This window comes from Methylobacterium sp. D48H (genome assembly GCF_053345715.1).
In genome coordinates this window covers 272,739-495,996 of record NZ_JBKFAP010000001.1, presented here as the reverse complement: position 1 = coordinate 495,996, position 223,258 = coordinate 272,739, and the positions used below count along the sequence as shown (strand labels likewise).

The following is a 223,258-nucleotide window of genomic DNA, read 5'->3' as shown; positions in this document are numbered from 1 at the left end:
CACTCATGAGCGTCGGTGCGGCTGAGGCGAAGGGCTGTATCAAGGGCGCGATCATCGGCGGTCTGGCGGGCCATTACCTCGCCGAGCGCGGCGTCGTCGGCGCCGTCGCAGGCTGCCTGGGCGGCCGCTACCTCGCCAACCGGCAGGCGCGGCGCAAGGAGATCGAGTACGGGTCGCGGGTCCAGCCGCGCGACACCGGCTACGGCGCGCCCCAGGCCTACCCGCGCCGGTCCTACAGCTACTGAACACCGGCGGGGGCGGCTCGGGCCGCCCCCGCGTCTACGGTCTTCGATCCGATGTATTGCCTGTGCGGTCAGACCCGCGCGGGACCGATGGCGAGGCTGATCGCGTCCGATCTCGGGAGACGACAGCCGGGTTGGATCAGCCCTTCTTGCCCTGCTTGTAGCTCTGGATGGCGCCCTGGCAGCCCGGCGACAGCTTGGCCATATTCTTCTCGAAACAGGCTTGAGTCTCGGGCCCATCGTCGGGCGGCATGCCACCGCAGAAGGTCGTGAAATCGCCCATGCATTGCTGCTGGAGCGCCGCCTTGTCGTCGGCCGACATGGGCGCGGCGAGCGCGGCCGTGGCCCCCGCGGACAGAAGCAGAGCAGTCGTGATCAGACGTACCGGCATAGCGATGCTGTTCCTCGTGTCGATGAACCGCTCAGAAAGCCGGACGGGCGCCAAACCGTTGCATGCGGTGCGCCGATGATCGGAAATAAAAAAAGAGGCGCCCGGCCGGGCACCTCTCTGCTCCGTATGATTCCAGGTCGGTTCAATCGTCCCAATCGTCGTCAAGGTAACGATGACCGTATCCGCGACGCTCGATCACGCGAACATCCGGACGATCCCAGTCACGGTGGCCGAAGCGAACGCCGCGATAGCCGTCGCCGTAGCCTTCGCGCACGATCACGCGAGAATGGCCGTGACCCGGACCGTAGCCGTAGCCATAGCCCCCACCCCACTCATGGGCCTGAGCGGCAGAGGCTGCACCCAGTAGCGCGGTGCCGGCGACCAGGGTCGTGATAAGCTTCTTCATACTCCAACCTCGTTCATCGAACTGAAACGAGAAATGCAGTCGCCGATCATCGCGTTCCACGGCTCGCGAAATTAATCAATTCTGCCGTTCATCAACAATTCATCTTCGGCGATCCGCGCCTCACGAGCCGGAACCGAGCCCGGATCCTTATTGATCAGCATTACGCAACTTGCAGTTCGTTCGTCCCGTCGGGCAAAATAGCCGGACGGGGCGACGGTCGTGTCAGCGACGGGTGCCGGTCGAGCTGGTGCCGGTGGTGCCCGTCGTGCTTCCGCCGCTTCGCGACGTCGAACCGGTCGAGTCCGTCCCGCCGGACTTCATCTCGTGGCCCGGCGCGTAACCGGACGCGCCCGGGCTCCCGGCCTGGCTCCCGCGATCCTGCATCTCGTGGCCTGGAGTCTTGGACGAGGCCCCCTGCTCGGCGGCGACGGCGCTGCCCCCGAGTGCGAGGGTGGCGAGGACGATAATCGGCAAGCGTGTCATGGAGCGTCTCCTGTTTTGGAGCCCCTAAACGGCAGGATCTCCGGGACCGTTCCGACAATTCGTGCCGCTATCGACGTCGTGACGGCGCACGATCACGCTGTGAACGCCTGTTCCACCGGAACCTGTGCCGTTCCATCGCCACCAGTGCTTATTCTCGGACCAGCGCGATCCTGAAGACCGCGCGGTTATTCGGAGAGGCTCCGAACTGACCAACCTCGTGCCTTCGCGACGGCGGGGAACGGTTTGCCGCGGAGCACCGTAACTGGGGCGACGCGGGACGCCCCCGCAGTGAGGAAGGCATCCATGATCCGCACGCCAACGCTGATCCTGCTCGGCACACTGACACTGGCCGGAGGCATCCTCGGATCGACCTCGGCCGCCTTCGCCGATCCGCCCTGGGCCCGCGGAGAGCGGGGCTTCCGTCACGGCGGCCCGCCACCCTGGGCGCCCGCGCACGGCTATCGCCGCCACCGTGAGTTCGGTGGCTACGGACGCAGGGACGCGCGCTTCTACGAAGGGCGACGTTACGGTGGCTATCGCTACGATCGCTACTGACGGTCGCGATATCGCTCCGAACTCGCGCGGTCGACGGCTACCGCCGCGCGAGACGACGCGCCCGCGATTCTCGCAGGCATATGCGCCGATTGGATATGCGCCGATTGATGGCCCGGCGACGCGCTCACGCCCCTCCGACCGGCGCCCGCGCCGGCAAGCGGGTGGCCAGAACCTTGTCGATGCGACGGCCGTCCATGTCGACCACCTCGAGACGCCACCCCTCCGCCACGAACGCGTCCCCCGCCGCCGGAATGCGGCCGAGCTGGAAGATCACGTAGCCGGCCAAAGTCGTGTAGTCGTCCGTGCCCGGCGGATCGTTGAAGGCGAGACGCTCGAACGCGTCCTCAGCCGGCATCATGCCGTCGATGAGCAACGAGCCGTCCTCGCGCTCGACGACCGCCGGGTCCTCACCGACCTCGGGTATGTCGCCCGCAATGGCCTCGAGAAGATCCGTCTGCGTGACGATGCCTTCCAGGCTGCCGTACTCGTCGACGATCACCGCCAGCTGCACGGGGTTGCGCTGGAAGCTCTCCAGCGCCGTGAGAACCGTCATGCCCTCGTGGACGACGTTCGGCGGCCGCATGGCGGTGGCGATATCGAGGGCTCGCCCGTCGAGGATCTGATCGAGCAGGTCCTGCTTGCGCAGCACGCCGACGACCTCGTCGATGCCGCCGCGGCTCACGACGACATGGGCGTGGCTGCAGGCGCGGACCGCCCGCGTGATCTCCTCGGGCGATCCGTCGAGGTCGACCCACTCGACCTCGTGGCGCGGCGTCATGATCTCGCGGACCCGGCGGTCTCCCAGCCGGAAGATGCGCTCGACCGCTTCCTGCTGGGCCTCGCGGATGAGGCCTGCCTCGCGGCTCGCCTCGACCAGGAGGTTGAGCTCGGACGTCGAGTGGTGGCCGCCCTCGCCGTGGCCGGGCTGCAATCCGCACAGGCGCAGGACGCCGTTGCCGAGCCCGTTGAGAAACAGGATGGCCGGGCGGAACACGAACAGGAACACGCTGAGCGGACGGATCACCGCCAGGGCCGTGCGCTCGCTGCGCTGGAGCGCGAGGCTCTTCGGCGCCAACTCGCCCAGCACGATGTGCAGCGCCGTCATGATGACGAACGAGATCACCACGGCGACCGTGTGGGCGGCCGCCGTCGAGAGCATGTCCGGCAGCCACGTCAGTGTGGGCAAGATCAGGTGGGCCAGCGCCGGCTCGCCGACCCAGCCGAGCGCCAGGGACGAGATGGTGATGCCGAGCTGCGTCGCCGCGAGGTGGGCGTCGAGGTGGTCCGTGGCCCAGAGCAGCGCCTTCGCGTTCACGCGCCGCTCGGCGACGAGTTCGGCGACGCGACTCCTGCGCACCGCGACCAGGGCGAACTCCGCTGCGACGAAGAAGCCGTTCGCCAGAACCAGGGCGAGGACGGCAAACAACCCTAAGGCAGTCGCCCAACCGTCGTCCAAAATCGACACCTCCCGTGTGGCCGTCGCGCCGGCCGCGTCCCGACGGTCTCTACAGGAGAGCGGCGGCGCGGCCTACGGGCATCAGTGCCCGACCGGCCTCAGCGTTGTCCCCGGCGAACCTCAGCAAACACCGGGCCGCCCGCGCCCGGCGTCGGACAATCCTGTAGGGCGTTCGCGAGCGCGGGCGCTTGTCCGCGAGGGTGATGCGCCGACCGTCAGGCATTCGCGAGCCGCGCCGACGACGGTGCCCCGGGCGTGATCCGCCGGCCCCTGCGGGACAGGGTCATGCCGGGCGCCGGGACTGGGGGACATCCCAGGCCACGCGCGGCACCGATCCGCGGTCGGATGTCAGTGGCTGCCGCCGAGATACGCCGCCCGCACGGCCGGATCGTTGCGCATCTGCTGCGCCGGGCCCTGGAAGCGGATCCGGCCGTTCTCCAGCACGTAGGCGTGGTCGGCGACGCCGAGCGCCGCCATGGCGAACTGCTCGACGAGCAGCATCGTCACCTGCTCGGCCTTGAGCAGCCGGATGATCCGGAAGACCTCCTCCACCAGCTTGGGAGCGAGGCCCATCGAGGGCTCGTCGAGCAGGAGAATCTCGGGCCGCAGCATCAGCGCCCGGCCCATGGCGAGCATCTGCTGCTCGCCGCCCGAGAGCGTGCCGGCGAGCTGGGCGCGCCGCTCCTTGAGCCGCGGGAACATCTCGAAGGCCCGCTCGCGGTCGGCCGCGACGTCGCCCTTCGGGCGCGAGCCGGTCAGCCGCGGGAAGGCGCCGAGGGTCAGGTTATCCTCGACCGAGAGCGTCGGGAAGACGCGCCGGCCCTCCGGCGAGTGCGCGAGGCCGAACCGGGCGACGTCGTGGCTGTCGAGGCCGCCGATCTCCTGTCCGTTGAGGCGGATCGAGCCGGCCCGCGGCCGGATCATGCCCGACAGGGCGCGCATCGTGGTGGTCTTGCCGGCCCCGTTGGAGCCGATCAGCGCCACGACCTGGCCCTTCGGAACCTGGAAATCGAGGCCGTGCAGAACCTCCACCTGGCCGTAGCCGGCCGACAGACCCGTGACCTCAAGCATGGGTCATCTCCTCGTCAGCGACGGGGCTGCCGAGATAGGCCTCGACCACCTTCGGGTCGGCCTGGACCTCGCGGGCGCTGCCCTCGGCGATCTTGTGGCCGAAATCGAGGACGCTGACGCGGTCGCACAGGCCCATGACCACGTCCATGTGGTGCTCGATCAGGATCACCGTGATGCCGGCGTCGCGGATCTTGCGGATGATCGCCGTCAGCTCGGCAATGTCGGGGGCAGTGAGGCCCGCGGCCGGCTCGTCGAGGAGCAGCAGGACCGGGTCGAGGGCGAGCGCGCGACCGATCTCGAGGAGCCGCTGCTTGCCGTAGGGCAGGTTGCGGGCCTCCACCTGCGCCAGGGCGCCGAGGCCCACGAAGTCGAGGATCGCCATGGCGCGGGCGCGCTGCTCGCGCTCCTCCCGGCGCCGGCGCGGCGTGCCGAGGATCGCGTCGAACAGGGTGCCGCGGAAGCTGTGGTGCAGGCCGACCAGCACGTTCTCGAGCGCGGTCATCTCGCGGAAGAGCTGCACGTTCTGGAAGGTGCGGGCCACGCCGGCAGCGGCGATCTCCGACGGGGTGCGCCCGTCGAGGCGCTTCTTCCCCTGGCCGCGCGCGAGGGTCACGCTGCCGCCGGTCGGTTTGTAGATGCCGGTGAGCACGTTCATCATCGTGCTCTTGCCGGATCCGTTGGGACCGATCAGCCCGTGGATCGTGCCTGGCCGCACCGTGAGATCGACGCCGGCCAGCGCCTTGAGGCCGCCGAACTGCATCAGCGCCTGATCGACGGAGAGGAGCGGGTCGGCGCCCCGGTCGCCGCTCTGCACGCTGAGGGCCGCGCCCTCGGCGTGGAGGCTCTTGCCCTCGGCCGTGTGGGCCGGGCGCAGGGCGGGGATCTTCTCGCGGAGGAAGCCCACGATCCCGTCCGGCAGGTAATACACCACGAACAGGATCATCAGGCCGAACACGGTCAGCCGGAAGTCGGTGACCGATTCGAGCGCGAGCGTGGCCGGGAAGAAGGCGAGGCAGAGCGCGACCGGCACCAGCAGGGCGAACCGGTTCTCCCGGCGGCGCAGGAAGGCGAGAGCGCCCACGACCAGTGCCGCGGCGGCGATGATCCCCGCCATGATCCGCACCAGGCCGATATCGGCGAGCACGTTCGGCATCATCACGATGATCGCCGAGCCGATGATCGGCCCCGCCCGCGACTTGCGGCCGCCCATCGTGACGGCGAGGAGGAACAGCACGGTGAGCTCGAACCCGTAGGAGTTCGGCGCCACGTAGCGCTCCGACCAGGCGAACAGCGCGCCGGCGAGGCCGGCCAACGCCGCTGAGATCACGAAGGCGTAGACCTTGTAGCGGTAGACGCTGACGCCCATGCAATCGCAGGCGATCGGCGAGTCGCGCAGCGCCTCGAAGGCGCGGCCGTAGGGCGAGCGCACCACCCGGTTGACGACCAGGATCGTGGCCAGGAGCGCCAGACAGACCAGGTAGTAGAACTCGAGTTTGCGGCCGGCCGCGCCCCAGGGGGCCTGGAGGCCCAGCAGCGAGAAGTCGAGGACCCGGGCCGGCGGCAGGGTGATGCCGAGGGGACCGTTGGTCAGCGGCGTCAGCTCGTTGATGAAGATCTGGACGATGGTGCCGAAGGCCAGCGTCACCATGGCGAGGTAGGGGCCGGTCACCCGCAGGGCCGGCACCGCGAGCAGCACGCCGAAGGCGGAGGTCACCCCGATCCCGGCCAGGATGCCCCACCAGATCCCGAGCTTGAAGTGCAGGAACAGCACCGCCGCCGAGTAGGCGCCGACGCCGAACAGGCCGGCATGGCCGAGGCTCACCTGCCCAGTATAGCCGACCACGATGTCGAGCCCGAGGATCAGGATCGCGTAGATCGCGATCACGATCATCAGGTGGATGTAGTACGAGCTCGTGACCACGTGCGGGAAGACCGCGAGGCCGACGACCAGCAGCACGGCGCCGAGGATGCCGACGTGGCGCGACAGGCTGGGGGCGGCCGCCGGGGCGGGCGCTTCGGTGGGGGCGAGGGTCTGCGCCATGGCTCAGGCTGCCGTGAGAATTGCGCGGGAGGTCACGCTCAGACCTTCTTGATGACGGCCTTGCCGAACAGGCCGACCGGGCGGATGGAGAGGACGACGAGGAGCAGGATCAGGCCCGGCACGTCCTTGTAGCCGGTCGAGATGTAGAAGCCGGTCAGCGTCTCCGCGACGCCGAGGATCAGGCCGCCGACGATGACGCCGAGGCCGGATTCGAGGCCGCCGATGATCGCCACCGCGAAGGCCTTGAGCGCCAGCACGGAGCCCATCGTCGCACCGGTCAGGGTGACGGGCGCCACCAGCACGCCCGCGAAGGCCGCCGTCATGGCGCTGATCGAGTAGGAGAGGGTGATGACCTTCTGGGTGTTGATGCCCATCAGCCCGGCGGCGTCGATGTCGTTGGAGGTGGCGACGACCGCCTTCCCCCAGATCGACTTGCGATTGAAGATCTCCACCGCCAGCATCATCAGCAGCGCGCCCGCGACGATCAGCAGTTCCATCGGCAGGACGCGCACGCCCCCGACCTGGAGCGCCGTCTCGGGCAGCGGGGAGGGGAATTTGAGGTCGTCACGTCCCCAGACGTTCTCGGCGACGTTCTTGAAGATGATGCCGAGCGCGATGGTGGCCATGATCCACCCGTACTCGGACTTGATCTTCACGGCCGGGCGCACGCCGAGGCGCTCGACCACGGCTCCGAGGGCGAAGCCGAAGACCAGGACCAGCGGGATCATCAGCCAGTAGCCGACGAACGGCACCAGGGTCAGGCCGAACAGGGCCCCGAGGGCCAGCGCCTCGCCCTGGCCGAAATTGAGGGTCTTCGAGGTCGCGAAGGTCAGCTGATAGCCGAACGCGATGGCGGCGTAGATCATGCCGACCGCGACGCCGGACGCGATGAGCTGGAGCAGGATTTCCATGGGATCGCTGTCGCCGGAGTGACGTCCGGTCGCGCGGCGGGCGCCGCGGGACCGCTGTGCTGAGCGCCGGCGGGCTGTGACGCCGCCGGCCCTTAGGGAGACGCCGCGCCCGTCGCGGGCGCAGCGTCCGGATCCTCAGTTCGAGGACTTCTCCTTCAGGCGAACCACGCCGGCGTTCTTGGCGTCCTCGTCCTTGGCGTAGACGATCTTGCCGTCCTGCACCTTCCCGAACACCACCATGTTGCGCGAGATGGCGTTGTGGTCCTTCGCCGTGAAGGGCTTGTCGTAGGTCGTGACTACGCCCTCGACCTTCTCGTTCAGGTTCTCCAGGGCGGCGCGGATCTTCGCGCCGTCGGTGCCGCCGGCCTGCTTGATCGCCGCGGCGAGGAGGTAGATCGAGTCGTAGCCCTGGGCGCCGGCCACGGGGGTCGGGATCTTCGTGACGCCGTAGGTCTTGTAGTAGTTCTCAAGGAACGCCTTGCGCTTCGGCAGGGTCTGATCCTCGATGAAGGTCTGGGGCATGATCACGCCGTTGCCGTTCGTGCCGGCGATGTCGATGAAGCTCTGCATCGAGGACGGCCAGCTCGTGATCATCGGAACTTTCCAGCCGAGCTTGGCCATGCCGTTGGCGATCTGGGCCAGTTCCGGCCCGATGCCGTAGGCCAGGATCACCTCGGCGCCGGCCTGCTGCGCCTTCAGCAGCTGGGCCGTCATATCGACGTCCTTGATGTTGAACTTCTCGACCGCGACGGGCTTCACGTTCTTCGTCGCGAGATACTTCTCGATGTCCTCGCGCCCGAGCTGCCCGTAATTGGTCGAGTCCGCCAGGACCGCGATCTTCTTGTGACCCTGGGCGAGGGCCTCGTCGACCATCAGGCCGGCCTGAAGCACGTCGTAGGCGGAGTTCCGGAAGACATAGTTGGCGTCGTAGTCCGGCTCCTTGAACTGGTTGGTGATGATCGTCCCGGTCGCGACGTTGTTGAAGACCGGGATCTCGGCCTCCTGGTAGAAGCGCTGGGCGGCCAGAGCCACGCCGGTATTGATGAAGCCGACGCTCGCGACGACTTTCTCCTTGTTGATCAGTTCCTGCGCGACCTGCGCGCCGACCTCGTTCTTGGCCTCGTCGTCGCGCTCGATCAGCTGGATCGGCCGGCCGAGAACGCCGCCGGCCTTGTTGATCTCGGCGGCGGCGAGCTTGGCGCCGTCCCGCATCGAGACACCCATCGAAGACGAGCCGCCCGTATAGGGCCCGCTCAGCCCGATCTTGATCGGGCCCGCGGCCCGCGCCGGGGCCGACACCATCGTCAATAACAGCACCGCGGCTGCAGCGCGACCTGCGAAGACCATCGTTTCCTCTCCAAGATTCCGCGTGCGCGGTGTGCCATTCACCGTGGCACTCTGGAAGGGAGATCTCCCGAGACGGGTCGAGCCGTCAAGCTGAGATTTTGGGCGATCCCAGACGATTAATACAGATTGTCCGTTCCACATGTCGTAAAAGCTGCAGGCACCACAATTTCACGTCGTTGGTGCCGGCAGTCGGATTAAGCGCCGGGCGCGTTCGTGCCAGGCCAGCCGCGCCGGTCGGCCGACACATGATCCGGCGCGCCCATTTGCGGAACGCTGAGAGCTATGCGCGGCGGCGCCCGCGCTCCGCCTGGGTCAGGCCGTCGTAACCCCAGCTGTCCTTCGGCACCTCGTGGATGACGATGTAGGACACCTCCACCAGTCCGGCCCCGAGGACGGTCTTCAGGAGCTGGTTTACTTCAGCGATGAAGCGCGATTTCTCATCGGGCGTGTTCGTGTCCGCGCTGATGATGGCATCCACGTGCGCGGCGCGGGCGATCGGCTCGGCACCGACGCTCCATCCCGCGGCAGGCACCGCCTCGACCAGTACGCCGACCTGAGGCGCGACCTTGTGCAGGACGGTGGCCATCAGCCGGGTGATGCCCGCCTGGATCGCCGTGATCTGCTCGGGTGCGAGGGGCGTGCCCGCGACTTTGACATTGATGAAGGGCATGGTCGTCGGTCCGTGGCTTCGCGACCGCCGCAGCGGCCAACGGACGAAGGGTTACGTGACCTTGAGAGTTCGGATAATTTGAAAGTTCGCTACTCTATGTTCGACAAAAACGAATGATGCGGCCTCATCTCCGCTGGCGCGAGCCACGTCACCCTCGGCTCCGCCGCCCCGTGATCGAGCCTCGCGACGCGGACAGGGCAAGGTCCGAACAGCGGTCGGGTGCCTCTCGCGGTCTCTCCTCGAGAAGTCCTGGCCAGGGCGATCGGTCACCGTTCGCGCGCGGGCAGAGACCGAGAGGACTGATGTTCGATGGCCGGGGTGTCTGCGGCGCGCCGAGAGCCCGTCACTGGCCATCGCGCCCTTACGCGACGTGCTCCCTTATGGTCTCGAGAAGAATATCGGTGAGCCGCGCGACGGCCGGCGCCAATTCGGCTTCGGCCTGGTGGAGTGTCAGTGACGCGCTCGGAAGAGGCGGCAGGCCGGTCGCGGCCGGATCGAGAACGCTCAGCGTTTTCGGCAGGCCGACGGCGGTGCGCGCGGTGACACCCAGGCCACCTTCGGCGGCGGCCCAGAGTCCCGAGAGGCTGGGGCTGGTGAAGACGAGCCGCCAGGGCAAGCCGCGACCGTCCAAGGCAGACACGGCCGCGGACCGGAACGTGCACGGCGGCGTGAAGGCCGCGAACGGGACGGGTTCCCGGACCGGGTCCGCGAGACCCGGCCAGTTCGGGGGTCCGATCCAGTGGATCGGCACTTCGGCGACCCGGTGCGCGTGAGGGGCACCGCTGCCGTCCCCCCAGACCAGCGCGACGTCGAGCTCGCCCTTCAGGGTCTTCTCGACGAGCTGCGCGCCGAGCCCGACCTGAACCTCGATACGCACACGCGGATAGGCCCGCGAGAACCGCTTGAGCACCGCCGGCAGCCAGCCCTCGGCGAAATCCTGCGCGAGGCCCAGCCGCGCCCAGCCCTCGAGCTCGGGTCCGCGCAGCCGGTCGACCGCCTCGTCGTTGAGTTCCAAGAGCCGCTTCGCGTAGCCGAGCATGCTCTCACCGGCGGCGGTCAGCGCGAGACCGCGTCCCGCCTTCTGCACGAGCGGCTGACCAACCTGTTCCTCCAGCTTCCGGAGCTGCGTGCTGACAGCCGATTGCGACCGCCCCAGTCGCTCGGCCGCGCGGGCGAAACTGCCGAGCTCGAACCCGGTCACGAAGGTGCGGAGCACGTCCATGTCGAGGTTGGTGCGGGTCGCCATGGTTCGATTTCTGGAAAGTCTTTATTCAGGTGTTTCAAATTTTCCGGACGATCCTGGGGGCGTAAACGGGGAGCGTCAAGGCGGCCAGCCGCTCGACGTCTCAGGAGACTGCAAGCCATGCCCCTCGTTCGCATCTCGCTCCTCAAGGGCAAGTCACCGGCCCATATCAGAGCCATCTCGGACGGCATTCATCGCGGCCTGCGCGACGCCTACGGCGTGCCCGCAGACGACCGCTTTCACCTGATCCATCAGCACGCGCCGGACGAGCTGATCTACGATTCCGACTATCTCGGGCTTCACCGCACCGACGACCTGGTGATCATCAACATCGTCGCGGGCAATTGGCGGGACACGGCGAAGAAGAAGGCTCTCTACAGAGCGATCACCGACAACCTCGTCGCCGATCCCGGTCTTCGTCCGGAAGACGTGCTCATCGTCCTGTCGCCGAACGCGCGCGACGAGTGGTCCTTCGGCAACGGCCTGGCGTCCTACGTCCAGGACGACGCGGATTGATCCGTCCGGGGCAACGCGATCTGCCTGGCGGGACCGCCGCCTCGCGCTGACCGGTTCCGAGCCCTAGGCCGGGACGCGCGCGCCGTCCCAGGCGAAGACGCTTCCGGTGTCCGCCACGTCGAGCTCGCCGAGCACGCGCAGAAGATGAGCGGCGCTCTCGTCGGGTCGAAAGACGCCGGGGGCAGCCGGATCTGGGCGGAAGGGCCGCGACAGGTTGGAAGCGACCGTGCCCGGATGGAGGCCGACGACGATCGCGTCCGGGCGGCTGCGGGCCACCTCGATCGATAGGGTCCGCAGGATCTGGTTCAGAGCCGCCTTCGAGGCACGGTAGGCGTACCATCCGCCCGAGCGATTATCCTCGATCGATCCGACCCGTGCCGACAACGCTGCGAACACGCAACGTCCCTCTCGTGCCAGCAGCGGGACGAAATGCTTGGCGACGAGGGCGGGGCCGATCGCGTTGATGGAGAACACGGCGGCCATCGCGCCGGGATCGAGCGCCTTCAGCGCCTTCTCGGGCGCGACGCCGTCCTGATGGAGGATGCCGGTCGCGACGATGACCAGACCGACCGGTCCGGCCTCCGCGACCGCGACCGCGGCCGCAGCGATCGACGCCTCGTCGGCGAGGTCGATCGCGTGGCTGCGGATGCCGTGCGGGAACGATGGCTGCGAGCGCGAGAGGGCGAAGATCGAAGCATAGGCTCCGCTCGCGGCCAGTCCGGAGACAAGGGCTCGGCCGATGCCGCCGGAGGCGCCGATCACGACCGCGCTGGTCGAAGTCGATGAGGTCATGGCGACGTCGTCTCGGCGGGCGCGCGGATCGGCTAACTTCAGTGGAGACCAGCCCGGTTCGATGGCTGGCGTTGCCTCGCCCGATACATAGGCGCCCTCTGGCCGCTTGGCAGCCGCGATAACGGGTCGCCGCGCGCGCCCTTCCAACCTCCGGTCAGGGCAAAGGCCTGATCCATGCCAACGCAGGCGCTACAGGCTCATCGCGAACAGGTCTCGATCTCGTCGCACGCGCAGCGCAGAGACCATTGGTCCGTCTAAGCACAGCTTCCCCCGAACATGCTCGACATGTTCGGGGGATCGCCGACCGGTACAGCGAGCGTGGATATCGTCCGCTGATCGGCGCCCCTCTCGGACGCACCCGGTCGAATGCCACTCTGAGATATATCTCGCTGAAATCTCAGCCAGTTTAACTCAGAGCGGCAAGCCACTTAGGCCTTCTTTATCGTACGAGCCGTCGGCGTATCAGGAGCACCCTGTCGTCGAACCGCAGGTATCGCACTTCAGGCAGGTGCCGTTGCGGACCAGCGTGAAGTTCGCGCATTCCGGGCAGGCCTCGCCGACGTAGCCCTTCATCTTCGCCTCGGCCCGCCGGTCGGCGACGCTCCTCTCCGCCTTGGCGAAGGGGAGGGTGTCGGCGATCGTCTCGGCCTGACCGGCCACCGCAGGCTCCGCCTTCAGCGCCGTGCTGCCGCGGAGCGCGTGGACCGTGCCGCCGGCCGGGGCCGACTGGCCGGCGCTCGCCGCACCGACCCCGAGGCTGGCACCGGCCGGGCCACCCTGGATCAGGGTGAGCCGGTCGGCCGAGCCGCGCAGCAGGCCGCGGGACACGACCGAGGAAGCCGGCGCGGGCTTCGGGCCCTCGCGGGTCGTGTCGCCGCTCTCGCCGCCGCCGATCACCGTGCCGCCGATCTCGGCGGGGCTGACATGGGCGAGGTCGGCGCGGCCGAGATACGAGACCGCCAGCTCGCGGAACACGTAGTCGAGGAGCGAGGTCGCGTTCTTGATCGCGTCGTTACCCTGGACGAAGCCCGCCGGCTCGAACCGCGTGAAGGTGAAGGCCTCCACGTATTCCTCGAGCGGCACGCCGTACTGGAGGCCCAGCGAGATCGCGATGGCGAAGTTGTTCATCAGGCTCCGGAAGGTCGCGCCTTCCTTGTGCATGTCGATGAAGATCTCGCCGAGGCGGCCGTCGTCGTACTCGCCGGTGCGCAGGTAGACCTTGTGGCCGCCCACCACCGCCTTCTGGGTGTAGCCCTTCCGACGGGCCGGCAGCTTCTCGCGGGAGCGGATCCGCTCGACGCGCTCGATCACGCGCTCGACGATCTTCTCCGCGGCGGCGGCGGCCTTGGCGGCGGCCGGCGCCTGGATCAGGGCGTCGATCCCCTCATCGGCCTCGTCGTCGTCATCCGAGATGAGCGCCGAGTTGAGCGGCTGCGACAGCTTCGAGCCGTCGCGATAGAGAGCGTTCGCCTTGAGGGCGAGGCGCCAGGACAGCAGGTAGGCCGCCTTGCAATCCTCGACCGTGGCGTCGTTCGGCATGTTGATGGTCTTGGAGATCGCCCCCGAGATGAAGGGCTGCGCCGCCGCCATCATGCGGATGTGGCTCTCGACCGAGAGGTAGCGCTTGCCGATCCGGCCGCACGGGTTGGCGCAGTCGAAGACCGGGTAATGCTCGAGCTTCAGGCCCGGCGCGCCCTCCAGGGTCATCGCCCCGCAGATGTGGGTGTTGGCGGCCTCGATCTCCTTCTTGGTGAAGCCGAGGAACGGCAGCAGCTCGAAGGTCGGGTCCGACAGCTTCTCCGCGGGCACCTTCAGGGCCTGGGTGAGGAAGTCGTCGCCGAGCGTCCAGCGGTTGAACACGAACTTTATGTCGAAGGCCGACTTCAGGCCTTTCTCCACCGCCGCGATCTTCTCGTCGGTGAAGCCCTTGGCGCGGAGCGTCGTCGGGTTGATGCCCGGCGCCTGGCCCATCGAGCCGTGGCCGACCGCGTAGGCCTCGATCTCGGCGATCTCGGATTCGCGGTAGCCCAGAGCCCGCAGGGCGTCCGGAGCGGCCTGGTTGATGATCTTGAAGTAGCCGCCGCCGGCGAGCTTCTTGAACTTCACCAGGGCGAAGTCGGGCTCGATGCCGGTCGTGTCGCAATCCATCACGAGGCCGATCGTGCCGGTTGGCGCGATCACGGTGGCCTGGGCGTTGCGGTAGCCGTGCTCCTCGCCGAGCTTCAGCGCCCGGTCCCAGGCGGCGCGGGCATGGTCGCCCAGATCCGCCTGCGGGATGTTTGCGTGGTCGAGGGCGACCGGCGCGACGTTCAGGAACTCGTAGCCACCGGCCTCGCCGTGGGCGGCCCGGCGATGGTTGCGGATGACCCGCAGCATCGCGTCGGCATTCTCGTCGTAGGCCGGGAAGGTGCCGAGTTCCGCGGCCATCTCGGCCGAGGTGGCGTAGGCGACGCCGGTCATGATGGCGGTGAGGGCACCGGCGAGCGCCCGGCCCGCGTCGGAATCGTAAGGAAGGCCCATGGTCATCAGCAGGCCGCCGATATTGGCGTAGCCGAGACCCAGCGTCCGGTAGCGGTAGGAGAGTTCCGCGATCTCCTTGGACGGGAACTGCGCCATCATCACCGAGATCTCGAGCACCACCGTCCAGAGGCGGTTGAGGTGCTCGAAGGCCTCCACGTCGAAGCGCTTGGTATCCCGGTCATACATCGTCAGCAGGTTCGCCGAGGCGAGATTGCAGGCGGTGTCGTCGAGGAACATGTACTCGGAGCACGGGTTCGAGGCCCGGATCCGCCCGCCCGCCGGGCAGGTGTGCCAGTCGTTCATCGTGGTGTTGAAGTGCAGGCCCGGGTCCGCGGAGGCCCAGGCGGCCTCGCCGATCCGCTCCCACAGGTCGCGGGCCTTCAGGGTCTTGGTGACCTTGCCGGTGGTGCGGGCGGTCAGCTGCCAGTCGGCATCCGCCTCGACGGCGCGCAGGAAGTCGTCGGTCAGCGAGACCGAGTTGTTGGAGTTCTGGCCGGCGACCGTGAGGTAGGCCTCCGAATCCCAGTCGGTGTCGTAGACGGGGAACTCGATCTTGGTGAAGCCCTGGCGGGCGAACTGCACGACGCGCTTGATGTAGGAATCCGGCACGGAAGCGCGGCGGGCGGCCTTGATCTCGCGCTTGAGCGCCGGGTTGCGCTCCGGATCGAAGCAGGCATCGCCCTCGGCCTCGCACTGCGTGCAGGCCTTCATCACCAGGGTCAGGTGCTTGGAGACGACCTTCGAGCCCGTCACCAGGGCGGCGACCTTCTGCTCCTCCTTCACCTTCCAGTCGATGAAGGCCTCGATATCCGGGTGGTCGATGTCGACGATCACCATCTTGGCGGCGCGCCGCGTGGTGCCGCCCGACTTGATCGCGCCGGCCGCGCGGTCGCCGATCTTCAGGAAGCTCATCAGGCCCGAGGACTTGCCGCCGCCGCCGAGCTTCTCGTTCTCCGAGCGCAGCATCGAGAAGTTCGAGCCGGTGCCGGAGCCGTACTTGAACAGGCGCGCCTCACGCACCCACAGGTCCATGATGCCGCCGTCGTTGACGAGGTCGTCCTGGACCGACTGGATGAAGCAGGCGTGCGGCTGCGGGTGCTCGTAGGCCGAGGCCGACTTGGTCAGCACGCCGGTCTGCGGGTCGCAATAGTAGTGGCCCTGGCTCGGGCCATCGATGCCATAGGCCCAGTGCAGGCCGGTGTTGAACCATTGCGGCGAGTTCGGCGCCACCATCTGGCGGGCCAGCATGAAGCGCAGCTCGTCCATGAAGGCCGAGGCGTCCTCCTCCGACGAGAAGTAGCCGCCCTTCCAGCCCCAGTAGGTCCAGCAGCCGGCGAGCCGGTCGAAGACCTGCGTGGCGGAGGCTTCGGAGACGAAGCGCTCGTCCTCGGGGATCTCGGCCAGGGCCGCGTCGTCCGGCACCGAGCGCCAGAGGAACGAGGGGACCGCGTTTTCCTCGACCTTGCGCAGCCGCGCCGGAACGCCCGCCTTGCGGAAGTATTTCTGCGCGAGAACGTCGCTCGCGACCTGGCTCCAGCTCTCCGGCACGTCGATGCCGTCGAGGCGGAACACGACCGAGCCGTCCGGGTTGCGGATCTCGCTCAAGGCCTTGCGGAAGGGGATCCCGGCGTAGGGCGATTGTCCGGCCGTGGTGTAGCGACGCTCGAACCGCATGAAACACACCTCTCCCGTCGGGACACGACGGTCCCGGCCCCGCGCGACGCGGGGTCTAGCCCGATAGTGGGATTCGCGGCCGACCAAGCCCGGCTGAGAGACGTGCCTCGGTCCCGCGAACGAAAATTAGGAACGGCCGCCCCTGCCCAACGCACCACTTCCGCGGGGCGCGACCGATGCAGGGAGATTACCGCCGCCTTCACTCTCACGTCAACAAGTGGTGTTCGACGGCCTTGTTCCCCGCTAGATGTTGTGCCGGCTCCCAAAAGCCTGTGGATATCGTCCCGGGCCGGGATAAGTGTCCTTCCGGCTTTCGGGAATCGGATCGGGAAAATTTTAGATTCACAACCCTAGGGAGCGGAACCAGCGGATGGCCGGAACCGGAGGCCGAAAGCGCGGGCCGAGCGTTGCCCCGGGGCGACACTTCCGTCATGCGGCTGGACTCAAACGCGCGCGGTCACCATAACGGCGCCCACGAGCGCCCTCGCGGCGCGCCACGATTCCGGGACCGGCGATGGCGCTGAAGGACACTTTGCTGCGCATCTTCACGTGGTGGAACGGCCAGACCGTCTCCGTCGCGCTCCAGACCGCGCGCACCGGCATCTTCGTCGGCGAGGACGAGTTCGGGAACAAGTACTACAAGGCGGAGGGCGCGCTGATCGACCGCTCGGTGGGCTCGGAGCGCCGCTGGGTCGTCTACAACGGCTATGCCGACGCCTCGAAGGTGCCCCCCGGCTGGCGCGGCTGGCTCTGCCACAACGTCGACGTCGCGCCGAGCGAGGAGACCTATCAGCCGAAGGCGTGGCAGAAGCCCCATATCGAGAACCAGACCGGCACCGCGAACGCGTACCGGCCGGCGGGCTCGCAGCTCTCCTGGGGCCAGCGGCCGGCCGCGACGGGCGACTACGTGTCCTGGACGCCGGGCGAGTAGAGCCGCGACGCTTCGCGGAGCCGGCGCCCTTTTGCCGCCACCGTTCCGGTGTTCATGACGGGTCAATCCCGATCGCCCGCCGCGCACCCGTTGGCGCGGCCGGTCACCCTCGTCCAGGGGTCCGAGTCTTGAGCCGCATCACCGCCCTCGCACGCCGCGCGCTCGCCCCCGGCCTCGCGCTCCTCGTCTGCGCCGGCCCCGCCGCCGCCGACAAGATCAAGAACCCGACCGCGGTGTTCTCCGGCCTCGACAAGATCACCGGCCGGATCGTCAATTTCGAGGTTGCGGTCGACGAGACCGTGCAGTTCGGCGCCCTGCAACTCACCCCGCGGGTCTGCTACACGCGCCCGCCAACCGAGAGCGCCAAGACCACGGCGTTCCTCGAGGTCGACGAGGTCACCCTCGACAACAAGTACCGCCGGATCTTCACCGGGTGGATGTTCGCGTCGAGCCCCGGCCTGCACGCGATCGAGCACCCGATCTACGACGTGTGGCTGGTCGACTGTAAGGGCGGCAGCGACGTGATCGCCGAGGCCAAGGAGCAGGAGGACGTCCCGGCCGTGGCGGCCAAGCCCGAGAAGGCGAAGCGCCCCGGCAAGGATGCGACCAAGACCGCCCAGCAGCTCAATGCCAACGGGCAGGTGGACGTGGAGGCGCCGCGCGGCGTGCCGGTGCAGCCCCGCCAGAAGCCCTCGCGGAAGTTCTTCCCGTCGAACGAGGGGCCGGCGCCGGCCCCGCCGCCGCAGCAGCAGCCGCAGAACCTGTTCGACGCGCTGTTCCGCTGACGCCGCTCGCGGGCGCGTCGTCGCCTCAGGCGACGTTGAGCCGTCGCCCGCGATTCCACGCCAGGAACGGGACGCCGGAGAGCAGACCGGCGAGCGCCGCGCGCGTCTGGTGGCAACCGTTCACCGACACCCGGGGCAGGGCCTGGAGGTGCGCGGCGTGCTCGGCGAAGAGGTGGCCGGGCCGCGTGGTCACGGCCGTCGCGAAGCCCATCTCCCGCGCCAGGGCGAATTCCCGCGGGCCGGCGGAGGTCGGATCCCCGACCGGGTAGGAGAGGTGCCGCACCGGCCGCCCGAGTTCCGTCTCGATCCGCGCGCGCCCCTCGGCGATCTCGCGCGCCGCGATCGCGGGAGCGTGCTTGGCGAGCATCGGATGGCTGACCGTGTGGGCGCCGACGGTGACGGCCGGGTCGGCGGCGAGGGCGCGCAGCTCAGCCCAGGACAGGCACAGGTCGGCGGCGAGGCGCCCGGGCGGGAAGCCGGCCTGCCGGCAGAGGGCCGCGATCCGGTCGAGGAGGTCCGCCTCGTCCCCGCGCCGCAGGTCGCGGTACAGGGCTTCGAAGGCCAGCGCCTTCTCCTGCGGGCTGCGCGCCGGAAGGTCGAGACTCCGCGCACCGACGTCGATGCGCACCCGGTCCAGGCGCGCGATCGCCTGCTCCAGCTCGATCCACCAGAGCCGCCCGGCCTGGTCGGCGAAGCCGCTGGTGACGAACAGGGTCCACGGCGCGCCGTGGCGGGCCAGCACGGGACGGGCGTGCTCGACGTTGTCGCGGTAGCCGTCGTCGAAGGTCAGGACCGCGAAGGGCGGCCCGTAATCCGGTTCGGCCAGCCGCTCCGGCACCGAATCGAGACCGATGATCTCGAAGCCGCGGGCATCGAGCTCGCGCAGGGTGAGATCAAGGAACTCGGGGGTGATGCCGAGCAGGCGGTTCGGCGCGAAGGCCGGGACCGGGTCGGGGCTGACGTGATGGAAAGTGAGGATCACGCCGAGGCCGCGCGCCGCGGGGCTGAGCCAGCGGTCCGCCCCGAGCGCCTGGATCGCGCGGAACCCGGACGCGAAGACCCGATGCTTGGCACGCGACGACAGCATGGCCCTGAACCGTTCGGGCCCGCGGCCCAGCTCGGCACAGCCTTGGCTCGCCCGGGTAAACAAAGCCGAAAGCATGCGCGGCCGCGGCGAAAGCAAGCTATCATTAGCCACGACTGTTCTTTGACGGACCGTCCGGCGCCGGTATCGCGCCATCATCGATCGGAGTGACGGGCTGTTCAGCCGCTTGCCGTCAGGGTGCGCGCGGCACGGGATCGCGCGCGGTCCCCGGGAGATCGGGTCATGGCGGTCGGTGTCCACGTAGCGGGAACGGACATGGTCGATTCGCGCAGCGCCGGGGGGCTCGTCGCGGAGATCATCCCCGATCTGGCCGCCGCGGAGGCGCTGTGGCGGCGCCTGGATGCCGATCCGGCGAGCCTCGGCACGCCCTACCAGCGGTTCGACTGGATCAGCGCCTATCTGCGGGCGACGGGACAGGCCGAGCGCGCGCGCGTCGCGGTCCTGCGGGATGCCGACGGACGGCCGCGCATCCTCGTCCCGTTCACCCTGAGCCGGGAGCACGGGCTGCGCCTCGCGCGCACGGTCGGCGGCACGCACGCCAACTATCACATGCCGCTCTTCGCCACCCGCGACGCGGCGGCCGTCGGGCCCGGCAGCATCGTCGCGGCGCTGATCCGCGCCGGCCGCGCTGAGGGTATCGACGCCTTCGCGCTCAAGCACCAGCCCCGGATGTGGGACGGGGCGGCGAACCCGCTCGCCGCGCCCGGCGAGGCGGAGGCCAGCGACGGCTACGGCCTCATGCTCGGGCCGGATCCGGAGGCGACCGTGCGCCGGGTTTTCAGCGCGGACGCCCGCAAGAAGCTGCGCTCCAAGGAGAAGCGCCTCGTGGAGGCGCACGGCGCGATCGTCTACCGCCGCGCCGAGACCGCCGACGAGGCGGCGTGCCTGCTGGCGGCGTTCTTCGCGCAGAAATCGGCCCGCTTCGCCGGCATGGGCGTGGCCGACCCTTACGCCGATCCCGCGATCCGGTCCTTCCTGACGGCCGCGTCGACCGGCGCAGAGCCCGCCGTGGAGCTGTACGCCCTGTGTCTCGCCGAGAGCGGCCGCGTTCTCGCCACCTTCGGCGGTGCCGTCAGCGACCGACGCTTCAGCGGCATGATGACGGCGTTCGACGGCGACCCCGAGATCGCCCGTTACAGTCCCGGCGACCTTCTCCTGCAGCATCTCGTGCGCGACCAGACCGCCCGCGGCCGGCAGGGCTTCGATCTCGGCGTCGGCGAGGCGCGCTACAAGGCCAGCATCTGCGACGAGACGATCAGCCTCGTCGAGACGATCATCCCGGTCACCCTGCGGGGCCGGGCCTACGGCGCCCTGCGCCGGGGCCTGACGCGGACGAAACGGCGGATCAAGCGCGACCCGCGCCTCTACGCCGCCCTCAAGCGGCTCCGCACCTTGCGCCGGTCCTGATCGGCGCGCGGCCTAGGCGGCGTTGAGGCGCAGCTCCGCCCGCGCCTCCTCGACATCGGACGCGGCCGGGCGATCCTGCGCGACCAGGATCTGCCCCGCGCCGGCCTCCTCGGCGAGGGCGTAGAGGTCGGCCAGCGCCGGATCCTCGGCATCGGCGTTCGACGCGATGACGACGCTGTCCATGAAGCCGGCCACGAGCTCGAGGAGGTCGACGGCTCCCGGCGCGGCGTGGAGCCGGAAGACCACCCAGTCGTAGGCCTCGGCCATGGCCTCGAAGGTAAGAGCCAGGGCATCGGGCTCGTCGAACAGGACGGTCGACTCCAGCAGCCCCGCCTCGATCCGATGCTGGCCGCCGTCCCGGCGTGCCTGGATCACGTCGAGGAACGCGGCCTCGCCGGCGATGAGGTCGGCGAAGCCGAGCCGCGCCGTGCCGTCGTTCGGCAGGTTCAGGTCGACGGCGACGAGGCTCCCCTCGCGACCGAGGGCGCGGGTCAGGGCCTCGGGCAGCGTCGGGACGCCGCGACGGGCTTCGGTCTCGACGATCAGGACGCGGCGACCCGCCTGCGCCTCCGGTGCGCGGGGCGCCGCCGCGATGCGCGCGACGAGCGGCGCGAGATCGAACGTGTCGGGGGAGCGGATCGCCGTGGCCGCGGCGGGCGCCGCCGACGCGGCGGCAGCCGCGCCCGACGCCTCGGACCAGCGGGAGGCCGGCGTCGCCTCCGGGAAGGTGAAGGACGGCCGATCCAGCACCGGCTCGCGGCGCCGCCGATCGTCTGCCGGATCGCCGTCGCGGTCGCCGGCGGCGCGGCCGGACTCGGCGAGCAGCGCGCTGGCGATGACCCCGCCGACCGAGAGCATCAGCGTCAGCAGCGTCGCGAAGGCGACGATCGGCAGCTTCTTCGGGAAGGACGGAACCTCGGGCGTCACCGCGCGGGACACGATGCGGGCGTCGGCGGGGGTCGCGGCCTCGCCGTCGCGCGCCGCCGCCTCGCGGTAGCGGCCGAGATAGGATTCGAGCTGCTCGCGCTGCGCCTTGGCCTCGCGCTCCAGCGCGCGGAGCTGGATCTCGCTGGCGTTGCCGCGGACGACGACGTCCTGCTGGCCGTCGACGGCGGCCTGAAGGCTCTCGACCCGGGCGCCGGCGATCTTGGCGTCGTTCTCCATCGTGCGCACGACGCGCTCGGCCGAGGCCTTGATCTGGGCGTCGAGGTCCTCGAGCTGGGCGTGCAGCTCCTTGATCCGCGGGTGAGCCGGCAGGAGGGTCCGCGACTCGAGGGCGAGCTGGGCGCGCACGGAGATCCGGTTCTCGACGATCCGGCGGATGACCTCGTTGTTCGCGACGTCGGGAATCTCGAAGGCGCGCCCGTCCTTGATCAGGTCCTTGATGGCCTTCACCTTGCCGTCGAGGTCGGCCTTCAGGCTCCGCGCCGCGGAGAGTTGGCTCGACAGCTCGCCGAGCTGCTGGGCGTTGAGCGGCCGCCCGGCCAGGCCGGTGCTGCCTACGAGGCCGTTCTTGGCGCGGAACGCCTCGACCTTGGCCTCCGCCTCGGCGACGCGCTTGCGCAGCCCGTCGATGTTGCCGCCGAGCCAGGTGGAGGCGTAGCGGGCGGTGTCGACCTTATCGGCCTCCAGCGAGCCGATGTAGAGCTTGGCGATGGTGTTGGCGGCCTCGGCCGCGAGCTTCGGGTCCTTCGCGCGGAACTCGATCGTCAGGATGCGCGACTTGCCGGCAGGGAAGACCAGGAGGTGGTCGAAGTAGGCGTCGAGGACCCGGTCCTCGGCGGGGCGGTCCAGGGGATTGGGACCGATGCCGAGCATCATCAGCACGCGCTGCACGGCGCCGATGCTGCCCGCGCCGGGATCGAACTCGGCGTTGCCGACGAGCTTGAGCCGGCGGATCGCCTCGCGGGCGAGATCGCGGGACATCACGACCTGCACCTGGCTCGCCACCGCCTGCTCGTCGATCGGCGCGAGCTGGTCGCCGCGCTCCTGCGCGGTGCGGGCGAAGGCCGGGTCGCGGCTCTCGAGCAGCACCTTCGCCTCGCCGGTGTAGCGGGGGCTGACCACGTTGACGAAGACGCTCGCGCCCAGGGCGACCACCAGGGTCGGCCCGACGATCCAGCCGATCGAGCGCCGCAGGATCCGCGGCAGCTGCGCGAGGCCGAGGCCTTCCTCGGCGCGCGGCTGGGATCCGGGCACGGCGTAGGTCGAGCGTTGACGGATCGTGGACATGCGGACGCTCTGAACGCGGAGACAGGCCGGGCAGGCATTACTGCCGTCCCGCGGCCATTAGTGGATGTTAAGGTTGCTCAAGAGTTAAGGGCCGCGCGGGCCGGTGACGGCGCCGCCTCCGGCCGGCGGTGATCAAGTTTCATTAACCTTAACGGCCTACATCACCCCGCAACTGCATCCATGACGGCGATGGTGATGAACCGGCGCGCTCTGCTCCTCGCACTCGGCTCGACTCTGGCGCTCGGCGGCTGCCTGCGGCCGAGCTTCCGCACCGACCAGCTCGATGCCACCGGCACCGGCTCGATCGCCGCGCGGTACACGCTGGCGGCGGGCGACAAGCTGCGGGTGATCGTGTTCGGCCAGGACAACCTGTCCAACATATACGCGGTTGACGGCGCGGGGCGCATCGCCATGCCGCTGATCGGGACCGTGCAGGTGGGCGGCCAGACGACCGCGCAGGCGGCGAAGGCGATCGAGGCCAAGCTGGCCTCCGGATACGTGCGCGAGCCGCACGTCACCGTGGAAGTGGACGCCTACCGACCGTTCTACATCCTCGGCGAAGTCACCACCTCCGGTCAGTACCCGTTCGTCAACGGCATGACCGTGGAGACGGCGGTGGCGATCGCGGCCGGTTTCGGCCCGAGGGCAGCGCGCGATTACGCCGTCCTGACCCGCGACGCCGGCGGCTCGCTGATCTCCGGGATCGTGCCGATGACCTACGCGGTCCGGCCGGGCGACACGATCGTCATCAAGGAACGCTTCTTCTGAGCGGCGCCGCGCCGGTCACTGCCCGCCCTGCCACGGGTTGATCACCCGCATGGCGGTCTTCTGCGCGGGGATCGGCGTCGCCGCCTCGGGCATCGGCTGCCGGGCGCGGGCCATCATCCGCCGCGCCTCCTGCGCGGGCACGGCGCCGACCGGCGTGAACAGCCCGGCCAGGACCTTCCGCGTGCCCCGGCTCACGAAGCGCGAGTTCTGAACCGGCTCGAAATCCCGGATCGCGTGGCGCTTGTCGGGATTCCCGGTGAACACCCGGGCGCCGGAATTCAGCACCACGATGTCGCCCGGCCGCAGCGTCTCGTCCTTGAGCAGTGCCGCCGTCGCGCCGCCCTTCATGTCGATGGGGGTCTGGCGCTCGCTGATCTCCCGCTCCTTGACGCGGATCTTGAGCGGGAGCGCCGCGTAGCGGGTCTGGAAGCGGCGGCGCGCCGCCCCGAGCCGCGGGGTCGCGTGGCGGCCGAAGGCGCGTCCGTCGAAGGCGGGGGCCGGGGCAGGGGCCGGCTGGGCCTGCTGCGGGGCCGGCCGGGCGCCGAACAGCATCTCGAGGAAACCGACCTCGGCGGCCTGGGCGCGCAGCGCCGACCCGGCGAGGAGACCGCCGGCCGCCATGACGGCCAGCAAGCTGCTCGTGCGAAGCCTCATAGCACCCTCCGGAAGCGACGCCCGACACGAGCATCCGACCCTCAACCGCAAGGCGTACTGGAGGGTTCCGGATGATTAAGAGTCTGCTTAGGAACGCCCCGCGGCGACCCACCGGCGCGGGATTCGACGTCCCCGCGGTCAGGAGCCCGGCGCGCCCGAGCGCGCAGGGACGCGGTCTAGCCCGGCGCCGACTGCTCGCCCTCGCCGATGCAGTCGAGGGCGCGCTCCACGGCGCTCACGGCATCCAGGAGATGCTGGACGGTGCGCTCGACCTCGATCGCCGGACGCCCCATCGCGGCGGCGCGGGCGCTCACATCCTCGAGCTGCTCCAGCAGGGCGAGGAGATCACCGGCCACGGTCACAACTTCGCAGCGAGCGAGGCGGGTGACGGTCGGGCGCGGACGGAAGGGCAAGACGTTGCTCATCGCGGAGGGTTGTCGCCCGAAACGACCGGGATTCGCCAGGGGGAGGGGGCCGAACTCAACACGATTGGCCGGCCCTATCCGCCGCAATCCCGGTCTGTGGTGGATTTTCCGTGGCCGGCGCGCATCGGAGGCGGCAGAACGGATTTACATCTTGCGCGCGACCTTGACGGAGGCGCCTCCGCGCTGACCATGCCGCGAGACGTCCCGTGAGGGCCGCTCCGGCCGTGGCCGGTCGCGGGCCGGCCACGGCCCGCTTTCAGGATACGCGATGCGCTTGACCCTTCTCGCCCTCTCCGCGCTGACGCTCGGCGGCCTCTGCGCCTGCAGCACCAGCGACGGCCCGGATTCCCGCAGCGGCCTCGCCGAGACCTTCAACCTCGACAACTACCGGGCCTCGGGTAACACCAACGGCACCCAGACCCGCCGCGACGTGAACCGCGCCTACACCCAGCCGACGCTGCCGACGATCGGCAACCGCGGGATGTGAGGCGCGCGCGGCGCGTCACCGCTTGGTGAGCGCGTCCGCGAAGGTGGCAATCCGGTTGCGGGCGTAGACCGGCAGGCCGGCGCTGATCGAGTTGCCGGTGTTGAAGCTGGAATTACCCATCAGCACCTGCGCGGGCAGCAGATTCTTGAGTACCGGCACGCGGGCGTACTCGGCCTTGCGGTCGAGGACATCGCCCTTGATCGCCAGCGCCATGTAGGTCGTGACCACCGTCTTGGTCGGGTCGTTCGGCATCGGCTGGAACACGGCCAGGAACTTGCCGAAGCGCAGGATCTGGTTGACCCAGAAGATCGTCTGCTCCAGGCCGCCGGTCACCGCGGTGTCGATCTTGGTCAGCGCCTTGAGCCGGTCGCCCTGGTCCGGCCCGAGCACCCGCAACTCGCTCTGGAACGAGACGAACTCGGCGATCTTCTTGGTCGAGCCTTCCTCGAGCTTGTTGGCGAGCTTCACGCCGAGTGGCAGCTTGCCCTCGAGGTCGTAGCGCGACTCGATGCAGGCGCCGGCGCCCTCGCACCACGGACGATCGGGACGCTTGGCGAAGGCGGCGGCCGGGTCCTTGTTGGGCGTCACGTCGGCGACCGCCAGGGTGCGGTGCTTGATCGCCGGGTCCATCTTCTGGACGAAGGCGAGGTTGGCGAAGGCCTGGAGGTCGATCGCCTCGGGCGGCCGCGGGACGACGAAGCGCCCCTCGGCGACGTAGACCTTCAGGGTCTCGTGCCGCGGCTTGGTCACGCCGTTCACCGTGACCGTGTAGTCCGGCTCCTTGTAGCCCGGATACGGGGCGAGCGCCGCCGCCTCGGCCGGCCGCGCCTTCAGCCAGTCGAGATACGGGATCAGGCCGTTCTCCGGCGCCGACGGGTTGTCGCGATGGTCGGTGAACAGGATCTGGCCGGGCTTGATCGCGGCCGGATCGACGGCCGTGACCGAGGGCACCTCCTTGATCCGCTCGGGCCCCGGCGCCGGGGCGGTGTTGGCGGCGGGCGTCTGGGCGCGCGCCGGGAGGGCCGGGAGCGCGGCCGTGAGGGCGGCCGCCAGGGCCGCGGGAAGCTGCTGGCGCAACGGGATTCTCGTCTGTCGGGGAGGGCTGTCAGTAACCGGGGTCTTCGCCGAACAGGTAGTCGGGATCGCGGCGGCGCGGGCGGCGCGCGTCGTCATCCCCGCCGAAGGGCGAGCGATTCGTCTGGCCCGGCCAGGGCTTGTAGGGATCCTGACCGTAGAGATCCACGTCGCCCTGCGCGCGGCGGCTGCGCGGCGCGGGACGCTCGCCGAACGGGTCGAGGAAATCGGATCGCGGCCGCTCGCCGGTCATGTTGCCGTAGTAGTCGCCCGCGACGCTCGCGCCGTCGTCGCCGGCAAGGTCGCCGTCCTGCGCGTCCGGCCGCATGGCGTAGAGCGTCTCGCGGGGCACGAGGCGGTACTGGGTGTCCGCCATGCGCCCGTCGCCGCTGGTGCGGAAATGCTCGAGGAAACCGCCGCCCGCGACCCGTACGCCGCTGCGCGGGTCGATCGGCAGGTCGGCGATGAACGGGCGCGCCTCGGGGGAGGGGCCCCGAAGCGGCGTCTTGGCAACGCCATTCGCCCAGGCCGCCTGCAAGATCGCCGAGGCGATCGGCACCGAGACGTGGCCGCCGGTCTGGCCACGGCCGAGCGTCTTGCGGGTGCCGTCGGCGTTGTCGTAGCCGACCCAGACAACCACGCTGATCTCGTTGGTCAGTCCGGCGAACCACGCGTCGTTCTCGTTCTCCGAGGTGCCGGTCTTGCCCGCGACGTAGGCCGAGACCTTCGCGAGCGCCGCGGCCGTGCCGTGCTGCGTCACGCCCTGCAGCATGGTCTTCAGCTGGTAGAAGGCCACGCGGTCCGCCGAGGCGATCCGCATCGGCTCCTTGGCGGCGTGCGCGTAGAGCGGTTTGCCGTCCCGCTCGACCGATTCGAGCGCGTAGGGCGCCGGGCGGGCCCCCTCGTTGGCCACCGCCGCGTAGAAGCCCGCGAGGTCGAGCATCCGCACCGGCTGCGCGCCGAGGACGAAGGGGTAGTAGGGCTCGCACTCGGCGTAGATCTGCGCCTCGAGGGCGATGTCGCAGACCCGCTTCAGGCTCGCCGGCGCCTTCGGGGCGATCCCGCCCTGGAGGAGCCGGGCGGTGACGAGGTTCTTGGAGAATTCCAGGCCGCGCCGCAGGGTCGTCGGTCCCGAGCCGCCGCCCTCGTAGTTCTTCGGCGACCAGGAATCGCCGGCCCCGCCGATGGGCGGCAGGGTCACGGCGGAATCCATCACCAGGGTGTTCGGCTGCAGGCCGGCGTTGAGCGCGGCGAGGTAAGTCAACGGCTTCAGCGTCGAGCCGGGCTGGCGCACCGTCTGGGTGACCCGGTTGAGCTGGCTCAGCGGGTAGGAGAAGCCGCCGGCCATCGCGAGGATCCGGCCGGTCTGGTTCTCCAATACCAGGGCCGCGCCCTGGACGGTCGGCCGGACGCGGAGCTGCGCGCGCGGGCCGCCCTTGCCGGCGCTGACCTTCACGCGGATCACGTCGTAGAGCTGCAGCTTGCCGCGGGCGATGCCGGGGTCGAGGGAGGCGGTGCGGCCGTCGGCGAGGCCCACCTTCACGCCGCCGCGGCCGGTCTCCAGCACCACCGCCATCGGCCAGTGAACGTCGTAGAGGACCGGGCGGGCGCTCTCGAGCGCCAGCAGCCACGCCGGCTTCTTCTGCGGCACGGCCGCGACCCTCTCGCCGCGGCGCGGTTTCGCGGCCGGCCCGGCCTCCGGTCTGGCGTCGGATTTCGCGGCCTCCGGCCGCGCGCCGGTGACGGCGGGCGCGGCCGAGGCGGAGCCCTCCGGTGCCGGCGTCGCCGCCTGGATACGCCGGACGCTGTCGGCGAGGTTGAGTTCCGGCCCCGTGAAGGCCTGACGGCCGGTGGCGCGCTCGTAATTGGCGAGGCCGTCCTGAAGGGCGTCCTCGACGGCGCGCTGCAGCCCCGCGTTGATCGTCGAACGGACGGTCAGCGAGCCGGAGGTCAACGAATCCACGCCCGCGAAGGTGCGGGCCTCGCGATTGAGGAAATCCACGACGTAGAAGCCGGAATCGCGGCGCGCGGTCTCGATCGGCTTCAGACCGAGATCGGACTTGATCGCCGCGCTCATCTCGGCCTCGGTGATCGTGCCCTCTTCCTTGAGGCGGGCGAGCACGTAGGCGCGCCGCTCCCGCGCGCGGTCGGGGTACTTGTCCGGGCTGTAGAAGTTCGGCCCCTTGGGCATGCCGGCGAGGAGCGCCGCTTCCGGCAGGGTCAGCTGCCCCACCGGCTTCCCGAAATAGCTCTGCGCGGCCATCTCGATGCCGTAGGCGCCGCGGCCGAGATAGATGCCGTTGAGGTAGAGCCCCAGGATCTGCGGCTTCGTCAGGATGCGCTCCAGCCGCGACGCGACGATCATCTCGCGGATCTTGCGCTCGTAGGTGACGTCGTCGCCGACCGAGAGGTTCTTGACCACCTGCTGGGTGATGGTCGAGCCGCCCGCCGGCCGCCCCGGCGAGGCGAGGTTGGCGATGAAGGCGCGGATCACCCCGCGCTCGTCGATCCCGTGATGGGTCTCGAAGCGCTTGTCCTCGGCGGCGATGAACGCCTTCTGGACGAGGTTCGGGACCGCCGTGATCGGCACCACGATGCGGCGGCCGTTCGGCTCCGACGCCTCGGCGAAGGGCTTGCCGGCGCCGTCGAGGATCCGGGTCATCCCCGGCAGGGCCTTGTCGCGCAGGGCCTCGGCGCTGGGCAGATCCTTGGTGGCGTTGTCGTAGAACTCGATCACCGCCTTCGCGTCGAAGGGCGAGTTCGCCGGGTTCTCGCCCTTGCAGAACTGCTTGTAGCTCGTGTTCAGCTCGGTCAGGTCGAGACCGTGCAGGATCTTCGGCGCGGCCGGACCGGCGACCGTGGACGGATCCTCCATCGCGGTGGTGATCAACTCGTCGAGATTGATGTCCTCGATGTCGAAGGCCTTGCGCATGTGGGCGCAGCCGTCGCGCAGAAGGCGCACCACCTCCGGGCCGTCGGTCGCGGGATCGAACTGCGTCCGGACCGCGTCCGGCCGTGTCGTGACCTGGCTGAGCGTCAGGGCGGTCGCGAACAGCTTGATCAGGATGGCGTTCATACGGGCCGGGTTCGGGGGACGCGACGGGGCGAGCGCGGACCTTTCGGGAGCGCGCCTGAACAGGGCGTGCACAACGCGGCTGATTTAAGGAGACGCCGCACGGCAACGCTTTGGCCGACTCCCACGTTCGTGAGGCGCGACGACGCCGGGGGGCCCATGATCAACGACCTGTGGTACAAGAACGCGATCATCTACTGCCTGTCCGTCGGCACGTTCATGGACGCCAACGGCGACGGCATCGGCGACTTCGCCGGCCTTGAACGCCGGCTGGACTACATCCAGGGCCTGGGCGCCACCGCGGTCTGGCTGATGCCGTTCCAGCCCTCGCCCAAGAAGGACGGCGGCTACGACATCGCCGACTATTACGGCGTCGATCCGGATTACGGCTCGCTCGGGGACTTCGTCGCCTTCACGCACGCCGCAAAGCAGCGGGGCCTGCGCGTCCTCATCGACCTCGTCGTCAACCACACCTCGGACCAGCACCCGTGGTTCCAGTCGGCCCGGTCCGACCCCAGATCGCCCTACCGCGACTGGTACGTCTGGTCGAAGGAGCGCCCCGCAACCGCCGACGAGGGCATGGTCTTCCCGGGCGTTCAGGAGACCACCTGGACCTACGACACCAAGGCCAAGGCCTGGTACTTCCACCGCTTCTTCAACTTCCAGCCGGATCTCAACACCGCCAATCCGGAGGTGCTGGCCGAGATCCTGAAGATCATGGGCTTCTGGATCCAGCTCGGCGTCTCCGGCTTCCGCATGGACGCGGTGCCGTTCGTCATCGCCGAGAAGGGCGCCGATGTCGGCGGCAAGCCCCGCGAGCAGTTCGAGATGCTGCGCGACCTGCGCGAGTTCCTGCAGTGGCGCCAGGGCGACGCGATCATCCTGGCCGAGGCCAACATCCTGCCGAAGCAGGACCTCGACTATTTCGGCGACGATGCCGACCGCATGCACATGATGTTCAACTTCCAGGTCAATCAGGCGACCTTCTACGCCCTGGCGGCCCACGATGCGCGGCCCCTCGTCAAGGCGATCGAGCGGACGAAGCCGCGCCCGCTCTCCTGCCAGTGGGGCATCTTCCTGCGGAACCACGACGAGCTCGATCTGGGACGCCTCACCGACAAGCAGCGCCAGAGCGTGTTCGACGCCTTCGGACCCGAGAAGGGGATGCAGCTCTACGACCGCGGCATCCGCCGCCGCTTCGCGCCGATGCTGGCGGGCGATCCCCGCCGGATCCGCCTCGCCTACTCGCTGATGTTCACCCTCCCGGGAACGCCGGTGCTGCGCTACGGCGACGAGATCGGCATGGGCGACGAGCTGGCTCTGCCGGAGCGCGACTGCGCCCGCACGCCGATGCAGTGGACGAGCGAGCACCAGGGCGGGTTCTCGACGGCCGAGCGCACCGTCCTGCCGCTGATCGACCACGGCCCCTACGGCTACGCGCACGTGAACGTCGCCGACCAGCGCCACGAGGAGGGCTCGCTGCTCAACTGGATGCAGAGCATGATCCGGCAGCGCAAGGAGGCGCCGGAGATCGGCTGGGGCGACGTCGTCGCGATGGAGACCGGGCGCCCGTCGGTCCTGGCGCTGCGCTACGCGTGGCGCGGCAATGCCATCCTGTGCGTCCACAACCTGGCGCCGGAGCCCGTGGAGGTCGCGATGGCGTCGGGATCCGAGGATCGCGAGCACGACATCCTCGTCGACCTGCTCACCGGCGCCCGCAGCGAAGTGAAGGACGACGGGCGCCACTGCCTGTTCCTGGAGGGATACGGCTACCACTGGTTCCGCGTCGGCGGGCTCGACGCGCTGCTGAAGCGGCGGCCGACGTGAGGAATACCGGGGCCCGGCTCGCCCTCGGCCGGCCGACACGGTAGGACAGGCCGGAGCGAGGTGGGACATGGCCCGGACGAAGCATCATCCCCCGGACGCGACGATCGCCGACGTCCTGCCGGATCTCGCCGACGGCGAGGCCTACCTGCGCCAGGTCCTGAGCACCATGCGGATGTGCCAGAAGCATCACGGCGACGCCTGGGTGCGGATCGGCGTGACCGGCCGTTCCCCGACGCCGTCCTACCGGATCGACCGGCCGGACGTGACGGCGCCCGGCGACGGTGCCGTCGAGGCGGGCAGAGCCGTGTTCGGCGCCTATGGCGGGCGGTCCCACGACCGGTTCACGCAGGTCAACGCCGCGGAGACCCGCTGGAGCTCGCGGGCGCTCGGCATGGCCGAGATGCTGGCGCTTCACGACAACCTGCGCCGCCCCAGGGGCGACGCGGCCTGAGCGGGCCGCGCAGGGTGCCGCCCACCGGCGTTCTACGCTAAACTGGGGCGGAGGGCGTCCGGAGCGGCGCCAGCAACACACGGGACGACATGCCAGGTACGCCACGCGCCGGGATCATCCCGGTCACGCCCTTCCAGCAGAATTGCACCCTGATCTGGGATGACGCCACCAAGGTCGGCGCCGTCGTCGATCCCGGCGGCGACCTCGACCGGATCGAGGCGGCGATCCGCGAGCAGGGCGTCACCGTCGAGAAGATCCTGCTGACCCACGGGCACGTCGACCACGCCGCCGGCGCCGACGAGCTGCGCGAGCGCCTCGGCGTGCCGATCGAGGGCCCGCATCAGGCCGACAAGTTCCTGCTCGATTCCCTGCCCGAGACGGCGGCCAATTACGGCCTCGGCGCCGCCCGGCCGGTCACGCCCGACCGGTGGCTCGACGAGGGCGACGCCGTGACGGTCGGCGGGCTCGGCTTCGACATCCTCCACTGCCCCGGCCACTCGCCCGGCAGCGTCGTGTTCGTGAGCCGGGACGCGCGCTTCGCCCTCGTCGGCGACGTGGTGTTCAAGGGCTCGGTCGGCCGCACCGACCTGCCCGGCGGCAACCACGAGCAGCTCATCCGCGCCATCAAGGACAAGGTCCTGCCGCTGGGCGACGACGTCGCCTTCATCCCCGGCCACGGACCGACCAGCACCCTCGGTGCGGAGCGCGTGTCCAACCCCTTCCTGCAGGATTGACGCGCATGGACAGGCGCCGCATCGGCCGCTCCAACCTGACGGTCGCGCCGTTCTGCCTCGGCGGCAACGTCTTCGGCTGGACGGCCGACGAGGCCGCGTCCTTCGCGATCCTCGACCGGTTCGTGGAGAGCGGCTTCGACTTCATCGACACCGCCGACGTCTACTCGCGCTGGGCTCCCGGCCATGTCGGCGGGGAATCCGAGACGGTGATCGGCAAGTGGCTCGCGGCCCGTCCGGGCGCGCGCGACCGGATCGTCCTGGCGACCAAGGTCGGCATGGACCTCGGCGAGGCCGGCCAGGGCCTCTCGGCGGCCCATATCGAGCGGGCCTGCGAGGCCTCGCTGCGGCGCCTCGGGGTCGACCGGATCGACCTGTACCAGTCGCATCTCGACGACGCGGCGGTGCCCCTCGAAGAGACCCTGAGGGCGCACGAGCGCCTGATCGCGGCCGGCAAGGTCCGGGCGATCGGCGCCTCGAACTACACCGCGGCCCGGCTCGCGGAGGCGCTGGCGGTCTCGGCCTCCGCGGGCCTGCCGCGCTACGAGTGCTTGCAGCCCGATTACAGCCTCGCCCAGCGCGGCTACGAGGCCGAGCTTGAGCCGCTCTGCCGGGCCGAGCAGATCGGCGTGATCGGCTACTTCTCCCTGGCGGCCGGCTTCCTGACCGGCAAGTACCGCAGTGCCGACGACGCGGCGGGACGCCCGCGGGAGAACCGGGTCGCCAAGTACCTGAACCCCCGCGGCCTCGCGCTGCTCGACGTCCTCGATTCGGTCGCGCAGGCCCACGGCGCGAGTCCGGCCCAGGTCGCGCTCGCCTGGATCATCGCCCGCCCCGGCATCACCGCGCCCATCGCGAGCGCGACCTCCGTGGCGCAGCTCGACGAGCTGCTCGGCGCCGTCCGGCTGACCCTCGCACCCGGGGTGATCGACCGCCTGGATGCGGCGAGCGCGGGCGGCATCGAGGGCTAACGCAGCGTTAAGCGACGGGCGTCACAAAAGCGACGGGACGGGCCCGCCGCGGACCCGTAAAATCGTGCAATCTCAACGCGGAACCCCTATATCAGGCGGACCAAGCGAGAGTTCAGGCGCGGGCGCCCGAGGGCGCATCTGCCACCGACGCGATCAGGCCCGCCTGCCGAGGAAGTTCATGGCCGACACCCCCCAGACCGAGCCCGCCGATTACGGCGCGGAGTCCATCCGCGTGCTGAAGGGCCTCGACGCCGTCCGCAAGCGGCCCGGCATGTATATCGGCGACACCGACGACGGCTCCGGCCTCCACCACATGGTGTACGAGGTCGTGGACAACGCCATCGACGAGGCCCTGGCCGGCCACGCCGACCTCGTCACCGTGACGCTCAACGCCGACGGTTCCTGCACGGTCTCCGACAACGGGCGCGGCATCCCGGTGGACATCCACAAGGAGGAGGGCGTCTCGGCGGCCGAGGTCATCATGACCCAGCTGCATGCCGGCGGTAAGTTCGACCAGAATTCGTACAAGGTCTCCGGCGGCCTGCACGGCGTGGGCGTCTCGGTGGTGAACGCCCTGTCGTCCTGGCTGCGCCTGCGCATCTGGCGCAACGACAACGAGCACGCGATGGAGTTCCGCCACGGCGACGCCGTGGCGCCCCTGGAGATCATCGGGCCCGGAAACGGAAGGCGCGGCACGGAAGTCACCTTCCTACCGTCGACCGACACCTTCACGATGATCGAGTTCGACTACGGGACGCTGGAGAAGCGCCTGCGCGAGCTCGCCTTCCTCAATTCCGGCGTCCGCATCGTCCTGACCGATGCCCGCCACGCCGAGAAGAAGCGCGAGGAGCTGTACTACGAGGGCGGCATCGAGGCCTTCGTCCGGTACCTCGACCGCTCCCGCAAGCCGATCGACGGGATGACGAGCCCCGTCGTCGTCAGCTCCGAGCGCGATGGAATTCGCGTCGAGGTCGCGTTCTGGTGGAACGACTCGTTCAACGAGACGGTCCTGCCCTTCACCAACAACATCCCGCAGCGCGACGGCGGCACCCACATGGCCGGCTTCCGGGCGGCCCTGACCCGGCAGGTCACCGGCTACGCCGAATCGTCGGGCATCGCCAAGAAGGAGAAGGTCTCGCTCACCGGCGAGGATTGCCGCGAGGGTCTCACCGCGGTCATCTCGGTGCAGGTGCCGGACCCCAAATTCTCGTCGCAGACCAAGGACAAGCTCGTCTCGTCCGAGGTGCGCCCGGCGGTGGAGAACGTCCTCAACGAGGGCCTGTCCACGTGGCTCGAGGAGAATCCGAGCCAGGCCCGATCGGTGATGGGCAAGGTGGTGCTGGCGGCCTCAGCCCGCGAGGCCGCCCGCAAGGCGCGCGAGACCGTGACCCGCAAGGGTGCGCTCGACATTGCCTCGCTGCCCGGCAAGCTCGCCGACTGCCAGGAGCGCGACCCGACCAAGTGCGAGATCCTGCTGGTGGAGGGCGATTCCGCCGGCGGCTCGGCCAAGCAGGGCCGCGACCGGACCTTCCAGGCCGTGTTGCCCCTGCGCGGCAAGATCCTCAACGTCGAGCGCGTGCGCGCGGACCGGATGCTGTCCTCCGCGGAGATCGGCACCCTGATCACGGCGCTGGGCGCCGGGATCGGGCGCTCCTCCACGGACCGGGAGGGCTTCAACCCGGAGAAGCTGCGCTACCACCGCATCATCATCATGACCGACGCGGACGTGGACGGCTCGCACATCCGCACGCTCCTGCTCACCTTCTTCTTCCGGCAGATGCCGGAGCTGATCGAGCGCGGCCACCTCTTCATCGCGCAGCCGCCGCTCTACAAAGCCGAGCGCGGCCGCCGGGCGATCTACCTGAAGGACGAGCGCGCCCTCGAGGATTACCTGATCGACCAGGGCACCGACGGCGCGATCCTGCGGCTCTCCACCGGCGCGGAATTCGCCGGGGCGCAGCTCAAGAGCCTCGTCGAGGAGGCCCGGACCTTCCGGAGCATCCTGCAGGGCCTGCACACGCGCTACGACCGCTCCGTGGTCGAGCAGGCGGTGCTGGCCGGCGCCTTCGATGCCGAGGCGGCGTCGCGGGCGGGTGAGGCCGAGGTCCTGGCCGACATGACCGCCCGCCGGCTCGACGCGATCGCCGACGAGATCGAGCGGGGCTGGCAGGGCGAGTCGTTCGAGGACGGCTATCGCCTCAGCCGGACGCTCCGGGGCGTTCGCCAAGTCTCGACCCTCGACGCCGGGCTGATCACCTCGCAGGAGGCCCGGCGCCTCTCCGAGCGGGCCGACGCCTTCCGGGAGATCTACGGCGAGCCGGCCACGCTGATGCGGAAGTCCGACGAGACGGTGCTCCACGGGCCCGTGGCGCTCTTCGAGGCGGTGATGGCCTTCGGCCGCAAGGGCCTTCAGCTCCAGCGGTACAAGGGCCTCGGCGAGATGACCGCCCAGCAGCTCTGGGAGACCACGCTCGACCGCGACGTGCGCTCGCTGCTGCAGGTCAAGGTCAAGGACGTCACCGATGCCGACGACCTGTTCGTGAAGCTGATGGGCGACGTGGTCGAGCCGCGGCGCGAGTTCATCCAGGAGAACGCGCTGAGCGTCGCGAACCTGGACGTGTGACGCGCACCGCTGCGGGCCGCGCGCCCGCGCGTTCTAGTCCGCTCCGACGACCGCGAAGGGATCGATCAGCCCGCACCGGATGCAGCAGTAGACGAGTTCCACGTCCGAGCTGACGCCGAGCTTCGATTTGATGGCGTAGTGATAGTTCGCGACGGTCTTGGGCGAGAGGCTGAGATCGGCCGCGATCGCGTCCGTGTGCCGTGCGTCGAGGATCATCCGCAGGATCTCGAATTCCCGAGGCGACAGCTGGTCGATCGGGGACGTCTCCTCCGCCAGCCGGCTCGCGGCCAGCAGGTGCGAGATCTCCGCGCACAGGGTCAGCTTGTTGTTGAAAACGCTTCGCACCGCTTCGATGAGGAGATCCGAAGCGCTGCTCTTGGTGATGTAGCCGCGGGCGCCGGCGCGTATGGCCTGGAGCGCGTAGCTCACCGCGGCATGAACGCTGAAGACGAGGATGCGGGCGCTCGGATCCACCTGCCGGATCTGACGGATGGCGTCGATCCCACCGCGGCCGGGCATGCTGATGTCCATGATGACGACGTCCGGCTCCACCATGCGGTAGGCGCGATAGGCCTCCGCGCCGTCCCCGGCCTCGGCGGCGACCTCCATGTCGGGCTGCCGCTCCAGGAGCCGCCGATAGCCCTCCCGCACGACGGCGTGATCGTCGACGAGCATCACGCGTATGCGCCGTTTGGTCATGACACCTCATCGGCCGCGAGCGCGGCGTGAAAGCGGACCCGCAGGCGGAACCCGCCGCCCGGGGACGTTTCCGTCACGATCTGCCCGCCGAGCGCGTGGACGCGATCGCGCATGCCGAGCAGGCCGAGACCGGAATGCGGGCGCTCCAGCGCCTCCACGGGGGCGCCGCTCCCGTCGTCCGTGAGGATCAGCTGGACCTCGGCGCCGCCGTCGGTCTCCGCGACGTTCAGCGCGATCGCGACGGTGCGCGCGGCCGCGTGGCGGACGGCGTTGGTGAGGCCTTCCTGGACGATCCGGTAGATATGGGCCGCCGCGTTGCAGGGCAGGCGATCGGCCTGCGCGTCGGCCGCGAGCGTGACGTGGATCCGGCCCCCGGCGCGCTGCGCCTGGGCGGCGATCAGACTCCGGAGCGCGACCCGCAGCCCGAGATCGTCGATCTCGGGCGGCCTGAGTGCGGCGAGGGTGCTCCGGAGCGCGCGCACGGCGTCCGACGCCATGGTGGCGAGTTCGGCACTCTCGGCCACGACCGAAGGCGACGAGGAGCGCGCGCCCTCCTGGATCGACCGGGCGAGAAGGCTCAACGCCGTCAGACGCTGCGCGACGTCGTCGTGCAGTTCGAGCGACAGCCACCGCCGCTCCTGCTCCTGGGCATCGATCAGCCGGCGCGCGAGCTCGGCACGTTCCCGCGTGGCGACTTGGAGGTGGCTGGCAAGCTGATTGAAGACCGTCGCGATGCGGCGGAGCTCGCGCAGGCGGAGGCTCGGCAGACGCCACGCGAGGTCGCCCTTCGCGACGCGATCGATACCGACCAGGATCTCGTTGGCGGGACGCAGCGCGTGTGCCACCGCGCCGTAGACCAGCACGCACAGGACGACGGTCATGGCCGCGAGTGCGCCGGACACCTGTCTCAGCACGATCCACGCTGACCCGACGACCGCGTCGGGATCGATGTCCGCTTCGACGATCCCGATCCGCGATCCCTGATGCTCGAGGGGCAGGCTGACGGTGGATCCGGCGAAGAAGAGGAACCGGTAGAGCGTCGCGAACCAGTCGGGTGCGGCGCGCGCGTGCGCCTCGACGCCCAAGCAGCTCGACCGTGTCGGACCGGCCTCCGCCGGGATCAGCTGCACGCACTGGCCCGGTTGCAGAGCGTACCGGGTGATGATCTCCCAATCCGGGAAGCGTTGGGGAATGTCGGCCGCCCGCTCGATTCGCAGGAGCTGGAGGCGGAGCTGCTTGTGCACCTCATCGGCCGTTTCGGCGTTCCGCTGTCGGGTCTTCGCCGCGACGTCGTGCATCGCGTAGGCGGCCGCTCCGGCAGCGCAGAGGATCGCGATCAGCGCGATGCGTCCGACGAGGGCCCATTTGAGATCCAGCTCGCGCGCGTCCCAGACGGCCAGGACCTGCTTGAGCCTGATGGGCGTCACCCGTGTTCTCCCGAAAGGCCGAGAGTACGCGAGCCCGCGACCGTCTTGGAAGGGTCCCCGGCAAGGTCGTGCGATTTGCCCGGGTCGGTACGGGCGTTCTGCCGTAGCGGGTCCGAAGGCGCGCGGTCTAACAGGACGGACCCTGTCGCGAGCGCCGCCGACAGTAGAGTGGGCTCGGCGTCAGCGGACAGGTTCGATCCGGGCTCGCCCCAGTGCCGATCTGGAGATTGTCGATGCGTTTGCGCCAGAGCTGCTGTCTCGTTCTCTTCCTCGCATGCCTCGCGCCGGACGCGCGCGCGGGCGAGATGGTCATGGTCACCGGTGACGACGCCGTCCAGTGGCGCGCTGCGCCGCCCTCCCTCCCGAAGGGCAGCGAGATCAGCATCATCGCCGGCGATCCGGACAAGCCCGGACCGTTCACGCTCAGGCTCCGGTTCCCGCCGAACTACGTCATCGCTCCGCACACGCACGCGACCGACGAGAGCGTGACCTTGCTGTCCGGCACACTCGTCCACGACATGGGTAAGACGATCGACGCGAGCCGGGGTCAGTCTCTCCGGCCGGGTGCCTTCCTGTATCTGCCGGCCAAGATGCCCCACGCGCTCTGGACGACGCGCGACCCGGCCGTGATCCAGGTCTCGGGAACAGGGCCCTTCGGGCTCGACTACATCAATCCCTCCGACGATCCGAGGAAGACGCGCTCGGACAAGTGATCGTTCACGGGGGTACGATCCGCGCGCGACAGTCGCTCCGACCCGCCGCAGACGCTCTCGAGAGGCCTGATCGCGCGCGGCGCGCCGACATGGCGACGCCGCCGTTCATCGAGGCGAGCGACCTGTCCCACCCGGCCGACGTGACGGCGACCGCGGCCCGCGCCGACCTCTGCCGCGCCCGCGGCAGCGCGCGGGGGTTCCGCCCGTCCGGCGCGGCGAGGGCGGACTGAATCCGCGCTGCCGCGGTCACCGACCGGTTCCTGGGCTGCACCGCCCGAGCGGACCGCGACGTTCGGACGGTCTTGGACGCCTCGGTCCTGCCCCGCGCGGCCGCCGGCGACAGCCAGGCGCCGTGCGCGGTGATCGGCGAATGGGCCACCGGGAAGCTGGAGCGGGCCCGCGGCCTGTAACAATCGTCGCCGCCGTGAGCACGCCCGCGGGCGGAGCCCATGATCATCCTCCGCTCTCGCAGTGTAAGCCTTGCTAATCGGCCCTCGACACGCGCATAAGCCCCAGCTCGACGGCCGGAGAGATGCAGTCGTGAGCACGCCGCACACGCTCGTTCGGTTTCTGAAGGCCAACGCGTTCTTCGCTGAGCTTGGTCCGGAGGCGATCGAGACCATTGCCGGGCTCTGCACGACGCGCAGCCTCGCGCGACACGAGATCCTCTTCCAGAAGGGCGATCCGGGCGATGCCCTCTACGCCGTGCGGCGCGGGCAGATCCGGATCGGGGCCGGCTCCGACGACGGGCGCGCGGTCACCCTCAACCTGCTCGGCCCGGGCGACGTCTTCGGCGAGATCGCCTTCCTCGACGGCCATCCACGGACCGCCGAGGCCGTGGCGCTCGAGCCAGCCGACCTGTTCGTCGTCGAGGGGCGGGCCTTCCTCAAGCTCCTCCACGGCGATCCCGCCCTGGCGGTCCGGATCATCGGCCTGCTGTGCCAGCGCCTGCGCTGGATGAGCGCGCGCATGGAAGAGGCGACGCTGCTGCCGCTCGACATGCGCCTCGCCCGGCGCCTGATCATGCTGTCGGAGGATTACGGCGCCGAGATCCAGGTGACGCAGCAGGAACTCGCGGCCTTCGTCGGCGCGGCGCGGGAGAGCGTGAACCGCGTCCTGCAGGACTGGCAGAGATCGGGCCTCATCGATCTCGGCCGCGCGCGCGTGACCGTGCGGGTCTCACACCGGCTCGTCGCGCTGGGCGCGCGGGCGCAGACATGATCGAGGCGACAGGGCTTCACCGCATGAGAACGACAGCGCGCCTGGCAGCCACGGCCGCCCTCACCCTCGCGGCGTCGAGCGCCGCAGCGCAGACGCGATGTACGGAGACGACGCGCTTCGATCCGCCCTTGCGGATCCTGCACTGCGCCGACGGCCTGACGCTCGAAACCGAGCGCGCGGGCAGCCTGCGCCCCGTGGGACCCGACGGTGACGGACATCTTAAGGGCGCCGAGATCGGCGGCAACGCGGTCTTCGTCACCATCCCGGCGAGCCGCCGCGTCCGCCGAGACGGCTTCCAGATCCTCACCCCCCACGCGGTGGCCTCGGTGCGGGGCACGGTCTACGCCGTCGACGTGACGCGGGCGCGCACCTCCGTCTTCGTGGCGCAGGGACGGGTCGACGTCGCCCGGCGCACCGACCCACAGGTCGCCGTCACGCTCGGGCCGGGCGAGGGGGTCGACGTCGATGACGGCCGCGACCCTCTGGAGGTCCGGCGCTGGCCCCAGGAGCGCGTCAGGAGCCTGCTCGAGCGGTTCGGGCGTTGAGCGAGGCCGGTCGGCCGGCGGCTCCGACGCCCGACCGGACCTTCCGGCTGGCGCGGCGCGTCTTCCTGCTCGCCGCGTCGCTCGGCGCACTCGCCTGGGGCGCCTGGCTCGGCCATCTCCATATCGCCGGGCGCGCGACGCCCCTCGATCGCCTGGAATCCGCCCTCACGGACCTGCGCCTGCGGCTCGCCGGGCCGCGCACGCCGCCCGCCAACCTCACCGTAGTGGCGATCGACGACGCGACGGTGCGGCGCGAAGGCGGCTTCCCGGTCTCGCGGACCACGATGGCGCGGATCGTCGAGCGGGTGGCGGAGGCCCGCCCGCGCGTGATCGCCGTCGATGTGCTCTTCCTCGAGGCGGGGCGGCAGCCGGAGGCGGACAGCGCGCTCGCCGTCGCCCTCGGGAAGACCACAGCGATCCTGGCTTCAGCTGCGGTCTTCGACGGGAGCGCCAGCGAGGACGGCATCCCGTTCGCCACTGCGCTCCACCGGCCGTCGCCGAAGCTCGGCGAAGACGTCGCGTCCGGCGTCGTCAACGTCGCCGAGGACGCGTCCGGCGTACCCCGCCATCTCCCCCTGGTCGTGCGCACGGCCGACGGCGTCGCCGCGTCCTTCGTGCTGCGCGCGGCCGCCCTGGCGGCGCGCAACGACCCCGTGCTCAGCAAGGGGCGCGTGCAGATCGGCGACCGCGCCCTGTCGCTGGACCTTGGCTACCACCTCCCGCTGCGCCCCTACGGTCCGCGACGCACGATCGCGACGGTGAGCGCGGCCGCCCTCCTCGACGGGACGGCGCCGGCCGCGGCGCTCTCGGACGGCATCGTCGTGATCGGCGTTACCGCGCTCGGCGGCGGCGACACCTTCGCCACCGCGTTCGATCCCGTCTTGCCCGGCGTCGAGCTCCTCGCCACCGGCATCGCCCACCTCACCACGGGGGACGCCCTCGTCCGGGACGCCGGCGTGCGGCAGCGAGACGCCGCGGCCTCGGTCCTCCTGGCGGTCGGGTCCGCGCTCGCCATCGCGCTGCTGCCGCCGGGCCCGGGCCTGATCCTGGTCCTGCTCGCGACGGCAGGCTGGCTCGCCGCGGGCGCCGTCGCGTTCGCCCACGGCATCTGGCTGAGCGCCGCCCTGCCGCTCGCGGCCGTGGGACTGCCGGCGCTGGTCTGCGCGGTCGGCCGCCAGACACTCGAGCGACGCCAGAGCGCGCGCGTGGCGCGGTCCGAGCAGGTGCTGCGGCGGATGCAGCCTGCCGCCCTGGCCGAGCGGCTCGCGCGCGATCCGGGTTATCTCGCCGAGCCGGTCGCGCGCGACATCCCCGTGCTGTTCGTCGACCTCACCGGCTTCACGCGCCGGAGCGAGCAGCTCGGCCCGGCGCGGACGCGGGCGATGCTCAAGACGTTCCACGATCTCGTGGACGAAGCGGTGACCCTGCGCGGGGGCGTCGTGGTGAACTTCATGGGCGACGGCGCCATGATCCTGTTCGGCGCCCTCGATCCGGACCCGGACCAGGCGGCGCACGCCGTCCAGGCCGCGGAGGAACTCATCGTCCGCACGCGCGCCTGGATCGCGGACAGCCCGGTCCTGCACGGGGCCGGGCCGGCCCTCGATCTGCGCATCGGCGCACATTACGGGCCGGTGATCCTCTCGCGCCTCGGCAGCGACACCAACCAGCACATCACCGCGACGGGCGACACGGTCAACGTGGCGAGCCGCCTGCTGACGGTCGCGGCGGACGCCCACGCTCGCCTGGCACTCAGCGCCGAGCTGGCGCAGGCGGCCGGGCTCGAGCGGTCGGAGGGCGCTTTCGAGAGCCGGACCGCGGCGATCCGCGGCCGCAGCCAGCCCCTCGAGGTCTGGCTGCGCCATCCGCGCGCGACGACGTCCTAGCCGCTCCCCCGAGCGCGTCGCTGACCGACCGGAGGATCACACTGAAACTGTGACCCGGGTCACAGTCCCCCCGGGCTCTCCGGTGCATCGTCCCCGTATCGCAACGGGAGACATCTCATGACGATCACCTCGACGAAGACCGCGATCCTGTCCTGTCTCGCCCTCGCCGCCCTGGCGACCGTGCCCGGACGAGCCGAAGCGCGCGGGTTCGGGCACGGAAGCTTCGGGCACCATGGCGGCTTCCATCACGGCTTCCACCACGGGGGGTTCCATCACGGCTTCCATCACCGCTTCGGCGGCCATGGCTGGTGGAGCCCGGCGGGCGGATACGCCGCGGGCGGCTTTTTCGGCGACTGTCGCCTGTTCTTCAGCCCGGTGTGGGGCCGCTACGAGCGGGTCTGCCGCTGAACCGTCACGCCGTGGAAGCAGCGGCCAGGCCGATCGGCAGGCGACGGGATGACGACGCGCATCCGGCCGCCCCGGGACGGCCGGACACCCTCGGACCGCTGCTCCGATGATCGCGCCAGTCGGGACTCCGGAGGAGCATCGCTCATGCATCATCACGGCCTGCGCATTCTGCTCGTCGACGATGACGCGGAGGTTCAGCGTGTCGTCTCCGGATACCTCGACGGGCACGGGGTCGACGTCGTCCCGGCGTCGACGCGGGCCGAGGCGCGCGGAGAGCTCGCGGATCCGTCGCAGTTCAACCTCGTGGTGCTCAATCTTCGCCCGGGCGCGGAGAACGGCCTCGACCTGCTGCGGGACCTGCGCGCGGTGAGCGATGTTCCCATCATCCTGACGACGGCCCATCGCTGCGAGGAGTTCGACCGCGTGCTCGGCCTCGAACTCGGCGCCGACGACTACATCGTCAAACCCTACGGCCTGCGCGAATTCCTGGCGCGCGTGCGCGTCGTCCTCCGCCGCGTCGCGGCGCAGGCCTCGTCCCGACCGGCGGAGGCGCCGTGCCGGCGCTTCGACGGCTGGGTCCTGAACCGTCGACGCCGGCGTCTGATCAATCCCGACGGGGAAGAGGTCGTCCTGGGCAAGCGCGACTACGCGCTCCTGGCGGCGTTCCTCGACGCACCTCAGCGTCCGCTCAGCCGCGAGTACCTGCTCCAGGTCACCCGCGTCCAGGACGACGTCTTCGATCGCTGCATCGACGTGCAGATCCTGCGGCTGCGCCGGAAGATCGAGCGCAGGCCCAGCGACCCGAAGCTGATCGTGACCGAGCGCGGGGTCGGCTACGTCTTCGCCGCCGCGGTCGAGAGCACGTCCCACTAGGGCCGTCGCGAGCGGCGACCCCGGTGGAGACAGGGGTGCACGGCCCGCGCCCCCCTGTGAGCGACGAGCCGCGAGGGCGCGCGTCAGCCCTTCACCAGCTTGCACGTGCTCTCGGAGAGCGGCTGGAACGCCTGGTCCCCCGGGATCGTCTTCAGGATCTTGTAGAAGTCCCAGGGCCCCGTCGATTCCGCCGGGGATTTCACCTGGGCGAGGTACATGTCGTGGACCATGCGGCCGTCCGGGCGCAGCGTGGCGTTGCGGGCGAAGAAATCCTGGATCGGCAGCTCGCGCATCTTGGCCATCACCTTAAGGCCGTCATCCGTGCCGGCGGCTTCGGCCGCCTTCAGGAAGTGGAGCACCGCCGAGTAGTCGCCGGCCTGGACCATGGTCGGCATCCGCCCGCCCATCCGCTCGCCGAAGCGCCGCGCGAAGGCGCGCGTCTGGTCGTCCATGTCCCAGTAGAAGCCCGTCGTCAGGATCATGCCCTGCGCCGCCGGCAATCCGACAGAGTAGATGTCGGTCAGGAAGATGTTGAGCCCGCCCAGCCTCTGGCCGCCCTGCAGGATGCCGAACTCGCTCGCCTGCTTGATGGTGTTGATCGTGTCGGCGCCGGCGTTGGCCATGCCGATGATCTTCGCGCCCGACGCCTGTGCCTGCAGCAGGTAGGATGAGAAATCGGGATTGGGGAACGGGTGCTTGACCGACCCGAGCACCGTGCCGCCCTTGGCCTTCACGACCCGGGTGACCTGCGCCTCAAGATCGTGCCCGAAGGTGTAGTCGGCCGTGATGAAGAACCACGTGTTCTTCGGATCGTCCGCCAGCGCCGCGGCGGTGCCGGCCGCGAGCGAGTGGGTATCCCACGACCAGTGGGCACCGGTCGGCGAACACGCGGCGTTGGTCAGCGCCATGGAGCCGGCGCCGGAGTTGATGTCGATCTTGCCCTTGCTGCGCGCGACCTCGCGCACCGCCAGCCCGGCGACCGAGGAATTGGTGTCGAAGATGGCGTCGACGCCCTCGGTATCGAACCACCGGCGCGCGATCGACGAGGCGATGTCCGCCTTGTTCTGGTGATCGGCGAAGACGAGCTCGACCTTCCGACCGTTGATCGGGCGCCCGAAATCCTCGACCGCGAGCTGCGCGGCCGTCACCGAGCCGCGGCCGGCCAGATCCGAGTATCCGCCGGACATGTCGGTCAGGATGCCGATCTTGATGCCGCCATCCGCGTACTGCGCGGAGGCGGGCAGGGCGGTGAGGGCAGCGGCGCCGAACGCGGCGGCCGCCACCCAAGGACGACGGATCATTGTTTCCTCCCCAATCTCTTGTTCTTCAGCGGCTGCCCCGTACCGGAAGGCCGCCTGTCCTTCGAAACCGCGTTTCCTCGGTTTCAGAGATAGCTGCGGCCGTCCAGGTAGGCCTTGCGCCAGCGCCGGATCTCGACGCGCTCGAAGAGCCCGACCTTGTAGAACGGGTCCGCGTGGATGAGCGCCTCGGCCTCCGCGCGGGTCTCGACGTCGACGACGTAGAGGCCGCCGCCGGCGTCGCTCCCGTCGTCGTTCAGCTTCGCGCCGCAGGCCAGGAGCCGGTCCTTGATCCGGTCGAGGTAGACGAGATGCTCCGCGCGGTTCGCCCTGCGGACGTCCAGGCTCCCGGCCTTGTCGAAGGTCTCGATCATGTAAGGCATGGCGGTGGTCCCGTCAGTTGGCCGCGATCGCGGAGGGATGCTGCGCCAGCGGCGTCACGCTGATCGCCATATACGGGTAGAGCGGCAGCGAACTCAGGACTTCGTGAAGTTCATCGTTTCCAGCCACGTCGAAGACACTGTAATTGGCGTACTGCCCGGCGATGCGCCAGAGATGCCGCCATCGGCCATCTTGCTGGAGCTTCTGGGCGTAGGCCTTCTCCTCGGCCTTCAGGCGAGCCGCCTCCTCCTTCGGGAGGGACGCCGGAATGTTGACCTGCATGTGGACCATGTAGAGCATGACGTCGAACCTCTGCCGCCGGTCGTTCCGGGGCGTTTGACCTGCGGTCTGCTGCGTCGCGAAGCGCCGGACGACGCCGACACGACGCCGACACGACGCCGACACGACGCCGACACGACGCCGACACGACGCCGACACGACGCCGAGACGCGGCCGAGACCGGCGCGGGGCTGCCGTACGCGCCGCGGCGCCCGATGGCCAGACCGGATCAGGCATCGGCCCGGATCAGGTCGGCGGCCTTCTCGGCGATCATGAACACCGCGGCCTGCGTGTTGCCGGAGACGATGCGCGGCATGATCGAGGCGTCGGCCACCCGAAGGCCGGCCACGCCGCGCACGCGCAGGCTGGGATCCGTCACCGAATCCGGATCGTCGCCCATGCGGCACGTGCCGCAGATGTGGTAGATCGTCTGGCCGTCGCGGCGCGCGAAATCGAGCCAGTCCGCGTCGGTCCGGCAGTCCGGACCGGGGTTGAGCTCGGCCCCGCGGAAGCGCTCCATCGGCGCCTGCGCGACGATGGCGCGGGCGATCTTCATGCCCTCGACCATCGCCCGGCGATCCTCCGCGGTGGCGAGGAAGTTCGGGCGGATGGCGGGCGGCGCGAGCGGGTCGGGCGAAGCGGCGTGGATCGTCCCGCGCGATTCCGGTCGCAACTGCGTGACGCCGATCGTCATGCCCGGCAGGCGGTCGAGCTTGCGCTCGGCGGCGTTGGCGTAGCTCGCGTGCATGAAGAAGTACTGCACGTCGGGCCCGTCGAGCCCCGGCCGGGTGCGCACGAAGCCGTGGGCGAGACCGGTCCCCAGCGCCAGGATGCCCTGCCGCGTCGCGAGGTAGCGCGCCGCCGCGAGGCCGAGGCGCAGGCCGCGGGTCTGCTCGTTCAGCGTCACCGGCAGGCGCACGCGCCAGTTCATGCGCGTGCAGTAATGGTCCATGTAGTTGGCGCCGACGCCGGGGAGGGCGCGCCGCACGGCGACGCCGAGCCCTCCGAGGATCGCCGGATCGCCGAGGCCGGACAGTTCCAGGATCTGCGGGGTCTGGGCCGCCCCCGCGGCGAGGATCACTTCCCCGCGGCAGCGGAAGAGCCGCTCGCGGCCGCCGACCAGAGCGGCGACGCCGCTCGCCCGACCCGCGTCGAAGGTCAGCCGCAGGACGTGCGCGTCGGTCACGACGGCGAGGTTCGGGCGGGCCAGGGCCGGCCGCAGATAGGCATCGGCGGCGCTGACCCGCCGGCCGCGCCGCTGGTTCACCTGGTAGTAGCCGAAGCCGTCCTGGCTCTCCGCGTTGTAGTCGGGATTGCGCGGGTAGCCTGCCGCCTGCGCGGCGGCGATGAAGGCCTCCGCGATCGCAGGACGCTCGGCCACTTCCGTCAGCGGCAGCGGACCGCCGCGGGCGCGCAACGGTTCGCGGCCGCCCTCGTAATCCTCGAGCCTGCGGAAATAGGGGAGCACGTCCGAGAATCCCCAGCCGCGGCACCCGGCCTGCGCCCAGGCATCGTAATCCTGCGGCTGTCCGCGCACGTAGATCATGCCGTTGATCAGCGTCGACCCGCCGAGGCCCTTGCCCCGCGGGACCGCGATCACCCGGCCGCCGGTCGCCGCCTCGGGCTCGGTCCGGAACCGCCAGTTGTAGGATGGGTGCTGGAGCAGGCGGCTGAAGCCCGCCGGGATCGCGACCCAGGGGCTGCGCGCCCGTCCCCCCGCCTCGAGGAGCAGGACCCGGTGCGTCCCGGACTCGGTCAGGCGGCTGGCCAGGACGCAGCCCGCGGTGCCGCCGCCCACGATCACGTAGTCGAACGCGCCGGCCGCGACGGCGTCGATGTCGGTCGGTCCCACGGTGCGCCCCAAGCTCAGTCCCCAGTTCCCGCCTCAGAGGGCGCCCATGTGGCGGGCCATCAGGGCGATCTGACACTCCAGCATCGGCAGGCCCTTCTGGACGCGGCAGCCCGCCCTCAGCGCGGCGGCGAGCAGCGGCGTAATCTCCGGATCCATGATCGCCTCGGCGACGAACTGGCCGGCGTGGAGGGCGCCCAGGTCGAAGGGGGCGGCGTCCTGCGGGCGCATCCCGAGCGACGTGCCGTTGACGAGGAGATCGTGCTCCGCCTGGACGCCTTCGGCCGCGACCGCCAGCCCGGGATACGCGGCGCGCAGGCGCTGCGCCAGCGCTTGGGCGCGGTCCGCGGTGCGGTTCAGGATCGTCAGGCGGGCGACACCGGCCCCGGCGAGCGCGAAGGCGATGGCGCTCGCCGCGCCGCCGGCCCCCGCCAGCGCCGCGCTCCGGCCGCGCGGCTCCAGGCCCGAGGCGCGCAGCGCCTCGACGAAGCCGATCCCGTCGAGCATCGTGCCGACCATGCGCCCGTCCGCCTCCCGCCGGACGCAGTTGACCGCTCCGATCTGCTCGGCCTCCCGGGTGAGCGCGTCGCACAGGCCGGTCATCGCGGTCTTGTGCGGGACCGTGGCGATGAAGCCGCCGAAATTGCGCAGGTGCCGCAGCCCGTCCATCACGGCGGCGAGGCCGTCCGCCGTCACGTGCAGCGGGACGAGGACGCCGTCCACGCCGTGGCGGGCGAAGAGCGCCCCCATCACCTCGGGCGCCTTCACGTGGTAGATCGGGTCCGCCAGGATCCCGTAGACCCGGGTCCGCCCGGTGATCCCGGTCGCGGTGACCGCACTGCTCATGGCCGTCCTCCCGTCCATCGCCTGTCCGACCGGTCCCGGCTCACGTCATGTAGAGGCCGCCGGCGACGTCGACGGTCTGGCCGGTGACGAAGCTGGCCTCGGCGGAGGTCAGGTAGAGGGCGAGATCCGCGACCTCCTCGGGGGCGCCGAGCCGGCCCATCGGGGTCAGGCGCACCTGCTCGTCGTTGACGGCGCGGCCCACCGCCCGGACCATCGGGGTCTCGATCCGACCCGGCGCGATCGCGTTGACGCGGATGCCGAACGGGCCGAGCTCGGCCGCGAGGTGCTTGGTGAGCCCGATCAGCCCGGCCTTCGAGGCCGCGTAGTGGCAGGCGACGATCGGCGAGTGGGTCTTGCCGGCCACCGACGACATGTTGACGATCCAGCCCCGCCCGGCCGCGCACATCGCGGGCGCCAGCGCGCGGACGGTGTTGAACGCCCCTGTCAGGTTGACCGCGACGACGCGGCTCCACTCCGCCGGATCCATCTCCCAGACCCGGTGGGCCGCCCCGTCGTGCTTGGGCGAGATGCCGGCGTTGTTGACCACCGTGTCGAACGCGCCGCCCATCGCGGCGGCGGCCTCCGACAGGGCCGCCTCGACGGCCGCGTAGTCGGCGACGTCGAGGCGCAGCGGCAGGGCTCGACCGCCTCCGCCCTCGATCGCCGCGACGGTCGCCGCGACGTCGTCCGGGTTCACGTCGGCCACGCCCACCAGGGCGCCCCGCGCGCCGAACCCTTCCGCGATCGCCCGGCCGATCCCGCGGCCGGCCCCGGTGACGACGACGCGCCGTCCGGCGTGGCTCGGGCGCCGCGCGATCGCCTCGGCGTTCGTCTGCCGCTCGGTCATCTTAGATCCCCAGATAGGCGCGTCGGACGTGGTCGTTGTCGAGCAGGGCCGCGGACGCGTCGGCGAGGACGATCTCGCCGTTCTCCAGAACGTAGCCCCGGTCGGCCACCTGCAGCGTGTGGAACACGTTCTGCTCGACGATCAGGACGGTGGCGCCGGTCTTCACGATCCGGTCGACCACCGCGAAGACCTGCGCCACCACGATCGGCGCGAGGCCCAGCGAGGGCTCGTCGAACATCAGGAGCTTGGGACGGGCCATCATCCCGCGGGCGATGGCCACCATCTGCTGCTCGCCGCCCGAGAGGGAGCCGGCATTCTGGTCGAGGCGCTCGCGCACCCGCGGGAACAGGTCGAGCACGTCCGCGAGCGTCTCCGACTGGCGCTCGCGCGCCGCGCGGCGGTAGGCGCCCATCAGCAGGTTCTCCCGCACCGTCATCTCGGGGAAGAGCTGGCGCCCCTCCGGGATCAGGGTGACGCCGCGCGCCACCATCTCGTGGCCCGAGAGCCGGGTGACGTCCTCGTCCTCGAACAGGATCCGGCCGCGGGTGGGCTTCACCAGGCCCGCGATGGTCCGCAGCGTCGTCGTCTTGCCGGCCCCGTTGGCGCCGACGATCGTCACCACCTCGCCGGCGCGCACCTCGAGCGAGACGGCGTGCAGGATGCTGGTCGCGCCGTAACCAGCATCCACGCGCTCAAGCGTGAGCATGGGCGAACTCCTTGCCGAGATACGCCTCGATCACGGCGGGGTCGCGCACCACGTCCTGCGGGCTGCCCTGGGCGATGATCTGCCCGGAACTCAGGACGATCACCCGGTCGGAGAGCGCCATCACCGCCTGCATGACATGCTCGATCGCGATGATGCTGACGCCGGTGTCGCGGATCGACAGCATCAGGTCGATGGCGCGGCGCACGTCGGTCTGGTTGATGCCGGCCATGACCTCGTCGAGCAGCAGCACGCGCGGGCGCATCGCCATCACGCGGGCGACCTCGAGCCGCTTGAGGCCCCCGATGGTGAGGCCGCGCGCCTCGCTCCCGAGCCAGGGCGCGAGCCCCATCCGCTCGGCGGTCTCGCGCGCGACCGCCCGGGCCTCGCGGACGTCGCCGTGGCGGTGGAACGCGCCGACCATGATGTTCTCCTCGACCGTCATGGCCGCGAAGGGCTGCACGATCTGGAAGGTGCGGCCGACGCCGAGCGTCGCGAAATCCGACGGCCGGCCCGGCCGGTGCCACGTCCCGTCCGGCGCGCGGACGCTCACCGTGCCGGCATCGGGCTTGAGGAAGCCCGAGATCATGTTGAAGACGGTGGTCTTGCCGGCCCCGTTGGGGCCGATCAGGCCGAGGATCTCGCCCTCCCGGAGCGTGAAGCCGACATCGTTGGTGACGTGCAGGCCGCCGAAGCGCTTCTGCAGGCCCTCGACCCGGATCAGGTCCGCGCCGACCGGCGGCCGCTCCGGGACCCGCGGAACGGCCGGAACCGACGCCGCCTGCGCGCCGCGGCCGCCCGCGCGGGCCCGCGCGAAGCGGGACACGAGGCCCATCAGCCCGTTGGGCAGGAACAGGACGACGAGGACCAGAACGAGGCCGTAGACCAGGCCGTGGAGCCCCAGGGCCTTGGCGCCGAGCCAGCCGCGGGCCAGCTCGGTGATCGGCACGAGGAGCAGCGCGCCGAGGAGCGGCCCGAACACCGTGCCGAGTCCGCCGATCAGCGCGAACATCGCGATCTGGATCGACAGGGTCAGCGAGAACATCGCCGCCGGCTCGATGAAGGTCAGGTACATGGCGTGGAAGGTGCCGACCATCGCGGTGAGCGCCCCCGACACCGCCACGGCGACGAGCCGCACCCGCACCGTGCGCACGCCCGCGGCGCGCGCGGCCGATTCCCGCTCGCGGGTGGCGACGAGGTAGAAGCCGATCCGGTGGCTGCGCATCCACCACGCGACCGCCAGGGTCAGCAGGAGGAGCCCGAAGGCGATGGCCAGCGGCGGCCAGCGGTCCCGGAACACCATCCACGTCCAGCCGAACTTCAGCGGGATCATCAGACCGGTGGCGCCGCCGGTCAGGTCCCGGAAATGCAGCGCCAGGACGCGGAAGACTTCGAGGAAGGCGATGGTCGCCAGCGAGAAGAACGGCCCGTGCAGCCGGAAGCACGGGTAGCTGATCGCCAGCGCCACCAGCACGGCGAGGGCGGCGCCGGCCACTATGCCGATCCACGGGCTGATCCCGGCGCCGACGAGCAGCATCCCGCAATAGGCGCCGAGACCGTAGAAGATGCCGTGGCCGAGGGAGAGCTGGCCGGCGTAGCCGCCGACGATGTTCCAGGCGGTCGAGAGCGCGGCGAAGACGCAGATCGTGATGAAGACGTGGTAGATGAACGGGTTGCCGACCGCGACCGGCACCGCCACCAGGGCCGCGAGGACGAGCGCCAGCGCTGCCGCGCCCCGGCGCGGGAAGGCGGACGATGCGGCGGACGGTGCGGCTGTCGGGGCCGCGGACGGTGCTGCGGCGAGCGGGATATCGGTCATCGCGGGCTCCCTCACGGCGAGACGTGGGACAGCCGCAGCTGCCGCCCGAAGAGGCCCGAGGGCTTCAGGATCAGGATCGCCAGGAACACGCCGAAGACCGCGACCTCGCGCATGTCGGCCCCGACGTAGAAGCCCGTGACGCTGTCGATCAGGCCGATCAGGATCGCCCCGACGAAGGCGCCGCGGATGGAGCCGAGGCCGCCGAGCACGACGACCACGAAGGCGATCAGCACGAAATAGGTGCCGCTGTTGGGCGAGGTCGGGTAGAGCGGCGCGATCAGCACCGCCGCCACCCCGACGCAGGCCGCGCCGATGCCGAAGGTCAGGGCGTAGATCCGGTCGACGTCGATGCCCATCAGCTCGGCCGCCGCGCGGTTCTGAGCGACCGCGCGGATCGCCCGGCCCGTGCGGGTGCGCGCCAGGAACATCTGGAGCCCCGCCACCAGCACGATCGCGGACCCGAGGATCACCACCTGCCCGAGCAGCACCCGGACCGGGCCGATCTCCAGCGGCTGGCGCAGGCCCGACGGCGGCGTGTTGGCGATGTCGGCCCCGAAGACGAGGAGGGCGAGGTTGATCAGCACCGTCGACAGGCCCACCGTGGCGAAGATCTGGATGTGATGGTCGCCCGCGGCGAGCAGGGGCTGGATCAGGAACCGCTGGGTGAGGGCGCCCAGCAGGAACAGGACCGGCACGACGAGGATCACCGCCGCGAAGGGGTGCAGCCCGAGCCCGGTCACCGCGAGATAGGTCAGGTACATCCCGACCATCAGGAACTCGCCGTGGGCGAAGTTCACGACCTTCACGATGCCGAAGATCAGGGTCAGCCCGACGCTGACGATCGCGAACAGGCCGCCGAGCATCACCCCGTTGGCGAGCACTTGGAGGAAGACGTCCATCCCCGATCTCCGTGGACCTGCGTGACGGCGGCGCTGTTACCTTCGGAGACCTGCGGTTACTTGCGCATCTCCATGGGCGCGACGGCGGCGCTGTCGGGATAGACCGTGACGAGCTTGCCGCCCTGCCACTGCATGCCCATCATCGCGGCGCGCTCGTTCTGGTTGTTCTTGCCGAACTTGAACCCGTAGCCGACCGCTGTGACGCCGTCCTTCACGTCGATGGCCTGGACGGCCTTGACGATGGTTTCGGGCTCGAAGCCCTTCGCCTTGCCGATGGCCTCGAGGATGAGCTTGGCGCCGACGTAGTTGTTCAGGGAGTGCCCGGAGCGCGGGGCGCTCCCGTACTTCTTCTGATAGGCCGCGACGAAGTTCTCGATACCGGGCGTGTACTTCGTGTTGACGAGGTACTGTGTGAAATCCGTGTCGAGCACGCCCTCGATGACCTTGTGGCCGACCGCGTCGGCGGTGGGCTGCATCGAGTAGCCGCCGCCGCCGCCGATGATGGCGCCCGGCTTGAAGCCCGCCTCGTTGGCCTGCTGCAGGAACAGCACGGAATCGTTCTGGTAGGACGTCTGGAGCAGGACGTCGATGCCGCGCCCCTTCAGGTCGAGGACGAGGGAGGACATGTCGACCGTCGAGGCGGGGTAGCCCTGCGCGGTCACGACGTTGAGCTTGGCCTGGGCGGCGAACTTCTTCTGGAAGCCCGCCACCGAGGTGCCGTAGCTCGAATCCTCGTAGATGATGCCGATCTTCAGGTCCTCGGGCTTCTTGCCGAGCCCGGCGGCGGCCTTGTTGACGATCATCTCCACCGCCAGCTTGGCCATGTCCTCGGCCGTCGGGTTGGTGCGGTAGAGGTACTGGAGCCCGCGCCCGGTGACCTCCTCGGCCACCGCGCCGAGCTCGAAATACGGGATGCCGGACAGCTCGGCCACCTGGCTCGCGGCGATGGAGCGGGCGGACGAGTAGGAGCCGAAGATCGCCGCCACCTTCTCCAGGGAGATGAGGCGGCGTGCCTCGCCGATCGCCTGGTTGTTGTCGACGGCGTCGCCGCGGGCGAGCACCACCTTCTGCCCCTGGACGCCGCCGGCGGCGTTGATCTCGTCGACGGCGATCTCGACGCCGCGGGCGCTCTCCTCGCCGAGCAGGGCGAGCTGCCCGCTGAACGGGAAGAGCGCGCCGAACTTCACGTCGGCGGCTCGGGCCGTCGTCGGTCCCGCCGCCTGGGCCGCGGCGCCCAGCACGAGGGCGGCGGCGAGTGCACGCGCCAGAACTCTCATCGTTTCCTCCCGTGTCAGTCGCCGACCCGGCGCTTCGCGCGCCTTTCGGTCGGGTCAATCGTCGGCGTCAGTAGACGAGGGCGTCCTTGCCCTCGAAACTGGTGATCGGCGGGTAGGCGCGCTGGTCGGTGATCACGTCGATCACCGTCACGGCGCCGCCCGCGAGCGCGTCGCGCAGCGCCGGTGCGAGATCCTCGGGGCGCTCGACCCGCGTCCCGGCACAGCCGCAGGCCCGCGCGATGGCGGCGTGGTCGACCGCCTCGAAGTCGCAGACGTCGGTGAAGTCGCCGAACAGGCTCAGCTCCGCGTGCTTCTGGTAACCGAGGATCTGGTTGTTCAGGACGACGACGATGACCGGCAGCCGCATCCGCCGCGCCGTCTCCAGCTCCGACCAGACGTGGCCGAAGCCGCCGTCGCCGGTCACGCAGATCACGGGCGCGTCCGGGCGGGCGGCCTTGGCGCCGAGGGCGAAGGGCAGGCCCCAGCCGAGGCCCGCGATGCCGCGCGGCGTCAGGAAGCGCTGGCCGGCCTCCCGCGCCGTCAGGAAATTGGCGATCCAGATCGAGGCGTAGCTCGCATCGGCGACGACGACGGTCTCGGCGGTCGTCACCGCGTCGATCTCCGCCATGATCCGCTCCGGCCGGATCGGCGCGGCCTCCATGTCGACGAGGCGGGCCATGTCGCCGGCGTGGGCCTCGCGGGCGCGGGCGATCGTGTCGGCGAGCGTCGCGCGGCGGCCCTCCAATCCCGCGAGGTCGCGCTGCCGGAGCGCCTCGGCGAGGGCGGCGAGGGTCAGCTTGGCGTCGCCGACGAGGCGCAGGGCCTCGTAGTTGCGGCCGACCTCGCCCCCGTCGACGTCGAGATGGATGAAGCGGGCGTCCGCCGGGTAGAGCGACCAGCTGTCGGTGCCGTTCTGGTTGGTGCGGTTTCCGACGAGGAGGACGACGTCGGCCTCCGTGACGAGGCTGCGCAGGTGGGACGAGCGCGCCCGCGGCGCCATGAAGTACCCGACGACGCCGACGGAGAGCGGGTCGGTCTCGGCGACGGCCCCCTTGCCCATCACCGTGGTGGCGACCGGCAGTCCGAGACCCTGCAGGGCGGCGAGTTCCGGGTAGGCCCCGGAGGAATGGACGCCGCCGCCCGCGATCACGAGGGGACGCCGCGCGCCGGCGATCAGGTCCGCGGCCTCGGCGATCCGGGCCGGGTCGGCGACCGTGCGGTCGAGGGGGTAGGTGCCCAGGCTCGCCGACCGGCGCGGCGCGGCGGCCTCGAAGTCCGGCCGCTCGTCGAGGAGGTCCAGGGGCACCAGCAGCACCGCCGGCCCGGGCCGCCCGGAGGCCGCGGCCGCGAAGGCCATGTCGACGTAGTCGTCGATGCGCTCGGCGACCGCGACCCGGCGGACCCACTTGGCGACGCCCGCGAACAGGGCGAGGTGGTCCAGTTCCTGGAAGGCGTTCCGGTCGGTGAAGCGGCGGTGGACGTCCTGGACGATCGCCACGACCGGAATCGAGGCCTTCAGGGCTTCCGCGAGGCCCGGCACCAGCAGGGTCGCGGCGGGCCCGTTCTGGGCCGCGACCACCGCGACCCGGCCGGAAATCCGCGCGTAGGCGTCGGCCATGGCGGCGCCCGCGTTCTCGGTGCGGTAGCCGATCTGGCGGATGCCGTGATGCGGCGCGGCCAGGAACAGTGCCGAGGGGATGCTCTGGCCGAACACGTCGCGGACGCCGTGCCGGTGGAGCGCGGCCGCGAGGGCGTGGGCACCGGTCATGTTGGCGCGCTCGGACATCTCGGACATCAGCGGCTCCCCTGCGCGGCGTCGCCCATCGACAGGACGATCTTCCCGATATGCTGGCCCGCATCCATGCGGGCATGGGCCTCCGCGACCCGCTCGAACGGGAACACGGAATCGATCGGCGGCCGCGCGCGGCCCGCCGCGAGCAGCGGCAGGACATGCTCGGCGAGGGCTTCGGCGAGGCGCGCCTTCAGGGCCACCGGCCGGGCGCGCAGCGTCGAGCCCGTGAGCGTCACCCGCTTCATCAGCAGCGGCTGGAAGTCGATCTCCGCCACCCGCGAGCCCTGCTGGAACGCGATCTGCGCGATGCGCCCGTCGACCGCCACGGCGTCGAGGTTGCGGGCGATGTAGGGGCCGCCGACCATGTCGAGGATCACGTCGGGCCCGCTCCCGCCGGTGGCGGCCCTGGCCGCGGCGACGAAATCCTCCCGCCGATAATCGATGGCCGCGTCCGCGCCGAGCGTCAGGCAGGCCGCGCATTTCTCGGGCGAGCCCGCGGTGACGATCACCCGGGCGCCCCGGGCCTTCGCCAGCAGGATCGCCGTGGTGCCGATACCCGAGGAGCCGCCGTGGATCAGGAGGCTCTCGCCCGCCTGCAGCCGGGCGCGCTCGAACACGTTGCTCCAGACGGTGAAGTAGGTCTCGGGGATCGCCCCCGCCTCGACCGCCGGGAGGCCCTCCGGCACGGGCAGAGCGACCGCCTCGTCGACGACGGCCCACTCGGCGTAGGCGCCGCTATGGACCAGCGCCATCACTCGGTCCCCGGTCCGGAAGCGGCCCGCGCCGGGCCCGAGCGCCTCGACGATCCCGGCGAGTTCGAGGCCGAGCACGTCCGAGGCGCCGGGGGGCGGCGGGTAGCGGCCCTCGCGCTGCATCACGTCCGGACGGTTGATGCCCGCGGCCTCGACGCGCACGAGCACTTGGCCCTGGCCCGGCTCCGGGCGCGGACGCTCGACGATCCGGAGGACCTCGGGACCGCCCTGTCCGTCGGCGATCACGGCTCGCATGCCCATGCTCATCGCTCCGTTTCCCGGCTCGCCGCCGCTTCCGGGAGAAGCAGCACCTTCATGGCCTGCCGGCTGCGCGCCAGCTCGAACGCCGCCCCGGCTTCCGCGAGGGGGCGGCGGTGGGTGATCAGCGCCGCCAGCGTCCCGGCATGCGCCGCGAGGAGCGCGAGCGCGGCGTCGAAGGCGCGCGCCGTCGTGTCGTGGGCCGCGCGCAGCTGCTTCTTGCTGCGCACGAAACCCGTCAGGTCGAGGTCGAGGGAGCCGGAATGGATGCCGGCCACCACCATCACGCCGCCCGAGCGCAGGACGGCCAACCCGTCACTGACCGACCGGGCGGAACCGGTCGCCTCGACCACCCGGTCGACCTCCCCGTCGAAGGCGCGCCGGACGGCGTCGTCCAGGCCGATGCCGGCGAGATCGACCGTGCGGCGGATGCCGATCCGCCGGGCGAGGTCGAGGCGCGCGGCGTCGTCGAGCCCGGCGAGCAGCACGTCCGCGCCCCGCTGCTGTGCCACGAAGGCGATGCAGAGGCCGATCGGGCCCGGCCCGAGCACCGCCACGCGGTCGCCGGGACCGACCTCCGCGACGTCCACCGCGTTGACCGCGACCGCCAGCGGCTCGGCCAGGGCCGCGACGGTCAGCGGCAACCCGACCGGCAGGCGGCGGCAATTGTCGGCCGGGACGACGACCTGATCGGCGAAGGCCCCGTCGGCGTGCAGGCCGACGATGCGGCGGCCCTGGCAATCCTGCGGCCGCGCGGCGGCGCAGGCCGCGCAGGCGCCGCACGGCACCGTCGGCCAGCAGGTGACCCGGTCGCCGACCGCGAGCGCGGTCACGCCGTCCCCCACCGCCCGGACCGTGCCGGAGAACTCGTGACCGAGAGTGACCGGCATGAACGCGGTCATGAACCCGTAGCCCGGGGTCCACTCGAAGGCGTGGATGTCGCTGCCGCAGATGCCGGCCGCGGCGACCGCGACGGTGACGCGTCCCGTGCCCGGGGCAGCGGGCGCATCGACGTGGACGAGGTCCGCCCCGAAGGCGGCGGTCGCCTTGCGCAACGCAAGCATTTCCGTCCCCTGTCTCCCGCCGAGCCCGCCGGCCCGGCGGCCTGCCTCGCGGCACGTGCCGTCGACGCTAGGCGTAATTTGTTATAACAAACATCGGACGAAGGGGAGCAATATGTCAAGCGCTTCGGCGTCCGAACCGGAAACAGGCGATATCGTGCCGGACTGGGTCCGCCCGATCGTCAAGGAGAGCCTGAGCGAGCGGGCCTACCGCGAGCTGCGCGTCGCGCTGATGCGCGGGCAGTTGCGACCCGACACGCGCCTGAGGCTCCGGCCGATGTCGGCCCGGTTCGGCATCAGCGCGACCCCTATGCGCGAGGCCCTTCTCAGGCTCGTCGCCGAGAAGGCCCTCGCCCTCGACGCGCGCGGCAGCGTCGTCGTGCCCCGCCTGACCTTGGATCAGCTCCTGGAGATCCGGGCGATCCGCACGGATCTCGAGGGGCGTGCCGCCGCCGCTGGGGCAGCTAGCCGCGCGGCCGAGGTCGACGACCTCGAGGCGATCCACGCGCAGATCTCGCACTGTCACGCGAGCCGCGACTTCGCGCGGGCAGTGAACCTCAACACCGAGTTTCACCTGACGCTGTGCAGGCTCGGACAGATGCCGATCCTGTACGAGATCGTGGAGTTGCTGTGGGTGCGCTGCGGCCCGATCCTGTCGCACCTCTACGATGACGGCGTCCCCGACTGGGAGCCGCACCCCCATCGCCGCATCATCGACGCCCTGCGCCGCGGTGACCCGGAGGCGGCCCGGGATGCCGTGCGCGAGGACATCGAGCGCGGCGGGAGCGGCCTGTTCGCGCATGTCCGCGCGGCCGCCACAGGGTGATGACCGGCTCGCGGAGAGTCTACGAGCGATCGATCGATGGCCGAAGCAACGAGCCGACCTCGGCGGCCACGGCCCCGAAGGCGCCGGCGTCGATTGGCCCGCGGTTGCGGAACGCCGGAGCTCGATTATCGTGCACCCATGCGCGCCGATCTCGCCGTCCTCGCTCTGGTCTTCGCCGCCACGGGCGCGCGCGCCCAGCAGCAGCTTCCGACCGTTCCGGAATTGCTGACGGCCGAGGCGAACGCCGCACGCGCCTGCGAGAGCACCGGCGATCCCGCTATCACGCGGGAGCAGTGTCGGTTGCGCGATCGGCTGAGCGGACGCCTGGCGCAGGCGGGCTATTGCTGGGGCCGCAAGGGGCAGGCGGACGAGAAGAAGGAATGGCACGCCTGCCAGCCGGACTCGATCTACGAGGATGACATCGAGGCCGTGCAGCGCTGAGCGGCAGGCTTCGTCGTCGAACGCGGCCCCGCCACCCGAAGGTCTGTACGCCGGGCTACAGCAGGACACCGTTCCGCAGAACCGACGGCGCTGCGCGCGAGTCGTAGCTGTGGTGCTGCGCGGCGTTCACGGAGCCGCCGGCATCGAACTGGACGCATTACCTGAGCGCCCGGGCTTCAACGTCCATCCGAGGAACAGAATTAGCATTGCTCGCACGATCGGAACAATGAACAAGTCATTATCTCAATAAAACTGTCGTTTTCCTCAAAAAACCAGATCCAACGGCGTGAAATCTCCACGGTATCGCCGTCTTGAAGTACACGAAAATTCTTGAAACGCTCATCCGGAATGTTAGACCGCCATCGTCGCTCGACACTCCGACTACGATACGGTCGCCATCGATGATTCACACGATCAAAGGTAGGCTTTTCGCGCTTCTCGGGGTGCTGGGTACACTCCTCGTAGGATCAGCAGCGCTCAGCAATTACGCGCTCTACAAAGATTTCCGGGGCCTCGAATCGATCTACGCCGACAGGGTCATGCCGCTCAGCCAGTTCGGCGCGATGCGCGATGCCTTCGATGCCATGCTGACCGCGACGCGGGATTTCGAGTTCCACGCGATTCAGGCGTCCGAAGCCGTGACGATCCTCGATCGCCAGCTGGCACGGGCGAAGGAAGCCTGGTCCGCCTACCTGACCACGTACCTCACGCCCGAGGAGGCACAGCTCGTCGCGAGCCTGACGACGCGATTCGATCGGGACGTGGCGATCGTCACCGACCTCGTCCGCGCCTTGACGAAGGGGGACCTCAACGCTGTGACCGCGACCCGGATCGATCTGCTCCGCGCGATGGGTCCGACGACGGCGGCCATCGGCGAGTTGTCCGACCTGCAGGTCCGCGAGGCCCGCGCCGAGTTCGAACGCGCGGACGCGATGGCGCGGCGCCTGCGAATCCTGCTCTTCGCGACACTCGCCGGGGCCGCGCTCGCGGTCGGGTACGGCATCCGCGTGATCCTCGTCCAAGTCACCCGCCCGATCGCGCGGACCACGGCGACGATGACCCGTCTCGCCGCGGGCGACCTCGACGTGCGGATCGACGGTGCGGACCGCGGCGACGAGATCGGCGCGATGCTCAAGGCTGTCCAGGTCTTCAAGGACGCGCTCGTCGCGAAGCGCGCGACGGATGCCGCCGCCGCCAACGAGGCGGCCGCGAAGGCGCGCCGCGCCGAGACGTTGGACAGCGCCACCGCGGCGTTCCGTGCCCGGATGGATCGCCTGACCGAGGCGCTGTCCGCCAGCGCCTCGTCCATGGAAGCCGCCGCCGCGACGATGAACCGGAGCGCCGGCGAGACCGCGACGCAGCTGCTCCAGGTGTCCTCGGCGGCCGAGCAGACAGCGATCAACGTTCAGACCGTCGCGGCGGCCGGCGAGGAACTGGCTACGTCGATCGGGTCCATCAACGGCCAGATCACGCGCTCCTCGGACATGGCCCGGCGCGCGGCCACTGAGGCGTCGGAGACGAACACCCTCGTGATGAGCCTCGCCGACGGCGCCGAGCGGATCGGGACCGTGGTCAGCCTGATCGCCGGGATCGCCGCGCAGACGAACCTGCTCGCGCTGAATGCCACCATCGAGGCGGCCCGCGCCGGGGAGGCGGGACGCGGCTTCGCCGTCGTCGCCACAGAGGTCAAGGCGCTGGCGGCGCAGACCGTCCGGGCGACCGAGACGATCTCCGAGCAGGTCGCGACCATTCAGAAGGAGACCCACCGCGCGGTCGACGTCATCCAGGCGATCACCGCCGCTGTCCTGGACCTTCGGACCATCGCCACGGGCGTCGCGGCCGCGATGGAGGAGCAGGAGGCGGTGACGCAGGAGATCGTGCGGAACGTCAGCCAGGCCGCCGACGGCACCCATGCGGTCACGGTCACGATCGGGCGCATCACGCAGGCCGCGGGCGAGACCGGCCGGACCGCGGCCGCGGCCCTGGACGCGGCCACCACCCTGTCGCGACAGTCGGAGACCCTGAACGCGGCGGTCGCGGAGTACCTGGCGGCGGTGCGGGCCGCCTGAGGCGACACGCTCAGCGGCCGGACGATCCAGGGAGCGGTGGCAGCCGCATCAGGGGCTCGCCGACCCGCAGGATCGATTCGACGGAGAGCCCGGGGCAGAGCGTGAAGCCTGGAGGCGTCAGCACCACGATGGTGGAGCCGTGCTCGAACCAGCCCATCTCGGCGCCCTTCGCGAGGCGCGCCGCGGTGGCCAGGGTCCGTCCGCCCGTCTCGCGCAGGGCGAGACCCTCGGGCAGGAAGCCGAGCCGCAGCCCGGCAACGAGGATGGCCGCCACCGGCACCAGCGTCACCGCGTGGCCGCCTTCCGCGAGGCGCAGGCGCAGGACGGCGCGCTCGTTCCGGCAGAACAGCGCCTCGACGCGTTTCAGGGCGATCGGGTTCACGTTCCAGGTGTCGCCCCAGATATGGCGCACCGACTCGACCCGCAGGTCGTGCGGCGCGTGGAAGCGATGGTACATCCCGGCCGTCAGGCGCAGGGTGGCGTAGCTGCCGCCCTCGTGGGCGCGCGCCAGCGCGACGTCCCCGCCGAGCAGGTCGGCGAGCGGGTAGGACAGGCCCTTGATCTGGAACAGGCGTCCGGCCTCGATGCGCCCATGGGCCCCGAGGATCGCGTCGCTGGGGCTCGTGAGCACGGCCGGATCGGCCGCGATCGGCCGGGCACCGGGACGCAGGGCGCGCACGAAGGCGGCGTGGAGGCTGGGGAAGCGTGTCTCCCGCGCGTCGCGGAGGTCGACGTCGCAGAACAGCCGCCAGGTCGATATCGAGAGGTCGCGGATCAGCGGCTGCTCGATCCGGCTGAACCAGCCCATGAAGCGGGTGGCGAGACGGCGCGGCAGCCGGTTCGTCAGCAGGAAGTTGAGATCCTCCTGCGCGCCGACACGCGCCAGGACAGTCCGCAGCCGGGATCCGGAAACCGTCATCATGCCGTGAACCGCCTCCGGTAGGGCGCGGGGCGATGTCCGCGCTCCTCGTCACCCTGTCCGCCACCACCGTCGCCGCGGTGCTCGCCCTGCCACGGGCGGCCGAGCGCCTGCAGCTCTCCCGGGCGAAGCATCGCTCGCTCACCGGCCACGCCCGCATGGCCCGGCGCGTCGCCGGGCTGATCCCGAACTACGCCTACTCGGAGCGCGCCTTCTTCCGGTCGGACGATCCGGACGAGGCGGTGGCGCGCCGGCGCGAGGCCGGCTTCGCGCGGCTCTCCGACCTGTTCCGGGCGCGCTTCGCCCGGACACGCGCCGAGACCGAGGCGGTCCGCGACGGGCTCTCGGATCTCCAGTTCACCGGGCTCTACCGGGTGCCGTTCCAGTACGCCCGGCACGTGCGCGCCCATCTTGGCACCGGCGCCTTCGCGGCCGCCGCCGCCGGCGTCACCGTCACGGACCTCGACGGCAACGTCTTCTACGACCTCGCCGGCTCCTACGGCGTGAACCTGTTCGGCGTCGATTTCTATCGGGCCTGCCTGGAGGAGGGCGCGGCGCGGGTCTCGGCCCTCGGTCCCGTGCTCGGGCCGCTCCACCCGGTCGTCACCGGCAACGTCGCGCGGCTGAAGGCGATCTCGGGCCTCGACGAGGTCTCGTTCCACATGTCCGGGACCGAGGCGGTGATGCAGGCCGTGCGGCTCGCCCGCTACCACACCGGCCGCCGCCGGATCGTCCGCCTGTGCGGCGCCTATCACGGCTGGTGGGGCGAGGTGCAGCCGGGCATCGGCAACCCGGTCCCGACCCGCGACACGCTCACCCTGGCCGACATGTCCGAACGGACGCTGCGGGTGCTCGCCGGCCGCCGCGACGTCGCCTGCGTCCTGGTCAACCCGCTCCAGGCGATGCACCCGAATGCCGGCGCGCCGGCCGATTCCGCGTTGGTCGACAGCGGCCGCAGGGCGTCCTTCGACCGCGCCGCCTACACCAAATGGCTCCACGACCTCCGGGCGGTGTGCAGTGCCCGCGGCATCGTGCTGATCCTCGACGAGGTCTTCCTCGGCTTCCGGCTCGCCCGCGGCGGCGCGCAGGCGTATTTCGGCGTGCGCGCCGACCTGGTCACCTACGGCAAGACCCTGGGGGGTGGCCTGCCGGTCGGCGTCCTCTGCGGGCGCGCCGACCTGATGCGCCGGTACAGGGAGGACCGGCCCGTCGACATCTGCTTCGCGCGGGGCACCTTCAACGCCCATCCCTACGTGATGGGCGCGATGGGCGCGTTCCTCGACCGGCTGGACAGCCCGGCGGTGACCGCACTCTACGCCGACCTCGACGCGACCTGGGACGCGCGCGCGCGTCACCTGAATGCCCGGCTGGCGGAGGCCGGCCTGCCGGTGCGGGTCGCCAACATGTCGACGGTGTGGACGGTCCTGTACACCGAGCCGTCGCGCTACAACTGGATGCTGCAATTCTACCTGCGCGCCGAGGGGCTGGCCCTGTCGTGGGTCGGGACCGGCCGGATGATCTTCAGCCTCGCGTACGACGACGCGGCCTTCGAGGCCGTGGCGACGCGCTTCGAGGCGGCGGCGCGGGCCATGCGGGCGGACGGCTGGTGGGACGGCGGCGCGCCGAGCGACAGGGCGATCCGCCGGTCGATCCTGCGGGAGGTCGCGGCCATCCGCCTGGGTGGCCTCGGGGCCCGCCTGGGCCTGCGGGCCCCGGATCAGGGCTGATCCGGCGCGCCGGGCGACGGGCCCGGCGCGCGACCTATGCTCAGGCGCCGCGCTCGTGCGGCTCCCGCTCCTCGACCAGCTCGCCGTGCAGCAGGGCCAGCGGCGCCTTGTGGTAGAGCTTGATGTCGTGGAACGGGTCGGTGAGGATCTTGGTCACCCAGACGAGGCCGGTCTGGACGTCGCGCTGGACGAAGAGCTGCACCATCCGGAACAGCAGGCCGGCGAGCGCCAGCCACAGCCAGATCCAGCCGACGTTGCGGATCAGGTCCGCGGTGCTCTGGTGCGGCGCGATCAGGCCGAACAGGCTCGGGTCGAAGTAGAGCGGCAGGGGCGACAGGGCCCAGATCGCCAGGAGCACGACCTTCCGCTGCAGGTTGTAGCCGACCTTGATCTCCTCCTTGTGCTCGTGGGTCGCGTCGTTGACGTGGTCGTAGCCCTTCGGCTCGAAGAACAGGTGGCCGGCCTGCCGCGAGGTCATCGCCACCAGCCAGCCGATCAGGGCCGCCGTGGCCGGATCCCTGAACGCCAGGGCGTAGGCGACCAGGAAGCTGATCGCGCTCACCACGTGCAAGCTCTGATTGACGCGGTTGTGGTGATAGTAGCGGTGGTCGTCCCAGCGCTGAACGCGCAGTGCCTCCCGAAAACTCGCCATGATGTGGGTCCCCGATCGCTTGTGGTGGGTTGGTCGAAGCTGATGCGCGTTCAGGCGGCGCGCTTGCGCAGGCGCAGCAGGGAGAAGTGGCCGAGCGGCGGGAGCGCCCGGCGCTCGACGATCTCCACCGGCGCGCCGGCGGCCCAGGCCGCGTAGCGCTCCCAGGCGAACTCGGTCCGCCATCCGAGGCGGCTCGTCACCGGAGCGAGGGCGCGCTCCACCGCGCGCCGCAGGCCGGCCTCGGCGCCGATCCGCGTGGTGATCACGATCTCGCCGCCGGGGCGCAGCACCCGGGCGAACTCGTCCAGCGCCGCCTCGGGATTGGGGACAGCCGTGACGACGTACTGCGCCACCACCACGTCGAAAGCGGCGTCCGGGAAGTCGAGCTGCTCGGCGTCCATGACGGCGAGGCGCTCCACGTTGCGCAGACGCAGCCGCGCCACGCGCTGACGCGCCTTCTCGAGCATGGGGGCCGAAATATCGATGCCGACGATGCTGCGGGCGCGCCTGTAGGCCGGCAGCGACAGGCCGGTGCCGACGCCGACTTCCAGGATGCGGCCGCCGATCCGTTCGGCGGCGGCCGCCGCCAGGGTACGGCCCTGCGCGAAGACGGGCCCGAAGACCAGATCGTAGACCGGGGCCCAGCGGCCGTAGGCCTTGGCGACGCCGTCGCGGTCGAGATCGGGCCCGAGCGTGCCCGCGCGCGAGGAACCGGTGTCGTGCATTCCGAGGGCCATGGGTGTCCTGTCTCGTTGTCGGCAAGGTCGGCCCGACGGCTCACCTCGACCGTCGGCTGCAGGTCTGAGGCAGGCGTTCACCAGCTCAGCTCGCGTCACCGCGCGTCCGTTGGTCAGACCAAGATCCGGCCAAGGGCTCGCGCTTGTCCGCCCCGAGAGCGCCGAGCGTCGTCGCGACAAGGCAGGGAGCGGTCACAATGGGCGAGGGAGGCGGGATCTCGATCATGCCACGCCGCCCGGATCATCAACGACCCCACGCCGCCTCTCCGCAGAAGTCTTTCCGCCGGCAAAGCTATGTCGTTCGTTTGACAAGCTTGTGACACATCCGTCAAACACGCCAACGGCCATTCCATTTGCTGGCAAAATACTGATGTGATACGCGTCACATCTATGCACGAGTGGTGATATGCGACCCTTCGAGCCACCTGATCTTGCCCGGCGCGGAAGGCCTCGACCGCGCGTCGGCCGTGCTTCGGCTTCTCGCACACGCGGTGTTCACGATGCTCCGAACACCCTGCCGTTGCGGCCTCGTCGCAGATCCCGAGATGCGCGATGATTTGAGGGCGGGAAGCCTGCAGGTCGCGCCTTCGACATCTTCTCGCCCTGATATCGACGAGATGTGACCCGGTATCCCCAGCAGGACAGGGCGCGACGACGCGCCGAAGGAGTGTTTCGCGTGATCGAGAATTTGCGGCGTCAGACCATCGCGGTCGCGGCCTTCGCCGGGATCGCTCTCAGCGCCGGGCAGGCGCAGGCCGCGCAGTGCGGCAACACCGCGGCCGGCTTCGAGGCGTGGAAGCGGCAATTCGCCGAGGAGGCGCGCGGCCGGGCCAGCGCGGCCAGCCTCGCGGCGCTGCAGAACACCACCTACTCGACCGCCACCATCTCGGCGGACCGGGGGCAGCACAGCTTCAAGCTGTCGCTGGAGCAGTTCCTCGCCAAGCGCGGCGGCCCGACCATCGTCAAGCGGGGCCGCGCCCTTAAGCAGCAGAACGCGGCCCTCTTCGACTCGATCGAGCAGCGCTACGGCGTGCCGCCGGGCCCGCTCCTGGCGATCTGGGGCATGGAGACCGGCTTCGGCGCGGTGCGCGGCAACGTCAACACGCTCTCCGCGGTGGCGACGCTCGCCTACGATTGCCGCCGTTCCGAATACTTCACGGACCAGCTCTACGCCGCGCTGACCCTGGTCGATCGCGGGCTCCTGACGCCGAATACCCGCGGCGCGGCGCACGGCGAGGTCGGCCACACCCAGTTCCTGCCGAAGAACGTGCTGGCCTACGGCACCGGCGACCTCAACAACGTCGGCGCCGCCCTGTCGTCCACGGCCAATTTCCTCAAGGCGCACGGCTGGCGGGCCGGCGCCGGCTACCAGCCCGGCGAGCCGAACTTCGCGGCGATCCAGGGCTGGAACGCGGCGCCGGTCTACGAGAAGGCGATCGCCATTCTCGGGCGCCAGATCGACAACAATTAGTAGTATCTCGGCCTCGAATAGACCGAGACGTACTGCGAGGACTGCGGCGGCGCGCCCGAAAATGGTCCCGATCGAGCCAAGATCGACCATCGCATCGCCCCAGAAAAGCCGGCCCGACCCCGCTGTCTCACGCTGAGCGGGGCCGGTCCGCCCGCCGCGGATCCGCAGCCTGTGCGGAGGGCGGCAGCCGGCAAGCCCCGCCTCGCGACGAGGAGCATGGGCAACCGCGATGGCTGTCGAATCCGTGCCGCTGGACGGCCTCAAGACCCGGAACGCGCGCAGCACGTGGCTCGCGCCCCTGACGGTGCTCACCGGCGCGGTGACGCTCGCCGCCCTCGGGGGCAGCTTCCTGAATCGCGCCCCGGTCCCGGTAACCGGCATCGAGAACGCCCGGACGGAAGCGCCGGTGCCCGTACCGTCCGCGGAGGACAGGGCCGAGACCGCCGCCGCCGAGCCGGAGGCCGCCGAATCGCCCGAGCCCGGTCGCGACGCCCTCGGCAACTCGCAGTCACGATGGGCCTGGAATCAGATCGCCCCACCCTCGCTGACGCCCGAACCCGTCCCCGAAGGCGCCGATGCCGGCGCCGACGCGCAGCCCGAAACGCAGGTCGCCGAGACACCGCTCAGCGCGATGGTGGTCCCGCTGCCGATCCCCCGTCCGCCCGAGTTCCGCGGGCCCGCGGGCACCGCACTCGCCCGGCGGTCCGACCGGCGCATGGCGCGCCGCGAGTCGCCGCCGGCGGCTCAGCCCATCCCCCAACCCGAAGAGCGCTCGTTCATCGAGAAGCTGTTCGGCATCGAGCGCGGACCGGCGCTGGCCTACACGGCGCTCGAGAGCAAGCCGGCCGACGTCGCGCCGCCGCAGCAGCGCGTCTCGCCGCCGCTGGCCCCGGCCCGGGATCCGGGCCCCTCGGCCGGCATCGCGGTCTACAACATCGCAGCCCGGACCGTGACCCTTCCGAACGGCGAGCGCCTGGAGGCGCATTCCGGCCTGGGCGAGGGGCTGGACGAGCCGCGCTTCGTCAACGTCCGGATGCGCGGCCCGACTCCGCCCGGCACCTACGATCTCACCGAGCGCGAACGGCCTTTCCACGGCGTGCGGGCGATCCGCCTCACGCCGGTCGGCGGCAACGAGGCGGTCTACGGCCGTGTCGGCCTGCTGGCACACACCTATATGCTGGGCCCGCGCGGCGACTCGAACGGCTGCGTGTCGTTCCGCGACTACGACCGGTTCCTCCAGGCCTTCCTGCGCGGCGAGGTTCAGCGGCTGGTGGTCGTCAGCGGCACGCAGGACCCGCTGCCGAGCCTCGCCGCCGGCACGGTCACGACCCGCATGGCCCGCAACGGCGGCTGACGACGGCTCGCCCGCGGCAACGGCCGCAAGCGCGCAGACGGTCTACCAGCACTGCTCGCGCGGCGCTTGGAACGCGCCGTGCCGGCCCGCAGAACGGGGTGGCGGCGCGTTCCGGCGCCGCGACACGCGAGTCCCCGGTCCAGACCATGCCTGCACAACGATCGGCCGCCGCGGCCGTCCGTACCCTCCTGGCGCTCTCCGGTGTCCTGGCGGCCGACTTGGCCTGGAGCGCCTCCGCGACGGACCGCGTCGGCGCGGCGGTGGTCGGGGCGCGCTTGGCGGACCGGATCGTCGGCACCTGGGAACTCGTCTCCTACAAGGTCGAGGACAAGGAGACCGGCACGCTCGTCGACGCCATGGGCGGCACGCCGCGCGGTCGCGTCATCTTCACCAAGGACGGCTGGGTCGCCTTCAACCTCGAGGGCAGCGCCCGCACGCCGGCGACCACCGACGCCGAGCGGGCCGCGCTGATGAAGACCCTCGTCGCCTATATCGGCCGCTACCGGATCGAGGGTGACCAGTGGGTCACCAGCGTGCAGACCGCGTGGGCGCCCGAATGGGTCGGCACCGAGCAGCGCCGCACCATCCATATCGAGGGCGACTACGCCGACGTCACGACCCCCTGGCGCGTGATGCCCAACTGGGATGACGGCAGCCTGTCGCGCAGCATCATCCGGTTCAAGCACATCCCGTAGCGGCGCGCCTTCGCCACGCCGTCGCGTCGAGCGCCGGATCGGGCGACCGATCGCGGCCAGTCTATCGGCGGGTCGCCGCCATGCGCGCCGGTCGTCGCGACGGACTGACAGGATGGCGGCGATTGCAACCCTGGCAGTAATTGTCCTTTCAGGCCCCGTCCTCTATGAGGCCACCATCAATCTGCTGAGCCAAGCCAGCCAGCATCTTCCCGCCCACCCGGCAATCGCGCCACCGCGCGAGCGAGGTCTTGAACCGGTGATCCGTTCTCCGGCGAGATCGCGCGCCTAGGCGGAGGGAAGGCCTCTGCGTCGCGCGAGCGCGCCCCGTCGTCCCACGATCCGTGCGGCTCGGGGACGACGGACGCGATGCGGGCCAGGGCAGGACCGTCGTGCCGGGTCGAGCGAGACCGCGAGCGTGCCGCGACGGGAACGGGGAAACGATCCGGAAGGCCGGACGGGCGGGATTCGCGCCCGTCGCATCGAGTGTCTTCCGTACGCGCGGCGGCCGATCGGGCCGTGCGGTACGCAAAAGCGGGATCTGCCCATGCGTGGCGACGACGAGACCCAACACCGGCGCGACCGCCGGGCCGCGGACGTGCTGCCCCTGAGCCGGCGGCGGCTCCTCGGCACGGCCGCCACCGGCCTGGCGCTGGCGGCCCTGCCGGGCGCGCTGGCCCTGGCCGACGGCGCGGACAGCAAGGTCGACGTGCTGCTGATCGGCGGCGGGATCATGAGCGCGACGCTGGGCGTCTGGCTGAACGCGCTGGAGCCGAACTGGTCGATCTTGATGGTCGAACGGCTGGATCAGGTCGCCCTCGAGAGCTCGAACGGCTGGAACAACGCCGGCACCGGACACTCGGCCCTGGCGGAGCTGAACTACACGCCCGAGAAGAAGAACGGGCAGATCGAGATCGCCAAGGCGGTGGAGATCAACGAGGCGTTCCAGGTGACCCGGCAGTTCCTGGCCCATCAGGTCAAGACCGGCGTGATGACGGACCCGCGCGCCTTCATCAACTACACGCCCCACATGAGCTTCGTCTGGGGCGACGACAACATCGCCTACCTGAAGAAGCGCTGGGAGGCCCTGAAGGCGAGCCCGCTCTTCGCCGGCATGGAGTACTCGGAGGATCCCGAGCAGCTCCGCAAGTGGGTGCCCCTGATGATGGAGGGCCGCGATCCGAAGCAGAAGGTCGCCGCGACCTGGTCGCCGCTCGGGACCGACTGCGAGTGGGGCGAGGTGACCCGCCAGTACGTCGCTCACCTGCAGAAGCAGCCGAGCTTCAACCTCCGGCTCTCGACCGAGGTCGAGAGCATCACCAAGAACGGCGACGGCTCGTGGCGGGTGACCGCCAAGAACCTGAAGGACGGGACGCGCCGGACGACCGACGCCAAGTTCGTGTTCATCGGCGCGGGCGGCGGTGCCCTGCACCTCCTGCAGAAATCCGGCATCCCCGAGGGCGACGAGTATGCCGGTTTCCCGGTGGGCGGCTCGTTCCTGATCAACGACAATCCCGACGTCGCCACGCTCCATCTCGCCAAGGCGTACGGCAAGGCGTCCGTGGGCTCCCCGCCGATGTCGGTGCCGCATCTCGACACCCGCGTGATCAACGGCAAGCGCGTGATCCTGTTCGGGCCGTTCGCGACCTTCTCGACCAAGTTCCTGAAGGAGGGCTCGTACTTCGACCTCCTCAGCTCCACCACCACCAGCAACATCTGGCCGATGATGAAGGTCGGCGTCGACGAGTTCCCGCTGGTCGAGTACCTGGCGGGGCAGCTGATGCTGTCGGACGACGACCGGATCGCGGCGCTGCGCGAGTACTTCCCGAAGGCCAGGAAGGAGGAGTGGCGCCTCTGGCAGGCGGGGCAGCGTGTGCAGATCATCAAGCGCGACCCGAACAAGGGCGGCGTGCTGAAGCTCGGCACCGAGATCGTCAACGCCAGGGACGGCAGCATCGCGGCGCTCCTCGGCGCCTCGCCCGGCGCCTCCACGGCGGCGCCGATCATGCTGCAGGTGCTGGAGAAGGTCTTCGCCCAGAAGGTCGCCACGCCGGAATGGCAGGCGAAGATCCGGGAGATCGTGCCGAGCTACGGCACGAAGCTCAACGACGATCCCGACCGCGTCGCGCGCGAATGGACCGACACGAGCGCGCAGCTCCAGCTCCCGACCCCGCCGCAGATCGACCGGGCCGTGCTGAAGCCGGTCTCGACCGGCAGCACCGTGCTGAACAGCAGCGCCACGCCGGTGAAGCAGCCGGTCCACGACCTCGCGCCGTGAGCGGCGCGTCCCGGGGCGCCGACGGCCGCGCGCCCCGGGAGCGCGTCGGCGCTCAGAGCCCGACCCGACCCAGGGCCGGCAGCTTGAGACCGGGCCGGCGCAGGTCGATCCCGGCGACGCCGCCGAGCAGGTTCAGCTCCAGGCCCTCGACCCAGCCGAGGGTTACCCCGGCATAGCCGCCGAGGTTGATGCGGATCCCGGTCCGCGACGGCGTCAGGCCGATCCAGCGCCCGTCATAGGGGAAATCCTTGCCGATCGCGGTGGTGGGAAGGCTCTCGCGGATCTCCGGCACCGCCGCCATGACGGCGGCCACGAAGGTGTTCGAGTTCGGGCCGGGCCAAACGACGTAGTCGCCGGGCCGGCTGAACCGGTACTCGGCCACGGCCTGCCGGATCCGCGGCAGCATCGCCTCCGCCTCGGCGCCGTCGGCCGCGAACACCACCGTCGGCGGGTTCCCGAACCAGCGTCCGTCCGGCACGAACCGGTCGATCCAGATCGGCTGGCCCCAGGCCGTGTAGTCGAAGCGGCTGTAGGCGCGGGCGCCGCGCTCCTTGACGACGATCCAGCTGTGCGTGGCCACGATGCCGCGCCAGCTCACGGTCCGCGCCGAGAAGATGCGCAGCACGGCGCCGGGATGCGCGTCCGCGCGCGGCAGCAGGCCGGCGCTGGACCGATCCGCCAGACGCCAGTCGCCGCTCGCCCGCGTCGCGTAGAGCAGGGCGGAGATCGCCACCGGCACGAGGAAGAGCGCGGCGAGCGCGAGGAGGGCGATCCTGAACAGGGTCACGGGCGGTCCGGGGGGGAGGGCGGGATAGAATCCGCATGTAGGTAGCGCCCGCATCCGCGAAACTGCGACCGACGCGCCCCGGGGCTGCGCGCGCGTCAGGGTGGGGAGGCGAGGGCGTCCAGCAGCAGCGTCGCGGCGAGGAGATCGGCGCAGCCGCCGGGGCTCAGGCGCGCGGCCACGAAGGCGCGGTGGATCGCCGCCGCGCGCGCCCGCCAGTCGGGGGCCGCGATGCCTCCGGCGTCGAGAAAGGTCGCTGCGGCCGCGCGCGCGCCGACGAGGCCGTCGGCACCGCCGCGGTGCAGGAGGTTCGTGTCGTCGACGACCGCCAGGAGGGCGAAGAAGCAGTGCACGCGGGCCGCCTCGGCATCGTGGGGGGCGCACGATCGACCGAAGCGGAGCGCGGGCAGGGCGACGGCGCGGATGGTCGGAAAGCCCGCCGCGGCCTCGGCGCTGGCGCCACCGACGCCGAAGCGCCGCGCCGCGCGGCCGCCGTGGCTGACGGCCGAGACCGGCGCCCGGGTGATCGCAGTCCCCCAGAGATGGCCGACCGCCTCCGCCAGCCCTTCGGCGCTCGCGCGCTCTGCACCGGGCCCCACGCCCTGCGCTCCCGCGGCGGCACAGATCAGCCCCAGCGAGAAGATGGCGCCCCGATGCGCGTTGACGCCGCCGGTCGCCCGCATCATCGCGGTCTCGGCGGCCAGACCGATTGCCCGGAGTTCCGCCATTACGGCATCGCGGGCGCCCGCCGCGACCAGTTCCGCGAAGAACGGCCGGAGCGCCGCCGCGCTGCGGCGGAGCGTCTCCGCATCCATGTCGTCGTGGCTGCCGGAATCGACCGGGCTCACGAGGCCGGGCTTGGGCCAGGTCTCCAGTTCGCCGATGAGCGCCGCGTGCGCGAGATCCGCGACGCGTTCGGCCCAGGGCGCGGCGGCGTTGCTCCGGTCCGCGCCCGGCGCGATGAGGCTCTGATCGTCGCGCAGGGTCGAAGCTCCCCAAGGGTTCGCCGGCGTCGCCGAAGCGGCGTCGGGCGGCCCGGGATATACCGGATGGCCGTGCCGGCACAGACGCGGCGTTCTCCGAGCCGGTTCGACTGTCCTGCCCTAGAAGGATCCGACGAAGCGCTCGGGCAGCGTCCAGAGGTCGGGCGCCTGGATCGCGCTCTTGCGCTCGATCGCGTCGGCGAACAGCCGCTTCGTGGTCTCGAAATGGGCCTCACCCGGACGCATCTGAACGGGGCGGCGCGGGACGCGACCGATATCGGCCTTCACGAAGGCCAGGAACTCCGTCGGGTCGATGGCGTGGTGGGAGTTCGGGATGCCGATCGGCGCGGCCGCATTCCGCTTCTGCTGACGCCTGAAGAGGATGTCGTGGTCCAGATACGCCAGGTGGAACAGGAACAGGTCGCGGAAATCGGGGCGGTGATCCTGGATCAGGCAGTGGAAGCCGACGTGCCAGTCGACCCGCTCCGACACGATGGTCGCCTTGCACAGGGTCGATATCGGCCGGATGTATCTCCGCTGGCCGGAGATCGGCGCCGCGACGTCGATGGGGGTCTCGTCCCCGACGTGCATGACGTCGGCCCCGAACAGATCGAGGATGGGGGGCAGCGGCCGCGCGGCGATGTAATCGGAGAGAGTTGGCGATACGTCCGGATCGGGGAGGATCAGCTCGTCGCTATCCGCATAGAGAACATATTTGAAGCCGATGAACAGCGATGCGCAGAAATCCCTGACCGTGTGGGCGCGCTCCCACTCGTTCAGGGGCAACCGCGGCAACCGGACGACGTTCGCGCGCAGTCCGGTCGTCGAGCCGTCGTCGGAACCGTGGTCAAGGATATAACAGTTTTCAGCCCCGACTTGTCGCTCGTAGTGCTTCAGCCAGAGCGGAAGCATGGTCTTTTCGTTGTAGGCCATCGTGACGGCGGCGAGCGGCCTCTTGTGCAACGGTGTTCCTTCCCGCCAACGCGGCCTTCACCGCGCTTCTACAGCGCATTCGCGAAGCGTTTGATCGGAGCTTAGTGGCAATGGATCGTGCGCAGCAACTCCTGAGGTCGCTGACCAAGGACGCCCGCATCGTGGAGATTGGCCCGAGCTTCAGCCCGCTCGCGCCGAAGCGCGACGGCTGGAACACGTTCGTCATCGATCACGCGCCGCGCGCGGAGCTCATCGAGAAGTATCACGACCAGACGGTCGACCGCATCGAGGAGGTCGATTTCGTCTGGACAGGCGGCTCGATCGCGGACGCGGTCCCGGTCGACCAGCACGGCACCTTCGACGCGTTCATCGCCAGCCACGTCATCGAGCACACGACCGACATCGTGACCTTCCTGCGCGCCGCCGAGACGCTGCTTCGGCCGGACGGCGTGGTGATCCTGGCCGTGCCCGACAAGCGCAAATGCTTCGATTTCTACCGTTCCCTCACCGGGACGGCGGACGCGGTCGCGGCGTTCCTGGAGAAGCGGAACCGGCACACCGTCCGGACCCACATCGACTACGCCCTGAACATGGCGCTGAAGGACAACGGCACGGTCGGCGCCTGGTCGGGCCAGGACACGCGGCCGGCCATTCCCGCGAATCCGCTCACCGACGAGCCGCAGTGGCTCGGCGCCGCGCAACTGCCCTACTACGCCGACGCCCATGCCTGGGTGTTCGTGCCGGCGAGCTTCAATCTGATGATCCTGGAGCTGGCGCAGCTCGGCTACATCGATCTGCGCGTCGAGGATTTCCTCGACCGGGACGCGACGGAATTCTTCGTGTGGCTCCGCAAGGGACGCCAGCGGCTGGCGCCGGACGAGATCCGGGAGCAGCGCACCGCGCTGATGCAGCGCGCCATCGTCGAGCTGGCGGAACAGGTGCAGCAACTGCCCGAGACGTCCTTCGTCGAGATGGCCTCGGCGGGGGCGCTGCGGGATCAGCTCCTCAAGGCGACCTACCGGACCGAGGCGCTCCGCACCGTGCTGGCAGCGCTGCGGGCCAGCATCGGCCGTTTCGGGCTGGATCGGGCCAAGTTCAAGCGCCTGATCGCCGCGGCGAGCCAGAAGGTTCCGGGGAACCTCTCGGCGGCGGTCCAGCACAAGATCCTGCTGACCGAGGCGACCAAGATCCTCGACGGCAGCACGGATTCTGCGGTCGAGACCGACGACCGGGATCCCGCCGTCATCGACGGCGCCGTCTTGGTGGCGCCGCTCGGCGCGGCCCAGTTCGGGGATCCGCTGCTCGCCGCCGAACTGGAGCGCGAGCGCCAGCGCGCCCGGGCCGTCCGCATGGTGCTGGACGCCGTGCTCGGAAGCCTGCGCGGCCGCGCCCTCGACAAGAAGCGGTTCCGGGACCTCGTCACGCAGGCGGCCGCGCGGACGCCGAATGACGGTCCCGAATCGGCGCGCCACGCGGTGCTGTCCGAGGAATCGCGGCGGGTCCTCGGCCTGCCGGTCGCCTGAGGCAGGCCGCGGCACCGACCGCGCCGTAGCGCGAGCGGGGCCCGGCGCGCCCGGAGCGGGCCCGGCCAGCCGTCACGCCGCCGACGCCACCGCCGGGGAGATGCGCTTGCGGGCCTTCTTGTCCTCGGTGCTGCTGACGAAGGCCTGCGCCTCCTCCTTGCGCTCGAAGACGTGCGGCGCGACCCCGCGCTTGTTCAGGGCCTCCTCCATCTTGAGGCGCAGGAAGGCGCTGGTCGCGTAGCGGGTCGTGGTCGCGTAGTAGTTCGCCTGCAGGTACTGGACCATGCCGGCGTAGTCGTCGACCAAGTTCTCGTTGAGCCGGAAGCCGTCGTGATTGATCACGGCGTTGACCCGCTGGCCCGCCTTCCGGCAGGCCTCGACGATGGTCATGCGCAGCTCGTCCATGTCGCCCTTCACTCGGCAGTACCAGCCTTCCAGGTTGACGAAGAGGATGTTGCGCTCGCCGTCGTAGCTGACGCGGGACTTCAGATCGAGGTTGAGCAGATCCGAGATCAGCTCCATCGGCTCCTCGCGGAAGATGCGCGGATCCATCGGCACCGGATTGCGCACGACGGGGGCGAAATCCATGTGGGCGAGGATGTCGCGCTCGATGTCGATCCCCGGCGCGACCTCGATCAGCTCCAAGCCCTCCGGAGTCAGCTGGAAGACGCAGCGCTCGGTCACGTAGAGGACCGGCTGCGACCGCTCGACCGCGTAGGGGCCCGAGAAGGTGTTCTGCTGGACCTGGGTGACGAACTTGCGGGCCCTGCCCTCGTTCACGATGCGCACCTGACCGTCGGACACCGCGATCTCGAGACCGCCGGCCGTGAAGGTCCCGGCGAACACGACGGTGCGGGCGTTCTGCGAGATGTTGATGAAGCCGCCGCAGCCGTTCAGCTTGCCGCCGAACCGCGAGGTGTTGACGTTGCCGGCCGCGTCGCACTCGGCCATGCCCAGGCAGGTCATGTCGAGGCCGCCGCCGTCGTAGAAGTCGAACATCTGGTTCTGGTCGATGATGCAGTCGGCGTTCGTGGCCGCGCCGAAGCTCGAACCGGACGCCAGCACCCCGCCGACCGCGCCCGCCTCGGTGGTGAGGGTGATGTAGGGGGTGATCTTCTCCTCGTTCGCGACCGACGAGATGCCCTCGGGCGCGCCGACGCCGAGATTGACCACGCCGTTCGGCGGCAGCTCGAAGGCGGCGCGGCGCGCGATGATCTTGCGCTCGTTGAGCGCCATCCGCTTGATGCCGGTGACCGGGACCCGGATCTCGCCGGCGAGCGCCGCGTCGTGCATCACGCCGTAGTTCATCCGGTGCATCTCGGGCTCGGCGACCACCACGCAGTCGACGAGGATGCCGGGCACGCGCACGTCCTTCGGCAGGAGGTAGCCGTCGTCGACGATGCGCTCGACCTGGGCGATGACGATGCCGCCGTTGTTGCGGGCCGCCATGGCCTGGGCGAGGCAGTCCAGGGTCAGCGCCTCCTTCTCGTAGGAGAGGTTGCCCGACGGATCGGCCGAGGTGGCCCGGATGAAGGCCACGTCGATCTTGGTCGCCGTGTAGAACAGCCACTCCTCGCCATCGACCTCGACGAGCTTGACGATGTCCTCGGTGGTCAGTTCGTTGACCTTGGCGCCGCCGTGGCGCGGGTCGACGTAGGTCTTCAGGCCGACTTTCGAGAACAGGCCCGGCTGACCCGCCGCGCAGGCCCGGTAGAGCTGGGAGATCACGCCCTGGGGCAGGTTGTAGCCGCGGATCAGGTTGTCCTGCGCGGCCTTGGCGACCTTGGGCATGCGGCCGAAATTGGCCGCGATGACCCGCGTGAGGAGGCCGTCATGGTGCAGGCGGCCGGTGCCGAGCCCTTTGCTGTCGCCGGCGCCGGCCGTCATGATCAGGGTGAGGCCGCGGGGTGATCCGGTCTCGACGAACCGCTTCTCGAGGGCGGCGTGCAGGGCCTCCGGGATGCAGCTCTGGACGAACCCCGTGGTGGTCACGACGTCGTTCTCGCGGATCAGCGCGATCGCCTCCTCCGCCGAGATGACCTTGTTCTTCCTCATGGAGCCCGTGATCCTCCCCGGCACGTGGAGGAGCGGCCGGCCGTGATGCCCGTCGCCTCCGACTGTGCCATGCGCCGCCCCCGTGGTGCCGGGACGTCTCGGCCCCGGAGATCGGCTGAGTTTTGAATACGATCGTTATTGCACCGCATCAATATTTGCGGCATCGCACGAGGGCACATGCCGGCGCCGTGACAGTACTCCGAAAATGAGTGTCGGCGCTCCTGAAAAACTCTTCGGTCCACGATCAGAAAAATTGCGCGCGTCGCGGGGCCGTCGGCCGCCTGTGCTCCGCCGCACGCGATTTCCATGGTCCGCGTGCGCCGCCTCACCGCGGCGTCCCGGGATCCGGTGTCTCTCGGTCTGGACACGACAGGAGGCGATCATGAACCGAGATCCGAGAGCCCGGAGCAGGCAGGCCGACGGCAAGGCCCGGACGGCGGAGTCCGACCGCGAGACCGATGCCCGCGCACGCGCGGCGGTGGTGGATGCCTGGCGCCGGGCACTGCTCCGGATGCGCGAGCGGCGCGCGACCGAGGACCGCACCGATCCGGGCCATTGAGGCCCGGGGAGAGTCGAGCGGACCGGTCCGGCGCCCGGCGGCGACGCGGGGCCGGCGGTCCGGATCGGGCCCCGACGTCGCCCGAATGGGGACGGGGACCGACCCTTTTTCTCTACTTGGCGCGACGCGGCGGGAGCGGCACAGCGTGAGCAACGAACGGGGAGTATGTGAGCCGATGGACGACGACGTCGCAGACGGCATGGACGGCGGCGACGCGAGCTCCGCGGCGGCTCAGGAGGCGAACGGGATCGCCTTCCTGCTGGCGAGCGCCGCCTACCTGACGCTCGCAGACGCGCATCTGCGGCGGGAAGGTCCGGAGGGGCTCGCCCTGATGGACGAGATCGAGGACCGGATCACGGAGGCCCTGCGGAGCTTCGTCGAGGAGACGTCCTACGAGGATGCGCGGCCGGACATCCTCCAGCACGCGACCCGCAAGGTCCGCGCCCTCCTCGAAGCGGGACGCTCGCTGGCGCCGGAGATGCGGCGCTTCCAGTGAGCTTCGGCCCGGGCCGGACCGCGTGGCGGCGCGCTCGGGCCGGCGGGGCTCAGACGCCCGGCGGTGAGGGCTTCGCGAAGTCGATATCGGCCGCGACACCGGCGAGCCGGTCGGGATCGCGCTCCTTGCGCTCGCTGTAGCGGTCCACGAGGTAATCGGCGCATCCGCGGGTCAGCAGCGTGAACTTCATGAGTTCCTCGCACACGTCGACGACCCGGTCGTAGAGCGGCCCGGGCCTCATACGGCCCGCCTCGTCGAACTCGCGGTAGGCCATCGGCACCGAGGACTGGTTGGGGATCGTGATCATCCGCATCCAGCGGCCGAGGACGCGCAGGGCGTTCACGGCGTTGAAGCTCTGGGACCCGCCCGAGACCTGCATCACCGCGAGGGTCCGGCCCTGCGTCGGGCGCAGACTCCCCTCGGACAGGGGCAGCCAGTCGATCTGGCTCTTCATCACGCCGGTGAGCGCGCCGTGCCGCTCGGGCGAGACCCAGACCTGCCCCTCGGACCAGGCCGAGAGGGCGCGGATCTCCCGCACCTTCGGATGGTCGGCGGTCGCGTCGTCGGGCAGCGGCAGGCCGTCGGCGTGGTAGATGCGGACCTCGCCGCCCATCGCCTCCAGGAGCCGCGCGGCCTCGTAGGCCAGGAACCGGCTGAAGGAGCGTTCGCGGAGCGACCCGTACAGGATCAGGAAGCGCGGCGCGTGCACGAGCGGGATCCCCCGACCGGCCCCGTCGGTCGGCGTTGCGAAATGCGCCGCGCTGAGATTCGGCAGGCCGTCACGGACCGAAGGGGCAGGGGCCGGGCTCTTGCTCACCGGGACGCTTTCTCATACGTTCAAACAACCGTTTGAAGATTGTCGGGAAAATGGACGACGCGCAAGCCCTGGCGGCCTTCGCGGCCCTGGCGCAGGAGCACAGGCTGCGGCTGGTGCGGGCGCTGGTGAGAGCCGGTCCGGAGGGCCTCGCCTCCGGCACGCTGGCCGAGGCGGTCGGCGTGTCGGCCGCCACGGTTTCGCATCACCTGAAGGAATTGAGCCGCGCCGGGCTGGTCAGCTCGCGGCGCGACGGTCGCTCCATCCTCTACAGTGCCGCCTACCCGGTGCTGGCCGATCTGATCGCGTTCCTGATGCGCGATTGCTGCCAGGGCCGCGCGGAGATCTGCACGCCGGCGGCGGAGACCCTGGCCGCCTGCCTCAGCCCCTCGGGAGACGCAGCACATGTCTGAGCCGTTCGACGTCGTGATCTACCACAATCCGGCCTGCGGCACGTCGCGCAACACCCTCGCGATGATCCGTAACGCCGGGATCGAGCCCCACGTGATCGAGTATCTGAAGACGCCGCCGACACGCGCGCTGCTGCTGCAGCTCCTCGACCGCGCCGGGCTGTCGGTGCGCGACGTGCTCCGGGAGAAGGGCACGCCCTACGCCGAGCTCGACCTCGGCAACCCGGACCTGACCGACGGGCAGTTGCTCGACGCCGTCGCGGCGCATCCGATCCTGCTCAACCGGCCGCTCGTGGTCACGCCGAAGGGCGTACGCCTGTGCCGTCCCTCGGAGGCGGTGCTGGATCTCCTGCCGCCGCAGCGGGGCGGCTTCGTGAAGGAGGACGGCGAGCCGGTGGTCGACGAGCAGGGCCGCCGTGTCGCCACGGCCTGAGCGCCCGCGGGCCGTCGTGGCGGCGGTCCAGACATGAGCGAAGCCAGCCGCTGGCCGGTGATCGCCGCACTCGGCGTCGTGGAGATCCTCGCCTGGGGCTCGTCGTTCTACCTGCCGGCGGTGATGGCGGCCCCCATCGCCGAGAGCACCGGCTGGCCCCTCGCCTGGGTGGTCGGCGGACTGGCCTTCGGCCTCCTCGTCGCGGCCCTCGCCTCGCCGCATGTCGGGGCGGCGATCCACCGGCACGGCGGGCGGCCGGTCCTCGCCCTCGCGGCGCTGCTCCTCGCCGCCGGGCTGACCGTCGTGGCCGTGGTGCCGAGCCTGCCGATCTATCTCGCCGGCTGGCTGATCCTCGGCGCCGGCATGGGCTGCGGCCTGTACGACCCCGCCTTCGCGACCCTCGGGCGGCTCTACGGCGCGGCCGCGCGGCCGGCCATCACCACGCTGACCCTCTGGGGCGGGTTCGCCAGCACCGTGTGCTGGCCGCTCTCGGCCTTCCTGGTGGCCCATATCGGCTGGCGGGGCGCCTGTCTCACCTATGCCGGCCTGCACCTCGCGGTGACGCTGCCGCTCATCCTCGCGATGATCCCGCACGCGCCGGCACTCCCGGTCTCCGACGGGCCACAGGAGGCGGGGTCCGCGCCGCTATCGACTCGGGAGCGCCGCGCGTTCCTGCTGTTCGCGGGGGTGCTGGTCCTCGGCGGCGCGATCATGTCCCAGGTCTCGGTGCACCTGCTCACCCTGCTGCAGGCGCGCGGCGTGTCGCTCGCCGCCGCCGTCTCGTACGGGGCGCTGATCGGGCCCGCGCAGGTGAGCGCCCGCGTCGCCGAGATCTCCCTCAAGGGCCGGCACCACCCGCTCTGGACACTGACGGCCGCCTTCGGCCTGATCGCCCTCGGGCTGTGGCTCCTCGCGGCCGGGCTGCCGGGCGTGGCGCTCTGGCTGGTGCTCTACGCGGGCGGCAACGGGATCTACTCGATCGCCCGCGGCACGGTCCCGCTCGCCCTGTTCGGCCCCGTGCGCTACCCGCTGGTGGTCGGCCGCCTCGCCCGGCCGGCCCTGGCCGCCCAGGCCCTGGCGCCGCCGGCGGGGGCCGTCGTGCTCACCCATGTCGGGCCGGGCGCCCTGTGGTGGATGCTCCTCGCGCTGGCGCTCGCCGCCCTGGGCCTGATCGGGGCGCTGTGGCGCGCGCGGTGACGGCGGGCCGGCAGGATCAGCGGATGCCGCCGTCGAGCAGGCGGTACCACGCGATGATCGCCGAGACGTACAGCCGGTTCAGCCCGTGGAGCGGCAGCGGCTCGATCGGCGTCAGCGGCAGGGGCAGGTTGCCGGCATCTCCGGTCGCGATGTAGGCGGCCATCGCCCGGCCCATCGCCGACTGGAGGCCCACGCCCCGGCCCTGGCAGCCGATATCGATGAGGAGCCCGGGCGCCGGCTCGTGGAGATGGGGCAGGTAGTCCCGGGTGATCGCGACGCGGCCGCACCAGCGATGGTCGAAGGCGATCCCGTCGAGCTGGGGGAAGAGCTTGCCGACGATCCGCTCGAGATGGGCCCAGTCGGCGGGGTCGCGCGGCTCCCGGAACGGTCCGCGGCCGCCCATCAGCAGGCGCCCGGTATGGTCGAGGCGGAAGTAGAGCAGGAGCTTGCGCGTGTCCGAGGAGACGTGGCCTTCGGGCAGGATCGAGCGCCGCAGGTTGTCGGTTAGCGGCACCGTGGCGACCTGGAACGAGTTCGCCGCGATCACCGTCCGCGCGAGGTTCGGCCACAGGCCGCCCGTATAGCCGTTGGTGCACAGCACGACCCGGCCGGTCGTCACCCGCTCGCCCTGGGCCGTGGTGACGGTCCAGCCCGATCCGGTCCGTTCGAGGCCGGTGACCGGCGATCCGCCGTGGATCGTGGCGCCGGCCTTCTGGGCGGCCCGGGCGAGGCCGCGGGCGTAGCTCAGGGGCTGGATCGCCCCGCCGCGGCCGTCGAGCCAGCCGCCGAGATAGCGGTCGGTCCCCAGCAGCTGCTCGGTCTCGGCCCTGTCGAGGACGCGGGTGGGCGCACCGAGATCCGCCCACTGGGCCGCCCGCTTGGCGACCTCGGCGAGCCCGGCCTCGGTGTGGGCGCCCTGGATCCAGCCGGCGCGGGAATGCGGCACGTCCATCCCGTGCCGGGCGATGAGGTCGAACACGACGTCGGCGGTCCCGCCGGCGAAGCGCGCGAGTCGCTCGCCGCGCTCCCGACCGAACCGCGTCACGAGGTCGGCGGGATCGTATTTCAGGCCCGGGATGACCTGGCCGCCGTTGCGGCCGGACCCGCCGTAGCCGACCTCCTGCGCCTCGAGCACGACGGGTCGGATGCCGCGCTCGGCGAGATGCAGGGCGGTGGACAGGCCGCAGAACCCGCCGCCGACGATCACCACCTCGGCCAGGCCGGATCGGGCCAGCGGCGGCGTGTCCGGCGCGGGCGCCGCCGTCGTGGCCCAGAGCGAGGGTGCGAGCGGGAACGGTTCGGCCACGGCGTGTCCTAGAGCGGGTGCAGCACGCGCTGCAGGAAGTCCCGGGTACGCGGATTCTGCGGCCGGTTGAGGACCTCGGCGGCCGGCCCCTGCTCGACGAGACGGCCGCCGTCGAGGAAGAGGACCCGGTCGGCGACCTCGCGGGCGAAGCCGATCTCGTGGGTGACCACGAGCATCGTCATACCCTCGTCGGCGAGGGCGCGCATGACCTTCAGCACGTCGCCGACGAGCTCGGGATCGAGGGCCGAGGTCGGCTCGTCGAACAGGATCGCCTCAGGCCGCATCGCGAGCGCCCGGGCGATCGCGACGCGCTGCTGCTGCCCGCCGGAGAGCTCGTTCGGCCGGGCGTGCTCCTTGCCCGAGAGCCCGACCCGGGCAAGCAGGGCGCACGCCCGCTCCTCGGCCTCGCCCCGGGGCTCACCCTTCACGTGGATCGGCCCCTCGACGACGTTCTCGAGCGCCGTGCGGTTGGCGAACAGGTTGAAGCGCTGGAAGACCATGGAGACCCGCGTGCGGATCGCCTTGATGCCGCGCTTGTCCCGGTCAACCCGCTGCCCGTCGACGCGGATCTCGCCGCCGTCGTAGGCCTCGAGCCCGTTGATGCAGCGCAGGAGGGTCGACTTGCCGGATCCCGAGGGCCCGATGATGCAGACGACCTCGCCCTTGGTGACCTCGGCCGAGACGCCCTTGATCACCTCCAGCGCGCCGTAATGCTTGCGGACGTCCTCCAGCACGATCATCGATGCCGTCCCTTCGCCTCGAAGTGGCGGACCAGCAGGATCAGCGGCAGGCTCAGCGCGAGGTACATCAGCGCCACCAGCGTGTAGACGCTGGTGTTCTTGAAGGTCGACGAGGCGATCAGCTTTCCCTGGAGCGCCAGCTCGGCGACCGTGATGGTCGAGGCCTGCGACGAGTCCTTGAGCATCATGATCATGATATTGCCGTAGGGCGGCAGCGCGATCCGGATCGCCTGCGGCAGGATCACCCGCCGCATGGTCATGCCCCAGCCCATGCCGATCGAAAGCGCCGCCTCGACCTGGCCGCGATCCACCGCCTCGATGCCGGCGCGGAAGTTCTCGGCCTGATAGGCCGAGTAGGCGATGCCGAGCCCGATGATCGCCGCCTGGACGGCGGTGAGCGACAGGCCGAAATCGGGCATCACGAAGTAGATGTAGAACAGCTGCACGATGATCGGGATGCCGCGCAGGATGTTGATCATCACCGCGCTGAAGCCCGACAGGATCGCGATGCCGGAGACCCGCATCACCGCCCAGACCAGCCCGAGCAGCGTCGAGACCACCAGGGACGCGATCGTGATCAGGATCGTGAGCTGCACGCCCTGCAGCAGGATCGGCAGGTAGTCCTGGGCGTCGGCGAGGAACTCGCGCATGAAGGTCAGGACCGGTCGGCCGACGGCGGCAGACCCCACTTGGTCAGGATCGCCTGGAGCGTCCCCTCGGCCTTCAGCTTGGCGAGCGCCTTGTCGATCCTGGCGAGGAGCTCGGTGTCGGTCTTGCGGACGCTGAGGCCGACCGAGGCGACGACTGTCGGCTTGAAGGTCTCGACGAGGCGGACGCCGGGAAACAGGCCCTGCTTGACGTAGTAGGCGAGGATCGGCGCGTCGGCGAAGCCGGCCTTCAGCCGCCCGGAATTGACGTCCCGGATGATGTCGGGGATCGCGTCGTAGATCTTCACCTCGTTGAAGAGGCCCGACTTCTTCAGCGGCTCGACGAAGGCGGTGCCGACCTGGGCGCCCACTGTCTCGCCCTTCAGGTCGGCGAAGGACGTGTAGTCCTTCGTGTCGGTCTTCGGGACGATCAGCCCCTCGCCGTAGCTGTAGACGGGCGCCGAGAACGACACGACCTCCTTGCGCTGCGGCGTGATGAACATCGCCGCCGCGATGATATCGATCTTCGAGGCGGTGAGCGCCGGGATCAGCGTCGAGAATTGCAGCGGCTCGACCGCGACCGTGAAACCCGCCTCCTTGCTGACCGCGTTGACGAGGTCGACCATCACGCCTTGAATGCTGTTCGTCTTGGTATCGAGGAAGGTGAAGGGCAGGCCGGTGGGCGTCGATCCCACCTTCAGGGCCTGCGCGCCGACGGGGGCGCCGAGGACGCCGAGGAGCAGCGCTGACGACAGACACAGCTTGGCCAACCGTCTTCCCATGGTGCCGCTCCCGTGCAGTGCCCGGGTCACGCGGCGGAAGCCGGGCCCGATTTCATTCTCGTGAAGAATACCGCACGTTTTCGGTATCGACGCAAGCGACTTTCACGTGCATGAAGAAGCACACGAGAGGCAGGCTGGCGTGACGGTGAGCATCCCCCGAGGCGAGGCAACGGGTCCGGAACCGGTCGACCGGGCTGTGGGTCAGCGCCTGCGCGGCCTGCGTCGCGCGCGCGGGCTCTCGCTGGAGGCGGTGGCGTCAAGCACGGGCCTGTCGATCGGCTTCATCAGCCAGGTCGAGCGGGGCCTGTCGTCGCCGTCCCTGCGGGTTCTGGCGCTGCTCGCCGACACGCTGCAGATCGGGATCGGCGGCCTGTTCGAAGCGGGGCCGGACGCGCCCGACCCGGATCCCATCGTCGTGTTCCGGAAGGACCGGCCGGAACTTCAGCTCTGGCGGGCCGGCATCACCAAGCAGCTCCTGACCCCGCCAGGGGGCACGCAGGGGATGAGCCTGTTCCACGTGGTGCTGAAGCCCGGCGCGAGCACCGGCGACGAGCCCTTCAGCCACGACGGCGAGGAAGCCGGCCTCGTCCTCGCGGGGCGCCTCACCCTGATCGTCGAGGCGCGGACGCTCCAGCTCGCGGAGGGCGACAGCTTCCGCTTCGAGAGCCGGCGGCCGCACCGCTTCAGCAATCCCGACCCGCGCAGCCAGACCATCGTCCTGTGGGTCAACGTCCTCGGATCACCCGCGACGACGTGAGCGGGGCGCGGCGCGTCAGTTGCTCAGGCGCACGCTCGCGAGCGTGGTGCTGAAAAGCTTCAGCATGGCGGCGGTGATGTCGCCGTTCGTGGTCACCGGAAAATACATGCCGTCGGACGCGCAGGCCTGCAGGGCCGGCCCGATCTTCGATTCGTACGGCCTGACGTAGCTGTTGTAGAAATCGTTATCGTAGATCGGCAGGTACTGCGTGTAGATGATCCCGATCTTGACGTTCTTGTTCTTGAGATTCGTGCAGGTCGAGGGACTCAGCGGCCCGATGAAGCGGTTGCTCTGGATCTGGAAACCCGCGCTCTGGTTGGTGACGCTGCCGCCGGTGTCCTCGACGCCGTCGGTGACCATGAACAGGAACCGGATCGGCTTGTCCGGCGTCAGCCCGTCGCCGCTGGCCGGGATCGTCGCGTTCATCTTCGCGATGGCCCGCTCGAAATCGGTCTGATTGTCGGACTGATTATAGTAGGCGTAGGCGATATCGATATTCGGGGTCGCGGTCTTGATATTGTTCAAGGTCGGCGTCATCGCCTGCAGCCGCGTCTGCGTCACCGAATCGTTGAAGGTCCACATCTCCATCTGGAACTGTTGCGGCAGCAACATGCTGACATTCGCCTGATCGACGAGCGCCGAGACCGCGTCCCTCAGAACCTGGATGCGGAGCTTGATGTTGTTCCGCAACGCCACATGGTAGAAGTCGTTCTGATCGTCGCCGGTGATGTTGCCCTTGTTGTCGAAGGTGTGCTGGTGGCAGGCGAACGCGCACCCGTTGGTCGCGCGCTTCATGTTGCTCACGTCGGCATCGGTCGCCGCGAGCCCCATCGACGGCGAGTTGTCGAGCAGCAGGTAGTAGTTGATGTACTGCGAGGTGTTGCGGGTCGCCGAGGACGTGCCGCTGATGGGCATGGCCGGGATCTGCATCATCGATGCCAGGCTGGTCTTGACCGTCGCCGTGTAGGTGGCGGTGAGGCTCAGCGTCTTCGCGCTGTTCACCGGCGCGCCGGGGGCGAACGAGGTCACCGTGACGCCCGGAACCTTGGCGGCCTCGGCGCGGAACTGCGTCTCCATGTTCTGCAAGGTCGTCGTCGGGATCGTGTTGGTCTTCTGCGACATCACCGCGAGCACGGCGCCGTCGAGGGCGGTGTCGAGCTGGGTCTTCGCGGCGTTGCGGCGCCCGTAATCGATCGCCGCCGCCGTGGCGAACATGACCGGCAGCGTGACCAGCGCGAACGTCAGCGCGACCTGACCGGAGCGCGCCCGCGGAAACGCCGCGACGGCCAGCCTGAGAGCGCGGTTCAACCGGATGCGGAACACCGACACGGGCCTTCCCTCGACCATTAGTTGTAGACCGGGCAGGCGGTGCCGCCCGGCATGACGATCTCGCTGGGGGTGCGCTCGGACCACGGGATCTGCCGCGTGAAGGTCAATCCGCGGCCGCCGAAGATCCAGCGGTACAGGGCACTCCCGATGATCGGGGTGTAGGGCATCGTGACTTCCGCCAGGATGTAGCGGGCCCCGTCGAACTGATAGGCGGCCGGCGTGGCGGGGAGTCCGTTGCTCCCGTTGGCCTGGTTGGCCGGGCGCTTCGTGGCGTTCTGCGGCCAGCTGGAGCAGACGAAGCCCTTGAGCGACCCATTGACCGTTTCCACGCCCATCGCGTTGACCACGATCTGCAGGCCGGACGCGTCCAGCGGGCGCAGGATCGCGGTCGCCGCGCTGGTGATCTTCGTCATCCCGTCCTGCGTCGCCAGAGCCATCCCGTTCTGGGTCGCCAGAGCGTTGTCCACCCGTCCGGACAGATCGCCCAGCGTGCGCGCGAACAGGGTCAGTTTCCGGGTCGCGTCGACGACGCGCGTCAGCTCGGCGGTCCCGAAATACAGGACGATCAGCAGGGGCAGGACGAGCGCGAACTCGACGGCGGCGATCCCGCGCTCATCGCGGCGGAAGCGGCTCAGGCCGATCGGCAGGCCACCCATCACGAGCACCCCGACGGTGCGGTGTAGGGTTCCACCTTGAACACCGTCGCGGCCTGCAGCACCCGCCGCCTGTTCGGCAGGTTGGGCACGGCAACACCGAGCAGCGGGAAGAAGACCGGGATGTCGACCGCGGCCTGCACGATCACGATGGCCGAGTTCCCGGCGCAGGCGTAGCTGGCGAAGTTCGGGTTCCAGTCGCTCGCACCGCTGGCGTTGGTCGCGACCGGCGAGACCGGGTTGGCGGACCCGTAATCGGCCACCTTCATCACGCTGACCCGGACGTTGGCGCAGGTGAAGATCGTGACCCGGGGCGTGCCGTTCGGCTGCGTGCAGATCGCCGTCCGGAAGCGACTCATCAGCGTCGCGGGGTCGGTTGTGCCGGCGTTCGTCGTCTGGAACGTGCCCGTGTAGATCTGCCGGCTGGCGTCGGACACCGCCTGCTGGAGGATCTCCTGCTCCCAGAACACGATCCCGTTCTCGAGGCAGGCCCCGACCAGCGCGAAGAACGGCAGGGCCACCAGGGCGAACTCCACGGCCGTCGCGCCCCCGCGTGCCCGCGCGAAGCGCGCGGCCCGTTCCCGGAGGTCGAGCAAGCGCGACGCCGCTCGGATAGCCCTGCTCACATCCCAACTCGAAATCGGAACCACCGAGCTCGAGAGAGCATCAAAAGCTTACTTTTCTCCGCGCATCACTGCTCAAAGTCGAGCCGTTCACGCACATGTGCTACCGAGCGGGCGCCGGAATAGTTCGTTAGCATCAACCAACAGTTGAGAGCGCCGCTGTTCCAGCCCTCATCGGTAACGCAGCGAGATCGCACTCTTCGGCCAGGCGGAGATCGTCGCGTCGACGTCGCGCGAAGCGGTCGACAAGACGAGGCGCGGGTTCGGCGCACGTTCGGCGTGCTTTGACGTGTGGATGACGTGGAAATAGGACATTGCACAGTCACGATCGGCCGGAGCGGCACAGACTCGCGTCGAGATAAGTGCCATTAAGCGCGGCTTAAGAGGTCGCCGATAGTTTCACCGGCCAATATAAACCGCATGGCGATCCCCGATCATGGCCCGCGCTCTGCCGGACGTTGCCTCCATCGAAGAGGGTGTTGGGCTCCTCCGGACCCAGCTCCTGTCGATCTCCGACGCGATCGCGCGCACGCGCCAGGAGATCGCCGACCTCCGGCAGGAACAGGAGACGAGCCGCGCGCGGGACGAGCTCCTCGCCGTGGTGCAGGGTACCGAGGACGCCACCAACGCGATCCTGACGGCTTCGGAGAAGGTGGATACGCTCGCGCGCGGCATCGTCAGACGGTCGGGCGAGGACGCCAACCGGGCCGACGCCCAGGCCATCCAGATCGAGATGCAGACGATCTTCGAATCCTGCAATTTCCAGGACCTCACCGGCCAGCGGATCTCGAAGGTCGTGCGCACGATCGTCCTCGTCGAGGAGCGGATCGGCGAGATGCTGCGCGTCTGGTCCGGGCCCGGCGACGCGCCGTCGCGGCCGAATCCGACGACCGACACGCGCAGCGAGGAGGCGGCCCTGCTCAACGGCCCCGTCCTGCCCGGCGACGCCTCGGTATCGCAGGACACGGTCGACGCGATGTTCCCGTAAGGCGCGGTCCGGAAGGCGTGCCGATGGGCCGGATACTCCTCATCACGGACGATCCCGCACGCAGCCAGGGCCTGGCCCAGGACCTGTCCGATGGCCTGTCCTGTGAGCTCCACGATCTGCGCGCCGCGGAATTGCCCCTCGGCGGCGCGACCGCGATCGTCACCGACGTGCTCGATCTGGGCGCGAGCTCCGTCGAGCGTCTCCGCCGCCGTCTCGCGGAGGTCCGGCACGGCGCTCCGCTGACCGTCCTGCTCCACACCGACAGCCCGCGAACCCGGCTGCTCGGCGTCGCCCTCGGCGCGACCCACACGCTGTGCGCGCCGTTCGACACGGATCGCCTGCGGGAGACGCTGGGGGCGCCGCGCGCGGCTGCGCGCCTCGCGACCTTCGCGGACGAGCCCCTGCCGGCCTGCGCCGTGCGGACGGCCGCGGCGGTGCGCGGATTCTATGCCTCGGTGTTCGTGCCCGACCAGCCGATTACGCCCGGCGTCATCGACAACGGAACCCAGGCCATCGACCTCGCGATCCGGGACACCGGGATCCGCGACTGGGTCCGGGCGGTCCGCCAGTTCGACGACGCCACGCACCAGCACTGCCTGCTGGTCGCCGGTCTGGCGGCGGCCTTCGCGGCGAGCCTCGGCCTCGGCGAGCAGGAGCGCCACCGCCTGACCAAGGCGGCCCTGCTGCACGACGTCGGCAAGATCCACATCCCGGCCGCCATCCTCAACAAGCCGGGCCGGCTCGACGACGCCGAGCTGGCCGTCATGCGGCTGCATCCGGAGAAGGGCTACAGCATGCTCGTCGATCAGGGCTTCGAGCAGCAGATGCTGCAGGTCGTCCGGTCGCACCACGAGATGCTCGACGGGTCGGGCTATCCGGACCGGCTCAAGGGGGAGGAGATCCCCGACCTCGTCCGCCTCGTCACCGTCTGCGACATCCACGCGGCCCTGATCGAGCAGCGGCCCTACAAGCAGCCCATGGCGAGCGAGGCGGCTTACGCGATCCTGGAGGGCATGGTGGGGCGGCTCGACCCGGCGATCGTCGGCGCGTTCCGGCCGGTCGTCGCCGCCTTCGCGCCCCACACCCTCGACGCGGCCTGACAGCGTTCGGCGGCGTCGGGCCGCGGCCTCGTCGCGTTCCTTCGGCCGCGTTCCGTCGGCCGCGTTCCTTCGGCATGCGAGAGCCGCGCCGCGGAGGGATCCGCGGCGCGGCGTGCGTTTTCCACCGTCACGGCGTCGCGCGCTGCGCCGTGCGCGGCCCGCGACGCCGCGGGCTCACTCGGCCGGCTGGAGAGCCGGCGCGGGCGGAAGCGGCGCCATGGTCTGGCCGGACAGGGCCGCGGCGAGCTTGGCCTCGTCGACCTCGTTCTCCCAGCGCGCCACCACGATGCAGGCCACCGCGTTGCCGATGAAGTTGGTCAGCGCGCGGCACTCCGACATGAAGCGGTCGACGCCGAGGATCAGCGCCATGCCGACCACCGGCACGGAGGGCACCACGGCGAGCGTCGCCGCCAGGGTGATGAAGCCCGAGCCGGTGACGCCGGCGGCACCCTTGGACGACAGCATGGCGACGAGCAGCAGCAGCGCCTGCTCACCGTAGCTCAGCGGCGTGTCGGTCGCCTGCGCGATGAACAGCGCCGCCATGGTCATGTAGATGTTGGTGCCGTCGAGGTTGAACGAGTAGCCCGTGGGCACCACGAGGCCGACGACCGGCTTCGAGCAGCCGGCCCGCTCCATCTTCTCCAGCAGCGAGGGCAGTGCCGACTCGGAGGACGACGTGCCGAGCACGAGGAGCAGCTCTTCCTTGATGTAACGGATGAGCTTGATGATCGAGAAGCCGTTGTAGCGGGCGACCGCCCCGAGCACGACCAGCACGAAGATCGCCGACGTCAGGTAGAAGGCGCCGACGAGGTAGGCGAGGTTGGCCAGCGAGCTGATCCCGTACTTGCCGATCGTGAACGCCATCGCGCCGAAGGCGCCGATCGGGGCGACCTTCATGATGATGTTGACGACGCCGAAGATCGCCTCGGACAGGACCTTGATGATGTCGAGCACCGGCTTGCCGCGGTCGCCCAGGAAGGCGAGGCCGAAGCCGAACAGCACCGAGAAGAACAGCACCTGCAGGATCTCACCGCCCGCGAAGGCGCCGACCGCCGTCGTGGGAATGATGTTCATCAGGAAGTCGACGATGCTCTGCTCCTTCGCCTTGCCGGCGTAGGTGGCGACCGCCTTCGGATCGAGCGACTTCGGATCGATGTGCAGGCCGTTGCCCGGCTGGAGCACGTTGGCGACGACGAGGCCGACGATCAGCGCCAGCGTCGAGAACGTCAGGAAGTAGATCAGCGCCTTGCCGCCGACCCGACCGACCTTCTCGAGGTTGGTCATCCCGGCGATGCCGGAGACGACGGTCAGGAAGATCACCGGCGCGATGATCATCTTGACGAGCTTGATGAAGGCGTCGCCCAGCGGCTTCAACTCGGCGCCGAGCTGCGGGTAGAAATGGCCGAGCAGGATGCCGATCGCGACGGCGACCAGGACCTGGAAGTACAGAGTCCGGTACAGCGGCTTCGATTTGGCGGGCGGATGCGGGGCGGTGAGTGGTGACGGTACGGCAGCCATCGGGCGTTCTCCCTGTCTCGGGTTTCGGGCGGGGCGGCTCGCGTCGGGGTGTCCCGGCGGTGTCCGCGCTTGCTGTTGGCCTTCCGGCGCGCAGCCGTTCTCTGACGACATGGCTGCGTTTCGTGACGAGAATGGCAACCGGCATGCCAATTGACCGAAGGCCGCTACATTTCTTTAACCATTTGCCGGAGATAGCTTTTTTCAAGCAGGCTCGCGGCAGGGCCGCGGGTGGTCTTGCGGATTCCCGCACGCCGCCGGTCGGAACGGTCCGGATCTCCGCACTGGCCCGCCGTCGGTGAGCGGGCACCCGCCCTCCGGTCACCGCCCGCCTTCGCGCCGGGGTGTCGCCGTCGTGGTCGGGCTCTGCGCGATCCTCGTGACGGCGTGGCTCGCCGGGCGCGCCGCGGAGCGCTGGGCCCTCTCGGACCTGCGGCGCGGCGCCCGTTCGGCGATCGGCCTTCAGGTCGGCGTCCTGCTCGCGGAGATGCAGAAGCAGGCGTCCCTGCCGCTGGCGCTCGCGGCCGACCCCGAGGTCGCCGCCGCGGTCGGTCCCGATCCCGGGCGCGACCTCCTCGACCGTGTCGACCGGCGGCTCGCCCAGGTCGCCGCCGCCACGGGTTCGGCGGTCATCTACATCATCCGCGCCGACGGACTCACGGTCGCGGCGAGCAACGCGGGCGAGGATCGCAGCTTCGTCGGCCGGGACTACGGGTTCCGCCCGTATTTCAAGCAGGCCCTGGCCGGCGGGGCCGGCTCCCAGTTCGCCCTCGGCACGGTCAGCGGACGGCCGGGCCTGTACCTCGCGCGCCGGATCGGGGCCGGGAGCGGGGTCGTCGTGGTGAAGGTCGAGTTCGACGCCGTCGAGTCGGCGTGGCGGGCCGCCCGCGAGGTCACCTTCGTCACCGACGCCCGTGGCATCGTCCTCGTCACCAGCGAGCCGGGCTGGCGCTTCGACACGCTCAGCGCCGTCGACGCGGCCGAACGCGCCCGGATCGAGGCGGGACAGGAATTCGGCAACGCCCGCCTGGAGCGCCTGCCGCTCCATCCGGTCGCGGGCGAGCCGGACGTGGTGCGGGTCGGGCGCGGGTCGCTGCCGGCCTGGAGCGCGATCCTGTCGCAGGCGCCCGTACCGGGCACGGACTGGCAGCTGCGGACGCTGACGCCGCTCGGCACCGCAGTCGAGCGGGAACGCCTGCAGGCCTGGATCATCGCGGCCCTCGTCACGGCATTCGCTGGCTACGGGATCTTCGCGCTCACCGATCGCGGCCGCCGGACCCGGGCGCGGCTCGCCGAGGCCGCTGCGCGCCGGGCGGAGCTGGAATCGAGCGTCGAGGCGCGGACGCGGGCGCTGCGGGAGACCAATGCCCAGCTGCGCGCCGAGATCGCGGAGCGGCAGCGCGCCGAGGCCGAACGCGAGCGCCTCGGCCGCGAACTGGCGCAGGCCGGCCGGCTCGCGGCGCTGGGCCAGTTCGCGGCCAGCATGGCCCACGAGATCAACCAGCCGCTGGCGGCGATCCGCTCCTACGCGGACAATGCCGCGATCCTGATCCGCCGCGGCCGGGGCGAGGACGCGGCCGAGAATGCCGCCGCCATCGGGCGGCTCACCGACCGCATCGCCGGACTCACCCGGCAACTCAAGGGCTTCGCCCGCCGCGCCTCGCCGCGGCGGGAACCGGTTTCCCTGCGTGAGGTGGTGGCGAACGCGCTGGAGCTCGTGGCGGCGCGCGCCGCCGCGCTGCACGTCCCGCTGGAGGCGGACCGGCCCGCCCCGGATCTGCGCGTCCTCGGGGACGGCCCGCGGCTGGAGCAGGTCCTGGTCAACCTGCTGCAGAACGCCGTCGACGCCGTGGCGGGTCGCGAAGAGGCCCGCGTCAGCCTGCACCTCGTCGAGGGGGACGAGCGCGTCGCGATCGAGGTGGCCGATACCGGGCCCGGGATCCCCGCGGAGGTGCGCGGCCAGATCTTCGACGCCTTCTTCACGACCAAGGCGGACGGCCTCGGCCTGGGCCTCGCCATATCCCGCGGGATCGTGGAGGATTGCGGCGGGAACCTGATCCTGGCCGGCGGCGACGGCGCCGGGACGGTCTTCCGGATGGAGATGATCCGGGCGGCGGACGCGGTCCCGAACGTGGGCAAGCCCGTGGGAGCGACACCGTGAGCGGACCGGCGGACGCGCAGGCGGGGACCGAGCGCGTGGTCTTCATCGACGACGAGGCCGACGTGCGCCGGGCCAACGGCCAGAGCCTGGAGCTCGAGGGTTTCGCCGTCGAGGCCTTCGCGGCCGCCGAGCCGGCGCTCGCGGCGATCCTGGCCGCGCCGCCCGGCGTGGTGGTCACCGACGTGCGGCTGCCGGGGCTCGACGGCGTCGCCCTCCTGACGCGGCTGCGCCGGGTCGACCCCGACCTGCCGGTCATCCTGATCACCGGCCACGGGGACATCCGCATGGCGGTGGCCGCCATGCAGGACGGGGCCTACGACTTCCTGGCCAAGCCCTATCCCGCCGAGGCGCTCGTCGTGTCCGTGCGCCGGGCGCTGGAGCGGCGGCGGCTCGTGATCGAGAACCGGGCGCTGCGGGCCCGGCTCGACGCGGCGATCGAGGAGGATCCGGCTTTCCTCGGGACCTCCCCGGAGATCGTGGGCCTGCGCGCCCTGGTGCGCGAGGTGGCGCAGGCCGACGTCGACGTGCTGGTTTTCGGCGAGACCGGGTCCGGCAAGGAGGTCGTGGCCGGCGCCCTGCACCGGTGGAGCCGCCGCGCGGAGCGAAACCTCGTGGCCATGAATTGCGGGGCGCTGCCCGACAGCGTGGTCGAGAGCGAGCTGTTCGGGCACGAGGCCGGCGCCTTCACCGGGGCCCTCAAGCGCCGGGTCGGCCGCATCGAGCACGCGCAGGGCGGCACGCTCTTCCTCGACGAGATCGAGAGCATGCCGCTGCCGCTGCAGGTCAAGCTCCTCCGCGTGCTCCAGGAGCGCACCGTGGAACCGCTCGGCACCAACGAGGTGCGCCCGGTCGACATGCGCGTGGTCGCCGCCACGAAGGTCGATCTCGGGCAGGCGGCCGCGCAGGGCACCTTCCGCGACGACCTCTATCACCGGCTCAACGTCATCACGATCGCGATCCCGCCCCTGCGCGACCGCGGGGAGGACGTGCTGCTGCTGTTCCAGCACTTCCTGCGCCGGGCCGCGGAGAAGTTCGGGCGCCCGGTGCCGCCCGTCACGCCTGCGATCCGCGAGCACCTGCGCCGCCACGCCTGGCCCGGCAACGTCCGCGAGCTCGGCCATTTCGCCGAGCGCTGCGCGCTGGGCCTCGCGGCGGCGGCGCAGCCCGCGGCCGAGAGGGCCGCCGCCAGCCTCACCGATCAGGTCGATCGCTTCGAGCGGCAGCTGATCCGCGACGAGCTGATCATGGCCGGCGGCGATGTCCGCGCCGCCGCGGAAGCCCTCGGCCTGCCGCGCAAGACCCTCTACGACAAGATGGCCCGGCACGGTCTGACCCCGGGCGACTACCGCTAGGGCCGTCGCCCGGCCCGTCCCGAGCCACCGACGGTCCCGGCGCGATCACGGGAGCGCCGCGACGGCGACCTGCCGAAAAGGGGTACGCGGGCCGGTGCGGAAACTGCTTAGCGTAGCGGACGGATCCCCCCCGCCGAGCCGCCCATGCCCCGCTTCTTCATCGACCTGCACGACGGAACCGAGCTCGTCCGCGACAAGGACGGCTACGACCTGCCCGGTCTCGAAGCCGCCCGGTCGCAGGCCGTGAAGATCATGACGCGGATCGCGCAGGGGCTCTCCGACCGGCCCGGGCGCCAGGATTACATCGCGGCGGTCCGCGACGACACGGGCGTGGTGCGGATGCGCTTCCGCGTGTCGCTCGATGCCGGCCCCGTCGGCTGACGTGCCGAGACGCCGAGCGGCCCCGGCGCGCGCGCGGCCGGGCCAAGTCCACCTGGCGTTCGCGTCGATTTGGCGTAGGCTGGCGTCCCCTAGCCGAGGAGGGACGACATGGGTCTGATCGCCTTCATCCTGATTGGTGGCCCCTGGGTGGCGGCAACTGCGTGGCTCTGGCACCAAGCCGGCGGCGCGGAGGCATGGCGCAACGCCGTCCACGGCACCGTGCCTGGCAGGCAGTGACGCGGCCCGCGCCCACCGTACGCCTCCGACGCTCCTGACGGGCGCGGCTCTCCGGATCCGGTCCGCGGTATCACCGCCGGCAAAGCCGGGGGCGGCCACGCTGTCGATTGCGCTGCGAGCCGGGGCGAGATCGCGTCCCGCGCTGCGCGGCGGCTCAGAACCGGCTCGGCGCTCGGACGCCCGCGCTCGACACCCCGCTCACGCCCGCGCTGCTCGAACGGGCCGCCGTGCCACCGTCCAGCCCCCGGACGAGCAAGCTCAGCGCCAGGAGGGCGAGGAGAAGGCCCGCGGCCTTGTTCATCCGATTCAGGATCTGGCTGGTCACGCAGCGCCGGAACAGGGACACCGCGGTGTTGAGCACCACCCACCAGCCGAACGAGCCGACGAAGACACCGGCCGCCAGGACCGGGAACGGCGCGGTCCCGCGCTCGAGGAAGGCCGGCATCGCGGCCAGGAACAGCACCGGGGTGACCGGATTCGTCAGGGCCAGCACGACCGCGCTGCCGTAGCTCACCGCCAGCGTGTCGCGGCACGCGCGGCCCTCCTGCAACACCGAGACGCTGCGAAGCACCCGGACCGCGAGGGCGAGCAGCACCGCCCCCGAGATCAGGGAGAGAACGGCGCCGTTCGACCTTACCGCGGCGAGCTCCGCGCCCCAGCGCATGACGAGACCCCCGTATGTCAGGTGCACGGTGGCGACACCGAGCCCGGTGGCGAGGCCGGTCGACAGGCCGCCTGACAGCGTTCGCTGAACGCACAGCAAGCTCGTCGGCCCGATCGGCGCGGCGATGGACAGACCGAGACTCGCGCCGGTGAGCAGTGCCGTGGCGACGACGCTCATGGCACCGGGAGTCCGGTCAGTCGTCTTCCGCGCGGTCGAGGGGCGAGGCGGCCGCCCGGGACCCCGCGGCCGCCTTGTCGGTGCCCGGACACCCGATGTGGTCGCGCTCCACGGCGGACGACGCTTGGGCACACGCGATGTCCGGCATGTCGTTCAGTTCGTCGGCCCGGGCGCCGGCGCAGAACATGACGACCACGGCGGTGGCGACGACTGTTTTCATGGCTGTTCCTCCCTCGCGTCGACACACTAGGGAGGGCCGGAACCCTGGCATCCTCTGTTCGGCGGATGGCACCGCCAGCGCCGCGCAGCGCTCGCCGCCAGCGTCCCGGTCGAGCGACAAAGCATCGTGGCGCCAGGCACTTACACCGCCGCACCGGCGGTCCTGGCGGCCGTGTCGACGCCGCGTGTCCGGGGCCGGGGGGCGGCAAGTCCGTCGAAACGGCCCTCGGCGCACCGTCCCTGCCGGACGGCATCCTCTATTTGAAGGATGCAAATGTCGGTTTTGGACTGATATTGGTATTATCGCGGTCAGAAGAATCGTCGCGGGACGTGCCAATGCGGGAAGCGCTTATCGACCGGATCTACGAGGCTGCGGGCACACCGGAACTCTGGCCCGACGTCCTCCAGTCCATCGGCGATATGGCGAACTCGGACGGCGCTGTGCTCGCGGTGCTCCCGCCCGTCGGGACCTCCCGCTGGATCGCCTCACCGGCCCTGGAGCAGCGACTCGGTCACCAGACCGGCGCGGGGCGCAGCAGCGGTCGGATGGCGCCGTGGCGCACCGACGCCCAGGCGGGCTTCACGCGCGACGTCGACCTCGTGCCGGCCTCCTACGAAGGCTGGCTCCGCGAAGGCGACAGGTCGTTCTGGCAGGTGGGCACAACGATTCCCCTTTCGACGGGCGACATCGCGATCGTGACCGCCGAACGGCGGGCTCAAACCGGCCCCCATGAGGCCTCCGTCCTGCCCGGACTGGACGCCTTGCGACCACACCTCGTGCGCGCCTGCGAGCTCAGCGCGCAGTTCAGCTGCGAGCGCGGCCGCGTCACGACGGCGACGCTCAGCCAGATCGGACTCCCCGCCGCCGTTCTGTCGGCCTCGGGTCGGGTGCTGACCATGAATGCCCGGCTGCAGGAGCGGGAGGAGGTCCTGCCCCCCGGCCAGCACGGCGGCCAGCTCTTCAAGAGCCTGATCAACAGCAAGCTGCTGCAGGACGCGATCGGCAACGTCGTTGGCGGCCGGCGCGCGGCGCAGACGATGCCGGTGCGCAGCTACTCTGATCACCGTCCTCAGATCGCTCATGTCATGCGCCTGAAGCAGCGCCCCGGCGACGTCTTCGGTACCTCGGCGGTGCTCCTCGTTCTCGTGCACGTCGGCGCGCGGGCGGTTCCGGACCACGGCCTGCTGAACATGCTGTTCGACCTGACCCCGGCGGAGGCGCGGTTGCTCCAGGCGCTCGCCGGAGGCTTGCGTCTGCAGAGCTACGCCGAGAGCGTCGGCGTCCAGACAAGCACCGTCCGCACCCAGCTCAACTCGATCTTCAACAAGACCGGAACGAAGCGGCAGGCCGATTTGCTGAGCATCGTCACGTCGCTCGCGCTCTTCAGCGGGCAGACGACGAAGCGCCTGGGCGCGGCGTGAGTCACAGATCGGCGTCGCGGAGGAAGGCGGCCAGCACCTGCGCGGTCGGAAAGGCCTCGAAAGCCCCGAACTGGCAGGTCGTGAGCGCACCGCAGGCCGCGGCCTGCCGCAGGGTCGTGTCGAGGGGCTCTCCCGCGAGAAGGCCCGCGATCAGCCCGGCCGTGAACCCGTCCCCCGCGCCGACCGTATCGACCGCCGCGACCGCGAAGGCCGGCTGGCGGAGGGGGGGCCAATCGGGGCGGAACGCCACCGCGCCGCGCTCTCCCAGGGTCACGATCAGCAGTCCGAGGCCTCCGGAGAGCAGGGCGGCGATCCCCGGCGTCGCTTCCGTGGCGTCCGCGATGGCGTCGGGAGTCCCGAGGCCGAGGTCGGCGGCCTCGACCGCGTTGACGACGAGGATCGCGGTATCGGCCAGGATCGCCGGATCGATGGGGCGCATCGGGGAGGGATTCAGCAGCGTGGGGATGCCCGCCTGCCGAGCGAGCGCGAACGCCGCTCGGATCGAGGCGTCCGGCGATTCGAACGTCGCCGCCACGAGGTCCGCTCGCTCGAGTCGGGCGGCGACGGCTCTGACGTCCTCCGCACCGAGGGCGAGGTTGGCCCCGAGGCAGACCGCGAGGCAGTTCTCGCCGGCCGCGTCGACGAACGCGACGCCGGCGCCCGTCGAGCCGGCATGCGGCACCAGCATGTCCTCGGCGAATCCGACCCGCGCGAAGGTGGCGCGGACCATAGGGGAGAACACGTCCGTGCCGACGGCGAAGAGTCCGTCCACCCCGACGCCGAGCTGGTGCGCGGCGAGCGCGAGGTTGAAGCCCTTGCCGCCAGGCTCGGCGAGGAAGGCCAAGCCATCGAGGGACTCGCCCGCCTGCGGCAGCCGCGCGACCTTGACCGAGCAGGCGATCACGAAGCTTCCGACGACGAACAGGCGCATGGAGCGCTCCGAACCTGTACACTGCGAATAGCTGTACCGGAGGCCGATCGGACGTGCGCCCCAAAAATCGGACGATCAAGGGTGATGTCGAGGCGGACCTCGCGGAGGGCGAGCGTCCCTCGGTGCTCTCTCTCCTCCGCCTGCGCGCCGACACGGCGATGCCGCTGTACCGGCAGATCGAGGGTCAGCTTCGCGAACTGATCCTGTCGGGCTCGCTGCCGCCGGGCGTCACCTTGCCGGCCGAGCGCCAGCTCGCCGACAGCCTCGGGGTCAGCCGCGTGACGGTCCAACGCGCCTATGCCGAACTCAGCGACAACGAGCTGCTCGTCCCGCGCGGGCGCTGCGGCTTCCTCGTGCGCCGTCCCCCCGAGCCCGTGCGCCCGGGTATGGACCGGCTCAAGGGCTTCACGGAGGAGATGCGGGAGCTGGGGAAGATCCCATCCTCGCGCATCCTCGATCGGGCGGTCACCGAGGACCGCTCGATCGCATCGATCTTCGGCCTGCCCTCGACGGCCCCGTTCCTGCGTCTGACGCGCGTTCGCTCCGGCGACGGCGTGCCGATGTCGCGCGAGGTCGCCTGGTACAACATCCGCGCCGTGCCCGCCCTCGAGACCGGCGACCTCTCCGGTTCCGTCTACGCCTTCCTGAGCGCGCACCCGGGCGGCCGCCTCGTGCGCTGCGAGCAGACGGTGGAGGCGACCATGCCGACGGCTGACGAGTGCGAGATCTTCGCCTTCGAACAGCCCCTCCCGTGCCTGCTGATCAAGCGCCACAGCTACAATCAGGACTCGGTGATGATCGAGTACGTGGAAGGCCTGTTCCGAGGCGATGCCTATCGCTATCGGCTGAATCTGCGCGCGTAGTAGGCCCGGCTGACCGAACCGGACTCGCTTCCGTACGGTGCGCGCGACGGGCTGGGCGATGCCCCGCTCGAACCGCTTTCGGCCCGCGCCGAGGACCCGCCTCCTTCAAGAAAGGCGATTATACCGTTCGCACATACGCGCACGACAGGCTTCGCAGCCTGAGAAGGATGTAGCCCCCCGGGTTGCGCTGCTGGTAGATGCGCCTATCCTGCGTCGACCGCTGGCAACGACCCCGGGCGCTAGCGGCAGAGAGACCATCGTGCTCCCGCCTAATCGGCTATGGAGCGTGGCTCATGACCCAGAACCAATCCTCTCAGTACGTCATCACCGCCAAGGCTCAGCAGGGCTTCGTGCAGCAAACACGCGTGAGAGCGGCAAGCGCCATCGTTCTCGCAAAGGCTTGGATAGAAGCTGGGCACGATGATGTGCGTGTTGTGGATCCCAACGGGGAAACGATCCGTCCCAAAGGATATCGCCGCGCAATCATGGGGGGCATAAAACTCTACCACTAGAGCGATTTAGCCCGGCTTCTTCGGCTTCGTGATCCGCTTCAACGCCGCATCGAAGTCGGCTTCGTCCTCGCTGGCCCCAGCCTCGCGCGCGGCTTCGATGAACCGGCGGCGCTGTTCCTCGGGCGTCAGCTTCTCGGCGCCGAGCTTGGACGGCTTCTTGGGCGGGTGCGCTTCTTCGGTCCCCGCAACGACGGTCTCGAAGCGTTCGATCTGTTCGGCCGGCGTCGGCGGCTTGGTGGGTGTGTCTGTCGGCATCGGTGCGGCCCTCGGATCAACCGCAATGTAGGCGCCAGTCACGCGGACAGCAAAAAGCCGCCGGAGATCACCCCGACGGCCAAAGCCTACCTAGAGACCGATTGCGTCACCCGCCGACCGCATCACGCCAGCCTTCGGGCAGCCTCCGCCCCGGCGCTACGCCGGCAAGCTGCGGAAGTGGCCGCAGACGTGTTCGAGCTGGCCGAACCGCCGGCGGACGTAGGCATTCACCCACACCACGGCCGTAACCCTTTCTGCTGAAAAAGCTTGCAGGGAGGGCGGCCGACGTGCGACTCTAGGAACTGTGAGAGCACCTAGGAGTCGGGCCGACCGCCCGGTTGCTAGTCCTCTAGAAGGCCGGTTTCCCGTTGGCGCGGGGCCGGCCTTCGTCGTTTCAGCCCCATCGCGTCGAGGACTATCTCGCTAGGAGCCACGTGTATGTCGGCATCGCCGCCTCCGCCCCTACGCCGGGGCGCTCTCTGTATCGCTCGCCGAGAGATGCCGGTCAAGACACCGAAGTAACGATTTGTCGAGACAAGCGAGAAATGATAGGGGTCAGTCACGAACTGAGGACCGCACCTATGACCGCCGCCGCGAGTAAGCCTGTTAGAAGCCCGTCTTATCCGAGCATGCCGCTCCGCGATGCCGTGATCGCTGTCCGAAAGATCGAGGGCCCATACCGCTCGGCGCCAGTAGACAGGCTGGAAGCATCGAAGCTCGTTGGTTACTCGTCAATGAGTGGGCCAGCCAATCAGGCGCTCTCTTCGTTGGCGGCATACGGACTCATCGATCGAGCCGGCAAGGGCATGATCCGTGTCACGCCGAGGGCGAAGGCGATCCTTCATCCTAACAACGACGATGAGTTCAAACGGAACCTGCGAGCGGCAGGTTCAGAGCCACAGCTATTCCAGCAAATCTTGGAGCACTTTTCTGGCGTGCAAGTGCCGCCGGAGAGCGGCGTTGTGTCCTACTTAAACCGCCAAGGTTTCAATCAGAGCGCTATCAGGCCCGCTGTCAAAGCGTTTCTTCAGACGATGTACTATCTGGAGGAAGCGGGAGTAAGCGAAAGTCATGGACCTGCCGCCGCCCCGGAGCCAACTTCTGGCCCATCGAACGGGGATGACCGGCCCCAGTTCGGGGGGGCGAAGGTCGGCGACCTCGTGCAATGGGAGTCGAACGGCGCCCTTCGCCTCGCAAAGCCGGAGAGGGTTCGCTGGATTTCCGACGACGGGAACTGGCTGGCCCTCGCCCACGAGGATTACAAGGCAGCGATCGCCATGGCCGAGGTCATTGTACAGGAACGCGCATCTACTCCGTTGCCGCCGCCAACGCCGCCGGCCTTTGTAGGAGTAGCACCGCCCGCGGTAGATGAAGGCAACGAGAGCGGAGGCACGGACTTCCGCTTCAAAGTCGGCAAAGGCATCGTCGTAAAGGTATCGTCACCCGATGAACTGGGCGCTGACGAAATCAATAAACTCGTCGCCCTGCTGCAGGCACAAGCTATTGCTCTGAGCTGAGCGAAAAGGTGGCTATTCTTAGCTGCGCTTCCTACGCACCAACTATTCGATACGTGAGGCGCTTGCCGGCGATACCGGCGAGCGCCTTTTCCGTGCGCATCGTATCCTTCACGCCAAGCTTCACCCGGTTGTTGTAGCGGAAGTCGAACTCCGCGAGGTAGCGATGTAAGTGTTGCTTGCCGCAGTGCTGGTACACGCCCTTCATGCCGCGCTTGAACACGGAGAAGTAGCCCTCGACGGTGTTCGTGTGGACGATGCCGCGAACGTACTCGTCCCGGCCGTGCTGAGTGAACTGGTAATCCGCGAACGACGCGCCGAGCTTCACGTAGTGGCCCGCTTCGTCGGTGAACAGGCTGGCTTCCCTGGCGATGTTGGCGGCCAGGATCGGCTTCACGGTCGCCGGCCTAAGATCGTCCACCACGACGGAGCGCACCTGAGCGGTGGAGCGATCCACGAGGCTCAGCACCTTCATCTTGTGGTGATAGGCGCGCTTGATCGGCTTGCCTGGCTCGCGGCCGATGAACGTCTCGTCAGCCTCAACGATGCCAGCGCCGCCCATCGGGCCGTCGAGGCCGCCATCCACCGCCCACCGCCGCCACGACACGGGAGCATGGCCGAGCTTCGCCCTTTTAACGGACGAGGACGCCCCGATGCCTCGCGTGGAACAGCGAGAAGCGCCGTGGTACACCTGATGTCTCGCGAGCGATCAGCCGGCGCAGCCAGCCATCCCGCTTCGGTCCGGAGCACACGATGAGCGAGTCCTCGACGGCGCCGACCCTGGCGACCCTGGCGACAGCCCGGGCCGGCCGGACGCAGCGTCGGCTCGCGGTCGCCGTCAGCCTCCTGTTCGGGGCCGTCACCCTCGCGCTGCTGCCGTTCGCCAACCGCCCGATGCCGCCGATGCCGGGCTTCGTGCCCGTCTACCAATCGGCGCTGATGGTGGTCTACGGCCTGACCACGTACCTGTTCCTCACGCAGTACCGCCGCATCGGCTCGGCGCCGCTGCTCGTGCTCGGGGCCGGTAGCCTCTACGTGACGCTCGTCGTCTTCCTGCAGATGCTGTCGTTCCCGAACGTCCTCGCGCAGGGTCGGCTCCTCGGCGACGGGCCGGACACCACGACGTGGCTCTGGACCTTCTGGCATCTCGGGCCGCCGCTCTTCGCGCTGCCCTACGCGCTCCTGGAGGGCGACGAGCGTCCGCCGCAGGCCCCGCGCGGAAAGGCCGGACGGATCGGCTGGGCCACCGTCGCCGGGACCGTCGCGGCCGCCGCGCTCACCGGCGTGGTGGCCGTCCGCTACGTCCACCTCCTGCCGAAATGCGTCGAGGGCGACGATTACTGGCTGCTCACCACCTCGGGCATCGGGCCGGGCGTGGTCGCCCTGACCGTCATCGCGCTGGCCGTGCTGTGGTTAAAGACCCGCCTGCGGACCGTGCTCCAGCTCTGGCTGGCCGTGTCGCTTCTGCTGCTCGTCTTCGACAACATGGTCACGCTTCCGGGCGCCGCCCGCGGCACGGTCGGCTGGTTCGCGGGCCGGATGGAAGCCCTGGTGGCCGGCTTCATCCTGCTCGGCGTCTACCTGCGCGAGGTCGACTTCCTGTACGCGCAGGCCGCGGCCGCCGCCGAGGACCGGGAGGCCCGGCGGGCGGAGCTGCAGCGTGCCCGCGACAACCTCGCCCTGGCGCTGGAAGCGGCCGAGATGGGCGACTGGGAGCTCGACCTCCGTGGCAACACGGCGCGCCGGTCGCCGAGGCACGACGCGATCTTCGGCCACAGCGCTCCGGTCGCGGCATGGGACGTCGGGACCTTCGTCGAGCACGTCGTCCCCGAGGACCGAGACGCCGTGCGGGCGGCGTTCGATGCCGCCATCGGGACGGGCCGCCTCGACATCGACTGCCACATCCGGCGGGCCGAGGACGGGGCCGCCCGCTCGGTCACGATGCGGGGCAAGGTCTACCGCGACGGGAGCGGCCAGCCCCGGTCCATGGCGGGCGTCGTGATGGACACGACGCGCCAGCGCGAGGCCGAGGAACGCCTGAACCAGGCTCAGAAGATGGAGGCCATCGGCCAGTTGACCGGGGGCGTGGCGCACGACTTCAACAACCTGCTGACCATCATCGTCGGCAACCTCGACATGATCGTGCGCAAGCCCGACAACCCGCAGCGCGTCGAGAGGCTGGCCACGTCGGCGATGACGGCGGCGCGGCGCGGGGCCGAGGTCACCGAGAAGCTGCTGTCGTTCTCCCGGCGCCAGGTGCTCCGGCCCGAGACCGTCAACCCCAACCGGCTGCTCAAGGACTTCCAGGCCCTGCTGAAGCGGGCCGTCGGCGAGACCGTCGAGATCCGCTTCGACCTCGACGCGGTCCTCGATCCGGTCCGGCTCGATCCGGGACAGTTCGAGAGTGCGGTGCTGAACCTCGCGGTCAACGCCCGGGACGCGATGCCGGACGGCGGCGTCCTGACGGTCAAGACCTGCAACGGGCACCTCGATGCCGCGGAGATCCCCGACCGGCCCGACCTGCGGCCGGGCGCCTACGTGCTCGTCTCGGTCACCGACACGGGCCAGGGCATGGACGCCGCCACGCGCAGCCGCGCCTTCGAGCCTTTCTTCACGACCAAGGATGTCGGCAAGGGAACGGGCCTCGGCCTCAGCCAAGTCTACGGGTTCGTGCGGCAGGCCGGAGGGCACGCGCAGATCAAGAGCGAGCCCGGCGCCGGCACCTCCATCGAGCTCTACCTGCCGCGCTCGGCCGAGAGGGCCGTCGAGGCCCGGCCGGACAACACCCTCCCGCTGCGGCGGGCGGCCTCCGGCGAGGTGGTGCTGGTGGTCGAGGACGAGCCGGCGGTGCTGGAGATGGCGGTCGGGAGCCTGGGCGAGCTCGGTTACCGGACCCTGACCGCGACCCGGGCGTCGGAGGCCCTGGAGCGGCTGGGCGGCCCCGAGCGCATCGATATCCTGTTCTCGGACGTCGTCATGCCCGGTGGCATGAACGGCGTGCAGCTCTCGGTCGAGGCCCGGCGCCTGCGTCCCGGCCTGCGGGTGCTCCTGACGTCCGGTTACACGGGCACGGCGCTCGACGAGCACGCGGTGCCGGCCGACCTGCCTCTCCTGAGCAAGCCCTATCAACGGGACGAGCTCGCCAACAAGCTCAGAATCGTCCTGGGCTGAACCCCCGGACCCACGGCATGCCGCCCCGCGGTCGCGCGGCGTCGCGGACGGGTTGTCCGTCAACAGGCCTGAAGGCTTAACCCGGCCTTAACCGACCGGTTCAGCCCGCAGCAGCGGCATGTCGGCATGCTCCGTCCGTCCTCAACGGCGCCGGTACGCGCAAGGAGCTGTCCCATGCCCATCATGCCCTGGATCCACGATACCCTCTATGTCGGCAGCTTCGCCGCCCTCGTCCTCGTCGCGCGGCAGGCGCTCGTGCGGCGCGATCTCGGGCTGTCCGGCCTGCCGGGCCTCGAACGCCTGCGCCGGTCGCTCGGGCCCGGCACCGGATTCCGTGAGCGGCGCCGGTTCACGTCGCCCCGGACCAGCGGCAACACCGCCTTCGACGCCTGGCGCGACGGCGAGATCGGCCGCATCGAGGGGGAGCGCCGCGCGCTCGAAACGCGTCTCCGGGACTTCGAGGGTTTCGTCGACGCGCTGAAGCGCGCGAAGGATCGCGCGACCTTCGAGCGCTTCGTGGCGGAACATCCCGCGGGATCGGGGGCAGCGGTCGACATCGCCGGCACCGCCGATCAGGCCGAACATCGAAAAGGCTAGGTCGCCTCAGGGTTGCACCGGAGCGTCGGGGCCACGCCGTAGAGGGTCAGAATCCTCGTCTCCTCTACGCCGCCCCGCGCGACGCTTCGAAGACCGCGGCGAAACCTCCGAAGATCATCCGCGCCCCGTCGAACGGCATCGTCAGATCGCGGAAGCGCGGATCGGTCCGCATCGCGGCCTCGCACCGGTCTGCCGTCTCCCGGTCGGGCCAGAGGATCCACCCGAGGACGACGCTCTCGCCGTCGCGAAGGGCGACGGACCGCCGGAAATCGGTCCGCTCGCCCTCCGGAACGTTGTCGCCCCAGGCCTCCATCTGGTGGAGCGCGCCGTACTCCCGGAACAGCGCCCAGGCCGCCCTGGCCGACGCGACATAGGCCTCCCGGTTCGCGTCGGGAACCGGCGTGACGAACCCGCTCACGTAAGTCATGGGTTGCCTCCTCGAGTCGGGGTGCGCGCGGAAAGGCTTCAGGCCGGAGCCTGCCCTCGCGTCATGGCCTCGGGGTCCATCCACATCAGCTCGACGACGTGGCCATCCGGATCCTCGATGTTCCGGCCGTACATGAACGTGCCCATCTCCTGCGGCGGCCGCAGGTCGGCGCGACCGCCGGCGGCGACGGCGCGCTCCACGCTCGCATCGACCGCGGCCCGGCTCTCCTCCGACAGGCAGACCAGCACCTCGTTGGCGGCGCGGGCATCGGCGATGGGGCGCGGCGCGAAGTTCGCGAACTGGGCGTGGCTGAGGAGCATGACCACGATGGCGTCCGAGAAGCCCATCGCGGCGACCGTCCCGGCCTGCGAGAAGCGCGGGTCGCGCTGGGCGCCCAGGGCGACATAGAAGCCAGCCGCGAACTCCACGTCGGCGACGGGCAGGTTCACGAAGATCATCTTGGGCATGGCGACCTCCTCAACGGCTTGCCGAGCTTGACTGTATCAGTTACCTAAGTCAACCATGAAGTTACAAAAAGATACCAAAATTGCGGCTGCGAGACCGCGCTGGTACGACGACGCCTGCGGCGCCGCCCACGGCCTGGAGCTTCTCGGCGAGCGCTGGGCGCTCCTGATCGTCCGCGAGTTGATGTTCGGACCGCGCCGGTTCGGGGCGATCCGAGGGGCGCTCAGCGGCATCAGCGCGAAGGTGCTGACCGAGCGGCTGCAGGGTCTGAAGCAGGCGGGCATCGTCGCACAGCGGACTCTGCCGCCGCCGGCCTCGACGCCGGTCTACGAGCTGACCCCATGGGGCTACGAGGCCGAGCCGATCTTCTCGGTGCTCGGGCGCTGGGCGGCCCGTTCGCCCTCCCACGACCCCGCTCTGCCGCTCTCGGCGGCCTCGCTCATGCTGTCGTTTCGCACGATGTTCGACCCCGCACAGGCCTCCGGCTTCGAGGCGACGATCGGCTTCCGGTTCGACGAGGACGCCTTCCGCGTCACGGTGAGCGAGGGCGAACTTCACGCCGCCCGCGCCGACCCGGTCGAAGCGGACGCCGTCGTCGGCGCCGCACCGCCGGTCGTTGCGGCCATCGTCTACGGCGGCCTGCCGCTCGCCGACGCGGAGGCGTCGGGGCAGGTGTCGCTGGAGGGGGACCGGGACGTCGTGCAGCGGTTCGCCGGACTGTTTCCCCTGCCGGGGAAGGCGTTCTGATCGCTTTGGAGGGTGCAGACCGGATCACGACCGACCGTCACTTGACCAAGCCGAACTCGCTCTCGAAGCCGAGTCTTCCCCTCTCGGTCACGCGGATGGCGCGCCCGTCGCGCTGACGCTCGATCCACCCGAGATCCTCGCAGCGGCGGCACAGGGCGGCTCCGAGACGGCCGGCGAGGTGCGGTCTCCGCTCGCTCCAGTCTAAGCAGGGACGGCAGAGCAGGCGGCGGGTTCGTCCGGCCGGTTCGACTTCGACACCGAACGCGGCCAGCCACGCACTGCCGGATGCGGTCACTTCACCCGCCTCCTCGCCCAGGACGATCACTCCTCGTGAGACCAGCGCATCGGCGATCCCGACGCCGAGCCGTCCGGCGAGGTGATCGTAGCAGGTGCGGGCCTCGCGCAAGGCTGGATCGATCCGCGGCGTCGCTCGGCGCGACGCTTCCTCCGGCTCGCCCCGGTTCGCGATCACCATCATGGCCTCGAGCATGCGGGCGACCTCGACGGAGGCGAGGCGGAAATATCGGTGCCGACCTTGGCGCGACACCGTGAGCAGGCCGCCGGCCACGAGCTTCGTCAGGTGCTCGCTCGCGGTGGCTGGAGCGACGCCGGCCGTCCAGGCCAGTTCGGTCGCGGTCAGCGCTCGCCCGTCGATCAAGGTCGACAGGATATTGGCGCGGCTGGGATCTCCGACGAGCGCGCCGATCTCGGAGAGTGCAGGACCCTGCGTCATGAGCTGAACCTACACGCGCTCGACACTTGCCGCATCCGACGACGCTTCGGTTTGGACCGAAGCGTTTACGGCTGACTCGGCCGGGATCCCTGGATCAGAGTGGGAGCGTGAAGCTGGAGAACCGCGCCACGTCTGTGCCCAGGGTTCGCCAGCCACGGCAGGAGGTAACGACCATGACGCCCGATAAGGTGGACGACAGGGAGGAGCATCATCGGATCGAAGATCCACGATCCGGGCCCACACTGTTCCTTCGCCGGCTGTCTCCGCAGTTCCGGGGTGAGCGGGACGGTCTGACGACCGACGCCGACGCCGCGTGGATGCTCGATGCCTTCTCCGGCTCCCCGGACCGGCGTGACATCAAGCTCGGGCACGGCACGCATCTGATGCATCTCGTGGCCGGGCGTAGGGCCCTCTGGCGAGCCCCCGCCGCATGACTGACTGAGCCGGTCCCGGCTTGAACCGCATCGACACCCAGGGAGGAACCCATGTTCTCCGTCATCTTCGAAGTCCGACCCGGCGACGGTCGCAAGGACGCCTATCTGGAACACGCGCGCGTGCTGAAGCCTGAGCTCGAGGGCATCGACGGCTTCATCGACAACGAGCGCTTCACGAGCCGGACGCGGCCGGGCTGGGTCCTTTCGCACTCGACGTGGCGGGACGAGAAGTCGGTGATCCGCTGGCGCACCCATGCCGGTCATCACCTGATCCAGGGGAAAGGCCGGTCCGAGGTGTTCGCGGACTACCATCTCCGCGTCGGCGAGGTGACGGCTGACACCCACCCGCCGGCGGGACATCGGGTCCGCGAGCAACGCCTCGATGAGACGGAAGTCGGCCAAGCCAAGGCCTGTACACTGTCGGAGGCGATGTCGGCGGACCGGCCCACGCCCTCCGATGTCGACCCCATGGCCATGCTCGGTCTCGACCAGCGGACCGAGGGGCTGGTGAGTTGGGACGCGTTCGATTCCTTCACCAATCCGGGAAAGGTGCTGGTGCTGCTGTCGTGGAGAGATGCCGGCGCGGCGAACGCCGTCTCATCGGTCGCGGGCACTCGCCTCCGAGCTGTTCGGATCATTCGCGACTATGGGATGTTCGACAGGCGTGAGAGCCCGCAATATCACCCGGCCGTGCAAGCCCTGGGATAGGGCCCGACGACGAGAACCGGGCATCAACACCTTCGGCGTCGCTCCGTCATCGGACTCGCGAATGCGGACCCGGTGGCACGACGCGGTCGTCCCGCGGCCTGCCCTGCGATCATGTGCGCGACCGGCCCGGGGAACCGGATCACGGACGAAGCGACCGATCCACGAGGCGGTCACCTCGCTGGCGGCACCCCAGGGCTCGCCCGCTCCCGTTGCACGAGCAGTCGGCTGCCCTCTGGGGGCGCGGCCCTTTCGAACGAGGGGGTTCAAGTCTCGGCGATGAGGTCCTTGATGCGGGAGGCGAGGGTCTCCAGCACGAACGGCTTGGTCAAGACCTGCATCCCGGGCCGAAGGTAGCCGTTCCCCAGCACGGCGTTCTCCGCGTACCCGGTGATGAACAGTACCTTCAGGTCCGGTCGCCGATCGCGGCCGGCGTCCGCCATCTGTCGCCCGTTCATGCCCCCCGGCAGGCCGACATCCGTCACCAGCAGATCGATGCGCACGTCCGACTGCAGCACCTTCAGGCCGGCGACGCTGTCGGCGGCCTCGATGGCGGTGTAGCCCAGGTCCTCCAGCACCTCGGTGACCAGCATGCGCACCGAGGGCTCGTCGTCGACGATCAGCACCGTCTCGCCCTGGCCCGCTTGCTCGACCTCGGAAAGCCTGCGCGCGACCGCGTCCTCGTCGGCCTCGCCGTAGTGCCGCGGCAGGTAGAGGCAGACCGTCGTCCCCGCGCCGACCTCGGAGTAGATCCGCACCTGCCCGCCGGACTGCTTGGCGAAGCCGTAGACCATGGACAGCCCGAGGCCCGTGCCCTCGCCGGTGGGTTTGGTGGTGAAGAACGGCTCGAACACCTTTCCGATCAGGTCCGGCGCCATGCCGGTGCCGGTGTCGGTCACGCAGACGCCGAGGTACTGGCCGGGCGCGAGGTCGTGCTGGCGGCCGCCGACCTCGTCGATCCACCTGTTGGCGGTCTCGATGGTGATGCGACCACCGTCCGGCATCGCGTCGCGGGCGTTGATGCACAGGTTGAGCAGCGCGTTCTCCAGCTGGCCCGGGTCGATCAGCGCCGGCCACAGCCCCGCGAGACCGACGACCTCCAAGTGGACGGCCGGACCGACGGTGCGCCGGACCAACTCCTCCATGTCGTGGACGAGGCGGTTCACGTTGGTGGGCTTGGGGTCGAGGGTCTGGCGGCGGGAGAAGGCCAGCAGGCGATGCGTCAGGGCGGCGGCCCGCTTGGCCGCGCCCTGGGCGACGCTCATGTAGCGGTCGAGGTCGCCCATCCGTCCCTGGCTCATCCGCGTCTGCATCAGTTCTAGGGAGCCGGAGATGCCCGCGAGCAGGTTGTTGAAATCGTGCGCGAGGCCGCCGGTCAGTTGGCCGACCGCCTCCATCTTCTGCGACTGCCGCAGAGCCTCTTCCGTCTTGGCCAGCGCCTCGGCCTGCTGCTTGATCTCGGTCACGTCGCGCACGGACGAGTAGATCAGCCCGTCGCGGGGCACCGCGTTCCAGGACAGCCAGACATAGCTGCCGTCCTTGCGGCGGTAGCGGTTCTCGAACGTGAGCTGGGCCTCCCCGCGCGACAGTCCCCCCGCCGCCGCCACGGTCGACGCGACGTCGTCGGGGTGGACGAAATCGAGGAACGGCCGCTCCTTCATGTCGGCGTCGGTCCACCCGAGGGTTCGCGACCAGGCCGGGTTGAGGCCGACGAAGTAGCCGTCGAGGTTGGCCACGCAGAGCAGGTCGGACGAGGCCTGCCAGATCTGGTCGCGCTCGGCGGTCCGGGCAGCGACCTGGCGGGCGAGGTCGGCCTCCGTCTGCACCCGGACGGTCACGTCCTGCACGAAGACGTGGAAACCGTCGACGCGGCCGCCGGAGGTCCGTCTCGGCAGGTAGCGGATCTCGGCGACGCGGTGGCGCCCGTCGCGGTGCGGCCAGTCCGTCTCGAAGGTGACGGGCTCACCCCCGAGCGCCCGATCGATGAAGGGTCGCCGCACGGCGTAGGCGGCCGGGCCGAGCAGCGCGCGGACATCGCGTCCGACGACCTCGCCGGGCGGGGCGGAGAACCAGTCCTTGTAGGCCTCGTTGGCGAAGCGGTAGACGTGGCCGGCGTCGATGAACGCGATCAGCACCGGCAGCGCGTCGGTGATGAGCCGGAGCTCGCGCGCGCTGGCCTCCGCCAGCAACTCGGCGTTCCTGCGCGCGGTGATGTCGCTGAAGAAGACCGCGACGCGGTGGTCGCGCGGGTCCCCGACCCGGTGCGCACGCACGTCGAACCAGCGCCCGAACACGGCGGCGTAGTTCTCGAAATGGGCGGGTTCCCCGGTCAGGGCGACGCGGCCGTAGCTGTCGAACCAGTGCCGTTCGAGGTCGGGCGCGAACGTGCTGACCCAGCGGCCGGCGACGTCGGCGCCCGTCTGCCGGGCGAAGGCCGGATTGGCCTCCTCGATCAGGTAATCGACCGCCCGTCCGTCCGCGTCGAACCGCATCATGAGGATGCAGAACCCGACCTCGACCGTCTCGAACAGCGTCCGGTAACGGGCCTCGCTCTCCTGCAGCGCCGCCTCGGCCAGGCGGCGGTCGTGGATGTCCTCGACCACCCCGTACCAGGCCACGATGGCGCCGGCTCCGTCGCGGCGGGGACGCGCGCGCGCCCGCATCCAGCGGTACGTGCCGGTAGCCGCGATGTTGATGCGATAGTCCACGTCGACCGGCTCGCCCGAGGCGAGACAGGCCGAGAACACCGCGACCGTGTGGGGGACGTCCTCCGGATGCAGGGCCTCCATCCAGCCCGCGCCGTCGGGTTCGCCGGGTGCCTGGCCCGTCAGTTCCAGCCAGCGGTTCGAGTATGAGGTGATGTTGCCCGCCGGGTCGCAGGTCCACGGCACCTGAGGATTCAGTTCGACGGTATGCCGGAGGTGGGCCTCGCGCTCCCTCAGCGCCCTTGCGGCCTCGTGCTCGGCCGTGCGGTCGCGGACAATCATGGTGAACCCGCGATGCGCACCGGCCTCGTCGAGCAGCGGCATCATCTCGCCCGACGTCCAGACGCGACTGCCGTCCTTGCGGAGGTGCCAGCGCTCGACGGAGGCGCGCGCCTCGCTCGTCGCGAGCCGCATCTCGGCCTCAGGGCGCCCCTCCGCACGGTCCTCGGGCGTGAAGATCCGGTCGGCGGGCTGCCCGCGCATCTCCTCCGCCGTCCAACCGAAGATCCGCTCGGCGCCGGGGTTCCAGGCGATGACCGAGCCGTCGCGGTCGGTGACGACGATGGCGAAGTCCCTGACGTTGTCGAAGACGACCCGGTGGCGCCAGTCGCTCGCTGGCGCGTCCTGCCCGGCGGTCCGATGCACCGGGCGCACCTCCCGGCCGACGGTCTCGCCCCCTGCCACCGGCAGCCTCGAGCGCAGGCGCAGCACCTCCGCCTCAAGTTGCGCGCGCGACATCGCGCCGACGTCCGGGCCGATCGATTTCACCGTCTCCCGAATGGCCGGCGTCTCTTCGAAGTCGTGCATCAGGAGGCCAAGCCATCCAGTCCCGGCCGGTTCCGTTTGGAGAGATCACGGTCGCCCGCCGGTCCGGACCGGCAGCCGCGGTCCGCCCGGCAATCGTGGCCGCCGCGTCATGCGATGGACGGACACCGTCCTGAACTTTCAAGACGGGACGGTGTTCGCCGGCATCAACCTTCGCCTGCCTTAAAGGGTCGCGACCCGATCAGCTGTCGGGCCGGCCGAGATCGAAAGGTCGGTAGCGCTCGACGCGCCGATCTCCGTCTTGACGGCAAGCCGTACAAAACCCTGAAGCAAGTCCAGACGTCCATTGCTTCGCGGCAAGCGAGACGGGATTGAAAAGTGAGTGGCTTCGCGTGCGACCGAAGCGCTCGAGCGAAGAACTGATTGTGCTGGAGACCGGCCGCTCGCGGAAGGATTTGCGATCCTCAGGATCAGCGTTCCGGCTGCGGCCCAGATCCGACACAGAGGCCGGCACGCTCAGAGGAGACTTGAATTTATAGACGAAGATTACTGAAACTGTTGGTAGCGAGGGAGGGATTTGAACCCCCGACACAAGGATTATGATTCCTCTGCTCTAACCAGCTGAGCTACCCCGCCACGAGCCGCGACCGTCCATCGAGACGATGCGTGCAGTGGCGGCGGTATAGGAAGAGCGGGCGCTCCGTGTCAACGTCTTCCCGTGAGCAAATCGCGCCTCCGGAGGTCGGGCAGTCCGCGTGCCGTCGCGCGCGGGAGGGAAACCCTTGGCTGTCACCGAGAATCGCTCGGCGACAGCCCGTCCGCCATGTCCGACCTGTCCCGGCCCGCTAGGTTTGGCACGGGCCGCTCGACGGCCCGTCAGATCGCGGAGCGTTCGATGACAGCGCGCAAGAGCCATCGCTGGACCACCAGCCTCGCCGCCCTTCTCGTCCTCGGGGTGCCGCTCGCCACGGGTCCGGCAGTCGCGGCGGGCAAGGACGTCACCTACCGCGCGGCGCTCACCGGCGGCAGCGAGGTCCCGGCAACCGCGTCCTCCGGCAAGGGCGAGATCACCGCGACCTTCGATCCGGCCACCAAGCGCCTGAGCTGGTCGGGCCAGTACAGCGGCCTCACCGGGCCGGTCACGGCCGCCCATTTCCACGGGCCGGCCAAGGCGGGCGAGAATGCCGGCGTGCTCGTGCCGGTGACGGCGGCGAGCAGCCCCTTCACCGGCGAGGCGACCCTCGACGATGCCAAGGCCGCCGATCTCGAGGCGGGGAAGGTCTACTTCAACCTCCACACCGCCGCGAACCCGAAGGGCGAGATCCGCGGCCAGATGGAGCGCGCACCCTGATCCGGAACGCCGGGAGCCTCGACGTTCCCGGCCGCGCCCGGTAGGCGGATCCCCGTCCACCTGCCGGAGCCTTCGATGAAGCACACCGACGCCATCATCGCCTGGACGCCCGTCCGCTGGGCGGAACTGAAGCCGGAAACCGCCGGTCAGGTCGTCGTCCTGCCCGCGCCAGACGCGGCCGGAGAGGCCAAGCGCTACATGATGCGCGCCGGCGCGAGCTCGTCCGCCCTGGCCACCCTGTCGGAGGAGGCCCGCGTCGCGCGCCTGTTCATCGACTTCCAGACCCTGGTCGTCCGCGACGGGATCGACCCGCAGGTCGCCCATCGGGCGTTCCTGGCGATCGACGAGTACCGGTTCCGGATCGCCCCCGATACCGACGGCGCGGAATTCGAGGACCCGCCCGAGGAAGATTAGCCCAAGCCTCGACGGAGCAGCGCGCATCCCTCGCGGAAGCGTGAGAATTAAGAATACACAGAGCGCGGACGCGCCCTATCTCCCGGCGGGTCCTGAATCCGTCGGAGGCCGGCCATGCCCGTATCCCGTCGCGCCGTCATCGCCGCAGCCGCTATCGCCCCGCTCGCCAGCCGCCTCGTCGCGGCGGCCGAGCCGCTGATCCGCCGCCCGATACCTTCCACCGGCGAGACGCTCCCGGCCATCGGGATCGGCACGTCCCGGCGCTACGAGGTCGAGCCGACGCCCGAGGCGGTGGCGCCCCTGAAGGAGGCGGTGAAGACCTTCGTCGCACTCGGCGGATCGGTGATCGACACGGCCCCGAGCTACGGCACCGCCGAGGACGTCCTCGGCCTGATCCTGGCGGAGCCCGGCCTGCGCCAGAAGATCTTCCTCGCCAGCAAGGTCGACACGACCGGCCGCGACGCGACGCTCGCGGAGTTCGACCGATCGCTGAAGCGCATGAAGGTCGACACCCTCGACCTGGTAGCGGTCCACAACCTGATCGACGTGATCGGGAATCTGGCGGTCCTGCGCGATCTGAAGGCGCAGAAGCGCGTCCGGTACGTCGGCGTCACGGTCTGGCGCGACAACCAGCTCGACGCCCTGGAGGCCGTCATGAGGCGCGAGAGCCTCGACTTCATCCAGGTGAACTACGCCATCGACAACCGTGCCGCCGCGGAGCGCGTGCTCCCGCTGGCTGCGGATCGCGGCGTGGCGGTGATGACCAACGTGCCGTTCGGCCGCGATCGCCTGTTCAAGGCGGTCCAGGGCAAGGAGTTGCCGGCGGTCGCCAAGGATCTCGGCTGCGCGAGCTGGCCGCAGTTCTTCCTGAAATACGTGCTTGGCAACCCGGCCGTGACCTGCCCGATCCCCGGCATGGCGAAGGCCGCCTATGTCGAGGACAACCTCGGGGCCGCGCGGGGCAAGCTGCCCGACGCGGCGCAGCGCAAGCAGATGGAGACGTTCATCGATGCGGTTTGATCTCATCTCGCGCCGCGCGGCGCTCGCCCTCGCGGCCGGCCTCGCCGTGGCCGCCGCTCTTCCCGCGGCCGTGCCCGCCGCAGCCCAGGACGGCGCGAAGAAGATCCGGATCGGCGTGATCGGCGCCGGGAACATCGGCGGCACGATCGGGTCGCTCTGGGTCAAGGACGGCCACGAGGTCATGTTCGCCTCCCGCCACCCGGAGCAGCTCGCCGCGATGGTCTCGGAGCTCGGGCCCAAGGCCAGGGCCGGCACGCCCGAGGAGGCGATCAAGTTCGGCGACGCCGTGTTCATCGCCGTCCCCTATAAGGCCTATCCGGACCTCGCGAAGGAGATCGGCCCGTCCCTCAAGGGGAAGGTCGTCCTCGATGCCGGCAACGCCACGCAGAAGCGCGACGGCGCGCTCTACGACGAGGTCCAGGCCAGCGGGATCGGCGCGACCTCGGCCAAGTACTTCCCCGGCGCCAAGATCGTGCGCGCCTTCAACGCGGCCAACTACAAGATCTTCGCCAAGGAGGGCGCGGACGGCGGCAAGGGTCGTGCGGGCGGGCGGATGGCGATCCCGATCGCCGGGGACGACCCGGAGGCGCTGAAGGTCGCCGAGGGCCTCGTCCGCGATGCCGGGTTCGACCCGGTGGTGGTCGGCCCGCTCAAGGATGCCGACAAGTTCGCCATGGGCAGCCCGGGCTTCGGTCACGACGTCACCGCGCCGGAGATGCGCGAGAAACTCGGACTGGCGAAGTAGGCGCGTCGCCCGGCCCCTTGCCGGGCCCCGCAACGGCGAGGGGTCCGACCGAGCCTTCCCCGAGGGAGGCCCGTCCGGGGAAGAAGCCCATTCCGGTGAGATCGGCCCATGCCTGAACCCGCCCGCGGCACGCTCGCGCGCCTGATCGACGTTCAGCCCGGCGAGGGCCGGGCGCTGGTCTGGTCGTGGGCCTACATCTTCTCGATCTTGGCCGCCTACTACGTCCTGCGCCCGATCCGGGACCAGATGGGCGTCGCCGGCGGCATCGAGAACCTGCCCTGGCTGTTCACCGCCACCCTCGTGGGGATGCTCGCGCTCAACCTGCCCTTCGCCTACCTGGTGAAACGGATGCCGCGGGCGCGGTTCGTGCCGATCACCTATCGGTTCTTCGCGGCCAACATCCTGGCGTTCGCGCTGACGCTCTACCTCGCGCCCGCCGAGTGGGGCGTGTGGATCGGCCGGGTGTTCTTCGTCTGGCTGTCGATCTTCAACCTGTTCGTGGTCTCGATCTTCTGGGCGACGATCGTCGACGTGTTCTCGAACGCCCAGGGCAAGCGATTGTTCGGCTTCATCGCGGCCGGCGCGACGCTCGGCGCCATCGCGGGCTCGGCGACCACGGCGATCCTGGCCAAGAACGTCCCGACCTGGGGCCTGATGCTGTGCGCGGTGGCGCTCCTCGAGGTCGCGGTGTTCTGCATGCGCGGGCTCGCCGCGCTGTCGACGCAGCTGCACGAGGTGCCGGGCCGCGACGGGGGCGCCGAGGACGGGCAGGACCGGACGATCGGCGGAAGCGTGCTCGCCGGCGTCACCCGGGCCCTCGCATCGCCCTACCTGCTCAACATCTCGCTGTTCCTGCTGCTGTTCTCGGTGACCTCGACGTTCCTGTACTTCGAGCAGGCGGGCATCGCGAAGCGGAGCTTCCCGGACCGCGGCGCGCAGACGGCGTTCTTCGCCAGCGTCGACCTCGCGGTGAACGTCCTCACGCTGGGCATCCAGCTGTTCCTCACGGGCCGGATCGTGAACCGAATCGGCGTCGCCCTGACGCTGGCGATCCTCCCGGCCTTCAGCATCCTCGGCTTCGCGGCGCTCGCGCTCTGGCCGACGATCGGCGTCATCGTGGCGTTCCAGGTGCTCCGCCGGGCCGGGAACTTCGCGATCGCCCGGCCGGTGCGCGAGGTGCTGTTCACCGTCGTCCCCCGGGAGGACCGCTACAAGGCGAAGAGCTTCATCGACACGGTGGTCTACCGGTTGGGCGATCAGGTCGGCGCGTGGTCGTTCACCGGCATCCAGGGCATGGGGCTCGGCAGCGCCAGCGTGGCCGGCGCCGCGATCCCGCTGTCGATGGCGTGGCTCGTGAACAGCGTCTGGCTCGGGCGCGCGCAGGAGCGGCGGCGGGCCGAGCAGGCGGCGGAGCCGGGCATCGAGCCCGAACGGACCGCGCCGGTCGGCCGCGCGGCCGCTGCGCCCGGCGGGTGAGTGCCGTTTCGCCCCGCCTATCGATGCCGCATGAAGTCCCAGACCAGATAGGCCGGGAACGGCAGCATGATCGCGAAGAAGATCCAGTCGAACATCTGAGGCATCAAGCCGTCTCCCGCTCGGTCCCCCCTGGTTCTACCGGCTTCCCGAGGTGAAGTTCCGCGCGGCCGCGGCGGCCGTTAAGAGGCGGTTTACCCTGACGGGTGAGGTATCGCGCTCGATCCGGGCGGGAGAGTGACATGGCGGGACCTGCATGGTCGGCGCCGCGGCGCCGGTGGCGTGCCGCCGATCCCGCGATGGCGCTGCTCGGGCTCCTCGCCCTGACACCGGCACCCGTCGCCGCGCAGGAGCCGCTCTTCGTCCGCATCCGCCCGCTGCCGGACGCCGAGGCGGCGCGCCTCGCCCGGGAGATGCTCTGGGCCCGCCGGCAGGCTCATGCCCGCGCGGTGATCGAATCGGTCTGCACCGGCTGCCTGGGCGCCTGGAAGCCCGAACCGGTCCCGCCACCGACGCCTGCGCCCGCGCAGGACAGGATTGCGAACCTCACCGTTCCGATAGGGGTTGAACTCGACCCCGGCTCCGGGGCATCCGAGCCCGGTCCCGATCCATCGACCTCCGAGAGGCATCCATGACGCAAGCGCATCCGACCAGCGGCGCCGAGCCCGAAGTCGATTGCCCGGTGACCCTCGAGGTTCTGGGCTCTGTGTACCGGGCCGACGATTTCGACCTGCCGCTGATCCTGGAGCAGATCCCGCCGCTGAAGCGCGCGCAGCTCGCCGCCTACCTCTACGGCAAGAGCCACATGCACAAGCTCGGGCTGAAGGTCGCCCGTTCCTGCGAGCGCGAGGACCTGATCCGCGTGGCGGGAGAGATCGGCTCGGTGATCCACGGCCAGGCGCATTTGAAGCCGTCGCGACCGACTCCCGAGCCCGCCCCGCAGCTGCGCGCCAAGACCCCGCCCGGCCAGAAGAAGGTGAGCCTCGCCGGCGCCGCCGCGAAACCCGCGATCAGCCTCGGTGGCTCGGCCAAGGTCCGCAACTTCGACTGAGAGCTGGCGCGCGTCGGGCCAGCCGAGACCGCCGCGCGCGGCTGGCCGCGCCGGCACCGACGGGGCGACGGCGACGCGCGGGACCTGACGGTCGGGTCCGGCATTCCGTCGGTGACGGCACGTCGGAAGGCCGGACAATCCGGACTTGTGCGTTGCACGCGCCGCGGGCTTCGGATAATCGCCCGCGATGAACACCGACCACGACAAGATCCTGATCGTCGATTTCGGCTCTCAGGTGACGCAGCTCATCGCACGCCGGGTGCGCGAGGAGGGCGTCTACTGCGAGATCGTGCCCTTCACGAAGGCCGAGGCCGCGTTCCGCGAGCAGAAGCCCAAGGGCGTGATCCTCTCCGGCGGCCCCGAATCGGTGACCGTCGAGGCCTCGCCCCGCGCGCCCCAGCTGGTGTTCGATTCGGGCGTCCCGGTCTTCGGCATCTGCTACGGCCAGCAGACCATGGCGGCCCAGCTCGGCGGCGCCGTCGAGGGCGGCCACCACGCGGAGTTCGGCCGCGCCGAGGTCGAGATCCTGGCCGACTGCCCGCTGTTCAAGGGCGTCTGGCACAAGGGCGAGAAGTACCCGGTCTGGATGAGCCACGGTGATCGCGTCACCAAGCTGCCGGACGGCTTCACCACCGTGGCGATCTCCAGGAACGCGCCCTTCGCGGCGGTGGCCGACGAGGCGCGCAACTACTACGCGGTCCAGTTCCACCCGGAGGTGGCGCACACGCCCCACGGCGCCCTGCTGATCCGCAACTTTGTGCGCGATGTCGCGGGCTGCTCGGGCGACTGGACCATGGGCGCCTACCGCGAGGAGGCCATCGCCAAGATCCGCGAGCAGGTCGGCTCCGAGAAGGTGATCTGCGGCCTGTCGGGCGGCGTCGATTCGGCGGTGGCGGCGGTGCTCATCCACGAGGCGATCGGCGACCAGCTGACCTGCGTGTTCGTCGATCACGGGCTCCTGCGCCTCGGCGAGGCCGAGCAGGTCGTGGCGCTGTTCCGCGACCACTACAACATCCCGCTGGTCCACGTGGAGGCGTCGGGGATGTTCCTCGCGGCTCTGGAGGGCGTCAGCGACCCGGAAATCAAGCGCAAGACGATCGGCCGCCTGTTCATCGACGTGTTCGAGGCCGAATCGAAGAAGATCGGCGGGGCGAAGTTCCTCGCGCAGGGCACGCTCTACCCCGACGTGATCGAGAGCGTGTCGTTCACCGGCGGCCCGTCCGTGACCATCAAGAGCCACCACAATGTCGGCGGCCTGCCCGAGCGCATGAACATGAAGCTCGTGGAGCCGCTGCGCGAGCTTTTCAAGGACGAGGTCCGGGTGCTCGGCAAGGAGCTCGGCCTGCCCGAGGGCTTCGTCGGCCGCCACCCGTTCCCGGGCCCGGGCCTGGCGATCCGCTGCCCCGGCACGATCACCGGCGAGAAGCTGGAGGCCCTGCGCAAGGCCGACGCGATCTACCTCGACGAGATCCGGCAGGCCGGCCTCTACGACACGATCTGGCAGGCCTTCGCGGTGATCCTGCCGGTGAAGACCGTCGGCGTGATGGGCGACGGGCGCACCTACGACCACGTCTGCGCGCTGCGCGCCGTCACCTCGGTCGACGGCATGACCGCCGACTTCTACCCGTTCGACATGGCCTTCCTGGGCCGGGTCGCGACCCGGATCATCAACGAGGTGAAGGGCATCAACCGGGTGACCTACGACATCACCTCGAAGCCGCCCGGCACGATCGAGTGGGAGTGAGCCGGCGTCCGGCCCGATCCCGCGCCGTCATCGCGAGCGGAGCGAAGCGACTCAGGGCAGCGTGACGCTTCGATCCGTGGCGCGCTCCTGGATCGGTTCGCTCGCAGGGACGCGGCGCCCGCCCTCACGGGGTGCAGAGCGCCGGCTCGACCGCCTTCAGCGCCGGCCGGAACGCCGCGAGGTGCAGCCCGTCGCGCAGGGCGCCGGGCTTGGCGTAGCCCGTATCGCCGTCGCGCAGGGCGGCGAACGGATCCGTGAAGACGCAGCCGAGCCGCCCGCAGAGATTTTGCAACCGGCGCGAGTAATCCGCGACCGCGCCGGCATCGACCAGCTTGCCGATCTCGCGACCGACCGGGGGGAGGGCGGTCACCACGACGCGCGGGCTGAGGGTCTGCAGCCGCTTGACGATCGTCTCGGCGGCGGCCTCGAACTGCTCCGTCGGCTTGTGCAGCTGCGGGTTGTTCTTCACCAGGATGTCGTTGGTCCCGATGGTCAGGATCGCGAGCCGCGGCTGCACCTTGAAGGTCAGGCGCGCGAGATAGTCCGCGTAGCTGCCCGCGGTCGCGCCGCTGATCCCGCCGTTGAGGAAATCGAGCCCGCAGGGGCGCTGGCTACCGGGCTGCAGTTCCACCTGGGAATCGCCGGCCCAGAACACGTAGTCCGGCGGCGCCTCGTCGAGGCTGACCTGCACGGCGATCAGGCGCATCTCGGCGTAGGCCCGCGCGTCGGCCCCCGGCCGGTGCAGGCGCCACCCGGCGAAGCCGCCGATCGCCAGGAGGGCGAGCCCGCCGAGAACGAGGGAAACGACGCGCTTCACGGCTCGGCCCCGGCCCGGTCGACGCGGGCGTCGGGCCGCGCGTCCGTCGAGGCGTAGTAGGGCTTGATGTCGAGGAGCGGCGTGCCGTCGAGGCAGTCGAGCCCGCGCACGCGGAGCGTGTCGCCGACGCGGTCGAGCAGTTCCACGACCGACAGGGCGATCGGGTTGGGACGGGCGGGCGAGCGCAGGGAGAACGTGCCCCTGGGGCCGTCGGCGTGGCGCGGCCGCTGGATCACGAGGCCGCGGGTCGCCCGGTCCATCCAGTAGAGGAGGATCAGGTGCGTGCACCCCGTGACGTTGCGCAGGCCGGGGGCGTAGGCCGGGTCGACCTCGACGGTGCAGATTGCGTCGGTCTGCAGGCCGTTCTTCGGACAGTCGGACCGCGCCTGCCAGGGCGTGCGCAGCCGGCCGATGAAGTGGAGGCCCGCGTCGAAGGTCGCGGGCAGGGCGGCCCTCTCTTCACCGGGACGGGTCCCGAACTCATCCGCGTCCAGCCCCGTGTCCATGCCCGCGTCCTCGCCGCCGCGCTCCGCGCCGGCCGGCTTGTCGGCCATGTGTCCGCGGCTCGCAACCCCGCATCTCGCCCCCGGATGGCGCGGGGTGTAGATCCGGCAGCAGGAACGGAGGCGACATGATCGAGCGGGAATTGCGGCCGATGCAGGCGGTGGCGGATGCCGCGACCGCCATCGACCGGCTGGTCGAGCTCTACGACGACGCGGCCGGCGCCCTGCGGACCGCGCTGGAGCGCTACCTCGCCGGCGGGCCGCCGCCGGACGCCACGGAGCGTCTCGCCTTCCGCTACCCGGAGCTGCGGATCAGCTACCGCCCGGACGGGCCGCTGCCCCGGGTCCGGCGCGCCACCGCCAAGCTCCAGGCCGCCGGCACCTACGCCACCACAATCACGCATCCGGGATTCTTCCGGACGTACCTGACCCGCCAGCTGGAGCCGCTGATCGCCGACTACGGCATCGCCCTCGAGGTCGGTCTCAGCGCGCAGGAGATTCCCTATCCCTACGTGCTGGAGGCCGGGCTGGACGCGCGCGGGCGGACCGTCGACGGCGCTGACCTCGCCACCTACTTCCCGGTGCCGCTCCTGTCGCTCGTGGGCGACGAGATCGCGGACGGACTGTTCGACCAGATCCCTGGCGAGCCGCTGCCCCTGGCGCTGTTCGACGCGGTTCGGGTCGATTACTCGCTCCGGCGCCTCGTCCATTACACCGGCTGCGACTGGCGCGACGTCCAGCCCTGGATCCTGCTCACCAACTATCACCGCTACGTCGACCAGTTCGTCCGCCACGGCTTGGAGCGGCTCGCCTCGGGCGCGGAGGGGTTCGAGCGGCTGGTCCTGCCGGGTGGCGTGTCCGTGACCCGTGCCGAGGCGGCCGATGCAGACCCGGCCGCTGTGATCGCCGCCTCGCCCTGGCATCGCCATCAGATGCCGGCCTACCACTTGGTGGCGCGCGATTCCGACGGGACCCAGCAGGGCACGACGCTGGTCAATATCGGCGTCGGCCCCTCGAACGCGAAGACGATCACCGACCACCTCGCGGTGCTGCGCCCGGATTGCTGGCTGATGGTCGGCCATTGCGGCGGCCTGCGGCAGTCGCAGACCATCGGCGACTACGTGCTGGCGCACGCCTACCTCCGCCGCGACCGTATCCTCGACGAGCTCGTGCCGCCGGACGTGCCGGTGCCGGCCCTCGCCGAGGTGCAGGTCGCCCTTCAGGACGCCGCCGCCGCGGTAACGGGCGAGCAGGCTGACGCGCTCAAGCGGCGCCTGCGCACCGGCACGGTGGTGACCTACGACGATCGCAACTGGGAACTGCGCTTCAGCCAGGAGCGGCGTCGGATCAACCAGTCCCGCGCCGTGGCGGTGGACATGGAGAGTGGCACGGTCGCCGCCCAGGGCTTCCGCCTGCGCGTTCCCTACGGCGCGCTGCTCTGCGTCTCAGACAAGCCGCTCCACGGCGAGATCAAGCTCCCGGGTGCCGCCAACGCCTTCTACGACCGGGCCGTCTCGGAGCACCTCCGGGTCGGGCTGGCGGCCCTCGACGTTCTTCGGGCCGATCGGCAAGGTCTCCACTCGCGCAAGCTGCGCAGTTTCGATGAACCGCCCTTCCGGTGAGACTTCGTGGAGTCCAGGGTGACGTTCGAGCCCGACGTACATATCGCCAACTCAGCGACCGACTGCCACGCCATCGGTCATACTCAAGCTTGGATACAGCCGCCTTAGAGCCGGGTTGAGTGGTTAAAGCACCACACATCAGGCTGAGCTTTCCCATGACTCGTATCGCACTCGTCTCCACCGCCCTCCTGACGGCCGTCGCGTTCGCGCCGACCGTCGCCGATGCCCGCGGCTTCGGCGGCGGTGGCTTCCACGGCGGCGGATTCGGCGGGGGCGGTTTCCACGGTGGCGGTTTCGGCGGCGGCTTCCGCGGCGGCAGTGTCGGCGGCGGGGCGTTCCGGAACGGCGGCTTCGGCGGCGGCGCCTTCCAGAACGGCGTCGGCGGGGCGCGGGTCGGCGGACTGGGCGGCGGCTTCCGCGGGGCCGGGCTCGGCGCGGCCGGCGTCGGCGGCGTCCGGACCGGCGGCCTGCGGGCCGGCGGATATAACCAGGCCGGCCGGTTCGGCGGGGTCGGGAACCGCGGGATCGCCGGTCGCGGCTTCGTCAACCGCGGCTATTACGGCCACCGCTACGGACGCGGCGTCAGCTACGGACTCGCCGGCCTCGGGCTCGGCCTCGGCGTCGGTTACGGCCTGGGCGGTCTCGACTACGGCTACGACAATTGCGCCTACACTTACGGCTACGGCGCCTACGACCCGGCTGCCTGCAACGACTACTACGGCTACGGCTACTGAGTCAGGCGGCGCGGGTCTCGTCCCCGCGGCGCATCCTCGAAACCGCGCGACGCCCGGCCGGCCTTCGGTCGGGCAATGTCGTGAGGACCCCTGGGCCAGATCGGCCCACCGGATCCACAGCCTTCGCCGCAGGCGAAGGCTCGCTCAACAAGTCCCGAATTGCGAACCGTTCCAATCCGATGAGGATGCCGCTTCCGGCGTAGCGTGGTGCGGGGACGATCGCGGTGAGCGGCGAGGGACTGGTTGCGGCGACGGCGGGGCTGCTCGTGCTGTGCATGGGCCTGTGGGCGACCGCGCTGCTGCCCGAGATCGTCACGGCACTCGCCTTCTTCGGACTGGCGATGCTGCTGCGTCTCGGCTCGGCCGCGACGGTGTTCTCGGGCTTCTCATCCTCCGCGTTCTGGCTGGTCCTGTCCGGCATGGTAGTGGGGCAGGGCATGACCCGGACCGGCCTGGGCGCCCGGATGGCGCGCACCCTCGCCCTGCGGCTCTCCGGCTCCTACGGCCGCTTCATCGCTGGGCTGGTGACGCTGAGCTTCCTCATCGCCTTCGTCATGCCGTCGAATCTGGGCCGCATTGCCCTGATGATCCCCGTCACCCTCGCACTCTGCGACGCCTTCGGCCTCGCGGCCGGGCGCCCGGGGCGGACGGGTGCGGTCCTGGCCGTCGGCCTCGCCACCCCGATCCTCTCTGCGGCGATCCTGCCCGCCAACGTCCCGAACCTCGTGATGGCCGGCTCGGCCGAGCACCTGCTCGGCCTACACCTGTCGTACCTCTCTTACTTCCTTCTGCATGCCCCGGTCCTGGCGCTGGTGAAGGGCGTGCTGCTCGTCGGCCTCATCGTCCGGCTGTTCCCGGACAACCTCGGCTCCGCCGCTCCGGCCCTGCCGGATCTGCCCCCGCTGTCCGCGCCCGAGCGGCGCCTCGCGGTAATCCTCGCCTGCACGCTGATCCTCTGGATGACCGACAGCCTCCACGGCCTTGCCCCTGCCTGGGTCGGCCTCGCCGCCGCGGTCGTCTGCCTGCTGCCGCGGATCGGGGTCCTGCCGCCGGAGGCATTCCAACAGGTGAACCTGCGGACTTGCTTCTACATCGCGGCGCTGCTCGGCCTCGTCGCCCTCGTCAACGAGACCGGGCTCGGCGAGCGCCTCGGCCATCTGCTGCTGACCGTCGCCCCCCTGGCGCGCGACGCGCCGACGCAGAACTTCGCGGTGCTCACCGGCATCGCCACGGTGCTGACCCTCCTCGTCACCGCCAACGGCGCCCCGGCCCTGTACACGGCGCTCGCGGGCGAGATGTCGGAGGCGAGCGGCCTGTCACCCTTCGCGGTCGTCTCGCTGCAGGTGATCGGCTACTCGACACTGTTCTTCCCCTATCAGGCGCCCCCGATCGTGTTCGCCAGCGAGCTCGGGCGGGTCCGTCTCCGGGACGCGACCCGGCTCACCCTGAGCTTCGGTTTCCTGTCGCTCCTCGTGGCGGCGCCGCTCGACTACGCGTGGTGGCGCCTCCTGGGACAGCTGAAGTGACAGAATCGGCAAAGTGTCGCCCCAGAGGGCACATTGCGCCGCACCATGACGGATTGCGGGTTGCCCGCTCAGGCTCTAGCGCTACCAGATTAGAGACGGTCCAGTTCGCAGCTGCGAGGCTTCAACACGATGGCACCCACCGCCCGCCCGACAGTGGCTCAGCCCATGTCGCCGCATCTCCAGATCTATCGCTGGACCTGGACGATGGCGATGTCGGTGTTCCACCGCATCACCGGCACCGCGCTCTACGGCGGGACTGCTCTCGTCGCGATCTGGCTCGTGGCTCTGGCCTCGGGACCGGCCGGCTACTCTTACGTGGCCGGGTTCTTCGGCTCGATCTTCGGGCGCCTGATCCTGTTCGTCTACACGTGGATCCTGATGCACCACATGCTCGGCGGCATCCGGCACCTGATCTGGGACACCGGCGTCGGCTTCGACCGGGAGAAGCGCCTCTCGATGGCCCGGCTGACGCTGATCGGCTCGGTGGCCCTCACCCTCGTCATCTGGGCGGTCGCCCTTCTGGTCCGCTGAGGAGGACGACATGGCTAAGGAAGAGGTCCGGCAGGACACGCGCGTCTCGATCCGCACGCCGCGCGCCCGCGTGCGCGGCCTCGGCGTCTCCCATCACGGCGCCGGGCACTGGTGGCTGCAGCGGCTGACCGCCGTCGCCAACGTCGTGCTGATGCTGAGCTTCGTGGTGATCATCGCCAAGATGGCGGGCCGCGGCTACCCGGAGGCGCGGCTCCTCGTCGCGACCCCTCTGGTGTCGATCCTCCTGATCCTGGCGCTACTGTCGGTCACGGTCCACATGCGCCTCGGTATGCAGGTGATCATCGAGGACTACGTGCACGCGCCGGCGACGAAGATCGCGGCGGTGTTCGCCAACAACGCCTACGCGGTCGTCGTGGCCGTCGCCTGCCTCTACGCGGTCCTGCGCATCGGCTTCGGACAGCCGGCCTGACCCCGCCAACATCGATCTCGAGGAGCCGAACATGGCCGCCAACGGCACAAACGGCAGCGGGCCTGCCTACACCATCCACGATCACGCCTTCGACGTCGTGATCGTCGGCGCGGGCGGCGCGGGACTGCGCGCCACGGTGGGCTGCTCGGAAGCGGGCCTGCGCACCGCCTGCATCACCAAGGTGTTCCCGACGCGCTCGCACACGGTGGCGGCGCAGGGCGGCATCTCGGCCTCGCTGGGCAACATGGGCCCGGACGACTGGCGCTGGCACATGTACGACACCGTGAAGGGATCGGACTGGCTCGGCGACCAGGACGCCATCGAGTACCTCGTGCGCAACGCGCCCGCCGCCGTCTACGAGCTGGAGCACTGGGGCGTACCGTTTTCCCGCACGGAGGAGGGCAAGATCTACCAGCGCCCGTTCGGCGGCATGACGACCGATTACGGCAAGGGCACCGCCCAGCGCACCTGCGCGGCGGCCGACCGGACCGGCCACGCGATGCTACACACCCTCTACGGGCAGGCGGTGAAGAACCAGACCGATTTCTTCATCGAGTACTTCGCCCTCGATCTGATCATGGACGACGAGGGCCGCTGCCGCGGCGTCATCGCCCTCGATCAGGCCACCGGCGAGATCCACCGCTTCCGCGCTCAGATGACCATCCTGGCGACCGGCGGCTACGGCCGCGCCTATTTCTCGGCGACCTCCGCCCATACCTGCACGGGCGACGGCAACGCCATGGTGCTGCGCGCCGGCCTGCCGCTGCAGGACATGGAGTTCGTGCAGTTTCACCCGACCGGCATCTACGGCGCGGGCTGCCTGATCACCGAAGGCTCCCGCGGCGAGGGCGGCTACCTCACCAATTCCGAGGGCGAGCGCTTCATGGAGCGCTACGCGCCGTCTGCAAAGGACCTCGCCTCGCGCGACGTCGTCTCGCGCTCCATGACCATGGAGATCCGCGACGGCCGCGGCGTCGGCAAGAACAAGGACCACATCTACCTGCACCTCGACCACTTGGACCCGAAGATCCTGCACGAGCGCCTGCCGGGCATCTCGGAATCCGCGCGGATCTTCGCGGGCGTCGACGTGACCAAGGAGCCGATCCCAGTCATCCCGACCGTCCACTACAACATGGGCGGTATCCCCACGAACTATCACGGCGAGGTGCTGACGCTGCGCGACGGCAACCCCGACACGGTGGTCCCGGGGCTGATGGCGATCGGCGAGGCGGCCTGCGTCTCCGTCCACGGCGCCAATCGCCTCGGCTCGAACTCGCTGATCGACCTCGTCGTCTTCGGCCGCGCCGCCGGCAAGCGCTGCGCCGAGATCGTCGAGCCGAACGGCCGGGCCATGGAGTTGCCGAAGGGCGCGACCGACAAGGCGCTCGAGCGCCTCGACCGCTTCCGCTACGCCAACGGCTCAACGCCGACCGCCGAACTCCGTGCCGAGATGCAGAAGACGATGCAGAACAACTGCGCCGTGTTCCGCACCGGCGAGGTGCTGGAGGAGGGCAAGGGCCTGATCCACAAGGTCTGGAACGCCGCCGCCGACGTGAAGATCACCGACCGGTCGCTGGTCTGGAACACCGACCTCCTGGAGACCCTGGAGTTCGACAACCTGATCGGCCAGGCGGTGGTGACGATGGAATCGGCCGCCAACCGCACGGAATCCCGCGGCGCCCACGCGCGCGAGGACTTCCCGGACCGCGACGACAAGGACTGGATGAAGCACACGCTGTCCTGGCTCGACGAGGGCCAGCACCAAGTGGTCATCGATTACCGCCCGGTCCACACCTACACGATGTCCAACGAGATCCAGTACATCGAGCCCAAGGCGCGCGTGTACTGATCTGCAACTCTGCACAACGACTGCGGCGGCGGGGCCTCCCCCCTCCGGCCGCCGCGTCCTGCTCCAGCGGAAGCCGTCGAGAACCATGGCTCAGTTCAACCTTCCGAAGAATTCCCAGATCACCCAGGGCAAGTCCTGGCCGGCCCCGCCCGGCGCCAGGAACCTGCAGACCTTCAAGATCTACCGCTGGAACCCGGATGACGGGGCCAACCCGCGGATCGACACCTATCAGGTCGACCGCGAGGATTGCGGCCCGATGGTCCTCGACGCGCTGCTGTGGATCAAGAACAAGGTCGACTCGACGCTGGTCTTCCGCCGCTCCTGCCGCGAGGGCATCTGCGGCTCCTGCGCGATGAACATCGAGGGGCAGAACGCGCTCGCCTGCACGATGGGCATCGACGAGTGCAAGAGCCCCGACAACGCCCTGCCGGTGATGACCCGCAAGGACAAGGACGGTGCGATCCGGATCTACCCGCTGCCGCACATGCCGGTCCTCAAGGATCTCGTGCCGGACCTGACGAACTTTTACGCCCAGCACGCCGCCATCGAGCCCTGGCTCCAGACCGAGACGCCCGCGCCCGAGAAGGAGTGGCGCCAGACGCCGGAGGACCGCTCCCGCCTCGACGGCCTCTACGAGTGCATCCTGTGCGCGTGCTGCACCACGTCGTGCCCGAGCTACTGGTGGAACGGCGACAAGTTCCTCGGCCCGGCGGCCCTGCTGCAGGCCTATCGCTGGCTGATCGACTCGCGCGACGAGAACACGGGCCACCGCCTCGACGGCCTGCACGACCCGTTCCGCCTGTATCGCTGCCACACGATCATGAACTGCGCCAACACGTGCCCGAAGAGCCTGAACCCGGCGAAGGCCATCGCCGAGATCAAGAAGATGATGGTCGAGCGCACGCTCTGATCGCGCAGTCGAGTCGGGTGTTGAGGCCTGAGGGCCACACCCGGCCGAAAAGGCCGGCTCTCCGCAGCAGAGTTGGCCTGGGCTGAGAGGGCTGCCTTGCGGACAGCGCAATTGCCACGGAGTCAGGATCGAAGCGCCTCCGCGCCGTGAATCCTGACCCGAAGTGGACCGATGCTGCGCCCGAGCCTGTCGACGTTCGCCGTTCTCTGTCTGGCCGCCAGCCTCGGCGCCTGCGCCTCTAGCCGCCTCGACGGGCCGCGCACCCGGGGGCCGTCGCCCCAGGCGTCCCTGGACACGGTGCCGGCCATGCCGTCGGGCACGGTGACGGCGGCCCCGCTGGCGCCGCCGCCCGGCGTCGCGGCGAGCCCCGACGCGCCGCCCCCGCCCGGTGCCCAGGCGGCCGCGCCGCTTGCCGGCGGCCCCACTGTGATCGCCGAGCCGGTCGCCCCGCCGGCGCCGCCGCCGCCGGTCGCCACGGGCGGCCGCTCATCGGTGGTCGGAAGCTGGGATGCGCGGGACGCGACCGGTGCGAACTGCAAGGTCACGCTGTCGAGCACCCCGGCCCTCGACCTCTACCGGGCGACGGCCTCGGGCTGCGCCAACAAGGATCTCGCGCGGGTCTCGGCCTGGGACTTCCGCGACGGCGAGGTCTACCTCTACCAGCCGGGCGGCTCGGTGGCGGCGCGGCTGCGCCAGGGCGGCGGCGGCCTGGAAGGCGCCCTCACCAAGTCCGGCGCGGCCCTCGCCCTGAACCGCTGAGGCCGGGCGGCGCGACCACGCCGCGCGGTTGGCGCGCGGCGGGAGGCGCTTACATGAGGGGCTCCCGCCGCGTCACGCCCCCGTCAACATGTTCCTCGATTGGCTTGAACGCCGCGTCGACCCCTTCGCGCCCTTCGACGAGGCGCGGATGCCGCCGCGGTCGGTGCTCGGCTTCGCCTGGTTCTACCTGCGCCCGATCCGCGCCGCCCTGGCGGCGCTGTTCGTCATCGCGGTGATCGCCGGCACGGTCGAGGCCTCCCTCTACCTCGTGATGCGCTGGTTCATCGACCTGCTCGGCTCGGCCGACCGGGCGACGGTGCTGTCAGACCACGCGGTCGAGCTCGGGCTGGTGGTCCTGCTGATCGCCGTGGTGCGACCGCTGTCGATCTGGGCCCACGAGGTGCTGTCCAACCAGCTCGTCGTGCCGCAATCGACCAGCCAGATCCGCTGGCGGGCGCATCTCTACACCCTCGGGCACGCGCTCTCGTATTTCCAGGGCGACTTCTCGGGACGGCTCGCCAACCGCGTCGTCCAGGTGGGCCCGGCCGTGCGGGAACTCGCCGTCGTCTTCATCGACACCCTCCTGTATGTGGCGATCTACGCGATCACCGCGGTCGGGCTGTTCAGCGCGATCTCGCCGTGGCTCGCCGTCCCGGTGCTGCTCTGGATCGCCGCCTACGCGGCCCTGACCGCGTGGTTCGTGCCCCGGGCCCGCGCGCGCTCGCACAAGACCGCCGACACCCGCTCGACGCTGATCGGCCGCATCGTCGACAGCTACACCAACATTCTGACGGTGAAGCTCTTCGCCCGCGACCGCGAGGAGCGGGCCGCGGTGCAGGACGCCGTGGAAGTCCACACCGCCGCCTATCTCCACCAGTTCCGGCTGGTCACCCTGACGACGAGCCTCCTCGGCCTGCTCAACAGCGGGCTCCTGATCGCCACCGGCGCGGCCTGCCTCGTGCTGTGGCGCGACGGCGGCATGACGACCGGCGAGGCGTCGGCGGGGCTCGCCCTGGTCCTCAGGCTCATCGCCATGTCGGGCTGGGTCATGCAGACCGTGCGCGGCGTCTTCGAGAATGTCGGCGTGGTCCAGGAGAGCATGCAGACGATGGCCCGGCCGCACGCCCTCGTCGACGCGCCGGACGCGCGGACGCTCGCCGTCACCGGCGGCGAGATCCGGTTCGAGGAGGTCGGCTTCCACTACGGGCGCGGCGACGCCACCGTCATCGAGGATTTCTCCCTGACGATCCGTCCGGGCGAGAAGGTCGGACTGGTCGGCGTCAGCGGCGCCGGCAAGTCGACCCTGGCGGGCCTGCTCCTGCGGCTCTACGACGTGGAGAGCGGGCGGATCCTGGTGGACGGCCAGGACATCGCGACGGTAACCCAGCAATCCCTGCGCGAGGCCATCGCGATGGTCAGCCAGGACACCTCCCTGCTGCACCGCTCCATCCGCGACAACATCGCCTACGGCCGCCCCGGCGCCACCCAAGTGGAGATCGAGCGGGCCGCGCGGCTCGCCCACGCGGACACGTTCATCGCCGATCTCGTCGACCACAAGGGCCGGCGCGGCTACGATGCCCAGGTCGGCGAGCGCGGCGTCAAGCTGTCCGGCGGCCAGCGCCAGCGCATCGCCATCGCCCGCGTCATGTTGAAGGACGCGCCGATCCTGATTCTCGACGAGGCGACCTCGGCGCTCGACAGCCAGGTCGAGGCGGCGATCCAGGAATCGCTCGACACGCTGATGGCCGGCAAGACCGTGCTGGCCATCGCGCACCGCCTGTCGACGATCGCGGCCCTCGACCGGCTGGTCGTGATCGACCGCGGTCGGATCATCGAGGAGGGGACTCACGCCGAACTGGTCGCCGCCGGCGGCGTCTATGCCGGGCTGTGGTCGCGGCAGTCGGGCGGTTTTCTCGACGACGGGACGGCCCGGTACGACAGCGCCGTCGCCTGAGCGTCGGAGGAGCGAGATTGCCGGCAACATACCGCTACGATCGAGGGGCGACCTTATCGCCGCGCCGCACACTGCGGCTTGACTCGGGGGCGGCAGACGGTCTCATTGCTCAGATTAGAACCATAATGCTTTGTTCCCGGGACGAGCCGGGACGAGGGCACCTGCGGCCCTGACGCCGACGCATGGAGTTCCGAACCTTGGCGAACACATCAGCCGCCGCTGCCGCGGTCTCTGGTCATGAGGGCAGCCGCCGTGACTTTCTGTTCCTGGCGACGGGCGCCGGGTTGGCGGTCGGGGCGGGAGCCGTCGTCTGGCCGCTGATCTCCTCCATGGCGCCCGACGCCGACACGATCGCCGCCGGCGCGCCGATCGAGGTCGACCTGACACCGATCCAGGACGGCCAGATCATCAACGTCTTCTGGCGCGGCAAGCTGATCTTCGTGCGCAAGCTGACCGCGAAGGAAGTGACCGACATGAAGGCGGTCCCGCTCTCGGCGATGATCGATCCGGCGGCCTTCACGACCCGCGTCAAGAACGGCCACGATCAGTGGCTCGTGGTCTACGGCAACTGCACCCATCTCGGCTGCGTGCCGATCGGCCACCAGGGCAATTTCGAGGGCTGGGCCTGCCCGTGCCACGGCTCGCAATTCGACGCGGTGGGTCGCGTGCGCCATGGACCGGCGCCCATCAACCTGCCGATCCCGCCCTACGCCTTCCAGACGGATGCCAAGATCCGGATCGGCGAAGGCGGCAAGGAAGCGGCCTGAGGAGGACGGAAGCATGAGCGGAACGGCCAGCACCTACGTCCCCAAGAGCCGCGTTGCGAAGTGGTTCGAGGCGCGCCTGCCCATCGCCGGGCTGGTACACTCGTCCTTCATCGCCTACCCGGTTCCGCGGAACCTCAACTACTTCTGGACCTTCGGGGCGATCCTCGCCGCCTTCCTGGGAATCCAGATCGTCACCGGCATCTGGCTGGCGATGCACTACGAGCCCTCGGCGACAGGTGCCTTCACCTCCGTCGAGAAGATCATGCGCGACGTGAACTACGGCTGGCTGCTGCGCTACGCGCACGCCAATGGTGCCTCGATGTTCTTCGTGGCCGTCTACGTGCACATGTTCCGCGCCCTCTATTACGGGTCGTACAAGGCGCCGCGCGAGGTGCTCTACATCCTCGGCGTCGTCATCTACCTCCTGATGATGGCGACCGCCTTCCTCGGCTACACGCTGCCGTGGGGCCAGATGAGCTTCTGGGGCGCGACCGTCATCACCAACATCCTGGCGGCGATCCCGGTGGTCGGCGACACGATCCAGACCCTGCTGTGGGGCGGCTACTCGGTGGGCAACCCAACCGTGAACCGCTTCTTCTCGCTGCACTACCTGCTGCCGTGGATGATCGCCGGCGTGGTCGTGCTGCACGTCTGGGCCCTGCACGTCACCGGGCAGAACAACCCGGCCGGCATCCCGATCAAGTCGGGCAAGGACGCGGTGCCGTTCACGCCCTACGCGACGGTCAAGGACGTGTTCGCGACCTGCGTGTTCATGATCCTGTTCGCGTGGTTCCTGTTCTACCAGCCGAACTATCTCGGCCACGCCGACAACTACATCCAGGCCAACCCGGCGGTGACGCCCGCACACATCGTGCCGGAATGGTACTTCCTGCCGTTCTACGCGATCCTGCGCGCGGTCCCGAGCAAGCTCGGCGGCGTCATCCTGATGTTCTCGGCGGTGATCATCCTGGCGTTCGCGCCGTGGCTCGACACGTCGCGGATCCGGTCGTGCAACTACCGGCCGATCTACCGCCAGTTCTTCTGGGTGTTCATCGGCGCGACCCTCCTCCTCGGCTGGCTCGGCTCGCAGCCCCCGGAGGGCGGCTACGTGCTCGCCGCCCAGGTCTGCACCGCCTACTACTTCGCGCACTTCCTGATCGTCATGCCGCTCTGCGGCCTGTTCGAGACGCCGAAGAAGTTGCCGGGCTCGATCCTCGAGAGCGTGACCGGACCGGGCAAGCAGGTGACCGGATCCGGCATGCCGGCGGGCGCCGCCGCTGCTCCGACCACCAAAGGCTGACGGGCTGACGACAGGACCATGATGATGACCCGCGTCCTCTCGACGACCGCCGCGGCCGCCCTGGCGGCCCTGCTGATCGGCGCCGTGCCGGTCTCCGCCCAGGAAGGGCATGGCGGGCCGATCCCGGCCCGCGTGAACTGGAGCTTCGCCGGCGTGTTCGGCCGCTTCGACACCGCGCAGCTGCAACGCGGATTCCAGGTCTACAAGGAGGTCTGCTCCGCCTGCCACTCGATGAAGCTGGTCTCATTCCGCAACCTCGCGCAGGAGGGCGGGCCGCACTTCTCGGCCGGGCAGGTCAAGGCGCTGGCCGCGACCTATCAGGTGAAGGACGGGCCGAACGACGCCGGCGACATGTTCGAGCGGCCGGGCCGCCCGGCCGACACCTTCCCGCCGCCCTTCCCGAACGATCAGGCTGCGGCCGCGGCCAACGGCGGCAAGGCCCCGCCGGACTTCTCGGTCATCGCCAAGGCGCGGACCTTCTCCCGCGGCTCGCTCTACTTCCTGACCGACTGGCTGCCGCTCGTCGGCTACTCGGAGCAGGGGCCGGACTACATCCACGCCCTGATCAACGGCTACCAGGATCCGCCGAAGGACTTCGCGCTGCCGGAGGGCGGCCACTACAACAAGTACTATCCGGGCCACATCATCGCGATGCCGCCGCCGATCACCGACGGGCAGGTCTCCTACCCGAAGAACGATCAGGGCCAGCCGGTCGTGCCCGAGACGCTGGACCAGTACGGCAAGGACGTCTCGGCCTTCCTGATGTGGGCGGCCGAGCCGCACATGATGGACCGCAAGGCCCTGGGCTTCCGGGTGATCCTGTTCCTGATCGTGCTGTCGGGTCTGCTCTACTACGTGAAGAAGAAGATCTGGGCGGATGTCGGTGGCGAGGTGCACGGCCTCCAGCCGGAGCTGCACAAGACCTACTGAGGCGGGCCGGATCGGTTCGCAGTTCGGATGGGCCTCCCTCGCGGAGGCCCATCTTTTTTTCGGCCGGCGCTCCATGCTACCGCTCGCCCGCCGCGACGGTCCGCCTCCCGAGACTGCCCGCCCCCTGCACCACCTCAACCTGAGGTGACCGCGTCAGCGGGCCTCGCAGGAGGGCTTCAGGGATCAGAGCGGCGTCCGGAGGTCTCCGTCGAGGCCTGCGCATGGCTCCGGCACCCGAGGACGAGGTGCCGGGTGGGATAGGCCGCGCTGCCGAGGCGTTGCGCGTTGAGGGAGTCCGGCATGAGCACAGCGGTACTGGGTGTCATGGGTGGGTCCGGCGTCTACGACCTGCCGGGTCTCGAGGACGTCCGCGAGGAGCGCGTGGCGTCGCCCTGGGGCGAGCCCTCGGACGCCCTGCGGATCGGGCGCATCGGCGACACCAAGGTCGTGTTCCTGGCGCGCCACGGGCGGGGGCACCGGCTCTCGCCGTCGGGCATCAACTACCGCGCCAATATCGACGCCCTGAAACGGGCCGGGGTCACCGACCTCGTCGCCCTCTCGGCCTGCGGCTCCTTCCGCGAGGACCTGCCCCCGGGCCTCTTCGTGCTCGTCGACCAGTTCGTCGACCGCACCCACGGCCGCGCCTCGTCGTTCTTCGGCGACGGCTGCGTCGCCCACGTCTCCCTCGCGCACCCGGTGGGCCCCGGCCTGCAGGCGCGCATCGCCCAGGCCGCGAAGGCCGAGCACATCGCAGTCCATCGCGGCGGCACGTACGTGTGCATGGAGGGGCCGCAATTCTCGTCGCTGGCCGAATCCCGCGCCTACAAGGCCCAGGGCTTCGACGTGATCGGCATGACCAACATGCCCGAGGCCAAGCTCGCCCGCGAGGCGGAGATCACCTACGCGACCATCGCGATGGTGACCGACTACGATTGCTGGCACCCGGGCCACGACGCCGTCGACGTCGCCGCGGTGATCGCCGTCGCCCGGGCCAACGCCGACAAGGCGGCGCGGCTCGTCGCCCGTCTCGCCCGCGAATTCCCGGGCGAGCGGGAGCCGTGCCCGGCGGGTTCGCACCGGGCGCTCGACGGCGCGATCATGACGGCGCCCGCCGTCCGGGATCCGGCGCTCCTCGCCAAGCTCGACGCCGTGGCGGGGCGGGTTCTCAACGGCTAGCCGGCCGGCCTTTCCATTCGGCGACGAGTCCCTCTAGAAGGCGCGGGCGGCCCAGGCCGCCCCCGACGCGAAGTCCAGACCGAAATGCGCAGCGCCTCCATCAGCCGGAAGACCGCGGAGACCGATATCGCGGTCACCGTCAATCTCGACGGGACCGGGCGGTCGAAGATCGCCACCGGCATCGGCTTCCTCGACCACATGCTGGATCTGCTGGCGCGGCACGCCCTGTTCGACCTGGACGTGAAGGTCGACGGCGACCTGCACATCGACCAGCACCACTCGGCCGAGGATTGCGGCATCGCCCTGGGGCAGGCCTTCGCCAAGGCGCTCGGCGACAAGCGCGGGGTCACGCGCTACGCCGACATCCACCTGCCGATGGACGAGGCGCTGACCCGGGTCTGCGTCGACATCTCCGGCCGGCCCTTCCTGGTGTTCCGCACGACGTTCCGCGTGGAGAAGATCGGACAGTTCGACACCGAGCTGGTGCGCGAGTGGTTCCAGGCCTTCGCGATGAATGCCGGCCTGACGCTCCACGTGGAGACCCTCTACGGCGACAACGCCCACCACATCGCGGAGAGCTGCTACAAGGGGCTGGCCCGCGCCTTGCGGAAGGCCGTGGCGATCGATCCGCGGGAGGAGGGGCGCGTTCCCTCAACCAAGGGCTCTCTGTAGACCCGTTGTCGTCGGGCGCCCGGATCGGCCACACGGCCGTCGCGGCGCGCGCTGTCGGAGTTTCGCGATGCGGATGCGCAGCTACACGCTCCACCTGCCGGCCGATGCGCGGCCCGGCGAGACGGTCGGGCTCGACCGGGCTCTCCTGGTACGCGACGGCTTCTCCTGGCCGGCCTTCGCCTTCACGGTGCTGTGGTTCCTGTTCCACCGCCTCTGGCTCGCCGCCCTGCTCGTCCTCGTCGGCCTCGTGGCGCTGGCCGCTGCCGGCATCGCCCTCGGGCTCCCGGCCGGTGCCGGCCTGATCGTCACCCTGCTGGCCGCCTGGCTGATCGGCCTCGAGGCCTCCAGCCTGCGCCGCTGGACCCTGGCGCGGCGCGGCTGGCCGGCGCGCGACGCGGTGGTCGCCGCGACGCCCGAGGAGGCCGAGGCCCGGGCGCTGAACCGCTGGATCGAGGCGATCCCGAGCGCCCCCCGGGCCCCGTTCCCGAGCGGCCCCAGCCGGCGGGCCGAGCCGGTGATCGGGCTGTTCCCTGCCCAGGAAGGCGCCCGGTGAGTTCCCGGGCGAGACGCGCATGACCACCGAGACCGTCGCGATCATCGATTACGGGTCGGGCAACCTCCACTCCGCCGCCAAGGCCTTCGAGCGCGCCGCCCGCGAGAGCGGGCGCGACGCGCGGATCTGCCTGACCTCGGACCCGGAGGTGGTGGCCGCGGCCGACCGCGTCGTGCTGCCCGGCGTCGGCGCCTTCGCGGATTGCCGCCGCGGGCTCGATGCCGTTCCCGGCATGGTCGAGGCGATGACGCGGGTCGCCCACGGGGCGGGCCGCCCGTTCCTCGGCATCTGCGTGGGGATGCAGCTCCTGGCGAGCCGCGGGCTCGAGTACACGACCACGCCGGGGCTCGGCTGGATCCCCGGCGACGTCGGTCCGATCCGGCCGTCGGATCCGGCCCTCAAGGTTCCCCACATGGGCTGGAACACCCTGCGGACCGAGCGCGACCACCCGCTGCTCGCCGGCATTCCCACCGGCGAGGACGGGCTACACGCCTACTTCGTGCACAGCTACGCGCTGCAGGCGGAGCGTCCGGACGACGTCGTCGCGCGCGCCGAGTACGGCGGCCCGGTCACCGCCCTCGTCGCCCGCGGCAACGTCGCCGGCACGCAGTTCCACCCCGAGAAGAGCCAGCGGCTGGGCCTCGCGCTCATCGCCAACTTCCTGAACTGGCGCCCGTGAGCGCCGTTCGGCCCAGGCAAGAAGGACGGAAGCGCCCGTGATCCTGTACCCGGCGATCGACCTGAAAGAGGGGCGTTGCGTTCGCCTCATCCAGGGGGACATGGCGCAGGCCAAGGTCTTCGGCGACGATCCGGCCGCGCAGGCCGCGATCTTCGAGGCGCAGGGCTTCTCCTGGCTCCACGTCGTCGATCTCGACGGCGCCTTCGCGGGCGCCCCGCGGAACGCCGAGGCCGTCGACGCGATCCTCGCGCGGGTCACGATCCCGGTCCAGCTCGGCGGCGGGATCCGCGAGATGAAGACGCTGGAGGGATGGCTGAGCAAGGGCGTTGCCCGCGCGATCATCGGCACCGCGGCGGTGCGCGATCCCGGCTTCGTCCGGGAGGCGGCCCGCAAGTATCCCGGGAAGATCGCGGTCGGGATCGACGCCAAGGACGGCCGCGTCGCCGTCGAGGGCTGGGCCCAGACCTCCAGCATGACCGCGGAGGAGCTGGGGCGCCGATTCGAGGACGCGGGCGTCGCGGCGATCATCTACACCGACATCGCTCGCGACGGGATCCTGAAGGGCCTCAACGTCGAGATGACCCTGGCGCTCGCCCAGGCCGTCCGCATCCCGGTGATCGCCTCGGGCGGCCTCGCGTCGATCGACGACGTCCACCGGCTGCTGCAGCCCGACTGCGCCCTGATCGCGGGCGCGATCACCGGCCGGGCGCTCTACGACGGCCGCATCGATCCGGAGGCGGCCCTGGCAGCGATCGCTGCGGCGCGCGGCCCGGCGGCGTGATATCCAGAGGCTCGCGACATGAGACGCCGCCCGTGCTGAAGACCCGCATCATTCCCTGCCTCGACGTGAAGGACGGGCGCGTCGTGAAGGGCGTGCGCTTCGAGGGCCTGCGCGACGCCGGCGACCCCGTCGAGGCCGCCAAGGTCTACGACGCGGCCGGCGCAGACGAGCTGTGCTTCCTCGACATCACCGCGAGCCGCGAGGCCCGCGGCACCCTGCTCGACATCGTCAGCCGGACCGCCGAGGCCTGCTTCATGCCGCTGACCGTCGGCGGCGGCGTGCGCACCGTCGAGGACGTGCGCGCGCTGCTGCTCGCCGGCGCCGACAAGGTCGCGATCAACACCGCCGCGGTGAAGGATCCCGACCTCGTGGCCCGGGCCGCCGAGAAGTTCGGCGCGCAGTGCATCGTGGTGGCGATCGACGCCAAGCGCGTCTCGCCCCCCGGCACGCCGGCCGCCTGGGAGATCTTCACCCACGGCGGCCGCGACCCGACCGGGATCGACGCCGTGGCCTTCGCGCGGCTGGTGGCCGAGAAGGGCGCCGGCGAGGTGCTCGTCACATCCATGGACAAGGACGGGACGCGCTCCGGCTACGATCTCGCCCTGACGCGGGCGATCAGCGATGCCGTAACCGTGCCGGTGATCGCCTCGGGCGGCGTCGGCGGCCTCGACGACCTCGTGGCCGGCGTGGCCGAGGGCGGCGCCAGCGCCGTCCTGGCGGCCTCCATCTTTCATTTCGGTCAGGCGAGCGTCGCCGAGGCGAAGGCGCACATGGCGGCGGCCGGCCTCGCCATGCGCCTCGACGTCCCGGCCTCTTCCTCGAGGGCGCCCCAGTGAGCAGCTACCTTCTGGCGAACGCCGACCTCCTCGATCCCGTGACCGGTCGCCAGACCGCCGGCGCGGTGCTGGTGAGGGACGGCCGCATCGCCGATATCGCCGCCGGCGCGGCGCCGGGCGCACCAACCGACGCGAAGCGCGTCGACTGCGCCGGCCGCGTGCTGACCCCCGGGCTGATCGACATGCGCGCCTTCGTGGGCGAGCCGGGGGCCGAGCACCGCGAGACCCTGGCCTCGGCGAGTGCCGCGGCGGCCGCGGGCGGCGTTACGACGCTCGTCTGCATGCCCGACACCAATCCGGTGATCGACGAGCCGGCCATCGTCGACTTCGTGCTCCGCCGCGCCCGCGACACGGCGAGCGTCAACGTCCTGCCGGCGGCCGCCATCACCAAGGGCCTGGCCGGCCGGGAGATGACCGAGTTCGGCCTGCTCAAGGAGGCCGGCGCGGTCGCGTTCACCGACGGGCTCAGGGCCGTGGCGAATGCCCAGGTTCTGCGCCGCGCCCTGACCTACGCCCGGGATTTCGACGCACTGATCGTGCAGCACGTGGAGGAATCCGCTCTCGTCGCCGAGGGCGTCATGAACGAGGGCGAGCTCGCCTCGCGCCTCGGGCTCATGGGCATCCCCCGCGAGGCCGAGACCGTGATGCTGGAGCGCGACATCCGCCTCGTGCGGCTGACCGGCGCCCGCTACCACGCGGCCATGATCTCCTGCGCCGATTCGGTGGAGATCGTCCGCCGCGCCAAGCAGGACGGCCTGCCGGTGACCTGCGGCGTCTCGGTGAACAACCTCGTCCTCAACGAGAACGACATCGGCCATTACCGCACCTTCTGCCGGCTCTCGCCGCCCCTGCGCCACGAGACCGACCGTCAGGCAGTGGTGCGCGCCCTCCACGAGGGCGTGATCGACGTCGTCGTGTCCGACCACAACCCGCAGGACGTGGAGACCAAGCGCCTGCCCTTCGCCGAGGCGGCGGACGGGGCGCTGGGCATCGAGACGCTGCTCGGCGCCGCCATGCGCCTCGTCCACACCGGCGACCTCGCACTGCCCAAGCTCGTCGCCGCGCTCACCGTGAATCCGGCGCGCATCCTCGGCCGCGAGGCCGGCCGGCTGGCGGTCGGCGCCCCCGCCGACCTCGTGCTGATCGATCCCGATCTCCCCTACGTCCTCGACAAGCGCCGGCTGAAGTCGCGCTCCAAGAACTCCCCCTTCGACGAGGCGCGCCTCCAGGGCGCGGCGGTGCTGACGCTGGTCGGTGGCCGGATCGTCCACGCGGTCGACGATCTCGCGGCCGCCGCATGATGCCCCCCGATCTCGCGACCCCGGCCGCCCTCGGCGGCCTCGCCCTCGGCTACGCCCTGGGCTCGATCCCGTTCGGGCTGATCCTCACGAAGTTCGCCGGCCTCGGCGACGTGCGGGCGATCGGCTCCGGCAATATCGGCGCCACCAACGTGCTCCGCACCGGCCGCAAGGGCCTCGCCGCGGCGACGCTCCTGGGCGACGCCCTCAAGGGCACGGCGGCCGTCCTCATCGCCCGGCAGCTGGGCGAGGGCCCGGCGCTCGCGGCCGGGCTCGGCGCCTTCCTCGGCCACCTCTTCCCGGTCTGGCTGGGCTTCAAGGGCGGCAAGGGCGTCGCGACCTTCATCGGGGTGCTCCTCGCCTTCAGCCCGCCCGCCCTCGCGGCGTTCGCGGCGATCTGGCTCGGTCTCGCCTTCGCGCTCAAGTACTCGTCGCTGGCGGCGCTCGCCGCCTCGGCGGCCACACCCCTCGTCCTCTGGGCGCTGGGCGCCCCGACGCAGGCGTTGCTGTTCCTGCTCCTCGGCCTGCTGCTATGGTGGAAGCACGCGCCAAACATCCGCCGACTCGCGTCCGGCACCGAGGGGCGCATCGGCCAGAAGGGCTGAGTGCCGGCGCGCCGCGCCGACCTTCGGGCAGGTGTGGGGGTGGTGGATGCAGCTCACCGAGGCCCAGCGGCTCGACTGGCTGCGGCTGATCCGGACCGAGGGCGTCGGCCCCCGCACCTTCCGGAGGCTCGTGAACCGTTTCGGCGGCGCGGCCGCCGCCCTCGACGCCCTGCCGGAGCTCACCGGCCGCCAGGGACGGCGGATCGTGCCACCCACCCGCGCTGAGGCCGAGGCCGAGCTGGCGGCCCTGACCCGCCTCGGCGGCCGGCTGATCGCCGCCGGCGAGGCGGAATACCCGCGGCTCCTGACGCAGGTCGACGCGGCGCCTCCGCTTCTGGCCCTGCGCGGCGCACCGATCCTCAATCGGCCCGCCGCCGCCCTCGTCGGCTCGCGGAACGCATCGTCGGCGGGGCTCGCCTTCACGGAGCGGCTCGCCAGCGGGCTCGGCGAGGCAGGCCTCACGGTGGTCTCGGGCCTCGCCCGCGGGATCGACGCGCGCGCCCACAGGGCGGGCCTCCGGACCGGCACGATCGCCGTCATGGCCGGCGGCCAGGACCGGATCTACCCGGCGAGCCACGCGACCCTGGTCGAGGCCATCCTGGCGGAGGGCGGCGCGGTCCTCGCGGAGATGCCGATGGGCTGGGAGCCCCGGGGGCGGGACTTCCCGAGGCGCAACCGGATCATCTCCGGGCTGTCCTACGGGACGGTGGTGGTGGAGGCCGCCCGCCGCTCCGGCTCGCTGATCACGGCGCGCTACGCCCTGGAGCAGAATCGGGAGGTCTTCGCGGTTCCCGGCTCGCCGCTCGACCCGCGCGCCGAGGGCACCAACGACCTGATCCGCCAGGGCGCCACCCTGGTCTCCGAGGTGGACCACGTGCTGGAGGTGCTGGGACCGATCATCGAGCGCGGCCCGGACGCCGAGGCGGCCCCGGCGCGCGGGCGGCCGGACCTGGCCGAGCAGCCGGATTTCTGGGACGAGATCGCGCTCGACGCGGCTCTCGACCCCGGACCGGAGCGAGCCGACGGCGCGTCCGCCGACAATCCCGCGCGCGACGAGCCGCCCGAGGCCGAGGATGACCGGGCGCGGATCGTGGCCCTGCTCGGCCCGAGCCCGGTCGGCACCGATGAGCTGGCGCGGAGCGCCGGGGTCGGTGCCCGGACCGTGCAGAGCGTGCTGCTGGAACTGGAGCTCGACGGACGGATCGAGCGCCACGGCAGCGGCACCGTCTCGCTGGTCAGCCGCTGAGGGAGTCCTCTTCGGGATCGTCGTCCGCATCGGCGTCCGCGAGGTTGCGCATGACGTCGAGACAGCCCTGGAGGATGTAGGCGGCGGCGAGCTTGTCCACGAGTTCGCCGCGCCGCGCCCGCGAGGCGTCGGCCTCGATCAGCGCGCGGGTGACCACGGCGGTCGAGAGGCGTTCGTCGAAGAAGACGTGGGGCAGGGGGAGGATCGGCGCGAGGTTACGCATGAAGGCGCGGGTCGACTGCACCCGCGGCCCTTCGCTCCCGTCCATGTTGAGCGGCAGCCCGACGACGAGTCCGCCGACCGCGTGCTGCCGGCACAGGGCGGCGAGCCGCTGCGCGTCGGGGGTGAACTTCACCCGGCGGATCGTCTCCAGCGGCGTCGCGATCTGGCGGCCGAGATCCGACAGGGCGAGGCCGATCGTCTTGGTGCCGAGATCGATGCCGATCAGGCGGGCGCCGCCGCGAGACTCGGCCGCGAAGGCGCGGATCGCGTCGAAATTCATGGTTCCGCCCGCGCGGCGCGCGCCAGAATGGCCTCGGTGACGCCCTCGAACCGGGCGGGGAGGGGCTCCGAGCCCGGTCCCAGGACCAGGGCCGCGGACGGCGCCGTGACCCGGGTGAAGAAGTCGTCGAGGCTATCGCCGCCGAACCGCACCGTCTCCAGGTCAGGCGCCAGCAGCCAGACGTCGTACTCGCCGTCGGTCCCGGTGACGTCCCAGAACAGGAAGCTGCCGTCCTCGCCCGCGCCGAAGAAGCAGGCGCGCTCGACGACGCCGGCGTCGCCGCCCTCGACGTCGAAGCGGTGCGGCTCCGCCCCGTCCTCCAGCATGGCGACCGCGGCGCCGACGCTGTGGGCGATGAGGGCCGCTTGGCTCACCAGATCGCAGGCCTCGAACGGTGCCGGCACGGCGACGCGGAACTGCCCGCCCGCGAGGCCGACGCCGCAGGTCCGGCAAAAGTCGCGGTAGGAGGCCGGAAGGGCGAAGCCCAGCGCCTCTGCTGCACGGTCGAGGGCCGCCTCGTCCGGCACGAAGCCCGGCGCGAGCTCCTCGAAGACCGTCTTCCACATCGCTCCCGCTCCACCGTCCACAGACTTCGGTTCCTCCGCAGATCGCCCCCGGTGCGCGCGGAGCCGTTCGCGTCTAGGTAGGTTAATGTTCCGTTAAACCACGCTGTAGGGGTCCGCCTTGTCGACGAACGGCCAGCTCTCCTCTTCCGCTCCGTCCGGCCGCCGGCGGGCGATGCCGCGCAAGCACCGCTGGATGCTGCTCCTCGCCTTTGAGGTGCTGGTCGCGGGCTTCACCCAAGCCATGATCCAGCCGGTCCGGCAACCGGGAATCACGATCGAGATGTCGGTGACGCCCCACCACGTCGTGACCTGATCCGCCCGTCGCCCGCCCGCGCCGAGCGCGCGGTCAGCCGGGTCCAGCGCGGCCGGCCGCCCTACGGGCGGCGCGGCATAGCCCACCCGCGTTGCGGTGCGTCGAGCGCCGATGCTATAGCGCGACCGACTTCGGGAGAGCGCTCCCGGGCAGGGACGAACGAGACGGCATGTCGGTCGACGAGAAGACGGTTCGGCGCATCGCGCATCTGGCGCGGATCGCGGTCACCGACGACGAAGTCGGGCCCCTGCAGGGCGAGCTGAACGCCATCCTGTCCTTCGTCGAGCAGCTCGGCACGGTCGACGTCGCGGGCGTCGAGCCGATGACCTCGGTGACGCCGATGGCGATGAAGAAGCGCGAGGACGTCGTCACGGAGGGCGGCCGCGCCGCCGACGTCGTCGCCAACGCACCCGAGACCGAGGACAATTACTTCCTGGTCCCGAAGGTGGTCGAGTAGGCCGAGGACGGCCCGGACCTTGCGGACCGGATTTCTGGCGGGCAGGCGCGCGGCGGCGCGCGCGGGGACGTGAACAGCGTGGATCCGAACGAACTTACCCTGGCCGAAGCGCGCGACGCCCTGAAGGCGAAGCGGATCTCGGCCCGCGAGCTGACCCAGGCCCATCTGGACGCCATGGCCAAGGCCCGCGTCCTGAACGCGTATATCCGGGAGACCCCGGACCGCGCCCTGGCGATGGCCGAGGCCTCGGACCAGAAGATCGCGTCCGGCGAGGCGCGGCCGCTCGAGGGCATCCCCCTCGGCATCAAGGACCTGTTCTGCACGCACGGCGTGACGACCACGGCGGGCTCCAAGATCCTCGAGACCTTCGAGCCGCACTACGAATCGGCCGTGTCGGCCAATCTGTGGCGCGACGGCGCCGTGATGCTCGGCAAGCTGAACCTCGACGAGTTCGCCATGGGCTCGTCGAACGAGACCAGCGCCTACGGCAACGTGGTCTCGCCCTGGCGGCGCGCCGGATCAGACGCGCCGATCGTGCCCGGCGGCTCGTCGGGCGGCTCCGCCGCGGCGGTCGCCGCGCGCCTCTGCCTCGGCGCCACCGCGACCGATACCGGCGGCTCCATCCGGCAGCCCGCCGCCTTCACCGGCACGGTGGGGATCAAGCCGACCTACGGGCGCTGCTCGCGCTGGGGCACGGTGGCCTTCGCCTCCTCCCTCGATCAGGCCGGCCCGATCGCCCGGACGGTGCGCGATTGCGCCATCCTGCTCGGCTCCATGGCGGGCGCCGACGCCCGGGACACGACCTGCGCCGACCTCGCGGTGCCCGATTTCGAGGCCGCCGTGTCGCGCGGCGTGAAGGGCCTGACCATCGGCATCCCGAAGGAGTACCGGGTCGACGGGATGCCCGCGGAGATCCAGAAGCTCTGGGACGAGGGCGCGGCGTGGCTCAAGGCCGCCGGCGCGACGATCCGGGAGATCTCGCTGCCGCACACCGCCTACGCGCTGCCGGCCTACTACATCGTGGCCCCGGCCGAGGCCTCCTCGAACCTCGCCCGCTACGACGGCGTCCGCTACGGCCTGCGCGTGCCCGGCAAGGACATCGCCGGGATGTACGAGAACACCCGCGCCGCCGGCTTCGGCCGCGAGGTGAAGCGCCGGATCATGATCGGCACCTACGTGCTCTCGGCCGGATACTACGATGCCTACTACGTCCGCGCGCAGAAGATCCGCACGCTGATCAAGCGCGACTTCGAGGCCGCCTACGCGGCCGGGGTCGACGCGATCCTGACGCCGGCGACGCCGTCGGCCGCCTTCGGCATCGGCGAGAAGGCCTCGGCCGACCCGGTGGAGATGTACCTCAACGACGTGTTCACCGTGACGGTGAACATGGCCGGGCTGCCGGGCATCGCGGTGCCGGCGGGTCTCGACGGGCAGGGCCTCCCGCTTGGCCTCCAGCTCATCGGCCGGCCCTTCGACGAGGAGACGCTGTTCGCGGTCGCCCAGGTGATCGAGGACGCGGCCGGTCGCACCGTCCTGCCCGAGCCGTGGTGGTCATGACCGTCCCGTACTATCCCTGGACGGTCTGGATCTGGGCCGCTTTCGATCCGGCGCTGATCGTGGTGGCGGTCTATCTCGGCTGGACCGCCAGCCAGTTCGGCAAGGTCTTCATCGCGGCGATCGCGGCGCTCGGCTTCTCGGTGCTGTTCTCCTACGCGGTCAGCGCGGCCGGCATCCCGTGGCCGGCGCCGATCACCCGCGACGGCCCGACCTTCTTCCCGGTCCGCGCCGTCGCGGCCCTGCTCTGGGCCGTCGTGGGCTACGGCGCCCGGCAGGCGGTCGGACGCCGCGCTTGACCCTGCGGGCAGGGGCCTCCTAGAAAATCTCTCGCTCGACGCATGCGGCGCCTCCGCCGTCTCTGCGAGCGCAGCGAAGCGATCCGGCGGTGCAACGCCCGGAAGCCTCGCGCTTCCCTGGATCGCTTCGCTGCGCTCGCGAAGACGGCGACGCCTCGAACGCCAGCCGCCTTTCGGACCGACCATGAACGCACCCGTCGACCCCAAGAAGCTGATCAAGGGCGGCCTCCACGACTGGGAGGTGATCGTCGGCATGGAGATCCACGCCCAGGTGTCCAGCCGGGCGAAGCTGTTCTCCGGCGCCTCGACGGAGTTCGGGGCCGAGCCGAACGACCACGTCTCGCTGGTCGACGCCGCGATGCCCGGGATGCTGCCGGTGATCAACGCCGAGTGCGTCGCCCAGGCGGTGCGCACCGGCCTCGGCCTGAAGGCCAAGATCAACCTGCGCTCCGTGTTTGACCGGAAGAACTACTTCTACCCGGACCTGCCGCAGGGCTACCAGATCTCGCAGTACAAGGACCCGATCGTCGGCGAGGGCGAGGTCCTGGTGGACCTTGCCGACGGCGCGTCCATCACCGTGGGCATCGAGCGCCTGCACCTCGAGCAGGATGCCGGCAAGTCGCTGCACGACCAGGATCCGACCCGGAGCTTCGTCGACCTCAACCGGTCGGGCGTGGCGCTGATGGAGATCGTCTCCCGGCCCGACCTGCGCTCCTCCGAGGAGGCGAAGGCCTACGTGACCAAGCTGCGCACGATCCTGCGCTACCTCGGCACCTGCGACGGCGACATGGAGAAGGGCTCGCTCCGCGCCGACGTGAACGTCTCGGTGCGTCGCCCCGGCGAGCCGCTGGGCACCCGCTGCGAGATCAAGAACGTCAACTCGATCCGCTTCATCGGGCAGGCGATCGAGACGGAGGCGCGGCGCCAGATCGCCATCCTCGAGGACGGCGGCAAGATCGACCAAGAGACGCGCCTGTTCGACCCGACCAAGGGCGAGACGCGCTCGATGCGCTCGAAGGAAGAGGCGCACGACTACCGCTACTTCCCCGATCCGGACCTGCTGCCGCTGGAATTCGACCAGGCCTACGTCGACGCCCTGGCCGAGGGGCTGCCCGAGCTGCCGGACGCCAAGAAGGCGCGGTTCGTCTCGGCGTTCGGCCTCTCGCCCTACGATGCCGGCGTGCTGGTCGCCGAGCGCGCCTCCGCGGACTATTACGAGGCGGTGGCGAAGGGCCGGGACGGCAAGGCCGCGGCCAACTGGGTGATCAACGAGCTGTTCGGGCGCCTCAACAAGGAGGGGCTGTCCATCGACGCGACCCCGGTCTCGGCGGACCAGCTCGGGGCGATCATCGACCTGATCGGCGAGGGCATCATCTCCGGCAAGATCGCCAAGGACCTGTTCGAGATCGTCTGGACCGAGGGCGGCGACCCGCGCGCCGTCGTCGAGAGCCGCGGCATGAAGCAGGTGACCGACACGGGCGCCATCGAGGCGGCGGTGGACCAGATCATCGCGGCGAATCCCGACAAGGTCGCCCAGGCCAAAGAGAAGCCGACCCTGCTCGGCTGGTTCGTCGGCCAGACCATGAAGGCCACCGGCGGCAAGGCGAACCCCGCGGCGGTGAACGCGCTGCTCAAGGCGAAGCTCGGGATCGAGTGAGCCTTCCGCGGCGAGCGGCCAGTCCGCGCCCGGCCTCAGGATGAGTGCCGGGATCGGATGGCCGTCGCTTCGACGTCGCCGGCCAGTCCCATGCTCGCCAAAGCCACGACGAGATCCCGCCGCGGCGATGCCGGGCAGGTGGGCCACGAACAGATCCTCGAAGAGAAACCGCGGCGGAACGGCTCGAAGTGGGGCCTTTCGCGCATTCGAAGGCGTGCCATGCGTGGCCGCTTCTGCGCCCCTGGAGCCGCGTCCGTCCGGCTGTTCGTGTTGTGCCGCTAAGTCTCGGGCCGAACCTGTCCCTGAACCGTCTAGGCGGCATTCCGCTGCGGTGGAGTCATCCCTGTCTCCTCCAGCTTCCGACGACCGACACCGCTGCGAAACCTGATCGCGTCAAGATTTCGTGCCGATCCGTGCCCGCTCTCGCTAAGCACAGACGGAGACTGCGCCCGTCCTCCAAGTCGGTCAATAGCTATTTTCTCGGCAAAAGGCTTTTTCGATCCACTTGCCCCCGCCGCCGCACCGCAGCGCGTGCGAGCCCAATCACTTGGATCGATCCCGCGGCGCTGCGAAATATTGATTGGCCCGCAAGCTACTTGCCGGCGCCCATATTGTTCTCGACCAGAAAGCGGATGCCGCGGTCGAAGGACTCATCCGTGTCGCCGCGCAGGTCCACGCTGTAGGCCTTCTCGGGCGCGTCGCCGGTGAGGGACTTCACGTAGACATTGAGGTTGAGGATCAGGTTCGAGACCTTCTGCACCTCGCCGGTGATCGCGACATCCGCGCCGAGCTTGCGGGCGAAGTCATCCGCGCAGCCATTGCAGCGGCGCAGGTCGGTACTTCTGGCCACCTCGTCCCGCACCGGCTCGGTCGAGACCACGACGTACAGGCCCTTCTTCTGGAGGAGGTCGCGCAGTTCGGCGCTGACCCGCTTCAGCCGCGCGGTGTCGGCGGCGTCACCCGGCACCGGCGATAGGTTCGAGAAATGGAAATCAGATACCGCAGCCCGCGGGGGCGCGGCTGCGGCCGGTCCCGCGGCCAGCAGGACGGTGGCGAGTGCGAGCAGTCGGTTCATCGTGATCTCCGGCGCGGATGCGTGTCCGGGAAACCGCGCCCCCGCCAACCGGGTCGCGTCCGCGCGGCGATTCAGCGCCGGTCGGCCTCCCGGGTGGGGCTGGCCGCCGGCTTTGCCAGGCCAGAGACGCGGTCGCGCAGGTCCATGAACCAGCTCGGTGCCGGGCCGCGGCCGCCGTTGACGAACACCGTCGCGGTCATGCCGGCGATGAGCGGGACGCCCGCTGGGACGTGGTCGATTCGGATGCGGACCGGCACCCGCTGGGCGAGGCGCACCCAGGTGTAGACGGGGTTGACGTCCGGCAGCCCCTGCGTGCTGGCGGCGGCGTTCGCCGTGGAGATGCCGAGCGTGATGCTGTGGACCGTGCCGGTCAGGTGCGGATCGAAGCCCATCAGCTTCACGTCGGCGGGGTCGCCGACGCGGATGTTGGACATCTTGGTCTCCTCGAAATAGCCGTCGATCCAGAAGGAGTCGGTGTCGACCACGTTGATGTTCGAGGTGCCGGTCCGGGCGTAGTCGCCGACCCGCATCAGCAGGTTGGTCACCCGTCCGTTCACGGTCGACCTCACCTGGGTGCGCTCCAGATTCACCTTGGCCTGCCGCAGCTGCGCCTGCGCGCTCTCCAGCGACGCTTCGGCGATCTTCGCGGCGCCTGCGAAGCGCTGCTTCTCCTCGATCGAGGTCGACACGGTCGAGAGCGCTTGGCGCCGGGCCGACTCGGCGTTCTTCACCTGCAGATCGGCTTCGCGATTCTTCACCTCGGCATCCGCCGAGGTGACGGCGACCTCGAAATCGACCGGGTCGATGACGTAGAGGACGTCGCCCTTGCGAACGTTCTGATTGTCCTGGACCCGGACCTCGACGATCTGACCAGCGACCTGCGGGGCGATGTTGGCGACCTGGACCCGGACCGTGCCGTCGCGCGTCCAGGGCGCCGCCACGTAGAATTCCCACACGAAGGCTCCCGCCAGGATCGCCGCGAGCAGGATCACGCCGGTGGCCGCGAGGCGGAACACCTTGGCGGTGCGGCCCCGGCGCGGCACTGCGGGCAGCGGGTCGCTCCGCCCGGGCGCGCCGTCGCGGGCGGCGGACTTCGGATCGTCCTCGTCGGCGGTCGTGTCGGGCATCAGATGAACGCGATCAGGAGGGCGAGGACACAGACGTAGAGGCCGGCTTCGGCGAGCGGGGCGTTGGCGACATAGCGGCTGAAGCGGATGCGGGCGAAGACGAGGCGAAGGACGACCAGGATCACGAACGCGGCGAGCGCGTAAGCGACGAAGGCCGTGACCAGCACCCCGCCGACATGGATGTCCTCGTGCATGGTTACCCCGGAAGAAGCGGCAATCAGAATAGCGCGATGTCGAGGCGTTGGAGGAATCGCCTGTGGCGGGCGATGGTTCGCGACGCGGTGACGAGGTCGCTGGCGGCACGGGCCGTCGTGAGCCGCACCGCCCGGTCCTGGCTGGAGGCGGCGCGAATCAGGTCGCGTGCCGCCATCTCGAGCCCGCGATCGTCGCCCGCCGCGAGGGCGTCCCGCGCCCGCGGGATCGCGCCGCGCAGGGCTCCGACCGACCAGAGGCGGCGCAGTTCCGCGTGAGCCCGGGCGGCGGCGGCCTCCAGGCGGGCGAGGGCGAAGGCGTGGTGCAGGTTCGCTTGCCGCACCGCGGCGCTCCCCGAGCTGTAGGCGGCGAACTGGAACAGCCGGTCGGCATTCAGGCTCGTGCGGGTGGTGGCGTCGCCCCCCTGGCCGACGAGGGCGTCGGCGAGCGCCCGCCGCGCCGAACCGAGGGCGAAGACCCGCTGCTGGGCCGGCGAGATCGGCAGGATGAGGCGGACGATGATCGACAGGATCACGGCCGCCACGACGACGAGGAACGCGTTCAGCAGGAAGCTCAGGGCGTCGTAGGTCTGCGGGTTCGAGGGCCCCAGCAGGACGGGGAAGAACACGATCAGGATGAAGCCGACCCCGAAGGTCTTCGGGTTCAGCGAGAGGAAGCAGCCCAGAAAGATCACCGGCGCCATCACGAGCGCCAGCATCGGGAAGCCCTGGACGCCGTTGAGGAGCGCGAACCGGGCGATGCCCGCCAGGGCGGCGGCCAGCGTCATGCCGACGACGACGCCGTTCGCGAACTTCTTCGGGTCCGGCGTCATCGACGACAGTGCCGCGGTGGCGGCCACCTGGACCAGTGCGAACGAGGCCTGGGGCAGGCCGAGCGCCGCGAAGGTGGCGGCGGTGACCGCGAAACTCAGGGCCACCCGCAGGGCGCCGCGGAGGGCGACCGGGAAGTCGCGGTGCGTCGGCAGTTCGGCGTCGCGCAGGGGCCTGTGGCCGTCGGCGACGGCGCGGATGCCGTCCTGCGCGAAGGTCGCGGCGCAGACGAAGTCGAGGGCGCGCTGGAGCACCACAACCTCGTCGAGGGGACGGGTCCCGTCGCGGATGGCCGCGTCGACCAAGTCGCGCAGGCGCTCGTCGTCGCGGTCCAGGGCGTCGGGATCGGGCGCGTCGGCCACCCGCCGGCAGATCGCCATCGCCTCCGCGACGGCCGGGCTCGGATCGCGCAGGGACGCGGCCGCGGCCCCGAGGCCGCGGATCGACGCCGCCATCACGTAGAGCGCGGCGATGCAGCTGCGCGCGCCGGCCGCGCGGTACCGGCCGTCGTCCAGCTCGCCCGCGATGGCGCTGGCATCGGCCCGCATCGGCGCGATGGTGCGGATCAGCGCGGCGGTGCGCGGGGCGCCGAGATCCCCCGACACCAGAGTCTCGCGGGCGTAGCCGCGCGTCTGGTCCCAGGCCGCGCGCAGCTGCGGCAGCAGCGCCCGCCACGTGCTCGGCGAGGCGAGGGCGTCGTTGATGAAGGTGATCACGACGATGCCGAGCACGATCGCGGCGACGCGGGACACGGCGGCGTCGAAGGTCCCCTGCGGATCGTCGATCTGGCCGAGCGCGATGATGGCCACGGTGTAGCCGGACAGCATCGCGCCGTAGGCCCGCGTGTCCTGCAGAAACTGGGCGACGAAGACGCAGAGGCCGAGCCAGACGGTGAAGCTGAGGAGCAGCAGCACCCGGTCCTGGCCGAAGAGCGCCATGAAGACGAGCGCCACCGCCGCGCCGACGAGCGTGCCGAGCAGGCGGTAGACCGCCTTCGAGATCGCCTGCCCCCGCTTGGGCTGGGCGAGGATCGCCACGCAGGTGGCGGCGGACGAGGCGCTGTCGAGCTGGAGCCAGAATGCGGCGGCCAGCGCCAGCATCATGGCGATCCAGATCCGCAGCGCGAAGGCCCAGGCGGCCGGCTTCGGCACCCAGGCATCGAGGAACGCCAGGACGCGGTCGCCGAGCGGTTCGGGGCGGCGATCCGCGACGGAGCCGGCGGGGGCCTCAGCCATGCTGGACCCCGCGCGGCGCGCTGTCCACCGCCCGACCGGACGGAGAAGGGTCCGTCATCGCCTCGTGCCTCCTGCCAACCCGCCGCGGATGTTCGAACGAACGGAACGCCCCGCGGTTCTAGCCGATCAGGCCTTGTCGCCACCTTTCAGGCGCTTGTTGCACTTGCTCCAGTACTGCGGCCATTTCGGTCCCTGCGCCGCCTTCTGCGCGTCGGTCAGGGCGCGCCACTCGGTGCCGCAGGTCTTCTGGCGATCGCGGGCGGCGGACTGGCCCGCGCTCGGCGCCCTGGCGGCCGGCGCCTCGGCGGCGGGCGGCGCCTTCGTGGGTGCTTCCTTGGCGGGTGATTCCTTGGCAGGTGGCTCCTTGGCGAGAGCCGGGCAGGCGGCGAGCAGCGGCGCGGACAGGACCGCGATCCTGACGAGACGATCGATCATCGGATGTTCCCCCTCGGGCGCCGCTCCGGCGCCCGAGCCGCAATCTCGCCGCTCTCCCGCGGCGCCGGCAAGCCCGGCCGCGCCGCCGCCGCCAGCCCCGGCGCAGCTTCGCCGTGCGACCGCATCTACGGGCGCGGTGCCCTTGAGCGCGGCCGGGAAATCGTCTTCACTGCCGGGGCAATTCGGAAACGGCGGAGGACCACCGCGCCGCCGACGATCGGGTCCAGGAGCAGGCAGAGCATGGCAGCGGTGTCCGGGCGGCCGATCGACGTCCACACATGGAGTACGCCGAACGGCTGGAAGATCCCGATCATGCTGGAGGAGTGCGGGCTCCCCTATCGGATCGTTCCCGTGGACATCGCGAAGAACGAGCAGTTCGCGCCCGACTTCCTGGCGATCTCGCCCAACAACAAGATCCCGGCCATCGTCGATCCGGACGGTCCGGGCGGACAGCCGATCTCGGTCTTCGAATCAGGCGCGATCCTGCAGTATCTCGGCCGGAAGACCGGGCAGTTCTACCCGACCGACGAGCGCGCCCGCGTGGCGGTCGACGAGTGGCTGTTCTGGCAGGTGGCGGGCTTCGGGCCGATGCTCGGGCAGACGCACCACTTCAAGATCTACGCGCCCGAGAAGCTGCCTTACGCGATCGACCGGTTCACCGCCGAGGCCAAGCGCCTCTACGGTGTGCTGGAGCGGCGCCTCGAGGGCCGCGCCTTCCTGGCCGAGGACTACTCCGTCGCCGACATCGCGACGTTCACCTGGGCGAAGCTCAACTTCAAGCAGGGTGTCGACATCGACACCCTCCCGAACGTCGCCCGGTGGCTCGAGAGCATCCTGGCGAGGCCGGCGGTGCAGCGCGGCCTCGCGGCGATCTGACGAAGCTCAGTTCTTGTTGGCGGCCTGCTGATTCACGTCCGGCACGCGGGTCCAGGTCTGCGACCCGCACAGGATCTTGAGCATGCAGCCCGACACGTTGAGCTCGGCCTCGCTCTCCCGCTCGAGGCTGACCGTGTAGATCTTGCCTTCCTCGATATTGTAGAGTTCGCCGGTGAACTTCGCGTCGTCCGGCTTCAGACCTTCGATCAGCTGAAGACCGATTACCGGACGGGCGCGCTTCTTCGGGTCGGGATTCTTGAGGTCGGTGCGCGGGGCGCCGTTGTCGAAGGTCGGCGTCTTGAGCCAGACAACCTTGCCGCAGACCAGCTTCTGGCCGGGGCCGCAGCGGTCGATCCGGATCTTGGCGCGGCCGTCGCCGGTGAGCCAGGTGCCGGACGGGTCCTTGCCCGTGTCGGCGGAGGCGGCGGTGAGGCCGGCGAGAAGCAGGCTGGCGCTGAGAGCGAGTCGCATGGTTCGTCTCCGGGATTGGGGCGCCGCGGGCGCCCGAGGGGTGGACGAAGTCGGTTGGTGCGCGACTGAGCCGCCGCAATCGGGCGATTTTTCGGCGGTGTTGCGGCAGAGCCACGGCCGCGCTTGCCCCGACCGGTCACGCCGGGCCGCTTGAGGCACCGGGGGGCGCCCGCTATAAGCCCGGCGCCGAAGCGAAATTCTCGCTGCCGCGGCGTGTCCGGATCGCCGGCGCGCCGCAGATCTTTTCCACAGACAGACCGGACGCACCATGGCCACCGAGCGCACCTTCTCGATCCTGAAGCCCGACGCGACGCGGCGGAACCTGACCGGCGCGGTCAACGCCGTCATCGAGGAGGCCGGCCTGCGCATCGTCGGCCAGCGCCGCATCCGCATGACCAAGGAGCAGGCCGAGAAGTTCTACGAGGTGCACAAGGAGCGCCCGTTCTTCGGCGAGCTCGTGACCTTCATGACCTCCGGCCCGGTGGTGGTCCAGGTCCTCGAGGGCGAGAACGCCGTCGCCAAATATCGTGAGGTGATGGGTGCCACGAACCCGGCCCAGGCCGCCGAGGGCACGATCCGCAAGAAGTTCGCCGAGTCCGTCGGCGAGAACACCGTCCACGGCTCCGACAGCGCCGAGAACGCCAAGCTCGAGATCGCGCAGTTCTTCAAGGATTCCGACATCGCCGCCTGAGGCGAGGCGACGCGCGGTGGCGGGTTGGGCACACCGACCCGCCATTCGCGCGCCCCGTACCCGGCGGCGCCGGGAATGCCGCCCTGTGTGACCGGGTCGTCCTTGACGGGACGGAGCCCGGGAGCGTCCAACGGCCGAGCTTAGCCAATCTCAGCCCCCGGACGACCCCGACCATGACGATGCGCCGCCTGCCCCTGCTGATCGCGACCGGCCTGTTCGCCCTCGGCGCGACCGCCGCCCTCGCGGGCGGATCCTCGGCCCCGTTCCAGCAGTACGAGCCGGACCCCGCTCTCAAGACCGCCAGCAAGACCAACCTCGAGGGCCGCGTGCGCCACGCCTGCACGGTCGTCCAGGCCCGCATGACCAGCGCCAGCGAGGCCTCCCTGGAGCGCCCCTGCGGCTGCTACGCGCGGCAGACGCTGCGCAGCCTCGACGCCTCCGAGATCGAGGCCTACCGGACCACCGGCTACTTCAACGACACCGCCCGCGCTAAGGCGCTCTCGGCCCTGGACAGCTGCAAGCTCCAGCGCCCGGTCTGAGCGCCCAGAGCTTCGAAGGCCTCCGGGTCCGCTCACCGTCTTCGTCGGCGGAGCAGCCCCGGGGGCGGAACATGGCGAGCGTGGCGCGGCCGGATCGCGGCGCCCCGCTCGCGCGGACGGAAACGCCCGTGCTACCGCCGCCTAGAGGCTGAACAGAGCGCCATCCGGCGCCCTCTCGTCGATCACCACGCGATCGCCGTTAAGACGGGCGCGGCCGCCCGCCACCAGGGCGAGCACCGCGGGGTAGAGCCGCCGCTCCTGCACGATCACGCGGTCGGCGAGGCTGTCGGGATCGTCGTCCTGGCGGACCGGGACCGCGGCCTGGGCGACGATCGGTCCGGCGTCGAGTTCCGGCACGACGAAGTGGACCGTGCAGCCGTGCAGGCGCACGCCCGCGTCCAGCGCCTGCCGGTGCGTGTGGGTGCCCTTGAACAGGGGCAGGAGCGACGGGTGGATGTTGAGCATCCGGCCGGCCCAGGACGCCACGAAGTCGGTCGTCAGGATCCGCATGAAGCCCGCGAGGCAGACGAGGTCGACCTCCGCCGCGCGCAGCGCCGCGTCGAGGGCGGCGTCGAAACCGGCCCGGTCGGCGAAGGCCCGGTGATCGATGGCCTGCGTCGGGATGCCGGCCTCGGCCGCCCGGGCGAGGCCGGCGGCCTCCGGGCGGTTCGACAGGACCAGCACGATCTCGGCCGGGAAGGCGGGATCCTTCGCGGCCTCCAGCAGCGCCAGCATGTTCGAGCCGCGCCCCGAGATGAGGATCGCGACGCGGGTCTTGCGGGCGGACGCCATCACAGGGCGAGGCGGCCGCTGAAGGTCACCGGCTCGGGGCCGCGCGCCGTGATCCGTCCGAGGCGGACCGGAGTCTCGCCGGCCCGGGTCAGGGCCTCGTCGACGTCGTCGACCGCGTCGGCGGCGGCGATCACCACCATGCCGATCCCGCAGTTGAAGGTCCGCAGCATCTCGGCCTCGGCGACGCCACCCTCGCGGGCGAGCCAGCCGAAGACCGGCGGCGGGGTCACCGCGTCGAGGTCGACGGCGATGCCGACATCGTCCGGCAGGACCCGAGGGAGGTTGTCGGGGAAGCCGCCGCCCGTGATGTGGGCGAGCGCCCGGATCCCGTCGGTGGCGCCCAAAGCCGCGAGCAGCGGCTTAACGTAGATCCGGGTCGGCTCCAGCAGCGCCTCGCCGAGGCTGCGGCCCGGGGCGAACGGGGCCGGCGCGTCCCAGCCGAGACCCGTCTTCGCGACGATCCGGCGGACCAGCGAGAAGCCGTTGGAATGGACGCCGGAGGAGGGGAGGCCGAGGACGACGTCGCCGGGTCGGATGCCGGGCCGCGGCAGCAGCGCGCCGCGCTCGGCGGCGCCGACCGAGAAGCCCGCGAGGTCGTAGTCGGACCCGTCGTAGAGGCCCGGCATCTCGGCGGTCTCGCCGCCGATCAGCGCGCAGCCGGCCTGCCGGCAGCCCTCGGCGATGCCGCGCACGATGTCGGCGCCGACGCCGGGGACCAGCTTGCCGGTCGCGTAGTAGTCGAGGAAGAACAGCGGCTCGGCGCCCTGGACGATAATGTCGTTCACGCACATCGCCACGAGGTCGATGCCGATCGTGTCGTGGCGGCCGGTCTCGATGGCGATCTTCACCTTGGTGCCGACGCCGTCGTTGGCCGCGACCAGGATCGGGTCGCGGAAGCCCGCTGCCTTCAGGTCGAACAGGCCGCCGAACCCGCCGATCTCAGCGTCGGCGCCCGGGCGCCGGGTCGAGCGCACCAGCGGCTTGATCGTCTCGACCATGGCGTTGCCGGCATCGATATCGACGCCCGCCGCCGCGTAGGTCAGCCCCGTCTTCGGCTCGTTGCCGTCCTTGGCCGTCATGCCCGCGCCACCTCGCTGAATACTGGCCCCGCTCTAGCGGCTTCCCGCGCGCCGCGCGAGTCGTGCCGGCGGCGCCTTGATCGGCGCGCTCCGCATACCCACTCTGCCCGCTGGCGTGGTGTGCTGCTGGGGGGAGCGTCATCGTGCGCGCACGGGCTGTGATCGGGCTGGCCGCTGTCGTGGCCCTGGGATTGATCGTCTACCTCCTGCGGGAGGTGATGCTGCCGTTCGTGGCCGGCATCACGCTGGCCTACCTCCTCGACCCCCTGGCAGACCGGCTGGAGCGGCTCGGCCTCGGGCGGCTGGCGGCGAGCCTGCTGATCCTGGCGCTGTTCGTCGTCGTCCTCGTCGTGACGCTGCTGATCCTGATCCCGCTCACGGCCAACCAGGTCGTGGCGCTCGTCAACGCGCTGCCCGGAATGGTGTCGCGGCTCCAGGCGATCATCGCCGAGCGGTCCGGGACCCTGCTCGAGCGCGTCGGTGGCGCGAACGTCCTCAACGAGCTGCAATCCTCGGTGGGCACGCTCGCCACCCAGGCCGGCACGTGGCTCCTGGCCTTCCTGAAATCGCTCTGGTCGGGCAGCCAGGCGCTGATCTCGATCGCCTCGCTGCTGGTCGTGACGCCGGTCGTCGCCTTCTACATCCTCGTCGACTGGGACCGGATGGTCGCTGCCATCGACGGCTGGGTGCCGCCCCGGCACCGGGCGACGGTGCGCGAGCTGGCGCGCCAGATCGACGGAGCGGTCACCGGCTACGTCCGCGGCCAGACCCTGGTCTGCCTCATCCTGGGCAGCTTCTACGCCGTCGGCCTCTGGCTGGTCGGCCTCAACTTCGGCGTGCTGATCGGCCTGATCGCCGGGTTCCTGACCTTCATCCCCTACGTCGGCACGCTCACCGGCTTCATGCTCTCCGTGGGCGTCGCGCTCGTCCAGTTCTGGCCCTCTGGAGACTGGCTGCATCTCGGCCTGACCGTCGCCGTCTTCCTCGTCGGCCAGTTCCTGGAGGGCAACGTCATCTCGCCGAAGCTCGTCGGCGATTCCACGGGGCTGCACCCGGTCTGGCTGATGTTCGCCCTGCTCGCCTTCGGGACGCTGTTCGGCTTCGTCGGGCTGCTGCTCGCCGTCCCGATCGCGGCCTCGATCGGCGTGCTGGTCCGCTTCGCCCTGGCCCGCTACCTGGAGAGCCGCCTCTACCATGCCGGGCAGCCGATCCTGATCGAGCACGAGGGCAAGGACGCTTCGGCCTTGACCTCCGCGGGCGCGGGATGATCCTGAGCGGCCTATGCGCGAGAACGCCCCACCCCGGCAGCTGGCCTTCGACCTGCCGCTCGACCCCCGCTACGGGCGCGAGGATTTCCTCGTCGGACCGGCCAACGAGGCCGCCTACGCGCTGATCGAGGCGTGGCCGGACTGGCCCGACAGCGTCTTGGTCCTCACCGGCCCCTCCGGCAGCGGCAAGAGCCACCTCGCGGCGATCTGGGCTGATCGGGCCCACGCCTGGACCCTCCCGACCGCCGAGCTGGGTGCCGACGCGGTCCAGCACCTCGTCTCCAACGGGGCGCTGGTCGTGGAGGACATCGACCAGGCGGAGCGGCGCGACGAGGCGGCGCTGTTCCACCTGCTTAACCGCGCCCGCGAGCGAGGCTGCCCGGTCCTGCTGACCAGCGCCACGGGTATCGACGCCCTCGGCCTCACGACGCCGGATCTGCGCTCGCGGCTTCGCCTCGCGCCGCGCATCGCCATCGAGGCGCCGGACGACGCGCTCCTGCGTGCCGTCCTGGTCAAGCTGTTCGTGGACCGGCAGCTGGTGGTCGATCTCGGCGTCATCGAGGCGCTGGCCCTGCGGATCGACCGGTCGCTGGGCCGAGCCCGCGACGTCGTCGCCGAGCTCGACCGCGACGCCCTCGGGCGCGGCCGCCGCATCAGCCGGCCGCTCGCGCTGGCCGTCCTGCGCCGCATGGGGCTGGAGGACGAGCCGGACCCGAACGCCTGAAGGAGGAATGCAGTGGCCGTCACGAAACTGTCGTGAAGGCCGCCGGTCTAGGGTGATACACGCTCCGCCGCCGCGAGGAGCAGAGACAGGGATCCGGGATGGAATCGACGCAGAAGCCCGTGGACCGCGACGCCGCCGATGAGGCGCCCGAGCCCCGTCGGCGCGCGACGGCCAATCCGGCGACGCGGCGGGCGGTCGCGCCCAAGCGCCTGCAGGCCGATCCGGTCGCGGGAGCGGCGGCTCCGGCGGAAGCCATTCCGGACGCCAACGACGAGTGGCCGGCCGCGGCGGCCGCGACTCCCGCGGAGCCGCCGGTCGGCGCAGCCCGCGAGCCGGTGGTGGAGGCCGGGCGAACCCTGCGCCACTCACCGGAGCGGTTCGTGAACCGCGAGCTGTCGTGGCTGCAGTTCAACCGGCGGGTGCTGGAAGAGGCGTCGAACCCCAACCACCCGCTCTTGGAGCGCCTCCGCTTCCTGTCGATCTCGGCCAACAACCTGGACGAGTTCTTCATGGTCCGCGTGGCCGGCCTCATCGATCAGGTGCGGGCGGGGATCACGGTCCCGTCGCAGGACGGCCTGTCGCCGTCCGAGCAACTCGTCCGGATCGGCGCCGAGGTGTCGCGCCTCGCCGCCGACCAGCAGGCCCGCTGGCGGGAACTGCGCACGGAGCTGCACACGAGCGACATCGACATCGTCGAGCCCGCGGCCCTCACGGCCGAGCAGGCGGCGTGGCTGGAGGAGTACTTCCTCAACCACGTCTTCCCGGTCCTGACGCCGCTGGCGATCGATCCGGCCCACCCGTTCCCGTTCATCCCGAATCTCGGCACGACCATCGCGCTGATGCTGGTGCGGCCGAAGGACGGCCGGCTGCTGCGCGCGCTGATCCGGCTGCCGGGCGTCATCGACCGCTTCGTGCGCCTGCCGGTGAGCGACAGCGAGACGGCCGCGCGCCTGATCACCATCGAGCAGGTGATCGGGATGTTCACCGGGCGGCTCTTCCCGGGCTACCTCGTCAAGGGCAGCGGCGCGTTCCGCGTGGTCCGCGATTCCGACCTGGAGATCGAGGAGGAGGCGGAGGACCTCGTCCTGCATTTCGAGACGGCGCTGAAGCAGCGGCGGCGCGGCGTCGTGATCCGTCTCGAGGTCGAGGCGGGCATGTCGGAGGATCTGCGCAGCTTCGTCGCCGACGAACTGGAGATCGCCGCGGACGCGATCTTCCTCGTGGAGGGCATGCTGGCCCTGAACGAGCTGTCCCAGGTCGTCGGCATCGACAGGCCCGACCTGAAGTTCAAGCCCTACAATCCCCGCTTCCCGGAGCGCATCCGCGAGAGCGGCGGCGACGTGTTCGCGGCGATCCGGCAGAAGGACTTCATCGTCCACCACCCGTACGAATCCTTCGATTCGGTGGTGCAGTTCCTCGCGCAGGCCGCCCGTGACCCGAACGTGGTCGCGATCAAGCAGACGCTCTACCGGACCTCGTCCAACTCGCCGATCGTGGCGGCCCTCGCCGAGGCCGCGGAACTCGGCAAGTCGGTCACCGCCCTGGTGGAGCTGAAGGCGCGCTTCGACGAGGAGGCCAACATCCGCTGGGCGCGCAACCTCGAGAAGGCGGGCGCGCAGGTCGTGTTCGGCTTCGTCGAGCTGAAGACGCACGCCAAGCTGTCGCTGGTGGTCCGGCGCGAGGGCGACAAGCTCGTCACCTACTGCCACGTCGGCACCGGCAACTACCACCCGATCACCGCGCGCATCTACACGGACCTGTCGTTCTTCACGGCCGATCCCGCGATCGCGCGGGACGTGTCGCGGATCTTCAACTTCATCACCGGCTACGCCGAGCCGGCCGAGCTGGAGCGCATGGCGGTCTCGCCGCTGACCCTGAAGAACCGCCTCCTGGAGCACATCGAGGCGGAGGTCGCCCACGCGAAGGCCGGGCGTCCGGCCGCGATCTGGATCAAGTGCAACTCCCTGGTCGACAGCCAGATCATCGATGCGCTCTACGACGCCTCGGCGGCCGGGGTTCAGATCGACTGCGTGGTCCGCGGCATCTGCTGCCTGCGCCCGGGCATCCCCGGGCTGTCGGAGACGATCCGGGTGAAGTCGATCGTCGGGCGCTTCCTGGAGCACGGGCGAATCTACGCCTTCGGCAACGGCGTCGGGCTGCCGCACCCCAAGGCGACGGTCTACATCTCCTCCGCCGACCTGATGAGCCGGAACCTCGACCGCCGCGTCGAGGCGCTGCTGCCGATCACCAACCCGACGGTGCATCAGCAGGTGCTCGACCAGATCATGCTGGCCAACCTGCTCGACAACCGCCAGAGCTGGCGGCTCCTCGCCTCGGGCGGCTGCGAGCGGATCCAGCCCGCCGAGGGCGAGGAGCCGTTCAACGCCCACAAGTATTTCATGACCAATCCCAGCCTCTCTGGGCGCGGCAAGGCCTCGAAGAAGTCGAGCCCGCGGGCGCTGAGCCGCCGCGCCCAACGCAGCTGAGTTTCGCCGCGCGGCGTCGCTGGGCTAAACCTCCCGCACGGCGCGCCGGCAGGCGCGCCGGGCTGATGAAGGACTCGGACGTTTGGGCAGCCCTCTTGCCAACCTCACCCTCGCGCACGACGCGGAGGCGATCGACAGCACCGCGCGCCATCCTGTGGCGATCATCGACATCGGCTCCAACTCGGTCCGCCTCGTCGCGTACGACGGACTGACCCGGGCGCCGACGCCGCTCTACAATGAGAAGGTGCTCTGCGGCCTCGGCCGCAACGTCCTGACGACCGGCCGCCTGAACGAGGAGGCAGTGACGCGCGCACTCGCCGCCCTGGCGCGGTTCCGGGTGCTGTGCCAGACGATGCGCGTCAGGCAGGTCTACGTCCTCGCCACGGCGGCGGCGCGGGACGCCGAGAACGGTCCCGACTTTCTCCGCGCCGCCGAGGCGGCCTGTGGCCAGGAGATCCAGCTCCTCTCCGGACGGCGCGAGGCCGAGCTTTCGGCCCTCGGCGTGGTCTCGGGATTCCACGCGCCGAACGGCGTCGTGGGCGACATGGGCGGCGGCTCGCTGGAGCTCGTGGACGTCCGCGGGGCGGTCGTCGGACAGGGGGTGACCATGCCCCTCGGCGGCCTCGCCCTGCAGGACCTGTCCGGCGGCTCGGTCAAGAAGGCCGCCAAGATCGTCCGCGAGTACATGCGCAAGGCCGCCCCGCAGCTCGAGACCCTGCGCGGGCGGACCTTCTACGCGGTCGGCGGCACGTGGCGGGCCATCGCGCGGCTCCATCAGGCGGCCCGCGGCTACCCAGTCCACGTGATGCACGGCTACACGGTGGAGCCCACCGACGAACTCAGCTTCCTGCAGGTCGTCGAGCAGACCGACGTGGCACTGCTGCAGGACGTCGACGCGATCTCCGAGGCGCGGCGCCCGCTCCTCGCCTACGGCGCCGTCGTCCTCGAGGAGATCATCCGGGTCGGGCGCCCCCGCGAGGTGGCGATCTCGGCATCGGGCGTGCGCGAGGGCCTGCTGTTCGAGCAGCTCGACCGCGACACCCGTCTGATCGATCCGCTGCTGGCCTCGGCGTCGGAATTCAACGTTCTGCGCGCGCGCTCGCCCCGCCACGGCGAGGAGTTGATCACCTGGACGGACCGGTTCGTCGCGACCCTGGACGGCCACGAGACCACCGACGAGCGCCGTCTGCGGCACGCCGGCTGCCTGCTGTCCGACGTCGGCTGGCGGGCGCATCCGGATTACCGCGGTGAGCAGAGCATCGCGGTGATCCAGAATGCCGCGTTCGTCGGCGTGGATCATCCGGGCCGGGCCTATCTCGCCCTGGCGGTGTCCTTGAGGCACACCGGCCTGGCCCCCGAGAAGGCGAACCCGATGCTCCGGAGCGTGGCCGGTCCGCGCCTGTTCGAGCGCGCCCGCCTTCTGGGCGCCCTGCTCCGGATCGCCTTCCCGATCTCGGCCGGCATGGACGGCGCCCTCGGACGGGCGCCGCTCACCGTCGAGGAGGGACGGGTGGTGCTGCGCCTGCCGCGGGACTGGGAGGCCCTGAACGGGGATCGCCTGCTGAACCGCGTCCGCGGCCTCGGGCGCATCATCGGCCTGGACGGGCGGGTCGAGCTCGCGGACGACGCGCCCTGATCCGCGCGGCGCGGGCGCCGAACCCGGTCAGGGCCTCGCTCGTCGCCGCGGTCCGGTCTCGCACGATGGCCCGGGCCCGTCGCGCGGGAGAGCTCACGCGTGCCGAGGCCGAGGGCGGCCTCATGACCGTCGCGCCGGCGCTCACCGCACGCTGCCGGAACGGTGAGCGTGCGCCTGCCGACCGAGATCGCCGCGGTAACGTCGGCTTAATTCACGAAGCCAACTTTTTTATTGGTTGATGTCGATTCTCCTCTGAATCCGGAATAGAGCGCGCCGCCCGCAAAATATGTCGGTGCGATAGACTGTCGAACACTGCCGAGCGGCAGCGTGAACGCGCGCGCCGTTCGCCCTATGATGCGAGCAACACGCAGATCCCACTCGCACATCGGAATGTTCACGCGATGAGATGGCTTGGCTATGTCTCGATTCGAGTCGTCATGTGCACGACGATACTCGCTATGGCGATGATGTTACTGGCCTACGCGGGGAATGCTCTGCTCGACGCGCGTCTTCAGGCGCGACAGGCCCGGGACGCGGTCACGCTGACCCGCGCGAGTCGCCAGTTGCTCGGGACGATCCTGCCGACACGCCTCGAGCGGGGGGCAGCGCTCGCCCTGGGCGGGGATGCCTCCGCCGACCCGGAGAGCCTGAAGGCCTACGCGACGAACCGGGACGCGATGGTCGCGGGCTTCGCGAGCGTTCAGGACCTGCTGCGGGACCGGGATCTGCCCTCCGTGACGGCGACGATGGTGAGGCTCAACGCGGCGCAGGACGCCGTGAACCTGCTCCGCCCCCGGATCGATGAAGCCCTGCGCGTACCGAAGCCGAAGCGGGACCCGGCGCTGCTGCCCGCCGTGCTGACGGCCTTTCAGGAACTTCTCGACGCGCTGACGGCGACCACGGACGCCGTGGATTCGGCTATTCCGCGCTCCGACGCCGTCCTGCAGCACTACCTCGTCCTCAAGCGGTCCGCCTGGGCGACCCGTGTCGCGATCGGGAACGTCGCCCTGCGCGTGCAGACCTCGCTGGCGGCGGGAACGTCGTGGTCGCTGCCCGAGACCGTGGCGGCGGCCGAGGAGCGGGCGCGGGTCCAGTCGGCGTGGTCGAGCACCAGCGAGGCCGCCGCCCAGAGCTCGGACGCCGTGCGGTCCGCGTTCGAGAAGGCCAAGCGCAGCAATTTCGAGGGCGAGGCGGCGGAGGCGGCGCGCGCGATCTTCGACGCCCTGAGCCAGCAGCGCGCATCCCCCATCACGTTCCAGGACCTCCGCAAGCGAAACAGCGTCGAGCAGATGACGATCGTCGATCTCGCCAATGCCGCCCTCGCCGAGATGGTGGCGCGGGCCGAGAGCCTCGCCGCGGAGGCGGACCGCGTTCTCCTGCACAGTGCCGCGGCGCTGCTGGCCGTCCTGCTGCTCGTCGGGCTGGGCCTCATGGCTCTGTTCGGGGGCGTGCTGCGCCCCCTCCGGATCATCGCCACCGCGATGCGCGCGCTGACGGGGGGCGAGACCGCCGTCACCGTCCCGGTGCGAGCGTACCGGAACGAGTTCGCGCCGATCATGGTGGCCGTGCAGGCCTTCCGGGACAATCTGATCCGCACGCGCGACCTCGAGGCCGGGGCCGAGCGGGCGCGGCTGGACGCCGACGACCAGCGCCGGGACAGCCTGCGCCAGATGGCGCAGCGGTTCGAGGAGGCCGTCGGAGGCATGATCGGCTCGGTCGCGTCCTCGGCCAACGCCCTGCAGGTCACGGCGCAGACGATGACCGTGACGGCCACCCAGACGGCCGGGCAGTCGACGGCGGTCGCGGCCGCCGCCGAGCGGGCCTCGAGCAACGTCAACACCGTGGCGGCGGCCGCGGAGGAGCTCGGCACCTCCGTCCAGGAGATCGGGCGGCAGGCCGACGGGTCGGCGGATCTCGCGCAGAGAGCCGCGGCCGAGGCCGACCGGACCGCCGCGCGCGTCCAGGACCTGAGCAGCGCCGTGGACCAGATCGGTGCCGTCGTAGGGCTGATCTCGTCGATCGCCGAGCAGACCAACCTGCTGGCGCTCAACGCCACCATCGAGGCGGCCCGCGCGGGCGCGGCCGGCCGCGGCTTCGCGGTGGTGGCTTCCGAGGTGAAGGCCCTCGCCGCGCAGACCGCCAAGGCCACCGACGAGATCTCCGGTCAGATCGCGCAGGTGCAGGCGTCCACCGGGCAGGCGGTGGACGCCATCGCGGCGATCACCGCGCGGATCCGCGAGATCAACGGGGCAGCGACCACGATCGCGGCGGCCGTCGAGGAACAGGGTGCGGCGACCCAGGAGATCGTCCGCAACGTCGGGCAGGCGGCCGCCGGCACAGGCGAGGTCACCACGACCATGACCGGCGTCGCGCAGGCGGCGGAGGGCACCGGCCTGGCCGCGAGCCAGGTTCTCGCGGCGGCCTCCGCCCTGTCGGACCAGTCGGACCGTCTGACCGCCGAGGTCGAACGGTTCCTGGCGAGCGTTCGCGTGTCCTACGCGGTCTCCGCCGCCCAGGTCGCGATCGTGCAGCGCAGCTTCGCGACGGTGCAGGCGCTCGGCGACACCGCGGCAGAGCTGTTCTACGGACGCCTGTTCGACATCGCGCCGCAGGTCCGGTCGCTCTTCCCGGACGACATGACCGCGCAGAAGCGCAAACTCGTCGCCATGCTGGCACTGGCGGTGGCCAACCTCGACAAGCCGGAGGCCCTCGTCGCCGCCGTGCGCGATCTCGGGGACCGGCACGTCGGCTACGGCGCGCTGCAGGCGCATTTCGAGGCGGTCGGGGCGGCGCTGCTCTGGACCCTGGAGCAGAGGCTCGGCCCGGACTTCACGCCGGAGGTCCGGGAAGCCTGGACCGAGACCTACCGGGTCATCGCCGGCCTCATGACGATGACCGGAGCCGCGAAGGCCGCGTGACCGGGTCCGCCGTCAGGCGACGCGATCGGAGAAGATCGCCTTCTTGACCACGGCGTGGACGCCCCAGTTGCCGTCCACGACCTGCGTGATCCCGAAATCGACCGCGACCGACATCAGCGAGATCGCCTCGTCCTCGGTGAGGCCCTTCGCGTGCATCAGGAACTGGCGCATCTTCCGGAAGGCGTCGCGCATGGCGAGGTCGATCGAGGATTTCTGGAAGATCGCGCTCTGGGCGTCCGGGCCGAGATCCCGCAGGTAGTTCGGGTAGCTGAAGCCGGACAGAACCCAGTCGTCCCGGGTCTCGATCATCGGGAAGTCGAGCGCCTCCAGCGGCGTGCCGGGCAGGTCCGCCTTCTTGTGCAGGATGAACTGGAAGGTGCCGGTGAGCGAGCACTCGATCGCGGTGCCGCACAGTTCGGAATCGCCCTGGCTGGCGTGGGGATCGCCCACGGAGAACAGGGCGCCCGGCACCGCCACCGGGTAGTAGAGGGTCGCGCCCTTGCCGATCCGCCAGTTGTCGATGTTGCCGCCGGTGTAGCTCGGCGGGATCGTGTTCACCCGGTCGGCCTCGGCGGGCGCCACGCCCATCGTGCCGAAATGCGGCCGGATCGGCACGCGGATGCCCTTCAGGACCTCGAAGGTCTTCTGGGTCTTCGTGTGGTCCACCGGCAGGCCGGGATAGTCGATGGTCGGGTGGGAGACGCCGAACGGGTCGGTCACGCCCGGCCAGCGGAAGCTGTAGACCGCCCGGGCCCAGTCGCGCTCGCCGGTGGCGTCGACCTCGTAGATGGTCACGACCTCCCGGGGTTTATCGCCGGTGATCAGGTCGTTGTAGTGGTAGCCCCACCACGCCGCCGCGTTGCTGCCGAAGGCCAGTCCCTTGTACCTGGGATTGGCGCAGGGGCGGGGGGCGACGTCGAGGATGCGCACCTCCAGGACGTCGCCGGGCTCGGCGCCGCGGATCGCCACCGGGCCGGTGCAGATGTGCACGCCGAGGCCGCCGCCGGGGCCGACCTTGGCGTCCATGGCGCCGGCCCCGCGGGGCGAGACGCCCATCTTGTCTCTGGTCCAGAGATAGACGCTCTCGGCGCCCGGATCGCCCTGGATCATGCGCTCGGCATCGTCGCTCGCCTGGTGGGTGAGCGTCTCGATCGTGACGAAGTCGCCCGAGCCGATCTCGACCTTGGGCTTGAGGCTGCGGCTGAAGAAGCCCCAGTGGACCGTCTCGGCATTCGCCGGCAGGTGGTAATGCGCCGTGGCGGCGATCTTGGCGCCGCTCGCCTGGGCCAGGGCCGGGCTCACGAGCGACGGACCGCCGGCCGCGAGGGCCGCGGCCGCGGCGCCGGTCGCCGCGAAGCCGCTCTTCAGGAAGGCGCGCCGCTCAGGCTCGAGATCCCGCCGGAACCGGCGGCGGTGCTCCTCGAAGGCGTGGCAGGTTGGATCGTCGCCCGCGCACATCGCGTCGTCTCCCGGTGGTTTCGTGGTCCCGGGGCGGGCAAGCAAATCGACGGCCACGCTGGCGGCCGCCGACGGGCGCCCCTCACTCCGAGAGCATGCCGACGCCGCCCTCCTCGGCGCGCGCGACGGCCTCGTCCGCCTGGGCCTCGACCACGGCGGCGGCCGTGACGTTGACGATGCCGCGCGCCGTCACCGACGGCGTCAGGATATGGGCGGGCTTGGCCGGGCCGATCAGGAGCGGGCCGACCGGCAGCGCGTCCGCCAGCACCTTCGCGAACTGGAAGGCGATGTTGGCGGCGTCGAGGTTCGGGAAGATCAGGACGTTGGCCGCGCCCTTGAGGCGCGAGCCCGGCAGGACGCGCTCGCGCACCATCTCGTTGAGGGCGGAATCGGCCTGCATCTCGCCGTCGACCTGCAGCTCGGGATTCCGCTTGTGCAGGAGCGCGAGGGCGTCGCGCATCTTCATCGCGGAGGGCGAATCCGACTGGCCGAAATCCGAGTGGCTGAGGAGCGCGATCTTCGGCGTCATCCCGAACCGGCTGACGTGGCTGGCGCAGGCCTGCGCCACGTCGGCGATCTCCTCGGCCGTGGGGTTCTGGCGGACATGGGTGTCGGCCAGGAAGTAAGCGCCGTTATGCGTCACCACGAGGCTCATCGCGGCGCACTGCTCCACGCCCGGCGCGAGCCCGATCACGTCGCGGATGATGCGCAGGCGCGTCTCGAACCGGCCCTCCAGGCCGCAGATCAGCGCGTCGGCCTCGCCGCGGCGGACCGCGATGGCGCCGATCACCGTGTTGTTGGTGCGGACCAGGGTCCGGGCCGCGTCCGGCGTGATGCCGCGGCGACCGGCGACTTCCAGGTAGGTCTGGACGTAGGCGCGGTAGCGGGGATCGTCCTCGGGATCGATCAGCTCGAAGTCGCGGCCGTGCACCATCGACAGGCCGAAGCGCTTCAGGCGGGTCTCGACCACCCGCGGCCGGCCGACCAGGATCGGCAGGGCGACCTTGTCCTCGACGATCGCCTGGACGGCGCGGAGCACGCGCTCGTCCTCGCCCTCGGCGTAGATCACGCGCTTGGGCTCGGCCTTCGCCTTCGAGAACAGCGGCTTCATGATCAGGCCGGACCGGTGCACGAACCGGTCGAGGCTCTCGACATAGGCGTCGAGGTCCGGGAGCGGCCGGCCGGCGACGCCGGAATCCATCGCGGCCTTGGCCACCGCCGGGGCGATGCGCAGGATCAGGCGCGGGTCGAACGGGCTCGGGATCAGGGATTTCGGTCCGAACGGCCGGGCCTCGCCGCCGTAGGCGCGGGCGACCACGTCCGAGGTGGTCTCGTGGGCCAGGCCCGCGATCGCCTTGACGGCGGCCTTCTTCATCTCCTCGTTGATCTTGTGGGCGCCGACATCGAGCGCCCCGCGGAAGATGTAGGGGAAGCACAGGACGTTGTTGACCTGGTTCGGGAAGTCCGACCGGCCGGTGCAGATCATGGCGTCCGGCCGCTCCTTCTCGGCCAGATCCGGCATGATCTCCGGGTAGGGGTTGGCGAGCGCCATGATCAGCGGCTTCTCGGCCATCTCCTTCAGGTACTCGGGCTTGAGCACGCCGCCGGCCGAGAGGCCGATGAACACGTCCGCCCCCGGGATCACCTCGGCGAGCGTCCGCTTGTCGGTCTCCTGGGCGTAGACGTCCTTCCACCGGTCCATCAGCTCGGCGCGGCCCTTGTAGACGACGCCCTTGATGTCGGTGACCGTGATGTTCTCGCGGGTCGCCCCGAGCGACACGAGGAGGTTGAGGCAGGCCAGAGCCGCCGCGCCGGCGCCGGACGTGACGATCCGGACGTCGGACAGGTTCTTGCCGGCGAGTTCCAGGCCGTTGAGGACGGCGGCGGCCACGATGATCGCGGTGCCGTGCTGGTCGTCGTGGAAGACCGGGATGTTCATCCGGGCCCGGCACTGCTCCTCGACCTCGAAGCACTCGGGCGCCTTGATGTCCTCGAGGTTGATGCCGCCGAAGGTCGGCTCGAGGGCGCAGACGACGTCGACGAGCTTCGACACGTCCTTCTGGTCGACCTCGATGTCGAAGACGTCGATGCCGGCGAACTTCTTGAACAGGACGGCCTTGCCCTCCATCACGGGCTTCGAGGCGAGCGGGCCGATATCGCCGAGGCCGAGCACGGCCGTACCGTTGGACAGCACCGCCACGAGGTTCTGGCGCACCGTGAGTTCGGCGGCCTGCTGCGGGTCGTCGTGGATCGCCATGCAGGCCGCGGCGACGCCGGGCGAGTAGGCCAGGGCGAGGTCGCGCTGGTTGCCGAGCGGCTTGGTCGCCTGGATCTCCAGCTTCCCGGGCTTGGGCAGGCGGTGGTAGACGAGCGCCCCGGCCTTGAGGTCCTCGGACATGTTATCGGCCATCGCCCACGCTCCCGCTCACCTTTTTCACCGAGGACGACGCGGTCGCGCATCGCGCGGGCTCGCGTCATGACCGGTCTGTTGCACCGGCTGCGCAGGGGGCGCAACCCGCACAACGAGACCCGGATCCACCTCGCCAAGCTGGCGAGGACCCACGGGTTCTCCATAGGCGCTTATTCGTACGGGCGTCCAAAAGTCCGCTTCCCGGAGAGCGGGCGGCGGCTGACGATCGGCCGCTATTGTTCCATCGCTGACAAGGTCGAGATCCTGCTCGGCGGCGATCACCGCCTCGACTGGGCGTCGACTTATCCGTTCGCGGCGATGCGCGGGCTGTTCCCGGACGCCGCGGCGCCGGAGGATTTCCACGCCTCCCGGGGCGACGTGGTGATCGGGCACGATGTCTGGCTCGGATCGGGCTGCATGATCCTCTCGGGGGTGACCGTCGGGCACGGGGCCGTGGTGGCGGCCCGCGCCGTGGTGACCCGCGACGTGCCGGCCTACGCCGTGGTGGCGGGCAACCCGGCCAAGGTCGTGCGCCACCGCTTCGACGCGGCGACCGTGGAGGCGCTCGTCGCGGCGGCGTGGTGGGACCTCCCGCACGACGCGGTGACCCGGCTGGTACCGCTGCTCCAGAGCGGGCGGATCGCCGACCTGCTCGCGGCGTTGCGCGCGGGCCCGGATTCCCGTACCGGCGGAGCCCTCCACGAAGACCATCCGAGATCCGGACGATGACCGACACGCCCCCCGACCGCCTCGCTTCCAACCCGAACAGCCCGTTCTACGACGAGAAGGTGCTGGAGCGCGGGGTCGGTGTCCGGTTCAAGGGCGTCGAGAAGACGAACGTCGAGGAGTACTGCGTGAGCGAGGGCTGGGTCCGCCTCTCGGCCGGCAAGGCCCTCGACCGGGCCGGCAACCCGATGACCGTGAAGCTGAAGGGCACCGTGGAGCCCTACTTCCGCGACCCCGCCGCGGACGCCTGATCCGCCACCCGCGCCAGGGCGGCCTCGAAGTTCCGGACGGCTTCGCGGACGAGGTTCCCGATCTGATCCGAGGAGCGCGGCCCGTCGATGACGAGGCTCGCGAGGATATCGGAGCGCCGGGCGCGCTGCTTGGCGGTGCGCCGGTGGTTCGAGACGCGCAGGTGCCAGGCGCAGTCGGGTCGCCGCAGGTACAGGCTGTCGCCGCGCTCGTTCCGGGCGACGATCGCGAAGCCGTCCGCCTCCAGCATCCGCGCCGCGCGAGCGAGCGTCTTCAGCGGCGGGAGAGGCCCGTCGGCGGTCACGGCCCGGCCGGCTCGATCGTGCCGAGGCGGCGCCGCCCGAGCGCGCGCGCCTTCAGCGACAGGGCCGGCCGCTCGACCCCGTACCAGGACAGCGCCGCGACCGGCAGCGTGAGGGCGAGGGCCGGCACCAGCAGCGCGGGCCCGGAGGCGGCCGGCCACAGGGCGTGCAGGGTCTGCTGGACCGGCCAGCCGTAGAGATAGATCCCGTAGGAGAGGTCGGCCGCAGGGTCGAACAGGCCGCGCGCGAGGGGGCCGAGGGCGAGCCAGACCACGCCGTAGGCCTCGGCGAGGAACAGCAGGGCCGGGTAGGCCGGCGTCCGCGCGAGGACGAAAGCGCCGAAGACCAGGCAGGCGAGGGCCGCGGCCGAGACATGCAGGCGGTCGCGCCACAGGTAGAGACACGCCCCGGCCGCGAAGATCAGCGGCAGGCGCAGCGCCGTCTCGGTGCCCTTGGGCAGGTCCGGACCGCGGAGGCCGCAGGCGATCGTCAGGGCGAGCGCCAGGCCGGCCACGATCAGGGGCGCCGACCATCGGCGCCGGAGCAGGCCGCACAGGGCGGCGACGAGGACGCCGAGGTAGCACAGCACCTCGTACTTGAGCGTCCAGACCGTGCCGAGGGGTGCCCGGTAGGGGTGGGATTCGAAGACGCCGGGCAGGGCGGCGTTGCTCTTGAAGGTCGTCAGCGTCCCGCGGATGAACGACCACAGGGCGGGATCGCGCCAGTACTCGGTGACGGGCAGGCGGGTCAGGGCCGCGCCGAGCCCGAGCGCGACGACGAGCGTCGCCGCCACGAGTCCCGGGAGGATCCGCAGGGTCCGGGCGAGGGCGTAGTCCCGGAGGCCGCGGCGGTCGCAGCTCATGGTGACCAGGAAGCCCGACACCGCGAAGAAGCCGTTCACCGCGTGTTCGCCCAGCGTGTAGCCGGTGAGCCGGGCGAGGGGCTCGTCGCCCGCCGCGCCGGTCGCGACGCTGAACGCGTGGGACACAACGACGGCCAGAGCCAGCATCAGCCGCAGGCCGGTGAAGCCGTTGCGCCCGCGCGCCAGCGCGGTCGCGATCGTCGGCGCGCTCATCCGGTCAGACCCTCGCGGGCCAGCGCGGTCCGGCCGCGCAGGAAAGCGAGGGCGCCCGCGGCCGAGCCGCCGTAACGCTCGAGCCCGGCCCGCCGGAGGACCAGACCCGACAGCAGCGCCTTCGGCAGGTTGGCGCCCAGGACGGCGAGGCTCGGGTCCGGGAGGCCGTACTTCCGGCTGACATAGGCGCGCGACCACGCCTGATGCCAGCGCGCGCGGAACACCCGTCCCGGCTCCGGCGCCGACGATCGGCCGCGACCGTGCAGCGCCTCGGCGCGGTGGACGTGGATCAGGGCGCGGCCGCTGTCGGCCACGCGCCGGCACAGGTCATCGTCCTCGTAGAACAGGAAGATGTTCTCGTCGAAGCCGCCGAGATCGAGGAACAGGGCGCGCGGCATCATCAGGCAGGCCCCGGAGAGGAACGGCGCGCAGGCATCGCCCTGCGGCAGCGCGAGCCGGCCCGCGGGATTGGTCAGGTAGGGCGCGAGCAGGGACCGCGCCTGGAAGAAGAAGCGCCCGTCGGATTCGACGAGGCGCGGGGCGATAAGCCCGGCATCCGGCCAGGTGCGGGCCGCGTCCAGCAGGGCGTCCACGGTGCCCGGCCGCAGCACGACGTCCGGGTTGACGACGAGGACGTGCTCCGCCGTCTTGGCCGCGCGGACGCCCCGGTTGTTGGCGCGGCCGTAGCCCTCGTTGCGGGCGTTGCGGATCACCTGCGCGCCGGCCGCCTCCGCGACCGACGCGGAGGCGTCCCGGCTGGCATTGTCCACGACGATCGCCGGCACATGCTCGCCGGCGAGCGCCGCGAGACAGGCCGGCAGCACGTCGGCGCTGTCGTGGGCGACGACGATCGCGACGAGGCTCGCCACCGCGGGGGACTATGGGCGCCTCAGGCCTTCTTCTCGGGCAGGTTGAGGCGGATGTGCAGCTCGCGCAGCTGCTTGGGGGTCGCCTCGGAGGGCGCGCCCATCATCAGGTCCTCGGCGCGCTGGTTCATCGGGAACAGCACGACCTCGCGGATGTTCGGCTCGTTGCACAGGAGCATGACGATGCGGTCCACGCCCGGCGCGATGCCGCCGTGCGGCGGGGCGCCCATGCGCAGGGCGTTGAGCATGCCGCCGAACTTCTGCTCCAGCACCTCGTGGCCGTAGCCCGCGATGGCGAAGGCCTTCTCCATCACGTCCGGACGGTGGTTGCGGATCGCGCCCGAGGACAGCTCCACGCCGTTGCAGACGATGTCGTACTGGAACGCCTTGATCCCGAGGATCCGCTTGGTGTTCGCGCCGTTCTCGTCCTCGCTCGCGAGGGCGTCGAGGTCGAGCGCGAGGAACTCCTCGCGGTCGATGTTCGGCATCGAGAACGGGTTGTGGGAGAAGTCGATCCGCTTCTCCTCCTCGCTCCACTCGTACATCGGGAAGTCGGTGATCCAGCAGAACGCGTACTGGTCCTTGTCGCAGAGGCCCAGCTCGTCGCCGATCCGGACGCGCGCCTTGCCGGCGAGCCCGGCCGCCTTGGCCTCCGGACCGGCGGAGAAGAACACGGCGTCGCCCGCCTTCGCGCCGGAGCGCTCGGCGATCAGGGCCTGAACCTCCGCCGGGATGAACTTGGCGATCGGTCCCTTGCCGGTGAGCGCGCCGTTCTCCTCCTCGAACACGACGTAGCCGAGGCCGGGCGCGCCCTCGGAGCGGGCCCAGTCGTTGAGCTTGTCGAAGAACGAGCGCGGCTGGCTCGCCGCGCCGGTCGCCGGGATCGCCCGGACGACGCCGCCCGAGGCGACCACGCCCTTGAACGCCTTGAACGCCACGTCCTCGCGGGCGAACAGGTCGGAGACGTCGGCGATGATCAGTGGGTTGCGCAGGTCCGGCTTGTCGACGCCGTATTTCAGCATCGAGTCCGCGTAGGTGATCCGCGGGAATTCCTTGGTGACGCGCTTGCCCTCGGCGAACTCCTCGAACACGCCGCGCAGCACCGGCTCCACCGCCTGGAACACGTCCTCCTGGGTGACGAAGCTCATCTCGATGTCGAGCTGGTAGAACTCGCCCGGCGAGCGGTCGGCGCGGGCATCCTCGTCGCGGAAGCACGGGGCGATCTGGAAGTAGCGGTCGAAGCCCGCGATCATCGTCAGCTGCTTGAACTGCTGCGGCGCCTGCGGGAGCGCGTAGAACTTGCCGGGATGGACCCGCGACGGCACGAGGTAGTCGCGGGCGCCCTCGGGCGAGGAGGCTGTCAGGATCGGGGTCTGGAACTCGAAGAAGCCGCCGTCCCGCATCCGGCGGCGGAGCGAGTCGATGATCGCGCCGCGCTTCATGATGTTGGCGTGGAGCTTCTCCCGGCGCAGGTCGAGGAAGCGGTACCGGAGCCGCGTCTCCTCCGGATACTCGAGGTCGCCGAAGACCGGCAGCGGCAGCTCGCCCGCCGGCCCCAGCACCTCGAGGTCGTCGATGTAGACCTCGACCGCGCCGGTCGGCAGCTCGGCATTCTCGGTGCCGGCCGGGCGCGTGCGCACGCGCCCGTCGATCCGCACGACCCATTCCGAGCGCACGGCCTCGGCGGCCTTGAAGGCCGGGGAATCGGAATCGATCACGCACTGGGTCAGGCCGTAATGGTCCCGCAGATCGACGAACAGCACGCCCCCGTGGTCGCGGATGCGGTGGCACCAGCCGGAGAGGCGGACACTCTGCCCGACATCGGACGGGCGGAGCGCCCCGCAGGTGTGGGAACGGTAACGGTGCATGACGGGCTTCTTCTGTGGGAAGGCCGGCACCATTCACGCGAGGCCCCCCAAGTCAAGCGCGGGGCGCGCAGAACGGCGCCGAAAGCCGCGCGCGACTCGCCCGCTGGCCTACCGCAGAAGACCCCGAATCCCCATATCATCTCCATGAACGACAACCTCTTTTTCGATCTGGAGTGCCCCGCGAAGGCGGCGCCCGAACGCACCGCGGCCGGGTGGCGGACGCTGCCCCTCGAGGGCCGTTTCGACCTCGTCTACGAGGACGCGGCCGGGGCCTGGAGCAACCGCTCCCTCGACGCCCGCGAGCTCAGGCTCGGGCCGGGGCGGACGCTGCTCGGCGGCATCGATGCCCGGCGCGGCGGCTATCGCGGGTTCCGGGTCGACCGGATCCGCCGCCTCGTCGACGGGGCCACCGGCGAGCGGATCGAGACCGGCATCCTCGACCGCCTGCTCGCGCGCGCCGAGGCGCAGCGTCGGGCCGACGCGCTGCGGATTCGCCGGCAGGCGCGGGCGCGCCGGAAGGCGGCGGTCGCGGCCGTGGCGTGATCGCAGTCGCCGGGCCGCGCGTGAAGGCGTGAAAGATGGGGACCTGCGAAGCCGCGTCTCCCCATGTCCGCCGCGGTTGCGTATAGCCGGTGCATGGACCTGATCACCACCACTGACGCGCTGCGCCAGATCTGCACACGTCTCGCCGAGCAGCCCTTCGTGACCGTCGACACGGAGTTCATGCGCGAGACGACGTATTATCCGAAACTGTGCCTGATCCAGATGGCGGCACCGGACGGGACCGGCGTCCTGGTGGATCCGCTGGCGCCGGGGATCGACCTCGGGCCGTTCATCGCCCTCATGGCCGACGAGGGCACCGTCAAGGTGTTCCACTCCGCCCGCCAGGACCTGGAGATCGTCTGGCTGATCGGCGGGATCCTGCCGCACCCGTTCTTCGACACGCAGGTCGCCGCCATGGTCTGCGGCTACGGCGATTCCGTCTCGTACGAGCAGCTCGTCAACGACGTCGCGAAGGCCAAGATCGACAAGTCCTCCCGCTTCACCGACTGGTCGCGGCGCCCGCTCTCGGAGGCGCAGCTGACCTACGCGCTGTCCGACGTCACCCACTTGGTGAAGATCTACGAAGTCCTCGTCGCCGAGCTGCTGCGGACCGACCGCGGCGCGTGGCTCGACGAGGAGATGGCGGTGCTGACGTCTCCCGAGACCTACCGCGCCGATCCCGCGCAGGCGTGGCGCCGCCTCTCCGGCCGCATGCGCAAGCCGCGGGAGATCGCCGTGCTGATGGAGGTCGCGGCCTGGCGCGAGAGCGAGGCGCAGACGCGCAACGTCCCGCGCGGGCGCGTCCTGAAGGACGAGGCGGTCATCGATATCGCGTCGGCGGCGCCGCGGAGCGCGGAGGCGCTCGGGCGGCTTCGGACGATCCCGGCGGGCTTCGAGCGCTCCCGGACGGGGGCCGACATCGTCGCCGCCGTGGAGCGCGGTCTCGCCCGCGACACGAGCGCCGTCCGGATGCCCGAGCGCGTGCGACGGAGCGGCGGCAACGGCGCAATCGTCGAGCTGCTGAAGGTCCTGCTGAAGGCGGTCTGCGAGGCCGAGGGCGTGGCGCCGAAGATCATCGCCACGGTCGACGATCTGGAGGCGGTCGCCGACGACGACGACGCCGAGGTCCCGGCGCTGCAGGGCTGGCGCCGGACGCTGTTCGGCGAGAAGGCGCTGGCGCTGAAGCAGGGACGGCTGGCCCTCTCGGTCGAGTCCGGTCGCATCGTGGTCCGTCCCCTGGAAGCCGAACCTGTCGGCGGCGGCGCCGACCCTGACCGATGACGCCGCAGCGGCACTGACCGCACAATCCGCACTGGCGGGCGTGACTCGCCGCGGGTCCGGGATTAAATGGCAATTCGGTTGCCGCTTAATCCCGCCCCTGCGTCCCGCGTATGTTCGAGCCGAACGAGATCCTCAAGACGCTGACCGGGCGCGGTCTCGTGTCGGCCGAAGGGTGTGAGGCCGTCCGCGTCCGCTACCGGGTTGTGGTCGAGAGGCGCGAAGGCGGTGTCGTCGCCTACGGCAATCTGTACGGCAGCTACGCGGGCCTGCGACCTGTCTGGCTCGAGCCCGATGCCCAGCTCCGCCTGTCCAACGGCCGTCGCCTCAACATCTCCGTGACCGACCTGATCGGCGACACTGCGGAGTTCGAGAGCACCGGGCCGGTCGGCGCGGTCTGACGCCGGCAAGAGCCGTTCCGCAGATTCCGCCACCGACCCCGTGGTCCGCGCTCGACCCATCCCGATTCTCAAACGCGGGATGATTCGGCAATTTGTCGCGCGCGAACCCCACCGATCAGCCCGGGATCCGCGGAAAAACGGGATGCGGCGACTGGGCGCACAGCGGGCTTTCGGGAAAATTCGGCAACTCATAGCCGCCGAAGCGTCTTGCACTGCAGTCCGACGACCCGCAACGGCCGCGCGCCTGGGTGCGCCTAAATCCCGCCCACCGCGCGGGGGACGCATGCTTAAGCGCAGCAAAGCTCGCCTGTTTGCAAGGTCTGCATGGGAAACGGACACAACCCCGTGAGACCGTGGCCAGAGCAGGCAGCATCTCTTGTGCGTCGCAACATTTCTTTTCGCAAACGCATGACATCCGTCGTGCCTGTGTCACCCGAAAAGAAGCTTTCACCGTGTGCCCACAGGCGTCGAACAGCGAGTTGACGGCGCTCAAAAATCTCTTAAGGTCCGGGCAAGCCTCGGTTTCGAGGGAGACGCCTCAGGGATGGCGGCTCCTGGCTAGGGGATCAGTAGATCTCCTCGAAGTCCACTATGCCCGCTACCGAGGCGTCCATCCCTGTCGCAAACAGTCAGGTCGGAGTCCGAGCGACGCCACTCTCTTCGCGCGCCGTGAGAACTCTCAAGACTTGTCGGAGGAACCCATGAGAGCGGTACATCTCCTTGCGCTCGGCGCAGGTGTCGCGGCCGTCGCCGCGCCGGCGCTGGCCAATGAAAGCGTCATGAAGGGCATCGCCAACCCGGCGGAACAGGTTCTTCAGACGGTAGACTACGCGAATACGCGCTACTCGAAGCTCGACCAGATCAACGCCAAGAACGTCAAGGACCTGCAGGTCGCCTGGACGTTCTCGACCGGCGTGCTGCGCGGCCACGAGGGCTCGCCGCTCGTCGTCGGCAACATGATGTACGTGCACACGCCGTTCCCGAACATCGTGTACGCCCTCGACCTCGACCACGACGCGAAGATCGTCTGGAAGTACGAGCCGAAGCAGGATCCGTCCGTGATCCCGGTCATGTGCTGTGACACGGTCAACCGTGGTCTGGCCTACGCCGACGGCGCCATCCTCCTGCACCAGGCCGACACCACCCTCGTGTCGCTCGACGCCAAGACCGGCAAGGTCAACTGGTCGGTCGTGAACGGCGACCCGAAGAAGGGCGAGACCAACACCGCGACGGTTCTGCCGGTCAAGGACAAGGTCATCGTCGGCATCTCGGGCGGCGAGTTCGGCGTGCAGTGCCACGTCACCGCCTACGACCTGAAGACCGGCAAGAAGGTGTGGCGCGGCTACTCCGAGGGCCCGGACGATCAGCTGATCGTCGACCCGGAGAAGACCACCTCGCTCGGCAAGCCGATCGGCAAGGATTCCTCGCTGAAGACCTGGGAAGGTGATCAGTGGAAGACCGGCGGCGGCTGCACCTGGGGCTGGTTCTCGTACGACCCCAAGCTCGACCTGATGTACTACGGCTCGGGCAACCCCTCGACCTGGAACCCCAAGCAGCGTCCGGGCGACAACAAGTGGTCCATGACCATCTGGGCGCGTAACCCGGACACCGGCATGGCCAAGTGGGTCTACCAGATGACCCCCCACGACGAGTGGGACTACGACGGCATCAACGAGATGATCCTCACGGATCAGAAGATCGACGGCAAGGAGCAGCCGCTCCTGACCCACTTCGACCGTAACGGCTTCGGCTACACGCTGAACCGCGCGGACGGCACCCTCCTCGTCGCCGAGAAGTTCGACCCGGCCGTCAACTGGGCGACCAAGGTCGACATGGACAAGGGCTCGAAGAACTACGGCCGGCCGCTGGTCGTGTCGAAGTACTCGACCGAGCAGAACGGTGAGGACACCAACTCCAAGGGCATCTGCCCGGCGGCGCTGGGCACCAAGGATCAGCAGCCTGCGGCCTTCTCGCCGAAGACCAACCTGTTCTACGTGCCCACCAACCACGTCTGCATGGACTACGAGCCGTTCCGGGTGACCTACACCCCGGGCCAGCCCTACGTCGGTGCGACCCTCTCGATGTACCCGGCCCCGAACTCGCACGGCGGCATGGGCAACTTCATCGCGTGGGACGGCGTCAACGGCAAGATCAAGTGGACGAACCCCGAGCAGTTCTCGGTGTGGTCCGGTGCTCTGGCCACCGCTGGCGACGTCGTGTTCTACGGCACGCTTGAGGGCTACCTGAAGGCGGTCGACGACAAGACCGGCAAGGAGCTGTTCAAGTTCAAGACCCCGTCGGGCATCATCGGCAACGTGATGACCTACCAGCACAAGGGCAAGCAGTACGTGGGCGTCCTCTCGGGCGTCGGCGGCTGGGCCGGCATCGGCCTCGCGGCCGGCCTGACCGACCCGAACGCCGGCCTCGGCGCGGTGGGTGGCTACGCGGCTCTGTCGCAGTACACCAACCTCGGCGGTCAGCTGACGGTCTTCGCCCTGCCGAACTAATCGGCCGCAGGGTTTGAAGTGAAAAATGGTGCCGGCGCGGGTTCCCGCGCCGGCATCCTTGTGATTAGACTTTCTCGCAAGAGGCTGCGTCTCGGAGGGAGACCAAGAGCCTCGATCAAGGGAGACACATGCGTTGCTCAACCTCAGCAAGATCGTAACGCGGCCGGTTATCGCCGCCCTCGCCCTAGCGACCGTCTCGACGGTTGCCGTACATGCTGAGGATGCCAAGCCCGCCGACCCCAAGCTGGCGAATTCGCTGAACGCGAACGACAAGACCGCCGAGCAGGATGACAAGCTCCTGAAGAAGGACGCGGCCGTGAAGGTCGACGACGGCAAGTACTTCGACGCCGAGGGCCACCCGACGTTCCACGTGACCCAGGACGGCAAGATGCTCGACTGGTACACCTACTCGGGCTACCGCCGCTATCACGCCGAGTGCCACGTCTGCCACGGCCCGGACGGCATGGGCTCGACCTACGCGCCGGCCCTCAAGGACTCGCTGAAGCACCTCTCCTACGAGGAGTTCATCGGCATCCTGGCTGGCGGCAAGCAGGAAGTGAACGCCGCCGAGCAGAAGGTCATGCCGGCCTTCGGCGACAACAAGAACGTCATGTGCTACTCGGACGACCTCTACGTCTACCTCAAGGCGCGCGCCTCCGGCGCGATCGGGCGTATCCGTCCCTCCGAGCACGAGGGCAAGCCCGAGACCGCCAAGAAGGCGGAGAAGGAATGCATGGGCGGCTGATGTCGTCTCCTGCCCGGATCGCCGTTCTCTGCGCCCTGACCGTCTTCGGGGCGCAGGGCGCGCTCGCCCAGCATCTGCCGGATACCGTCACCACGGACGTGCTGCGCGTCTGCGGTGATCCGGGCAACATGCCGTTCTCCGAACGCAAGGAGGACGGCTTCGAGAACAAGATCGCGGCGATCATCGCCGACGAGCTGAAGATCAAGGTCCGCTACTACTGGCTGACACAGGGTCCGGGCTTCGTGCGCAACACGCTCGGAACCGGCCTCTGCGACGTCATCATGGGCCAGGCCTTCGGCAGCGACCTCGTCCAGACCACCAATCCCTACTATCGATCGGCCTACACGCTGGTCACCCGCGCGGGCGAACTCGACGGTGTGACGGCCCTCGACGACCCGCGGCTGAAGGGCAAGAGCATCGGCGTGATCGCCGGGACGCCGCCGGTCAACCGGATGGGCGAACTGGGCCTCGTCTCGGCCATGAAGGCCTACGCGCCCTACCAGCTCGACCCGTCCCGCAAGCACCAGACGGTCGCTGCCGAGATCGTCGCGGCCCTGGCCGCGAAGGAGATCGACGCGGCCGTCCTCTGGGGCCCGGCGGCGGGCTGGCTCGCCAAGCAGTCCGGCACGCCCATGAGCGTCGTGCCGCTGCTGAAGGAGCCGGAGCGTCCGCCGATGGCGTACCGCATCGCCATGGGTGTCCGGATCGGCGAGAACGACTGGAAGCGCTCGCTGAACACCATCCTGCGCAAGCGCAAGGCCGACATCGACAAGGTCCTGCGCGACTACGACGTGCCGCTCCTCGACGAGGAAGAGAACAAGCTCGTCGCCCCCGGCGAGCGCTGACGCGCAGCGCCGCGGCGCGCGCCGCCGTCAGGCGCGCGCGATACCGGTCGAGTCGAGCTTCGCCAGGGCGTCCACCACGCGCTCGCCGCCGATGACGAGGTCGGGCGCGATCTCCGCCAGCGGGACGAGCACGAAGGCCCGTTCGCGCACGTAGCGGTGCGGCAGGACGAGGCGCGCGTCGTCGATGCTGGCGCCCTCGTAGGCCAGGACGTCGATGTCGATCACACGGGGCCCCCAGCGCTCCTCGCGGATCCGGCCGAGGTCGTGCTCCACCCGCAGGCAGGCGTCGAGCAGCCCGTGCGGATCGAGGTCGGTCTCGACCGCCACGGCCCCGTTCAGGAACCACGGCTGATCGGTCTTGCCCCAGGGCGGGGTCCGGTAATCGGCCGAGCGCGCCACGACGTCGATGCCCGGGATCGCGGCGAGACCGGTGACCGCGCGGTCGAGCATCGCGGCCATGTCGCCGACATTGCTGCCGATGCCGAGATACGCCCTCATCGACCGGCTCCGCGGCGGCGCGTGATCGCGACGCCGACGCTGTCCAGGATGGCGGGGACGGGCGCGCTCGGCTTGTCGACCTGAACGGTGATGGCGTCGACCTGCGCGAAGCGCGCGAGGATCTCCGCGGCGACCGTCTCGGCCAGGGCCTCGATCAGGTTGAAGCGGCGCTCGGTGGCGATCGCGACCGCCACCGCCGTGAGATCCGCGTAGCTCACCGTGCCGGCCACGTCGTCGGAGCGGCCCGCCGGGCCGAGATCGAGTTCCGCTTCCAGGGAGATGTAGAAGCGCTGACCGAGCACCGCCTCCTCGGCCAGCACGCCGTGCCGGCCGAACACGGCGATGCGGGTGACGCGGATCAGGTCGCCCGCCATGCTCAGCGCGCCTCCGGCCGCATCACGGCGTCGACGACGCGCATCGCGTCGATATGCGCGGCCACGTCGTGCACGCGCACGATGTCGGCCCCGAGGGTCGCCGCGACGGCGTGGGCGGCGAGGGACCCGTGCAGGCGGTCCGCCGGACGGGTCTCGCGGTCGTGCAGGCGTCCGAGGAGCGACTTGCGCGAGACGCCGACGAGGACGGGAAAGCCGAGGGCGCGGATCTCGGGCAGCCGGCGCAGCGCCTCGAGATGCTGATTCCAGGTCTTGCCGAACCCGACCCCCGGGTCGAGCACGATCTCGGAATCCGCGAGGCCCGCCCGGTGGGCGATCGCGAGGGACCGCTCGAAGAAGGCCAGCATGTCGGCGACGATGTCGAGCTCCGGCTCGATCGTCTCGCGGTTGTGCATGATGATGACCGGCGCGCCGTGGGCGGCCGCGACGTTGGCGATGTCGGGCTCGCGCTGGAGGCCCCAGACGTCGTTCACGATCCGCGCGCCGGCCTCGAGCGCGGCGCGCGCCGTCGAGGCCTTGTAGGTGTCGATCGAGATCGGCACCGGCAGCCGCGGCGCCACGGCCCGGATGACCGGCACGACGCGCGCCTGCTCCTCCTCGGCGGGGACCGGAACGTGGCCGGGCCGCGTCGATTCCCCGCCGACGTCGAGGATCGCCGCCCCCTCGGCGACCAGCCGCTCGGCCTGGGCCACGGCCTCGGCCTCCCCGGCGAACAGCCCGCCGTCGGAGAAGGAATCGGGCGTGACGTTGAGGATGCCCATGACCAGCGTGCGGCCGCCGAGCGCCGGCAGCAGGTCGGACAGGCGGGAAGAGGGGGTCACAGGCGGGTCCCGTTCACGAGCGCGGTTCGGGAGCCGGTGTGCGCGAATCGGGAGGCCGGCGCAACGCCGGCCTCGCCGTGCGGCCCAGACCTGCGCGTCAGCCGTGGTAGCAGCGGATCTCGGCCTCGGCCTGGGCGCGGCGCAGCTCCGCGACCTTGTCGTCGAAGATCTTGGTCGACTTGAACTCGTTCGCCCGGTTGCCGATGCCCTGCCGCATTGAGAGCACCGTGCTCGCCTGAACGTACTTGTCGTAGGGGAGGATCGCGGCGAGCTGGTCCAGCGAGCACGAGCATTTCTGCAGGCTCTCGCGGGTCTGGCCGTTGGCGGCCATGCAGCCGAACACGTAGTCGACCCGCGCGTCGGTCGGGTAGTCGTTCTCCTCGGCGGCCCAGCCGGTCAGGCCCGACAGCGTGAGGGCGAGGGCGGCCAGCGCGCCCCGTTCAGCCAGCCTTCTGATCATAGCTCAGCTTCTCCTCAAGCAGTTCGCCGCCGTCGGGGCTCTTCGACGACGCCTCGATCGAGACGATCTCGCCCGGGACCGAGGGCGCGGTCACGAAGGTATAGGTCATGTCGTCCATGCCGCGCATGCGCTGCGCCATCGAGTCGCCCGCGAACGGCTTCGTGACCACGCGCCAGCCGTCGACCTCGCGGCCGCCGATATCCACTTTGGTCGGCGTCACCGTCGCCTTCTCGCGCAGGCCCTTGCGGATCGCGAGCTTGAGGTAGCGCGGGTTCGCCTCCAGCACCTTCGCGACGGCCCGGAGATGGTTCTCCAGGAACAGCGAGACGACCGGGTTGCCCGCCATGTCCTCGAACGGGCCGGCCGGCATCCGGTTTAGCCCGGAGAACATCACGACGCTGATGTCGCGGCCCTCGGCGGTCTTCCCGGGCGCCACCTTCAGCTGGATCGTGTCCTCGAGCGGCGCCCCGAACGGCCCCTTCGAGATCCCCGAGCGGCGCAGGTAATCGTAGGTCAGCGTCGAGCCCGCGACCGTGTTCTTCATGTGCGGCTGGTCGAACAGCAGATCCGCCGCGGAGGGCGGGGCGGCGGCGTTCGCCGGGGTGACGGTGGCGGGCTTCGGCGCGTCCTCGGCGAGGGCCGGCAGCGCGGCCAGAGCCAGCGCGACCGACGTCGCGGCGAGGCCCCTCACGACAAGACTTCTCACGAGTTCACTTCCTCCATGAGCGGCGACCGGACGTTGCTGCCGATCGTCCGGTAGACGTAGTCGGGCGGGTTCTCGGCCGCCTCCTCGGTGGCCAGCGCTCGCACCTTGGCGTGGAGCGGCGAGAGCGAGCAGGCCGGATCCGTGGCGGCCGCGTCGCCGGCGAGCGCGAGCGCCTGGCAGCGGCAGCCGCCCCAGTCCTTCTCGCGCCGGTCGCAGGAGCGGCAGGGCTCCTTCATCCAGTCGGTGCCGCGATAGGCCGTGAAGGCCGGCGAGTCGCGCCAGATCTCGCCGAGCGAGCGGTCGTTGACGTTCCAGAACTCCAGACCCGGGATCGTCTCGGCCGCGTGGCAGGGCAGGACCTTGCCCTGGGGCGTGACGTTCATCAGCTTGCGGCCCCAGCCGCCCGCGCAGGCCTTCGGGTACTTCGCGTAATAGTCGGGCACGACGAGGTCGATGACGAGCTGGCCCTTCAGGCGCTCCCGGGCCGCCTCGACGATCCGAATCGATTCGTCGACCTGCGCCTTGTCGGGCATCAGGGCGGCGCGGTTGACGTAGGCCCAGCCGTAATACTGCGTGTGCGCCACCTCGAGCCGCTTGGCGCCCATCTTCACCGCGAGATCGATGAAGCCCGCCACCTCGTGGATGTTGCCGCGGTGGATCACCGAATTCAGCGTGAGGGGCAGGCCGAGCTCGACCACCTTGGCGGCGAACTCGAACTTCTGAGGCTGGGCGTTCTTCAAGCCGCCGATCTTCTCGGCGTTCTGCGCGTCGACGCCCTGCACCGAGAGCTGCACGTGGTCGAGCCCGACGTCGTAGAGCGCCTGCAGCTTGCCCAGCGCCCCGCCGACGCCGGAGGTGATCAGGTTCGAGTACAGGCCGAGATCGGCGCAGGTCTTGGTGATCTCGACGATGTCGTTGCGCGCCGTCGGCTCGCCGCCGGACAGGTGCACGTGCAGGACGCCGAGCGCCGCCGCCTCCCCGAGCACGCGCTGCCACGTCTGCGTGTCGAGCTCGCCCGACCGGCGGTCGAGCTCCAGCGGGTTCGAGCAGTACGGGCAGCGCAGCGGGCAGCGATGGGTCAGCTCGGCGAGCAGACCGACCGGGGCCGGCGCGTCGGGGCGGTTCGGCGTCAGCGCGTTCATCGCTCGAGAACCCGTTTCTCCGCGAGGCCGTCGAGCATCACCAGGATGTCGGCCTCGATGGCGCGGGGATCGGCCGCGTAGGTCTTGCCCAGCTCGTCCGCGATGTCGGCGACGCTCCGCGCGCCGTCCACGAGCTTCAGGACCGCCACGGCGTTGTCGTCGAGGTCGAAGGTGCGCTCGGGGGCGAGCAGGACCCACTTGCCGCGGGTCTCGTCGTTGCGCAGCCGGACGCCGCGCGGCAGCCGCGGACGGTCGCCGGCCGCCATCTTCCCGCCGGCCGGCCCCGGCTTGGCCTGAGACGCCTCGGCCACAAGGCCCTCGCCGGGCTGCCACGCGTCCGGCGGGACCATGCCGGGGGCCACGTAGGCGAAGTACAGGGCGTCGAGCTGCGTCCACAGCACGGTGCACTTGAACGTCAGCGCCGCCATCGCCTGCCGCTGCAGCTCCGGCGTCGTGGCGTGCTGCTTCACGTAGTCCAGGGCGAAATCCGCGTCCCGCGGCGCCTGGGTCAGGCGCTTGTCGAAATAGGCCAGCGTGTCCTTGGTGATGAAGTCGTAGTTCTTCAGCATCCCGGCGACGCGCTCGGAGATGATCGTCGGCGAGAACATCTCGGTCAGCGACGAGGCGATCGCCTCCAGGAGCGTCCGCTCGGAGACGAAGTGGACGTAGGCCTCCACCGAGAACTTCGTGGCCGACAGGATGCCGCGGGTCGACAGCACGTAGTCGCGGTCGAAGCCGACGCCCTCGGCCAGCTTGAGCCAGCGCTCGATGCCGCCGTCACCCTCGTGGTCGCCGTCGTGGTCGACGATCCGCTGGCGCCAGATCCGCCGCAGCGACGCGTCGGTCATCCGCGCCAGCACGGCGGCGTCCTTCACCGGGATCATCGCCTGGTAGTAGTAGCGATTCAGCGCCCAGGCCCGGACCTGGTCCTTCGACAGCTTGCCGTCGTGCAGCAGCCGGTGGAACGGGTGCAGGTTGTGGTAGCGGCGCGCGCCGATGTCGCGCAGGGCCGCCTCCAGTTCCTCGGGACTCAGGAGACGCTGGCTGTCGGCGGCATCGGGGGTCGGGAAAATGGCGTTCATGGCGTGTCCGGCGTCCGTCCTCAGGTCGCGTTTCCTGTATTCCGATCCCGCCCTCGTGCGCGGGGCGACTGTCCGGGCTCAGCCACGATATAGTGCCGTCCCCCCGGGCGCCCAACCATCGCCGGCGAGCGTCCGTCGCGCTTAAGGCCGCGGCGCGGGGATCCGGCAGGCCGTCGGCGCGGCGTCTTAGAGCGTCAGACCCAGCCCGTCATGCGCCACGGTCCAGCCGGCCGCCTCGACATCGGCCCGCTCCGGCGAGCCCTCGACCAGGATCGGGTTCGTGTTGTTGATGTGCACGAAGACGCGGCGCCCGATCTCGACCGAAGCCAGGGCCTCGATCGAGCCGTTCTCGCCGCGCATCGGCACGTGACCCATGCGCCAGCCGGTCTTGGTGCCGACGCCGGCCCGGATCATGTCGTCGTCGTGCAGGACGGTCCCGTCGAAGAGCAGCGCGTCGACGCCCGCGATGCGCGCGCGCAGACCGTCCGTCACCCGGGCACATCCGGGAATGTAGGCGAGGCGCCGGCCACCGGCCTCGATCAGGGCGCCGACCGTGGTCTCGGTCTCGGCGCCGATCTGCATGGTCTCGTCCTCCAGCCAGAGCGGCACCTTGCCGGGGACCGGGAAGAGGGTGACCGCCAGGCCGGGGAGGGGCTCGAAGCGCTGGTCCATGCCGATCGGCTGACGGGCGACGACGCCCTCGGCCATCACGTCGAAGACGCGGTTGGCATTGACCGAATCGAGGATCCCGCGCGTGCCGTAGAGCGTGTAGGGCTGACCTTCGCGCAGGGTCAGGAGACCCGCGACATGATCGACGTCACCGTTGGTCAGGAGCACGGCGCGGATCGGCGAGTGGCGCAGACCCTCGCGCGGATGCATCTGCGCATTGTCGAAGAGCTGTTGCCGGATATCCGGCGAGGCGTTGATCAGCAGCCAGTCCGACCCGTCCGCGGAGACCGCGATGCTCGACTGGGTCCGGGGCCGCACCCGGTCCGGCTCGGACCGCGCCAGCGTGCAGATGGGGCAGCGGCAATTCCACTGGGGAAGGCCGCCGCCGGCCGCGGAACCGAGGATCACGACGCGCATGGTGCGGCTCCCGAGATCCCCGGCCCGTGAAACTCAGTTGAAGGTGTCGATCTCGGCCGACTCGTAGCTCGTCACTTCCATGCCGACGCAGATCTCGGACACGATCGGGGCAGCCCACTTCATGGTGTTTCTCCTCAGGCAACATCTACACCGAGTGTCACGCGGTTCCTAAGAGGACCCTAAGACACTGATGGCGCTCTCATTTCCGGCGCCGGAGAGGTATCGACGATTCACGCGCGGGCTTCAAGCACTAAGTTGCCGGATCCTCCCAAATTTTTCGTGAGAGACTTCCTAAGCGTCCGGAAACCATCACGAAATGGGCGGGCCTGCGACTAAAGTACAGGGGCCTACTGCCGGAAGTCGGGACCGCGCAGTTCCAGCATGAATCCTTTACCCCGCACGGTGACGAGGCCGGGCCCGCCGTAGCGCACGAAATCGGCCATCTTGGACCGGAGGTAGCCGATATAGACGTCGACCACGTTGAGGGAGAGCCCGCCCTGGCTCGCCCACAGCCGGTCGAAGATGTCGGCGCGCGAGACCGGCTTGCCGATATTCTCCATCAGCATGGCCAGCAGGTCGGCCTCGCGGGGCGTGAGGCGGGCGCTGGCCTCGCCGCAGCTCGCCTGCCGGGTCTCGAGGTCGAGCATCAGCTTGCCGGCGGTGATGCGCGAGCGCGGCGCCTCCGCCTGCTCCCGGCGCATCAGGTGGGTCCGCAGGCGCGCGACCAGCTCGTCGAACTCGAAGGGCTTGATGATGTAGTCGTCGGCGCCGAGCGCCAGGCCCTCGGCCCGGTCGCGGATCTCGTCGCGGGCCGAGAGGAACAGGATCGCGCCCGGGAAGCCGCCCTCGCGCAGGGACCGGCAGACGTCGTGGCCCGAACCGTCCGGGAGGTTGATGTCGAGCAGCACGGCGCCGGGGGCCGGGTCGTGGGCGGCCTTCAGGGCCTCGTCGACGCAGGCCGCCGTCCCGACCTCGAAACCCTCGGCCTCGAGCCCCCGGGCGAGGAGGCCGCGGATGTCGATATCGTCCTCGACGATCAGGATCCGCGTCATGCGGCCGACTCCTTCACCTGCGCGCCCGCTTGGGCGCCCACTTGGGCGCCAACGGCAGCGCCGTCGACCGGGCCCGTCTCCCATGCCGGATCGCAGGCCGGGATGTCCAGGGTGACCCGGGCCCCGCGCCCGTCCGGCCCGGGGCCGAGCCGGATCGTGCCGCCGTGCTGCTCCACGATCCACCGCGCGAGCGCGAGCCCGATGCCGAACCCGGTCTCGTCCGGTCCGGCGCCCGAGCCGCGCTTGAAGCGCTCGAACAGCGCGTCCTCCGACGCGCCGAAGCCCGGTCCGTCATCCGTGATGGTGATCCGTCCGACCGGCCCGGGCCCTGCCGACAGGGCGACCTCGACCCGGGTGAGGCCGGCGGCGTGGCGGAGCGCGTTGTCGACGAGGCTCTCGACGGTCTGGCGCATCCACTCGCGGTCGGCGAGGCACTCGACGTCCCGGGTGCCGGGATCGAGGGTGAGACCGACGCGGCGGCGCGCCGCCTCGGAGCTCATGTTGTCCACGGCCTCCGCCAGGACCTGGGCCAGCCCCAGGCGGCGCTTGTCGAACGCGATCTCGCCGGATTCCGAGCGCGCGACGCGCAGCAGGTCCTCGACGCGCAGCTTGAGGCGCTGCGCCCGCTTCTTGATCGTCGCGAAGACCGGTCCCGGATCGGCGCCCCGGGACGCGCCGCGCAGGGCGAGGTCGCACTCGCCCAGGATCACCGTCAGCGGCGTGCGCAGCTCGTGGCTGACATCGGCGAAGAAGCGGCGGCGGGACTGATCGACGGCCTCGAGCCGGGCGTTGGCGGCGCGCAGATCGGCGGTGCGGGCCGCCACGGTGTCCTCCAGCGCCGCCCGGTCGGCCGCGACCCGCGATTCCCGCCGGGCGAGGCGGGCGGCCATGCGGTTGACGTTGGTCATGAGCAGGCCGAGCTCGTCCCGCGTGGCGACGGAGAGGCGCGTGTCCAGGGCGCCGTGGCCGATGGCGCTCGCGGCGCGGCGGACCTCCTCGATGCGGGCCAGGGTCGGCCGGGTGACGCCGCGGTAGAGGATCGCCAGCAGCACGAGGGCCGCGGCCACCGCAGCGGCGGCCGCCACCCGCAGGCGCTCCGAGAGCGCCCGGGCCTCCTCGGAGCCGAGCGCCATGCTGCGCCGCTCGGCCTCGATCAGGAAGGAGAGCGGCTGGCCGGTCATGGCACCGAAACCGTTGAGCGCGCCCTTGATCGCGTCCTGACGCCGCTCCGGCTCGGTCTGGCGGCTGATCAGCGACACCTGCCGGTCCAGCACGGCGCGCGCCGCGCGCAGCTGCGCCATGGGGCGGGTGCGGGCGGCGTACTGCATCCGGTCGGCCGGATCGTCGCTCGGCGGGAAGCTCTTGGCGAGCGCCTCGTCCACGGTGGTCAGGGCGCGGTCGGCGTTGTCGCGGGCGATCGCCATCGCCTCGGGCTGGCCATCGGGATTGCCGACGGTCTCCACCGCCGCGAGACCGAACTGCGTGAGGCGGCCGGACAGCTCGGCCAGCAGCTCCAGGCGCCGCTGGGCCTCGAGGGTCCGGTCGACGGTGCGCTCCGCCGCCCCGATGGCCGCCAAGGCGGCCGCGGCGGCCAGCATCACCACCATGGCGGTGCCGCCGAGCAGCAGCGCGAAGCGGACCTTCAGCGAGCGCATCGTCCCCGTCCCGCCCTCAATCCCGCCGTGCAGGCGGGCCCGAGCATGGCACCGCCGGAGCGCCGAACCAAGGTCCCGTCACAGGTCCTTCGGCAGGCTGCCCTTCGCGGCGCAGCGCCACCGCTCCACGTGCCATTCCGGATGCGCCGCCTGCCACGTCGCGAGCGCGCTCTGCGAGTTGCGCAGGCACACGAAGGGGCTCGATCTCTCGAAGGACATCTCGATCCGGTCTTCGCGGCAGGTCGAGGGCTGGGCGACGAGACAGATCGACAGCAGAAGCAGCATGGGCGCCTCCCCGGGCTGCCGGCCTCGTGCGGGCCGGCTTGGCGGGGAGCATAGGACGCGTCCACGCCCCTTGCCCAGGCGGCGTCAGGCCGCGACCCAGATCTCGCCCTTGGCGATCGTCGCGAGGTCGCCGGAGTAGCGGCGCAGCGGCTTGCCGAGGAGGTCGGCGTGCTCGGCGCTCAGGCCGCGCAGGGCCTTGGCCAGCAGCCGCAGGAACACGAGGTCGTGCGTCCCGGTCTCCACGAAGGTCGGCGACATCCGGCCGTGGCTGCCGACGAGGAGCGTCCCGCGGCGCATGCCGAAGCCGGGATGATCGCCCACGGCGAGCGCCGCCAGGGTGCCGGCGATCATGCGCGAGCCCGCGAAGGCGCCCGCGCGCCCGGCCACGATCGTCCCGCGCCGCATCCGGTCGCCGAGATGGGCGCCGGCGCTGCCGCGGATGATCAGCGTCGCGCCGTCGAGGCCGGCCTTCGCGGCGTAGATTGCGCCACCGGCGTAGTCCCCGGCATCGCCCTCGACGGTGATCGTGCCGCCGGTGGCGCCGGAGGCTGCGTAAGGTCCGGCATGGCCGGTGACGGTCAGGCTGCCGCCCGCCATGCCGGCGCCGAGGCGCTGGCCGACATCGCCGGTCACCCGGATCGTACCTTCGGACAGCGACGCCCCGACCCGGTCGAGGCGCTCGTGGCCGCCCTCGATGGTCAGGGTGTCGGAGCCGTCCAGCGCGACCGCGAAGCAGTCGCCGAGGCGCACGCCGGTCCGGGTCGTCCCGATCTCGAGGCGCTCGGCCTCGCCCTGGGACAGGCGGCTGAGCGCCCGCGGGTTGACGTTCAGGAGGTCCAGGCGCTCGGGCGGGGCCGCGCGCAGGGTGAGGGTGCTCACGGCTCAGCCCTCCGGCTTGGCGCTGTCGCGCGCGATCAGGTCGCGCAGGTGGTAGTGGTGGCGGCCGAGATTGCCGCCGTAATTGCCGGCCGTGACGGCGATCAGCCCGTGCTTGCCGCCGATCTCGGTGGCGGCGTGCAGGCCGGCGCGCATCGAGTCGGACACGCCCTGCGAGGTGAGGGCGTCGATCACGATCTCCAGCACCACGCCGCACTCGGCCGGGAGCGCCGAGCCGGCGCGGCCCTTCAGGGTCGGGCAGTAGGCGTCGTTCGTCGAGGCCATCATGCCCTTGGTCCGGCCGCCGACCTTGGAGCCGGAGCGGACGATGCCGCCCGGGAACGGCAGGATCGCGCCCGGGACCGCCTTGGCGGCCTCGACGGCGATCTCGGCGACCTTGAGGGTCTCGGCGTGGTTCCGCCCGAGGAACAGCAGGTTGCCGCCGCCGACCGCACCGTCGACGGCCCGGACCGAGTCCTCGCAGAGGAACTCGCCGTCCATCACCGGGATGCGCCAGTAGCGCCGGGCCTTGCCGGTGGCGTCGGGCAGGCGCTTGGCCACCGCGAACCCGTCGCCGAAATAGCGGATCGCGCCGCCGAGCTTGATCTTGGTCGGCCCGTCGACACCCGCGTAGCAGGCGGTGCCCGGGCAGGTGAGGATGCACTGCCCGACGCGCTTGATCAGCTGGTCCTTGAGGCCGTTCGGCTCGAAGCCGAACAGCAGGATGCGCACGCCCGGCCGACCGTCCGGGGTCTCCTCGGGCGACAGCTCGGCGTCGATGCCGGCCTCGGCGCCGCAGCCGATCACCGAGGTGGCGAAGCCGGTCATCGTGGTCGCGGCGATCATCGCCCACTTGGCGGTGTCGTTCGTGACGATGATGGCCGTGCCGGCCACGTCGAACGCCTCCGCGAAGGTGTCGACGACCGGGATGCCGTTGAGGGTGAGGTCAGACATCGTACTTCCCGCGGCTCGCCCCGCTGATCACGCCCGGCATGGCACCGCCTCGAAGTTCTCCCGGCCCTCGCCGAAGGCCGCGTCGGGCACGGCGAAGCTGTCGAGGCCCTCGCCGAACCGCTCCGTGAGGTAGGTGTCGGCGCGCTTCGCCATGGCCTTGTCGGACTCGACGGTCAGCGACAGCGTGCGGCCGGCGCGCCACTCAACGACCTCGCCGTCCTCGACGATCGGCACGCCGTCCTTGAGGACGAGCTTGGCGGCGGTGAACATCGCGGTGCGGTTCGCGTCGTCGCGGTAGACCGCGACGTCGGCCCGGGCGCCGGCCCGCAGGTGGCCGCGGTCGGCGAGGCCGAGGAGCTTCGCCGGTCCGGACCGGGTCAGCTGCGCGATCTCGGAGAGCGTGTACTCGCGCTCCAGTCCCGGGAGGCTCGACCGTTCGCCGACCACGCTCGGCAGCGTCGCGATCTCGCGGTCGCGCTCCGACTTGTCCATCAGCAGGTGGATGATGCGCGGGTACTGGGTGAACGGGCCGCCGTTCGGGTGGTCGGTGGTCAGGATCGTCCGCTCCGGGTCGGTGGAGAGCAGCATGATCTCCAGGCCGATCGCCCATTGCAGCGAGCTGGTCGGGCCCCGGGGCCGGTACAGGAACGGCACCACCCCGCCGCCCTCGGCGTCGCCCGCGTTCAGGACCCACTTCTTCGGCTTGGCGCCCTTCCGGCCGGCGAACTGGCGGAGGATGTCGAGGGACACCGTCACGGTCTGGCCGAACACGACCTGCCCGATATCGAGGGTGGCGTTCGGGTTGTCGGTGATCGCCTGCGCGATCCGCTCGGCGGCCGAGCGGAAGCCGCCGGTGCCGGGATTGGCCGGGTCGACCGCGCCGTAGGCGTAGAACTGCGCGTGGGCGAAGTGGATGCGCCGCCCCTCCGCCGCGTCCAGCGTCGCCATGAAGCTGTCGTCGGCCCCGGGCAGGCCGAGGTTGTTGCAGTGGACGTGCAGCGGGTGCGGGACGCCGATCTCCTCGACCGCGTCGAGGAGCGAGCCCATGATCTGCCGGGTCGAGAGCCCGTAGCAGGGGATCTCGTCGTCAAGCGACAGGCGCAGGGCCCCGTCCTTGAAGGCCGAGGCACCGCCGGCGTTGATGCACTTGACCCCGAGGCCGCGCGACTGGGCGACCGACAGCGCGACGAGGTCGCGCACGGCGTTGCCGCCCTGGCCCTCGCGCAGGAGCTGCAGGAGCTGGTCGTCGTTGCCCATCACGGTCAGGGCGCCGCGGTCGAGCAGCGGGATGTCGGCGAGCTCGAGCTGCGTGCCCAGCGCGTGGGTCGGCGGCATCGCCGGCTCGACGGCCGTGGTGTAGCCCATCCGCGCGTAGGTCGAGCCGATCCAGGCCGCCGCCCCGCCCGCGTGGGCGAAGGGATGGCCGTCGGGCGCCGCCTCGCTGACGTAGAGGTCGGGCAGGAGAAGCCGCGACGTGATCACGTTGCCGCCGGCGATGTGCGAGTGCACCTCGACGCCGCCCGCCATCACCACGCAGCCCGCGGCGTCGATCACGGCGTCGGGCTCGCGGCCCGGCGGATCGACGACGTGGCCGTCCTCGATCCAGACGTCGCCCACGGAATCGCGGGACGCGGTCGGATCGACGACGCGCCCGCCCCGGATCACGCTCAGCATGCGGGTTCACTCCTCGACGCGGCCGGGCCCGTGACCAGGCGCTCCTTCAGGGCGCCCAGCACCGACGCGGCCGACGGCAGATCCGACGGCGCCGAGGCCGGCCAGAAGGTCAGCGCGGCGCGCTGCTCGTTCCACAACACGCCGCCGTGGTCGCGGCCGGGCTGGCCGACCGCGATCACCACCTCGGCGGCCCCGGCCTCACCGTCCGCGACCAGCGCGACGGAGGGGACGCTCGACAGCCAGTCCGGGCGCGACACCGGGACGGCGCCGAGCCAGAGAACGGCGTCGACCTCGCCGGCGGCGACCTGCCGGGCGGCGTCGAAGCGCCAGGGATCGTGCTCGGGCACGCGGCGCCCGAAGCCGCTGCGCGGCGCCTGTCCGGTGAGCCAGGCCGAGACCGGCACCACCGCCCGGTCCTGGCCGGTGCCGCCGACCGCGAGGGTGAAGCAGCGCGTCGTCTCGCTGAGCTCCATGGCGAGGCCCTGGAGCATCTCGATGCCGACCTCGCCGAGTTCGGCGGCGTCGTAGAGGAGGATTCCGTACTGCGCGGCGACGAGCCGGGCGGCGATCTGGCCGGGGAGATCATCGCCGGCGAGGTGGCCGCGGGCGTGGGCGCGCAGCACGCCGACCGCCTCGGTCAGCCCGCCCTCGGCCGGCCAGGACAGGGACGCGGTGGCGTTGGCGCCGACGGCCAGCAGGGTGCGGTCCGACCCGGCGGCGCGACCGCGGCCGGGCTTGCCGTCGACGAGGCGCTTCAGGAGCGGTGCCTGCCAGGGGGCGGCGCCGACCACCAGCACCACGTCGGCGCGCCCGACGGCCTCGGCGGGCGTCGAGGTCAGCGCCCCGACCCGGCTCAGCGCTCCGAGGTCCGCGTAGGTGCCGGCCGCGCCGGCGGTGTCGACGGAGGCGCCGATGCGCCCCGCGAGATCGTAGACCGCGCGGATCGCGGCCACGTCGGCGCTGAGGCCGGCGATCACCGGCGCGCGCGCTTTGGCGAGGAGGGATGCGGCCGCCTCGATGGCGGTGCCCGCGTCCGTCGCGCCACCCTTCACCCAGGCTGCCATGCTCCCTCTCGCAACGTTCTTGCTTGGTTTCGGAGCGGGCGACGGCCGTAAGACCGGACGAAGCGGGTGCCCCTCGAGCCCGAGGGTTCCCCACCGAATCGGAATGGCTCATCCGCCCGGCATGTCCGGGCAGGCGGCAAACTCGGCGCGCCGTCGCGGGCCTAGGTTTGCCTTCATCCGCGCACCGCGGCAAGGGGGTCCGGCGGCGATGCGCGTCGGGAAGTGAATCGCGGGTATCGGTTCACCGCCGCGCGCGCTCTCCGCGATCGATCAGTCCTGCGCCGTCGGCGGGCACGATCCGCGCGCGTCCACGTTGCCCGGTTCCGGGCCGCGTGTGACAAGCGCGCCGCGCAGGGGCCGGGCCTGCGGGATTCGAGACGGGATTCGAGGGAAGAGCGTTGGGCGAGGTCCCCGAACGGAACGAGGCGACGGCGGACGGTACCGTGCGGGTCGAGGCGCCGGCGCGGCTGCATTTCGGCTTCCTGGACCTGCATGGCGGGCTCGGCCGGCGCTTCGGCAGCATCGGGCTGGCCATCGACGCGCCGTCCCTGGCCCTGACCGCCCGCCGGGCCGCCCGGCCCACCGTCACGGGCCCGGAATCCGACCGGGTGCGCGGCTACGTCGAGGCCGCCGCCGCCCATCTCGGGCGCGGCGGGGACGTCGCCATCGATGTCGAGCGGGTGATCCCGGCCCATGCCGGGTTCGGCTCCGGCACGCAGCTCGCCCTCGCGGTCGCGGCCGCGATGGCGCGCCTCAACGGCGAGCCGTTCGCGGCGGATGCCTTCGCGGCGACCCTGGACCGGGGCAACCGGTCCGGCGTCGGCCTGTGCGCTTTCACCGAGGGCGGCCTCATCGTCGACGGCGGCCGCGGCGCGGATGGCGGGCCGCCGCCGGTGATCGCGCGCCTGCCCTATCCCGAGGCCTGGCGGATCGTCCTGATCCTCGATCCGAGCATGGCCGGCGTGCACGGGACGCGCGAGGTCGAGGCGTTCCGCGACCTGCCGCGCTTCCCCGAGGCCCAGGCCGCCGAGATCTGCCGGATCGCGCTGATGCAGGTGCTGCCCGCCGTCGCCCTGGCGGAGCCGCAGGGCTTCGGCGCCGGCATCACCCGGATCCAGACGCTGATCGGCGATCATTTCGCGCCCCATCAGGGCGGCCGCTACGCCAGCGCCGCGGTGGCGGAGGCGCTCGCCGGCGTCGCCGCGCGGGGCGTCGCGGGCTACGGCCAGTCCTCCTGGGGGCCGACCGGCTTCGCGCTGGTCCCGTCCGAGGTGGAGGCGCGCGCCCTAGTGGCCGGCCTCGACCGGGGCGGCCCCCTCCGGTTCGTGATCGCCCGGGGCCGCAACGGTGGCGCTTCGGTAACCGGTCCGGCGTGAGCCGGCCGCCCCGGGCTTGACCCGGGGCGCCGCTCCGGGTTTGGACGGAGAGAAGGCGCCTCTCTTCTCGCGCGCCGCACGAGGATTCCATGGCCCGCTCGATCCTCCACATGCTGACGCCGCTCCGGCACATGAGCCCGTTCGACGTGAACATGGCCGTGGATGCCGGCTTCGAGACGGTGGTGACCTACGCGGAGGTCAGCCTCGCCGACGTCGTCACCCTGACGCAGGATTCGATCTTCTCGCGGTCGCCGGCCGACGGGACGCGGACGGGCATCTTCATCGGCGGCAAGAACGCCGAGGACGCCCTCGACATGGTCGACCGCGCCAAGAAGGCCTTCGTGCCGCCCTTCGTGAACCACGTGTTCGCCGACCCGGCGGGCTCGTTCACCACCGGCGCCGCCATGGTGGCGCAGGTCTCCCGCGCCCTGCGGCAGAAGTTCAACACCGACCTCAAGGGCAAGCGCATCGTGATCTTCGGCGGCGCGGGCGTCGTCGCCTACGTGGCCGCGGTGATCGGCGCCCTGCAGGGCGCGACCACCGTCCTGGTCGGCCACGACGGCGAGGAGCGCGTCTCGAAGATCGCCTTCACGATGAAGTGGCGCTTCGGCATCGAGGTCGGCGCCGTCGACGGCACGACGCCCGACGATCGCCGCGCGGCCATCCGCGACGCCGACGTCATCCTCTCGGCCGGCCCGGCGGGCATCCCGATCCTCACCGCGGAGGATCTGAAATCCGCGCCGAAGCTGCTCGTGGCGTCCGACGTCAACGCCGTGCCGCCCGCCGGCATCGCGGGGATCGACGTCAACGCGGTGGACGTCGCGCTGCCCACCGGCAAGGGGGTCGGCATCGGCGCGCTGGCCGTCGGCGACGTGAAGTACAAGACGCAGCGGCGCCTGTTCGACCGGATGCTCGCCTCCGACACGCCGCTGTGCCTCGACTTCCGCGACGCCTACGAGCTCGCCGTGGAGATCGCCGGCTAGGCCGCTCCCGGACCGGATGCCGATGGCGGACGCGGTCCTGATCGCCGCGCAGGCCGGGCGCGCCCTGGCCGAGGCGGCGCGGCGCGCGGGGCTTCGCCCCTACGTCGCCGACCTGTTCGGCGATTCCGACACCCGCGCGCTGGCCGAGGCCTACCGGCAACTGCCGGGCCGCTTCGGCACCGCCCCCGCCGCCGACGCCACCCTGGCGGCGCTCGACGACCTCGCGGCGCGGGCCGGGAACCCGGTCGGCCTGATCCTGGGCAGCGGCTTCGAGGACGCGCCCGACCTGATCGCGCGCCTCTCCGCGCGGCACCGGCTCATCGGCGCCTCGGCCGGGACCGTCGCCGCCCTGAAGGATCCCGTGGCCTTCGCGGCCCTGTGCGCGCGCCTCGGCGTGCCGCATCCGGCCGTGGCGGCCGCGCCGCCGGCGGACCCCGCGGGCTGGCTGGTCAAGCGGATCGGGGGTTCCGGCGGCAGCCACATCCGGCCGGCCACCCGGTCGCCCGCGCCGGCGGGCCACTATCTCCAGGCGCGCGTGCCGGGGCGGCCCCACGCCCTGAACGTCCTCGCCGACGGCCGAACGATCCGTGTCCTCGCGGTCACCGAGCAATGGTGCGCGCCGTCGCCGATCCGGCCGTTCCGTTACGCCGGGGCGCTCGCCCGCGGCGCCGGCGAATCCCCGGCGCTCCCCGCCCACGTCGTGCAGGCCGTCGCCGCCGGAACCGAGCGGATCGTCGCCGCGACCGGCCTGCGCGGCCTCGCCAGCGCCGACCTGCTGGTCGACGGGCCCGAGTGGTGGCTCACGGAGATCAACCCGAGGCCCGGCGCGACCCTCGACGTCCTCGACCGGCGCGGGACGCCGCTGCTCGCGGCCCACATCGCGGCCTGCCTCGGCACGATGCCGGAGCCCGGCCCGCATCCGGCGGGTGCGGCGGCCGCGCAGATCTGTTACGCGGACCGTGAGCTTGCGCCTGTGCCGGACCTCGATTGGCCGGACTGCGTGCGCGACCGCCCGTGCCCCGGCTCGGCGGTCCGCCGCGACGCGCCGCTCTGCACGGTGCTGGCCGAAGGCGCGGACCGGGCGGAGGTGCTCGCCCTGTTGGAAACGCGGACGGCACACCTGCGGGCCGTCTGCGCGGCGAAGAAAACACACCCCGAGGAAGCCCCGTCATGAGTGCCAGCCCGTCCTATCCCAGCATCAACGCGCTCTCCGGCCCCCTGGTCGAGCGGCTCGTGGCCGACGCCGCGACCCTGCGGCTGTCCGTGTCGCAGGCCGCCGGCGGCGCCCGCATGGTCGATGCCGGCGCGCAGGCGCGGGGCTCGATCGAGGCCGGGCGGCGCATCGCCGAGATCTGCCTCGGCGGCCTCGGCACCGTCACGATCGCGCCGAGCGGGCCGATCGCGTCCTGGCCGTACTCGGTGACGGTCCATTCCGCCGACCCGGTGCTCGCCTGCCTCGGCAGCCAGTACGCGGGCTGGAGCCTCGCCGACGAGACCGGAGATTCCGGCTTCTTCGCCCTCGGCTCGGGCCCGGGCCGCGCGGTTGCGGCCGTCGAGGAGCTGTACCAGGAACTCGGCTTCCGCGATTCCGCCACCAAGACCGCCCTCGTGCTGGAAGCGGCCGGCGGACCGCCCGAGAGCGTCGTCGCCAAGGTCGCGGAGGCCTCCGGCCTCAAGCCCGAAGACCTGACCTTCATCTTCGCGCCGACCCAGAGCCTCGCCGGCTCCACGCAGGTCGTGGCCCGCGTCCTGGAAGTCGCCCTCCACAAGGCCCACACGGTCGGCTTCGACCTGCACGCCATCGTGGACGGGATCGGCTCGGCGCCGCTGTCGCCGCCGCACCCGGACTTCATCAAGGCGATGGGCCGGACCAACGACGCGATCATCTACGGCGGCCGGGTCCAGCTCTTCGTGGACGCCGACGATGCCGACGCGAAGCAGCTCGCCGAGCAATTGCCCTCCACGACCTCGAGCGACCACGGCGCGCCCTTCGCCGACATCTTCGCGCGGGTGAACGGCGACTTCTACAAGATCGACGGCGCCCTGTTCTCGCCGGCCGAGGCGATCGTCACGTCGGTGCGCTCCGGCGCGACCTACCGCGGCGGCCGCCTGGAGCCGACGCTGGTCGACGCGTCCTTCGCCTGAGGGCATGCGGGGCGCCCCTCCCGCGCGGCGGGGTCCCCAGTCCGCTCCACCGAGCGACAGAACCTCGGGCCGCCCCGGAGGCGGGCGGCCCCGTGACGATCAGGACCCCATCAGGACCCCCATGCGCATCGGGCTCGCGGCCGATAACGGCACCTGGCACAAGAACCGCCTGCTCGCGGCCCTGCGCGCGAGCGGCGTGGAGCCGGTGCTGTTCTCCCTCGCCGACGTGGCCGTGGTCACGGGCGGCGGCGAGCCGCTGCGCGTGCCGGGCTTCGCTGACGCGCTGCCGGACGGCGTGCTGATGCGGACCATCGCGGGCGGCACCTTCGAGGCGACGACGATGCGGCTCGGCGTTCTGCACGCCCTGGTCGCCGCGGGGGTCACCGTCTGGAACGCGCCGACCGCGATCGAGCGCTCGGTCGACAAGGCGGCGACCTCGCTGCTGATCGACCGGGCCGGCCTGCCGACCCCGGCGACCTGGGTGTTCTCGAAGCGCGAGGCGGCCGCGGCCCTGGTCGCCGCCGAGGCGCGGCCGGGCGCGCCGCTGGTCCTGAAGCCGCTGTTCGGCTCGCAGGGGGAGGGGCTCGCCCTGATCGAGCGCCCGGAGGACCTGCCCGACGAGGAGACGGTGGCCCGGGTCTACTACCTCCAGCGCTACGTGCCGCGCAGGGACGGCCTGTGGCGCGACTACCGGGTGTTCGTCTGCGACGGACGGGCGATCGCCGGCATGATCCGCGAGGGCGACGGCTGGATCACCAATGTCCACAGGGGCGGCCGGCCGCTGCCCTGGGCGATGCCGCGCGCCGCCGCCGAGCTGGCCGAGGCGGCGGCCGCCGCGGTCGGCGTCGACTATTCTGGCGTCGACCTCGTCGAGGACGGGGAGGGCGGGTTCTCGGTCCTCGAGGTCAATTCCATGCCGGCTTGGTCGGGGCTCCAGACCGTGTGCGAGGCCGACATCGCCGCCGCGGTGGTGCGCGGCTTCCTCGCCGCGGCCCGCGGCGCCAGCCGCCCCCGGCTCGTGGTGGCATGAGCGGGACCGGCCTCGACGCGGCGCTGATCGGCACGCTCTACCGGGCGGCCTGCCTCGCGGAGCTCGACGCCCTCAAGCCCGGCAACGTCCACGCCTACGCGCCCGGCCACCGCATGGTGCTGGCGGATTTCGTCACGAGCGCCGACGTCTCGGCCCCGCCCCTGGCCCGCCCGGGCGCGGGCGTCGGGGCGCGGGTCCGCGACGGCGTCGCCGCCACGGTGGCGGCGGTGGGCCAGAACACCAATCTCGGCATCCTGCTGCTCTGCGCGCCGCTCGCGGTCGCGGCCGAGGAGAACCGGACCGTCGCGGCGGTGCTCGACACGCTGGACGGCGCGGATTCGGAGGCCGTCTTCGCGGGCATCCGCCGCGCGAATCCGGGCGGCCTCGGCGAGGCCGCCCGGCACGACGTCGCCGAGGCGGCGCCCGGCGCCCTGCGCGACGCCATGGCGGAGGCCGCCGACCGGGACCGGATCGCCCGCGCCTACGTCACGGGGTTCGCGGACGTGCCGGCGATCGGGCTCGCCGCCCTGCGCGAGGCCCGCGCCGCCGGGCTCGACCCGACCTGGTGCACGACCGCGATCCACCTCGCCTTCCTGCGCGCTGTCCCGGACAGCCACGTCGCGCGCAAGCACGGCGCGGCCGCGGCCGAGGGCGTCCGCCGGGACGTCGAGGCGGCACTCGCCGGGATCGATCTCGCCGCGCGGCCGGTCGACGCGCTGCTGGCCCTCGACGCGTCGCTGAAGGCGCGGTCGATCAATCCCGGCACGAGCGCGGATTTCACCGTCGCGACGCTGTTCTGGGACGCGCTCGCGGGCGCCGGCGCCCGGCTGGCCTGAGCCGCGTGCACGATCCGGTGTCCATAGCGCCGGGCGGATGGAAATTCCTTCGTGTCAGGGCCTTGCGCGGGTTGTGAGCCGCAGGGGCCCGCTGTAGGGTCCGCCGCGCTGTCCGGCCCAACCGGCTCGGCCCAACCGGCTCGGCCGGCATGGTCGGGCGCCGATAACAAGGATGGCTTCCCGGCCGCGGCACCGCCCGGCGCGCGGCTCTATTTCGGAATCCAGGGAGAGACACCGAATGGCGAAGATCACCAAGGTTCAGGTCGGCGAAGCGCTCGTCGGCGACGGCAACGAGGTCGCCCACATCGACCTCATCATCGGACCGCGCGGTTCGCCGGCCGAGACGGCTTTCTGCAACGGCCTCGTGAACAACAAGCACGGCTTCACCAGCCTGCTCGCGGTCATCGCGCCGAACCTGCCGTGCAAGCCGAACACCCTGATGTTCAACAAGGTCACCATCAACGACGCCCGTCAGGCCGTCCAGATGTTCGGCCCGGCCCAGCACGGCGTTGCCAAGGCCGTGCAGGACGCGGTGGCCGAGGGCATCATCCCGGCGGACGAGGCCGACGACCTGTACATCCTGGTCGGCGTGTTCATCCACTGGGAGGCGGCCGACGACGCCAAGATCCAGAAGTACAACTACGAGGCCACCAAGCTGTCGATCCAGCGCGCCGTGAACGGCGAGCCGAAGGCCTCGACGGTCACCGAGCAGCGCAACTCGGCGCAGCACCCCTTCGCCGCCAACGCTTAGATCGGGGACGGTCCTGGGCAGAGCGAGCCTCCGCCCGCACCGCGGGGCCTGCTCCAGCGACTGGCTTCGATCTTCCTTGGCCGATAATTAGGCCCCTGAACGGGACGGCGCGAGCCGTCCCGTTTTTTGTTGATCGCCCACCGCCTGGACCGCCGCGCCACATCGCGGCCGGGCGAGGCGCCGACGTACAGGTGACGCGGCGTCGAAGCTCCGCGGTCGCCGGTGGAGAACGGGATCGGCGCGCGCGGATACTCTATCGTCCCGGCCGCACCGGGCAGAGCCGCGAGGTGAGGTGATGCCTGCATCGGACGAAGTGTCCGCAACCCTGCGCGATGACTGGATTCACGGCGGCCACTTGGTCCTCGCCGCGGATCCCGACACGTCCGACCACGCGGCGATCCATGCCTGGATCCTCGACATCATGCAGACAGGCGCGGACGATCCCGATCAGGACAGCATCCGGTCCCTGATCTACCACAGCCTGAACTTCGATATCCCGTTCCAGGCGACGGAGCGCGTCCGGCAATCCTTGATCGCCACCGTGCGGGCGCGTCTCGCGGCCGAAGCGTCGCGTCGCGGCCTCTGACCGGCCAGCGCCCCGCGGGCCACCGCGGCAGGCCGGCGCCAAGAGAAAAGGGGCCGCCTCGCGGCGACCCCCTTCCTTCGTCTCAGCGGATGGCTCGGACTTAGAAGTCCATGCCGCCCATGCCGCCGCCCGGCATGGCCGGAGCGGGGCTGTCCTTCTTCGGCGCGTCGGCGACCATCGCCTCGGTGGTCACCAGCAGGCCGGCGACCGAGGCCGCGTCCTGCAGGGCGGTGCGCACCACCTTGGCCGGGTCGACGATGCCGGCCTGGATCATGTCGACGTACTCTTCGGTCTGGGCGTTGAAGCCGAAGGTCTCCGACGAGGTGTTGTCGGTGATCTTGCCGACTACGATCGAGCCTTCCACGCCCGCGTTCTGGGCGATCTGGCGGAGCGGGGCCTCGAGCGCCTTCAGGACGATCTTGATGCCGGCCTGCACGTCCGGGATCTCGGACTTCAGCTCGGAGACCGCCTTCTTGGCGCGCAGCAGCGCGGTGCCGCCGCCCGGGACGATGCCTTCCTCGACCGCCGCGCGGGTGGCGTTGAGGGCGTCGTCGACGCGGTCCTTCTTCTCCTTCACCTCGACCTCGGTCGCGCCGCCGACGCGGATCACCGCGACGCCGCCCGCGAGCTTGGCCAGGCGCTCCTGGAGCTTCTCGCGGTCGTAGTCCGAGGTGGTCTCCTCGATCTGCGCCTTGATCTGCGAGATGCGGCCCTCGATGTCGGACTTCTCGCCGACGCCGTCGATGATCGTGGTGTTCTCCTTCTCGATGCGCACGCGCTTGGCGCGGCCGAGCATGGGGAGCGTCACGTTCTCGAGCTTGATGCCGAGGTCCTCGGCGATCATCTGACCCTTGGTCAGGATCGCGATGTCCTCGAGCATCGCCTTCCGGCGGTCACCGAAGCCCGGCGCCTTGACGGCCGCGACCTTGAGGCCGCCGCGGAGCTTGTTGACGACGAGGGTGGCGAGAGCCTCGCCCTCGATGTCCTCGGCGATGATCAGGAGCGGCTTGCCGGTCTGAACGACGGCCTCGAGCACCGGCAGCATGGCCTGGAGCGACGAGAGCTTCTTCTCGTGGATGAGGATGTAGGGATCCTCGAGCTCGGCGACCATCTTCTCCGCGTTCGTGATGAAGTACGGGGAGAGGTAGCCGCGGTCGAACTGCATGCCCTCGACGACGTCGAGCTCGGTCTCGGCCGTCTTGGCCTCCTCGACCGTGATCACGCCCTCGTTGCCCACCTTCTGCATGGCGTGGGCGATCATCTCGCCGATCTCCTTGTCGCCGTTGGCGGAGATCGTGCCGACCTGGGCGACCTCGTCGGAGGTCGAGACCTTCTTGGCGCGCGAGGTGATGTCCTTGACGGCCGCCTGGGTGGCGAGGTCGATGCCGCGCTTCAGGTCCATCGGGTTGATGCCGGCGGCGACGTACTTGGCGCCCTCGCGGACGATGGCCTGGGCCAGCACGGTCGCGGTGGTGGTGCCGTCACCCGCGATGTCGTTGGTCTTCGAGGCCACTTCGCGCACCATCTGGGCGCCCATGTTCTCGAACTTGTCGGCGAGCTCGATCTCCTTGGCGACCGTCACACCGTCCTTGGTGATGCGCGGGGCGCCGAAGCTCTTCTCGATCACGACGTTGCGGCCCTTCGGGCCGAGCGTCACCTTCACCGCGTCGGCGAGGATGTCGACGCCGCGCAGCATCTTATCGCGGGCGTCGGCGGAGAAACGAACGTCTTTCGCTGCCATTGTGTGCCTCTTAGCTGGTTGTTGAACCCCAAGGCCGGGACGGCCTCAAAGGGCGGTGACGGGTGATCCGATCAGAGGGCGACGACGCCCATGATGTCGGATTCCTTCATGATCAGGAGGTCCTGACCGTCGATCTTGACCTCGGTGCCGGACCACTTGCCGAACAGGACGCGGTCGCCGGCCTTGACGTCGAGCGCGTTGACGCGGCCCTGCTCGTCGCGGGCGCCGGGCCCGACGGCGACGACCTCGCCCTCCTGCGGCTTCTCCTTGGCGGTGTCCGGGATGATGATGCCGCCCTTGGTCTTCTCTTCGCTCTCGATGCGACGGACGACCACGCGGTCGTGCAGCGGACGGAACTTCATGAGCTGCCCTCTTGCTTCAGGTCTTGAGTTGGCGTTGATGCGGCCGGCGGGACCGCTCGCAAACTCGACTGTTAGCACTCTGTCTCGGCGAGTGCCAAAGACGGCCGCGAGATAGGCGCGGGCGGGTTCCGAGTCAAGGCTGTCGCACCCCCGCGCGACGGTGCGATGACGCGCCGGCGGCCCCGTTCCCCCTCATGGATAACGCGCTCTCATGCTGAGCCTGAACGGACCCGAAGGCCCGGTGGCGCTGCGACCCGGCGGCCCGATCGCGCGCGACACCGTGTGGCTCGACCTGAACGACCCCACGCCGGAAGAGGCTGCGGCGGTCGAGGCCGCGACCGGCCTGCGGGTGCCGTCGCGGGCGGCGCTCTCGGAGGTCGAGACGTCGAGCCGCCTGCGCCGCGTGAAGGGCGGCCTCTCGCTCTCGACCCCGATGATCACGTTCGAGCAGAGCGCGTCGCAGTTGAAGCCGCTGGGCTTCCTGCTGACCAAGGATCACCTCGTCACGATTCGCTTCCACGACCTGCGCGCCTTCGAGGCGTCCGCGAAGCGTATCGCCGACGGCGACGGCAGCACGACGCCGAGCGAGATCTTCCTCGTCGTGCTGGAGGAACTGGTCGACAGCCTCGCCGACGCCCTCGAGGATATGGGCTCCGAGCTCGACACGCTCTCGACCCGCATCTTCGACTTCGACGTCCGCGGTGCCGAGCGGCGGCGCCTGGAGAGCCCGCCGCCCCGGCGCCGCGACCTCGCCCTGCGCCGGATCCTGCGCGGCATCAGCAACCGCGGGAAGGTTCTGGGCAAGATCCGGTCGAGCCTGCTCGGGCTCGAACGGATCATCCCGTTCGTCGCCGCGGCCTGCGACAGCCTCGGCCTGCCGGAGGATGCGCGCTTCGAGACGATCAAGCGGGACATCGAATCCCTCGACGAGTTCGAGACGCGGCTCGCCGAGAACGTGCAGTTCCTGCTCGACGCGGCCCTCGGCCTGATCACCATCGAGCAGAACAACGTCTTCCGCGTCCTCACCGTCGTCTCGGTGGTCGGCGTCCCGCCGACGCTGATCGCGTCGATCTACGGCATGAATTTCAAGCACATGCCCGAGCTGGATTGGGCGCTCGGATATCCCTACGCGCTCGGCCTGATCCTCATCAGCGCGGTCGCGCCGATCGTATACTTTCGCATGCGCGGCTGGTTCTGATATTCGTAAGTATGCTTCGGCCCTGACCGAGTTTATATTTGAATGCAATCTCGACGATGGCGTCGGTCCGGTTACGGACGCACAGAGGGCGCGGCGCTCCAAGCATTCGATTTCCGTCAGGCAACTCTTAAACTGGACGAATGCCAGAATAAGGGATTCATTAACGCTGTGAGGCTACACCCCACGCCGGGGGAACGCGAGCCGTACCATGTTCAATCGCACTGTTTTCAATGAAGCCCAGGCCAAGATCGACGCGCTCGACCGCTCGCTGGCGATCATCGAGTTCTCGATGGACGGAACGGTCCTTCACGCGAACGAGAACTTCCTGCGATTGATGAAATACGGCCTCAGCGACGTCCGGAACCGCCATCACCGCATCTTCGTGGACAAGAGCTACGCCGAGTCCGCCGATTACGCGGCGTTCTGGAGCAAGCTGAAGGACGGCCAGTACGTCACGGGCGAGTTCCTGCGCCTCGACAAGGAGGGCGACTCGGTCTGGCTCGAGGCGACGTACAATCCTGTCCTCGACGCGCGCGGCAAGCCGATCAAGGTCGTCAAGTTCGCCGCGGACATCTCGGCGAAGAAGAAGGAGATCAACCGGCTCCTGACGATGATCGACAACGTTCCGGTGGCGGTCATGACGGCCGATTTGAAGGACAACTTCAAGATCGACTACATGAACGCCACGTCGCGCAAGACCCTCGGCACGATCGACCAGCACCTGCCGGTGAAGGTCGACGACATGCTCGGCCGCTCGTTCGACATCTTCCACAAGAACCCCAGCCACCAGCGCACGATGCTGGCCGACGCGAGCCGGCTGCCGCACAGCACCAAGATCAAGGTCGGGCCCGAGACCCTCAATCTGCGGGTCACGGCCGTGAACGACGAGAAGGGGCAGTACCTCGGCCCGATGCTGACCTGGGCGGTCGTCACCGCGCAGGTGAACATGGAGACCGACGTCAAGCGGGTCGTCGAGGCCGTCGGCTCCGCCATCCAGGAGATGCAGAGCTCGGCCGTGGGTCTGATGCAGTCGGCCGAATCCGCGCGCCACAAGGCGTCGTCGGTCGCGTCGAACTCCGAGCAGATGAACGGCGCGATCCAGGAGATCTCCGGCCAGGTCGGGCGGGTCTCGGAGCGCGCGCAGCAGATCGCCGCCCAGGCTGGGACCACCGACGCGACCATGCGCCAGCTCGCCGAGAACGCCCGCAAGGTCGACGCGGTGGTGGGCATGATCAAGTCGATCGCCGACCAGACCAACCTGCTCGCCCTGAACGCCACCATCGAGGCGGCCCGCGCGGGCGCCGCCGGGCGCGGCTTCGCCGTGGTGGCCTCCGAGGTGAAGGCGCTCGCCGAGCAGACCGCCAAGGCGACCGGCGAGATCACGCAACAGGTCTCGGCGATCCAGAGCGCGACCGGCGAGGCCGTCGGCGCTATCGAGATGATTACGGCCGCGGTGGACGAACTGTCCAAGCTCACCCTGGCGATGGCGAGCGCCGTCGAGGAGCAGGCGGTCTCGACCCACGAGATGGCGGGCAATATCGGCGGCGTCTCCGAGGCCGCCAACGCCACTGGTCAGCTCGCCCAGACGGTCCAGGGCATCGCCGAGAGCCTCGCCGGCCACTCGACGAGCCTGTCGGAGAGCGTGATCCGGTTCATGAAGACGGCCTGATCGGGCGACTCAGTCCCGGGCGAGCTGCGCTCGGCCGATGGCGAAGACCCGCCCGTCCCCGAGGAGATGGGCGGTGAAGCCGTCGGGGAACAGGCTCTCGATCGCCCGGTCGCGGACGTTCAGGCCGCCGGCGTAGGCGCCGAAGGCCGGCATGACGAGGCGGGTGCCGTCCGTGACGAAGCAGCGGCGGCGCACCGCCCGCCCGCGCATCGCCACCTTCCCGCAGGGATGGAGATGGCCGGCGATCTCGCCGGGCACGGGCTCCGGGCTCGGCTCGTGGCGCAGGACGAGGCCGCCGAGCGTCAGCGCGTCCGCGTAGCGGCCGCCGACGCCCTCGTTCACGGCCGCGTCGTGGTTGCCGGCGATCCAGACCCAGTCCCGCCCCTCCTGCAGGGCCGCCACCAGGGCGCGGTCGCCCGGCTCCATGCGCTCGGGACCGCGGGCGTCGTGGAAGGAATCGCCCAGCGCCACCACCCGGGCCGGATCGTGCCGCACCACCGCCTCGTGCAGGCAGGCGAGCGTCTCCCGGGTGTCGTAGGGCGGCAGGAACTGGCCGGAGCGGGCCGCGTAGGACGAGCCCTTCTCCAGGTGGAGATCGGACACGATCAGCGTCCGGTGCTCCGGCAGCCAGAGGCCGCCGCAGAGGTCGAGCACCAGCGTCTCGCCCGCGAGCTGCAGGGTGGGGTGCTTGGGAGTCTTCTCGAGTCTCAGGCCGGCCGCCAAGATCGCATCCTCGGTGTCGTCGGGGGAGGGCGGATCGACGGTCAGGACAGAGCCTCTTGGAGAAGCTCTGCCTCGGCCTCGGCCAGGATCTCGTCGGCGCCCTCGCCGTAGACCCGCTCGCGCCCGATCTCGAGCATCACGGACACGGAGAGCGGCGAGACCCGGTCGAGAGACCTGTGGATGATTCGCCCCTGGATGCGCTCTAGCATCATGCCGAGGCGCCTCACGTCGAGGAGTCCGGTTGCCGCATCCTGCCGCGCGGCCCGCAGCAGCAGGTGGTCGGGCTGGTGCTTGCGTAGCACGTCGTAGATCAGGTCGGTCGAGATCGTGACCTGCCGGCCGGACTTCTTCTGGCCCGGGTGATGGCGCTCGATCAGGCCGGCGATCACCGCGCATTGCCGGAAGGTGCGCTTCATCATCGCGGATTCGTCGAGCCACGCCTCCAGGTCGTCGCCCAGCATGTCGACGGCGAAGAGGTCGCCGATGAAGTCCGGATCGATCGCGGCGCGCTCCGAGACGTCGCGGGTCGACCAGATGGCGATGCCGTAATCGTTGGCCGCGAAGCCGAGCGGGCGCAGGCCGGAACGCTCCAGCCGCCGGGTCAGCAGCATGCCGAGCGTCTGGTGGGCGAGGCGGCCCTCGAACGGGAAGGCCGTGAGGTAGTAGCGCTTGCCGCGCGGAAAGGTCTCGACGAGGAGGTCGCGCTCGCCCGGCAGGACCGAGCGGCGGCGCTGCTGCAGCAGGTAGGCGCCGATCTGCTCGGGCAGGCGGTCCCATTCGAACGGGTCGGCGATAAGCGCGCGCACGCGGGCGGCCAGGAAGGTCGAGAGCGGGAACTTCGCGCCCGCGTAGGACGGGATCGCCGGGTCGGTGCCGGCCGGCGCGCGGGTGACGAGGCACTCGTCCTCGGCGAGCCCCTCGAAGCGCAGGGTCTCGCCCGCGAACAGGAAGGTGTCGCCCACCGTCAGCGTCTCGGCGAACTCGTCCTCGATCTCGCCGAGCACCCGCCCGGTCTTCGGCAGCACCGTGCCGGGCTTGCCGCGCAGGGTCCGGCCGAGGCGGACCTTCACCCGGGCCGCCTCCACGATGGTGCCGACATTCATCCGGTAGGCCTGGGCGGTGCGGGCGTCGCGCACGCGCCAGAGCCCGTCCGGCCCGCGCAGGATCTTGGCGAAGCGCTCGTAGGCGCGCAGCGCGTAGCCGCCGGTGGCGACGTAGTCGACGACCTGCTCGAACGATTCCCAGGTCAGCCCGGCGTAGGGCGCGGCCGAGACGATCTCGTCGTAGAGGTGGAGCGGATCGAAGGCGTCGGCGCAGGCCATGCCGAGGACGTGCTGGGCGAGGACGTCGAGGGCGCCCTGGCGGGCGTCCGGCGTGTCCTGGGCGGCCTCCTCCACGGCGTCGAGGGCCGCCTGGCACTCCAGCATCTCGAAGCGGTTGCCCGGAACGAGGTAGGCCTTCGAGGGCTCGTCCATCCGGTGGTTGGCCCGGCCGATCCGCTGCATGATCCGGCTCGCCCCCTTCGGCGCGCCGACATTGACCACGAGATCGACGTCGCCCCAGTCGATGCCGAGATCGAGGGTCGCAGTGCAGACGATCGCCCGGAGCTGGCCCGCCGCCATGGCGGCCTCGACCCGGCGGCGCTGCTGGGCATCGAGCGAGCCGTGGTGGATCGCGATCGGCAAGGCGTCGTCGTTGAGCCGCCACAGCTCCTGGAACGTGTACTCGGCCTGGAGGCGGGTGTTCACGAAGACCAGCGTGGTCCGGTGCTCGCGGATGAGGTCGTAGATCGCCGGCATCGAGTGCCACGCGGTGTGGCCGGAGATCGGCAGCGCCCGGCCGAGATCGAGCATGCGCAGGTCCGCCTTCGCGCCGCCGGCGACGGTGACGAGATCGGCCATGGGCGGCGCGACGGACTCCCCGTCCCGTCCGGGAGAGGGTCGGGGTGGGGGAGGAGACGCGTCAGGATCGGCCGCGCCGTCCCCGCGCGCGGCGGGAGGAGGGGGAAGCGGCCCCTGCGGCACCAGGTACTTCCGCAGCTCGTCCGGTTCCCGCACCGTGGCGGAGAGCCCGATCGCCGCGAGGCCGGGGCTCAGCCGGTGCAGCCGCGCCAGTGCCAGGGACAGCAGGTCGCCGCGCTTCGAGGTCACCAGCGCGTGCAGCTCGTCGAGCACCACGCAGCGCAATCCGGAGAAGAATTCCGCCGCCTCGCGATGGGCGATCAGCAGCGCCAGCTGCTCGGGCGTGGTCAGCAGGATGTCCGGCGGCCGGCTGATCTGGCGGGTGCGCTTGTGGGCCGGGGTGTCGCCGGTGCGGGTCTCGACGCGCATTGGCAGCGCCATCTCGGCGATCGGCGCGTCGAGGTTGCGGGCGATGTCGACCGCGAGCGCCTTCAGGGGCGAGACGTAGAGGGTGTGGAGGCCCGCCGCCTTCCGCTGGGGGCCACGCTCGGCGAGGGCCACGAGGCTCGGCAGGAAGCCGGCCAGCGTCTTGCCGGCCCCGGTCGGCGCCACCAGCAGGGCAGAGCGGCCGGCGCCGGCGATCCGCAGGAGATCGAGCTGGTGCGATCGGGGCGCCCAGCCGCGCCCGGCGAACCAGGCGCGGAACCGCTTCGGCAGGATCTCGGACGGGTCGCTCAGGCGAGCGCCATCAGGAATCGGTCGATCAGCTCCAGCGCCCGCTCGCTCATCGGGCTCGGGTAGCGGGCGAAGACGTGGCAGCCGCCGGGATAGATCGCCGTGTGGCCGCCATTGCCCGCCGCCGCCCAGCGCGCCGACATGTACAGCGTGTCGTCGAGGAGTGGGTCGGCGGTGCCGATGGTGAACAGGGCCGGCGGCAGACCCTTCAGGTCGGCGTAGATCGGCGACACGTCCGGCCGGCGCCGGTCGATGCCCTCGCGGACGTAGCCGTCGGCGAACTTGGTCAGATCGCGGGTGTTCACGACCAGCCGCTCCTCGCCCCAGTTCCGCACCGACGGTGTGAGACCGAGGTCGAAGAAGCCGGCGTTGAGGTTGGCGCCCCGGAAGGCCCGGGGCAGGTTGTGCTTGTCGCGCAGCCGCAGCAGCACCATCACGGCGAGATGCGCCCCCACCGACTCGCCGCCGATGGTCAGCGCGTGGATGCCGAGCTCGGTCTTGCCCGGACCGGCCAGCCACAGGGCCGCGGCCTCGCAGTCGAGCAGCGCCGCCGGATAGGGGTGCTCGGGGGCGAGGCGGTACTCGACCGACAGCGCGACGAAGCCGCAGGTGTCGGCGATGCGCTCCAGCCAGGGATCCTGCTCGTCCGCGGAGCCCCAGACCCAGCCACCCCGGTGGATGTGCAGGTAGGCGCCGCGCAGCTTCGTGCCGGGCTTGGGTCGGACCACGCGGAGCTTGAGCGGGCCGCCGGGCCCGTCGATCGTCAGCCACTCGGCCCGGGCGCTGTGCGGCATGGCGGGCGCCGCCTTGGTGCCCAGACGGCGCCGCTCGCGCACCTCGGCGATCGGCAGCGACCAGGGATCGGGCAGCGCGGCGTGCGCCGCGACGATCTCCGCATTGAGCCGAAGCGTCTCGGGATCGATCGTCGCCGGGTCGAACAGGGCGTGGTCGATCATCGTGCGTATGGTCCCGTCGGCACTCAGAGCCTCTCACACCAATTCCCGATTCCCGGGAGTTCTCCCTTTGGCCGAGGCCGCGCCGCGAGAGTCCCGCGGCGTAGTCCACCCCGTCCGGCATCTTGGCGCGCGCGACGCCGCTTGCCATCTGCACGGCGCGCGAGAAACCCGCCAACGCCTGATCCGCGCTCGGGTTTCGACGCGGTGTGGTGTGCCGGTCACGGTTCCGCCCGCTTCGTCGCCGATCCGAGGGCCCTGAGGCTTCACGAGGACGCAATGCTCGTCGATCACGACCGGCGCCGGCAAGGCTATCAGCAGGGCGCCCCGCCGAACGCCCCCTACGCCGCGGACAGCGACCGGTCGCGCCCCTCGGCGCTGCGGCGGTTCCTCGGCGGCTCGCCGGCCGGCGTGTTCCTGCGGCTCCTGTTCCTGTCGGTGCTGGTCGGCGCCTTCATGTCGATGCTCGGCCTGACGCCGGGGCGGCTGTTCTGGCACGTCTACGATTCGGCGCGGGCGCTGGTGGAGGTCGGGCTGGCGTCGCTCCACGATTTCGGCGGCTGGATCGTCGCCGGGGCGATCGTGGTCGTGCCGCTCTGGCTGATCGCGCGCCTCTTCGCCGTCTCCCGCTGACGAAGTTCGGGGCCGATCCGGCCCGGTCGCGCCCCGACGGCCCGGCGCGCCGGCGGTTCGGGCAGTTCGGCCGCCCGCCATCGCAACCCGCCGATGCGATCACCCCGCTTTGCGCGGAGGGCGCGGCTTCTTAGCGTGCGGCATGATGCACACCGTCGCCAGCTCGGCCCGCCCGACGAACCGCCGCGTCCTGGCCCTGGCGCTGCCCATGACGATCGCCAACGTCACGACGCCGATGCTCGGCTTCGTCAGCGCGGCGGTGATCGGGCGGCTCGGCGACGCGGCGCTGCTCGGCGCCATCGCCCTCGGCGCGGTGATCTTCGACGCGATCTTCTGGTCGTTCGGGGCGCTCCGCATGGCGACCGCCGGCCTGACCGCGCAGGCGGTCGGCGGGCGCGACGACGCCGAGGTCGACCGCATCCTGGCGCGGGCGCTGGCGGCGGGCGCCCTGATCGGGCTCATCCTGGTGGCCCTGCAGGGGCCCCTCGCGCAGCTCGCCTTCGCGATCAGCGGGGCGAGCGCGGCGGTCATCGCCGGTCTCGCGACCTACTTTCACATCCGCATCCTGTCCGCGCCCTTCGTGCTGGCGAGCTACGGCGTGCTCGGCTCGGTCTTGGGGCGCGGGCGCACCGATCTCGGCCTGCTGCTGCAGATCGCCATCAACCTGACCAACGTCGCGCTGACGCTCATTCTGGTCCTGGGATTCGGCCTGGGCCTCGCCGGCGCGGCGCTGGCGACCCTCGGCGCCGAGGCGCTCGGGCTCGGCCTCGGGCTGATTCTCCTGGCGCGGCTCGGCTCCCGACCGTTCCGGGTGCCGCTGCGCGACCTCCGCGACGCCGCGGCGCTCCGCCGGACGCTCAGCGTCAACGGCGACGTCATCCTGCGGACGCTCGCGCTGATCACCGGCATCGTGCTGTTCTCGGCACTCGGCGCCCGGCAGGGCGACGTGGTCCTGGCCGCGAACTCGGTCCTGTGGAATCTCTTCCTGATCGGCGGATTCTTCCTCGACGGCTTCGCCACGGCGGCCGAGACCCTGTGCGGCCAGGCCGTCGGCGCCCGGGACCGGGAGGCGTTCGACGCGGCCGCCGCCCTGAGCCTGCGCTGGTGCCTCGGCTTCGGCCTCGCGGTCAGTCTTGTGTCGCTGGCGGGCGGCCCGGCCTTCATCGATGCCGTGACCACGAACGGCCCGGTCCGCGAGGCGGCCCGGTCCTACCTCGTCCTCGCCGCCCTGGCGCCGCTCGCCGCCGCGGCGCCCTTCGCGTATGACGGGATCTATATCGGCGCGACCTGGACGCGGGCGATGCGCAACCTGATGGTGTGCGCGCTCGCCGCCTACTGCGCGATCCTCGCGCTCGTCGAGAGCCTGGGCTTCGGCAATACCGGGCTGTGGCTGGCCTTCGTGAGCTTCCTGGGCGCCCGGGGCCTCGGACAGGCGATCGCCTTCCCGCGCCTCGCCCGGGACACGTTCCGGACGCCGGCCGCGGCCGCCCTCGAACCGGCGGCCTAGGCGGCAGCCGCGCGCGACCTCGAGGCGTGCTAGCGCGGATCCTTCCAGGTGGTGGGCTGGGCCGGCGGCGCGGCGCGGGCCACGGAGCCGGTGGTCCGCGGTACGGCGGCCTCCGCCCGCCGCGGGTACGACCGGCGCGGGGCCGCGTAGCCGTAGCGGCGTCCCCGGCGGACGTGCCGGCGCCCGCGCTCCGACGAGTTCCCCACGAAGCCGCCGACCACGGCCCCCGCGACGGCGCCGATCGGGCCGCCGACCAGCGCCCCCGCGACCGCGCCGGAGCCGACGCCGAGGGTGGTCCGGCTCTGGGCCCGGGCCGCCTCAGGTGCCGCCAATGTCCCGAGCAAGGCGAGGGTGACCAAGACTTTGCGCATCGTAGAGATCCCGGACTTCGAGAATTGGTTTCGTCCGGCCTTTAAGCGGCGGAACATGACCAAACCGCGGCTTCGATCTGCGGAGAGACGGCGCGGTATCAAACCGCGCGGGGACTCACCCGCCCCGACCTTTAGGGTGTGGCGCGGCCGGGTTCGTGCTTTAGGGTGCAGCGCAACGACGGGAGGCCGCGCGACGGCCCAGGAGGGAGAAGCCGATGGCCACGACCACCGATCTGCGCCTGCGCCGCAGCGTGCTCTACATGCCCGGCTCGAACCAGCGGGCGCTCGACAAGGCCAAGTCCCTGCCGGTGGACAGCATCATCCTCGACCTCGAAGACGCCGTCGGCCCGGAGGAGAAGGAGCTCGCCCGCGATCAGGTCTGCGCCGCGGTGAAGAGCGGCGCCTACGGCAGCCGCGAGCTGGTCATCCGGGTCAACGCCCCGCAGACCCCGTGGGGCGAGGCGGATCTCCACGCCGCCATCGAGGCCAAGCCCGACGCGATCCTGATGCCGAAGGTCTCGTCCCCCGCCGTGCTGGAGAGCATCGCCGACCGGCTCGAATCCCTCGACGCGCCGGACGGCATCGCGATCTGGGCGATGATCGAGACCCCGGCCTCGATCCTCAACATCCAGGAGATCGCCCGGGCGAAGCGCGACCCGCGCAACCGGCTGACCTGCCTCGTGCTCGGCACCAACGACCTCGCCAAGGACACCTGGGCCAAGATCGTCCCCGGCCGCGTGCCGATGCTGCCCTGGATGATGATGGCGCTGGCCGCCGCGCGGGCGGAGGGGCTCGCGATCCTCGACGGCGTCTACAACGACATCGCCGACACAGAGGGCTGCCGCGACGAGTGCCGGCAGGCCCGCGACCTGGGCTTCGACGGCAAGACCCTGATCCACCCGACGCAGCTGGAGCCGGCCAACACGTCCTTCGCCCCCACCGAGGAGGAGGTGCGCCGGGCCAAGCTGGTGATCGAGGCGTTCGAGCGCCCGGAATACGCCAAGCGCGGCGCGATCAAGCTGGAGGGCCGGCTCTACGAGCGGCAGCATCTCGGCGTGAACCGGCGGGCGGTCACCTGGGCCGAGGCGATCAAGGCGAAGGGGTTCTGAGCGCGTCCGTCCTCGCCGGAGCGAAGCGATCCAGGGCAGCGCCACGCCCGAGTCTGTCGCGGTCCCTGGGTCACTTCACTACGCGCGTGATGACGGCACCGACGGCCCTGAATCGGCGGTCGTGTAGCGCGTCCGCTGGGTGCGCCCGTCGCGGGCCGTGACGGCGACGAGGCCCGCCTCGTCCAGGCCCGAGAGGGCGCGCAGCACCAGGGCGTGCTCCACCCCGAAGGTGCGGGCGAAGGCGCGGCTGTCGCCCGGCAGGCCGAGGTCGAGCGCCGCCAGGAGGCCCGCCGCCAGCGGGTCGAGATCCGGGCGGGCGGCCGAAACCCGGTCGAGGGCGGCGACGAACGCCGCCTCGTCGGGCTCCGCGCTCACGCGGCCGCGCGCGCCTGCAGGGTGACCAGCACCGACTTGGAGGTCGGCGTGTCGCTCTTCTCGCCGTAGGTCGAGAGCGGCACGAGCACGTTCAGCTCCGGATAGTAGCCGGCCAGCGCCCCCCGCGGCATGTCGAAGGGCACGAGGCGGAAATCCTCCGCCCGGCGGGTGATGCCGTCGTCGTGCATGCCGACGACGTCGACCCGGTCGCCGAGCCGGTCGCGGATCTCCTCGAGGTCGTCCGGGTGGGCGAAGATCACGCGGCGCTCACCGTAGACGCCGCGGTAGCGGTCATCCAGGCCGTAGATCGTCGTGTTGTACTGGTCGTGACTGCGGAAGGTCTGCAGCACGAACGTGTCGCGCGTCTTCCGGGCGGCCTGGTGCTCGGTCTCGACCGGCAGGGCGTCGGCCGAGAAGGTGGCCCGGCCGGTGGCGGTCTCGAACACCCGCTCGGCGGCGAGGTTGCGCAGCATGAAGCCGCGCGGCTTGCGCACCCGGGTGTTGTAGCCGGTGAAGCCCGGGATCGTGGCGGCGATCGCCTCGCGGATCCGGTCGTAATCGGCGGCGAACCCGGCCCAGTCGATGGCGGCGGAGCCGACGGTCGCCTGCGCCATGCCGGCGATGATTGCGATCTCGGAGCGCAGCTCCTTGGAGGCCGGCTTGTTGATGCCGCCCGACCCGTGGACCATGCTCATCGAATCCTCGACGGTCACGATCTGGATCTTGCCCTCGGCGCCCCGGTCGATCTCGGTGCGGCCCAGGCAGGGCAGCAGGTAGCCGACCGCGCCCGGCACGAGGTGGGCGTGGTTGAGCTTGGTGGCGATGTGCACGGTGAGCCGGCACGAGGCCAGCGCCTGCGCCACGACCGGCGTGTCGGGCGTCGCCCGCAGGAAGTTGCCGCCGAGCCCGATGAAGGCCTTCGCGGTGCCGTCCCGCATGGCCCGGATCGCCGCCAGGACGTTGTGGCCGTGCCGGCGCGGCATGGCGAGACCGAAATGCTGCTCCAGGGAATCCAGGAAGGCGGCGGACGGGCGCTCGTTGATGCCGACCGTGCGGTCGCCCTGCACGTTCGAGTGGCCGCGGACCGGGCAGAGGCCCGCGCCGGCCCGGCCGATATGGCCGCGCAGGAACAGCAGGTTGGCGATCTCCCGGATCGTCGCCACCGAGTGGCGGTGCTGGGTCACGCCCATGGCCCAGGTCGCGATGACCCGCTGGGCGCCCAGATAGACGTCCGCCATCGCGGCGATCTCGTCCACGGTCAGGCCCGACTGGTCGAGGATCGCGTCCCAGGACGTCGCCTCGACGGCGGCGCGGTAGGCCTCGAGCCCGGCGGTGTGGTGCTCGAGGAAGGCGCGGTCGAGGAGCGAGGGCCGGCCGGCCGCCAGCGCCTCGGCGTCGCGGGCGAACACGACCTTGGCGATGCCCCGGAAGGCCGCCATGTCGCCGCCCGAGCGCGGCTGCAGGTAGTGGCTGGCGATGGGGCGGCTGGCGCCGCGGAGCATCTCGACGGTGTTCTGCGGGTCGGCGAAGCGCTCCAGGCCGCGCTCGCGGACCGGGTTCAGCACCACGACCTTGGCGCCGCGCTCGGCCGCCCGGCGCAGGTCGCCGAGCATCCGCGGGTGGTTGGTGCCGGGATTCTGGCCGACGCAGAAGATCGCGTCCGCCTTCTCGAAATCCTCCAGCAGGACCGTGCCCTTGCCGATTCCAATGGCGTCGATTAGGGCGACGCCGCTCGCCTCGTGGCACATGTTCGAGCAGTCGGGGAAGTTGTTGGTCCCGTAGGCGCGGGCGAAGAGCTGGTACAGGTACGCCGCCTCGTTGGAGGCGCGGCCCGAGGTGTAGAACTCGGCCTGGTCCGGATGGTCGAGCCCGCGCAGGGTCGCGCCGATCTCCGCGAAGGCCTCGTCCCAGCTCACCGGCAGGTAGCGGTCGCTCGCCGCGTCGTAGCGCATCGGGTGCGTCAGGCGGCCCTGGCCCTCCAGGGCGTAGTCGCTCCAGGTGCGCAGCTCGGTCAGGGTGTGCTTGGCGAAGAAGGACGGCTTCGTGCGCTTGTCGGTCGCCTCCCAGGAGACCGCCTTCACGCCGTTCTCGCAGAACTCGAAGGACGAGCCGTGCTCCGGGTCGCCCCAGGCGCAGCCGGGGCAGTCGAACCCGTCGGGCTGGTTCGCCTTCAGCAGCGCGCGGGCGCCGGTGAGGGGTGCGCGGCTGCCGAGCAAGTGCTTGCCGCAGCTCTTCAGAGCACCCCAGCCGCCGGCGGCGGAGGAGCGCTTGGTGGACCCTTCAGACTGGGCCATGAACCGTCCTGGATTGGCTGACGCGATGTGTCTCGCAACCGCGAGATAAGCGCCTCTCCGACGCCCTCACAATGGCGTGCCGGCGCAGGCCCCTCATGCATGGAGCACAGGCTAAGCTCCCGCTGTGCAAAGCCTTTCTAAACTGCGACCCGAAAAAAATTGTCTGGCGCGGCGCCGCGACCGGCTCGCCCGCGCCGGCTCAGTCCCCGCGGGCGAGGTCGGCGGCGTCGCGCCCGACGACCTGCCGGAGCGAGGCGATGCCGGCCTCGCTCATGCGCCGCAGGAGCCCGTCCTTGATGCGCCCGACGAGGCCCGGCCCCTCGTAGACCAGCGCCGAGTAGAGCTGCACGAGGCTCGCCCCGGCCCGGATCTTGGTCCAGGCCGCCTCGGCCGAATCCACGCCGCCGACCCCGATGAGCGGCAGCGCGTCACCGACGCGCAGGCGCGTCTGGGCGAGCATCCGCGTCGCCGGGCCGAAGAGCGGCCGCCCCGAGAGGCCGCCCGTCTGCCGCGCGAGACCCTGCTCGCGCAGGCTCGCCGGGCGGGCCACCGTGGTGTTGGACACGACGAGGGCCTGGACCCCGCGCCGCTGCGCCGTCGCGCAGACCGCGTCGAGGGCGTCGAGCGCCATGTCGGGGGCGATCTTGAGGAGGATCGCCGCGCCGGCGCCTGCCGCGTCCCGGGCCTCGACCGTGCGGGCGAGCAGCTCGTCGAGGAAGGCCTCACCCTGGAGGTCGCGCAGGCCCGGCGTGTTGGGCGACGAGACGTTCACCGTGACGAAGTCCACGAGCGGCGCGAGGGCGGCGGTGCAGGCGGCGTAGTCGGCGAGGCGGTCGGCCGACTCCTTGTTCGCGCCGATATTGACGCCGACGATGCCGGGTCGCCCCCTCCGGGCGCGCAGACGGTCGGCCACCACGTCCAGCCCCTCGCTGTTGAGGCCGAAGCGGTTGATCACGGCGCGGTCGTCGGGGAGGCGGAAGACCCGCGGCCGCGGGTTGCCGGGCTGGGGCCGCGGCACGACCCCGCCGACCTCGACGAAGCCGAAGCCGAGGCCCAGCAGCGCGTCGGGAACGCGCGCGCCCTTGTCGAAGCCGGCCGCGAGGCCGACCGGGTTGGGGAAGCGGCGGCCGAGCAGGTCGACGGCGAGGCGCGGGTCGTCCGCCGGCCGCGGCCCCGCGGGCAGGAGCGCCAGGGCGGCGAGGGTCAGGTCGTGCGCGCGCTCCGCGTCGAGGCGGTGCAGCAGCGGTCTGACGAGGGGGAAGGCGGCCGCGATCATGCCGGCAGGATCCCGGCCGGGAAGGCGTGCCGGCCGTCGGCGCCCAGCGGCATATCGTCCACCGCGACCACGGCGGACAGCGGCAGCGGGCCGTAGAGATGCGGGAACAGGTCGCCGCCGCGAGAGGGCTCGTAGCGCAGGCCGTCGCCGAGGGCGTCGGCCTCGACCGCGACGAGGAGCAGGTCGTCCTGCCCGGCGAAGTGCCGGGCCGCCGTCTCGGCGACCTGTGCGGCCGTCGAGAAGTGGATGAAGCCGTCCTGATGATCGATCGGGGCGCCCGTGAACCGGCCCGCGGCCTCGGCCTCGCGCCACAGAGGGCGCGGACAGATCTTGTAGATGAGCGGCATCGAAGCTCCCCGGAGACGACGCTGCGATAGAGGCGCGGGGCCGCGGCGGCAACCGCGCCGCGCGCCGCCCGATTCGAGGAGCGATTGCAATCTGCCGCCCGTAGTTCTACTTTCCTACGACTAGGCTGGACGTCACACAGCCCCGTCCGGACCGGCAGAGCGGATCCGGAAAGCAGATTGTCAAGTATCTCCGCGCGTACCCGGCGGGTGTCGAACGGACCCGGCGGGCGAACCGTCTCCGTGCCTCCGAGGCAGCCGGATCCCGGCTGGTGAGACGGGGGTGCCGGCCCGCTCAGGCTGAGCTTCCGAGCCCGCTATGCTGTCGCACGAGCAGATCTGGAACGCCATCGACCGGCTCGCCGAGCGCCACGGCTACTCGGCCTCGGGCCTCGCCCGCCGCGCCGGCCTCGACGCGACCAGCTTCAACCGGTCGAAGCGCGTGGGCGCCGACGGCCGCAAGCGCTGGCCGTCCACCGAATCCGTGTCGAAGGTCCTGGCCGCCACCGGCTCGAGCCTCGACGAGTTCCTGCGGCTCATCGAGGCCCGCGAGATCCCCGCCCGCACCATGGTGCCGCTGATCGGCCTGACCCAGGCCGGGGCCGGCCGCCTGTTCACCGACGAGGGCATGCCCACCGGGGGCGCCGGCTGGGAGGAGATCGAGTTTCCGGATCTCGGCGAGGAGCGGGCCTTCGCGCTGGAGATCCAGGGCGATTCCATGCTGCCGCTGTTCCGGGACGGCGACGTCCTGATCGTGTCGCCGACGGCCAGCGTGCGCAAGGGCGACCGCGTCGTGGTCCGCCTGCACGGCGGCGAGGTCCTGGCCAAGGAGCTGCGGCGGCGTACCGCCCGGACCGTGGAACTGGCCTCCCTGAACCCCGAGCACGAGGACCGGGTCCTCAATCTCGGCGAGGTGGCCTGGATGGCCCGGGTGATGTGGGTGCGCCAGTAGGCGGTGTCCGGACGGGTCGGCACGCCGGTCGACGCGCGGATCCTCCCGCGGATCCACGCTTGGCCGTGAGGCCGTTCATCGCTATCGCTGGCCCGTCGCGGACCTTCCGCATCCGCTGAGCGCGAACGCAGCATGGCGCAGCCCGGGACGGATCACAGCGCGGCCGAAGGCGGGTCGCTGGCGGACGAGGCCCGCGCGCTCCTCGACGCGCTGCCGACGCCCAGCCTCGTGCTCGATCCGCAGGGCCGTGTCCGCCACGCCAATCCCGCCCTGGAGCGGATCGCCGGCTACGCGGCGGAGCGGCTCGTCGCGCAGGGACTCGACCTGATCCTGGCGCAGCGCACGGGCCCCCTCGATCCCGCCGGCGCCGAGCCTCAGGAATTCCTGGCCACGCGCGCGGACGGGACGAGCTTCTGGGCCCGCCTGGAGACGGCGGCCCTGCCCGGAACCCCGTTCCGCATCGGCCAGATCCGCGACGAGACGGCCCGGCGCGAAGCTGAGGGCGCGCTCGCGCTCTCCCGCCAGCGCGAGGCGCTGGGGCTCCTGACCAACAGCGTCGCCCACGAGTTCAACAATTTCCTGCAGATCCTGATCGGCTACATCGACGGGCTCAAGCGGAGGCTCGGGGACCGGCAGGAGCCGTTCGTCCAGCGGGCGATCGCCCGCTCGGCCGACGCTACCGAGCGCGCGGCGATCCTGACCCGGCACCTGCTCGCCTATTCGCGCCGCATCGCGCCGGACGTCCGGTCGGTCGACCTCGACGCCATCGTGGCCGACCTCGCCGCCCGCCTCGAGCCCGACCTTCCGCCCGGGATCCGCCTCACCGTGGCGGCGACGCCGGGCCTGCCGCGGGCGATCAGCAATCCCACGCAGATCGAGTTCGCCCTGCGGCATCTCGTCGCCAATGCCTGCGAGGCGATGCCGTCGGGTGGGACGCTGACCCTGTCGACCTTCCGGGTGGATCCCGGCGACCGCTCCCTGCAGCAGCCGGGCCAGGGGAGCGTCGGGATCGCGGTCGGCGACACCGGCCAGGGCATGTCGCCCGAGATGCTCGCCCGGGCCCTGGCGCCGTTCCAGACCAGCCACGAGGCCGGGCGCGGCGCGGGCCTCGCGATCGTGCACGGCCTCATGAAGAGGCAGAACGGGACCATCACCCTCGACAGCCGCAGCGGGGAGGGGACGCAGGTGCGCCTCTCCTTCCCGGCCGCCCCGGAACGCACGCTCCACTAGAGCGGTCCCGTCCGCGCGATGGGTGCGACGGGCGGGTGAGAGATGCGCCCGGCGATCCGGTGGAAAACGTCGCCCGGGCGACGGCAGGCAGGACTAAAACCGCTGCCCGACCGTTCCCATATCGTCACTGGCGCTCCGCGCCACCCGGTTCTCGTCCTCTGAGGCGTGTACATGTTTACTGAGATTTCGCGCCGCCGGCGTGTGGCCGCCCTCCTGGCGCTGGCCGCTGCGCTGACCG

General features: G+C 70.6%; 217 protein-coding genes, 1 tRNA gene and 1 pseudogene (2 of these 219 only partly in view). 116 read left to right on the top strand and 103 right to left on the bottom strand.

Features of this window, described 5'->3' with window-relative positions; genetic code table 11:
• Positions 1-245 carry the 3' portion of a hypothetical protein gene (locus ACLBX8_RS02535; RefSeq protein ID WP_020091654.1) on the top strand. The gene continues 40 nt to the left of window position 1, outside the view, so 245 of the gene's 285 nt are visible here — the last part of the coding sequence; its start codon lies beyond the left edge, outside the window; it ends in the stop codon at positions 243-245.
• Between the two features lie 136 nt (positions 246-381).
• On the opposite strand, the gene ACLBX8_RS02530 is transcribed toward ACLBX8_RS02535, so the two are convergent.
• The 3 genes from ACLBX8_RS02530 to ACLBX8_RS02520 all read right to left on the bottom strand — a co-directional run bounded on the left by ACLBX8_RS02530 (position 382) and on the right by ACLBX8_RS02520 (position 1,522).
• Complete coding sequence (locus ACLBX8_RS02530) at positions 382-633, bottom strand: hypothetical protein (RefSeq protein WP_020091655.1); 252 nt, start codon at positions 631-633, stop codon at positions 382-384.
• A gap of 142 nt (positions 634-775) precedes the next feature.
• Positions 776-1,039: a hypothetical protein gene (locus ACLBX8_RS02525; RefSeq protein ID WP_447697807.1), complete on the bottom strand. Its 264-nt coding sequence runs from the start codon at positions 1,037-1,039 to the stop codon at positions 776-778.
• Positions 1,040-1,261: 222 nt separating this feature from the next.
• A complete protein-coding gene (locus tag ACLBX8_RS02520) occupies positions 1,262-1,522 on the bottom strand; it encodes a hypothetical protein (protein ID WP_447697806.1) in 261 nt (86 codons plus the stop codon).
• Between the two features lie 303 nt (positions 1,523-1,825).
• Between ACLBX8_RS02520 and ACLBX8_RS02515 the strand changes: the two genes are divergently transcribed.
• Positions 1,826-2,077 carry a hypothetical protein gene (locus tag ACLBX8_RS02515; RefSeq protein ID WP_056521514.1) on the top strand — a complete coding sequence of 84 codons (252 nt, stop codon included), beginning with the start codon at positions 1,826-1,828 and terminating at the stop codon, positions 2,075-2,077.
• 124 nt (positions 2,078-2,201) lie between these two features.
• Here ACLBX8_RS02515 and ACLBX8_RS02510 read toward each other — a convergent pair whose 3' ends face one another.
• The 7 genes from ACLBX8_RS02510 to ACLBX8_RS02480 form a co-directional block, all read right to left on the bottom strand.
• Positions 2,202-3,542 (bottom strand): hemolysin family protein, encoded by a 1,341-nt coding sequence (locus tag ACLBX8_RS02510; RefSeq protein WP_447697805.1) that lies wholly within the window; start codon positions 3,540-3,542, stop codon positions 2,202-2,204.
• Between the two features lie 339 nt (positions 3,543-3,881).
• Positions 3,882-4,604 carry an ABC transporter ATP-binding protein gene (locus ACLBX8_RS02505; protein ID WP_010682999.1) on the bottom strand — a complete coding sequence of 241 codons (723 nt, stop codon included), beginning with the start codon at positions 4,602-4,604 and terminating at the stop codon, positions 3,882-3,884.
• Positions 4,597-6,645, bottom strand: coding sequence for a branched-chain amino acid ABC transporter ATP-binding protein/permease (locus ACLBX8_RS02500; RefSeq protein ID WP_447697804.1), 2,049 nt, complete (start codon positions 6,643-6,645; stop codon positions 4,597-4,599). The genes ACLBX8_RS02505 and ACLBX8_RS02500 overlap by 8 nt, the downstream gene beginning before the upstream one ends.
• A 38-nt stretch (positions 6,646-6,683) precedes the next feature.
• Positions 6,684-7,556 (bottom strand): branched-chain amino acid ABC transporter permease, encoded by an 873-nt coding sequence (locus ACLBX8_RS02495; RefSeq protein ID WP_020091659.1) that lies wholly within the window; start codon positions 7,554-7,556, stop codon positions 6,684-6,686.
• Positions 7,557-7,691: 135 nt separating this feature from the next.
• Positions 7,692-8,903, bottom strand: coding sequence for an ABC transporter substrate-binding protein (locus tag ACLBX8_RS02490; protein WP_447697803.1), 1,212 nt, complete (start codon positions 8,901-8,903; stop codon positions 7,692-7,694).
• 280 nt (positions 8,904-9,183) lie between these two features.
• Positions 9,184-9,573 (bottom strand): tautomerase family protein, encoded by a 390-nt coding sequence (locus tag ACLBX8_RS02485; protein WP_447697802.1) that lies wholly within the window; start codon positions 9,571-9,573, stop codon positions 9,184-9,186.
• A gap of 361 nt (positions 9,574-9,934) precedes the next feature.
• Positions 9,935-10,819 (bottom strand): LysR substrate-binding domain-containing protein, encoded by an 885-nt coding sequence (locus tag ACLBX8_RS02480; protein WP_447714562.1) that lies wholly within the window; start codon positions 10,817-10,819, stop codon positions 9,935-9,937.
• A gap of 117 nt (positions 10,820-10,936) precedes the next feature.
• Here ACLBX8_RS02480 and ACLBX8_RS02475 point away from each other — a divergent pair, with 117 nt between their 5' ends.
• The gene (locus ACLBX8_RS02475; protein ID WP_447696607.1) at positions 10,937-11,332 is read left to right on the top strand and encodes a tautomerase family protein; all 396 of its coding nucleotides are present in this window, start codon (positions 10,937-10,939) and stop codon (positions 11,330-11,332) included.
• Positions 11,333-11,395: 63 nt separating this feature from the next.
• Here the strand turns inward: ACLBX8_RS02475 and ACLBX8_RS02470 are convergent, their stop codons facing one another.
• Positions 11,396-12,271, bottom strand: coding sequence for an SDR family NAD(P)-dependent oxidoreductase (locus ACLBX8_RS02470; RefSeq protein WP_447697800.1), 876 nt, complete (start codon positions 12,269-12,271; stop codon positions 11,396-11,398).
• A 315-nt stretch (positions 12,272-12,586) separates the two neighbouring features.
• Positions 12,587-16,318, bottom strand: a complete 3,732-nt coding sequence (locus ACLBX8_RS02465) for a vitamin B12-dependent ribonucleotide reductase (RefSeq protein ID WP_447697799.1) — start codon at positions 16,316-16,318, stop codon at positions 12,587-12,589.
• 514 nt (positions 16,319-16,832) lie between these two features.
• Here ACLBX8_RS02465 and ACLBX8_RS02460 point away from each other — a divergent pair.
• Both ACLBX8_RS02460 and ACLBX8_RS02455 read left to right on the top strand, forming a co-directional pair.
• Entirely contained in the window at positions 16,833-17,249 is a 417-nt protein-coding gene (locus ACLBX8_RS02460) for an NADH:ubiquinone oxidoreductase subunit NDUFA12 (protein WP_020091666.1), read from the top strand.
• 128 nt (positions 17,250-17,377) lie between these two features.
• Positions 17,378-18,034 carry a DUF2155 domain-containing protein gene (locus ACLBX8_RS02455; protein ID WP_056521486.1) on the top strand — a complete coding sequence of 219 codons (657 nt, stop codon included), beginning with the start codon at positions 17,378-17,380 and terminating at the stop codon, positions 18,032-18,034.
• Between the two features lie 25 nt (positions 18,035-18,059).
• Here ACLBX8_RS02455 and ACLBX8_RS02450 read toward each other — a convergent pair whose 3' ends face one another.
• Positions 18,060-19,121: a polysaccharide deacetylase family protein gene (locus ACLBX8_RS02450; RefSeq protein ID WP_447714561.1), complete on the bottom strand. Its 1,062-nt coding sequence runs from the start codon at positions 19,119-19,121 to the stop codon at positions 18,060-18,062.
• Positions 19,122-19,394: 273 nt separating this feature from the next.
• Here ACLBX8_RS02450 and ACLBX8_RS02445 point away from each other — a divergent pair, with 273 nt between their 5' ends.
• Positions 19,395-20,546, top strand: coding sequence for a GNAT family N-acetyltransferase (locus ACLBX8_RS02445; protein WP_447714560.1), 1,152 nt, complete (start codon positions 19,395-19,397; stop codon positions 20,544-20,546).
• A 12-nt stretch (positions 20,547-20,558) separates the two neighbouring features.
• Here the strand turns inward: ACLBX8_RS02445 and ACLBX8_RS02440 are convergent, their stop codons facing one another.
• The gene (locus ACLBX8_RS02440) at positions 20,559-22,778 is read right to left on the bottom strand and encodes a GumC family protein (RefSeq protein WP_447714559.1); all 2,220 of its coding nucleotides are present in this window, start codon (positions 22,776-22,778) and stop codon (positions 20,559-20,561) included.
• A gap of 189 nt (positions 22,779-22,967) precedes the next feature.
• Here ACLBX8_RS02440 and ACLBX8_RS02435 point away from each other — a divergent pair, with 189 nt between their 5' ends.
• On the top strand, positions 22,968-23,546 hold the full coding sequence (locus tag ACLBX8_RS02435) for a polysaccharide biosynthesis/export family protein (protein WP_020091671.1): 579 nt from the start codon (positions 22,968-22,970) through the stop codon (positions 23,544-23,546).
• Between the two features lie 15 nt (positions 23,547-23,561).
• Here ACLBX8_RS02435 and ACLBX8_RS02430 read toward each other — a convergent pair whose 3' ends face one another.
• The gene (locus ACLBX8_RS02430) at positions 23,562-24,200 is read right to left on the bottom strand and encodes a hypothetical protein (protein ID WP_447680458.1); all 639 of its coding nucleotides are present in this window, start codon (positions 24,198-24,200) and stop codon (positions 23,562-23,564) included.
• A 176-nt stretch (positions 24,201-24,376) separates the two neighbouring features.
• Positions 24,377-24,625 (bottom strand): hypothetical protein, encoded by a 249-nt coding sequence (locus ACLBX8_RS02425; protein WP_012317333.1) that lies wholly within the window; start codon positions 24,623-24,625, stop codon positions 24,377-24,379.
• 268 nt (positions 24,626-24,893) lie between these two features.
• Between ACLBX8_RS02425 and ACLBX8_RS02420 the strand changes: the two genes are divergently transcribed.
• Positions 24,894-25,112 carry a hypothetical protein gene (locus ACLBX8_RS02420; protein ID WP_020091673.1) on the top strand — a complete coding sequence of 73 codons (219 nt, stop codon included), beginning with the start codon at positions 24,894-24,896 and terminating at the stop codon, positions 25,110-25,112.
• A gap of 15 nt (positions 25,113-25,127) precedes the next feature.
• Here ACLBX8_RS02420 and ACLBX8_RS02415 read toward each other — a convergent pair whose 3' ends face one another.
• Positions 25,128-26,189, bottom strand: a complete 1,062-nt coding sequence (locus tag ACLBX8_RS02415; RefSeq protein ID WP_091678749.1) for a hypothetical protein — start codon at positions 26,187-26,189, stop codon at positions 25,128-25,130.
• A 28-nt stretch (positions 26,190-26,217) separates the two neighbouring features.
• The gene (locus ACLBX8_RS02410) at positions 26,218-29,262 is read right to left on the bottom strand and encodes a penicillin-binding protein 1A (protein ID WP_447697794.1); all 3,045 of its coding nucleotides are present in this window, start codon (positions 29,260-29,262) and stop codon (positions 26,218-26,220) included.
• A 156-nt stretch (positions 29,263-29,418) separates the two neighbouring features.
• Between ACLBX8_RS02410 and ACLBX8_RS02405 the strand changes: the two genes are divergently transcribed.
• From ACLBX8_RS02405 to gyrB, 5 genes are all read left to right on the top strand, one after another.
• On the top strand, positions 29,419-31,086 hold the full coding sequence (locus ACLBX8_RS02405) for an alpha-amylase family protein (RefSeq protein ID WP_447697793.1): 1,668 nt from the start codon (positions 29,419-29,421) through the stop codon (positions 31,084-31,086).
• A gap of 67 nt (positions 31,087-31,153) precedes the next feature.
• A complete protein-coding gene (locus ACLBX8_RS02400; RefSeq protein WP_447714558.1) occupies positions 31,154-31,537 on the top strand; it encodes a hypothetical protein in 384 nt (127 codons plus the stop codon).
• Between the two features lie 89 nt (positions 31,538-31,626).
• A complete protein-coding gene (locus ACLBX8_RS02395) occupies positions 31,627-32,271 on the top strand; it encodes an MBL fold metallo-hydrolase (protein ID WP_020091678.1) in 645 nt (214 codons plus the stop codon).
• A gap of 5 nt (positions 32,272-32,276) precedes the next feature.
• Complete coding sequence (locus ACLBX8_RS02390; protein WP_447714557.1) at positions 32,277-33,239, top strand: aldo/keto reductase; 963 nt, start codon at positions 32,277-32,279, stop codon at positions 33,237-33,239.
• 178 nt (positions 33,240-33,417) lie between these two features.
• Positions 33,418-35,862, top strand: a complete 2,445-nt coding sequence (gyrB, locus tag ACLBX8_RS02385; protein ID WP_447680464.1) for a DNA topoisomerase (ATP-hydrolyzing) subunit B — start codon at positions 33,418-33,420, stop codon at positions 35,860-35,862.
• 33 nt (positions 35,863-35,895) lie between these two features.
• On the opposite strand, the gene ACLBX8_RS02380 is transcribed toward gyrB, so the two are convergent.
• Both ACLBX8_RS02380 and ACLBX8_RS02375 read right to left on the bottom strand, forming a co-directional pair.
• Positions 35,896-36,561: a response regulator gene (locus ACLBX8_RS02380; RefSeq protein ID WP_056521453.1), complete on the bottom strand. Its 666-nt coding sequence runs from the start codon at positions 36,559-36,561 to the stop codon at positions 35,896-35,898.
• On the bottom strand, positions 36,558-37,988 hold the full coding sequence (locus ACLBX8_RS02375; protein ID WP_447714556.1) for an ATP-binding protein: 1,431 nt from the start codon (positions 37,986-37,988) through the stop codon (positions 36,558-36,560). The genes ACLBX8_RS02380 and ACLBX8_RS02375 overlap by 4 nt, the downstream gene beginning before the upstream one ends.
• 311 nt (positions 37,989-38,299) lie before the next feature.
• Between ACLBX8_RS02375 and ACLBX8_RS02370 the strand changes: the two genes are divergently transcribed.
• The 7 genes from ACLBX8_RS02370 (at position 38,300) to ACLBX8_RS02340 (ending at position 43,631) form a co-directional block, all read left to right on the top strand.
• Complete coding sequence (locus ACLBX8_RS02370) at positions 38,300-38,701, top strand: cupin domain-containing protein (protein ID WP_447714555.1); 402 nt, start codon at positions 38,300-38,302, stop codon at positions 38,699-38,701.
• 89 nt (positions 38,702-38,790) lie between these two features.
• Positions 38,791-38,931: a hypothetical protein gene (locus ACLBX8_RS02365; RefSeq protein ID WP_447714554.1), complete on the top strand. Its 141-nt coding sequence runs from the start codon at positions 38,791-38,793 to the stop codon at positions 38,929-38,931.
• A 310-nt stretch (positions 38,932-39,241) separates the two neighbouring features.
• Positions 39,242-39,922: a Crp/Fnr family transcriptional regulator gene (locus tag ACLBX8_RS02360; RefSeq protein ID WP_447714553.1), complete on the top strand. Its 681-nt coding sequence runs from the start codon at positions 39,242-39,244 to the stop codon at positions 39,920-39,922.
• A 23-nt stretch (positions 39,923-39,945) separates the two neighbouring features.
• On the top strand, positions 39,946-40,467 hold the full coding sequence (locus tag ACLBX8_RS02355) for a FecR domain-containing protein (protein ID WP_091678736.1): 522 nt from the start codon (positions 39,946-39,948) through the stop codon (positions 40,465-40,467).
• The gene (locus ACLBX8_RS02350; protein WP_447714552.1) at positions 40,464-42,350 is read left to right on the top strand and encodes a CHASE2 domain-containing protein; all 1,887 of its coding nucleotides are present in this window, start codon (positions 40,464-40,466) and stop codon (positions 42,348-42,350) included. The genes ACLBX8_RS02355 and ACLBX8_RS02350 overlap by 4 nt, the downstream gene beginning before the upstream one ends.
• Before the next feature lie 117 nt (positions 42,351-42,467).
• Complete coding sequence (locus ACLBX8_RS02345) at positions 42,468-42,758, top strand: hypothetical protein (protein WP_447680468.1); 291 nt, start codon at positions 42,468-42,470, stop codon at positions 42,756-42,758.
• A gap of 144 nt (positions 42,759-42,902) precedes the next feature.
• On the top strand, positions 42,903-43,631 hold the full coding sequence (locus ACLBX8_RS02340; protein ID WP_447714551.1) for a winged helix-turn-helix domain-containing protein: 729 nt from the start codon (positions 42,903-42,905) through the stop codon (positions 43,629-43,631).
• Between the two features lie 83 nt (positions 43,632-43,714).
• Here ACLBX8_RS02340 and ACLBX8_RS02335 read toward each other — a convergent pair whose 3' ends face one another.
• The 13 genes from ACLBX8_RS02335 to ACLBX8_RS02275 form a co-directional block, all read right to left on the bottom strand.
• The gene (locus ACLBX8_RS02335; RefSeq protein ID WP_042675772.1) at positions 43,715-44,932 is read right to left on the bottom strand and encodes an ABC transporter substrate-binding protein; all 1,218 of its coding nucleotides are present in this window, start codon (positions 44,930-44,932) and stop codon (positions 43,715-43,717) included.
• Between the two features lie 83 nt (positions 44,933-45,015).
• On the bottom strand, positions 45,016-45,312 hold the full coding sequence (locus tag ACLBX8_RS02330) for a YciI family protein (protein WP_020091691.1): 297 nt from the start codon (positions 45,310-45,312) through the stop codon (positions 45,016-45,018).
• A gap of 13 nt (positions 45,313-45,325) precedes the next feature.
• On the bottom strand, positions 45,326-45,610 hold the full coding sequence (catC, locus tag ACLBX8_RS02325; RefSeq protein ID WP_020091692.1) for a muconolactone Delta-isomerase: 285 nt from the start codon (positions 45,608-45,610) through the stop codon (positions 45,326-45,328).
• 208 nt (positions 45,611-45,818) lie between these two features.
• Complete coding sequence (locus ACLBX8_RS02320; protein ID WP_447698133.1) at positions 45,819-47,441, bottom strand: GMC family oxidoreductase; 1,623 nt, start codon at positions 47,439-47,441, stop codon at positions 45,819-45,821.
• Between the two features lie 33 nt (positions 47,442-47,474).
• Entirely contained in the window at positions 47,475-48,284 is an 810-nt protein-coding gene (locus ACLBX8_RS02315; RefSeq protein ID WP_447697781.1) for a shikimate dehydrogenase family protein, read from the bottom strand.
• 40 nt (positions 48,285-48,324) lie between these two features.
• Positions 48,325-49,131, bottom strand: a complete 807-nt coding sequence (gene fabG / locus ACLBX8_RS02310; protein ID WP_447697780.1) for a 3-oxoacyl-ACP reductase FabG — start codon at positions 49,129-49,131, stop codon at positions 48,325-48,327.
• 1 nt (position 49,132) lies between these two features.
• Complete coding sequence (locus tag ACLBX8_RS02305; RefSeq protein WP_020091696.1) at positions 49,133-49,837, bottom strand: ABC transporter ATP-binding protein; 705 nt, start codon at positions 49,835-49,837, stop codon at positions 49,133-49,135.
• Positions 49,824-51,653 (bottom strand): branched-chain amino acid ABC transporter ATP-binding protein/permease, encoded by a 1,830-nt coding sequence (locus tag ACLBX8_RS02300; protein ID WP_447697779.1) that lies wholly within the window; start codon positions 51,651-51,653, stop codon positions 49,824-49,826. The genes ACLBX8_RS02305 and ACLBX8_RS02300 overlap by 14 nt, the downstream gene beginning before the upstream one ends.
• A gap of 11 nt (positions 51,654-51,664) precedes the next feature.
• Positions 51,665-52,552, bottom strand: a complete 888-nt coding sequence (locus ACLBX8_RS02295; protein WP_020091698.1) for a branched-chain amino acid ABC transporter permease — start codon at positions 52,550-52,552, stop codon at positions 51,665-51,667.
• Between the two features lie 56 nt (positions 52,553-52,608).
• Complete coding sequence (locus ACLBX8_RS02290) at positions 52,609-53,829, bottom strand: ABC transporter substrate-binding protein (protein ID WP_447697777.1); 1,221 nt, start codon at positions 53,827-53,829, stop codon at positions 52,609-52,611.
• 67 nt (positions 53,830-53,896) lie between these two features.
• Positions 53,897-55,624, bottom strand: coding sequence for an acetolactate synthase catalytic subunit (locus ACLBX8_RS02285; RefSeq protein ID WP_447697776.1), 1,728 nt, complete (start codon positions 55,622-55,624; stop codon positions 53,897-53,899).
• Entirely contained in the window at positions 55,624-56,640 is a 1,017-nt protein-coding gene (locus ACLBX8_RS02280; protein WP_447697775.1) for an NAD(P)H-quinone oxidoreductase, read from the bottom strand. The genes ACLBX8_RS02285 and ACLBX8_RS02280 overlap by 1 nt, the downstream gene beginning before the upstream one ends.
• Positions 56,637-57,695: a zinc-dependent alcohol dehydrogenase gene (locus ACLBX8_RS02275; protein ID WP_447697774.1), complete on the bottom strand. Its 1,059-nt coding sequence runs from the start codon at positions 57,693-57,695 to the stop codon at positions 56,637-56,639. The genes ACLBX8_RS02280 and ACLBX8_RS02275 overlap by 4 nt, the downstream gene beginning before the upstream one ends.
• A gap of 112 nt (positions 57,696-57,807) precedes the next feature.
• Between ACLBX8_RS02275 and ACLBX8_RS02270 the strand changes: the two genes are divergently transcribed.
• The 3 genes from ACLBX8_RS02270 to ACLBX8_RS02260 all read left to right on the top strand — a co-directional run bounded on the left by ACLBX8_RS02270 (position 57,808) and on the right by ACLBX8_RS02260 (position 61,028).
• Positions 57,808-58,518, top strand: a complete 711-nt coding sequence (locus ACLBX8_RS02270) for a GntR family transcriptional regulator (RefSeq protein WP_026604719.1) — start codon at positions 57,808-57,810, stop codon at positions 58,516-58,518.
• Positions 58,519-58,656: 138 nt separating this feature from the next.
• Positions 58,657-58,959, top strand: coding sequence for a hypothetical protein (locus tag ACLBX8_RS02265; RefSeq protein WP_020091704.1), 303 nt, complete (start codon positions 58,657-58,659; stop codon positions 58,957-58,959).
• A gap of 401 nt (positions 58,960-59,360) precedes the next feature.
• Complete coding sequence (locus ACLBX8_RS02260) at positions 59,361-61,028, top strand: methyl-accepting chemotaxis protein (RefSeq protein WP_447697773.1); 1,668 nt, start codon at positions 59,361-59,363, stop codon at positions 61,026-61,028.
• 10 nt (positions 61,029-61,038) lie between these two features.
• Here the strand turns inward: ACLBX8_RS02260 and asd are convergent, their stop codons facing one another.
• Entirely contained in the window at positions 61,039-61,950 is a 912-nt protein-coding gene (gene asd / locus ACLBX8_RS02255; protein ID WP_447697772.1) for an archaetidylserine decarboxylase, read from the bottom strand.
• Positions 61,951-61,982: 32 nt separating this feature from the next.
• On the opposite strand from asd, the gene ACLBX8_RS02250 reads away from it, so the two are divergent.
• Positions 61,983-63,674, top strand: coding sequence for an aminotransferase class III-fold pyridoxal phosphate-dependent enzyme (locus tag ACLBX8_RS02250; RefSeq protein ID WP_447714550.1), 1,692 nt, complete (start codon positions 61,983-61,985; stop codon positions 63,672-63,674).
• 40 nt (positions 63,675-63,714) lie between these two features.
• Here ACLBX8_RS02250 and ACLBX8_RS02245 read toward each other — a convergent pair whose 3' ends face one another.
• Both ACLBX8_RS02245 and ACLBX8_RS02240 read right to left on the bottom strand, forming a co-directional pair.
• Positions 63,715-64,326, bottom strand: a complete 612-nt coding sequence (locus tag ACLBX8_RS02245; RefSeq protein ID WP_020091709.1) for a membrane protein — start codon at positions 64,324-64,326, stop codon at positions 63,715-63,717.
• Positions 64,327-64,376: 50 nt separating this feature from the next.
• Positions 64,377-65,063 carry a class I SAM-dependent methyltransferase gene (locus ACLBX8_RS02240; RefSeq protein WP_447697770.1) on the bottom strand — a complete coding sequence of 229 codons (687 nt, stop codon included), beginning with the start codon at positions 65,061-65,063 and terminating at the stop codon, positions 64,377-64,379.
• 676 nt (positions 65,064-65,739) lie between these two features.
• Between ACLBX8_RS02240 and ACLBX8_RS02235 the strand changes: the two genes are divergently transcribed.
• The 4 genes from ACLBX8_RS02235 (at position 65,740) to mqo (ending at position 70,858) form a co-directional block, all read left to right on the top strand.
• Positions 65,740-66,534, top strand: a complete 795-nt coding sequence (locus tag ACLBX8_RS02235) for a lytic murein transglycosylase (protein WP_132366340.1) — start codon at positions 65,740-65,742, stop codon at positions 66,532-66,534.
• Between the two features lie 229 nt (positions 66,535-66,763).
• The gene (locus ACLBX8_RS02230; RefSeq protein WP_447714549.1) at positions 66,764-67,888 is read left to right on the top strand and encodes a DUF2778 domain-containing protein; all 1,125 of its coding nucleotides are present in this window, start codon (positions 66,764-66,766) and stop codon (positions 67,886-67,888) included.
• Positions 67,889-68,034: 146 nt separating this feature from the next.
• Positions 68,035-68,583, top strand: coding sequence for a lipocalin-like domain-containing protein (locus ACLBX8_RS02225; RefSeq protein ID WP_447697768.1), 549 nt, complete (start codon positions 68,035-68,037; stop codon positions 68,581-68,583).
• A 544-nt stretch (positions 68,584-69,127) separates the two neighbouring features.
• Positions 69,128-70,858 carry a malate dehydrogenase (quinone) gene (gene mqo / locus ACLBX8_RS02220; RefSeq protein ID WP_447714548.1) on the top strand — a complete coding sequence of 577 codons (1,731 nt, stop codon included), beginning with the start codon at positions 69,128-69,130 and terminating at the stop codon, positions 70,856-70,858.
• Positions 70,859-70,910: 52 nt separating this feature from the next.
• On the opposite strand, the gene ACLBX8_RS02215 is transcribed toward mqo, so the two are convergent.
• The 3 genes from ACLBX8_RS02215 to ACLBX8_RS02205 all read right to left on the bottom strand — a co-directional run bounded on the left by ACLBX8_RS02215 (position 70,911) and on the right by ACLBX8_RS02205 (position 73,588).
• Positions 70,911-71,645, bottom strand: coding sequence for a DUF3750 domain-containing protein (locus tag ACLBX8_RS02215; RefSeq protein WP_020091715.1), 735 nt, complete (start codon positions 71,643-71,645; stop codon positions 70,911-70,913).
• Positions 71,646-71,740: 95 nt separating this feature from the next.
• Positions 71,741-72,604 (bottom strand): triphosphoribosyl-dephospho-CoA synthase MdcB, encoded by an 864-nt coding sequence (gene mdcB, locus ACLBX8_RS02210; RefSeq protein ID WP_447714748.1) that lies wholly within the window; start codon positions 72,602-72,604, stop codon positions 71,741-71,743.
• A 141-nt stretch (positions 72,605-72,745) separates the two neighbouring features.
• Positions 72,746-73,588, bottom strand: a complete 843-nt coding sequence (locus ACLBX8_RS02205; protein ID WP_447714547.1) for a glycosyltransferase family 2 protein — start codon at positions 73,586-73,588, stop codon at positions 72,746-72,748.
• Positions 73,589-73,668: 80 nt separating this feature from the next.
• On the opposite strand from ACLBX8_RS02205, the gene ACLBX8_RS02200 reads away from it, so the two are divergent.
• The gene (locus ACLBX8_RS02200; protein ID WP_447714546.1) at positions 73,669-75,081 is read left to right on the top strand and encodes a class I SAM-dependent methyltransferase; all 1,413 of its coding nucleotides are present in this window, start codon (positions 73,669-73,671) and stop codon (positions 75,079-75,081) included.
• Between the two features lie 72 nt (positions 75,082-75,153).
• Here ACLBX8_RS02200 and ACLBX8_RS02195 read toward each other — a convergent pair whose 3' ends face one another.
• Positions 75,154-77,136 (bottom strand): acyl CoA:acetate/3-ketoacid CoA transferase, encoded by a 1,983-nt coding sequence (locus tag ACLBX8_RS02195; protein WP_091678679.1) that lies wholly within the window; start codon positions 77,134-77,136, stop codon positions 75,154-75,156.
• A 382-nt stretch (positions 77,137-77,518) separates the two neighbouring features.
• Between ACLBX8_RS02195 and ACLBX8_RS02190 the strand changes: the two genes are divergently transcribed.
• Together ACLBX8_RS02190 and ACLBX8_RS02185 are read left to right on the top strand one after the other, a co-directional pair.
• Positions 77,519-77,695 (top strand): hypothetical protein, encoded by a 177-nt coding sequence (locus tag ACLBX8_RS02190; protein ID WP_170862909.1) that lies wholly within the window; start codon positions 77,519-77,521, stop codon positions 77,693-77,695.
• 175 nt (positions 77,696-77,870) lie between these two features.
• Complete coding sequence (locus ACLBX8_RS02185; protein ID WP_020091721.1) at positions 77,871-78,191, top strand: hypothetical protein; 321 nt, start codon at positions 77,871-77,873, stop codon at positions 78,189-78,191.
• A gap of 49 nt (positions 78,192-78,240) precedes the next feature.
• Here the strand turns inward: ACLBX8_RS02185 and arsH are convergent, their stop codons facing one another.
• Positions 78,241-79,008, bottom strand: coding sequence for an arsenical resistance protein ArsH (gene arsH / locus ACLBX8_RS02180; RefSeq protein WP_447714545.1), 768 nt, complete (start codon positions 79,006-79,008; stop codon positions 78,241-78,243).
• A 50-nt stretch (positions 79,009-79,058) separates the two neighbouring features.
• On the opposite strand from arsH, the gene ACLBX8_RS02175 reads away from it, so the two are divergent.
• The 3 genes from ACLBX8_RS02175 to ACLBX8_RS02165 are packed head-to-tail and all read left to right on the top strand — an operon-like array spanning position 79,059 to position 81,045.
• Positions 79,059-79,418 (top strand): ArsR/SmtB family transcription factor, encoded by a 360-nt coding sequence (locus ACLBX8_RS02175; RefSeq protein ID WP_091924628.1) that lies wholly within the window; start codon positions 79,059-79,061, stop codon positions 79,416-79,418.
• A complete protein-coding gene (arsC, locus tag ACLBX8_RS02170) occupies positions 79,411-79,848 on the top strand; it encodes an arsenate reductase (glutaredoxin) (protein ID WP_132366348.1) in 438 nt (145 codons plus the stop codon). Before ACLBX8_RS02175 ends, arsC begins: the two co-directional genes overlap by 8 nt.
• A 33-nt stretch (positions 79,849-79,881) precedes the next feature.
• Positions 79,882-81,045: an MFS transporter gene (locus tag ACLBX8_RS02165; protein ID WP_447714544.1), complete on the top strand. Its 1,164-nt coding sequence runs from the start codon at positions 79,882-79,884 to the stop codon at positions 81,043-81,045.
• A gap of 16 nt (positions 81,046-81,061) precedes the next feature.
• Here ACLBX8_RS02165 and ACLBX8_RS02160 read toward each other — a convergent pair whose 3' ends face one another.
• Genes ACLBX8_RS02160 through ACLBX8_RS02145 form a run of 4 tightly spaced genes read right to left on the bottom strand, consistent with a single transcriptional unit; the run spans position 81,062 to position 84,520 of the window.
• On the bottom strand, positions 81,062-82,351 hold the full coding sequence (locus ACLBX8_RS02160) for an NAD(P)/FAD-dependent oxidoreductase (protein ID WP_447697761.1): 1,290 nt from the start codon (positions 82,349-82,351) through the stop codon (positions 81,062-81,064).
• 8 nt (positions 82,352-82,359) lie between these two features.
• The gene (locus ACLBX8_RS02155) at positions 82,360-83,091 is read right to left on the bottom strand and encodes an amino acid ABC transporter ATP-binding protein (RefSeq protein ID WP_447714543.1); all 732 of its coding nucleotides are present in this window, start codon (positions 83,089-83,091) and stop codon (positions 82,360-82,362) included.
• On the bottom strand, positions 83,088-83,741 hold the full coding sequence (locus tag ACLBX8_RS02150; RefSeq protein WP_012317380.1) for an amino acid ABC transporter permease: 654 nt from the start codon (positions 83,739-83,741) through the stop codon (positions 83,088-83,090). Before ACLBX8_RS02150 ends, ACLBX8_RS02155 begins: the two co-directional genes overlap by 4 nt.
• A gap of 5 nt (positions 83,742-83,746) precedes the next feature.
• Complete coding sequence (locus ACLBX8_RS02145; protein ID WP_447697760.1) at positions 83,747-84,520, bottom strand: ABC transporter substrate-binding protein; 774 nt, start codon at positions 84,518-84,520, stop codon at positions 83,747-83,749.
• Between the two features lie 139 nt (positions 84,521-84,659).
• On the opposite strand from ACLBX8_RS02145, the gene ACLBX8_RS02140 reads away from it, so the two are divergent.
• The gene (locus tag ACLBX8_RS02140; RefSeq protein ID WP_447697759.1) at positions 84,660-85,277 is read left to right on the top strand and encodes a helix-turn-helix domain-containing protein; all 618 of its coding nucleotides are present in this window, start codon (positions 84,660-84,662) and stop codon (positions 85,275-85,277) included.
• 15 nt (positions 85,278-85,292) lie between these two features.
• Here the strand turns inward: ACLBX8_RS02140 and ACLBX8_RS02135 are convergent, their stop codons facing one another.
• The 3 genes from ACLBX8_RS02135 to ACLBX8_RS02125 are packed head-to-tail and all read right to left on the bottom strand — an operon-like array spanning position 85,293 to position 87,855.
• Positions 85,293-86,606, bottom strand: coding sequence for a TadE/TadG family type IV pilus assembly protein (locus tag ACLBX8_RS02135; RefSeq protein WP_447697758.1), 1,314 nt, complete (start codon positions 86,604-86,606; stop codon positions 85,293-85,295).
• Between the two features lie 17 nt (positions 86,607-86,623).
• Positions 86,624-87,262 carry a TadE/TadG family type IV pilus assembly protein gene (locus ACLBX8_RS02130; RefSeq protein WP_056522208.1) on the bottom strand — a complete coding sequence of 213 codons (639 nt, stop codon included), beginning with the start codon at positions 87,260-87,262 and terminating at the stop codon, positions 86,624-86,626.
• Positions 87,262-87,855: a TadE/TadG family type IV pilus assembly protein gene (locus tag ACLBX8_RS02125; RefSeq protein ID WP_447714542.1), complete on the bottom strand. Its 594-nt coding sequence runs from the start codon at positions 87,853-87,855 to the stop codon at positions 87,262-87,264. The genes ACLBX8_RS02130 and ACLBX8_RS02125 overlap by 1 nt, the downstream gene beginning before the upstream one ends.
• A gap of 463 nt (positions 87,856-88,318) precedes the next feature.
• On the opposite strand from ACLBX8_RS02125, the gene ACLBX8_RS02120 reads away from it, so the two are divergent.
• Positions 88,319-88,870 (top strand): protein phosphatase CheZ, encoded by a 552-nt coding sequence (locus tag ACLBX8_RS02120; RefSeq protein WP_447680499.1) that lies wholly within the window; start codon positions 88,319-88,321, stop codon positions 88,868-88,870.
• Between the two features lie 23 nt (positions 88,871-88,893).
• The gene (locus ACLBX8_RS02115) at positions 88,894-89,970 is read left to right on the top strand and encodes an HD-GYP domain-containing protein (protein WP_447714541.1); all 1,077 of its coding nucleotides are present in this window, start codon (positions 88,894-88,896) and stop codon (positions 89,968-89,970) included.
• Positions 89,971-90,144: 174 nt separating this feature from the next.
• Here ACLBX8_RS02115 and ACLBX8_RS02110 read toward each other — a convergent pair whose 3' ends face one another.
• Positions 90,145-91,488 carry a dicarboxylate/amino acid:cation symporter gene (locus tag ACLBX8_RS02110; protein ID WP_331327015.1) on the bottom strand — a complete coding sequence of 448 codons (1,344 nt, stop codon included), beginning with the start codon at positions 91,486-91,488 and terminating at the stop codon, positions 90,145-90,147.
• 295 nt (positions 91,489-91,783) lie between these two features.
• Here ACLBX8_RS02110 and ACLBX8_RS02105 point away from each other — a divergent pair, with 295 nt between their 5' ends.
• The 4 genes from ACLBX8_RS02105 (at position 91,784) to ACLBX8_RS02090 (ending at position 95,616) form a co-directional block, all read left to right on the top strand.
• The gene (locus tag ACLBX8_RS02105; RefSeq protein ID WP_091978044.1) at positions 91,784-93,646 is read left to right on the top strand and encodes an ATP-binding protein; all 1,863 of its coding nucleotides are present in this window, start codon (positions 91,784-91,786) and stop codon (positions 93,644-93,646) included.
• Positions 93,643-94,998 (top strand): sigma-54-dependent transcriptional regulator, encoded by a 1,356-nt coding sequence (locus tag ACLBX8_RS02100; RefSeq protein ID WP_056521335.1) that lies wholly within the window; start codon positions 93,643-93,645, stop codon positions 94,996-94,998. Before ACLBX8_RS02105 ends, ACLBX8_RS02100 begins: the two co-directional genes overlap by 4 nt.
• 144 nt (positions 94,999-95,142) lie before the next feature.
• Positions 95,143-95,379, top strand: a complete 237-nt coding sequence (locus ACLBX8_RS02095; RefSeq protein WP_020091740.1) for a DUF6894 family protein — start codon at positions 95,143-95,145, stop codon at positions 95,377-95,379.
• 108 nt (positions 95,380-95,487) lie between these two features.
• A complete protein-coding gene (locus ACLBX8_RS02090; RefSeq protein ID WP_020091741.1) occupies positions 95,488-95,616 on the top strand; it encodes a hypothetical protein in 129 nt (42 codons plus the stop codon).
• A gap of 154 nt (positions 95,617-95,770) precedes the next feature.
• Here ACLBX8_RS02090 and ACLBX8_RS02085 read toward each other — a convergent pair whose 3' ends face one another.
• Together ACLBX8_RS02085 and ACLBX8_RS02080 are read right to left on the bottom strand one after the other, a co-directional pair.
• A complete protein-coding gene (locus tag ACLBX8_RS02085; protein WP_447714540.1) occupies positions 95,771-96,457 on the bottom strand; it encodes a LysE family translocator in 687 nt (228 codons plus the stop codon).
• A 16-nt stretch (positions 96,458-96,473) separates the two neighbouring features.
• Positions 96,474-96,677 (bottom strand): hypothetical protein, encoded by a 204-nt coding sequence (locus tag ACLBX8_RS02080; RefSeq protein ID WP_447680504.1) that lies wholly within the window; start codon positions 96,675-96,677, stop codon positions 96,474-96,476.
• Positions 96,678-97,012: 335 nt separating this feature from the next.
• Here ACLBX8_RS02080 and ACLBX8_RS02075 point away from each other — a divergent pair, with 335 nt between their 5' ends.
• Positions 97,013-98,098 carry a helix-turn-helix transcriptional regulator gene (locus ACLBX8_RS02075; RefSeq protein WP_447714539.1) on the top strand — a complete coding sequence of 362 codons (1,086 nt, stop codon included), beginning with the start codon at positions 97,013-97,015 and terminating at the stop codon, positions 98,096-98,098.
• Position 98,099: 1 nt separating this feature from the next.
• On the opposite strand, the gene ACLBX8_RS02070 is transcribed toward ACLBX8_RS02075, so the two are convergent.
• Positions 98,100-99,029, bottom strand: coding sequence for a PfkB family carbohydrate kinase (locus tag ACLBX8_RS02070; RefSeq protein ID WP_447714538.1), 930 nt, complete (start codon positions 99,027-99,029; stop codon positions 98,100-98,102).
• Between the two features lie 53 nt (positions 99,030-99,082).
• On the opposite strand from ACLBX8_RS02070, the gene ACLBX8_RS02065 reads away from it, so the two are divergent.
• Together ACLBX8_RS02065 and ACLBX8_RS02060 are read left to right on the top strand one after the other, a co-directional pair.
• The gene (locus ACLBX8_RS02065) at positions 99,083-99,892 is read left to right on the top strand and encodes a GntR family transcriptional regulator (RefSeq protein ID WP_199866062.1); all 810 of its coding nucleotides are present in this window, start codon (positions 99,083-99,085) and stop codon (positions 99,890-99,892) included.
• A 293-nt stretch (positions 99,893-100,185) separates the two neighbouring features.
• Positions 100,186-100,404 (top strand): hypothetical protein, encoded by a 219-nt coding sequence (locus tag ACLBX8_RS02060; RefSeq protein ID WP_447714537.1) that lies wholly within the window; start codon positions 100,186-100,188, stop codon positions 100,402-100,404.
• Positions 100,405-100,410: 6 nt separating this feature from the next.
• Here ACLBX8_RS02060 and ACLBX8_RS02055 read toward each other — a convergent pair whose 3' ends face one another.
• Positions 100,411-100,659: a hypothetical protein gene (locus tag ACLBX8_RS02055; RefSeq protein WP_447714536.1), complete on the bottom strand. Its 249-nt coding sequence runs from the start codon at positions 100,657-100,659 to the stop codon at positions 100,411-100,413.
• 581 nt (positions 100,660-101,240) lie between these two features.
• Here ACLBX8_RS02055 and ACLBX8_RS02050 point away from each other — a divergent pair.
• The gene (locus ACLBX8_RS02050; RefSeq protein ID WP_447714535.1) at positions 101,241-102,176 is read left to right on the top strand and encodes a hypothetical protein; all 936 of its coding nucleotides are present in this window, start codon (positions 101,241-101,243) and stop codon (positions 102,174-102,176) included.
• Positions 102,177-102,207: 31 nt separating this feature from the next.
• Here ACLBX8_RS02050 and ACLBX8_RS02045 read toward each other — a convergent pair.
• Positions 102,208-102,753: pseudogene (locus ACLBX8_RS02045) on the bottom strand (IS1595 family transposase); the annotation flags it as partial.
• Positions 102,754-102,926: 173 nt separating this feature from the next.
• On the opposite strand from ACLBX8_RS02045, the gene ACLBX8_RS02040 reads away from it, so the two are divergent.
• Together ACLBX8_RS02040 and ACLBX8_RS02035 are read left to right on the top strand one after the other, a co-directional pair.
• Positions 102,927-105,344, top strand: a complete 2,418-nt coding sequence (locus ACLBX8_RS02040) for an MASE4 domain-containing protein (protein ID WP_447714534.1) — start codon at positions 102,927-102,929, stop codon at positions 105,342-105,344.
• A gap of 174 nt (positions 105,345-105,518) precedes the next feature.
• Positions 105,519-105,941 carry a DUF2852 domain-containing protein gene (locus ACLBX8_RS02035; protein ID WP_447697745.1) on the top strand — a complete coding sequence of 141 codons (423 nt, stop codon included), beginning with the start codon at positions 105,519-105,521 and terminating at the stop codon, positions 105,939-105,941.
• 64 nt (positions 105,942-106,005) lie between these two features.
• Here the strand turns inward: ACLBX8_RS02035 and ACLBX8_RS02030 are convergent, their stop codons facing one another.
• Both ACLBX8_RS02030 and ACLBX8_RS02025 read right to left on the bottom strand, forming a co-directional pair.
• Positions 106,006-106,368 carry a DUF1428 domain-containing protein gene (locus tag ACLBX8_RS02030; RefSeq protein WP_020091748.1) on the bottom strand — a complete coding sequence of 121 codons (363 nt, stop codon included), beginning with the start codon at positions 106,366-106,368 and terminating at the stop codon, positions 106,006-106,008.
• 38 nt (positions 106,369-106,406) lie between these two features.
• Entirely contained in the window at positions 106,407-106,835 is a 429-nt protein-coding gene (locus ACLBX8_RS02025; RefSeq protein WP_447714533.1) for a VOC family protein, read from the bottom strand.
• Between the two features lie 55 nt (positions 106,836-106,890).
• On the opposite strand from ACLBX8_RS02025, the gene ACLBX8_RS02020 reads away from it, so the two are divergent.
• Positions 106,891-107,580 carry a winged helix-turn-helix transcriptional regulator gene (locus tag ACLBX8_RS02020; RefSeq protein WP_447697743.1) on the top strand — a complete coding sequence of 230 codons (690 nt, stop codon included), beginning with the start codon at positions 106,891-106,893 and terminating at the stop codon, positions 107,578-107,580.
• A gap of 37 nt (positions 107,581-107,617) precedes the next feature.
• Here the strand turns inward: ACLBX8_RS02020 and ACLBX8_RS02015 are convergent, their stop codons facing one another.
• Complete coding sequence (locus tag ACLBX8_RS02015) at positions 107,618-108,313, bottom strand: ArsR/SmtB family transcription factor (RefSeq protein ID WP_447697742.1); 696 nt, start codon at positions 108,311-108,313, stop codon at positions 107,618-107,620.
• A 173-nt stretch (positions 108,314-108,486) separates the two neighbouring features.
• Between ACLBX8_RS02015 and ACLBX8_RS02010 the strand changes: the two genes are divergently transcribed.
• Together ACLBX8_RS02010 and ACLBX8_RS02005 are read left to right on the top strand one after the other, a co-directional pair.
• Positions 108,487-108,747, top strand: coding sequence for a hypothetical protein (locus ACLBX8_RS02010; protein ID WP_447697741.1), 261 nt, complete (start codon positions 108,487-108,489; stop codon positions 108,745-108,747).
• Between the two features lie 51 nt (positions 108,748-108,798).
• Entirely contained in the window at positions 108,799-109,455 is a 657-nt protein-coding gene (locus tag ACLBX8_RS02005) for an antibiotic biosynthesis monooxygenase family protein (RefSeq protein WP_447714532.1), read from the top strand.
• Positions 109,456-109,718: 263 nt separating this feature from the next.
• Here ACLBX8_RS02005 and ACLBX8_RS02000 read toward each other — a convergent pair whose 3' ends face one another.
• Positions 109,719-112,964: a PAS domain S-box protein gene (locus ACLBX8_RS02000; protein ID WP_447714531.1), complete on the bottom strand. Its 3,246-nt coding sequence runs from the start codon at positions 112,962-112,964 to the stop codon at positions 109,719-109,721.
• A 517-nt stretch (positions 112,965-113,481) separates the two neighbouring features.
• Positions 113,482-113,558: transfer RNA gene (locus tag ACLBX8_RS01995), tRNA-Met, on the bottom strand.
• 259 nt (positions 113,559-113,817) lie between these two features.
• Here ACLBX8_RS01995 and ACLBX8_RS01990 point away from each other — a divergent pair.
• The 8 genes from ACLBX8_RS01990 to guaA all read left to right on the top strand — a co-directional run bounded on the left by ACLBX8_RS01990 (position 113,818) and on the right by guaA (position 120,720).
• Positions 113,818-114,273, top strand: coding sequence for a CHRD domain-containing protein (locus tag ACLBX8_RS01990; RefSeq protein ID WP_447697738.1), 456 nt, complete (start codon positions 113,818-113,820; stop codon positions 114,271-114,273).
• A 75-nt stretch (positions 114,274-114,348) separates the two neighbouring features.
• The gene (locus ACLBX8_RS01985; protein ID WP_447697737.1) at positions 114,349-114,687 is read left to right on the top strand and encodes a hypothetical protein; all 339 of its coding nucleotides are present in this window, start codon (positions 114,349-114,351) and stop codon (positions 114,685-114,687) included.
• Positions 114,688-114,801: 114 nt separating this feature from the next.
• On the top strand, positions 114,802-115,707 hold the full coding sequence (locus ACLBX8_RS01980; RefSeq protein ID WP_447697736.1) for an aldo/keto reductase: 906 nt from the start codon (positions 114,802-114,804) through the stop codon (positions 115,705-115,707).
• The gene (locus tag ACLBX8_RS01975; RefSeq protein WP_331326459.1) at positions 115,697-116,452 is read left to right on the top strand and encodes an NADPH-dependent F420 reductase; all 756 of its coding nucleotides are present in this window, start codon (positions 115,697-115,699) and stop codon (positions 116,450-116,452) included. Before ACLBX8_RS01980 ends, ACLBX8_RS01975 begins: the two co-directional genes overlap by 11 nt.
• A 108-nt stretch (positions 116,453-116,560) precedes the next feature.
• A complete protein-coding gene (locus ACLBX8_RS01970; protein WP_447697735.1) occupies positions 116,561-117,928 on the top strand; it encodes an NTP/NDP exchange transporter in 1,368 nt (455 codons plus the stop codon).
• 296 nt (positions 117,929-118,224) lie between these two features.
• Positions 118,225-118,560 carry a hypothetical protein gene (locus ACLBX8_RS01965; protein ID WP_447697734.1) on the top strand — a complete coding sequence of 112 codons (336 nt, stop codon included), beginning with the start codon at positions 118,225-118,227 and terminating at the stop codon, positions 118,558-118,560.
• A complete protein-coding gene (locus ACLBX8_RS01960; RefSeq protein WP_447697733.1) occupies positions 118,557-118,976 on the top strand; it encodes a hypothetical protein in 420 nt (139 codons plus the stop codon). The genes ACLBX8_RS01965 and ACLBX8_RS01960 overlap by 4 nt, the downstream gene beginning before the upstream one ends.
• A 187-nt stretch (positions 118,977-119,163) precedes the next feature.
• Positions 119,164-120,720, top strand: coding sequence for a glutamine-hydrolyzing GMP synthase (guaA, locus tag ACLBX8_RS01955; RefSeq protein WP_012317458.1), 1,557 nt, complete (start codon positions 119,164-119,166; stop codon positions 120,718-120,720).
• 124 nt (positions 120,721-120,844) lie between these two features.
• Here guaA and ACLBX8_RS01950 read toward each other — a convergent pair whose 3' ends face one another.
• A complete protein-coding gene (locus ACLBX8_RS01950) occupies positions 120,845-121,537 on the bottom strand; it encodes an SGNH/GDSL hydrolase family protein (RefSeq protein ID WP_447697732.1) in 693 nt (230 codons plus the stop codon).
• Positions 121,534-122,043 carry a tRNA (N6-threonylcarbamoyladenosine(37)-N6)-methyltransferase TrmO gene (gene tsaA / locus ACLBX8_RS01945; protein WP_447698131.1) on the bottom strand — a complete coding sequence of 170 codons (510 nt, stop codon included), beginning with the start codon at positions 122,041-122,043 and terminating at the stop codon, positions 121,534-121,536. The genes ACLBX8_RS01950 and tsaA overlap by 4 nt, the downstream gene beginning before the upstream one ends.
• A 125-nt stretch (positions 122,044-122,168) precedes the next feature.
• Here tsaA and ACLBX8_RS01940 point away from each other — a divergent pair, with 125 nt between their 5' ends.
• The 21 genes from ACLBX8_RS01940 (at position 122,169) to dprA (ending at position 143,198) form a co-directional block, all read left to right on the top strand.
• Complete coding sequence (locus ACLBX8_RS01940; protein ID WP_091978059.1) at positions 122,169-123,662, top strand: AMP nucleosidase; 1,494 nt, start codon at positions 122,169-122,171, stop codon at positions 123,660-123,662.
• Between the two features lie 155 nt (positions 123,663-123,817).
• The gene (locus ACLBX8_RS01935; protein WP_447697731.1) at positions 123,818-124,396 is read left to right on the top strand and encodes a hypothetical protein; all 579 of its coding nucleotides are present in this window, start codon (positions 123,818-123,820) and stop codon (positions 124,394-124,396) included.
• A 275-nt stretch (positions 124,397-124,671) separates the two neighbouring features.
• Positions 124,672-125,922, top strand: a complete 1,251-nt coding sequence (locus ACLBX8_RS01930; RefSeq protein ID WP_447714747.1) for an SLC13 family permease — start codon at positions 124,672-124,674, stop codon at positions 125,920-125,922.
• Between the two features lie 129 nt (positions 125,923-126,051).
• The gene (gene sdhC / locus ACLBX8_RS01925; RefSeq protein ID WP_026604731.1) at positions 126,052-126,453 is read left to right on the top strand and encodes a succinate dehydrogenase, cytochrome b556 subunit; all 402 of its coding nucleotides are present in this window, start codon (positions 126,052-126,054) and stop codon (positions 126,451-126,453) included.
• A gap of 10 nt (positions 126,454-126,463) precedes the next feature.
• A complete protein-coding gene (gene sdhD, locus ACLBX8_RS01920; protein WP_042674306.1) occupies positions 126,464-126,883 on the top strand; it encodes a succinate dehydrogenase, hydrophobic membrane anchor protein in 420 nt (139 codons plus the stop codon).
• A 31-nt stretch (positions 126,884-126,914) separates the two neighbouring features.
• Complete coding sequence (gene sdhA / locus ACLBX8_RS01915; protein WP_056521268.1) at positions 126,915-128,732, top strand: succinate dehydrogenase flavoprotein subunit; 1,818 nt, start codon at positions 126,915-126,917, stop codon at positions 128,730-128,732.
• Between the two features lie 85 nt (positions 128,733-128,817).
• Positions 128,818-129,642, top strand: coding sequence for a succinate dehydrogenase iron-sulfur subunit (locus tag ACLBX8_RS01910; protein WP_024831121.1), 825 nt, complete (start codon positions 128,818-128,820; stop codon positions 129,640-129,642).
• 171 nt (positions 129,643-129,813) lie between these two features.
• The gene (locus ACLBX8_RS01905; RefSeq protein ID WP_447697730.1) at positions 129,814-130,401 is read left to right on the top strand and encodes a protease inhibitor Inh/omp19 family protein; all 588 of its coding nucleotides are present in this window, start codon (positions 129,814-129,816) and stop codon (positions 130,399-130,401) included.
• 88 nt (positions 130,402-130,489) lie between these two features.
• Complete coding sequence (locus tag ACLBX8_RS01900; protein WP_447697729.1) at positions 130,490-132,355, top strand: ABC transporter ATP-binding protein; 1,866 nt, start codon at positions 130,490-130,492, stop codon at positions 132,353-132,355.
• Positions 132,356-132,537: 182 nt separating this feature from the next.
• On the top strand, positions 132,538-133,122 hold the full coding sequence (gene petA, locus ACLBX8_RS01895; RefSeq protein ID WP_447697728.1) for a ubiquinol-cytochrome c reductase iron-sulfur subunit: 585 nt from the start codon (positions 132,538-132,540) through the stop codon (positions 133,120-133,122).
• Positions 133,123-133,135: 13 nt separating this feature from the next.
• Positions 133,136-134,422, top strand: a complete 1,287-nt coding sequence (locus ACLBX8_RS01890) for a cytochrome b (RefSeq protein WP_020091775.1) — start codon at positions 133,136-133,138, stop codon at positions 134,420-134,422.
• Between the two features lie 18 nt (positions 134,423-134,440).
• Entirely contained in the window at positions 134,441-135,352 is a 912-nt protein-coding gene (locus ACLBX8_RS01885; protein WP_056521259.1) for a cytochrome c1, read from the top strand.
• A gap of 300 nt (positions 135,353-135,652) precedes the next feature.
• Positions 135,653-136,528 (top strand): S-methyl-5'-thioadenosine phosphorylase, encoded by an 876-nt coding sequence (locus ACLBX8_RS01880; protein ID WP_447697727.1) that lies wholly within the window; start codon positions 135,653-135,655, stop codon positions 136,526-136,528.
• Positions 136,529-136,612: 84 nt separating this feature from the next.
• The gene (gene hisB / locus ACLBX8_RS01875; protein ID WP_020091778.1) at positions 136,613-137,200 is read left to right on the top strand and encodes an imidazoleglycerol-phosphate dehydratase HisB; all 588 of its coding nucleotides are present in this window, start codon (positions 136,613-136,615) and stop codon (positions 137,198-137,200) included.
• 73 nt (positions 137,201-137,273) lie between these two features.
• Positions 137,274-137,753 carry a DUF2628 domain-containing protein gene (locus ACLBX8_RS01870; protein WP_419511807.1) on the top strand — a complete coding sequence of 160 codons (480 nt, stop codon included), beginning with the start codon at positions 137,274-137,276 and terminating at the stop codon, positions 137,751-137,753.
• Positions 137,754-137,772: 19 nt separating this feature from the next.
• A complete protein-coding gene (hisH, locus tag ACLBX8_RS01865) occupies positions 137,773-138,432 on the top strand; it encodes an imidazole glycerol phosphate synthase subunit HisH (RefSeq protein WP_020091780.1) in 660 nt (219 codons plus the stop codon).
• Between the two features lie 37 nt (positions 138,433-138,469).
• Positions 138,470-139,213, top strand: coding sequence for a 1-(5-phosphoribosyl)-5-[(5-phosphoribosylamino)methylideneamino]imidazole-4-carboxamide isomerase (gene hisA / locus ACLBX8_RS01860; RefSeq protein ID WP_103985186.1), 744 nt, complete (start codon positions 138,470-138,472; stop codon positions 139,211-139,213).
• Between the two features lie 32 nt (positions 139,214-139,245).
• Entirely contained in the window at positions 139,246-140,049 is an 804-nt protein-coding gene (gene hisF / locus ACLBX8_RS01855; protein WP_447714530.1) for an imidazole glycerol phosphate synthase subunit HisF, read from the top strand.
• Positions 140,046-141,350, top strand: a complete 1,305-nt coding sequence (locus ACLBX8_RS01850; protein WP_447697725.1) for a dihydroorotase — start codon at positions 140,046-140,048, stop codon at positions 141,348-141,350. The genes hisF and ACLBX8_RS01850 overlap by 4 nt, the downstream gene beginning before the upstream one ends.
• Positions 141,350-141,952 (top strand): glycerol-3-phosphate 1-O-acyltransferase PlsY, encoded by a 603-nt coding sequence (gene plsY, locus ACLBX8_RS01845; protein ID WP_244534981.1) that lies wholly within the window; start codon positions 141,350-141,352, stop codon positions 141,950-141,952. The genes ACLBX8_RS01850 and plsY overlap by 1 nt, the downstream gene beginning before the upstream one ends.
• Before the next feature lie 46 nt (positions 141,953-141,998).
• Complete coding sequence (gene dprA / locus ACLBX8_RS01840) at positions 141,999-143,198, top strand: DNA-processing protein DprA (protein ID WP_447697724.1); 1,200 nt, start codon at positions 141,999-142,001, stop codon at positions 143,196-143,198.
• On the opposite strand, the gene ruvX is transcribed toward dprA, so the two are convergent.
• Both ruvX and ACLBX8_RS01830 read right to left on the bottom strand, forming a co-directional pair.
• Complete coding sequence (gene ruvX / locus ACLBX8_RS01835) at positions 143,188-143,700, bottom strand: Holliday junction resolvase RuvX (protein ID WP_020091786.1); 513 nt, start codon at positions 143,698-143,700, stop codon at positions 143,188-143,190. The two genes, dprA and ruvX, sit on opposite strands and share 11 nt — an antisense overlap.
• A complete protein-coding gene (locus ACLBX8_RS01830) occupies positions 143,697-144,266 on the bottom strand; it encodes an SMI1/KNR4 family protein (protein ID WP_447697723.1) in 570 nt (189 codons plus the stop codon). Before ACLBX8_RS01830 ends, ruvX begins: the two co-directional genes overlap by 4 nt.
• A gap of 172 nt (positions 144,267-144,438) precedes the next feature.
• Here ACLBX8_RS01830 and ACLBX8_RS01825 point away from each other — a divergent pair, with 172 nt between their 5' ends.
• The 5 genes from ACLBX8_RS01825 (at position 144,439) to gatB (ending at position 148,546) form a co-directional block, all read left to right on the top strand.
• Positions 144,439-144,579, top strand: coding sequence for a hypothetical protein (locus tag ACLBX8_RS01825; protein ID WP_012317484.1), 141 nt, complete (start codon positions 144,439-144,441; stop codon positions 144,577-144,579).
• 169 nt (positions 144,580-144,748) lie between these two features.
• A complete protein-coding gene (gatC, locus tag ACLBX8_RS01820; protein WP_020091789.1) occupies positions 144,749-145,036 on the top strand; it encodes an Asp-tRNA(Asn)/Glu-tRNA(Gln) amidotransferase subunit GatC in 288 nt (95 codons plus the stop codon).
• A gap of 78 nt (positions 145,037-145,114) precedes the next feature.
• Entirely contained in the window at positions 145,115-146,593 is a 1,479-nt protein-coding gene (gene gatA, locus ACLBX8_RS01815; protein ID WP_020091790.1) for an Asp-tRNA(Asn)/Glu-tRNA(Gln) amidotransferase subunit GatA, read from the top strand.
• Positions 146,590-146,889 carry a hypothetical protein gene (locus ACLBX8_RS01810; RefSeq protein WP_020091791.1) on the top strand — a complete coding sequence of 100 codons (300 nt, stop codon included), beginning with the start codon at positions 146,590-146,592 and terminating at the stop codon, positions 146,887-146,889. The genes gatA and ACLBX8_RS01810 overlap by 4 nt, the downstream gene beginning before the upstream one ends.
• Before the next feature lie 184 nt (positions 146,890-147,073).
• On the top strand, positions 147,074-148,546 hold the full coding sequence (gene gatB, locus ACLBX8_RS01805; RefSeq protein ID WP_447697722.1) for an Asp-tRNA(Asn)/Glu-tRNA(Gln) amidotransferase subunit GatB: 1,473 nt from the start codon (positions 147,074-147,076) through the stop codon (positions 148,544-148,546).
• Between the two features lie 592 nt (positions 148,547-149,138).
• Here the strand turns inward: gatB and ACLBX8_RS01800 are convergent.
• The 5 genes from ACLBX8_RS01800 to ACLBX8_RS01780 all read right to left on the bottom strand — a co-directional run bounded on the left by ACLBX8_RS01800 (position 149,139) and on the right by ACLBX8_RS01780 (position 153,440).
• Positions 149,139-149,621, bottom strand: a complete 483-nt coding sequence (locus tag ACLBX8_RS01800) for a DUF3280 domain-containing protein (protein WP_447697721.1) — start codon at positions 149,619-149,621, stop codon at positions 149,139-149,141.
• A gap of 71 nt (positions 149,622-149,692) precedes the next feature.
• A complete protein-coding gene (locus tag ACLBX8_RS01795; RefSeq protein ID WP_447697720.1) occupies positions 149,693-150,748 on the bottom strand; it encodes an efflux RND transporter periplasmic adaptor subunit in 1,056 nt (351 codons plus the stop codon).
• On the bottom strand, positions 150,748-150,942 hold the full coding sequence (locus ACLBX8_RS01790; RefSeq protein ID WP_020091795.1) for a DUF1656 domain-containing protein: 195 nt from the start codon (positions 150,940-150,942) through the stop codon (positions 150,748-150,750). Before ACLBX8_RS01790 ends, ACLBX8_RS01795 begins: the two co-directional genes overlap by 1 nt.
• Before the next feature lie 23 nt (positions 150,943-150,965).
• Positions 150,966-153,005: an FUSC family protein gene (locus tag ACLBX8_RS01785; protein WP_447697719.1), complete on the bottom strand. Its 2,040-nt coding sequence runs from the start codon at positions 153,003-153,005 to the stop codon at positions 150,966-150,968.
• Positions 153,006-153,131: 126 nt separating this feature from the next.
• Positions 153,132-153,440 carry a hypothetical protein gene (locus tag ACLBX8_RS01780; RefSeq protein ID WP_020091797.1) on the bottom strand — a complete coding sequence of 103 codons (309 nt, stop codon included), beginning with the start codon at positions 153,438-153,440 and terminating at the stop codon, positions 153,132-153,134.
• Between the two features lie 240 nt (positions 153,441-153,680).
• Between ACLBX8_RS01780 and ACLBX8_RS01775 the strand changes: the two genes are divergently transcribed.
• Positions 153,681-154,316, top strand: coding sequence for a glutathione S-transferase N-terminal domain-containing protein (locus ACLBX8_RS01775; RefSeq protein WP_056521224.1), 636 nt, complete (start codon positions 153,681-153,683; stop codon positions 154,314-154,316).
• Between the two features lie 6 nt (positions 154,317-154,322).
• Here the strand turns inward: ACLBX8_RS01775 and ACLBX8_RS01770 are convergent, their stop codons facing one another.
• A complete protein-coding gene (locus ACLBX8_RS01770; protein WP_020091800.1) occupies positions 154,323-154,787 on the bottom strand; it encodes a DUF2147 domain-containing protein in 465 nt (154 codons plus the stop codon).
• A 268-nt stretch (positions 154,788-155,055) separates the two neighbouring features.
• On the opposite strand from ACLBX8_RS01770, the gene ndk reads away from it, so the two are divergent.
• Together ndk and ACLBX8_RS01760 are read left to right on the top strand one after the other, a co-directional pair.
• Positions 155,056-155,478 carry a nucleoside-diphosphate kinase gene (gene ndk / locus ACLBX8_RS01765; protein ID WP_012317495.1) on the top strand — a complete coding sequence of 141 codons (423 nt, stop codon included), beginning with the start codon at positions 155,056-155,058 and terminating at the stop codon, positions 155,476-155,478.
• 173 nt (positions 155,479-155,651) lie between these two features.
• Positions 155,652-156,017 carry a hypothetical protein gene (locus ACLBX8_RS01760; RefSeq protein WP_020091801.1) on the top strand — a complete coding sequence of 122 codons (366 nt, stop codon included), beginning with the start codon at positions 155,652-155,654 and terminating at the stop codon, positions 156,015-156,017.
• 141 nt (positions 156,018-156,158) lie between these two features.
• On the opposite strand, the gene purN is transcribed toward ACLBX8_RS01760, so the two are convergent.
• Together purN and purM are read right to left on the bottom strand one after the other, a co-directional pair.
• Entirely contained in the window at positions 156,159-156,809 is a 651-nt protein-coding gene (gene purN / locus ACLBX8_RS01755) for a phosphoribosylglycinamide formyltransferase (protein WP_447697718.1), read from the bottom strand.
• Positions 156,809-157,888, bottom strand: a complete 1,080-nt coding sequence (gene purM / locus ACLBX8_RS01750; RefSeq protein ID WP_447697717.1) for a phosphoribosylformylglycinamidine cyclo-ligase — start codon at positions 157,886-157,888, stop codon at positions 156,809-156,811. The genes purN and purM overlap by 1 nt, the downstream gene beginning before the upstream one ends.
• Before the next feature lie 143 nt (positions 157,889-158,031).
• Between purM and ACLBX8_RS01745 the strand changes: the two genes are divergently transcribed.
• From ACLBX8_RS01745 to ACLBX8_RS01725, 5 genes are all read left to right on the top strand, one after another.
• Complete coding sequence (locus ACLBX8_RS01745; RefSeq protein WP_026604737.1) at positions 158,032-159,156, top strand: AI-2E family transporter; 1,125 nt, start codon at positions 158,032-158,034, stop codon at positions 159,154-159,156.
• A 13-nt stretch (positions 159,157-159,169) separates the two neighbouring features.
• Positions 159,170-159,880, top strand: a complete 711-nt coding sequence (locus tag ACLBX8_RS01740; RefSeq protein ID WP_447697716.1) for a hypothetical protein — start codon at positions 159,170-159,172, stop codon at positions 159,878-159,880.
• A 98-nt stretch (positions 159,881-159,978) separates the two neighbouring features.
• Positions 159,979-162,366, top strand: a complete 2,388-nt coding sequence (locus ACLBX8_RS01735) for an RNA degradosome polyphosphate kinase (RefSeq protein WP_447697715.1) — start codon at positions 159,979-159,981, stop codon at positions 162,364-162,366.
• Positions 162,367-162,448: 82 nt separating this feature from the next.
• Positions 162,449-164,002: an exopolyphosphatase gene (gene ppx / locus ACLBX8_RS01730; RefSeq protein WP_020091807.1), complete on the top strand. Its 1,554-nt coding sequence runs from the start codon at positions 162,449-162,451 to the stop codon at positions 164,000-164,002.
• Positions 164,003-164,460: 458 nt separating this feature from the next.
• Positions 164,461-166,920 carry a methyl-accepting chemotaxis protein gene (locus tag ACLBX8_RS01725; protein ID WP_447714529.1) on the top strand — a complete coding sequence of 820 codons (2,460 nt, stop codon included), beginning with the start codon at positions 164,461-164,463 and terminating at the stop codon, positions 166,918-166,920.
• Between the two features lie 12 nt (positions 166,921-166,932).
• Here ACLBX8_RS01725 and ACLBX8_RS01720 read toward each other — a convergent pair whose 3' ends face one another.
• Positions 166,933-168,378, bottom strand: a complete 1,446-nt coding sequence (locus ACLBX8_RS01720) for an acetamidase/formamidase family protein (protein WP_447714528.1) — start codon at positions 168,376-168,378, stop codon at positions 166,933-166,935.
• Positions 168,379-168,460: 82 nt separating this feature from the next.
• Positions 168,461-170,788, bottom strand: coding sequence for an NADP-dependent malic enzyme (locus ACLBX8_RS01715; protein ID WP_447697713.1), 2,328 nt, complete (start codon positions 170,786-170,788; stop codon positions 168,461-168,463).
• Positions 170,789-170,854: 66 nt separating this feature from the next.
• Between ACLBX8_RS01715 and ACLBX8_RS01710 the strand changes: the two genes are divergently transcribed.
• Positions 170,855-171,517, top strand: coding sequence for a CatB-related O-acetyltransferase (locus ACLBX8_RS01710; RefSeq protein ID WP_207904123.1), 663 nt, complete (start codon positions 170,855-170,857; stop codon positions 171,515-171,517).
• Positions 171,514-171,765 carry a DUF3297 family protein gene (locus ACLBX8_RS01705; RefSeq protein ID WP_020091812.1) on the top strand — a complete coding sequence of 84 codons (252 nt, stop codon included), beginning with the start codon at positions 171,514-171,516 and terminating at the stop codon, positions 171,763-171,765. Before ACLBX8_RS01710 ends, ACLBX8_RS01705 begins: the two co-directional genes overlap by 4 nt.
• On the opposite strand, the gene ACLBX8_RS01700 is transcribed toward ACLBX8_RS01705, so the two are convergent.
• The 4 genes from ACLBX8_RS01700 to aspS are packed head-to-tail and all read right to left on the bottom strand — an operon-like array spanning position 171,735 to position 175,874.
• Positions 171,735-172,067, bottom strand: a complete 333-nt coding sequence (locus ACLBX8_RS01700) for a hypothetical protein (protein WP_020091813.1) — start codon at positions 172,065-172,067, stop codon at positions 171,735-171,737. The genes ACLBX8_RS01705 and ACLBX8_RS01700 overlap by 31 nt on opposite strands.
• On the bottom strand, positions 172,064-173,140 hold the full coding sequence (locus ACLBX8_RS01695; RefSeq protein WP_447697712.1) for an acyltransferase family protein: 1,077 nt from the start codon (positions 173,138-173,140) through the stop codon (positions 172,064-172,066). The genes ACLBX8_RS01700 and ACLBX8_RS01695 overlap by 4 nt, the downstream gene beginning before the upstream one ends.
• Positions 173,137-174,009 (bottom strand): glycosyltransferase family 2 protein, encoded by an 873-nt coding sequence (locus tag ACLBX8_RS01690; RefSeq protein WP_447714527.1) that lies wholly within the window; start codon positions 174,007-174,009, stop codon positions 173,137-173,139. Before ACLBX8_RS01690 ends, ACLBX8_RS01695 begins: the two co-directional genes overlap by 4 nt.
• Positions 174,010-174,029: 20 nt before the next feature.
• On the bottom strand, positions 174,030-175,874 hold the full coding sequence (gene aspS / locus ACLBX8_RS01685) for an aspartate--tRNA ligase (RefSeq protein ID WP_091978105.1): 1,845 nt from the start codon (positions 175,872-175,874) through the stop codon (positions 174,030-174,032).
• Between the two features lie 144 nt (positions 175,875-176,018).
• Here aspS and ACLBX8_RS01680 point away from each other — a divergent pair, with 144 nt between their 5' ends.
• The 6 genes from ACLBX8_RS01680 to xoxJ all read left to right on the top strand — a co-directional run bounded on the left by ACLBX8_RS01680 (position 176,019) and on the right by xoxJ (position 182,193).
• Positions 176,019-176,417, top strand: coding sequence for a hypothetical protein (locus ACLBX8_RS01680; protein ID WP_447697710.1), 399 nt, complete (start codon positions 176,019-176,021; stop codon positions 176,415-176,417).
• Positions 176,418-176,510: 93 nt separating this feature from the next.
• Positions 176,511-177,698 carry a ribonuclease D gene (gene rnd, locus ACLBX8_RS01675; protein WP_447714526.1) on the top strand — a complete coding sequence of 396 codons (1,188 nt, stop codon included), beginning with the start codon at positions 176,511-176,513 and terminating at the stop codon, positions 177,696-177,698.
• Between the two features lie 110 nt (positions 177,699-177,808).
• Positions 177,809-178,096, top strand: coding sequence for a hypothetical protein (locus ACLBX8_RS01670; protein WP_020091819.1), 288 nt, complete (start codon positions 177,809-177,811; stop codon positions 178,094-178,096).
• Between the two features lie 701 nt (positions 178,097-178,797).
• Entirely contained in the window at positions 178,798-180,603 is a 1,806-nt protein-coding gene (gene xoxF1 / locus ACLBX8_RS01665; protein ID WP_026604740.1) for a lanthanide-dependent methanol dehydrogenase XoxF1, read from the top strand.
• A gap of 133 nt (positions 180,604-180,736) precedes the next feature.
• Positions 180,737-181,348 carry a c-type cytochrome, methanol metabolism-related gene (locus tag ACLBX8_RS01660; protein WP_020091821.1) on the top strand — a complete coding sequence of 204 codons (612 nt, stop codon included), beginning with the start codon at positions 180,737-180,739 and terminating at the stop codon, positions 181,346-181,348.
• Entirely contained in the window at positions 181,348-182,193 is an 846-nt protein-coding gene (gene xoxJ, locus ACLBX8_RS01655; RefSeq protein ID WP_244526844.1) for a rare earth element methanol dehydrogenase accessory protein XoxJ, read from the top strand. Before ACLBX8_RS01660 ends, xoxJ begins: the two co-directional genes overlap by 1 nt.
• 27 nt (positions 182,194-182,220) lie before the next feature.
• On the opposite strand, the gene folK is transcribed toward xoxJ, so the two are convergent.
• From folK to ACLBX8_RS01575, 16 genes are all read right to left on the bottom strand, one after another.
• Complete coding sequence (gene folK / locus ACLBX8_RS01650) at positions 182,221-182,691, bottom strand: 2-amino-4-hydroxy-6-hydroxymethyldihydropteridine diphosphokinase (RefSeq protein WP_132366958.1); 471 nt, start codon at positions 182,689-182,691, stop codon at positions 182,221-182,223.
• Positions 182,688-183,065, bottom strand: coding sequence for a dihydroneopterin aldolase (gene folB / locus ACLBX8_RS01645; protein WP_020091824.1), 378 nt, complete (start codon positions 183,063-183,065; stop codon positions 182,688-182,690). Before folB ends, folK begins: the two co-directional genes overlap by 4 nt.
• 2 nt (positions 183,066-183,067) lie before the next feature.
• Complete coding sequence (gene folP, locus ACLBX8_RS01640) at positions 183,068-183,904, bottom strand: dihydropteroate synthase (RefSeq protein ID WP_331297458.1); 837 nt, start codon at positions 183,902-183,904, stop codon at positions 183,068-183,070.
• Positions 183,905-184,001: 97 nt separating this feature from the next.
• Positions 184,002-184,364: a hypothetical protein gene (locus tag ACLBX8_RS01635; RefSeq protein WP_091978084.1), complete on the bottom strand. Its 363-nt coding sequence runs from the start codon at positions 184,362-184,364 to the stop codon at positions 184,002-184,004.
• Positions 184,345-185,070, bottom strand: a complete 726-nt coding sequence (locus tag ACLBX8_RS01630) for a hypothetical protein (RefSeq protein WP_447714525.1) — start codon at positions 185,068-185,070, stop codon at positions 184,345-184,347. The genes ACLBX8_RS01635 and ACLBX8_RS01630 overlap by 20 nt, the downstream gene beginning before the upstream one ends.
• The gene (gene pqqE / locus ACLBX8_RS01625; RefSeq protein ID WP_447714524.1) at positions 185,067-186,212 is read right to left on the bottom strand and encodes a pyrroloquinoline quinone biosynthesis protein PqqE; all 1,146 of its coding nucleotides are present in this window, start codon (positions 186,210-186,212) and stop codon (positions 185,067-185,069) included. The genes ACLBX8_RS01630 and pqqE overlap by 4 nt, the downstream gene beginning before the upstream one ends.
• Positions 186,209-187,294, bottom strand: coding sequence for a pyrroloquinoline-quinone synthase PqqC (pqqC, locus tag ACLBX8_RS01620; protein WP_447714523.1), 1,086 nt, complete (start codon positions 187,292-187,294; stop codon positions 186,209-186,211). The genes pqqE and pqqC overlap by 4 nt, the downstream gene beginning before the upstream one ends.
• A gap of 186 nt (positions 187,295-187,480) precedes the next feature.
• The gene (gene pqqB / locus ACLBX8_RS01615; protein WP_447714522.1) at positions 187,481-188,380 is read right to left on the bottom strand and encodes a pyrroloquinoline quinone biosynthesis protein PqqB; all 900 of its coding nucleotides are present in this window, start codon (positions 188,378-188,380) and stop codon (positions 187,481-187,483) included.
• 33 nt (positions 188,381-188,413) lie between these two features.
• Positions 188,414-188,503, bottom strand: a complete 90-nt coding sequence (gene pqqA, locus ACLBX8_RS01610; protein ID WP_012317526.1) for a pyrroloquinoline quinone precursor peptide PqqA — start codon at positions 188,501-188,503, stop codon at positions 188,414-188,416.
• A 224-nt stretch (positions 188,504-188,727) separates the two neighbouring features.
• Positions 188,728-189,432: a response regulator transcription factor gene (locus tag ACLBX8_RS01605; protein ID WP_020091831.1), complete on the bottom strand. Its 705-nt coding sequence runs from the start codon at positions 189,430-189,432 to the stop codon at positions 188,728-188,730.
• Entirely contained in the window at positions 189,429-191,087 is a 1,659-nt protein-coding gene (locus ACLBX8_RS01600) for an ATP-binding protein (RefSeq protein WP_447714521.1), read from the bottom strand. The genes ACLBX8_RS01605 and ACLBX8_RS01600 overlap by 4 nt, the downstream gene beginning before the upstream one ends.
• Before the next feature lie 78 nt (positions 191,088-191,165).
• On the bottom strand, positions 191,166-191,372 hold the full coding sequence (locus tag ACLBX8_RS01595; RefSeq protein WP_020091833.1) for a hypothetical protein: 207 nt from the start codon (positions 191,370-191,372) through the stop codon (positions 191,166-191,168).
• 84 nt (positions 191,373-191,456) lie between these two features.
• Entirely contained in the window at positions 191,457-192,251 is a 795-nt protein-coding gene (locus ACLBX8_RS01590; protein WP_447714520.1) for a formylmethanofuran dehydrogenase subunit C, read from the bottom strand.
• A 3-nt stretch (positions 192,252-192,254) separates the two neighbouring features.
• Complete coding sequence (gene fhcD, locus ACLBX8_RS01585; protein WP_020091835.1) at positions 192,255-193,202, bottom strand: formylmethanofuran--tetrahydromethanopterin N-formyltransferase; 948 nt, start codon at positions 193,200-193,202, stop codon at positions 192,255-192,257.
• Between the two features lie 27 nt (positions 193,203-193,229).
• Positions 193,230-194,876, bottom strand: a complete 1,647-nt coding sequence (locus ACLBX8_RS01580) for a formylmethanofuran dehydrogenase subunit A (protein ID WP_091678339.1) — start codon at positions 194,874-194,876, stop codon at positions 193,230-193,232.
• A complete protein-coding gene (locus tag ACLBX8_RS01575) occupies positions 194,870-195,940 on the bottom strand; it encodes a formyltransferase (RefSeq protein WP_447714519.1) in 1,071 nt (356 codons plus the stop codon). The genes ACLBX8_RS01580 and ACLBX8_RS01575 overlap by 7 nt, the downstream gene beginning before the upstream one ends.
• A gap of 398 nt (positions 195,941-196,338) precedes the next feature.
• On the opposite strand from ACLBX8_RS01575, the gene ACLBX8_RS01570 reads away from it, so the two are divergent.
• The 8 genes from ACLBX8_RS01570 to ACLBX8_RS01535 all read left to right on the top strand — a co-directional run bounded on the left by ACLBX8_RS01570 (position 196,339) and on the right by ACLBX8_RS01535 (position 203,647).
• Positions 196,339-197,316 carry a beta-ribofuranosylaminobenzene 5'-phosphate synthase family protein gene (locus ACLBX8_RS01570; RefSeq protein WP_447697701.1) on the top strand — a complete coding sequence of 326 codons (978 nt, stop codon included), beginning with the start codon at positions 196,339-196,341 and terminating at the stop codon, positions 197,314-197,316.
• Positions 197,317-197,405: 89 nt separating this feature from the next.
• A complete protein-coding gene (locus tag ACLBX8_RS01565; protein ID WP_056521160.1) occupies positions 197,406-198,299 on the top strand; it encodes an NAD(P)-dependent methylenetetrahydromethanopterin dehydrogenase in 894 nt (297 codons plus the stop codon).
• Positions 198,300-198,321: 22 nt separating this feature from the next.
• The gene (locus ACLBX8_RS01560; RefSeq protein WP_447697700.1) at positions 198,322-199,473 is read left to right on the top strand and encodes an ATP-grasp domain-containing protein; all 1,152 of its coding nucleotides are present in this window, start codon (positions 198,322-198,324) and stop codon (positions 199,471-199,473) included.
• Entirely contained in the window at positions 199,470-200,444 is a 975-nt protein-coding gene (gene mch / locus ACLBX8_RS01555; RefSeq protein ID WP_020091841.1) for a methenyltetrahydromethanopterin cyclohydrolase, read from the top strand. Before ACLBX8_RS01560 ends, mch begins: the two co-directional genes overlap by 4 nt.
• A gap of 121 nt (positions 200,445-200,565) precedes the next feature.
• Entirely contained in the window at positions 200,566-201,474 is a 909-nt protein-coding gene (locus ACLBX8_RS01550; protein WP_447680558.1) for an ATP-grasp domain-containing protein, read from the top strand.
• Positions 201,471-202,310, top strand: a complete 840-nt coding sequence (locus ACLBX8_RS01545; protein WP_447697699.1) for a triphosphoribosyl-dephospho-CoA synthase — start codon at positions 201,471-201,473, stop codon at positions 202,308-202,310. Before ACLBX8_RS01550 ends, ACLBX8_RS01545 begins: the two co-directional genes overlap by 4 nt.
• Positions 202,311-202,548: 238 nt before the next feature.
• Positions 202,549-203,061 (top strand): 5,6,7,8-tetrahydromethanopterin hydro-lyase, encoded by a 513-nt coding sequence (gene fae / locus ACLBX8_RS01540; RefSeq protein WP_012317540.1) that lies wholly within the window; start codon positions 202,549-202,551, stop codon positions 203,059-203,061.
• 295 nt (positions 203,062-203,356) lie between these two features.
• Positions 203,357-203,647: a hypothetical protein gene (locus ACLBX8_RS01535; RefSeq protein WP_447697698.1), complete on the top strand. Its 291-nt coding sequence runs from the start codon at positions 203,357-203,359 to the stop codon at positions 203,645-203,647.
• Between the two features lie 100 nt (positions 203,648-203,747).
• Here ACLBX8_RS01535 and groL read toward each other — a convergent pair whose 3' ends face one another.
• Both groL and groES read right to left on the bottom strand, forming a co-directional pair.
• The gene (gene groL, locus ACLBX8_RS01530) at positions 203,748-205,388 is read right to left on the bottom strand and encodes a chaperonin GroEL (RefSeq protein WP_447697697.1); all 1,641 of its coding nucleotides are present in this window, start codon (positions 205,386-205,388) and stop codon (positions 203,748-203,750) included.
• A 71-nt stretch (positions 205,389-205,459) separates the two neighbouring features.
• Positions 205,460-205,750: a co-chaperone GroES gene (gene groES, locus ACLBX8_RS01525; RefSeq protein ID WP_012317542.1), complete on the bottom strand. Its 291-nt coding sequence runs from the start codon at positions 205,748-205,750 to the stop codon at positions 205,460-205,462.
• Between the two features lie 211 nt (positions 205,751-205,961).
• Here groES and ACLBX8_RS01520 point away from each other — a divergent pair, with 211 nt between their 5' ends.
• Together ACLBX8_RS01520 and ACLBX8_RS01515 are read left to right on the top strand one after the other, a co-directional pair.
• The gene (locus ACLBX8_RS01520) at positions 205,962-206,948 is read left to right on the top strand and encodes a CorA family divalent cation transporter (RefSeq protein WP_447714518.1); all 987 of its coding nucleotides are present in this window, start codon (positions 205,962-205,964) and stop codon (positions 206,946-206,948) included.
• Positions 206,949-207,156: 208 nt separating this feature from the next.
• Positions 207,157-208,617 carry a methyl-accepting chemotaxis protein gene (locus ACLBX8_RS01515; RefSeq protein WP_447714517.1) on the top strand — a complete coding sequence of 487 codons (1,461 nt, stop codon included), beginning with the start codon at positions 207,157-207,159 and terminating at the stop codon, positions 208,615-208,617.
• A 9-nt stretch (positions 208,618-208,626) separates the two neighbouring features.
• Here ACLBX8_RS01515 and pdeM read toward each other — a convergent pair whose 3' ends face one another.
• From pdeM to ACLBX8_RS01500, 3 genes are read right to left on the bottom strand one after another with little or no spacing between them, the layout of a single operon-like run.
• The gene (pdeM, locus tag ACLBX8_RS01510) at positions 208,627-209,340 is read right to left on the bottom strand and encodes a ligase-associated DNA damage response endonuclease PdeM (RefSeq protein ID WP_091680165.1); all 714 of its coding nucleotides are present in this window, start codon (positions 209,338-209,340) and stop codon (positions 208,627-208,629) included.
• Positions 209,341-209,381: 41 nt separating this feature from the next.
• Positions 209,382-211,979, bottom strand: a complete 2,598-nt coding sequence (locus ACLBX8_RS01505) for a ligase-associated DNA damage response DEXH box helicase (RefSeq protein WP_447714746.1) — start codon at positions 211,977-211,979, stop codon at positions 209,382-209,384.
• The gene (locus ACLBX8_RS01500; RefSeq protein ID WP_056522365.1) at positions 211,976-212,932 is read right to left on the bottom strand and encodes an alpha/beta hydrolase; all 957 of its coding nucleotides are present in this window, start codon (positions 212,930-212,932) and stop codon (positions 211,976-211,978) included. The genes ACLBX8_RS01505 and ACLBX8_RS01500 overlap by 4 nt, the downstream gene beginning before the upstream one ends.
• A 276-nt stretch (positions 212,933-213,208) precedes the next feature.
• On the opposite strand from ACLBX8_RS01500, the gene ACLBX8_RS01495 reads away from it, so the two are divergent.
• The gene (locus ACLBX8_RS01495; protein ID WP_447697696.1) at positions 213,209-213,562 is read left to right on the top strand and encodes a DUF6460 domain-containing protein; all 354 of its coding nucleotides are present in this window, start codon (positions 213,209-213,211) and stop codon (positions 213,560-213,562) included.
• A 142-nt stretch (positions 213,563-213,704) separates the two neighbouring features.
• Positions 213,705-215,069 (top strand): MATE family efflux transporter, encoded by a 1,365-nt coding sequence (locus ACLBX8_RS01490; protein ID WP_447714516.1) that lies wholly within the window; start codon positions 213,705-213,707, stop codon positions 215,067-215,069.
• 29 nt (positions 215,070-215,098) lie between these two features.
• On the opposite strand, the gene ACLBX8_RS01485 is transcribed toward ACLBX8_RS01490, so the two are convergent.
• Complete coding sequence (locus ACLBX8_RS01485; protein ID WP_026604994.1) at positions 215,099-215,440, bottom strand: YMGG-like glycine zipper-containing protein; 342 nt, start codon at positions 215,438-215,440, stop codon at positions 215,099-215,101.
• A gap of 215 nt (positions 215,441-215,655) precedes the next feature.
• Here ACLBX8_RS01485 and ACLBX8_RS01480 point away from each other — a divergent pair, with 215 nt between their 5' ends.
• Positions 215,656-216,549 carry an HpcH/HpaI aldolase/citrate lyase family protein gene (locus ACLBX8_RS01480; RefSeq protein WP_091977129.1) on the top strand — a complete coding sequence of 298 codons (894 nt, stop codon included), beginning with the start codon at positions 215,656-215,658 and terminating at the stop codon, positions 216,547-216,549.
• A 78-nt stretch (positions 216,550-216,627) separates the two neighbouring features.
• Here the strand turns inward: ACLBX8_RS01480 and ACLBX8_RS01475 are convergent, their stop codons facing one another.
• The 4 genes from ACLBX8_RS01475 to ACLBX8_RS01460 form a co-directional block, all read right to left on the bottom strand.
• Positions 216,628-216,924: a hypothetical protein gene (locus tag ACLBX8_RS01475; RefSeq protein WP_056522370.1), complete on the bottom strand. Its 297-nt coding sequence runs from the start codon at positions 216,922-216,924 to the stop codon at positions 216,628-216,630.
• A complete protein-coding gene (locus ACLBX8_RS01470; RefSeq protein WP_447697694.1) occupies positions 216,921-219,218 on the bottom strand; it encodes an FdhF/YdeP family oxidoreductase in 2,298 nt (765 codons plus the stop codon). Before ACLBX8_RS01470 ends, ACLBX8_RS01475 begins: the two co-directional genes overlap by 4 nt.
• 199 nt (positions 219,219-219,417) lie before the next feature.
• Entirely contained in the window at positions 219,418-220,494 is a 1,077-nt protein-coding gene (locus ACLBX8_RS01465) for a quinone-dependent dihydroorotate dehydrogenase (protein ID WP_447714515.1), read from the bottom strand.
• Positions 220,491-220,841, bottom strand: coding sequence for a DUF952 domain-containing protein (locus tag ACLBX8_RS01460; RefSeq protein WP_020093554.1), 351 nt, complete (start codon positions 220,839-220,841; stop codon positions 220,491-220,493). The genes ACLBX8_RS01465 and ACLBX8_RS01460 overlap by 4 nt, the downstream gene beginning before the upstream one ends.
• Positions 220,842-221,157: 316 nt before the next feature.
• Between ACLBX8_RS01460 and ACLBX8_RS01455 the strand changes: the two genes are divergently transcribed.
• The 3 genes from ACLBX8_RS01455 to ACLBX8_RS01445 all read left to right on the top strand — a co-directional run.
• Complete coding sequence (locus ACLBX8_RS01455; RefSeq protein WP_012317556.1) at positions 221,158-221,790, top strand: S24 family peptidase; 633 nt, start codon at positions 221,158-221,160, stop codon at positions 221,788-221,790.
• Positions 221,791-221,922: 132 nt separating this feature from the next.
• Positions 221,923-223,020 carry a two-component system sensor histidine kinase NtrB gene (locus tag ACLBX8_RS01450; RefSeq protein ID WP_447714514.1) on the top strand — a complete coding sequence of 366 codons (1,098 nt, stop codon included), beginning with the start codon at positions 221,923-221,925 and terminating at the stop codon, positions 223,018-223,020.
• 171 nt (positions 223,021-223,191) lie between these two features.
• Positions 223,192-223,258: the 5' end (the start) of a TIM44-like domain-containing protein gene (locus tag ACLBX8_RS01445; RefSeq protein WP_447714513.1), read on the top strand. 908 nt of this gene lie beyond the right edge of the window; only the first 67 of its 975 coding nucleotides appear in the window; the start codon lies at positions 223,192-223,194; its stop codon lies off the right edge, out of view.

Coding starts and splice junctions, on each gene's coding strand:
- ACLBX8_RS02530 (WP_020091655.1), bottom strand. CDS start 633: ATGCCGGTACGTCTGATCACGACTGCTCTGCTTCTGTCCGCGGGGGCC.
- ACLBX8_RS02525 (WP_447697807.1), bottom strand. CDS start 1,039: ATGAAGAAGCTTATCACGACCCTGGTCGCCGGCACCGCGCTACTGGGT.
- ACLBX8_RS02520 (WP_447697806.1), bottom strand. CDS start 1,522: ATGACACGCTTGCCGATTATCGTCCTCGCCACCCTCGCACTCGGGGGC.
- ACLBX8_RS02515 (WP_056521514.1), top strand. CDS start 1,826: ATGATCCGCACGCCAACGCTGATCCTGCTCGGCACACTGACACTGGCC.
- ACLBX8_RS02505 (WP_010682999.1), bottom strand. CDS start 4,604: ATGCTTGAGGTCACGGGTCTGTCGGCCGGCTACGGCCAGGTGGAGGTT.
- ACLBX8_RS02500 (WP_447697804.1), bottom strand. CDS start 6,645: ATGGCGCAGACCCTCGCCCCCACCGAAGCGCCCGCCCCGGCGGCCGCC.
- ACLBX8_RS02495 (WP_020091659.1), bottom strand. CDS start 7,556: ATGGAAATCCTGCTCCAGCTCATCGCGTCCGGCGTCGCGGTCGGCATG.
- ACLBX8_RS02490 (WP_447697803.1), bottom strand. CDS start 8,903: ATGGTCTTCGCAGGTCGCGCTGCAGCCGCGGTGCTGTTATTGACGATG.
- ACLBX8_RS02485 (WP_447697802.1), bottom strand. CDS start 9,573: ATGCCCTTCATCAATGTCAAAGTCGCGGGCACGCCCCTCGCACCCGAG.
- ACLBX8_RS02480 (WP_447714562.1), bottom strand. CDS start 10,819: ATGGCGACCCGCACCAACCTCGACATGGACGTGCTCCGCACCTTCGTG.
- ACLBX8_RS02475 (WP_447696607.1), top strand. CDS start 10,937: ATGCCCCTCGTTCGCATCTCGCTCCTCAAGGGCAAGTCACCGGCCCAT.
- ACLBX8_RS02465 (WP_447697799.1), bottom strand. CDS start 16,318: ATGCGGTTCGAGCGTCGCTACACCACGGCCGGACAATCGCCCTACGCC.
- ACLBX8_RS02460 (WP_020091666.1), top strand. CDS start 16,833: ATGGCGCTGAAGGACACTTTGCTGCGCATCTTCACGTGGTGGAACGGC.
- ACLBX8_RS02450 (WP_447714561.1), bottom strand. CDS start 19,121: ATGCTGTCGTCGCGTGCCAAGCATCGGGTCTTCGCGTCCGGGTTCCGC.
- ACLBX8_RS02445 (WP_447714560.1), top strand. CDS start 19,395: ATGGTCGATTCGCGCAGCGCCGGGGGGCTCGTCGCGGAGATCATCCCC.
- ACLBX8_RS02440 (WP_447714559.1), bottom strand. CDS start 22,778: ATGTCCACGATCCGTCAACGCTCGACCTACGCCGTGCCCGGATCCCAG.
- ACLBX8_RS02435 (WP_020091671.1), top strand. CDS start 22,968: ATGGTGATGAACCGGCGCGCTCTGCTCCTCGCACTCGGCTCGACTCTG.
- ACLBX8_RS02430 (WP_447680458.1), bottom strand. CDS start 24,200: ATGAGGCTTCGCACGAGCAGCTTGCTGGCCGTCATGGCGGCCGGCGGT.
- ACLBX8_RS02425 (WP_012317333.1), bottom strand. CDS start 24,625: ATGAGCAACGTCTTGCCCTTCCGTCCGCGCCCGACCGTCACCCGCCTC.
- ACLBX8_RS02420 (WP_020091673.1), top strand. CDS start 24,894: ATGCGCTTGACCCTTCTCGCCCTCTCCGCGCTGACGCTCGGCGGCCTC.
- ACLBX8_RS02410 (WP_447697794.1), bottom strand. CDS start 29,262: ATGAACGCCATCCTGATCAAGCTGTTCGCGACCGCCCTGACGCTCAGC.
- ACLBX8_RS02405 (WP_447697793.1), top strand. CDS start 29,419: ATGATCAACGACCTGTGGTACAAGAACGCGATCATCTACTGCCTGTCC.
- ACLBX8_RS02400 (WP_447714558.1), top strand. CDS start 31,154: ATGGCCCGGACGAAGCATCATCCCCCGGACGCGACGATCGCCGACGTC.
- ACLBX8_RS02395 (WP_020091678.1), top strand. CDS start 31,627: ATGCCAGGTACGCCACGCGCCGGGATCATCCCGGTCACGCCCTTCCAG.
- ACLBX8_RS02390 (WP_447714557.1), top strand. CDS start 32,277: ATGGACAGGCGCCGCATCGGCCGCTCCAACCTGACGGTCGCGCCGTTC.
- gyrB (WP_447680464.1), top strand. CDS start 33,418: ATGGCCGACACCCCCCAGACCGAGCCCGCCGATTACGGCGCGGAGTCC.
- ACLBX8_RS02380 (WP_056521453.1), bottom strand. CDS start 36,561: ATGACCAAACGGCGCATACGCGTGATGCTCGTCGACGATCACGCCGTC.
- ACLBX8_RS02370 (WP_447714555.1), top strand. CDS start 38,300: ATGGTCACCGGTGACGACGCCGTCCAGTGGCGCGCTGCGCCGCCCTCC.
- ACLBX8_RS02365 (WP_447714554.1), top strand. CDS start 38,791: ATGGCGACGCCGCCGTTCATCGAGGCGAGCGACCTGTCCCACCCGGCC.
- ACLBX8_RS02355 (WP_091678736.1), top strand. CDS start 39,946: ATGAGAACGACAGCGCGCCTGGCAGCCACGGCCGCCCTCACCCTCGCG.
- ACLBX8_RS02345 (WP_447680468.1), top strand. CDS start 42,468: ATGACGATCACCTCGACGAAGACCGCGATCCTGTCCTGTCTCGCCCTC.
- ACLBX8_RS02340 (WP_447714551.1), top strand. CDS start 42,903: ATGCATCATCACGGCCTGCGCATTCTGCTCGTCGACGATGACGCGGAG.
- ACLBX8_RS02335 (WP_042675772.1), bottom strand. CDS start 44,932: ATGATCCGTCGTCCTTGGGTGGCGGCCGCCGCGTTCGGCGCCGCTGCC.
- ACLBX8_RS02330 (WP_020091691.1), bottom strand. CDS start 45,312: ATGCCTTACATGATCGAGACCTTCGACAAGGCCGGGAGCCTGGACGTC.
- catC (WP_020091692.1), bottom strand. CDS start 45,610: ATGCTCTACATGGTCCACATGCAGGTCAACATTCCGGCGTCCCTCCCG.
- ACLBX8_RS02315 (WP_447697781.1), bottom strand. CDS start 48,284: ATGAGCAGTGCGGTCACCGCGACCGGGATCACCGGGCGGACCCGGGTC.
- fabG (WP_447697780.1), bottom strand. CDS start 49,131: ATGACCGAGCGGCAGACGAACGCCGAGGCGATCGCGCGGCGCCCGAGC.
- ACLBX8_RS02305 (WP_020091696.1), bottom strand. CDS start 49,837: ATGCTCACGCTTGAGCGCGTGGATGCTGGTTACGGCGCGACCAGCATC.
- ACLBX8_RS02300 (WP_447697779.1), bottom strand. CDS start 51,653: ATGACCGATATCCCGCTCGCCGCAGCACCGTCCGCGGCCCCGACAGCC.
- ACLBX8_RS02295 (WP_020091698.1), bottom strand. CDS start 52,552: ATGGACGTCTTCCTCCAAGTGCTCGCCAACGGGGTGATGCTCGGCGGC.
- ACLBX8_RS02290 (WP_447697777.1), bottom strand. CDS start 53,829: ATGAGAGTTCTGGCGCGTGCACTCGCCGCCGCCCTCGTGCTGGGCGCC.
- ACLBX8_RS02285 (WP_447697776.1), bottom strand. CDS start 55,624: ATGTCCGAGATGTCCGAGCGCGCCAACATGACCGGTGCCCACGCCCTC.
- ACLBX8_RS02280 (WP_447697775.1), bottom strand. CDS start 56,640: ATGAGCATGGGCATGCGAGCCGTGATCGCCGACGGACAGGGCGGTCCC.
- ACLBX8_RS02275 (WP_447697774.1), bottom strand. CDS start 57,695: ATGCTTGCGTTGCGCAAGGCGACCGCCGCCTTCGGGGCGGACCTCGTC.
- ACLBX8_RS02270 (WP_026604719.1), top strand. CDS start 57,808: ATGTCAAGCGCTTCGGCGTCCGAACCGGAAACAGGCGATATCGTGCCG.
- ACLBX8_RS02265 (WP_020091704.1), top strand. CDS start 58,657: ATGCGCGCCGATCTCGCCGTCCTCGCTCTGGTCTTCGCCGCCACGGGC.
- ACLBX8_RS02260 (WP_447697773.1), top strand. CDS start 59,361: ATGATTCACACGATCAAAGGTAGGCTTTTCGCGCTTCTCGGGGTGCTG.
- asd (WP_447697772.1), bottom strand. CDS start 61,950: ATGATGACGGTTTCCGGATCCCGGCTGCGGACTGTCCTGGCGCGTGTC.
- ACLBX8_RS02250 (WP_447714550.1), top strand. CDS start 61,983: ATGTCCGCGCTCCTCGTCACCCTGTCCGCCACCACCGTCGCCGCGGTG.
- ACLBX8_RS02245 (WP_020091709.1), bottom strand. CDS start 64,326: ATGGCGAGTTTTCGGGAGGCACTGCGCGTTCAGCGCTGGGACGACCAC.
- ACLBX8_RS02240 (WP_447697770.1), bottom strand. CDS start 65,063: ATGGCCCTCGGAATGCACGACACCGGTTCCTCGCGCGCGGGCACGCTC.
- ACLBX8_RS02230 (WP_447714549.1), top strand. CDS start 66,764: ATGGCTGTCGAATCCGTGCCGCTGGACGGCCTCAAGACCCGGAACGCG.
- ACLBX8_RS02225 (WP_447697768.1), top strand. CDS start 68,035: ATGCCTGCACAACGATCGGCCGCCGCGGCCGTCCGTACCCTCCTGGCG.
- mqo (WP_447714548.1), top strand. CDS start 69,128: ATGCGTGGCGACGACGAGACCCAACACCGGCGCGACCGCCGGGCCGCG.
- ACLBX8_RS02200 (WP_447714546.1), top strand. CDS start 73,669: ATGGATCGTGCGCAGCAACTCCTGAGGTCGCTGACCAAGGACGCCCGC.
- ACLBX8_RS02195 (WP_091678679.1), bottom strand. CDS start 77,136: ATGAGGAAGAACAAGGTCATCTCGGCGGAGGAGGCGATCGCGCTGATC.
- ACLBX8_RS02190 (WP_170862909.1), top strand. CDS start 77,519: ATGAACCGAGATCCGAGAGCCCGGAGCAGGCAGGCCGACGGCAAGGCC.
- ACLBX8_RS02185 (WP_020091721.1), top strand. CDS start 77,871: ATGGACGACGACGTCGCAGACGGCATGGACGGCGGCGACGCGAGCTCC.
- ACLBX8_RS02175 (WP_091924628.1), top strand. CDS start 79,059: ATGGACGACGCGCAAGCCCTGGCGGCCTTCGCGGCCCTGGCGCAGGAG.
- arsC (WP_132366348.1), top strand. CDS start 79,411: ATGTCTGAGCCGTTCGACGTCGTGATCTACCACAATCCGGCCTGCGGC.
- ACLBX8_RS02165 (WP_447714544.1), top strand. CDS start 79,882: ATGAGCGAAGCCAGCCGCTGGCCGGTGATCGCCGCACTCGGCGTCGTG.
- ACLBX8_RS02155 (WP_447714543.1), bottom strand. CDS start 83,091: ATGATCGTGCTGGAGGACGTCCGCAAGCATTACGGCGCGCTGGAGGTG.
- ACLBX8_RS02150 (WP_012317380.1), bottom strand. CDS start 83,741: ATGCGCGAGTTCCTCGCCGACGCCCAGGACTACCTGCCGATCCTGCTG.
- ACLBX8_RS02145 (WP_447697760.1), bottom strand. CDS start 84,520: ATGGGAAGACGGTTGGCCAAGCTGTGTCTGTCGTCAGCGCTGCTCCTC.
- ACLBX8_RS02130 (WP_056522208.1), bottom strand. CDS start 87,262: ATGGGTGGCCTGCCGATCGGCCTGAGCCGCTTCCGCCGCGATGAGCGC.
- ACLBX8_RS02120 (WP_447680499.1), top strand. CDS start 88,319: ATGGCCCGCGCTCTGCCGGACGTTGCCTCCATCGAAGAGGGTGTTGGG.
- ACLBX8_RS02115 (WP_447714541.1), top strand. CDS start 88,894: ATGGGCCGGATACTCCTCATCACGGACGATCCCGCACGCAGCCAGGGC.
- ACLBX8_RS02110 (WP_331327015.1), bottom strand. CDS start 91,488: ATGGCTGCCGTACCGTCACCACTCACCGCCCCGCATCCGCCCGCCAAA.
- ACLBX8_RS02095 (WP_020091740.1), top strand. CDS start 95,143: ATGCCCCGCTTCTTCATCGACCTGCACGACGGAACCGAGCTCGTCCGC.
- ACLBX8_RS02090 (WP_020091741.1), top strand. CDS start 95,488: ATGGGTCTGATCGCCTTCATCCTGATTGGTGGCCCCTGGGTGGCGGCA.
- ACLBX8_RS02085 (WP_447714540.1), bottom strand. CDS start 96,457: ATGAGCGTCGTCGCCACGGCACTGCTCACCGGCGCGAGTCTCGGTCTG.
- ACLBX8_RS02080 (WP_447680504.1), bottom strand. CDS start 96,677: ATGAAAACAGTCGTCGCCACCGCCGTGGTCGTCATGTTCTGCGCCGGC.
- ACLBX8_RS02075 (WP_447714539.1), top strand. CDS start 97,013: ATGCGGGAAGCGCTTATCGACCGGATCTACGAGGCTGCGGGCACACCG.
- ACLBX8_RS02070 (WP_447714538.1), bottom strand. CDS start 99,029: ATGCGCCTGTTCGTCGTCGGAAGCTTCGTGATCGCCTGCTCGGTCAAG.
- ACLBX8_RS02060 (WP_447714537.1), top strand. CDS start 100,186: ATGACCCAGAACCAATCCTCTCAGTACGTCATCACCGCCAAGGCTCAG.
- ACLBX8_RS02055 (WP_447714536.1), bottom strand. CDS start 100,659: ATGCCGACAGACACACCCACCAAGCCGCCGACGCCGGCCGAACAGATC.
- ACLBX8_RS02050 (WP_447714535.1), top strand. CDS start 101,241: ATGACCGCCGCCGCGAGTAAGCCTGTTAGAAGCCCGTCTTATCCGAGC.
- ACLBX8_RS02040 (WP_447714534.1), top strand. CDS start 102,927: ATGAGCGAGTCCTCGACGGCGCCGACCCTGGCGACCCTGGCGACAGCC.
- ACLBX8_RS02035 (WP_447697745.1), top strand. CDS start 105,519: ATGCCCATCATGCCCTGGATCCACGATACCCTCTATGTCGGCAGCTTC.
- ACLBX8_RS02030 (WP_020091748.1), bottom strand. CDS start 106,368: ATGACTTACGTGAGCGGGTTCGTCACGCCGGTTCCCGACGCGAACCGG.
- ACLBX8_RS02025 (WP_447714533.1), bottom strand. CDS start 106,835: ATGCCCAAGATGATCTTCGTGAACCTGCCCGTCGCCGACGTGGAGTTC.
- ACLBX8_RS02020 (WP_447697743.1), top strand. CDS start 106,891: ATGAAGTTACAAAAAGATACCAAAATTGCGGCTGCGAGACCGCGCTGG.
- ACLBX8_RS02015 (WP_447697742.1), bottom strand. CDS start 108,313: ATGACGCAGGGTCCTGCACTCTCCGAGATCGGCGCGCTCGTCGGAGAT.
- ACLBX8_RS02010 (WP_447697741.1), top strand. CDS start 108,487: ATGACGCCCGATAAGGTGGACGACAGGGAGGAGCATCATCGGATCGAA.
- ACLBX8_RS02005 (WP_447714532.1), top strand. CDS start 108,799: ATGTTCTCCGTCATCTTCGAAGTCCGACCCGGCGACGGTCGCAAGGAC.
- ACLBX8_RS02000 (WP_447714531.1), bottom strand. CDS start 112,964: ATGCACGACTTCGAAGAGACGCCGGCCATTCGGGAGACGGTGAAATCG.
- ACLBX8_RS01990 (WP_447697738.1), top strand. CDS start 113,818: ATGACAGCGCGCAAGAGCCATCGCTGGACCACCAGCCTCGCCGCCCTT.
- ACLBX8_RS01985 (WP_447697737.1), top strand. CDS start 114,349: ATGAAGCACACCGACGCCATCATCGCCTGGACGCCCGTCCGCTGGGCG.
- ACLBX8_RS01980 (WP_447697736.1), top strand. CDS start 114,802: ATGCCCGTATCCCGTCGCGCCGTCATCGCCGCAGCCGCTATCGCCCCG.
- ACLBX8_RS01975 (WP_331326459.1), top strand. CDS start 115,697: ATGCGGTTTGATCTCATCTCGCGCCGCGCGGCGCTCGCCCTCGCGGCC.
- ACLBX8_RS01970 (WP_447697735.1), top strand. CDS start 116,561: ATGCCTGAACCCGCCCGCGGCACGCTCGCGCGCCTGATCGACGTTCAG.
- ACLBX8_RS01965 (WP_447697734.1), top strand. CDS start 118,225: ATGGCGCTGCTCGGGCTCCTCGCCCTGACACCGGCACCCGTCGCCGCG.
- ACLBX8_RS01960 (WP_447697733.1), top strand. CDS start 118,557: ATGACGCAAGCGCATCCGACCAGCGGCGCCGAGCCCGAAGTCGATTGC.
- guaA (WP_012317458.1), top strand. CDS start 119,164: ATGAACACCGACCACGACAAGATCCTGATCGTCGATTTCGGCTCTCAG.
- tsaA (WP_447698131.1), bottom strand. CDS start 122,043: ATGGACACGGGGCTGGACGCGGATGAGTTCGGGACCCGTCCCGGTGAA.
- ACLBX8_RS01940 (WP_091978059.1), top strand. CDS start 122,169: ATGATCGAGCGGGAATTGCGGCCGATGCAGGCGGTGGCGGATGCCGCG.
- ACLBX8_RS01935 (WP_447697731.1), top strand. CDS start 123,818: ATGACTCGTATCGCACTCGTCTCCACCGCCCTCCTGACGGCCGTCGCG.
- ACLBX8_RS01930 (WP_447714747.1), top strand. CDS start 124,672: ATGGGCCTGTGGGCGACCGCGCTGCTGCCCGAGATCGTCACGGCACTC.
- sdhC (WP_026604731.1), top strand. CDS start 126,052: ATGGCACCCACCGCCCGCCCGACAGTGGCTCAGCCCATGTCGCCGCAT.
- sdhD (WP_042674306.1), top strand. CDS start 126,464: ATGGCTAAGGAAGAGGTCCGGCAGGACACGCGCGTCTCGATCCGCACG.
- sdhA (WP_056521268.1), top strand. CDS start 126,915: ATGGCCGCCAACGGCACAAACGGCAGCGGGCCTGCCTACACCATCCAC.
- ACLBX8_RS01910 (WP_024831121.1), top strand. CDS start 128,818: ATGGCTCAGTTCAACCTTCCGAAGAATTCCCAGATCACCCAGGGCAAG.
- ACLBX8_RS01905 (WP_447697730.1), top strand. CDS start 129,814: ATGCTGCGCCCGAGCCTGTCGACGTTCGCCGTTCTCTGTCTGGCCGCC.
- ACLBX8_RS01900 (WP_447697729.1), top strand. CDS start 130,490: ATGTTCCTCGATTGGCTTGAACGCCGCGTCGACCCCTTCGCGCCCTTC.
- petA (WP_447697728.1), top strand. CDS start 132,538: ATGGAGTTCCGAACCTTGGCGAACACATCAGCCGCCGCTGCCGCGGTC.
- ACLBX8_RS01890 (WP_020091775.1), top strand. CDS start 133,136: ATGAGCGGAACGGCCAGCACCTACGTCCCCAAGAGCCGCGTTGCGAAG.
- ACLBX8_RS01885 (WP_056521259.1), top strand. CDS start 134,441: ATGATGATGACCCGCGTCCTCTCGACGACCGCCGCGGCCGCCCTGGCG.
- ACLBX8_RS01880 (WP_447697727.1), top strand. CDS start 135,653: ATGAGCACAGCGGTACTGGGTGTCATGGGTGGGTCCGGCGTCTACGAC.
- hisB (WP_020091778.1), top strand. CDS start 136,613: ATGCGCAGCGCCTCCATCAGCCGGAAGACCGCGGAGACCGATATCGCG.
- ACLBX8_RS01870 (WP_419511807.1), top strand. CDS start 137,274: ATGCGCAGCTACACGCTCCACCTGCCGGCCGATGCGCGGCCCGGCGAG.
- hisH (WP_020091780.1), top strand. CDS start 137,773: ATGACCACCGAGACCGTCGCGATCATCGATTACGGGTCGGGCAACCTC.
- plsY (WP_244534981.1), top strand. CDS start 141,350: ATGCCCCCCGATCTCGCGACCCCGGCCGCCCTCGGCGGCCTCGCCCTC.
- dprA (WP_447697724.1), top strand. CDS start 141,999: ATGCAGCTCACCGAGGCCCAGCGGCTCGACTGGCTGCGGCTGATCCGG.
- ruvX (WP_020091786.1), bottom strand. CDS start 143,700: ATGAATTTCGACGCGATCCGCGCCTTCGCGGCCGAGTCTCGCGGCGGC.
- ACLBX8_RS01830 (WP_447697723.1), bottom strand. CDS start 144,266: ATGTGGAAGACGGTCTTCGAGGAGCTCGCGCCGGGCTTCGTGCCGGAC.
- ACLBX8_RS01825 (WP_012317484.1), top strand. CDS start 144,439: ATGCCGCGCAAGCACCGCTGGATGCTGCTCCTCGCCTTTGAGGTGCTG.
- gatC (WP_020091789.1), top strand. CDS start 144,749: ATGTCGGTCGACGAGAAGACGGTTCGGCGCATCGCGCATCTGGCGCGG.
- ACLBX8_RS01810 (WP_020091791.1), top strand. CDS start 146,590: ATGACCGTCCCGTACTATCCCTGGACGGTCTGGATCTGGGCCGCTTTC.
- gatB (WP_447697722.1), top strand. CDS start 147,074: ATGAACGCACCCGTCGACCCCAAGAAGCTGATCAAGGGCGGCCTCCAC.
- ACLBX8_RS01800 (WP_447697721.1), bottom strand. CDS start 149,621: ATGAACCGACTGCTCGCACTCGCCACCGTCCTGCTGGCCGCGGGACCG.
- ACLBX8_RS01795 (WP_447697720.1), bottom strand. CDS start 150,748: ATGCCCGACACGACCGCCGACGAGGACGATCCGAAGTCCGCCGCCCGC.
- ACLBX8_RS01790 (WP_020091795.1), bottom strand. CDS start 150,942: ATGCACGAGGACATCCATGTCGGCGGGGTGCTGGTCACGGCCTTCGTC.
- ACLBX8_RS01785 (WP_447697719.1), bottom strand. CDS start 153,005: ATGGCTGAGGCCCCCGCCGGCTCCGTCGCGGATCGCCGCCCCGAACCG.
- ACLBX8_RS01780 (WP_020091797.1), bottom strand. CDS start 153,440: ATGATCGATCGTCTCGTCAGGATCGCGGTCCTGTCCGCGCCGCTGCTC.
- ACLBX8_RS01775 (WP_056521224.1), top strand. CDS start 153,681: ATGGCAGCGGTGTCCGGGCGGCCGATCGACGTCCACACATGGAGTACG.
- ACLBX8_RS01770 (WP_020091800.1), bottom strand. CDS start 154,787: ATGCGACTCGCTCTCAGCGCCAGCCTGCTTCTCGCCGGCCTCACCGCC.
- ndk (WP_012317495.1), top strand. CDS start 155,056: ATGGCCACCGAGCGCACCTTCTCGATCCTGAAGCCCGACGCGACGCGG.
- ACLBX8_RS01760 (WP_020091801.1), top strand. CDS start 155,652: ATGACGATGCGCCGCCTGCCCCTGCTGATCGCGACCGGCCTGTTCGCC.
- purN (WP_447697718.1), bottom strand. CDS start 156,809: ATGGCGTCCGCCCGCAAGACCCGCGTCGCGATCCTCATCTCGGGGCGC.
- purM (WP_447697717.1), bottom strand. CDS start 157,888: ATGACGGCCAAGGACGGCAACGAGCCGAAGACGGGGCTGACCTACGCG.
- ACLBX8_RS01740 (WP_447697716.1), top strand. CDS start 159,170: ATGCGCGAGAACGCCCCACCCCGGCAGCTGGCCTTCGACCTGCCGCTC.
- ACLBX8_RS01735 (WP_447697715.1), top strand. CDS start 159,979: ATGGAATCGACGCAGAAGCCCGTGGACCGCGACGCCGCCGATGAGGCG.
- ACLBX8_RS01725 (WP_447714529.1), top strand. CDS start 164,461: ATGGCGATGATGTTACTGGCCTACGCGGGGAATGCTCTGCTCGACGCG.
- ACLBX8_RS01720 (WP_447714528.1), bottom strand. CDS start 168,378: ATGTGCGCGGGCGACGATCCAACCTGCCACGCCTTCGAGGAGCACCGC.
- ACLBX8_RS01715 (WP_447697713.1), bottom strand. CDS start 170,788: ATGGCCGATAACATGTCCGAGGACCTCAAGGCCGGGGCGCTCGTCTAC.
- ACLBX8_RS01710 (WP_207904123.1), top strand. CDS start 170,855: ATGACCGGTCTGTTGCACCGGCTGCGCAGGGGGCGCAACCCGCACAAC.
- ACLBX8_RS01705 (WP_020091812.1), top strand. CDS start 171,514: ATGACCGACACGCCCCCCGACCGCCTCGCTTCCAACCCGAACAGCCCG.
- ACLBX8_RS01695 (WP_447697712.1), bottom strand. CDS start 173,140: ATGAGCGCGCCGACGATCGCGACCGCGCTGGCGCGCGGGCGCAACGGC.
- aspS (WP_091978105.1), bottom strand. CDS start 175,874: ATGCACCGTTACCGTTCCCACACCTGCGGGGCGCTCCGCCCGTCCGAT.
- ACLBX8_RS01680 (WP_447697710.1), top strand. CDS start 176,019: ATGAACGACAACCTCTTTTTCGATCTGGAGTGCCCCGCGAAGGCGGCG.
- rnd (WP_447714526.1), top strand. CDS start 176,511: ATGGACCTGATCACCACCACTGACGCGCTGCGCCAGATCTGCACACGT.
- ACLBX8_RS01670 (WP_020091819.1), top strand. CDS start 177,809: ATGTTCGAGCCGAACGAGATCCTCAAGACGCTGACCGGGCGCGGTCTC.
- xoxF1 (WP_026604740.1), top strand. CDS start 178,798: ATGAGAGCGGTACATCTCCTTGCGCTCGGCGCAGGTGTCGCGGCCGTC.
- xoxJ (WP_244526844.1), top strand. CDS start 181,348: ATGTCGTCTCCTGCCCGGATCGCCGTTCTCTGCGCCCTGACCGTCTTC.
- folK (WP_132366958.1), bottom strand. CDS start 182,691: ATGAGGGCGTATCTCGGCATCGGCAGCAATGTCGGCGACATGGCCGCG.
- folB (WP_020091824.1), bottom strand. CDS start 183,065: ATGGCGGGCGACCTGATCCGCGTCACCCGCATCGCCGTGTTCGGCCGG.
- ACLBX8_RS01635 (WP_091978084.1), bottom strand. CDS start 184,364: ATGATCAGAAGGCTGGCTGAACGGGGCGCGCTGGCCGCCCTCGCCCTC.
- pqqE (WP_447714524.1), bottom strand. CDS start 186,212: ATGAACGCGCTGACGCCGAACCGCCCCGACGCGCCGGCCCCGGTCGGT.
- pqqC (WP_447714523.1), bottom strand. CDS start 187,294: ATGAACGCCATTTTCCCGACCCCCGATGCCGCCGACAGCCAGCGTCTC.
- pqqB (WP_447714522.1), bottom strand. CDS start 188,380: ATGCGCGTCGTGATCCTCGGTTCCGCGGCCGGCGGCGGCCTTCCCCAG.
- pqqA (WP_012317526.1), bottom strand. CDS start 188,503: ATGAAGTGGGCTGCCCCGATCGTGTCCGAGATCTGCGTCGGCATGGAA.
- ACLBX8_RS01605 (WP_020091831.1), bottom strand. CDS start 189,432: ATGACGCGGATCCTGATCGTCGAGGACGATATCGACATCCGCGGCCTC.
- ACLBX8_RS01600 (WP_447714521.1), bottom strand. CDS start 191,087: ATGCGCTCGCTGAAGGTCCGCTTCGCGCTGCTGCTCGGCGGCACCGCC.
- ACLBX8_RS01595 (WP_020091833.1), bottom strand. CDS start 191,372: ATGCTGCTTCTGCTGTCGATCTGTCTCGTCGCCCAGCCCTCGACCTGC.
- fhcD (WP_020091835.1), bottom strand. CDS start 193,202: ATGTCTGACCTCACCCTCAACGGCATCCCGGTCGTCGACACCTTCGCG.
- ACLBX8_RS01580 (WP_091678339.1), bottom strand. CDS start 194,876: ATGCTGAGCGTGATCCGGGGCGGGCGCGTCGTCGATCCGACCGCGTCC.
- ACLBX8_RS01575 (WP_447714519.1), bottom strand. CDS start 195,940: ATGGCAGCCTGGGTGAAGGGTGGCGCGACGGACGCGGGCACCGCCATC.
- ACLBX8_RS01565 (WP_056521160.1), top strand. CDS start 197,406: ATGGCCCGCTCGATCCTCCACATGCTGACGCCGCTCCGGCACATGAGC.
- ACLBX8_RS01560 (WP_447697700.1), top strand. CDS start 198,322: ATGGCGGACGCGGTCCTGATCGCCGCGCAGGCCGGGCGCGCCCTGGCC.
- mch (WP_020091841.1), top strand. CDS start 199,470: ATGAGTGCCAGCCCGTCCTATCCCAGCATCAACGCGCTCTCCGGCCCC.
- ACLBX8_RS01550 (WP_447680558.1), top strand. CDS start 200,566: ATGCGCATCGGGCTCGCGGCCGATAACGGCACCTGGCACAAGAACCGC.
- ACLBX8_RS01545 (WP_447697699.1), top strand. CDS start 201,471: ATGAGCGGGACCGGCCTCGACGCGGCGCTGATCGGCACGCTCTACCGG.
- fae (WP_012317540.1), top strand. CDS start 202,549: ATGGCGAAGATCACCAAGGTTCAGGTCGGCGAAGCGCTCGTCGGCGAC.
- ACLBX8_RS01535 (WP_447697698.1), top strand. CDS start 203,357: ATGCCTGCATCGGACGAAGTGTCCGCAACCCTGCGCGATGACTGGATT.
- groL (WP_447697697.1), bottom strand. CDS start 205,388: ATGGCAGCGAAAGACGTTCGTTTCTCCGCCGACGCCCGCGATAAGATG.
- groES (WP_012317542.1), bottom strand. CDS start 205,750: ATGAAGTTCCGTCCGCTGCACGACCGCGTGGTCGTCCGTCGCATCGAG.
- ACLBX8_RS01520 (WP_447714518.1), top strand. CDS start 205,962: ATGCTGAGCCTGAACGGACCCGAAGGCCCGGTGGCGCTGCGACCCGGC.
- ACLBX8_RS01515 (WP_447714517.1), top strand. CDS start 207,157: ATGTTCAATCGCACTGTTTTCAATGAAGCCCAGGCCAAGATCGACGCG.
- ACLBX8_RS01500 (WP_056522365.1), bottom strand. CDS start 212,932: ATGATCGACCACGCCCTGTTCGACCCGGCGACGATCGATCCCGAGACG.
- ACLBX8_RS01495 (WP_447697696.1), top strand. CDS start 213,209: ATGCTCGTCGATCACGACCGGCGCCGGCAAGGCTATCAGCAGGGCGCC.
- ACLBX8_RS01490 (WP_447714516.1), top strand. CDS start 213,705: ATGATGCACACCGTCGCCAGCTCGGCCCGCCCGACGAACCGCCGCGTC.
- ACLBX8_RS01485 (WP_026604994.1), bottom strand. CDS start 215,440: ATGCGCAAAGTCTTGGTCACCCTCGCCTTGCTCGGGACATTGGCGGCA.
- ACLBX8_RS01480 (WP_091977129.1), top strand. CDS start 215,656: ATGGCCACGACCACCGATCTGCGCCTGCGCCGCAGCGTGCTCTACATG.
- ACLBX8_RS01470 (WP_447697694.1), bottom strand. CDS start 219,218: ATGGCCCAGTCTGAAGGGTCCACCAAGCGCTCCTCCGCCGCCGGCGGC.
- ACLBX8_RS01465 (WP_447714515.1), bottom strand. CDS start 220,494: ATGATCGCGGCCGCCTTCCCCCTCGTCAGACCGCTGCTGCACCGCCTC.
- ACLBX8_RS01460 (WP_020093554.1), bottom strand. CDS start 220,841: ATGCCGCTCATCTACAAGATCTGTCCGCGCCCTCTGTGGCGCGAGGCC.
- ACLBX8_RS01455 (WP_012317556.1), top strand. CDS start 221,158: ATGCTGTCGCACGAGCAGATCTGGAACGCCATCGACCGGCTCGCCGAG.
- ACLBX8_RS01450 (WP_447714514.1), top strand. CDS start 221,923: ATGGCGCAGCCCGGGACGGATCACAGCGCGGCCGAAGGCGGGTCGCTG.